Annotated in this window: 220 protein-coding genes, 2 tRNA genes and 1 pseudogene (2 of these 223 only partly in view); 86 read left to right on the top strand and 137 right to left on the bottom strand. The window is 38.2% G+C overall.

What is annotated here, in order from left to right; translation table 11 throughout:
• Nucleotides 1-399, bottom strand: the 5' end (the start) of a protein-coding gene (locus Q0948_RS06240) for a M28 family peptidase (protein WP_298349969.1). The gene continues 1,965 nt to the left of window position 1, outside the view; only the first 399 of its 2,364 coding nucleotides appear in the window; it begins with the start codon at nucleotides 397-399; its stop codon lies off the left edge, out of view.
• 121 nt (nucleotides 400-520) lie between these two features.
• On the opposite strand from Q0948_RS06240, the gene Q0948_RS06235 reads away from it, so the two are divergent.
• A complete protein-coding gene (locus Q0948_RS06235; protein ID WP_298349967.1) occupies nucleotides 521-985 on the top strand; it encodes a CBS domain-containing protein in 465 nt (154 codons plus the stop codon).
• Here Q0948_RS06235 and Q0948_RS06230 read toward each other — a convergent pair.
• From Q0948_RS06230 to Q0948_RS06220, 3 genes are read right to left on the bottom strand one after another with little or no spacing between them, the layout of a single operon-like run.
• Nucleotides 963-1,514 carry a GNAT family N-acetyltransferase gene (locus tag Q0948_RS06230; protein ID WP_298349965.1) on the bottom strand — a complete coding sequence of 184 codons (552 nt, stop codon included), beginning with the start codon at nucleotides 1,512-1,514 and terminating at the stop codon, nucleotides 963-965. The genes Q0948_RS06235 and Q0948_RS06230 overlap by 23 nt on opposite strands.
• 1 nt (nucleotide 1,515) lies before the next feature.
• Entirely contained in the window at nucleotides 1,516-1,866 is a 351-nt protein-coding gene (locus Q0948_RS06225) for a hypothetical protein (protein ID WP_298349963.1), read from the bottom strand.
• Between the two features lies 1 nt (nucleotide 1,867).
• Complete coding sequence (locus Q0948_RS06220) at nucleotides 1,868-2,938, bottom strand: isoaspartyl peptidase/L-asparaginase family protein (RefSeq protein WP_298349961.1); 1,071 nt, start codon at nucleotides 2,936-2,938, stop codon at nucleotides 1,868-1,870.
• Between the two features lie 202 nt (nucleotides 2,939-3,140).
• On the opposite strand from Q0948_RS06220, the gene Q0948_RS06215 reads away from it, so the two are divergent.
• From Q0948_RS06215 to Q0948_RS06190, 6 genes are all read left to right on the top strand, one after another.
• Complete coding sequence (locus Q0948_RS06215) at nucleotides 3,141-3,638, top strand: CAP domain-containing protein (protein ID WP_298349959.1); 498 nt, start codon at nucleotides 3,141-3,143, stop codon at nucleotides 3,636-3,638.
• A 126-nt stretch (nucleotides 3,639-3,764) separates the two neighbouring features.
• Nucleotides 3,765-4,301, top strand: a complete 537-nt coding sequence (locus Q0948_RS06210; protein WP_038598325.1) for a 3-hydroxyanthranilate 3,4-dioxygenase — start codon at nucleotides 3,765-3,767, stop codon at nucleotides 4,299-4,301.
• A 184-nt stretch (nucleotides 4,302-4,485) separates the two neighbouring features.
• Nucleotides 4,486-6,039, top strand: coding sequence for an aldehyde dehydrogenase family protein (locus Q0948_RS06205; protein WP_298349956.1), 1,554 nt, complete (start codon nucleotides 4,486-4,488; stop codon nucleotides 6,037-6,039).
• A 122-nt stretch (nucleotides 6,040-6,161) separates the two neighbouring features.
• Nucleotides 6,162-7,325, top strand: coding sequence for an MFS transporter (locus Q0948_RS06200; protein ID WP_298349954.1), 1,164 nt, complete (start codon nucleotides 6,162-6,164; stop codon nucleotides 7,323-7,325).
• A gap of 289 nt (nucleotides 7,326-7,614) precedes the next feature.
• The gene (locus tag Q0948_RS06195; RefSeq protein ID WP_298349952.1) at nucleotides 7,615-8,565 is read left to right on the top strand and encodes an OmpA family protein; all 951 of its coding nucleotides are present in this window, start codon (nucleotides 7,615-7,617) and stop codon (nucleotides 8,563-8,565) included.
• 19 nt (nucleotides 8,566-8,584) lie between these two features.
• The gene (locus Q0948_RS06190) at nucleotides 8,585-9,247 is read left to right on the top strand and encodes a hypothetical protein (protein WP_298349949.1); all 663 of its coding nucleotides are present in this window, start codon (nucleotides 8,585-8,587) and stop codon (nucleotides 9,245-9,247) included.
• Between the two features lie 78 nt (nucleotides 9,248-9,325).
• Here Q0948_RS06190 and Q0948_RS06185 read toward each other — a convergent pair whose 3' ends face one another.
• From Q0948_RS06185 to Q0948_RS06175, 3 genes are all read right to left on the bottom strand, one after another.
• On the bottom strand, nucleotides 9,326-9,742 hold the full coding sequence (locus tag Q0948_RS06185; RefSeq protein ID WP_298349947.1) for an OsmC family protein: 417 nt from the start codon (nucleotides 9,740-9,742) through the stop codon (nucleotides 9,326-9,328).
• A gap of 96 nt (nucleotides 9,743-9,838) precedes the next feature.
• Nucleotides 9,839-10,939 (bottom strand): DNA helicase PriA, encoded by a 1,101-nt coding sequence (locus tag Q0948_RS06180; RefSeq protein WP_298349945.1) that lies wholly within the window; start codon nucleotides 10,937-10,939, stop codon nucleotides 9,839-9,841.
• Between the two features lie 61 nt (nucleotides 10,940-11,000).
• Nucleotides 11,001-12,140 (bottom strand): SPFH domain-containing protein, encoded by a 1,140-nt coding sequence (locus tag Q0948_RS06175; RefSeq protein WP_298349943.1) that lies wholly within the window; start codon nucleotides 12,138-12,140, stop codon nucleotides 11,001-11,003.
• Between the two features lie 483 nt (nucleotides 12,141-12,623).
• On the opposite strand from Q0948_RS06175, the gene Q0948_RS06170 reads away from it, so the two are divergent.
• From Q0948_RS06170 to aat, 4 genes are all read left to right on the top strand, one after another.
• Nucleotides 12,624-13,499: a flavin reductase family protein gene (locus Q0948_RS06170; RefSeq protein ID WP_298349940.1), complete on the top strand. Its 876-nt coding sequence runs from the start codon at nucleotides 12,624-12,626 to the stop codon at nucleotides 13,497-13,499.
• A 36-nt stretch (nucleotides 13,500-13,535) separates the two neighbouring features.
• The gene (locus Q0948_RS06165) at nucleotides 13,536-13,919 is read left to right on the top strand and encodes a DUF3127 domain-containing protein (RefSeq protein ID WP_035326409.1); all 384 of its coding nucleotides are present in this window, start codon (nucleotides 13,536-13,538) and stop codon (nucleotides 13,917-13,919) included.
• 75 nt (nucleotides 13,920-13,994) lie between these two features.
• Nucleotides 13,995-14,315 carry a hypothetical protein gene (locus tag Q0948_RS06160; RefSeq protein WP_298349937.1) on the top strand — a complete coding sequence of 107 codons (321 nt, stop codon included), beginning with the start codon at nucleotides 13,995-13,997 and terminating at the stop codon, nucleotides 14,313-14,315.
• A 54-nt stretch (nucleotides 14,316-14,369) separates the two neighbouring features.
• Nucleotides 14,370-15,002 carry a leucyl/phenylalanyl-tRNA--protein transferase gene (gene aat, locus Q0948_RS06155; protein ID WP_298350218.1) on the top strand — a complete coding sequence of 211 codons (633 nt, stop codon included), beginning with the start codon at nucleotides 14,370-14,372 and terminating at the stop codon, nucleotides 15,000-15,002.
• 8 nt (nucleotides 15,003-15,010) lie between these two features.
• Here the strand turns inward: aat and Q0948_RS06150 are convergent, their stop codons facing one another.
• Nucleotides 15,011-15,580 carry a DNA-3-methyladenine glycosylase I gene (locus tag Q0948_RS06150; protein ID WP_298349935.1) on the bottom strand — a complete coding sequence of 190 codons (570 nt, stop codon included), beginning with the start codon at nucleotides 15,578-15,580 and terminating at the stop codon, nucleotides 15,011-15,013.
• 68 nt (nucleotides 15,581-15,648) lie between these two features.
• On the opposite strand from Q0948_RS06150, the gene Q0948_RS06145 reads away from it, so the two are divergent.
• Entirely contained in the window at nucleotides 15,649-16,263 is a 615-nt protein-coding gene (locus Q0948_RS06145; RefSeq protein WP_298349933.1) for a thioredoxin family protein, read from the top strand.
• Between the two features lie 7 nt (nucleotides 16,264-16,270).
• Here Q0948_RS06145 and Q0948_RS06140 read toward each other — a convergent pair whose 3' ends face one another.
• The 8 genes from Q0948_RS06140 to Q0948_RS06105 form a co-directional block, all read right to left on the bottom strand.
• Nucleotides 16,271-16,984: a hypothetical protein gene (locus tag Q0948_RS06140; RefSeq protein ID WP_298349931.1), complete on the bottom strand. Its 714-nt coding sequence runs from the start codon at nucleotides 16,982-16,984 to the stop codon at nucleotides 16,271-16,273.
• Nucleotides 16,985-17,042: 58 nt separating this feature from the next.
• Nucleotides 17,043-17,768 (bottom strand): tRNA pseudouridine(55) synthase TruB, encoded by a 726-nt coding sequence (gene truB, locus Q0948_RS06135; RefSeq protein ID WP_298349930.1) that lies wholly within the window; start codon nucleotides 17,766-17,768, stop codon nucleotides 17,043-17,045.
• A gap of 4 nt (nucleotides 17,769-17,772) precedes the next feature.
• Nucleotides 17,773-18,567, bottom strand: a complete 795-nt coding sequence (gene uppP / locus Q0948_RS06130) for an undecaprenyl-diphosphatase UppP (RefSeq protein ID WP_298349928.1) — start codon at nucleotides 18,565-18,567, stop codon at nucleotides 17,773-17,775.
• Between the two features lie 37 nt (nucleotides 18,568-18,604).
• Complete coding sequence (locus Q0948_RS06125) at nucleotides 18,605-18,868, bottom strand: DUF3098 domain-containing protein (protein ID WP_035326394.1); 264 nt, start codon at nucleotides 18,866-18,868, stop codon at nucleotides 18,605-18,607.
• A gap of 19 nt (nucleotides 18,869-18,887) precedes the next feature.
• The gene (locus Q0948_RS06120; protein ID WP_038598289.1) at nucleotides 18,888-19,766 is read right to left on the bottom strand and encodes a permease-like cell division protein FtsX; all 879 of its coding nucleotides are present in this window, start codon (nucleotides 19,764-19,766) and stop codon (nucleotides 18,888-18,890) included.
• Between the two features lie 90 nt (nucleotides 19,767-19,856).
• Nucleotides 19,857-20,804, bottom strand: coding sequence for a TIM barrel protein (locus Q0948_RS06115; RefSeq protein WP_298349921.1), 948 nt, complete (start codon nucleotides 20,802-20,804; stop codon nucleotides 19,857-19,859).
• Between the two features lie 4 nt (nucleotides 20,805-20,808).
• Nucleotides 20,809-21,453, bottom strand: a complete 645-nt coding sequence (locus Q0948_RS06110; RefSeq protein ID WP_298349919.1) for a gluconate 2-dehydrogenase subunit 3 family protein — start codon at nucleotides 21,451-21,453, stop codon at nucleotides 20,809-20,811.
• A 1-nt stretch (nucleotide 21,454) separates the two neighbouring features.
• Complete coding sequence (locus Q0948_RS06105) at nucleotides 21,455-23,134, bottom strand: GMC family oxidoreductase (protein WP_298349917.1); 1,680 nt, start codon at nucleotides 23,132-23,134, stop codon at nucleotides 21,455-21,457.
• A 191-nt stretch (nucleotides 23,135-23,325) separates the two neighbouring features.
• Here Q0948_RS06105 and Q0948_RS06100 point away from each other — a divergent pair, with 191 nt between their 5' ends.
• From Q0948_RS06100 to Q0948_RS06045, 12 genes are all read left to right on the top strand, one after another.
• Nucleotides 23,326-24,315 carry a sugar phosphate isomerase/epimerase family protein gene (locus tag Q0948_RS06100; RefSeq protein ID WP_298349915.1) on the top strand — a complete coding sequence of 330 codons (990 nt, stop codon included), beginning with the start codon at nucleotides 23,326-23,328 and terminating at the stop codon, nucleotides 24,313-24,315.
• Between the two features lie 5 nt (nucleotides 24,316-24,320).
• Nucleotides 24,321-25,544, top strand: a complete 1,224-nt coding sequence (locus Q0948_RS06095; RefSeq protein WP_035335195.1) for a nucleoside permease — start codon at nucleotides 24,321-24,323, stop codon at nucleotides 25,542-25,544.
• A gap of 100 nt (nucleotides 25,545-25,644) precedes the next feature.
• Nucleotides 25,645-26,781: a Gfo/Idh/MocA family oxidoreductase gene (locus Q0948_RS06090; protein ID WP_298349912.1), complete on the top strand. Its 1,137-nt coding sequence runs from the start codon at nucleotides 25,645-25,647 to the stop codon at nucleotides 26,779-26,781.
• Between the two features lie 81 nt (nucleotides 26,782-26,862).
• Nucleotides 26,863-27,915: a sugar phosphate isomerase/epimerase gene (locus tag Q0948_RS06085; protein WP_035335192.1), complete on the top strand. Its 1,053-nt coding sequence runs from the start codon at nucleotides 26,863-26,865 to the stop codon at nucleotides 27,913-27,915.
• Nucleotides 27,916-27,924: 9 nt separating this feature from the next.
• Nucleotides 27,925-28,683, top strand: coding sequence for a DUF1080 domain-containing protein (locus Q0948_RS06080; protein ID WP_298349910.1), 759 nt, complete (start codon nucleotides 27,925-27,927; stop codon nucleotides 28,681-28,683).
• A gap of 3 nt (nucleotides 28,684-28,686) precedes the next feature.
• The gene (locus tag Q0948_RS06075; protein WP_298349908.1) at nucleotides 28,687-29,448 is read left to right on the top strand and encodes a DUF1080 domain-containing protein; all 762 of its coding nucleotides are present in this window, start codon (nucleotides 28,687-28,689) and stop codon (nucleotides 29,446-29,448) included.
• Nucleotides 29,448-29,780: a hypothetical protein gene (locus tag Q0948_RS06070; protein ID WP_035326367.1), complete on the top strand. Its 333-nt coding sequence runs from the start codon at nucleotides 29,448-29,450 to the stop codon at nucleotides 29,778-29,780. The genes Q0948_RS06075 and Q0948_RS06070 overlap by 1 nt, the downstream gene beginning before the upstream one ends.
• Nucleotides 29,781-29,864: 84 nt before the next feature.
• Nucleotides 29,865-30,728, top strand: a complete 864-nt coding sequence (locus Q0948_RS06065; protein ID WP_035335186.1) for a YicC/YloC family endoribonuclease — start codon at nucleotides 29,865-29,867, stop codon at nucleotides 30,726-30,728.
• Nucleotides 30,728-31,327: a guanylate kinase gene (gene gmk, locus Q0948_RS06060; protein WP_035335184.1), complete on the top strand. Its 600-nt coding sequence runs from the start codon at nucleotides 30,728-30,730 to the stop codon at nucleotides 31,325-31,327. Before Q0948_RS06065 ends, gmk begins: the two co-directional genes overlap by 1 nt.
• A 7-nt stretch (nucleotides 31,328-31,334) precedes the next feature.
• Nucleotides 31,335-31,679, top strand: a complete 345-nt coding sequence (locus tag Q0948_RS06055) for a HopJ type III effector protein (RefSeq protein ID WP_298349898.1) — start codon at nucleotides 31,335-31,337, stop codon at nucleotides 31,677-31,679.
• Between the two features lie 18 nt (nucleotides 31,680-31,697).
• Nucleotides 31,698-32,276 (top strand): nicotinate (nicotinamide) nucleotide adenylyltransferase, encoded by a 579-nt coding sequence (nadD, locus tag Q0948_RS06050; protein WP_298349897.1) that lies wholly within the window; start codon nucleotides 31,698-31,700, stop codon nucleotides 32,274-32,276.
• Between the two features lie 5 nt (nucleotides 32,277-32,281).
• Nucleotides 32,282-32,611 (top strand): hypothetical protein, encoded by a 330-nt coding sequence (locus tag Q0948_RS06045; RefSeq protein WP_298349896.1) that lies wholly within the window; start codon nucleotides 32,282-32,284, stop codon nucleotides 32,609-32,611.
• Nucleotides 32,612-32,708: 97 nt separating this feature from the next.
• Here Q0948_RS06045 and lysM read toward each other — a convergent pair whose 3' ends face one another.
• The 3 genes from lysM to dprA all read right to left on the bottom strand — a co-directional run bounded on the left by lysM (nucleotide 32,709) and on the right by dprA (nucleotide 35,625).
• On the bottom strand, nucleotides 32,709-33,209 hold the full coding sequence (gene lysM / locus Q0948_RS06040) for a peptidoglycan-binding protein LysM (RefSeq protein WP_035326359.1): 501 nt from the start codon (nucleotides 33,207-33,209) through the stop codon (nucleotides 32,709-32,711).
• A 261-nt stretch (nucleotides 33,210-33,470) separates the two neighbouring features.
• Nucleotides 33,471-34,430 (bottom strand): nicotinic acid mononucleotide adenyltransferase, encoded by a 960-nt coding sequence (locus tag Q0948_RS06035; protein ID WP_298349893.1) that lies wholly within the window; start codon nucleotides 34,428-34,430, stop codon nucleotides 33,471-33,473.
• Nucleotides 34,431-34,521: 91 nt separating this feature from the next.
• Complete coding sequence (dprA, locus tag Q0948_RS06030) at nucleotides 34,522-35,625, bottom strand: DNA-processing protein DprA (protein ID WP_298349891.1); 1,104 nt, start codon at nucleotides 35,623-35,625, stop codon at nucleotides 34,522-34,524.
• A 101-nt stretch (nucleotides 35,626-35,726) separates the two neighbouring features.
• Between dprA and Q0948_RS06025 the strand changes: the two genes are divergently transcribed.
• The gene (locus Q0948_RS06025) at nucleotides 35,727-36,662 is read left to right on the top strand and encodes an SPOR domain-containing protein (protein ID WP_298349889.1); all 936 of its coding nucleotides are present in this window, start codon (nucleotides 35,727-35,729) and stop codon (nucleotides 36,660-36,662) included.
• A gap of 68 nt (nucleotides 36,663-36,730) precedes the next feature.
• The gene (locus Q0948_RS06020; RefSeq protein WP_035326344.1) at nucleotides 36,731-37,240 is read left to right on the top strand and encodes an acyl-CoA thioesterase; all 510 of its coding nucleotides are present in this window, start codon (nucleotides 36,731-36,733) and stop codon (nucleotides 37,238-37,240) included.
• 52 nt (nucleotides 37,241-37,292) lie between these two features.
• Here the strand turns inward: Q0948_RS06020 and Q0948_RS06015 are convergent, their stop codons facing one another.
• The 21 genes from Q0948_RS06015 to Q0948_RS05920 form a co-directional block, all read right to left on the bottom strand.
• Entirely contained in the window at nucleotides 37,293-37,478 is a 186-nt protein-coding gene (locus Q0948_RS06015; protein WP_298349886.1) for a CsbD family protein, read from the bottom strand.
• Nucleotides 37,479-37,589: 111 nt separating this feature from the next.
• Nucleotides 37,590-38,099, bottom strand: a complete 510-nt coding sequence (locus Q0948_RS06010; RefSeq protein ID WP_298349884.1) for a hypothetical protein — start codon at nucleotides 38,097-38,099, stop codon at nucleotides 37,590-37,592.
• Between the two features lie 114 nt (nucleotides 38,100-38,213).
• Nucleotides 38,214-39,446, bottom strand: a complete 1,233-nt coding sequence (locus Q0948_RS06005) for a peptidoglycan DD-metalloendopeptidase family protein (RefSeq protein ID WP_298349882.1) — start codon at nucleotides 39,444-39,446, stop codon at nucleotides 38,214-38,216.
• Complete coding sequence (locus Q0948_RS06000) at nucleotides 39,433-40,212, bottom strand: DUF4292 domain-containing protein (RefSeq protein ID WP_298349880.1); 780 nt, start codon at nucleotides 40,210-40,212, stop codon at nucleotides 39,433-39,435. The genes Q0948_RS06005 and Q0948_RS06000 overlap by 14 nt, the downstream gene beginning before the upstream one ends.
• A gap of 2 nt (nucleotides 40,213-40,214) precedes the next feature.
• A complete protein-coding gene (locus tag Q0948_RS05995; protein ID WP_298349878.1) occupies nucleotides 40,215-41,597 on the bottom strand; it encodes a tetratricopeptide repeat protein in 1,383 nt (460 codons plus the stop codon).
• A 20-nt stretch (nucleotides 41,598-41,617) separates the two neighbouring features.
• On the bottom strand, nucleotides 41,618-42,637 hold the full coding sequence (locus Q0948_RS05990) for a sugar phosphate nucleotidyltransferase (RefSeq protein WP_298349876.1): 1,020 nt from the start codon (nucleotides 42,635-42,637) through the stop codon (nucleotides 41,618-41,620).
• Nucleotides 42,638-42,690: 53 nt separating this feature from the next.
• Entirely contained in the window at nucleotides 42,691-43,125 is a 435-nt protein-coding gene (gene dut, locus Q0948_RS05985; protein ID WP_298349874.1) for a dUTP diphosphatase, read from the bottom strand.
• A 72-nt stretch (nucleotides 43,126-43,197) separates the two neighbouring features.
• A complete protein-coding gene (locus Q0948_RS05980; protein WP_298349872.1) occupies nucleotides 43,198-44,661 on the bottom strand; it encodes a polysaccharide biosynthesis C-terminal domain-containing protein in 1,464 nt (487 codons plus the stop codon).
• Between the two features lie 47 nt (nucleotides 44,662-44,708).
• Nucleotides 44,709-45,230 carry a hypothetical protein gene (locus tag Q0948_RS05975; RefSeq protein ID WP_298349870.1) on the bottom strand — a complete coding sequence of 174 codons (522 nt, stop codon included), beginning with the start codon at nucleotides 45,228-45,230 and terminating at the stop codon, nucleotides 44,709-44,711.
• A gap of 338 nt (nucleotides 45,231-45,568) precedes the next feature.
• Nucleotides 45,569-46,432, bottom strand: coding sequence for an ATP synthase F1 subunit gamma (gene atpG, locus Q0948_RS05970; protein ID WP_035326320.1), 864 nt, complete (start codon nucleotides 46,430-46,432; stop codon nucleotides 45,569-45,571).
• A 121-nt stretch (nucleotides 46,433-46,553) separates the two neighbouring features.
• On the bottom strand, nucleotides 46,554-48,131 hold the full coding sequence (atpA, locus tag Q0948_RS05965; RefSeq protein WP_035326318.1) for a F0F1 ATP synthase subunit alpha: 1,578 nt from the start codon (nucleotides 48,129-48,131) through the stop codon (nucleotides 46,554-46,556).
• Nucleotides 48,132-48,193: 62 nt separating this feature from the next.
• Nucleotides 48,194-48,730: an ATP synthase F1 subunit delta gene (gene atpH / locus Q0948_RS05960; protein ID WP_035326316.1), complete on the bottom strand. Its 537-nt coding sequence runs from the start codon at nucleotides 48,728-48,730 to the stop codon at nucleotides 48,194-48,196.
• A gap of 22 nt (nucleotides 48,731-48,752) precedes the next feature.
• Nucleotides 48,753-49,253: a F0F1 ATP synthase subunit B gene (locus Q0948_RS05955; protein WP_035326314.1), complete on the bottom strand. Its 501-nt coding sequence runs from the start codon at nucleotides 49,251-49,253 to the stop codon at nucleotides 48,753-48,755.
• Between the two features lie 98 nt (nucleotides 49,254-49,351).
• Nucleotides 49,352-49,576 (bottom strand): ATP synthase F0 subunit C, encoded by a 225-nt coding sequence (gene atpE, locus Q0948_RS05950; protein WP_269465683.1) that lies wholly within the window; start codon nucleotides 49,574-49,576, stop codon nucleotides 49,352-49,354.
• Between the two features lie 40 nt (nucleotides 49,577-49,616).
• Entirely contained in the window at nucleotides 49,617-50,795 is a 1,179-nt protein-coding gene (gene atpB / locus Q0948_RS05945; protein ID WP_298349859.1) for a F0F1 ATP synthase subunit A, read from the bottom strand.
• Nucleotides 50,796-50,881: 86 nt separating this feature from the next.
• Nucleotides 50,882-51,283, bottom strand: coding sequence for a DUF6168 family protein (locus Q0948_RS14930; protein WP_035326310.1), 402 nt, complete (start codon nucleotides 51,281-51,283; stop codon nucleotides 50,882-50,884).
• Nucleotides 51,284-51,499, bottom strand: coding sequence for an AtpZ/AtpI family protein (locus tag Q0948_RS05940; RefSeq protein ID WP_298349857.1), 216 nt, complete (start codon nucleotides 51,497-51,499; stop codon nucleotides 51,284-51,286).
• On the bottom strand, nucleotides 51,468-51,872 hold the full coding sequence (locus Q0948_RS05935) for a polymer-forming cytoskeletal protein (RefSeq protein ID WP_035326305.1): 405 nt from the start codon (nucleotides 51,870-51,872) through the stop codon (nucleotides 51,468-51,470). The genes Q0948_RS05940 and Q0948_RS05935 overlap by 32 nt, the downstream gene beginning before the upstream one ends.
• Before the next feature lie 24 nt (nucleotides 51,873-51,896).
• The gene (locus Q0948_RS05930; RefSeq protein ID WP_298349854.1) at nucleotides 51,897-54,434 is read right to left on the bottom strand and encodes a hypothetical protein; all 2,538 of its coding nucleotides are present in this window, start codon (nucleotides 54,432-54,434) and stop codon (nucleotides 51,897-51,899) included.
• 324 nt (nucleotides 54,435-54,758) lie between these two features.
• The gene (locus Q0948_RS05925; protein WP_298349852.1) at nucleotides 54,759-55,472 is read right to left on the bottom strand and encodes an ABC transporter ATP-binding protein; all 714 of its coding nucleotides are present in this window, start codon (nucleotides 55,470-55,472) and stop codon (nucleotides 54,759-54,761) included.
• 7 nt (nucleotides 55,473-55,479) lie between these two features.
• Nucleotides 55,480-56,949 carry a DUF5687 family protein gene (locus Q0948_RS05920; RefSeq protein ID WP_298349850.1) on the bottom strand — a complete coding sequence of 490 codons (1,470 nt, stop codon included), beginning with the start codon at nucleotides 56,947-56,949 and terminating at the stop codon, nucleotides 55,480-55,482.
• Between the two features lie 94 nt (nucleotides 56,950-57,043).
• Between Q0948_RS05920 and Q0948_RS05915 the strand changes: the two genes are divergently transcribed.
• The 4 genes from Q0948_RS05915 to Q0948_RS05900 all read left to right on the top strand — a co-directional run bounded on the left by Q0948_RS05915 (nucleotide 57,044) and on the right by Q0948_RS05900 (nucleotide 59,645).
• Entirely contained in the window at nucleotides 57,044-58,096 is a 1,053-nt protein-coding gene (locus Q0948_RS05915; protein WP_298349848.1) for a ferredoxin--NADP reductase, read from the top strand.
• A gap of 12 nt (nucleotides 58,097-58,108) precedes the next feature.
• Complete coding sequence (locus tag Q0948_RS05910; protein ID WP_298349846.1) at nucleotides 58,109-58,579, top strand: hypothetical protein; 471 nt, start codon at nucleotides 58,109-58,111, stop codon at nucleotides 58,577-58,579.
• 113 nt (nucleotides 58,580-58,692) lie between these two features.
• Nucleotides 58,693-58,986, top strand: a complete 294-nt coding sequence (locus tag Q0948_RS05905) for a hypothetical protein (protein ID WP_298349844.1) — start codon at nucleotides 58,693-58,695, stop codon at nucleotides 58,984-58,986.
• A complete protein-coding gene (locus Q0948_RS05900; protein WP_298349842.1) occupies nucleotides 58,983-59,645 on the top strand; it encodes an ATP-binding cassette domain-containing protein in 663 nt (220 codons plus the stop codon). The genes Q0948_RS05905 and Q0948_RS05900 overlap by 4 nt, the downstream gene beginning before the upstream one ends.
• Nucleotides 59,646-59,713: 68 nt before the next feature.
• Here Q0948_RS05900 and Q0948_RS05895 read toward each other — a convergent pair whose 3' ends face one another.
• Genes Q0948_RS05895 through Q0948_RS05870 form a run of 6 tightly spaced genes read right to left on the bottom strand, consistent with a single transcriptional unit; the run spans nucleotide 59,714 to nucleotide 64,975 of the window.
• On the bottom strand, nucleotides 59,714-60,667 hold the full coding sequence (locus Q0948_RS05895) for a nitronate monooxygenase (protein WP_298349840.1): 954 nt from the start codon (nucleotides 60,665-60,667) through the stop codon (nucleotides 59,714-59,716).
• A 59-nt stretch (nucleotides 60,668-60,726) separates the two neighbouring features.
• Entirely contained in the window at nucleotides 60,727-61,740 is a 1,014-nt protein-coding gene (locus tag Q0948_RS05890) for a glycosyltransferase family 9 protein (protein ID WP_298349839.1), read from the bottom strand.
• A 59-nt stretch (nucleotides 61,741-61,799) separates the two neighbouring features.
• Nucleotides 61,800-62,411 carry a DUF4254 domain-containing protein gene (locus tag Q0948_RS05885; RefSeq protein WP_038598205.1) on the bottom strand — a complete coding sequence of 204 codons (612 nt, stop codon included), beginning with the start codon at nucleotides 62,409-62,411 and terminating at the stop codon, nucleotides 61,800-61,802.
• Between the two features lies 1 nt (nucleotide 62,412).
• Nucleotides 62,413-63,411 carry a DNA adenine methylase gene (locus tag Q0948_RS05880; protein ID WP_298349836.1) on the bottom strand — a complete coding sequence of 333 codons (999 nt, stop codon included), beginning with the start codon at nucleotides 63,409-63,411 and terminating at the stop codon, nucleotides 62,413-62,415.
• Complete coding sequence (locus Q0948_RS05875; protein WP_298349834.1) at nucleotides 63,408-64,049, bottom strand: hypothetical protein; 642 nt, start codon at nucleotides 64,047-64,049, stop codon at nucleotides 63,408-63,410. Before Q0948_RS05875 ends, Q0948_RS05880 begins: the two co-directional genes overlap by 4 nt.
• Nucleotides 64,049-64,975, bottom strand: a complete 927-nt coding sequence (locus tag Q0948_RS05870) for a DUF6427 family protein (protein ID WP_298349831.1) — start codon at nucleotides 64,973-64,975, stop codon at nucleotides 64,049-64,051. The genes Q0948_RS05875 and Q0948_RS05870 overlap by 1 nt, the downstream gene beginning before the upstream one ends.
• Before the next feature lie 78 nt (nucleotides 64,976-65,053).
• Here Q0948_RS05870 and Q0948_RS05865 point away from each other — a divergent pair, with 78 nt between their 5' ends.
• Nucleotides 65,054-65,317 carry a uracil phosphoribosyltransferase gene (locus tag Q0948_RS05865; RefSeq protein WP_298349828.1) on the top strand — a complete coding sequence of 88 codons (264 nt, stop codon included), beginning with the start codon at nucleotides 65,054-65,056 and terminating at the stop codon, nucleotides 65,315-65,317.
• Nucleotides 65,318-65,324: 7 nt separating this feature from the next.
• On the opposite strand, the gene purD is transcribed toward Q0948_RS05865, so the two are convergent.
• On the bottom strand, nucleotides 65,325-66,593 hold the full coding sequence (purD, locus tag Q0948_RS05860; RefSeq protein WP_298349826.1) for a phosphoribosylamine--glycine ligase: 1,269 nt from the start codon (nucleotides 66,591-66,593) through the stop codon (nucleotides 65,325-65,327).
• 140 nt (nucleotides 66,594-66,733) lie between these two features.
• Here purD and Q0948_RS05855 point away from each other — a divergent pair, with 140 nt between their 5' ends.
• Both Q0948_RS05855 and Q0948_RS05850 read left to right on the top strand, forming a co-directional pair.
• Nucleotides 66,734-68,014: a phenylacetate--CoA ligase family protein gene (locus Q0948_RS05855; protein WP_298491280.1), complete on the top strand. Its 1,281-nt coding sequence runs from the start codon at nucleotides 66,734-66,736 to the stop codon at nucleotides 68,012-68,014.
• Between the two features lie 93 nt (nucleotides 68,015-68,107).
• Nucleotides 68,108-69,046, top strand: coding sequence for an endonuclease/exonuclease/phosphatase family protein (locus Q0948_RS05850; RefSeq protein WP_298349822.1), 939 nt, complete (start codon nucleotides 68,108-68,110; stop codon nucleotides 69,044-69,046).
• Here Q0948_RS05850 and Q0948_RS05845 read toward each other — a convergent pair.
• The 17 genes from Q0948_RS05845 to Q0948_RS05765 form a co-directional block, all read right to left on the bottom strand.
• Nucleotides 69,043-69,837, bottom strand: a complete 795-nt coding sequence (locus tag Q0948_RS05845; RefSeq protein WP_298349820.1) for a glycosyltransferase family 2 protein — start codon at nucleotides 69,835-69,837, stop codon at nucleotides 69,043-69,045. The genes Q0948_RS05850 and Q0948_RS05845 overlap by 4 nt on opposite strands.
• On the bottom strand, nucleotides 69,821-71,173 hold the full coding sequence (locus Q0948_RS05840) for an undecaprenyl-phosphate glucose phosphotransferase (RefSeq protein WP_298349818.1): 1,353 nt from the start codon (nucleotides 71,171-71,173) through the stop codon (nucleotides 69,821-69,823). Before Q0948_RS05840 ends, Q0948_RS05845 begins: the two co-directional genes overlap by 17 nt.
• A gap of 2 nt (nucleotides 71,174-71,175) precedes the next feature.
• A complete protein-coding gene (locus tag Q0948_RS05835) occupies nucleotides 71,176-72,162 on the bottom strand; it encodes a UDP-glucuronic acid decarboxylase family protein (protein WP_298349816.1) in 987 nt (328 codons plus the stop codon).
• Nucleotides 72,163-72,253: 91 nt separating this feature from the next.
• Nucleotides 72,254-73,477, bottom strand: coding sequence for a WcaI family glycosyltransferase (locus Q0948_RS05830; RefSeq protein ID WP_298349814.1), 1,224 nt, complete (start codon nucleotides 73,475-73,477; stop codon nucleotides 72,254-72,256).
• On the bottom strand, nucleotides 73,470-74,018 hold the full coding sequence (locus tag Q0948_RS05825) for a putative colanic acid biosynthesis acetyltransferase (RefSeq protein WP_298349811.1): 549 nt from the start codon (nucleotides 74,016-74,018) through the stop codon (nucleotides 73,470-73,472). Before Q0948_RS05825 ends, Q0948_RS05830 begins: the two co-directional genes overlap by 8 nt.
• Nucleotides 74,018-75,094, bottom strand: a complete 1,077-nt coding sequence (locus Q0948_RS05820) for a glycosyltransferase family 4 protein (protein ID WP_298349809.1) — start codon at nucleotides 75,092-75,094, stop codon at nucleotides 74,018-74,020. Before Q0948_RS05820 ends, Q0948_RS05825 begins: the two co-directional genes overlap by 1 nt.
• A complete protein-coding gene (locus Q0948_RS05815) occupies nucleotides 75,087-76,313 on the bottom strand; it encodes an O-antigen ligase (RefSeq protein WP_298349807.1) in 1,227 nt (408 codons plus the stop codon). The genes Q0948_RS05820 and Q0948_RS05815 overlap by 8 nt, the downstream gene beginning before the upstream one ends.
• Nucleotides 76,283-77,725, bottom strand: coding sequence for an O-antigen polymerase (locus Q0948_RS05810; protein ID WP_298349805.1), 1,443 nt, complete (start codon nucleotides 77,723-77,725; stop codon nucleotides 76,283-76,285). The genes Q0948_RS05815 and Q0948_RS05810 overlap by 31 nt, the downstream gene beginning before the upstream one ends.
• On the bottom strand, nucleotides 77,715-78,788 hold the full coding sequence (locus tag Q0948_RS05805) for a glycosyltransferase (RefSeq protein ID WP_298349803.1): 1,074 nt from the start codon (nucleotides 78,786-78,788) through the stop codon (nucleotides 77,715-77,717). Before Q0948_RS05805 ends, Q0948_RS05810 begins: the two co-directional genes overlap by 11 nt.
• Nucleotides 78,778-80,046: an oligosaccharide flippase family protein gene (locus tag Q0948_RS05800; protein WP_298349801.1), complete on the bottom strand. Its 1,269-nt coding sequence runs from the start codon at nucleotides 80,044-80,046 to the stop codon at nucleotides 78,778-78,780. The genes Q0948_RS05805 and Q0948_RS05800 overlap by 11 nt, the downstream gene beginning before the upstream one ends.
• Complete coding sequence (locus tag Q0948_RS05795; RefSeq protein WP_298349799.1) at nucleotides 80,047-80,667, bottom strand: class I SAM-dependent methyltransferase; 621 nt, start codon at nucleotides 80,665-80,667, stop codon at nucleotides 80,047-80,049.
• A complete protein-coding gene (locus Q0948_RS05790; RefSeq protein ID WP_298350216.1) occupies nucleotides 80,668-81,714 on the bottom strand; it encodes a GDP-L-fucose synthase in 1,047 nt (348 codons plus the stop codon).
• A gap of 7 nt (nucleotides 81,715-81,721) precedes the next feature.
• Nucleotides 81,722-82,840, bottom strand: coding sequence for a GDP-mannose 4,6-dehydratase (gmd, locus tag Q0948_RS05785; protein WP_298349797.1), 1,119 nt, complete (start codon nucleotides 82,838-82,840; stop codon nucleotides 81,722-81,724).
• A 20-nt stretch (nucleotides 82,841-82,860) separates the two neighbouring features.
• Nucleotides 82,861-83,853 (bottom strand): hypothetical protein, encoded by a 993-nt coding sequence (locus tag Q0948_RS05780; RefSeq protein WP_298349794.1) that lies wholly within the window; start codon nucleotides 83,851-83,853, stop codon nucleotides 82,861-82,863.
• A gap of 77 nt (nucleotides 83,854-83,930) precedes the next feature.
• On the bottom strand, nucleotides 83,931-85,616 hold the full coding sequence (locus Q0948_RS05775; RefSeq protein WP_035326237.1) for a hypothetical protein: 1,686 nt from the start codon (nucleotides 85,614-85,616) through the stop codon (nucleotides 83,931-83,933).
• 81 nt (nucleotides 85,617-85,697) lie between these two features.
• A complete protein-coding gene (locus Q0948_RS05770; RefSeq protein ID WP_298349789.1) occupies nucleotides 85,698-87,191 on the bottom strand; it encodes a GH3 auxin-responsive promoter family protein in 1,494 nt (497 codons plus the stop codon).
• Nucleotides 87,191-88,057 carry a M23 family metallopeptidase gene (locus Q0948_RS05765; RefSeq protein WP_038598168.1) on the bottom strand — a complete coding sequence of 289 codons (867 nt, stop codon included), beginning with the start codon at nucleotides 88,055-88,057 and terminating at the stop codon, nucleotides 87,191-87,193. Before Q0948_RS05765 ends, Q0948_RS05770 begins: the two co-directional genes overlap by 1 nt.
• 168 nt (nucleotides 88,058-88,225) lie before the next feature.
• Between Q0948_RS05765 and tatA the strand changes: the two genes are divergently transcribed.
• A complete protein-coding gene (gene tatA / locus Q0948_RS05760; RefSeq protein ID WP_035326230.1) occupies nucleotides 88,226-88,414 on the top strand; it encodes a twin-arginine translocase TatA/TatE family subunit in 189 nt (62 codons plus the stop codon).
• A gap of 97 nt (nucleotides 88,415-88,511) precedes the next feature.
• On the opposite strand, the gene Q0948_RS05755 is transcribed toward tatA, so the two are convergent.
• The 4 genes from Q0948_RS05755 to Q0948_RS05740 form a co-directional block, all read right to left on the bottom strand.
• Nucleotides 88,512-89,483 carry a DUF4837 family protein gene (locus Q0948_RS05755; protein ID WP_298349783.1) on the bottom strand — a complete coding sequence of 324 codons (972 nt, stop codon included), beginning with the start codon at nucleotides 89,481-89,483 and terminating at the stop codon, nucleotides 88,512-88,514.
• A gap of 15 nt (nucleotides 89,484-89,498) precedes the next feature.
• On the bottom strand, nucleotides 89,499-89,966 hold the full coding sequence (locus tag Q0948_RS05750; RefSeq protein ID WP_298349781.1) for a hypothetical protein: 468 nt from the start codon (nucleotides 89,964-89,966) through the stop codon (nucleotides 89,499-89,501).
• Between the two features lie 6 nt (nucleotides 89,967-89,972).
• Nucleotides 89,973-91,586: a lytic transglycosylase domain-containing protein gene (locus Q0948_RS05745; protein ID WP_298349779.1), complete on the bottom strand. Its 1,614-nt coding sequence runs from the start codon at nucleotides 91,584-91,586 to the stop codon at nucleotides 89,973-89,975.
• 205 nt (nucleotides 91,587-91,791) lie between these two features.
• Nucleotides 91,792-92,979, bottom strand: a complete 1,188-nt coding sequence (locus tag Q0948_RS05740; RefSeq protein ID WP_298349777.1) for a phosphoglycerate kinase — start codon at nucleotides 92,977-92,979, stop codon at nucleotides 91,792-91,794.
• A 74-nt stretch (nucleotides 92,980-93,053) separates the two neighbouring features.
• Between Q0948_RS05740 and Q0948_RS05735 the strand changes: the two genes are divergently transcribed.
• Nucleotides 93,054-94,205, top strand: a complete 1,152-nt coding sequence (locus tag Q0948_RS05735) for a DNA polymerase III subunit delta' (protein ID WP_298350213.1) — start codon at nucleotides 93,054-93,056, stop codon at nucleotides 94,203-94,205.
• Nucleotides 94,206-94,842: 637 nt separating this feature from the next.
• Here the strand turns inward: Q0948_RS05735 and Q0948_RS05730 are convergent.
• From Q0948_RS05730 to Q0948_RS05710, 5 genes are all read right to left on the bottom strand, one after another.
• The gene (locus Q0948_RS05730) at nucleotides 94,843-95,358 is read right to left on the bottom strand and encodes an OmpH family outer membrane protein (protein WP_298349775.1); all 516 of its coding nucleotides are present in this window, start codon (nucleotides 95,356-95,358) and stop codon (nucleotides 94,843-94,845) included.
• Between the two features lie 307 nt (nucleotides 95,359-95,665).
• Nucleotides 95,666-96,499 (bottom strand): class I SAM-dependent methyltransferase, encoded by an 834-nt coding sequence (locus tag Q0948_RS05725; protein ID WP_298349773.1) that lies wholly within the window; start codon nucleotides 96,497-96,499, stop codon nucleotides 95,666-95,668.
• Between the two features lie 37 nt (nucleotides 96,500-96,536).
• Nucleotides 96,537-98,414: a tRNA uridine-5-carboxymethylaminomethyl(34) synthesis enzyme MnmG gene (gene mnmG / locus Q0948_RS05720; protein ID WP_298349771.1), complete on the bottom strand. Its 1,878-nt coding sequence runs from the start codon at nucleotides 98,412-98,414 to the stop codon at nucleotides 96,537-96,539.
• A gap of 176 nt (nucleotides 98,415-98,590) precedes the next feature.
• The gene (gene ybeY / locus Q0948_RS05715; RefSeq protein ID WP_298349769.1) at nucleotides 98,591-98,998 is read right to left on the bottom strand and encodes an rRNA maturation RNase YbeY; all 408 of its coding nucleotides are present in this window, start codon (nucleotides 98,996-98,998) and stop codon (nucleotides 98,591-98,593) included.
• Nucleotides 98,985-102,521: a hypothetical protein gene (locus Q0948_RS05710; protein WP_298349766.1), complete on the bottom strand. Its 3,537-nt coding sequence runs from the start codon at nucleotides 102,519-102,521 to the stop codon at nucleotides 98,985-98,987. Before Q0948_RS05710 ends, ybeY begins: the two co-directional genes overlap by 14 nt.
• Before the next feature lie 155 nt (nucleotides 102,522-102,676).
• On the opposite strand from Q0948_RS05710, the gene Q0948_RS05705 reads away from it, so the two are divergent.
• A complete protein-coding gene (locus Q0948_RS05705; RefSeq protein WP_298349764.1) occupies nucleotides 102,677-103,732 on the top strand; it encodes an alkane 1-monooxygenase in 1,056 nt (351 codons plus the stop codon).
• Between the two features lie 5 nt (nucleotides 103,733-103,737).
• On the opposite strand, the gene Q0948_RS05700 is transcribed toward Q0948_RS05705, so the two are convergent.
• Entirely contained in the window at nucleotides 103,738-104,700 is a 963-nt protein-coding gene (locus tag Q0948_RS05700; protein WP_298349762.1) for a hypothetical protein, read from the bottom strand.
• 173 nt (nucleotides 104,701-104,873) lie between these two features.
• Between Q0948_RS05700 and gltX the strand changes: the two genes are divergently transcribed.
• A complete protein-coding gene (gene gltX / locus Q0948_RS05695) occupies nucleotides 104,874-106,391 on the top strand; it encodes a glutamate--tRNA ligase (protein WP_298349760.1) in 1,518 nt (505 codons plus the stop codon).
• A gap of 56 nt (nucleotides 106,392-106,447) precedes the next feature.
• On the opposite strand, the gene Q0948_RS05690 is transcribed toward gltX, so the two are convergent.
• Complete coding sequence (locus Q0948_RS05690; RefSeq protein WP_298349758.1) at nucleotides 106,448-107,122, bottom strand: hypothetical protein; 675 nt, start codon at nucleotides 107,120-107,122, stop codon at nucleotides 106,448-106,450.
• A 168-nt stretch (nucleotides 107,123-107,290) separates the two neighbouring features.
• Here Q0948_RS05690 and Q0948_RS05685 point away from each other — a divergent pair, with 168 nt between their 5' ends.
• A complete protein-coding gene (locus Q0948_RS05685) occupies nucleotides 107,291-108,250 on the top strand; it encodes an SPFH domain-containing protein (protein WP_035326207.1) in 960 nt (319 codons plus the stop codon).
• A gap of 67 nt (nucleotides 108,251-108,317) precedes the next feature.
• Here Q0948_RS05685 and Q0948_RS05680 read toward each other — a convergent pair whose 3' ends face one another.
• The 4 genes from Q0948_RS05680 to Q0948_RS05665 form a co-directional block, all read right to left on the bottom strand.
• The gene (locus tag Q0948_RS05680; RefSeq protein ID WP_035326205.1) at nucleotides 108,318-108,578 is read right to left on the bottom strand and encodes a DUF6327 family protein; all 261 of its coding nucleotides are present in this window, start codon (nucleotides 108,576-108,578) and stop codon (nucleotides 108,318-108,320) included.
• Nucleotides 108,565-108,984 carry a phage holin family protein gene (locus Q0948_RS05675; RefSeq protein ID WP_298349753.1) on the bottom strand — a complete coding sequence of 140 codons (420 nt, stop codon included), beginning with the start codon at nucleotides 108,982-108,984 and terminating at the stop codon, nucleotides 108,565-108,567. The genes Q0948_RS05680 and Q0948_RS05675 overlap by 14 nt, the downstream gene beginning before the upstream one ends.
• 21 nt (nucleotides 108,985-109,005) lie before the next feature.
• Nucleotides 109,006-109,380 (bottom strand): YtxH domain-containing protein, encoded by a 375-nt coding sequence (locus tag Q0948_RS05670; RefSeq protein WP_298349752.1) that lies wholly within the window; start codon nucleotides 109,378-109,380, stop codon nucleotides 109,006-109,008.
• A 182-nt stretch (nucleotides 109,381-109,562) separates the two neighbouring features.
• Nucleotides 109,563-111,596, bottom strand: coding sequence for a glutamine--tRNA ligase/YqeY domain fusion protein (locus Q0948_RS05665; RefSeq protein WP_298349749.1), 2,034 nt, complete (start codon nucleotides 111,594-111,596; stop codon nucleotides 109,563-109,565).
• A 190-nt stretch (nucleotides 111,597-111,786) separates the two neighbouring features.
• Here Q0948_RS05665 and Q0948_RS05660 point away from each other — a divergent pair, with 190 nt between their 5' ends.
• The 3 genes from Q0948_RS05660 (at nucleotide 111,787) to Q0948_RS05650 (ending at nucleotide 112,636) form a co-directional block, all read left to right on the top strand.
• On the top strand, nucleotides 111,787-111,996 hold the full coding sequence (locus Q0948_RS05660; protein WP_035326201.1) for a zinc ribbon domain-containing protein: 210 nt from the start codon (nucleotides 111,787-111,789) through the stop codon (nucleotides 111,994-111,996).
• A gap of 59 nt (nucleotides 111,997-112,055) precedes the next feature.
• Complete coding sequence (gene folB / locus Q0948_RS05655; RefSeq protein WP_035326199.1) at nucleotides 112,056-112,412, top strand: dihydroneopterin aldolase; 357 nt, start codon at nucleotides 112,056-112,058, stop codon at nucleotides 112,410-112,412.
• 153 nt (nucleotides 112,413-112,565) lie between these two features.
• Nucleotides 112,566-112,636, top strand: a tRNA-Cys gene (locus Q0948_RS05650).
• Nucleotides 112,637-112,684: 48 nt separating this feature from the next.
• On the opposite strand, the gene Q0948_RS05645 is transcribed toward Q0948_RS05650, so the two are convergent.
• The 4 genes from Q0948_RS05645 to rnr all read right to left on the bottom strand — a co-directional run bounded on the left by Q0948_RS05645 (nucleotide 112,685) and on the right by rnr (nucleotide 116,660).
• Nucleotides 112,685-113,386, bottom strand: coding sequence for a LysE family transporter (locus Q0948_RS05645; protein WP_035326195.1), 702 nt, complete (start codon nucleotides 113,384-113,386; stop codon nucleotides 112,685-112,687).
• A 103-nt stretch (nucleotides 113,387-113,489) separates the two neighbouring features.
• Nucleotides 113,490-114,161, bottom strand: coding sequence for a head GIN domain-containing protein (locus Q0948_RS05640; RefSeq protein ID WP_298349741.1), 672 nt, complete (start codon nucleotides 114,159-114,161; stop codon nucleotides 113,490-113,492).
• Between the two features lie 60 nt (nucleotides 114,162-114,221).
• Nucleotides 114,222-114,389 (bottom strand): hypothetical protein, encoded by a 168-nt coding sequence (locus Q0948_RS05635; protein ID WP_298349739.1) that lies wholly within the window; start codon nucleotides 114,387-114,389, stop codon nucleotides 114,222-114,224.
• 66 nt (nucleotides 114,390-114,455) lie between these two features.
• Entirely contained in the window at nucleotides 114,456-116,660 is a 2,205-nt protein-coding gene (gene rnr, locus Q0948_RS05630) for a ribonuclease R (protein WP_298349736.1), read from the bottom strand.
• 425 nt (nucleotides 116,661-117,085) lie between these two features.
• Between rnr and Q0948_RS05625 the strand changes: the two genes are divergently transcribed.
• The 3 genes from Q0948_RS05625 (at nucleotide 117,086) to Q0948_RS05615 (ending at nucleotide 118,910) form a co-directional block, all read left to right on the top strand.
• Complete coding sequence (locus Q0948_RS05625; protein ID WP_298349733.1) at nucleotides 117,086-117,250, top strand: hypothetical protein; 165 nt, start codon at nucleotides 117,086-117,088, stop codon at nucleotides 117,248-117,250.
• Nucleotides 117,251-117,989: 739 nt separating this feature from the next.
• Nucleotides 117,990-118,421: a ribose 5-phosphate isomerase B gene (gene rpiB / locus Q0948_RS05620; protein ID WP_038598131.1), complete on the top strand. Its 432-nt coding sequence runs from the start codon at nucleotides 117,990-117,992 to the stop codon at nucleotides 118,419-118,421.
• Between the two features lie 33 nt (nucleotides 118,422-118,454).
• Nucleotides 118,455-118,910: a GNAT family N-acetyltransferase gene (locus Q0948_RS05615; protein WP_298349729.1), complete on the top strand. Its 456-nt coding sequence runs from the start codon at nucleotides 118,455-118,457 to the stop codon at nucleotides 118,908-118,910.
• A gap of 57 nt (nucleotides 118,911-118,967) precedes the next feature.
• Here Q0948_RS05615 and Q0948_RS05610 read toward each other — a convergent pair whose 3' ends face one another.
• The 6 genes and pseudogenes from Q0948_RS05610 to rnpA form a co-directional block, all read right to left on the bottom strand.
• Nucleotides 118,968-119,282 carry a hypothetical protein gene (locus Q0948_RS05610; RefSeq protein ID WP_298349728.1) on the bottom strand — a complete coding sequence of 105 codons (315 nt, stop codon included), beginning with the start codon at nucleotides 119,280-119,282 and terminating at the stop codon, nucleotides 118,968-118,970.
• 124 nt (nucleotides 119,283-119,406) lie between these two features.
• On the bottom strand, nucleotides 119,407-119,928 hold the full coding sequence (locus Q0948_RS05605) for an OmpA family protein (protein WP_298349725.1): 522 nt from the start codon (nucleotides 119,926-119,928) through the stop codon (nucleotides 119,407-119,409).
• 51 nt (nucleotides 119,929-119,979) lie between these two features.
• A pseudogene (locus Q0948_RS05600) lies at nucleotides 119,980-120,258 on the bottom strand (OmpA family protein); the annotation flags it as partial.
• Nucleotides 120,259-120,280: 22 nt separating this feature from the next.
• Nucleotides 120,281-121,906, bottom strand: a complete 1,626-nt coding sequence (locus Q0948_RS05595) for a S41 family peptidase (RefSeq protein WP_298349720.1) — start codon at nucleotides 121,904-121,906, stop codon at nucleotides 120,281-120,283.
• A gap of 63 nt (nucleotides 121,907-121,969) precedes the next feature.
• Nucleotides 121,970-122,785 (bottom strand): DUF4349 domain-containing protein, encoded by an 816-nt coding sequence (locus tag Q0948_RS05590; protein ID WP_298349716.1) that lies wholly within the window; start codon nucleotides 122,783-122,785, stop codon nucleotides 121,970-121,972.
• Nucleotides 122,760-123,140 (bottom strand): ribonuclease P protein component, encoded by a 381-nt coding sequence (gene rnpA / locus Q0948_RS05585; protein WP_298349713.1) that lies wholly within the window; start codon nucleotides 123,138-123,140, stop codon nucleotides 122,760-122,762. Before rnpA ends, Q0948_RS05590 begins: the two co-directional genes overlap by 26 nt.
• Before the next feature lie 32 nt (nucleotides 123,141-123,172).
• Between rnpA and Q0948_RS05580 the strand changes: the two genes are divergently transcribed.
• From Q0948_RS05580 to Q0948_RS05570, 3 genes are read left to right on the top strand one after another with little or no spacing between them, the layout of a single operon-like run.
• Nucleotides 123,173-123,634 (top strand): S24 family peptidase, encoded by a 462-nt coding sequence (locus Q0948_RS05580; RefSeq protein WP_298349711.1) that lies wholly within the window; start codon nucleotides 123,173-123,175, stop codon nucleotides 123,632-123,634.
• On the top strand, nucleotides 123,631-124,905 hold the full coding sequence (locus Q0948_RS05575) for a Y-family DNA polymerase (protein ID WP_298349708.1): 1,275 nt from the start codon (nucleotides 123,631-123,633) through the stop codon (nucleotides 124,903-124,905). Before Q0948_RS05580 ends, Q0948_RS05575 begins: the two co-directional genes overlap by 4 nt.
• A gap of 59 nt (nucleotides 124,906-124,964) precedes the next feature.
• Nucleotides 124,965-126,299, top strand: coding sequence for a hypothetical protein (locus Q0948_RS05570; protein WP_298349706.1), 1,335 nt, complete (start codon nucleotides 124,965-124,967; stop codon nucleotides 126,297-126,299).
• A gap of 99 nt (nucleotides 126,300-126,398) precedes the next feature.
• Here the strand turns inward: Q0948_RS05570 and Q0948_RS05565 are convergent, their stop codons facing one another.
• From Q0948_RS05565 to Q0948_RS05545, 5 genes are all read right to left on the bottom strand, one after another.
• Nucleotides 126,399-127,154 (bottom strand): hypothetical protein, encoded by a 756-nt coding sequence (locus Q0948_RS05565; protein ID WP_298349703.1) that lies wholly within the window; start codon nucleotides 127,152-127,154, stop codon nucleotides 126,399-126,401.
• Nucleotides 127,155-127,448: 294 nt separating this feature from the next.
• Entirely contained in the window at nucleotides 127,449-128,078 is a 630-nt protein-coding gene (locus Q0948_RS05560; protein WP_298349700.1) for a hypothetical protein, read from the bottom strand.
• 114 nt (nucleotides 128,079-128,192) lie between these two features.
• On the bottom strand, nucleotides 128,193-130,040 hold the full coding sequence (locus Q0948_RS05555; protein WP_298349697.1) for a M1 family metallopeptidase: 1,848 nt from the start codon (nucleotides 130,038-130,040) through the stop codon (nucleotides 128,193-128,195).
• Nucleotides 130,041-130,112: 72 nt separating this feature from the next.
• Entirely contained in the window at nucleotides 130,113-131,807 is a 1,695-nt protein-coding gene (locus Q0948_RS05550) for a S8 family peptidase (RefSeq protein WP_298349695.1), read from the bottom strand.
• The gene (locus Q0948_RS05545; protein ID WP_298349691.1) at nucleotides 131,791-132,651 is read right to left on the bottom strand and encodes an MBL fold metallo-hydrolase; all 861 of its coding nucleotides are present in this window, start codon (nucleotides 132,649-132,651) and stop codon (nucleotides 131,791-131,793) included. Before Q0948_RS05545 ends, Q0948_RS05550 begins: the two co-directional genes overlap by 17 nt.
• A 218-nt stretch (nucleotides 132,652-132,869) precedes the next feature.
• Between Q0948_RS05545 and Q0948_RS05540 the strand changes: the two genes are divergently transcribed.
• Nucleotides 132,870-134,756 carry a sodium:proton antiporter gene (locus Q0948_RS05540; RefSeq protein ID WP_298349688.1) on the top strand — a complete coding sequence of 629 codons (1,887 nt, stop codon included), beginning with the start codon at nucleotides 132,870-132,872 and terminating at the stop codon, nucleotides 134,754-134,756.
• A 56-nt stretch (nucleotides 134,757-134,812) separates the two neighbouring features.
• On the opposite strand, the gene Q0948_RS05535 is transcribed toward Q0948_RS05540, so the two are convergent.
• Nucleotides 134,813-136,153: an MATE family efflux transporter gene (locus Q0948_RS05535; RefSeq protein WP_298350211.1), complete on the bottom strand. Its 1,341-nt coding sequence runs from the start codon at nucleotides 136,151-136,153 to the stop codon at nucleotides 134,813-134,815.
• Between the two features lie 45 nt (nucleotides 136,154-136,198).
• Nucleotides 136,199-136,699 carry a GNAT family N-acetyltransferase gene (locus Q0948_RS05530; protein ID WP_298349685.1) on the bottom strand — a complete coding sequence of 167 codons (501 nt, stop codon included), beginning with the start codon at nucleotides 136,697-136,699 and terminating at the stop codon, nucleotides 136,199-136,201.
• Nucleotides 136,700-136,746: 47 nt separating this feature from the next.
• Here Q0948_RS05530 and Q0948_RS05525 point away from each other — a divergent pair, with 47 nt between their 5' ends.
• Together Q0948_RS05525 and Q0948_RS05520 are read left to right on the top strand one after the other, a co-directional pair.
• Nucleotides 136,747-137,541 (top strand): universal stress protein, encoded by a 795-nt coding sequence (locus Q0948_RS05525; RefSeq protein WP_298349683.1) that lies wholly within the window; start codon nucleotides 136,747-136,749, stop codon nucleotides 137,539-137,541.
• Nucleotides 137,542-137,551: 10 nt separating this feature from the next.
• Nucleotides 137,552-137,625: transfer RNA gene (locus Q0948_RS05520), tRNA-Ala, on the top strand.
• 81 nt (nucleotides 137,626-137,706) lie between these two features.
• On the opposite strand, the gene Q0948_RS05515 is transcribed toward Q0948_RS05520, so the two are convergent.
• The 4 genes from Q0948_RS05515 to Q0948_RS05500 all read right to left on the bottom strand — a co-directional run bounded on the left by Q0948_RS05515 (nucleotide 137,707) and on the right by Q0948_RS05500 (nucleotide 146,347).
• Nucleotides 137,707-140,397, bottom strand: coding sequence for a PD-(D/E)XK nuclease family protein (locus Q0948_RS05515; protein WP_298349680.1), 2,691 nt, complete (start codon nucleotides 140,395-140,397; stop codon nucleotides 137,707-137,709).
• Nucleotides 140,398-140,461: 64 nt separating this feature from the next.
• Nucleotides 140,462-141,871, bottom strand: coding sequence for an OmpA family protein (locus tag Q0948_RS05510; RefSeq protein WP_298349677.1), 1,410 nt, complete (start codon nucleotides 141,869-141,871; stop codon nucleotides 140,462-140,464).
• A gap of 120 nt (nucleotides 141,872-141,991) precedes the next feature.
• Nucleotides 141,992-143,185 (bottom strand): glycine C-acetyltransferase, encoded by a 1,194-nt coding sequence (gene kbl, locus Q0948_RS05505; protein ID WP_298349674.1) that lies wholly within the window; start codon nucleotides 143,183-143,185, stop codon nucleotides 141,992-141,994.
• 24 nt (nucleotides 143,186-143,209) lie between these two features.
• Nucleotides 143,210-146,347, bottom strand: coding sequence for an exodeoxyribonuclease V subunit beta (locus Q0948_RS05500; RefSeq protein ID WP_298349672.1), 3,138 nt, complete (start codon nucleotides 146,345-146,347; stop codon nucleotides 143,210-143,212).
• Between the two features lie 267 nt (nucleotides 146,348-146,614).
• Here Q0948_RS05500 and Q0948_RS05495 point away from each other — a divergent pair, with 267 nt between their 5' ends.
• A complete protein-coding gene (locus Q0948_RS05495; RefSeq protein ID WP_298349669.1) occupies nucleotides 146,615-147,223 on the top strand; it encodes a superoxide dismutase in 609 nt (202 codons plus the stop codon).
• Nucleotides 147,224-147,565: 342 nt separating this feature from the next.
• On the opposite strand, the gene Q0948_RS05490 is transcribed toward Q0948_RS05495, so the two are convergent.
• The 4 genes from Q0948_RS05490 to Q0948_RS05475 all read right to left on the bottom strand — a co-directional run bounded on the left by Q0948_RS05490 (nucleotide 147,566) and on the right by Q0948_RS05475 (nucleotide 151,882).
• Nucleotides 147,566-149,464: an amidophosphoribosyltransferase gene (locus tag Q0948_RS05490; protein WP_298349667.1), complete on the bottom strand. Its 1,899-nt coding sequence runs from the start codon at nucleotides 149,462-149,464 to the stop codon at nucleotides 147,566-147,568.
• A gap of 44 nt (nucleotides 149,465-149,508) precedes the next feature.
• On the bottom strand, nucleotides 149,509-150,441 hold the full coding sequence (locus tag Q0948_RS05485) for a PfkB family carbohydrate kinase (protein WP_298349664.1): 933 nt from the start codon (nucleotides 150,439-150,441) through the stop codon (nucleotides 149,509-149,511).
• Nucleotides 150,442-150,648: 207 nt separating this feature from the next.
• Nucleotides 150,649-151,284, bottom strand: coding sequence for a viroplasmin family protein (locus Q0948_RS05480; protein WP_035326140.1), 636 nt, complete (start codon nucleotides 151,282-151,284; stop codon nucleotides 150,649-150,651).
• 4 nt (nucleotides 151,285-151,288) lie between these two features.
• On the bottom strand, nucleotides 151,289-151,882 hold the full coding sequence (locus Q0948_RS05475) for a phosphoribosylglycinamide formyltransferase (RefSeq protein ID WP_298349656.1): 594 nt from the start codon (nucleotides 151,880-151,882) through the stop codon (nucleotides 151,289-151,291).
• A 177-nt stretch (nucleotides 151,883-152,059) separates the two neighbouring features.
• On the opposite strand from Q0948_RS05475, the gene Q0948_RS05470 reads away from it, so the two are divergent.
• From Q0948_RS05470 to pyk, 6 genes are all read left to right on the top strand, one after another.
• Nucleotides 152,060-152,293: an acyl carrier protein gene (locus tag Q0948_RS05470; protein ID WP_013750595.1), complete on the top strand. Its 234-nt coding sequence runs from the start codon at nucleotides 152,060-152,062 to the stop codon at nucleotides 152,291-152,293.
• Nucleotides 152,294-152,303: 10 nt separating this feature from the next.
• Nucleotides 152,304-153,557 carry a beta-ketoacyl-ACP synthase II gene (gene fabF, locus Q0948_RS05465; RefSeq protein ID WP_298349654.1) on the top strand — a complete coding sequence of 418 codons (1,254 nt, stop codon included), beginning with the start codon at nucleotides 152,304-152,306 and terminating at the stop codon, nucleotides 153,555-153,557.
• A 7-nt stretch (nucleotides 153,558-153,564) separates the two neighbouring features.
• On the top strand, nucleotides 153,565-154,302 hold the full coding sequence (rnc, locus tag Q0948_RS05460; protein WP_298349651.1) for a ribonuclease III: 738 nt from the start codon (nucleotides 153,565-153,567) through the stop codon (nucleotides 154,300-154,302).
• An 89-nt stretch (nucleotides 154,303-154,391) separates the two neighbouring features.
• The gene (locus tag Q0948_RS05455; RefSeq protein ID WP_298349648.1) at nucleotides 154,392-156,032 is read left to right on the top strand and encodes a HAMP domain-containing sensor histidine kinase; all 1,641 of its coding nucleotides are present in this window, start codon (nucleotides 154,392-154,394) and stop codon (nucleotides 156,030-156,032) included.
• Nucleotides 156,033-156,137: 105 nt separating this feature from the next.
• Entirely contained in the window at nucleotides 156,138-156,614 is a 477-nt protein-coding gene (locus Q0948_RS05450; RefSeq protein WP_298349646.1) for an IPExxxVDY family protein, read from the top strand.
• A complete protein-coding gene (gene pyk / locus Q0948_RS05445; protein WP_298349643.1) occupies nucleotides 156,614-158,041 on the top strand; it encodes a pyruvate kinase in 1,428 nt (475 codons plus the stop codon). Before Q0948_RS05450 ends, pyk begins: the two co-directional genes overlap by 1 nt.
• Before the next feature lie 73 nt (nucleotides 158,042-158,114).
• On the opposite strand, the gene Q0948_RS05440 is transcribed toward pyk, so the two are convergent.
• The 3 genes from Q0948_RS05440 to uvrC all read right to left on the bottom strand — a co-directional run bounded on the left by Q0948_RS05440 (nucleotide 158,115) and on the right by uvrC (nucleotide 163,038).
• On the bottom strand, nucleotides 158,115-158,882 hold the full coding sequence (locus Q0948_RS05440; RefSeq protein WP_298349641.1) for a hypothetical protein: 768 nt from the start codon (nucleotides 158,880-158,882) through the stop codon (nucleotides 158,115-158,117).
• Between the two features lie 131 nt (nucleotides 158,883-159,013).
• Nucleotides 159,014-161,245 carry a patatin-like phospholipase family protein gene (locus tag Q0948_RS05435; RefSeq protein ID WP_298349636.1) on the bottom strand — a complete coding sequence of 744 codons (2,232 nt, stop codon included), beginning with the start codon at nucleotides 161,243-161,245 and terminating at the stop codon, nucleotides 159,014-159,016.
• Complete coding sequence (gene uvrC / locus Q0948_RS05430; protein ID WP_298349634.1) at nucleotides 161,242-163,038, bottom strand: excinuclease ABC subunit UvrC; 1,797 nt, start codon at nucleotides 163,036-163,038, stop codon at nucleotides 161,242-161,244. Before uvrC ends, Q0948_RS05435 begins: the two co-directional genes overlap by 4 nt.
• A 102-nt stretch (nucleotides 163,039-163,140) precedes the next feature.
• Between uvrC and Q0948_RS05425 the strand changes: the two genes are divergently transcribed.
• Genes Q0948_RS05425 through Q0948_RS05400 form a run of 6 tightly spaced genes read left to right on the top strand, consistent with a single transcriptional unit; the run spans nucleotide 163,141 to nucleotide 167,635 of the window.
• The gene (locus Q0948_RS05425; protein ID WP_298349631.1) at nucleotides 163,141-163,587 is read left to right on the top strand and encodes a RimK/LysX family protein; all 447 of its coding nucleotides are present in this window, start codon (nucleotides 163,141-163,143) and stop codon (nucleotides 163,585-163,587) included.
• On the top strand, nucleotides 163,562-164,434 hold the full coding sequence (gene rimK, locus Q0948_RS05420; protein WP_298349629.1) for a 30S ribosomal protein S6--L-glutamate ligase: 873 nt from the start codon (nucleotides 163,562-163,564) through the stop codon (nucleotides 164,432-164,434). The genes Q0948_RS05425 and rimK overlap by 26 nt, the downstream gene beginning before the upstream one ends.
• Before the next feature lie 13 nt (nucleotides 164,435-164,447).
• Nucleotides 164,448-165,458, top strand: coding sequence for a succinylglutamate desuccinylase/aspartoacylase family protein (locus Q0948_RS05415; RefSeq protein ID WP_298349627.1), 1,011 nt, complete (start codon nucleotides 164,448-164,450; stop codon nucleotides 165,456-165,458).
• On the top strand, nucleotides 165,430-165,990 hold the full coding sequence (locus tag Q0948_RS05410; RefSeq protein WP_298349625.1) for a 5-formyltetrahydrofolate cyclo-ligase: 561 nt from the start codon (nucleotides 165,430-165,432) through the stop codon (nucleotides 165,988-165,990). Before Q0948_RS05415 ends, Q0948_RS05410 begins: the two co-directional genes overlap by 29 nt.
• 45 nt (nucleotides 165,991-166,035) lie before the next feature.
• Nucleotides 166,036-167,187, top strand: a complete 1,152-nt coding sequence (locus tag Q0948_RS05405) for a PAS domain-containing sensor histidine kinase (RefSeq protein ID WP_298349622.1) — start codon at nucleotides 166,036-166,038, stop codon at nucleotides 167,185-167,187.
• Between the two features lie 28 nt (nucleotides 167,188-167,215).
• Nucleotides 167,216-167,635, top strand: a complete 420-nt coding sequence (locus Q0948_RS05400; protein ID WP_038598066.1) for a response regulator — start codon at nucleotides 167,216-167,218, stop codon at nucleotides 167,633-167,635.
• Here Q0948_RS05400 and Q0948_RS05395 read toward each other — a convergent pair.
• The 6 genes from Q0948_RS05395 to Q0948_RS05370 form a co-directional block, all read right to left on the bottom strand.
• The gene (locus tag Q0948_RS05395; RefSeq protein WP_298349615.1) at nucleotides 167,622-168,254 is read right to left on the bottom strand and encodes a lipoprotein signal peptidase; all 633 of its coding nucleotides are present in this window, start codon (nucleotides 168,252-168,254) and stop codon (nucleotides 167,622-167,624) included. The two genes, Q0948_RS05400 and Q0948_RS05395, sit on opposite strands and share 14 nt — an antisense overlap.
• A 34-nt stretch (nucleotides 168,255-168,288) precedes the next feature.
• Entirely contained in the window at nucleotides 168,289-168,915 is a 627-nt protein-coding gene (locus Q0948_RS05390) for a hypothetical protein (protein ID WP_298349611.1), read from the bottom strand.
• 68 nt (nucleotides 168,916-168,983) lie between these two features.
• A complete protein-coding gene (locus Q0948_RS05385; RefSeq protein WP_035326112.1) occupies nucleotides 168,984-169,367 on the bottom strand; it encodes a TraR/DksA C4-type zinc finger protein in 384 nt (127 codons plus the stop codon).
• Between the two features lie 2 nt (nucleotides 169,368-169,369).
• Complete coding sequence (gene ileS / locus Q0948_RS05380; RefSeq protein ID WP_298349606.1) at nucleotides 169,370-172,777, bottom strand: isoleucine--tRNA ligase; 3,408 nt, start codon at nucleotides 172,775-172,777, stop codon at nucleotides 169,370-169,372.
• Between the two features lie 96 nt (nucleotides 172,778-172,873).
• Entirely contained in the window at nucleotides 172,874-173,509 is a 636-nt protein-coding gene (locus tag Q0948_RS05375) for a porin family protein (protein ID WP_298349603.1), read from the bottom strand.
• 28 nt (nucleotides 173,510-173,537) lie between these two features.
• Nucleotides 173,538-174,128, bottom strand: coding sequence for a carboxymuconolactone decarboxylase family protein (locus Q0948_RS05370; protein ID WP_035326111.1), 591 nt, complete (start codon nucleotides 174,126-174,128; stop codon nucleotides 173,538-173,540).
• A 108-nt stretch (nucleotides 174,129-174,236) separates the two neighbouring features.
• On the opposite strand from Q0948_RS05370, the gene Q0948_RS05365 reads away from it, so the two are divergent.
• The 3 genes from Q0948_RS05365 to recJ are packed head-to-tail and all read left to right on the top strand — an operon-like array spanning nucleotide 174,237 to nucleotide 177,942.
• Nucleotides 174,237-174,686 carry an OsmC family protein gene (locus Q0948_RS05365; protein ID WP_035326110.1) on the top strand — a complete coding sequence of 150 codons (450 nt, stop codon included), beginning with the start codon at nucleotides 174,237-174,239 and terminating at the stop codon, nucleotides 174,684-174,686.
• 11 nt (nucleotides 174,687-174,697) lie between these two features.
• A complete protein-coding gene (locus Q0948_RS05360) occupies nucleotides 174,698-176,251 on the top strand; it encodes a hypothetical protein (protein WP_298349598.1) in 1,554 nt (517 codons plus the stop codon).
• On the top strand, nucleotides 176,251-177,942 hold the full coding sequence (recJ, locus tag Q0948_RS05355; RefSeq protein ID WP_298349596.1) for a single-stranded-DNA-specific exonuclease RecJ: 1,692 nt from the start codon (nucleotides 176,251-176,253) through the stop codon (nucleotides 177,940-177,942). Before Q0948_RS05360 ends, recJ begins: the two co-directional genes overlap by 1 nt.
• Before the next feature lie 8 nt (nucleotides 177,943-177,950).
• On the opposite strand, the gene Q0948_RS05350 is transcribed toward recJ, so the two are convergent.
• From Q0948_RS05350 to trpS, 4 genes are all read right to left on the bottom strand, one after another.
• Entirely contained in the window at nucleotides 177,951-178,886 is a 936-nt protein-coding gene (locus Q0948_RS05350) for an alpha/beta hydrolase (protein WP_298349593.1), read from the bottom strand.
• A gap of 53 nt (nucleotides 178,887-178,939) precedes the next feature.
• Nucleotides 178,940-179,701, bottom strand: a complete 762-nt coding sequence (locus Q0948_RS05345) for a UDP-2,3-diacylglucosamine diphosphatase (protein WP_035328878.1) — start codon at nucleotides 179,699-179,701, stop codon at nucleotides 178,940-178,942.
• A 6-nt stretch (nucleotides 179,702-179,707) separates the two neighbouring features.
• A complete protein-coding gene (locus tag Q0948_RS05340; RefSeq protein WP_035326104.1) occupies nucleotides 179,708-180,160 on the bottom strand; it encodes a 6-carboxytetrahydropterin synthase in 453 nt (150 codons plus the stop codon).
• Between the two features lie 169 nt (nucleotides 180,161-180,329).
• Nucleotides 180,330-181,301, bottom strand: coding sequence for a tryptophan--tRNA ligase (trpS, locus tag Q0948_RS05335; RefSeq protein WP_298349587.1), 972 nt, complete (start codon nucleotides 181,299-181,301; stop codon nucleotides 180,330-180,332).
• 71 nt (nucleotides 181,302-181,372) lie between these two features.
• Here trpS and Q0948_RS05330 point away from each other — a divergent pair, with 71 nt between their 5' ends.
• Nucleotides 181,373-182,107 carry a 1-acyl-sn-glycerol-3-phosphate acyltransferase gene (locus Q0948_RS05330; protein ID WP_298349584.1) on the top strand — a complete coding sequence of 245 codons (735 nt, stop codon included), beginning with the start codon at nucleotides 181,373-181,375 and terminating at the stop codon, nucleotides 182,105-182,107.
• Between the two features lie 155 nt (nucleotides 182,108-182,262).
• Here the strand turns inward: Q0948_RS05330 and Q0948_RS05325 are convergent, their stop codons facing one another.
• The 3 genes from Q0948_RS05325 to recA all read right to left on the bottom strand — a co-directional run bounded on the left by Q0948_RS05325 (nucleotide 182,263) and on the right by recA (nucleotide 185,488).
• A complete protein-coding gene (locus tag Q0948_RS05325) occupies nucleotides 182,263-183,711 on the bottom strand; it encodes a hypothetical protein (protein ID WP_298349581.1) in 1,449 nt (482 codons plus the stop codon).
• 2 nt (nucleotides 183,712-183,713) lie between these two features.
• Nucleotides 183,714-184,259 (bottom strand): sigma-70 family RNA polymerase sigma factor, encoded by a 546-nt coding sequence (locus Q0948_RS05320; RefSeq protein ID WP_298349578.1) that lies wholly within the window; start codon nucleotides 184,257-184,259, stop codon nucleotides 183,714-183,716.
• A gap of 221 nt (nucleotides 184,260-184,480) precedes the next feature.
• A complete protein-coding gene (gene recA, locus Q0948_RS05315; RefSeq protein WP_298349576.1) occupies nucleotides 184,481-185,488 on the bottom strand; it encodes a recombinase RecA in 1,008 nt (335 codons plus the stop codon).
• A gap of 606 nt (nucleotides 185,489-186,094) precedes the next feature.
• On the opposite strand from recA, the gene Q0948_RS05310 reads away from it, so the two are divergent.
• From Q0948_RS05310 to Q0948_RS05280, 7 genes are all read left to right on the top strand, one after another.
• Nucleotides 186,095-187,126 carry a rhodanese-related sulfurtransferase gene (locus Q0948_RS05310; protein ID WP_298349574.1) on the top strand — a complete coding sequence of 344 codons (1,032 nt, stop codon included), beginning with the start codon at nucleotides 186,095-186,097 and terminating at the stop codon, nucleotides 187,124-187,126.
• A 162-nt stretch (nucleotides 187,127-187,288) separates the two neighbouring features.
• A complete protein-coding gene (gene ricT / locus Q0948_RS05305; RefSeq protein WP_035326095.1) occupies nucleotides 187,289-188,605 on the top strand; it encodes a regulatory iron-sulfur-containing complex subunit RicT in 1,317 nt (438 codons plus the stop codon).
• Nucleotides 188,598-189,074: a gliding motility lipoprotein GldH gene (locus Q0948_RS05300; RefSeq protein ID WP_298349570.1), complete on the top strand. Its 477-nt coding sequence runs from the start codon at nucleotides 188,598-188,600 to the stop codon at nucleotides 189,072-189,074. The genes ricT and Q0948_RS05300 overlap by 8 nt, the downstream gene beginning before the upstream one ends.
• Before the next feature lie 8 nt (nucleotides 189,075-189,082).
• Nucleotides 189,083-191,413, top strand: coding sequence for a transglycosylase domain-containing protein (locus Q0948_RS05295; protein ID WP_298349567.1), 2,331 nt, complete (start codon nucleotides 189,083-189,085; stop codon nucleotides 191,411-191,413).
• 142 nt (nucleotides 191,414-191,555) lie between these two features.
• The gene (locus tag Q0948_RS05290; protein WP_298349565.1) at nucleotides 191,556-192,257 is read left to right on the top strand and encodes a CoA transferase subunit A; all 702 of its coding nucleotides are present in this window, start codon (nucleotides 191,556-191,558) and stop codon (nucleotides 192,255-192,257) included.
• A 2-nt stretch (nucleotides 192,258-192,259) separates the two neighbouring features.
• Complete coding sequence (locus Q0948_RS05285) at nucleotides 192,260-192,916, top strand: CoA transferase subunit B (RefSeq protein ID WP_298349563.1); 657 nt, start codon at nucleotides 192,260-192,262, stop codon at nucleotides 192,914-192,916.
• Nucleotides 192,917-192,919: 3 nt separating this feature from the next.
• A complete protein-coding gene (locus Q0948_RS05280; RefSeq protein WP_298349560.1) occupies nucleotides 192,920-193,582 on the top strand; it encodes a hypothetical protein in 663 nt (220 codons plus the stop codon).
• Nucleotides 193,583-194,033: 451 nt separating this feature from the next.
• On the opposite strand, the gene Q0948_RS05275 is transcribed toward Q0948_RS05280, so the two are convergent.
• A complete protein-coding gene (locus Q0948_RS05275) occupies nucleotides 194,034-195,722 on the bottom strand; it encodes an ABC transporter ATP-binding protein (protein WP_298349557.1) in 1,689 nt (562 codons plus the stop codon).
• Between the two features lie 298 nt (nucleotides 195,723-196,020).
• Here Q0948_RS05275 and Q0948_RS05270 point away from each other — a divergent pair, with 298 nt between their 5' ends.
• The gene (locus tag Q0948_RS05270) at nucleotides 196,021-199,974 is read left to right on the top strand and encodes a M36 family metallopeptidase (protein ID WP_298349555.1); all 3,954 of its coding nucleotides are present in this window, start codon (nucleotides 196,021-196,023) and stop codon (nucleotides 199,972-199,974) included.
• A 98-nt stretch (nucleotides 199,975-200,072) separates the two neighbouring features.
• On the opposite strand, the gene Q0948_RS05265 is transcribed toward Q0948_RS05270, so the two are convergent.
• The 5 genes from Q0948_RS05265 to Q0948_RS05245 all read right to left on the bottom strand — a co-directional run bounded on the left by Q0948_RS05265 (nucleotide 200,073) and on the right by Q0948_RS05245 (nucleotide 204,504).
• A complete protein-coding gene (locus Q0948_RS05265; protein WP_298349552.1) occupies nucleotides 200,073-200,270 on the bottom strand; it encodes a gliding motility protein GldL in 198 nt (65 codons plus the stop codon).
• A gap of 13 nt (nucleotides 200,271-200,283) precedes the next feature.
• Nucleotides 200,284-201,000, bottom strand: a complete 717-nt coding sequence (locus Q0948_RS05260) for a 3'-5' exonuclease (protein WP_298349549.1) — start codon at nucleotides 200,998-201,000, stop codon at nucleotides 200,284-200,286.
• Nucleotides 200,997-202,751 (bottom strand): DUF4153 domain-containing protein, encoded by a 1,755-nt coding sequence (locus tag Q0948_RS05255; RefSeq protein WP_298349545.1) that lies wholly within the window; start codon nucleotides 202,749-202,751, stop codon nucleotides 200,997-200,999. Before Q0948_RS05255 ends, Q0948_RS05260 begins: the two co-directional genes overlap by 4 nt.
• 52 nt (nucleotides 202,752-202,803) lie before the next feature.
• Nucleotides 202,804-203,952, bottom strand: a complete 1,149-nt coding sequence (locus tag Q0948_RS05250) for a serine hydrolase (protein ID WP_298349542.1) — start codon at nucleotides 203,950-203,952, stop codon at nucleotides 202,804-202,806.
• A gap of 78 nt (nucleotides 203,953-204,030) precedes the next feature.
• On the bottom strand, nucleotides 204,031-204,504 hold the full coding sequence (locus tag Q0948_RS05245) for a methylated-DNA--[protein]-cysteine S-methyltransferase (RefSeq protein WP_298349537.1): 474 nt from the start codon (nucleotides 204,502-204,504) through the stop codon (nucleotides 204,031-204,033).
• 76 nt (nucleotides 204,505-204,580) lie between these two features.
• Between Q0948_RS05245 and Q0948_RS05240 the strand changes: the two genes are divergently transcribed.
• Nucleotides 204,581-206,812: a response regulator gene (locus Q0948_RS05240; RefSeq protein ID WP_298349534.1), complete on the top strand. Its 2,232-nt coding sequence runs from the start codon at nucleotides 204,581-204,583 to the stop codon at nucleotides 206,810-206,812.
• A gap of 10 nt (nucleotides 206,813-206,822) precedes the next feature.
• Here the strand turns inward: Q0948_RS05240 and Q0948_RS05235 are convergent, their stop codons facing one another.
• The 3 genes from Q0948_RS05235 to hemB form a co-directional block, all read right to left on the bottom strand.
• Nucleotides 206,823-207,926, bottom strand: coding sequence for a CNNM domain-containing protein (locus tag Q0948_RS05235; protein WP_038598006.1), 1,104 nt, complete (start codon nucleotides 207,924-207,926; stop codon nucleotides 206,823-206,825).
• 80 nt (nucleotides 207,927-208,006) lie between these two features.
• Nucleotides 208,007-208,456, bottom strand: a complete 450-nt coding sequence (locus Q0948_RS05230) for a DUF3291 domain-containing protein (protein WP_298349529.1) — start codon at nucleotides 208,454-208,456, stop codon at nucleotides 208,007-208,009.
• Nucleotides 208,456-209,439, bottom strand: a complete 984-nt coding sequence (gene hemB, locus Q0948_RS05225; protein WP_298349526.1) for a porphobilinogen synthase — start codon at nucleotides 209,437-209,439, stop codon at nucleotides 208,456-208,458. Before hemB ends, Q0948_RS05230 begins: the two co-directional genes overlap by 1 nt.
• 120 nt (nucleotides 209,440-209,559) lie before the next feature.
• On the opposite strand from hemB, the gene Q0948_RS05220 reads away from it, so the two are divergent.
• Nucleotides 209,560-212,220 carry a DEAD/DEAH box helicase family protein gene (locus tag Q0948_RS05220; protein ID WP_298349523.1) on the top strand — a complete coding sequence of 887 codons (2,661 nt, stop codon included), beginning with the start codon at nucleotides 209,560-209,562 and terminating at the stop codon, nucleotides 212,218-212,220.
• 4 nt (nucleotides 212,221-212,224) lie between these two features.
• Here the strand turns inward: Q0948_RS05220 and hemF are convergent, their stop codons facing one another.
• From hemF to hemA, 7 genes are all read right to left on the bottom strand, one after another.
• Entirely contained in the window at nucleotides 212,225-213,130 is a 906-nt protein-coding gene (hemF, locus tag Q0948_RS05215; RefSeq protein ID WP_298349521.1) for an oxygen-dependent coproporphyrinogen oxidase, read from the bottom strand.
• 22 nt (nucleotides 213,131-213,152) lie between these two features.
• The gene (locus Q0948_RS05210) at nucleotides 213,153-213,911 is read right to left on the bottom strand and encodes an EI24 domain-containing protein (protein WP_298349518.1); all 759 of its coding nucleotides are present in this window, start codon (nucleotides 213,909-213,911) and stop codon (nucleotides 213,153-213,155) included.
• A 68-nt stretch (nucleotides 213,912-213,979) separates the two neighbouring features.
• Nucleotides 213,980-214,447 (bottom strand): hypothetical protein, encoded by a 468-nt coding sequence (locus tag Q0948_RS05205; RefSeq protein ID WP_298349515.1) that lies wholly within the window; start codon nucleotides 214,445-214,447, stop codon nucleotides 213,980-213,982.
• 26 nt (nucleotides 214,448-214,473) lie between these two features.
• Nucleotides 214,474-215,502, bottom strand: coding sequence for a uroporphyrinogen decarboxylase (gene hemE / locus Q0948_RS05200; protein ID WP_035334967.1), 1,029 nt, complete (start codon nucleotides 215,500-215,502; stop codon nucleotides 214,474-214,476).
• A gap of 100 nt (nucleotides 215,503-215,602) precedes the next feature.
• A complete protein-coding gene (locus tag Q0948_RS05195) occupies nucleotides 215,603-216,283 on the bottom strand; it encodes a uroporphyrinogen-III synthase (RefSeq protein WP_298349512.1) in 681 nt (226 codons plus the stop codon).
• Nucleotides 216,280-217,194: a hydroxymethylbilane synthase gene (hemC, locus tag Q0948_RS05190; RefSeq protein ID WP_298349509.1), complete on the bottom strand. Its 915-nt coding sequence runs from the start codon at nucleotides 217,192-217,194 to the stop codon at nucleotides 216,280-216,282. Before hemC ends, Q0948_RS05195 begins: the two co-directional genes overlap by 4 nt.
• Nucleotides 217,187-218,428 (bottom strand): glutamyl-tRNA reductase, encoded by a 1,242-nt coding sequence (gene hemA, locus Q0948_RS05185; protein ID WP_298349506.1) that lies wholly within the window; start codon nucleotides 218,426-218,428, stop codon nucleotides 217,187-217,189. The genes hemC and hemA overlap by 8 nt, the downstream gene beginning before the upstream one ends.
• A gap of 217 nt (nucleotides 218,429-218,645) precedes the next feature.
• Here hemA and Q0948_RS05180 point away from each other — a divergent pair, with 217 nt between their 5' ends.
• The gene (locus Q0948_RS05180) at nucleotides 218,646-219,536 is read left to right on the top strand and encodes an AraC family transcriptional regulator (RefSeq protein WP_298349503.1); all 891 of its coding nucleotides are present in this window, start codon (nucleotides 218,646-218,648) and stop codon (nucleotides 219,534-219,536) included.
• Between the two features lie 113 nt (nucleotides 219,537-219,649).
• Complete coding sequence (gene hemH / locus Q0948_RS05175; RefSeq protein ID WP_038597988.1) at nucleotides 219,650-220,690, top strand: ferrochelatase; 1,041 nt, start codon at nucleotides 219,650-219,652, stop codon at nucleotides 220,688-220,690.
• 9 nt (nucleotides 220,691-220,699) lie between these two features.
• Here hemH and Q0948_RS05170 read toward each other — a convergent pair whose 3' ends face one another.
• On the bottom strand, nucleotides 220,700-221,071 hold the full coding sequence (locus Q0948_RS05170) for a hypothetical protein (protein ID WP_298349496.1): 372 nt from the start codon (nucleotides 221,069-221,071) through the stop codon (nucleotides 220,700-220,702).
• A gap of 212 nt (nucleotides 221,072-221,283) precedes the next feature.
• Here Q0948_RS05170 and Q0948_RS05165 point away from each other — a divergent pair, with 212 nt between their 5' ends.
• From Q0948_RS05165 to Q0948_RS05135, 7 genes are all read left to right on the top strand, one after another.
• On the top strand, nucleotides 221,284-222,669 hold the full coding sequence (locus tag Q0948_RS05165) for an MATE family efflux transporter (RefSeq protein ID WP_298349493.1): 1,386 nt from the start codon (nucleotides 221,284-221,286) through the stop codon (nucleotides 222,667-222,669).
• Between the two features lie 112 nt (nucleotides 222,670-222,781).
• Nucleotides 222,782-223,831 carry a T9SS type A sorting domain-containing protein gene (locus Q0948_RS05160; RefSeq protein WP_298349491.1) on the top strand — a complete coding sequence of 350 codons (1,050 nt, stop codon included), beginning with the start codon at nucleotides 222,782-222,784 and terminating at the stop codon, nucleotides 223,829-223,831.
• Nucleotides 223,832-223,938: 107 nt separating this feature from the next.
• Nucleotides 223,939-227,040, top strand: a complete 3,102-nt coding sequence (locus tag Q0948_RS05155) for a glycosyl hydrolase (RefSeq protein WP_298349488.1) — start codon at nucleotides 223,939-223,941, stop codon at nucleotides 227,038-227,040.
• 128 nt (nucleotides 227,041-227,168) lie between these two features.
• On the top strand, nucleotides 227,169-227,837 hold the full coding sequence (locus Q0948_RS05150; RefSeq protein ID WP_298349486.1) for an outer membrane beta-barrel protein: 669 nt from the start codon (nucleotides 227,169-227,171) through the stop codon (nucleotides 227,835-227,837).
• Between the two features lie 81 nt (nucleotides 227,838-227,918).
• Nucleotides 227,919-228,470, top strand: coding sequence for a CopD family protein (locus Q0948_RS05145; protein WP_298349483.1), 552 nt, complete (start codon nucleotides 227,919-227,921; stop codon nucleotides 228,468-228,470).
• Nucleotides 228,470-229,918 (top strand): ATP-binding protein, encoded by a 1,449-nt coding sequence (locus Q0948_RS05140; protein ID WP_298349479.1) that lies wholly within the window; start codon nucleotides 228,470-228,472, stop codon nucleotides 229,916-229,918. Before Q0948_RS05145 ends, Q0948_RS05140 begins: the two co-directional genes overlap by 1 nt.
• Before the next feature lie 62 nt (nucleotides 229,919-229,980).
• Nucleotides 229,981-230,686, top strand: partial view of an enoyl-CoA hydratase-related protein gene (locus Q0948_RS05135; RefSeq protein WP_298349476.1) — the 5' portion only. Its footprint extends 65 nt past the window's final position; only the first 706 of its 771 coding nucleotides appear in the window; its start codon is at nucleotides 229,981-229,983; its stop codon lies beyond the right edge, outside the window.

The raw sequence follows: 230,686 nt of genomic DNA, 5'->3' as shown, positions 1-230,686 counted from the left end.
CCCGTGAGACTTACTATGTGGAGCACTATCGTAATGGGACATTAACAATACTGCCTTACCCGTACCGGTTCCTTTATAACGTGCCACTATATTTTTTGGCTTTACTAAGGTACTCGACCCCCACCAAGAGTCTAGTACATATCCCTCTTGCACAGCAGGCTCAAGACCTAATTTCTCAAGCTCGTCTATAATATATCCACGCACTTCTGCGTGTGCAGGTGACCCTACATAATGTGGTTTTTGAGAGATTACTTTAAGTTGGCTCATTGCACGTTCTGTAGAGAACTCAGTAAGCGGGACATCTCCAGAAGAGGCGGTGTCTGGTATAAGTGATTTAAAACTAAACCACACTAAAAAAAGAAGTACAAAAAATGAGAAGAAATGTTTAAGGCGTTTCATTTGCTTTTGGTTTGGTGGTTGTAAAATACAAATTTATAGGTTTGGAGTACGCTTTCGCGAAAGCGCAACACAACTTATTAAATATAAATCACTAACTTTAAGACAACAAAATCAGATAGTTATGGCGATTAAAAGTTTTATAGGTAAACGTGCAAAAGAGGTAAAGAGCACCTCAACAGATATAAAAGTAAGTGATTATATGAGCCGTAAACTCATTACCTTCTCTCCAGATCAATCTGTTCTTGAGGTAATGAATAGTCTTATAAAGCATAAAATATCTGGTGGTCCCGTGGTAAATGAACAAAATGAACTGCTAGGGATAATTTCTGAAGGCGACTGTATGAAACAAATCTCAGAGAGTAGATATTATAATATGCCTATGGATAATATGAAAGTGAGCAATCATATGGTATCTAATGTAGATACTATAGATGGTAATATGAATGTTTTTGATGCGGCAAATAAATTTTTGGAATCAAAACATAGACGCTTCCCTATAGTAGAAAATGGTAAACTAGTAGGCCAGATAAGCCAGAAGGATGTCCTTAAAGCTGCTTTAGAACTTAATGGTCAGACTTGGAAATAGATTGCATTGTTTTTTCAAACCAGGCCAGCTCTATATTTTCTGGCTCGTAGGTAAAATTATCTTTGCGCTCCAGTCCTATTTTTTCTAGCACACGGCAAGAAGCACCGTTGCCCAGCTCTGCCATACCGCACAGTTTTTTGCCAGTGAAGTTTTTAAAAAAGTAATCTCTAGCGGCGATAGATGACTCTGTTGCATAACCTTTGCCCCAGTATTGTGGCATAAAGCGATAACCTATGTCATAAAAATCTGTATGACCGTTCATCTCGTTTTCAAAATTCATTTTTAAACCGGTCCACCCTATCCAGTCACCTGTAGATTTTTCTATAGCAGCCCAGCGGCCTATACCATAAGTTTCATACTGCATACGTATGTAATCTACATATGCCCTTGCTTTACCCATACAACTTATAGGTTTATTACCTAGATATTTATGTACAAGGGGATCGCTATCTAAGCGATACATATCCCCCGTATCTTCTATGACAATCTCCCTAAGGATTAGGTTCTTAGTTTCGGCGTAGATTTTCATATTAATTCTTTCTTTTTACGAGTGCATAAAAGTCACCATCTAGCGGTAAATATCCCTGGTCATATATAAAATAGTATACAGTACCTGCTTTAGTCGTGTAGATGCTTGTAAAATAATTAAAGTCAAAACCCGCTGCGTTTAGTTTTGCCTTAGTGGTTTTTGTCTTTTCCTCAGGGTTGAGTTTTTCTAGTATACGATAGTTTTTGCGCAACCGGTTATTTATGTTGCGCATCATATTTTTTGAGTCCTTATTCTGGCTGTTGTTACGAGCGTTGCGACAAGAAGAACTACAATACTTCTTATCTGCTCTACCTATAATTTTATCTCCACATTCTGGACACGTTCTATCCATACTAGTTGTTCTTATAAATTTTTATATCTATCTCTCCTGCGGCATTCATATGTGCACGGTACATACCCGCTGTATTAAACTCCATCGCTACATTGCCGTCTCGGTCTATAGAGACAATTCCTCCCGTACCGCCTAGATCTGTGAGCTTTTTCTGGATTACCTCTTCTGCCGCTTCTTGTAATGTAACTTCCTTATACTCCATAATAGCAGCAATATCGTGTGCTACCATACCACGCATAAAGAACTCTCCCCATCCAGTACTACTTACCGCACAACTTGCATTATTTGCATATGTACCTGCTCCTATAATAGGTGCATCTCCTATGCGGTTATACCTTTTATTAGTCATTCCTCCTGTAGAGGTACCTGCTGCGAGATTACCGTACTTATCTAGTGCTGCACAACCTACAGTTCCATATTTACTATCCTTTATAAAAGGATCCATATAAGTCACCTTTTTATCTAGATCGTGATCGAGTTGCGTTTTTTCTTTATCTATTATTTTTTGAAGCGATTTATACCTTCTCTCTGTATAAAAATAAGAAGGATCTACTATCTCAAGTCCTTGCTCTGCTGCAAACTGCTCTGCTCCTTTTGCACTAAGCATCACGTGCTCAGACTTGTTCATTACTGCTACCGCAAGGTCAATGGGGTTTTTTACAGTAGTCACACCAGAGATGGCTCCCGCATTAAGGGTATTACCATCCATAACGCTAGCATCTAGCTCATTTGTACCATCGTGTGTAAATACAGCACCCTTTCCTGCGTTAAAAAGTGGGCTATCTTCCATAATATTAATAGCTGCCGTCACCGCCTCCATACTCGTGCCTCCATCTGAGAGCACCTTATGACCAGCTCTTGTGGCTTCATCAAGTTTTGCTCGATATGCACTTTCAAGAGAGTCTGTCATATTTTTTTTAAGAATAGTACCCGCACCTCCGTGTATAACAAGACCAAACTTTTGATCTGCAGGTATAGATGATGCACTAATCTTATCTTCTTTTTCTTTAACAGGCATATCGCAAGAACATACAATTAAAGACAACATAACAAGCGTAACTAACTTTTTCATAAGGTTTTACTTAAAATATACAGGTCTAATATAAGGAGAAAGAAGCATTTGAACGTACCAAAAGCGAACAATACAGATACTTCCTACTTGTAAAATTTTAAAAAAACTACATTTTTTGTGTATTTCATCGATTAAATACACAAAGTGTACGATTAAGTGCAAAAAGTTATTATCTTGCAGTCATAAATCATAACCCCAAATTATGAAACTGATTAACCAAAGTCTCTGCTTTATTGCAGCTATGCTACTTATCTGCTCTTGCAGTACCGATCCAATTAATGAGTCAGAAGAACTCACAACAAACCTTGAAGCACCAATCGAGGTTGAAAACGACACCGAACTAGCGCTCGAAGTGCTAGCTGTCTTAAATGCACATAGGGCAACATTAGGCCTTAGTGAGTTGCAATGGCACAACTACTCTGAAGATCTTGCTTTAGGTCACTCTAACTATATGGTTATACAGAGCGAGCCTAGCCACGATAATTTTTATGCACGTTCGGCGAGTTTACAAAATAACGGTGCACATATAGTAAGTGAGAATGTCGCTTATGGATATATGGATGCAGAGTCTGTTGTACAAGGTTGGTTAGGAAGTCCATCACACAAACAAGCACTAGAAGGTGACTACACACATACAGGTATAGGTATCGTAAAAAATGAAATGGGTGTACCTTATTACACACAGCTATTCTTTAGATAACCAAACAATCCCCAAATCTGTTTTGATTATCATCCCCACCTGCTATAGTAGGTGGGGATGTTTTTTTTACGCTTTCGCGAAAGCGTACTACTTTTTGTACTTTTATAGTAAATAAATAAGAAACATATGGCCATAGCACCTCCCTTTAATTTAAATAAATGGATAGAAGAAAATAGAGATCTTCTTAAACCACCCGTAGGTAATAAAAATCTTTACAAAGACGCTGGTGACTACATTGTTATGATTGTAGGTGGACCAAATGCCAGAAAAGACTATCATTATAATGAGACCGAAGAACTCTTTTTTCAACTAGAAGGACATATTGAGGTGCACGTACAAGACGAAGGTGTAAAGCGCACGATGAAACTAGGTCCGGGTGATATGTACTTACACCCAGCCGGGGTACCGCACTCGCCAGTGCGCCACGACAACTCAATAGGACTCGTAGTAGAACGTAAAAGACTAGACCTAGAAGGAACAGACGGTCTTTTATGGTACTGTGATAATTGTAATAACAAACTACACGAGGTATACTTTAAACTTCACGATGTAGAAAAAGACTTCCAGTCGCATTTTAAGGACTTCTATAATAGTGAGGAGCTTAGAACGTGCAACAACTGCGGTACGGTGATGGAAGTAGATGAACGTTTTACAGCAGATTGATAAAAAAACAGAATAATTTTTAGGGTGTATTTAATTATACACCCTTTTTTATGGAAACCTTTGAATTATTCTTAGATTTGACTCACATAGACTTCTCATATATGTTTGAGAAGTATAAATAGAAATTAACCCTTGAGTAAGGCAACTTTACTGGTTTTCTTATCTCAGTTATTCATAAAAAACGATGAGCACAGTAGCAAAAGATTTTGGAATGGACGAAGCGATGAAAATCCTCGGACTTTCTGCCATAAACGAAGGAACCTCAACGGGTCAAAAAAACTTTGGTAACGGTGAGATTATTGAATCACACTCACCAGTAGATGGTCAACTTATAGGTAAAGTAAAAACCACTACAAAAGAAGATTATGAGACGGTAATGAGTGCAGCTACAGCGGCGTTTAAAGATTTTAGAACAATGCCCGCTCCTGCTCGTGGAGAACTTGTACGTCAGTTTGGTAACAAGCTACGTGAGGTAAAAGAACCATTAGGAAAACTTGTTTCTTATGAGATGGGTAAATCATATCAAGAGGGTCTAGGTGAAGTACAAGAGATGATAGACATCTGTGACTTTGCGGTGGGGTTATCACGCCAGTTACACGGTCTTACAATGCACTCAGAAAGACCAGGTCACAGAATGTATGAGCAATACCACCCACTAGGTGTGGTAGGTATTATATCTGCCTTTAACTTTCCTGTAGCAGTATGGGCTTGGAACACGGCTCTTGCTTGGGTTTGTGGTGATGTATGTGTATGGAAACCATCAGAAAAAACACCGCTTTGTGGCGTTGCTTGTCAAAACATTATCGCAGAGGTGCTCAAGGCAAATGATATGCCAGAAGGTATCTCTTGTCTTATAAATGGAGATTACAAAGTAGGAGAAATGATGACTACAGATAAGCGTATACCTCTAGTATCTGCTACTGGATCTACACGTATGGGTAAGATTGTATCTGCTACTGTAGGAGAGCGTCTTGGTACATCGCTACTTGAACTAGGAGGTAACAATGCTATCATTGTGACACCAGACGCAGATATTAAGATGACCGTTATAGGTGCCGTTTTTGGAGCGGTAGGTACTGCAGGACAAAGATGTACATCTACACGTCGTCTTATCATACACGAGAGTGTGTATGATACGGTAAAAGATGCTATTGTAAAAGCATATGGACAACTACGCATAGGTAACCCACTAGATGAAAACAACCACGTGGGGCCACTTATAGATACCGATGCTGTTGCAAATTATAATAACGCCCTAGAGCGTGTGGTAGCAGAAGGTGGTAACATCATTGTAGAAGGTGGTGTTCTTGCAGGTGAAGGTTATGAGAGCGGTTGCTATGTAAAACCAGCAATAGCAGAGGCTAGTAATGAGTATGAGATTGTACAACACGAGACATTTGCTCCTGTTCTATACTTATTAAAATATACTGGAGACGTTATAGATGCACTAGAGTTACAAAATGGTGTAGCACAAGGTCTATCTTCTGCAATTATGACTAATAATTTACGTGAGGCAGAGCGTTTCTTAAGTGCGGCAGGATCAGACTGTGGTATTGCAAATGTAAATATAGGTACCTCTGGTGCAGAGATAGGTGGAGCCTTTGGAGGTGAGAAAGATACAGGTGGAGGACGCGAGTCTGGATCTGATGCTTGGAAAGTATATATGAGAAGACAAACTAACACAATAAACTATACCACAGAGCTTCCGCTTGCACAGGGTATCAAGTTTGATTTATAGATTATACTCTTTATAATTATTAAAAACCGTTTCTTTTATAGGAGCGGTTTTTTTATGCTTTCGCGAAAGCGTCACCCGCACAAAAAAGCTATCTTTCTACCACATTAATTACGAGATCACATTTGAAGCCGGCACGACATATTTTACCTACCATTGTTTTTACACAATTTTGTGGGACGTCATTATGGTTTTCTGGTAATGCGGTGATGCCTGGGCTCATAAGTGATTTTTATCTTAATCAAAATGCCGTAGCACATCTTACAACTGCTGTACAGCTAGGGTTTATAGTAGGTACGCTTCTATTTGCCATTTTTGCCATTGCAGACAGATATTCTCCTTCTAGGGTATTTCTAGTTTGTGCGACCACGGGCGCTTTGTTTAATCTTGCTATGATTTGGCAAGGTAACACGCTCTCTACATTGCTCTTATTGCGATTTCTCACCGGTTTTTTTCTAGCCGGAATATATCCTGTAGGGATGAAAATAGCAGCAGATTATTTTGACAAAGGACTGGGTCGCTCGCTGGGATATCTAGTAGGCGCTCTTGTGCTAGGTACCGCTTTTCCTCACCTGCTGGGTGATGTGCTATCTAGCATCTCTTGGCAAACCGTGATGCTTGTCACCTCTTGCACTGCAATATTTGGTGGGGTTTTATTACAATTACTGGTGCCAGACGGACCATACAGAAAGGTCGGAAGCGCCTTAAGCTTTAAACAGCTAAAAGATATATTTAAAGATCCTAATTTTAATAAGGCCGCACTAGGATATATAGGTCATATGTGGGAATTATACACCTTCTGGACGCTGGTTCCTGCCATTCTAATCATCTATCTAAAACAACATCCAGAAACGAGCTTATCTGTAAGCTTGTATTCATTTATTATTATAGGTTCCGGCTCCATTGCTTGTATAGCTGGTGGATATCTATCACAAAAAGTAGGAGTTCAAAAAATGGCAAAACTCTTTTTACTCTTTTCTGGTATGTGCTGCCTTATAGCGCCGTTGTTATTAAGCACAGCATATTACCCAGTTGTCATTGCGTTTCTCATTTTTTGGGGTATGGTCGTCATTGCAGACTCGCCGCTTTTTTCTACACTCGTAGCCCAGCGAGCAGCCCCATCTGTAAAAGGTACCGCTTTAACAATGGTAAATTGTATAGGATTTGCTATTACCATCATAAGTATACAGACACTTGTGTTATTACAGAACTTTATGCCACTTATGTATGTCTTACCACTTCTCGCTATAGGTCCCGTTTTTGGGCTTCTAGCTATGAGAAGTAGATAATTCTTTCTTTTTACGCTTTCGCGAAAGCGTAATCTCATTCCACCGTAATTTTACTAAGATAAGGGCTTGCCACTTACAGCCTATGAAGTTATCTTTTTGTAAACATTTGAAAATCAGCAAAACACACTAAACAATGTGTTTTACAAGGATTGAACTCCCAAAAATGCTCGACAAACCCATTAAAATCGTCGAGGAAATACATAAATTTCTAACAATCAATGCATAAAATGCTGTTATGTTAAAATTTTAACTAACTTTAAGTCACACGAACCATTTAAACCTAACCAATATGAGTAAGAAATCAGGATACCTACTTGGTATGCTACTTACGATTATCATTTGTATGATTTTGGCTTGGATTTTTTGTTGTGGAGCCGGCGCAAGCGCTGCTTCTACTACAGATAAGCAAGAAACAACAGTAGATGATCAAAACGCAGTAGCTGCTGCCACAGCGGCCACCTCAATGGGCTTCAATTTAAGAGGCACAGACGGAAACTTTGCTTTTACAAGCAACGACAATTTTAATTTTAATAGTTCAGACTTTGCCATCATTACTCCTGTAGCAGGAGATGTAAACAATGGTATTGCAAAGCTTAAAGGCTATTTTGATGCAGAAGGTAATGACAACAAAATGGTCAATATTACTGGCTATTATGACAGTGATGAAGTAAACAACTCGGCTTATGCAAACCTAGGTCTTGCACGTGCCACTGCTGTAAAAAATTACTTTGTAGATCAAGGTATCTCTTCAAGTCGCATTAACACCTATGGTGAGCTACGCGAAGAATTAGTTCCAGATGGAGATATTTATAGAGGACCTGTTTCATACAATCTCTACGCACAAGCCGCCGAAGATGAGGCCAAAGCGCAAGAAGACCTTGCAAATATGGCTGAAGCTATTAAGGCAGACCCGCTAGTAATTTATTTTGACTACTCAGAGGCTTCTGTAAACCTCAACGCGCAACAGCGTAAAAAACTAGGAGACATCACACGTTATCTTGATAAGGTAGAAGGATCTAGCATTACGGTAGAAGGACACACAGACAGTCAAGGTAGTATGGCTACAAATGATAGACTGGGACTTGAGCGTGCAGAATTTGGCAAGCAATACCTTCAAAACAATGGGATTGCAGGTGCAAAAATCAAAACTGTTACAAAGGGAGAACGTAACCCTATTGCAACAAATGATACAGAAGAAGGCCGCGCTCAAAACAGACGCGCCGTAATAACTATAAACTAACTCATTAAAAAATATACATATGGATTTTTCAAATATAGCTTGCTGGATCTGGCCACTTATAGCCGGAGTAGTATGCGGAATTTTAGGATACTTACTAGGTAGACTCTTTGGTAGCTCTAAAGAAGAAACAACAACTCACGACACCTATGATTACAAGGCAGATCTTGATGCGTGTAGAAAGAAAACAGCCTCACTAGAAGCAGACCTAGAGGCGTGTAGAACAAAGCTTAAGGCTACACCTCCACCAGCGGCTCCAGCAGCAGCTAGTACCACCGCAAGTATGGCGAGCTCATTTGCAGCCGGTGCAGCGACAAGCGAGACCGTTATTGCAAATACAAATACGAGTGCACCATCACCGTCTATAGGTATCATAGGCGTACCATTTGATGCAGCAGCGGCAAAAGGTGTGTATGGTAAGAAAAGAATAAAAGAAGATGATCTTACTATTGTAGAAGGAATAGGTCCAAAAATATCTGAGCTCTTCCATAATCACGATATCAAAACGTGGGCAGCACTTGCAAGCACTTCTGTAGAGAAGTGTCAAGAGGTTCTTAACTCTGGTGGTAAACGCTTTGAAATACATCGTCCAGGCACCTGGCCTATGCAAGCCGAAATGGCCGCTCTAGGAAAGTGGGCAGATCTTAAAAAATGGCAAGACGAGCACGATTACGGTAAAGCGTAAATAGCTCTATATTTCATATAAAAAAAGTCCGCTATGATATGTTTCATAGCGGACTTTAATTTCATAAACAGTTCTTTTCTATAACAATGTGGCATCTAGGGTAATCTGGGCTTTCATAAGCTTAGATAGTGGGCACACTTCTTTTGCCTTAGTTGCTATTTTTTCAAATTCTTCTGTTGAGATATTTGGAACCTTACCTTTTGTGGTGAGGTGAATTTTTGTAATCTCCCCATCTTCAAAAGTTACGTCTGCACTCGTATCTAGAGCATCTGCTACGTAGTCTTCTTCATTGAGTAAAAAACTAAGTTGCATTGTATAACATCCAGAATGTGCTGCTCCTATAAGTTCCTCTGGATTTGTGCCTACTCCGTCTTCAAATCGGGTCCCAAAGGCATATTGTGCTTTATCTAGCACGGTACTTTCGGTAGAGATTGTTCCTTTTCCTTCTTTTCCGCTTCCTTCCCAGTGTGCGCTTGCGCTTCTTGTAAATTTCATTGTCTTTTTTGTTTAAAGATATAAGTATTCCGCTTTCGCGAAAGCGGCATTAACACCTTATAACATTGCGTTTAACAAAGATTTACAACACAAAAATTATCCCGCTCCCTGAGCAAAAACCACAATCACACCTATAATAATAAGTGCAGCAAGTATGGCAAAAAATATTTTCCAGAACGAATAAGGTCTTTTACCAGAAAGCGCGCCCGTCTCACCGTTTACAAAGAAGTTATACTCCTTACCATTGTAACGATAAGAGCTCACATAAACGGGTAATAAAATATGCTTAAAGGTCTCCTCTGCAAGCTTCATATCTATAGAGGTTACTAGCTGCGTGTCGCCCCCTATATCTCCAGCGGCCCAGCTTGTGGCGATTTGCTTTGCCGTCTCACGTGACTTGGTATGACCATCTTTAAGAGGGATGGTATACTTTTCTGTCACAAAACCAGATAAGAATCCGCTATTGAAGGGTTGTAGCTTTTTAAGATCCCAGCGTGCAATTTTAGAGGGAACTCTACCAGCGCGTTGTTTTGATGCTTTTATGAGCGTGTCATCTACAAATCCAGACACGTGACCAGAGGCGGGATACCATCTTGTTTTACGCACCTGCCTGCTCTTTCTATTACCATCACTATCGCGATAGGTTTGTGTCTCATAATAATACTCACCACGCTGTCCCGTATAGTTTGCAGCAAGCTGTGCATCAAAGGTCCAATAAGGCAAGTACAGCCCCTTTGTAAACTGAGGGTCTAGTGAGGCTTTCTTCAGTTTATTAGGCGCCCACCATAGACCGTTTACCCACTTTTTAAAAATAGTAAAAGAGGCACTCTGATCTATCTGAAATGGCAAGACAGCTCCTGGTAATATCCAGTCTTCCTTGCGGGCATCTTCAAGTATGAGTGGCATACTACAATACACGCAGTGTAGGGATTTATAGTTTTCTTCTACGTGCTGGTTTGCTCCACAATTTTTGCAATGCAACATAGAGATTTCTTCGCTGTTTTTTTGATCACCCATACTTTCTAGGTATGGATACAGTTCTAGCTCTTCAAACTTGCTAGTCTCTAGTGATATCTCTTCTTTATGACCGCAATACTCACAAGTGATGGCTGTGGTACCTGGCTTATACTTGAGCTCTGCCCCGCAATTTATGCAGGCCTTTTTAAGTTCGGTTTTATGTCTGGGGTTTTCTTCCATATGGGCATAGGGTAATTACGCTTTCGCGAAAGCGCACATAGGCTATTACATTGTAAAATTTTTAAACCGGCAGTGGCGGCGGTGTGTTACCTCCTAAAAACGACTTAAGCTCCTCTACCTCCTGCAATGCTGTCCATCCAGCCATACCTTGCTTCCATACAAGGCTCTCTTTATTGATAGTGCGGTTTGCAAATAAAGCCTTGAGCTGATCTATACCTACGGGTCCTTGTTGCGCACCGTTTACTGCATAAAAATATTGTACGGCGGCTGGCATAGGTGGCGGCATCATTCCACCTTGATTCATTTGTGGTTGTGCTTGTTGTTGTCCTCCCATTTGTGGAGACATCATTCCTCCCATTTGTTGTGCGAGTACAAAGCCCATTCCCATTCCCATTCCTGCACCTGCTGTACCGCCTTCATTTGCTGCTGCAGCTTCTATAGCTTTGGCAGTTTTGAACTTAGTAAGTTTATCTAGGTCTATTTTATCCAAACGGCTATATTCAAATATTTCTTTCTTGAGGTCTTCTGGCATCGATACATTCTCGATGTAAAACTTCTCAAGAGAAATACCCACAGACATAAACTCTGGCTTCATCACCTCTTGGCACGTCTCAGAAAGCTCAGAAGTATTTGCCGCATAGAGCTCTATAGGGAGATTTGCTTCTCCTACCGTATCTGTAAATCTAGTAGCAATGAGACTTTTAAGATGCTCATTAATTTCAAAATTTGTAAAGTTATTATCTGTCCCTACGATGTCTACAATAAACTTCCCAGCATCTGCAATTTTAAAGGCATAAGTACCAAAAGCGCGAATCTCAACTAGTCCAAAACGGTCATCACTTAATGTTATAGGGTTTTTAGTCCCCCACTTCTCATCTGTAAATAAGTGTGTGTTTACAAAATAAACTTCTGCTTTAAATGGAGAGTTAAAGCCATATTTCCACCCTTTTAGTGTTGAAAGAATGGGTAAGTTTTGCGTAGTAAGGTCATATGTACCTGGTGTAAAAACATCTGCAAGTTGTCCCTCGTTTACAAATACAGCTGTCTGTCCTTCACGTACAATGAGCTTTGCACCGTTTTTAATCTCGTTTTGATAACGTTCAAAACGGTGTGCAATCGTGTCATCTGTGTAGTCTAGCCACTCTACAATATCTATAAACTCGTTGCTGAGCTTCTCTTTAATCTTGCTAAAAATATCCATAGGTTGTGTTGTTTTAACTATTGGTGGCTTGAAGATACAAAATGTTACAAAAAACCGGCTATTGTTCCCCCAAACAATAGCCGGTTTTAAAGTGCCTAAGCAAAGGCTAATTCAAACTTAAGATTTTTTGATTTTCTAATTCTGATACTCATAGGAGCTACCATCTGGAAACTCGATAGAAAAAAATGACACGTCAAATTCTTCATCTTGGCATATTTGCTCTAGAAGTCCCCATTCTTCTGTTTGCGATTTCATAATTGTTTTATTTAATGATTACTACAGCACAAATATGCAACCATAAACAGATTAGTATGTAGCTATAATGGCGCATATTGCTTAGGGTTTTTACCCCTAATCCTACGGGTGCATTCATCGCAACTTATGATTAGTTTGTATCTATTGTTTTGTGTTAAGCTTTCGCGAAAGCGTAATAGACCCTATAAGATTTGGTATTTTTGAACCTTACATTTTAAAAGAAATTATATGCTTACTATAGATCCAAAAGATATTCCTGTTTCTGAGTTATTTGGTCACCTTACAGGTGCAGTGGGGCCACGTCCCATAGCATTTGCAAGTACTGTAGATAAGGATGGTAATGTAAATCTGGCTCCTTTTAGTTTTTTTAATGTCTTTGGGGCAAATCCTCCCATACTTGTGTACTCACCCTCTCGTAGCGGGAGAGATAATACAACAAAAAACACGCTAGATAACGTGCTAGAGGTTGCAGAGTGTACGGTAAATATGGTAAACTATGCAATGGTACAGCAAATGTCGCTCGCAAGTACAGCTTATGCAAAGGGCGTAAATGAATTTGTAAAAGCTGGTCTTACAGAGCTTGCCTCAGAAACGGTAACACCTCCTCGCGTGGCAGAATCTCCAGTGCAGTTTGAGTGTAAGGTAATCGAGGTAAAAGCTCTAGGTGATCAAGGTGGCGCCGGTAACCTCGTGATATGCGAGATTCTTAAAATGCATATAGATAAAACCATTCTTACAGAGGCTGGTGCCATAGACCCACTTAAAATAGATCAAGTATCACGTATGGGCGCAAACTGGTATAGCCGTGCAAAAGAAGGGCTTTTTGAAGTGCCAAAACCTATTGCAAAAACAGGAATAGGCGTAGATCAAATTCCAGAAAACATACGCCTGAGCGATATACTTACTGGTAATGACCTCGGGATGCTGGGTAATGTAGAGCAACTCCCTACCCAGGCACAAATAGATACATTTATAGCAAGTGATGCACATATAAAGGAACTAGTAAAAACAGGCGACGACCTTGTGATACACAAAAAAGCGCAAGAATTATTGGCTCAAAAAAATGTGAATAACGCGTGGAAGATTCTACTCGCAAAACGTTAGAATTTTCATAGATTTACACCCTAATAATTGAACACGATGGAAGTACAAGGAAAAGTAAAAATGATAGGTGAGACTCAAACTTTTGGGAGTAATGGGTTTAGAAAGAGAGAGATTGTTGTCACAACAGAAGAGCAGTATCCACAGCACATAATGGTGGAGTTTGTACAAGATAAAACAGACTTACTTAATAACTACTCTGTAGGTCAAAATGTAAAAATAAGCATTAACCTAAGAGGTCGTGAGTGGGTAAACCCACAGGGAGAAACAAAATATTTTAACTCAATACAAGGATGGCGCATAGAGAATCTTGCAGCAGCAAATGCTGGTGGAGGACAACCATTACCTCCTATGCCTCCTGCAGACTCTTTTGAACCTGCAACAAATCTTAATAGCGACGACCACGACGATCTACCGTTTTAAATCGATAAAGTGCTTACTAGCAACAGTTTAAAACCCAAATCAACTCAATTGATTTGGGTTTTTTACTTTAAAGCTATGAAAGTCTATCACCTGTGTCAAAATTGCTATAAGAATTTTACAGCTAGTAACACTAGCATCAAACACCCTGTAAATGAGTTAAATAAACCCATATGCAAGTCGTGTGAACGTGCCAGTTCTCCAAAACGTGTCTCAAGCGCAATTATAGAAGCAGCCATTACGGGATGCCTAATGCTTGTTACAAGCTATCTTTTACTAGAAAATCTCACACAAGTAGCGCTCGTTGCAATTATATACACCATCCCTGCACTTTTATATATTTTATACACTAGAAAGAATTTTGACCACATACAAGCGTTTAATAGTAATAAGGCATAGTTATCTTTGCCCTACCTATTAAATTAAATTGTGCTACCACTACCAGATCACCATATGTTTTCTAATGATCCTTGGTTTCCAGACCACCATCTGGCAGACGAAGAGGGTCTCCTTATGGTAGGTGGTGATCTTACCCCAGACTGGTTATTACTTGCCTATAGATCTGGGATTTTTCCTTGGTATAATGAGGGGCAACCCATTTTATGGTGGACACCAGACCCTAGAATGGTAGTGGCTCCGCAAGATGTACACGTATCAAAATCTATGCGCAAATTACTGCGCGACAACCCTTTTACAGTTACTTATAATCAAAATTTTCTAGAAGTTATACTCGCCTGTAAACGTATTAAAAGAGATGGACAGCAAGGCACCTGGATTACAAATGACGTCGTAGAAGCTTACCTAAGACTTCACCAGCTAGGCTATGCCATCTCTGTAGAAGTCTGGTATGAAGACAAACTCGTAGGAGGTCTGTATGGCATAGACTTGCAAGATAAAGGTGTTTTTTGTGGCGAGAGTATGTTTGCCACTGTAAGTAATGCTAGTAAAGTGGGATTTATTACGCTTTCGCGAAAGCTTACTAAAAACGGATACAAGCTCATAGACTGCCAGATGTACACAGACCATCTCGCAAGCCTAGGCGCCGCCGAAATACCTAGAGAAACCTTTTTAGAATATCTTAAATAGTAGCTTTACTACTCTTGTACCATCTTGTACCTAAAACAGTTTACATCGTGATCATTTACCATCCCTATAGCCTGCATAAATGCATAGATAATGGTACTTCCCACAAACTTGAAGCCTCTCTTTTTTAGATCTTTAGATATTTTATCACTTAGAGGTGTATTTGCAGGGCATTCCTTATAATCATTCCAGTGATTTTGTATGGGTGTATTATCTACATAATCCCATAGGTATTTTGAAAAACTGCCGTATTCCTTTTGGATTTCCATAAACAGCCTTGCATTTGTAACCGTACCACGTACTTTTAGCTTGTTTCTTATAATACCAGCATCTTGCAGGAGCAATTGTATTTTATCTTCCTTATAAGCGGCAATGCGCTTGTAATCAAAATTATTAAAGGCAACTCTAAAGTTTTCTCTCTTTTTTAAAATTGTAATCCAGCTCAATCCCGCTTGAAAAGTCTCAAGAACCAAAAACTCAAAGAGTAGATCTTCATCCCTAAGCGGAGTTCCCCACTCGTTATCGTGATAAGCCTCATATAGGTCATCACCCACACACCAGCCACATCTATGTTTTTCCATACGGTTACAATTTGTTTTTCTAACTCGAAAGATAGTAAGTTTGTAGTAAAGCCTGCGACATAATGGCTATGGAAACTATGCAAAAAACAACAGCACAACTAGTAACAGAAAGTCTCTCTGAGGCAATCTCTTACCAAGATTATAGAGTACTTACAGAAACTCACGCCCTAGAAGGTACAAATACAGGTCCAGAAGTCACAGAGGCATTGCACAACTATACAATGCTCAATCACAAACGTATGAAGCGTCTAGATAAGACTATAAAACTGTCTGAAGAAGCTCAAAACGCAATAAAGCAATATGACAATAAAACCAATTGGCTTGTACTAACAGAAAGCTGGTGTGGTGACGCGGCACAAACAATGCCTGTAATGCAAAAGTTTGCAGACCTCAACCCTAACATTGACTTTAAGGTCATTCTAAGAGATGAAAATCTTGAGCTTATGGATCGCTTTTTATACAACGGTGGTCGGTCTATCCCAAGACTTATTGCCTTTGACAATGAAACTCAAGAAGTACTTGGAGACTGGGGACCACGTCCATCTGAAGCTACAAAAATGGTAAATGATTATAAAGAAGCTCACGGCAAACTCACACCAGAGTTTAAACAAGACTTACAAGTGTGGTATAATAAAGACAAAGGCCAGAACACTGTAGAAGATTTACTTCATCTATTAAAGTAGATTAAGCTTATCCTTGAAAATCAAAAGTCACACTGCCTAGCTGTGTGGCTTTTGTTCCTTTATCAAAGTACGCTCTGTTTAAATATTTCATAGCCTGATCTATAAGGCATCCATTTGCGCTTGAAGAAGCATTTTTATTAAACGTTTTTTTTACAATAACTCCCTTATCATTTACAGTAATATTTATGACCACCTTCCCAAAAGCGTCACAAGTATACACGGGGTTAGGTAAAGCAATAGCTGTACGACCTACTAAGTTATAAGAAACAGTACTCTGTCTGTAAGCGCTCTTTTTCTTAATACCTCTAGCATCCTCCCTTGCCTCTATTGTAGCTTGTACTTCTTTCTTCTTTTCTTCTAGAGCAGCTTCTCTAGCCTCTTGCAGGGCGTTGAGTTGATTATTTGTGCGCTCATTAAGATTTTCAACACTGCTTTGCTGGCGCTGTGCAATGACCTTTCTTATCTCATCCTCTTCTTGCAGCGCTTTAGATAATTCACTTGAGTTGTATGCTCTGTTAGATATGCGAGTTCTTTGCTGTACAGGTGTTTTGGTTTCTTCCTCCGGTTCTTCTAGATTTTGGGTAATAACGGGTATTTCTATAAACTCCTCTGCTATCTCACCCTGATATGGTTTTACTCCCAAAAAGAAAAATACAAGCACTAGAAAACTCGCTCCAAAAACGGTAATGAGTAGTGCCTTATCTGATGGGGATAATTTCATAGGTATTTAAAAGTTACAAAAAATAAGCCATAAGTTATGGCTCGTAGGTGGCGCGCCTCTAGATATCGGCAGGATTGCTCTGCGTAATGTCTCTTATAAAGTCATCTAGTAGGTGTGCATTATCTACGCTATAGTCGCCTATTTTGGTTCTTCTAAGCGCCGTAAGGTGGGCACCACTTTTAAGCCCTTCTCCAAAATCGAACGCTAGTGATCGTATATAAGTACCTTTACTGCAGCTTACTTTAAAATCTACTTCGGGCATTTCAATGCGTGTGATTTCAAAAGATGAGATGTGTATCTCTCGCTTCGGAATTTCTACTTCCTCACCTGCTCTTGCAAACTCATACAGACGCTTCCCTTCTTTCTTCAGTGCCGAAAATACAGGTGGACGCTGCATTATTTTTCCTTGATACGCTTTCGCGAAAGCGTATATATCCTCCTCAGTGATATGCTCGGTAGGGTATTCTTTATCTATGGCTGTCTCCAGGTCATAACTAGGCGTGGTGCCACCTAGAGTGATGGTGCCAGTATATTCCTTCTCCTGACCCATAAACTCGTGTAGACGCTTTGTAAACTTACCTGTACATATAATCATAAGACCAGTAGCTAGCGGGTCTAGTGTGCCTGCGTGCCCTACTTTGATCTTTTTTATGTTTCGGTTCTTACGTATAAGCCAGCGCACTTTGTTTACTAGCTGGAAGGAAGTCCACTCAAGAGGCTTGTCAAAAATAAGCACTTGGCCATCTCTAAAATCTTGATCTGTAAGGCTCGTTATCTTAGACATAGACTTAGTTATAAAGTGAGAAACCTATCGCAATAACTCCTACAATGAGGCAGTATATAGCAAACCAAGAGAGTTTACTTTTCTTCACAAGTTTTATCATCCAGGTGCAGGCTATAAGTCCCGCAACAAAGGCAGATATAAAACCTATCACTAGTACAGAGACATTACCTGTTTGAGTCGTAATTGCACCGTCCATAAGGTCCTTTGCAATTTTTCCAAAAATAAGTGGAATCACCATTAAAAACGAAAAACGTGCTGCCTTACTCTTATCATTACCCAGTAATACAGAGGTAGATATAGTCGCTCCACTTCGTGAGATACCAGGTATCATAGCAACTGCTTGAGAAACGCCAATTATAAATGCATTTGAAAAAGTTACATTCTTTTGAGTGTCTTTTGCTCTATCTGCAAAGTATAGTAGTACAGCTGTCACAAGCAGCATACAGCCTACAAGCATAATATTTCCACCAAAAAGTGCTTCTAGTTGCTCCTCAAAAAAGAGCCCTACAATAACTGCAGGTATCATTGACAAGACAATTTTTGCCGAAAATTGTGTTTCTTCATTCCACTGGAATGAAAACAATCCGCTTAGAATTTCTATGATATCTTTTCTAAAAACTACGATGGTAGAAAGTGCTGTTGCAAAATGTACCACTACGGTAAACATAAGGCTCTCTTCTGGTACAGAAGTATCTCCTAGTATGGCTTTACCTAGCTCGAGGTGCCCACTAGATGAAACAGGTAAAAACTCTGTGAGTCCTTGAATGACACCAAGGATAAATGCGTCAAGATTATTCATAGGGCAAAGATAAAACTGTAGTTATAAGCGGCAAGTGTTACTTACCTTTATTAGGATTTAATAAGATGGCATATACTTCTATACCAAAACCTATAAGTATTACTGCTGGGGCAAGACGTATGCGTCTCCAAGAGTAAATCTCTGGGTTAAACACATTAGGGTCATCACTACCTCCTCCAGACATAAGTATAAAACCTAAGGCTATAACTCCAAGGCCTATAAGCATCCACGTAAAATTTTTCTTCCCAAATATAAATTCGGTAGTTTGTTTTGATACTTCTTTACGTTTTTGTTCTCCCATAATACATCTACTAATTCGGCTAGTAGTATAGCTCGTCTGTGCGCAAATTTAAGAAACGTTGTGTTGCCAGAAAGGTACTAAACCAAGTAATGAGTATTCCCATTAAAAACACACCTCCAAATAATGCTCCTAGTACAAGCGGGTCATCTAGTAATGTGAGTTGCGGAAATGCTTTATTTGCGTAATACAGCACTCCTGCCATACCTGCTATAGCGATAAGCGCACCTATAATGCCTAGGCGCACACTCTTCCATACAAAGGGACGTCTTATAAAACGTTTTGTCGCACCTACCATTTGCATTGTCTTTATTGTAAAACGCTTTGCATACACAGATAGTCGTATAGAGCTATTGATAAGCAGTACTGCGATAAACGTAAATATGCCAGAGATAATGAGTATCCACAGGCTTATTTTTTTGATATTATCGTTAAGCAATGATATGAGAGGTTTATCATAAGTTACTTCTTCTACAAAGTCTTTTGATGCAATCTCGTTTGCTATTTCTTCTACCTTCTCTGCAGATACATAATCTGCATTGAGGTATAAGTCTATGCTATTTTGAAGCGGGTTCTCACCAAGGTAATCTACAAAGTTTTCTCCCAAGGCTTCACTATGAGCTGCCGCAGCCTCTTCTTTTGAAACAAATTTTATAGATTTTGTGTACGCTGCAAGAGAAAGTGTTTTCTCTAGCTGTTTCATCTCCACATCTTTTGCAGTGTCTTTAAAATAAACACCTACGGCAATAGTCTCCTTAAAATAATCTGCTACCTTCTTGGTATTGAGGACAAGTAACCCCAAAATCCCCAATAGAAAAAGAACCAAAGCAATACTAATCACCACCGAAAAATAGGAGGTAATTAATCGTCTTTTCTGGTATTTTTCAAAAGATGAACTCATTTGCTAGGGTTTTGAGTAAAAGTAGTAAATCCTGCACACTCCGTTATCAAACGAAGAGATTCTGATTGTATTATTATTAAATATACAGATTTACAAAAACTGATCACTCTCCACATACGCATCTATCACACGCTGCTCGCCCTCTTTTCCTTCTATACTGTTACCGTGTTCCATTCCTAAAACTCCTTTGAAACCACGACTGTGTATGTATTTAAATACATTTTTGTAGTTAATCTCACCAGAGGTAGGCTCATTGCGTCCTGGGTTATCTCCTATCTGGAAATAAGCAATCTCGTCCCAGCATTGTTCTATATTTGGGATTAAATTTCCTTCTTGAATTTGCTGGTGGTAGATGTCAAAAAGAATCTTGCACGACGAACTATTTACAGCTTTACAAATTTGATATGCTTGTGGTGACTTAGATAAAAAGAGTCCTGGGTGATTTCTAAAATTGAGTGGCTCCAGCACCATCACAATGCCGTGCGGTTCTAGTAAGGCGCTTGCTTGTCTAAGGCTCTCTACTACATTTGCCGTCTGAAAATCAATATTCTGACGCAAGTCTACGTGACCAGGTACCACGGTCATCCATTTTGCATTTACACGTTTTGCTACCTCAATAGAGCTCTTAATATCTGCCAGAAACTCCTCACGCCATTCTTGTTTTCCGCTCGCTAGGTTTGGCTTTGTCCAGTGTATTTTATGAGCCACAAAAACGCCCATAGTAAGACCACGCCTACGCATCACCTCTGCTATTGCTTCTTGTTCGTCAATGGGGCGATTGCGCATCTCATTATCTTCAAAGGCGGTAAAGCCTTGATCTGCCATAAAGTTGAGCTGATCTATAACATTTTCGCCAGCGAGCTCTTTAAACATCCCTATGTGCGGGGCATAGTTGAGATTAAAAGTGTGTGGTTCTGTTTCCGCTTTCGCGAAAGCGGAATCTCTCACAACCGCATCCATAGCGTGTATACCTACAGTCCCTAAACCTAAAAAGGAACCCGTGAGAGCTCCTTTTTGTATAAATTTTCTTCTGTCCATATAATTACAGTGAGTATGCTTTTCCTCCTGTTGCTTCCTCTACTGGCAAGCAACCTATTTGCTGTCCCGGAATAGGCTCATAAGCAAGTACGTTTTCTCCTATCTCTTCTGAAGTTTTCCACCCCCAGATAGTCATACCTCTTACGTTTTGTAGTAAACTAAAAGCGCCAGCATCTGGATCTACCTTTACAGTCTTGTCTCTCTGGTATGCTTGGTAATACTCTCCTAGACTTTTATTAAAGACCTCTTCTTGTTCTTTTGAAGCATTTAGATATTTGGCTAGTAGCTTGTCATAATCTTCGGCTTCTGCATCTTCAAAAGTTTTACCAGTTGCATCTTGCAATCTATTTTCTAGCGCATCAAAACCTCCTTTAAGTTGGGCTTGATTTTCTAAAGTAATTACTTCATTCCAGTAGCTATCTATAAATTTATGCACACCTACATCTACAGCTCCTGGTATCGCCTGGTCTGACGGGATGATAAGATCTACAATATGACGAAGCGCTTTACCTTGTGAGTTATTAATAAACACAGGTTCAAACACTGGCCCGTCTGCTTTACAGCTTTGTAATAGGCTTAATACTGTAGGTGTTGCAACGAGCGCCACTCCACCTAATCCTAAGTTCTTTATTAATTGTCTTCTTTTCATCTTATGCTTCTTTTTTAATTTGAGCGGCAGCGTGATTTGCAGCACGTGCACTAAAAGCCATATAAGTAAGTGATGGGTTTACACAACTTGCAGAGGTCATAAACGCTCCATCTGTCACATATACATTAGGTACTGCGTGTAGCTGGTTATTACCATTACAAACAGATGTTTTTGGGTCACGACCCATACGTGCGGTTCCCATCTCGTGTATTCCGTTACCTGGTGCACTTGGGTCATCCATAGTCTGGATATCTTTAAAGCCGGCATTTTTAAGCATATCTTTTGCACTTGCAATCATATCCCTACGCATTTCCCACTCGTTTTCTTTCCACTCTGCATCAAAGTTTACCTTAGGTAATCCCCATTTATCAAGATCATTATAATCTAGGGTCATTTTATTCTCGTGGTAAGGAAGACACTCTCCAAAGCCCATAAGACCTATTGTCCATCCTCCTGGTTCTTGAATTGCTTTTTTAAGTCCTGCGCCATATCCTGCCTCTGCAATTTGAGGTTGATAATCACCACGACCAGCACCACCTTGATAACCGTAACCACGCTTAAAGGTTTTTTGGTCTGTTACTCCTCCTATGTTTCTAAAACGAGGTATGTAAATCCCGTTAGGGCGACGTCCTTTATAATATTTATCTAGATCTCCATCCCACTTTGCAGTAGCTCCCGCTTTAAAGTGGTGATCCATTAAGTTGTGCCCTAGCTCTCCAGAGTCATTACCCATACCATTAGGGAAACGGTCACTCTTAGATTGCATAAGTATACTTGCAGATGCTATAGCAGATGCACAAAGGAAAACGACTTTAGATTTAAACTCTAACTTTTCATTTGTCTCTTGGTCTACCACTTTTACTCCAGTAGCTTTTCCTGTAGCATCATCATATATAACTTCTGTTACGATAGAAAATGGACGTAATGTCATATTTCCTGTACGCTCTGCAGCTGGAAGTGTAGATGAGTTACTTGAGAAATATCCTCCAAAAGGACATCCTCTCATACAGCGATTTCTAAACTGGCAAGCAGAACGACCATCATAGGTTTTTGAACCTGTGATATGCGCCACACGACCTATAGTAAGAAGACGACCGTCTTTATAATTTTCGGCCATATTCTTTTTAAGAACCTCTTCTACACAATTAAGCTCCATAGGAGGAGAAAACTTTCCGTCTGGTAATACATCAAGACCTAATTTTTCTCCAGATACAGAGATATACTCCTCTACCTTATCATACCAAGGTGAGATATCTTTGTAACGTACTGGCCAGTCTACAGCTATGCCTTCTTTTTTATTTGCTTCAAAATCTATATCAGACAGTCTATAACTCTGTCTTCCCCACATAATAGAACGCCCTCCTACGTGGTACCCACGTATCCAGTCAAAACGTTTTGTCTCATTGTACGGGTGATCTACGTCATCTACAAAAAAGTGACGACTATCTGCCTGATGTACGTAACCTGTGCGCGCTTGTTTCTCATAACGAGCTTCAATATCGCGAGGATTACTACCCTTAAATTTATTGTCCCAAGGGTCATTGTGCATTGTAGGATAATCATCAATGTGCTTTACCATACGACCACGCTCTAAAATGAGTGTTTTCATACCGTTTTCACATAATTCTTTTGCTGCCCATCCTCCGGAGATTCCTGAGCCTACGACGATTGCGTCGTACATTTCGTTTTCGTTAGCTGTATTCACCATAAAATGTATTAATGAAAATTTATTGGGATATAGGTTACCAAATATATAAATTTTAAGTTGTTTTTTGTGAATATCTAAAAAAGACTACCTTAGTCAAACACTAGATTTAACAGTAAATGACAGGCGAAAACGTTATAGTTCTAGTCTTATTTAAAATTCATCTTATGAAAAATTATTTGTTAGGCGCTTTTTTATGCGCTTTTGTACTTATTTCTTGTAAAGAAGAGGTAAAAAAAGAAGAGAATTCCGCTTTCGCGAAAGCGGAAAAAGAAGTTTCTAAAGAAAATATGCCCTCTTACAAACATTCCCTCGCTCAATGGTCTCTTCACAAACCGTTTCAAGACGGTACTATGGACCCGATGGAATTCCCGCAAATTGCCAAAGATCTTGGTTTTACCGGAGTAGAATATGTGACACAATTATATCCATTTGTTGCTGAAGTAGGGGCAGGTTATAAAGAACGTGTAATGAAACTTGCAAATAACCTTAATGCTAAGGCAACTGCTGCAGGAATGGATAACGTTCTTATTATGGTTGATCACGCTGGTGAACTAGCAGATCCAGATCCTAAAAAACTAGAAGAAGCTATCGCAAATCACAAAATATGGATGGATGCTGCAAAACTTATGGGAGCACACTCGGTAAGGGCAAATCTCTTTGGAGAGCTAGATCCTGTAAAATGGCACGCACTATCTGTATCATCTCTTAAAGAACTAGGAGCTTACGGTAAAGAAGTAGGCGTAAACGTAATTATAGAAAACCACGGAGGATGGTCTAGTGATGGAGAAAAGCTTGTTGCTGTGATGAAAGAGGTTAATATGGAAACAGTAGGTGTCTTACCAGATTTTGGAAACTTTTGTGTAAAACGTGAAGGTGGAGAACGCTGGGGCGCGCCTTGTGTTTTAGAATATGATACCTATAAAGGAATAGAAGAAATGATGCCGTATGCAAAAGGAGTGTCTGCAAAGTCATATAACTTTGATGAAAATGGTGATGAGACAAAATTAGACTATCAACGATTAATGCAAATCGTTGCCGATAGTGGTTTTGAAGGATATGTGGGTACAGAATATGAAGGACCACTAGAAGACCCAAAAGAAGGTATCGCTCTGACTAAAGCACTAGTTCAAAAATCAATAGACAATCTTAAATAAGCAATATGAAATCAACGACTAAGTTTCAATTATCCCTAATGATGTTTCTCGAGTTTTTTATCTGGGGAGGCTGGTTTGTAACCTTAGGTACCTTTATGGGTAATAACCTAAGCGCCGAAGGAGGAGAAATTGCAGCAGCCTTTTCTACACAATCTTGGGGAGCTATTATAGCACCATTTATTATAGGTCTTATTGCAGATCGATTTTTTAATGCAGAGCGCATTCTGGGAGTATTACATATTATAGGTGCCGTACTTATGTATTTGATGTCACAAGCAACAGATTCGGCTGTGTTTTATCCATATGTTTTAGGGTATATGATTGCTTATATGCCTACACTGGCGCTAGTAAACTCGGTTGCATTTAACCAGATGAAAGACCCATCAAAGGACTTTCCATTCATTCGTGTATGGGGAACCATCGGTTGGATTGTGGCAGGACTATTAATAAGTTTTGCTTTTGGATGGGACTCTCAAGAATCTATCGCTGCAGGTTTACTTAAAAATACATTTGTAATGACTGCTATTGCTTCTGCAGTACTAGGAGTTTTTAGTTTTACACTTCCTAAAACACCACCAAGTGCAAAAGGAGAGAAAGTTGCAATTAAAGATATTTTAGGTCTTGAAGCTTTAGATTTACTTAAGGATAGAAACTTCTTAGTGTTTTTCCTTTCTTCGGTACTTATTTGTATTCCACTTGCCTTTTACTATCAAAATCTAAGTCCGTTCCTAACGGAGTCTGGTGTAGAAAAGTCTACAGCCCTTGCTTCTATAGGTCAAGTATCTGAGGTAGTCTTTATGTTATTACTTCCTTTCTTCTTTAAGAAATTTGGGTTTAAGAAAACTATCCTTGTAGGGATGCTCGCTTGGACATTGCGCTACCTACTGTTTGCTTATGGTAACACGGGAGACCTTTTCTTTATGATTATTACAGGAATTGTTTTACACGGTATTTGCTATGACTTTTTCTTTGTGTCTGGACAGATTTATACAGACAGCAAAGCTGGACCAAAAATTAAAAGTGCCGCTCAAGGACTTATCACACTTGCTACTTACGGTGTAGGTATGCTTGTAGGTTTTTATGTGGCAGGAAAAATAACAGATGCAAACATTGTAGGTGAAGGTCACGACTGGAACTCAGTATGGGTATTCCCAGCGATTTTTGCAGCAGCAGTATTTGTGATTTTTGCACTGTTATTTAAGAGTGAGAAAATAGAATATACGGAGTAGTAGCAAAGTCTTAAAAAGTCTTTCCCCTACCCTAAAGGGCAGACTTTTCTTAGAAAAAACATATTTACTTGATATAATTAAAAAATAAAAACACAACACAATGAGCAATAAAATAAGATGGGGCGTCTTAGGTGGCGGCGGAGATAGTTTAATAGGTGTGTTACACCGCGTGGCGGCAAGTATGTTTGACGCATACCAGCTAGTAGGTGGTTCTTTTAACCCAGATATTGAGATAAGCAAAGAATTTGCTGCTCAAATAGGCATCCCGACAGATCGTATTTACAAAGATCTAACGGAGCTTGTACAAAAGGAAACAGCACTCCCAGCAGACCAGCGTATGCAAGTGGTATCTATACTTACGCCTAACTTCTTGCACTTCCCGATGGCAAAGCAGCTTCTCGAGGCTGGCTTTAACGTGATTTGTGAGAAGCCTATGACGATGACGCACGCAGAGGCGCTAGAGCTTGAGGCTATCCAAAAGAAGAATGGTAACGTCTTTGGGCTTACACATACCTACACAGGCTACCCTATGGTACGCCAGATGAGGGAAATGATAGCAAATGGAGAACTAGGCGAGATACAAAAAGTAGACGCTCAGTATTACCAAGGCTGGATTAATAATCTCATACACGACAAGGAGCAGCGCAATAGCACTTGGCGTTTGATGCCTGAGAAATCTGGAATTTCTTGCTGTCTTGGCGATATAGGCGTTCACGCTTACCAGATGCTAGAGTTTGTGACTGGCAAAAAAATTAAATCTGTACTTGCAGACCTCAACCATCTATATGCAGATAATGAGATGGATATAGACGGTACCGTATTACTACGCCTAGATGAATACACAAAAGGTGTATTGCGATCTAGTCAAATAGCAACAGGTGAGGAGAACAACTTTACCGTAGCTGTTTATGGTACAAAAGCAGGCCTCAAGTGGGAGCAAGAAAACCCTAATTATCTCTATTTACTAGAAGATGGACAACCTATGCGCGTGCTTAAACCAGGCCACGCTTATAACAGTCCGCTATCGCTAGACGGCACAAAACTACCTCCGGGACACCCAGAAGGTATTTTTGACGCGATGGGTAATATCTATAAAGGTGTTGCAAAGGCAATACGTGGAGAAGACTACAATTCGGGCGAGTTTCCGGGTATGACAGATGGTGTACGAGGAATGAATTTTATAGAGAAAGCCGTGCAATCTCATCGTGATGGGAATGTGTGGGTAGACCTAGAGTAGTATAAGTACGCTTTCGCGAAAGCGTAAAAAACAACAATTGAAAAGATTCTCGCCTTTGCGAGAATGAAAAAAATATATCCAATGAAAACAATAAAAGGACCCGCAGTATTTCTCGCCCAGTTTATGGATGACAAAGCACCATTTAATTCGCTAGACGGATTGTGTAAATGGGCAGCAGACCTTGGGTATAAAGGAATACAAATCCCAACTTGGGAAAACCGATTAATTGATCTCACCACAGCTGGAGAGAGTAAAACCTACTGTGATGAGCTTAAGGGTAAAGTAAATGACTATGGGCTTGAGATAACTGAGCTCTCTACACACCTACAAGGGCAACTGGTTGCAGTACATCCTGCTTATGACTTGATGTTTGATAATTTTGCTCCAGACGATTGTAAAAACAATCCAAAGAAGCGTACTGAGTGGGCTCGCAAGCAAGTAATAAGCGCAGCACACGCAAGTAAACACCTAGGTCTTGATGTGAGTGCGACGTTTAGTGGTTCGTTGCTTTGGCATACAATGCACCCTTGGCCACAACGTCCTGCAGGACTTGTTGAGATGGGGTTTGAAGAACTAGCCAAACGCTGGTTACCTATACTCAACACTTATGATGAGTGTGGTGTAGATGTGGCTTATGAGATCCACCCTGGTGAAGATTTACACGACGGAGTGACTTTTGAGCGTTTTCTAGAAGCTACAGGTAATCACAAGCGTTGTAATATTTTATATGACCCAAGTCACTTTGTATTACAGCAACTCGATTATATCGCATACATAGATCACTATCACGAGTTTATAAAGGCCTTTCACGTAAAAGATTCTGAGTTTAAACCAGATGGGAAGCGTGGTACCTTTGGCGGTTATAGTGACTGGCAAGATCGCGCTGGGCGTTACCGCTCTCCGGGAGATGGACAGATAGACTTTAAAACTATTTTTACAAAACTCACAGAATACGGTTGTGACGTTTGGGCAGTGATGGAGTGGGAATGTTGTGTAAAAAGTCCTGAGCAAGGAGCTAGAGAAGGCGCACCTTTTATCGCTTCACATATTATTGAGGCTACACAAAAACGCTTTGATGATTTTGCAGGTGAGGATATTGACAAGGAGCAGTTAAAGAAGATACTTGGACTTTAAAACACAATTATGAAAAGAACATTCTATATCGCAACAGTGGCTTTAATGGCATTTGCTTGTAAAAACGAGACTAAAACCACGGTTGTAGACATTAGGAGCGGAGAAGGCAATACCTTCTCTATAGGCGGTAAAAAAATTGCCGAACCTAGTGATAAAGTTGTTCTTTTTGACGGCTCTAACCTCAACGCTTGGAAAGGATATGGTACAGACGGTATGCACGACAACTGGACCATAGAAGATGGAGCAATGGCTTTTACGCCTGGGGAAGAAGGTGGTAAAAACATCATTACAAAAAACACCTATAAAAACTTTGAACTCAATCTAGAGTGGAAAGTTTCTGAAGGTGGTAACAGTGGCATCTTTTGGGGTGTAAAGGAATCTCCAGAGTTTAAAGAAGCTTATGAAACTGGCCCAGAGATACAAGTGCTAGATGACGAGCGTCACCCAGATGCAAAGGTGGCAAATGGAACGCACAAAGCAGGATCTCTTTATGATATGATAAAACCTGCAGACGGTATGATCAATCCCGCTGGTGAGTGGAATAAAGTAACGCTTTATATCAATCACGATAGCAACCTAGGTAAAGTTAGCCTTAACGGTAAAGAAGCATATACCTTCCCCGTAAATGGCGAAGAGTGGGATGCTATGGTTGCAAAGACTAAGTTTGCAGACTGGAAAGGCTTTGGTAAATATCAAGAAGGTCACATAGGTCTCCAAGATCACGGAGATAAAGTATGGTACCGCAACATTACAATAAAAGAATTATAGATTATGAAATTATACCATTTAGGAATTATCGCAACAGCACTAACCATTACATCTTGCGGCTCAGGAAATGTGGGTAATGAACCTACAAAACCAGAACAAACAGAAGTATGGGGTCCAAAACCTGCAAAGGTTGCCATAAACGGGCAAACCGGTATCCCTAGTGATGCTGTAGTATTGTTTGACGGCACAAACCTCAACGCTTGGAAAAGTAAAAACGACGGCGGCGCTCCTAAGTGGACGATTAATCAAGACGGGAGTATGACCGTAAAAGATAAGACGGGAGATATTGTGACCAAAGAAGACTTCGGGAGTGTGCAATTACACCTAGAATGGCGCAGTGACCCAAACAACACGCAGACTAACCAAAACAGAAGTAATAGTGGTGTGTTTTTTCAAGGCTTATACGAAGTACAAATCTTAAATAACAATGATAATGACACCTATGTAAACGGTATGGTAGGCTCTATTTATAAGCAAAAAGCTCCAGACGTTATGGCTGCAAAGCCTACTGGAGAGTGGAACAGCTATGATATTGTTTTTCACGCGCCAGCGTTTAATGCTGCGGGTAAAAAAACAAAAGCTGCTACAATCACCGTATTTTTAAATGGTGTACTCATACAAGATCACTACGAGATTAAAGGTAGTACAGAATACATAGGTTTCCCAAAAAACAATGCTCACGGTGACGGTCCTATCGTACTGCAAGATCACGGAGATATGAGTGGTGTAGGATATAGAAATATTTGGTTACGTAAATTAGATTAATGAACTTCCCTGCACTCCTTACCACATTTGCCCCAGCACTCATAAGTCTGGCATTATTTATAAATACACGTTACTTTCCGCCATCGCTGGGTAATCCTTTTTTATCAAAAGCTCCAGAATGGTGGATGAGAGATCAAGCCACTTGGGATAAAGCATACTCTTTTCTTGCTCAAAAGTACGGGATAGGCACCATTGCACTTTTTGCTATATGTAGTTGTCTTCTCTTTTTAGAAAGCCCTTATGCCGCATACGGTGGTTACATAGCATTAGTAGCATATGTTGTGCTAGCTAACTACCAGGTGCGCTCTTATATGCAAGAAAAAGTAAAATAGGGTGTGATTACGCTTTCGCGAAAGCGTAAAAAACCACAGTCATTCTTAATTTTTCATTACTTACTGAACCATTATCTTTGCGCTATGATAAAATCAATGACTGGTTTTGGGAAGAGTGTCGTACAGCTTCCCGGAAAAAAGATTACTATCGAGATCAAATCGCTTAACAGCAAAAACCTTGATCTCAATGCACGTATCCCTTCTACATATCGTGAGAAGGAACTCGCACTACGCAATATGGTGGCAAAAGCTCTAGAACGTGGTAAGATAGATGTAGGTCTCTACATAGAAAGCACTGGCGAAAACACCAATACAGCGATTAATGAATCTGTTGTAAACACGTATATGAAACAGCTGTCAAACGCTGTTGCTGGTGAGCCTAGCGAGATAGAGCTACTTAAAATGGCTGTGAGACTTCCCGATGCTCTCAAAACTGAACGTGAAGAACTGGATGAAAATGAGTACAAAGCCATTGTAACTAATCTAGAAGGTGCGCTTAAGGAGATAAACGCTTACAGACTAGACGAGGGTAACTCTCTCAAGACTGAGTTTGAACTGCGCATTAAAAATCTACAGCGTTTACTAGATGAAGTTATCACTCTTGATAAAGATCGTCTTGCAGATGTAAAGGTACGTCTGGAGAAAGCCGTTGCAGATCTCAAGGTCAATCTTGACGAAAATAGGTTTGAGCAAGAGCTTATTTATTACCTAGAGAAATACGACATCACAGAAGAAAAGGTACGTCTTAAAAATCACCTAGATTACTTTACAGAAGCACTAGATTCTGATAACTCTAACGGTAAAAAGCTAGGCTTTATAGGTCAAGAAATAGGTCGTGAGATTAATACCATAGGCTCAAAGTCTAATTATGCACCTATGCAACAGCTAGTGGTGCAAATGAAAGATGAGCTAGAAAAAATAAAAGAGCAAGTATTAAACGTACTCTAATGGGAAAACAACCTGACGCACAAGAACTAAATCACACGGGGAAACTCATTGTTTTTTCGGCGCCTTCTGGTAGTGGTAAAACAACAATTGTAAGACATCTCTTGGGTCAACCAGAGCTCAATCTAGAGTTTAGTATCTCTGCGACTAGTAGAGAACCTCGTGGCACAGAAGTACACGGCACAGATTACTACTTTATATCTCTTAAGGAGTTTAAAAATCATATCAAAGCAGACGACTTTCTAGAATGGGAAGAGGTCTATCGTGACAACTTTTACGGTACACTCTGGAAAGAAGTACAACGTATCTGGGCGATGGGTAAGCACGTTATATTTGATATAGACGTAGTAGGCGGTTTACGCATAAAGAAAAAGTTTCCAGATAAGACACTTGCCGTTTTTGTAAAACCACCTAGTGTAGATGAGCTCAAAATACGTCTTAAAAAACGTAGTACAGAAAGTGAGGATAAAATCAATATGCGTGTTGCAAAAGCCTCTGTAGAGCTTGCCACAGCACCACAATTTGATCATATTATCCTTAATGATAATCTAGAAAAAGCTCTTAAAGAAGCGGTCACACTTGTTACCGATTTTGTAAAATAATAGCGCAATGACATTACAAGATTTTAAAACTAAACTTACCAGCGCACCCACCGAAATTGAGTTTACAGATACAATGGCTGTTATAGAAGCTCTATATACTTTTACACCTAGCTCTTTTAAGAATGGTGACATTCATAATGACGCAGGTGAGAACAATGGCTCTTGTAAGCTGTTTGCATTTGCACAAGAGCAAGGACTAAGTAAAAGTGACACACTACAGTGTTTTGGCGCATATTACAGAGAAGATGTGCTACAAAACCCAAAGGGGACAGATCACCAAAATATTAGAAATTTTATCAAATACGGTTGGGACGGAATTGCCTTTGACACAAACCCGCTCCAAAAGAAATAACTCAAAACTTACTATCCCTTGAAAATAGGTCTATACTTTGGAACTTTTAACCCTATACACATAGGGCATCTTGCTATTGCAAATCATATGGCAGAGTATAGTGATCTAGATAAAATCTGGATGGTTATCACGCCTCACAACCCTTTTAAGAAGAAGAGTAGCCTTCTTAACAATCACCATCGCTACCAGATGGTAATGGAGGCTGTAGAGCATTATGACAAAATCGAGCCAAGTAATATTGAGTTTGACTTACCACAGCCTAACTATACGGTATACACGCTAGCTCATCTAGAAGAAAAGTATCCTCAGCACGAGTTTTGTTTAATAATGGGTGAGGACAACCTTAAAAGCCTTCATAAGTGGAAAAACTATGAAGTTATTTTGGAACGTCACGACATCTATGTATACCCTAGAATCTCTGAAGGTACGGTTGAAACACAGTTTGATAATCACCCAAAGATTCACAAAGTAGACGCTCCTATTATGGAGATTTCTTCTACAATGATACGTAAGGCGATTAAAGAGGGCAAAAACATACGACCGCTACTTCCTCCAGAAGTTTACACCTTTATAGACGAGATGAGTTTTTATAGATAATCCTGATGCCTAAAAGAGATCTCACTGACCAAAATGCAAAAGAAGCCACTTACTACGGGCTTATGATGGTTGTGTCTTTTCTAGTATATTTTATATTAAACAGAGTTATTAAATCAAGTAATGACTTACCTGATTTTTTAACAGGTTTTGCCACGGCAATATTTATTGTTTCCAGTGTCTTTACAATTATAAAATACGTCAAGGCTCGAAAAGAACCTCATAATACTCACCTAGGTAAAGCAAAGCTCTTTGCAGGGCTCGCTGTAGTATTCTGGGTGTTAGTCTTAATGAATATGAGCAAAGAGATTCTGCACATTTTTGGTTCATTAAACTAGATGAATTTATTACATAAAAAAAGAACAAACATTCTAGACTATAGCCCTTCATATTTGTTCTTTTAATTAGTCTATAATCGCGCTTGAGCGCTTTCTTTTATTTCTCTAAGTGAGGAATACGTAATACCTGCCCTGGATAAATTAAATCTACGTCTTTAAGCATAGGCTTATTTGCTTCAAAAATTTGTGGGTACTTCATTGGGTCTCCGTACATCGCTTTTGAGATCTTGCTTAAAGAATCTCCTTTTTCTACCGTATAAAAACGAGCTTCTGGCTCTGGGTTCTCTACAGTAAGTCTATCGTCTACCGTTGCAATACCTGTAGAGTTTCCTACTACAAGGATTACTTTTTCTTTAGTAGCTTGGTCGTGTGCACTACCTGCAACAACAGCAACATCACCATCTATAGATATATCTAGATCATCTACATCTAGACCAAGGTCACTAATAGTTTCTGCCATATTACTTGCTGCTTTTGCATTTTCCATTGCAATCTTTTCTTCTGCAACTGCTGCTGCTTCTGCCGCCTCTTCTTCTTCTGTTTTTCCTATTCCGAATACTTTTGCTCCGGCATTTTTAATAAATGAAAATAATCCCATAATTATAATTTTTAGTTAGTGTTTTTATTGTGTAGTCAATTTACAAAAAAGTAGGTGTTTATACAGTATTGTTAAGAGGAGTTTGGCAATAATAATCTTCTAGTACATTAGTCTTCATTATTATGCATTATATCTATAGAAATAATGCTTTCTTAAAACAGAAAACCCTTACGCTAAGTAACACTTAGGTAAGGGTTTTCCAACTAAATAACCAACCAAAAAATCTTTATGCGTCACACTGTGGTTGTACAGTGATCCTTTTTATTTTAGCGCTTTTGCTTTTTTCGCCTTGAGCGCTTCTATTTCTTTTTTAATTTCTGAAGTCTTCTTACGTAACTTAGGTAAGGTTTTAGACTTCCCATCTTCTGAGGTTCTAAACTCTATATACCCTCTACCTCTAAACTGGTAGGTAGTACCTGTAGTTACTTGATATAACTCTATGGTCTCGTCATCTATAACGGTAAGGTCAAAGAACTCATTGTCTGGAAAATTATAATCTAGTGTTAAAGTTTTTAGGTAAAAATCACCAGGTACATCATCTACATCATAAATCCCATCATAGTCCCAGTATATATTATTTACTGGTGTACCATTACCATCTTCAGAGCTTCTAAAGTTGCCAGAAACCCCTGCTGGTAAAAACTGTAAGTAGTTCTCATTATCAAAAGGATTGATCTCACCTTCTTGACTCGTATATATTTTTTCCCAAGCCTCAAACTCTTGTAAGAAGTAGTGTATGTTATTGTAAAACACTAGGTCATAGTCAAAGGTGTTGCGCTGGTAACCTACCAGTATATATCTCGCTCCTGTAGACGGGTGATATAATTCTATCTCATTACCAGATAACTGGCGTACGTCAAAGCTGTAATCTCCGTCTAAATCGTGATAAGCATCTAGCTCAAAACCAAAGGTATCATAGCTACCTACATCTATCCCAAACCCGGCTCCATTGTACCCTAAACCAGAAAGGTTATTATTTGCAAAGATATTTCCTCCTCTAAAAGAGACTGTAAATGCCTTTTGTAAAAATGGTACAACTATATTTCCAGATGAGGCATCTATATCTACATACCAAATCTCATAATCTGTTAATACTTGATTAAGTGTAGGTCCATTATTAACCTCTACATATGGATCTACTTCTACAATCGCCTCTGTATAACACGAAGTAAACAAAATGGCGACGAGCGCTACTGCAATAAAATGTTTGATCGTTTTCATACTGTTTGTTTTTGGATTCCCTTAACAGTATTCAAACCACGTGCCAAAAATTCAATTAACTCAAAATCAGCTACTTAAATATATTATGTTACTAGATAATTTCAAAGAGTTTACCAGGGAGAGGCCTTATTACTCCTTTTAATTCCATTTGTAATAAGATGCTTGCAATCTTGTAAGTGGGCAATTTACAATTAAGAGCGATGATGTCCATAAGCTCTTTGCCATTGTCTTTTAAGAAGCGCCATACCAGTTTTTCTTCATCTGTAAGTTCTACAAAAAGTTGTTTTTGGATCACGGGAGCTTGTTCTTGCTCTAGTTTCCAGCCCAGTATATAAATAAGATCTGCAGCACTAGTCATAAGATTTGCTCGCTGCTGTTTTATGAGATTATTACAACCTAAGCTCTGCTTATCTTCTGCCCTGCCCGGTACCGCAAACACGTCTCGATTATATCCATTTGCAAAGTCTGCAGTCACAAGAGAGCCTCCTTTTTCTGCAGATTCTATAACGATAGTAGCCTCAGACAGCCCAGCAATAATACGGTTGCGCTGTAAGAAGTTAGTATGTACAAAACTGCTCTTACTCCAGAAGTCTGTAACAAAACCACCATTTGCCTCTACATCGCTCATATACTTAGCGTGCACCTTGGGGTAAATTTGATTAAGCCCGTGAGCCAGTACACCTACATTTTGCAAGCCGTGCTCAATACAGGCTTTATGTGTGGTAATATCTACCCCATAAGCAAAGCCAGAGATAATAAGCGGATTTAAGGGAGCCAAATCTTTAATGAGCTTTTTTATAAAATGCTCCCCATAGGTGGTAATCTTTCTAGTCCCTACAATGCTTATAATTCTTCTATTATTCCAGTTTATGTTTCCTCTAGAAAATAGCAGCACTGGTCCATCTAGACAGTGTTTAAGGCGTTGTGGGTATTGCTCATCTGTAAATGCACAGACGTTTATGTTGTTATCTTGTATGAATTTTAATTCCGCTTTCGCGAAAGCGTGATACTCCTCATTACCAAAAGCTTTAAGTTTATGCTCACCTATACCATCTATCTTAAGCAATGTGCTCTTTTTCTGTTCTAAAACCGCCGTAGCCGAACCAAAGTGCTGAAGCAGTTTTTTTATAGAACCATCACCCAGATTTGGGGTGTATTGTAAGGTAAGAAGTGCGAGTAATTCTTTTTCTGTCATTAATGCTTGAAATTGAGGCTACTAAGTAACAACTATTATATCTGTTAATAAAATATATCTCGCCTTGTTGCGTGACTAGACATTTTGACTATTTTTGAGTTATGCAGTTAGACCAATACATAAGTGACCTTTTATACAGATATGAGTGTGTAATTTTACCAGGTTTTGGGGCTTTTTTGACTCAAATCCAAAGTGCGCAAATACACGCCACTACACACGCTTTTTATCCGCCTAAAAAGAAATTGTCATTTAATGCACAACTTACAGACAGTGATGGTTTACTGGCAAACTATATTGCAAAGACAGAGATGATTCCTCATAGTGAGGCGAGTAATCGTATTAAAACCTACGTGCGCTTTCTTTATGACAACCTGCATAAGGGAGAGTCACAAACGCTAACAAACATAGGTACACTATCTCTAGACACAGAGAGTAGATTACAGTTTGAGCCATCATATCACCTCAACTATCTTACAGATTCTTTTGGGCTATCTTCTTTTACCTCTCCAGAGATTATGCGAGAAGTTTATAAAGAAGAAGTTATTGCACTTGAGGAGACAACACCTATTGCTTTTACACCAGAACGTAAGGCAAGTAACTCTTGGCTTAAGTATGCAGCAGCAGCGGTTATCGCCTTTGGCGTTCTTGGAGCGGCTAGCTTTAACTATGTTCAAGATGTAAAAGAGCATAACTATGTGGCACAAGAGCAAGCAAGAGAGCAGCTAGAAGATAAGATACAAGAAGCGACTTTTGTTATCCCTAATCCTTTACCAGCTATACAGCTATCACTTACAAAGCCTGCAGGTAATTATCACATTGTAGCGGGCGCCTTCCGTATGGAAGAAAATGCCCAGAAGCGTGTAGACCAGCTTACAGAAAAAGGATATAAAGCTCGTACCATAGGGACTAACAAGTATGGACTGCATCAAGTAGTGTACGGAAGCTTTACAGACTCTCAAGAAGCACTTTCAGAACTTAGAGCAATACGTAAGACAGATAATCAAGATGCTTGGTTACTTGTACAAAGTATCGATTAATACTCTTTATACATTTTACTGTTTCCCTTTTCTACTTTGGTGTACCTTTGCGCCAAAATTGAATATCTATGGATTCACGCACACCAAGCGACTCAAAAACAATACTTACAGATCTTGTACTGCCAAGTGAGACTAACCCACTGGGTAATCTTTTTGGAGGTGAGCTACTTGCTCGTATGGATAGAGCAGCTAGTATTGCTGCAAGACGTCACTCACGTCGTATCGTTGTTACAGCATCTGTAAATCACGTAGCTTTTAATAGAATGATTGCTCTAGGGAGCGTTGTTACTGTAGAAGCAAAGATTTCTAGAGCATTTAAAACATCTATGGAAGTCATTATAGATGTATGGATAGAAGATCGCGAGAGCGGCCTTAAAACGCAAGCAAACGAGGCGATTTACACCTTTGTAGCAGTAGATGAGCAAGGGCAGCCTGTACCAGTACCTCAAGTTGTACCAGAATCTGATCTTGAGAAACAGCGTTATGATGCAGCCTTACGCCGTAAACAACTATCACTTGTGCTTGCAGGCAAGATGAAACCTGCAGAAGCAACAGAGCTCAAAGCATTATTTATATAGCATAAAAAAGCCTCCATTATGGAGGCTTTTTTTTATTTGTATCTATGGGCTATTACCACTTTTCTATTTCTTCTTTAATAGCCTCTTTTGTTTTTCCTGTTTTTTCTTGAATACGGCCTAGAACCTCATCCATCTTTCCATCTACAAAGGTCTCATCATTATCAAAATGCTTACCATATTTCTGTTTGAAATCTCCTTTTACTTGATTCCACTTTCCTTCTAATTCTGTCGAGTTCATAATATTTCTTTTTAAGTTCACCACTAAATTACTCACAATGAGATGTCTATTGTAATAAGAGTGTATTAAAAAGTGTTATGGTTGTGCTAAAGTTTGCAAGCCTAGTAAACACTAAAATTTTATACCTGTTCTTAATCTAATAGGGTGCGATAGCTCGTAGCTTACTGCAGGCGCAGCACTATTTTGATATACGGGTGCCATAAACTGAATACCTGCATCCCACTCTGGTGTAAATTGCACATCTATTCCCATAGTAGGGGCAAACTCTGTAAACATAAGCCCACTGGTGTCAAGTCCTCTCACTACTTGCCCTTGTACACCCAGGTATGCACTTATACCCTTTGTGGCTTGATATCTAAAAATAAGAGGAAACTCGACCACCTCGTCATTACCTACACGTGACCTTGATATCCCACCCTGCAAGCTAGACTTATAACCTAAAGATGTCCCCACAAGTAGCGTGCGTGTTTGATCATAAAATTCTTTATTAGGTTCTCCTACATTACTAGGTAGCGCACCTATTGCGTTGAGAGAAAAACGAGGTTCTGCCGTGGTTGTGGTGTTTTGAGCACTAATAATTGAAGCGCATAAAATTAAGAGCAAGAGGCTGAGATGTTTCATAGCCCTAAATTTAAAACTTATGTAACTCGCTTGTGTTAAGCTTATTACAAAAAATATAAATGAAATGCCAAATGATATTTAGAAGTACGCTTTCGCGAAAGCGTAAACCAGCAGCTATCGTCTACTTATCCACTGTGTAGGGTTGAGCTTGGTCTGGTTTTTACTTACCCTAAATTTAAGAATGCTCTTGCCCGTAAATGCATTACGAGAGACTTCACCTAGTGGCTGTTTAAGAGTTACTTTTTGACCTAGTTTTACTTTAATATTTTTAAGATTAAAATAGGTAGTAAGATAATCACCGTGCCTTATGATAATAGCAATGTTTGCTCCCTTTGCGTCTTGTATAGAAGTTACCTCTCCCTCAAAGATGGCTCTTACAGTAGCATTTTCTGTAGTTTCTATATCTACACCACTATTGCTTAAAGTTATCCCGGGTAAGGTAGGGTGTGCAGACTTACCGTAAGGTCTTACCACGCGGCCACGCTCTACTGGCCATATGAGTCTACCTTTATTACTAGAAAACTCTTTTGCGAGTGTAACCTCTGCTGGTGTGAGAGCAAATGTCTTACTGCTTGTAGATTTACCTGCTTTTTTATTACTAGCAGCAATAGCATCTGCAATGAGCTTATCTATCTGTCTGTCTATGCGATCTGCCTCCTTTTGTTTCTTTTTAATCTGAGCGATATAGGTACTAGACTCTTTACGTATTTCTTTTATGAGTAGGTCCTGGCGTTGCTTTTCTTTATCTAGTTCCTTTTTTGCCGTTCTATTTTCGGCAATTAGGGTTTCTTTGTCTGCTTTTTGCTTGACTAGTTTTTTATTAGTCTCTTGTATAAGTATTGTGCGTTCTTTGATTTGCTCACCTTGCTTCTTGCGGTAGTTTGCATACTGCTTCATATACTGTACACGCTTGTAAGCTTGCTTAAAATCTTCACTAGAGAGTAAAAACATCACCTTGCTTTGTCCACTTTTACTTTTATACGACTTGCGTATCATCTCACCATAATCTTCTTTTAATATGGCGAGCTCCTTACGGAGGTTTTCCATCTTTACGAGATTTTCATTAATCTCTCTTGACAATAAATTGGCTTGACTATTTGTAACTCGTATGAGATCTGAGCGTAGTCTTATCTGGGTGTCCAGATCTTCTACTTGGGTGAGGATAGATATTTCTTTTTTCTTATTTGTTTCGCGTAAGCGTTGCAACTGTCGCATTTCTCTTTTAAGAGCCTCACGACGCTGTTCTAGCTGCTTTTGCTTTGCAGACTGCCCAAAAGCTGCTTGCGTAGCAAAGAGCATCATAAAAACACTCAGAAGAGCTATATATATGCGCCTATCTCTTTGCATCTAGCTTTATTTCTTCATATCCAGAAGGAATACTAAACGGCATACGTACCTCTCCATCTAAATCTATATCACGAAACTCGATTTGTACCTGTGACTGGTTGCGACCATCATCTGCAAGAATATCTAGCGAAAATGGGAAGGTCTTACCACCTACCTCTTTGTAATTTCCATATGCGATATCTAAAGTCCCGTTACCATCTGTTTGCTCTATGCGCTGTTCTTGCGTGACAAAATTTTGAGTAGCAATCCCAAAGAAGATGAGTGCCTCCTTGAGTTGCTTTTTTGGTGTGACCTCATAACCCGTTTGCGTTTCTTTAAAGGTATACTTTCCCTCTCTTAGGTCATAAACAGTTTGTCCCGTAAGCAATCGCTGTAACTGATAAAAATCTATATCTACTCCTAAGTACTGACTAAGAAATGTAAAGTCTCCATCAAAATATTGATTATTGAGCTTGTCATAAAATTGTACCTTTTGTGGTGTAATCAAGGCGCGAGCACCAGAAAAACCAATGAGTGACGCGTTTAGCCAGATTTTTTTGTCTTTTTCTATGCGTATCGTAAGTGTTACTGTAGGCTTTGATCCTTTCTTATCTCTGTACTTTATCTTGGTACGGGCATCTAGCGTTTTATAAGTGAGTGCATTGTTGTAATACTCAGTTATAAGTCTTTTTGCAGAGACATCTTCGGCAGTGCTAGTACTCGCTGCTTTTTTTGCACCACAACTTGCGAGAGCTACTAATAAAATAATGTAAACGAGCTTTCTCATTATTATCCTTGCGCTTTTAATTGTTCTACTTTATTGTAGTATTTACTTGCTGTAGAAGCATTACCGTCTCCTTTATGTGCATCGCCTAGTTGCTGGTAAAAATCTATTTCCATCTTTACATCATCTATCACATAATCTACGCCTAGTTCAAGTTGATCTATGGCTGCTTTAAATTTACCTTGATTATTAAGTGCGACTCCATAAGTAAGGTATAGTAGAGGCTGTGATGGATAAAGGTCTAGTGCATTTGCAGCAATCTCTTCGGCATCTTTAAAGCTTCCAGAGTCCAAAAGTAAAAGGCTTGTGTTTTTAATAAGCTCGAGATTTTCTGGATCACTTTGTAAAGCTTTCTTTAGATATGGCAGTGCCTTATCCTTACTTCCTTTTTTAATGTAATAAGAGGCTAATTCTTGATAGATATTAGAATCTCCCACCTGTGTGTCAAAAACTGCAATGGCTTTTTCTAACTGCGGTTCATATTGTGGGTTACCGTTTACAAATAGCACAAAGTCATTAAGCACGCGATGCTTTGCTGCGGCACTCATACGAGTACTTTCCAGTACTTTTTGCATAGAGCTTATGGCCTCGTCTATTTTATTATCATTGAGATTAAACTTATACAGAGCTAGGTGTACCTCATCTGCATATGGGTTTACCTTTTGAAGTTCTAGAGCGGTTTCATAAGCTTTTTGCGTATTTCCTTGCTCGCTATAAAGCAATATGAGTTTAAGATACTCTGCTTCACTTTTAGGGTTTGAGGCTATATTTTTCTCTATAGCTTTTACCTGCCTAGATGTATCTCCAGAGAGTAGATACAATCTGTTTTTTAATCTATCACGATATATATCTGTACCTATTTCTTCATCAAGCTCATCTATAAGATCTAGCGCCTCGTTATATCTTTTTGTGCTTGTATAAATACGTGCAAGATCTTCTTTATACTGCACGTCAAAATTAATAAGATTTTTTACAGTAGTTTCTGCTGCATCATAATCTCGCTGCTGGAAGTAGACTTCATATAATGCTTCTAGTACATCTTCATTATTTGGCTCGAGTTCTAAAAACTTATTAAGATCTAAAGCAGCCTCATCATACTTTTTTAAGAATACGTGATTTTTACCTCGCTCAAAATATAAAATAGGATGACTAGATGGTGACATTGAGATACACTTGTTAAGCTCCATAATGGCACGCTCATAATTCTCAATTCCCTTTTGTTTTAATGCTTCAAAGAAAGATGTCTGAAAATCGTCTGAAACATTACCTAGGTCATCTACATTCTCATCTGCAAAGGGATTTGCTTCTTTTAAGAATTGCCCATACGCACGATCCTTTACTAGTGTAAAAGCGATCGTGAGTATGAGTATGTAGATTCCTTTTTTCATTAAATATGATTATATAAAACTTATTTCATCACCGTGTAATCCCCTAGACTTACGCGTGTGTGTTCTCCGTTATATTGTACTTTATTACCTATCATCGCTTCTGTCCACTGTGCGTTTTTTATCAAACTATCTTGCTGGATTAAGCTGTGACTTATGGTACTATCTTCAATAGTTGTGCCAGCTCCTATCGCAACACCTGGACCTATGGTACAATTTTTAAGAACTACGTTTTCACCTATAAAACAAGGCTCAATAATAGTTGAATTTTCATTTACCACTGAGTCTGCTATTAGTTGCTCTTCCTTCTCATCGTGTAAAAACTGTAACATCTTAGAATTAGTATCTATGGCAACCTCTTTATTACCACAATCCATCCACTCTGTAACGGTTCCAGTTTTGAAAATACGACCTTCTGCCATCATTTTCTTAATACCATCGTTAATCTGGTACTCACCTCCATTCATAAGGTTTTCATCAAGAACTTCTTGAAGCTTCTCTTTAAGAACGGCTACATCCTTAAAATAATATATACCTATCACCGCTTGATCAGACACAAAGGTTTCTGGCTTCTCTACAAGCTCTACAATCTCATCTTTCTCATTAAGTTTTACAACTCCGTAAGCTTCTGGGTTAGGCACTTTCTTAGTCCAGATTACACTATCTGCCTCAGGATCTAGTTCCAAGTCTGCGCGTATAAGCGCATCTGCATAAGCTATTACCGCTGGACCACTTAAAGATGGTTCTGCACTCATAATAGCGTGACCAGTTCCTAATGGAGCTCCCTGGCGATAAATAGATGCTTTTGCTCCAAGACTTTCTGCAAGCTCTTCAAGTTGTGCAATTACAGCATCACCAAAAAATGTAGGGTCTCCTAGTACAAAAGCAATCTCGTCTATAGGTTGCTTTAAGATCTTTGCAATATCTCGTACAAGTCTGTGTACAATAGGCGCTCCCGCTACAGGAATTAATGGTTTTGGTATGGTTAAACTATGTGGTCGCAATCTAGAGCCTAGACCGGCCATTGGTACTATTATTTTCATTTATATAAATTTTTCTATAATAAGGTTGCTATTATGTTGCTAGGTGTCATTTCTTATTTTACCCCTGTACTCCCAAAACCGCCTTCACCACGATCTGTGGTTGAAAGTTCTGTCACTTCTTCCCATTGTCCTTGCTCGTGCTTTGCAATGACCATTTGTGCAATGCGTTCACCATTTTCAATTGTAAACGGTTCATTAGATAGGTTCACAAGGATTACTCCCACTTCCCCTCTATAATCTGCATCTATGGTTCCAGGAGCATTGAGCACAGTCACGCCCTTTTTTGCAGCTAGGCCACTACGTGGTCTTACTTGAGCCTCTACACCTACTGGTAGCTCCATAAATATTCCCGTAGGAACAATAGCTCTTTCTAACGGTCCTATCGTGATTGACTCTGTGATATTTGCACGCAAATCCATTCCTGCACTAGCAATGGTTTCATAGTGAGGAAGTGCGTGTGCACTTTTATTTATAACCTTTATTTTCATTTGTTCTTCTTTCTAACTTATTCTCGTACTGAGATACTATTATTTTTTAATTACGCTTTCGCGAAAGCGTACTCATTTTCTTTTTGATATACGCAAGAGTAGCTCTTTTTCGCGGAAGCTTATTACACCAATCAATAATACGGTCATTACAGCTCCTACAAGATACAGTCTCAAGCTACCCACGCCAAAGTAATCTCTAAATCCATAAAAATATAGACTAGACAATGCGATACTTAACACGAGGTACAAAAGTATATTTTTTAGGTCATAAGGGATTGCTAAATGTTTGCGACCCATTATATATGATGTTACCATCATCAAGGTGTATGCTGCACAGGTAGCAATGGCACTGGCTAGATATCCTATTTTTGGGATAAGTAAGACATTTATCACTATGGTAAGTAATGCCCCTGCAACCGAAATATAAGCGCCATATCTAGTTTTATCTGTTACTTTATACCAGACGGACAGCGTTTGATAAACTCCAAAAAACAGGTATGCTACGAGTATAAGTGGCACAATATTCATAGCCTCCCAGTAAGCAGGGTCGTCTAGAAGGATTACTTTTACCACATCTACAAGTACTACATAGACAAATAGCGCAATGGCACCAAGAACCACAAATGCCTTTGTGATTTGAGCATACATATAATGTGCGTTTTCATTTTTTGCCTCGCTAAAAAAGAAGGGCTCTATCCCTATTCTAAAAGCTGTGGCAAACAGCGTCATCCCTATTGAAAGTTTATAACACGCACCATAAATTCCCACTTCACTCTCTGCAATATTTTCTGGTAGTAACTTTTCTAATAGAATCTTGTCAAAGGATTCATTTACAGCAAAGGCAAGACCTGCAATAAGTACGGGAGCACCGTAGGCAAGCATTTTTTTAAATAAAATCGTATCAAAAGACCATCTTGTAAAATAGGGCTTTATCACGATAAGTAGTATCAAAAAACTAGGTATGCAAAATGCAATAAATGCAAGCTCAATTTTATCTGTGGGTAAATAACTGTTTATACTATCTAACTGCGGTAACCACACAAGAAATACCACAGATAATCCTGTAGAAATAATAACGTTAAGTAACTTTATAAGTGCATAGCGCATACTCATATTTTGAGCTCGCATATATGCAAAGGGTATTACCGCAAGCGTGTCAAACGCTATGACTAAAATCACCCATCTCCAGTATTGCGCAGGAACATCAGATATACTTGAGAGTGCATCTATCCCAGTAAATGCTATAATAACAAATAAAATGGTAGACCCTAGCAAACCAAGTAAAGAGGTTGATAGTGTTTTTTTAGTATGCATTTCATCATTAAAAAACCTAAAAAAGGCTGTCTCCATACCATAAGTAAGCAGCACGTTAAAAATCATTATATATGAAAACACAATAGTCATCTCTCCAAAAGCATCTGTATCTGGCAAGTAACCAGTATACAATCGCGTTAATAGAGCCGTGAGAACTCTAGGCAAAACTGTTGCCAGGCCATAAATAAACGTGTGTTTAAAAAGATTTTTAAGAGCGCTCAAAGAGGAAGGAATTTATAGGCTAAAAATACAGAAATTAACCCTAGTATCTAGTAGCCATTTCCTCTTGGTCGTTGTTGTGGGTAGGCTTTTGAGTCGCGCTCCTTTATGTTAGACAAGATACAGTACTTCACAACCCCATTATCTTTATAGATAAGCCCTGCTTGATCATTTGTAAGGGCAAATGGAAATGTATCATTTACCACTGGAGGTGTATTTACAGCTTCTTCATTTGCATTATTAGACATCACAACATCCTGATCTAAGCCTTTATCTGTTCTAAACCGTGCAACATAACCTGTATTAGATTTCATAAGTCTACCTGCGCTTTCGCGAAAGAAGATTTTCTCCATTGTAATTGTTGAAGCTACCTCTGTAGGTATATAAAATTCAATACCCGTACCACCACCCTGCACACCGGCAACATACGTATTATAATGAGCGGCTACAGAAGCAAATGAAGGTGTGGACAAAGTCATTATTTCTTGATTTTCTATAGATGATGCAGACTTGCATTGCGTTAATAACAAAGAACTAACTGCTAGGCTCAAAACTGTAAATAGTTTATACATATGATGGTTGTTTATGAGTAATATACAAATCTCATTCCAAGATACGATAGTAAACAACAATTAGACTTCGTCTTACAAAAGAAAACCTCGAGATCATAGACACCTCGAGGTTTACACTCAAACCAAAATAATTGTGAAGAAAGAATTTAAATATAACTAGCTTCATCAATAAATAGGTGAAAACCGATAATCGTTTACTCTATTATCACCCGTAAAACGGGTCGATATTTTAAAAGAGACGCATTTAAAACGTACCTACATCACGTTTCAATTAGGCATAAAAAAATCCCGAATCAAATGATTCGGGATTTTTTTATAATGAAAGTAATTGCTACTTATTAGTTATTTAAAGCTTCTGCACCACCTACAATCTCGAGTATCTCGTTTGTAATAGCCGCTTGACGTGCTTTGTTATATTGCAACTTAAGCGCATCTCTAAGCTCTGTTGCGTTATCTGTTGCTTTGTGCATCGCAGTCATACGTGCACCGTGTTCTGACGCTACAGAGTCTCTTATACCTTTAAAAAGCTGTGTCTTTAATGCTTTAGGAATTAATCCCTCTACAATCTCTTCTTTAGACGGCTCAAAAATATAATCTGCAGTGGCAGTTGTTTCTTCTTGTACGGTTGCTACGATAGGTAGAAACTGCTCAGGAGTAACAATTTGCGTTGCTGCATTTTTAAACTTGTTGTAAATGATGTCTATACGATCATACTCACCAGCTTCAAAACGAGCCATTAAATCTTCTGCAATAGCTGATACGTTATCAAAAGTAAGATCATCGTAAATATCATTGTTATTTTCGATTACCTTAAAAGTCTTACCAAGTATAGCATCTGCTTTTTTACCTAAGGTTACTAGGTGCACTTCTTTGCCAGCATACTTTGCAGCAACACGTGCATTTACACCTTTAATAATGTTTGTATTAAAAGCTCCTGCAAGACCTCTGTTTGATGAAATAGCTACAATAAGTACCTTATTAATCTCACGATCTTCTGCGAGTTTGCTTCCAGAATCTCCTTCTAGCGTTGCACTTAAGTTCTGTAAAAGCTCAGTAAGCTTATCAGAATATGGGCGCATTGCTGTAATTGCATCTTGTGCTTTCTTCAACTTTGCAGCAGATACCATTTTCATAGCACTGGTAATCTGCATCGTAGAAGATACTGATGAAATTCTGTTTCTTATTTCCTTTAAGTTTGCCATCTTGTATAAATTCCCGTGTTTACAAGTAAGACTTGCTAGGCACGATTTGTCTTTAATTTTGACAAGTCTCCCGCTTGCGCGGGAGTTGTTGAATTATATTTTTCGCGAAAGCGAAATTCTACTAGTTATAGTTAGCAGATAGGTCTTTTGCTACTGCTACAAGTGTATCTGTAACTTCATCTGTAAGCTTTCCAGACTTAAGTGTATCAAGGATACCTCTGTGCTTTGCGTTTAAGAACTCGATATATTCTGCTTCAAATTCTTTAACTCTGTTTACAGGCACGTCACGTAATAAGTTTTTAGATCCTGCATAAATAATTGCAATTTGATCCTCTACTGTAAATGGCGTGTTTTCTGCTTGCTTAAGTATCTCTACGTTACGCTTTCCTTTTTCAATTACGTTAAGGGTAGCAGCATCTAGATCTGATCCAAACTTTGCAAACGCTTCTAGTTCACGGAAAGCTGCTTGATCAAGCTTAAGTGTACCAGATACTTTCTTCATTGACTTAATCTGTGCGTTACCACCTACACGTGATACCGAGATACCTACGTTAATAGCAGGACGTACACCTGAGTTAAATAAATCTCCATCTAAGAAGATCTGCCCATCTGTAATAGAAATTACGTTTGTAGGGATATAAGCAGATACGTCACCCGCTTGTGTCTCAATGATAGGAAGTGCAGTAAGTGATCCTCCACCTTTTACGATAGGTTTAAGACTATCTGGAAGGTCATTCATTGTTTTTGCAATAGCATCATCATTAATCACCTTTGCAGCACGCTCAAGTAATCTAGAGTGTAAGAAGAATACATCTCCAGGGTATGCCTCACGTCCCGGTGGACGACGAAGAAGAAGTGATACCTCACGGTATGCAACTGCTTGCTTAGATAAATCATCATAAATGATTAAAGCAGGACGACCTGTATCTCTAAAGTACTCTCCAATTGCAGCTCCTGCAAATGGTGCATATACTTGCATTGCTGCAGGATCTGATGCATTTGCCGCTACGATAGTTGTGTATGCCATTGCTCCAGCATCTTCTAGTACTTGTGCAATAAGTGCAACAGTAGAAGCTTTCTGTCCAATAGCTACATATATACAGTGTACTGGCTCACCAGCATCGTAAAATTCTTTTTGGTTAAGGATAGTGTCAATACAAACAGTAGACTTACCTGTCTGACGGTCACCAATTACAAGCTCACGCTGCCCTCTACCTACTGGTATCATAGCATCAATTGCCTTAATACCCGTTTGTAATGGCTCTGTTACTGGCTCACGAAAAACAACACCAGGCGCTTTACGCTCAAGTGGCATCTCATAAGTTTCTCCAGCGATAGGTCCCTTTCCATCAATAGGAAGACCTAACGTGTTTACCACACGTCCAGTAATACCCTCACCTACCTGGATAGATGCGATACGTTGTGTACGTTTTACGGTATCACCTTCTTTAATAGATGAAGAAGTACCTAAGAGTACAACCCCTACGTTATCTTCTTCAAGGTTAAGAACAATTGCCTCAAGACCGCTTTCAAACTCTACAAGCTCACCATATTGTGCGTTTGCAAGTCCGTAAATACGAGCGATACCATCACCCACAGTTAGTACTGTTCCTACTTCGTCAAGGGAAGCTGTTGCTTCAAAACCTGAAAGTTGTTTCTTTAAAATTGCCGAAACTTCTGCTGGTTTAACTTCTGCCATTTGATCTAAATTTATAAGTCCGCTTTCGCGAAAATTTTCTCATCTCACGATGAGCCGTTTATTTATAAACTGTTACTAAATTCTCTTTTTAACTTGCCTAACTGGCTAGCGATACTTGCATTGTACTGTGTATCACCTACTCTTAATACAAAACCACCTATGATGCTCTCATCAATCTCGTTTGTAAGAGTTACGTTCGTGCTTCCTGTAAGCTCTTTTACTTTTGCAAGAACCTTAGTCTCCAGTTCTGGAGTTAAAGCTACTGCTGTAGTTACTGTAGCACTCTCAATCTTATTGCTTTTATTGTACTCTGCAATAAAACTATCTGCCACACCACCTAGTAAATTTGCTCTACTATTATCTACAAGAACATCTACAAGACCTAAGGTCTCTTTTGTACCGTCTGTAAATACCTGACGTAATACAGCGCGCTTATCGTCTGCTTTTATTACAGGACTGTTTAAGGCATTGCGAAGTTCTTTACTTCCTTCAATAGTAGCCTTTACAGATTTCATATCATTTAAAACTGCCTCTACAGATCCATTATCTTTTGCAAGATCTAGTACTGCTTTTGCATATCGTATTGCTGCTCTACTCATAGTGATAGCGGCTTAAAATCTGTTAGTTTAATGTTGCTTGACCTAGCATCTTGTCTACAAGACCTAGTTGCTTTTCTTTATCAGAAAGCTCATTTTTTACAACTTTCTCTGCAATCTCTACAGAAAGTGCTGCAACCTGACCTTTAAGATCTGCGATAGCGCTCTTACGTTCTGCCTCAATAGCTGCTTGTGCTTGAGCTACCATTTTATCTGCAGCGTCTTTGGCTTCTACCTTTGCGTCATCTATCATTTTAGTCTTCATCTCACGAGCTTCCTTAAGCATCGCTTCACGCTCTGCTCTAGCTTCTTTTAAAAGCTTCTCGTTATCTGCTTGAAGACTTGCCATCTCTTTCTTTGCATTTTCTGCAGCATCAAGAGCTCCTTGTATTCCTTCTTCACGCTCATTAAGTGCGCTCATAATAGGTTTCCAAGCAAATTTTACCATAAGGAAAATAAGCAATAAGAAAAGGATTGTTTGTTTTACAAACAGGTCAAGTGAAAAATTCTCTAATAATTGTTCCATCTCAAAAGTGGTTCTGTGTTCTTATAATCTTTGTTTAATTAAATTCAACTCCTGTAACCAACCGTTACAGGAAGTTGAATTTTTAGAGTTGATCTGGATTAAGCTCCTAATATAAGCGCTCCAAATGCAAGTCCTTCTAAAAGTGCAGCAACGATAATCATCGCAGTCTGGATTTTACCAGCAGCCTCAGGCTGACGAGCAATTCCTTCCATTGCAGCTCCACCAATCTTACCAAGACCGATACCACCTCCAATTACTACTAGACCAGCTCCTACTAAATTTGGGAACATTGGTGCTACTTCTTGTACTAATGCTAAAGACATAATAGTGTATATAAAAAATTAAACAAATAAAAATTCTTAATTAAGTGAAGTTCTTACGGATAACTTCAGTGTCCTCAATCTCCTCTCCTAGCTCGTCGTGCAGCTCCTCATCGTGATGATCATCTGCAACTGCCATACCTATAAATAGTGCAGAGAGTGTTGTAAATATATAAGCTTGTAAGAATGCTACTAGCACCTCAATAAGCATTATGAATAATGATAAAAATAATGATACAATAGTAGACCCTGTTGCAGATAAGCTTTCTTGCATAAGAATACCTACCGCTACAAGACTCATTACAACCGTGTGACCTGCAGTAATGTTTGCAAACAGACGTACTAATAATGAAAATGGCTTAATAACTAGTGTACCTATAAGTTCTATAATACCTAGTAATGGTCTAAACACATAAGGAATACCTGGCATCCATAACATATGCCCCCAGAAGTGCTTATTACCACTAAACACATAAATTACTAATGTAATAACAGCTAGTGCCGCTGTAACAGCTATCTGACCTGTAACATTAAATCCGAATGGCATTAAACCTACAAGGTTAAGTATCCAAATAAAGAAGAATACAGTAAGAAGGTATCCAGTAAATTTTCTATAGCTCTCACCAATGTTTGGCTTAGCAATTTCATCACGTACATAAACCACTAGTGGCTCAAGTACACGTCCAAATCCTGTAGGAACTTGTTTGTTTTTGTATTGTCTTGCTAGTCTTGAGAACCAAAACAGCATTAATAAACCTATAAGTAATATCCCGAAGACACTCTTTGTGATAGATAAATCAAAAGGCTTTGAAGCATTTACTGCGTGGTGCTCTTCATCAAACTGAACAGCAGTCTCACCAGCGTTAAGCTCATATATTCTACTATGAAGTTTTACAAAGCGGCTATCACCTTTTTCTACAACGACAGTTCCATCATCATCGTGGTGAAACTCTGAAGACATAAAAGCCGTAAAGCCATTTTCTCCCCACAACATTACTGGTAAAGGAAAACCCCAGTGATGCTCAACTCCATTATCATCAAAAGTTGAGAATAAATGGAAGTCGTGAGAGTCCTTTAAGTGATGTTGTATGTACTCATTAATCTCCGTTCTTGTATTAACAGGATCACCCTTTTTTGCTCCATCTTTTCCGTAAACAGAAAAAGAAGTCAAAAGCACAAGAACTAATGTTAAAAATGAAATCGATTTTGATGCTATTTTCATTCCAATATTTTCAATAAATGACGTGGCCTAAAATTCTGTGCAAAAGTACTCATTTTCTTGAAAATAAAACAGATTTCGTAATTATTTCAATTTTGAGTCTCTCTATTCAAGATTTTCACAATAACAATTACCTCATAAAAGATAAATATGAAGATGGGTAACAGTAGAGAAACACTGTCTCTCTTACTCAAATCAGGTCCAAAAAAAATAACATCTCTAAAAAGAACACAAAAGAATAAAACTTTTACCGCCATAGATCCTAAGTATAAAAAACCTAGTTGATCTTTAAACTCTTTTGTGAGCGAGGCAAGTAGCTCAAAGACTACAACAAGTATATAAGATGCTATTGCTTGATATAGATAAACACTCCATAAACTGTATGGATGATATATCTCAAATTTTAATGTGAGATAATGGTGAACGTTATAACTAATGAGAAATAAGCTTATAACACCAAGTGTATAAAGAATTAATTTTTTGATCAACACTTATTTATTGAGACGCATTACCCCTTTTATGACGAAGTAGATAGAAAGAAAAATAGCAAAGAGTGTAACTGTTTTTTCTAAGAATGTAGTTTCAAACTTTTGATCCAGCCATATGCCTAATAGATTACCTAAGTATATAGTCACACCCATTTGTAAGGCAATGGTAGAAAACCGCGCCCAGTTTTTAAGCGGAGCGTTCTCCTTTTCCTTTGGCATTAGATAGCGATTTAAGGTTGCCTTTCATCTCACAAGATGCATTAAAGGTTGCCCCAGGCTCTACGGCAAGCTTACCAGTAATAACCTCTCCCTCAATATGTGCAGAAGTCTTTATAGAGAGTAAATTTTTTATCTCTAATCTACCTACAATTTTACCCTCTACATCTGCATCGTTGCAAATAACTGTACCGGTTACAACACCTGTTTTACCTATTACAATCTTATTTGGCGCTGTAATATTACCCTCTATTACACCATCTATACGAAAACCTCCTTCTGAGGTAACATCTCCCTTAAGAGTTGTACCCTGGCTTATGCGGTTTTGTTGATTTGTAAGAGCAGGTCCTTTTCCTTTTTTGTTATCTGAAAACATTTGTAAGGGGGTTTATATTTAATCTCATTTTGTTTTTTGTGCCTTATAAGCATCAAAGTTTTTATGTACTTGGATGATCTTATAATTTTCTGAAGCAATAATGGTATTAGGTCTTGTAATTCTTACTTGATCATTTACTGCAAGTAATTCAACAAGGCCTTCGGCTTGATTTCTACTGTCTAAAAAGTGTATTACTACAAAAGACTCTTTCTCATTATATACATCTATAGAGGTAGAAAACTGTGTGTAGCCTATTTTTTCAAAGCTCTCTACAAGTCTCCTCTGAAAATCGCGCGCTCCTTGCACGTCAGAACTTGTAAAGGAGTATAGCACCTTATAGTTTATAGAAATTGCCTCGTCATCAAAGTTTTCAAACTTCATTGTAGGCAAAGCATTGCGCAATAAGTTTTGAGCTTTCTTACCCTCTTCTGTACGTGGGTAGGTAAGTGCTACATAATTAAGGCTCTCTTTGTAAGCATCATACCCTTTATATCTACCTAACACGGTTGCTTTAAGCAGTTCAAATTTAGGTAAATATGGATCTCCATAAAGTTGATCAATTTTTATTTCTAGGTCTGAGAGAAGACCTGCATATTCTTGGTTTTGAAAACGCTTGTATAAACCTTTATAAATTTCTTCTGGAGCCTCTGCATCTGCTTCAAGTGCTGTATTAGGATTATTTATTCTTGTAGCATAACGAGAGTCTGGATACTTTGTGGTGATCTCGTTTTTATAGGTTTCCGCTTTCGCGAAAGCGTCCATAGATTCATACACTTGATACAAGTTATAGGTAGCTGGCAACACAAGCTTCTCATCAGGTTTGAAACTTAATAGCTTTTCTAAACGATTTGCCGCCAAAGGATATTCTTTAAACTTTTCTTTATAAATAAGCCCTAGCTGAAAGTATGCAAAGTCACGCTCTTTAATGAGGCTATCTATTTGAGTTCTATCCCTAGGTAGTGTTGCAATATAGTCTTGTGCTGTTTTCTTTTGTGTCTCCTCTTCTTCTTGAAGTGCTACCGGCAAGAGTCCTCCGTTACTAGCTGGAGTTTGTTTTGATGAGAGGCGCCATCCATCTGCTAGTCTTCTTTTACCCCATCTACGCTCAAAGGCTTGCTTACCATAAGATACGGCCACATCATTATAGAAGTAAAATTCACCAGCTGTAGCTTGTGTTTTTTTACGAGCACTAGTACTACTATTAAAAAACTCGTTATTACGTATTTTATCTACTCTAGCAATAGAGTCTGCAGCTTCCTTTGCCTTAAGCTCTGCTATATAGTTGTCAAAATATGCCGTTAGATCATCTTCAGACATTGTAACTAGCGAAATTATACTGTCATTACGAAGGGTAAGATCTTCATATGCAATAACATCTGTAAGGTTATCACGCTTCTTTTTTACAGACCTATACTCTCTTGTACGGTCGCTTATTTTACCCAGCATACTATCATAATAAGCACCAGCAGTTTTATATGCGGCTTGCTCAAAATTATAGTCTGCAAGTGCGAGATAATCTCGTGACACAAGATAGTTATCTGTGCTAGTCTCCCTTAATGACTTATTATAATTTGCAATAGCAGAGTCTTCTTTACCTAGGCTCATATAATAGGCCGCCTTTGTGTAATATATTTTATCTAAAAATGGTCTATTCTCTCTATTGCTTACCATTTTATCTAGACGCTCTCTTAGTGCAAGAGTATCTTCTGTAGTAAGGTCACTACTACGTATTTGCTCTAGATGTGCATTAATATGATACTTGCGCGGTATCTTTCTATTAAGGTCTATCACTTCTTGAAAGGCAAGGTTTGCACTATCTTTTTTATCGAGACGATTATACAGCTGCCCCTTGATGTAGTTATAGCGACCTCTTTCTTCATACTTACGAGTAAGGTCTGATGCTTCTTTTATATAAATGAGAGCACTATCTGGTTTGTTTAGATTTAGGTAGGCCTGCGCAAGCATTGCTTTTGCATCTGCAATGTCTTGGTTTTTGAGATTTTTCTCTACTTTAAAAATCTTATTGAGATTCTCTATAGCAATCTCATTATTTTCTAGCCTGATGTTTGTCTTTTCCTTCCAGACTTTTGCCTGAGCGATATTGTTACTCTTAGGGTAATATGCAAGTACGTAATTAAAAGCTTCGAGTGCTGGGACAAATTGCTGGTCAAAATATCTTGCTTTTCCTAGTAGTAAGAAGGCTTCATCCATTTGTGGGTTGCGCTCTTCTCCATCTATTTTCATAGAGTGGCGCTGTATGGCTTTGATTGCTTTTTCTTCTGCTCTTACAAAGTTAGGATCTCTGTTCTCTTCACCTAGAGCCGTGTTTTCTTCAAAAGAAATGCGCTCTATAGGTAATACCTCCCAGTAGTTATCATTAAAGGTTTGTATAAGTGCACTCTTACCTTCATCTAGGGCGACGTTACCATTATATAACGTATTGTACTCTGTGGTAACTGCGTGGTAGTTGCGACTTATAAATGAATCTTTCTTGCGAGAGCAGCTCGCAAGAATTAATACAAGAATACTTGTACAGAGGATACGTCTTAAGAGTATTGTCAAACCTGTTGTGTTTTTACTAAAAGGAACTGTAATTTACCCATTTTAGTATGGAAGCGTGTAAAAATACATTTCTTTTTGAAAAAACATAGATTTCCATCTTTTTATTAGGACTCTTCACGTCATATAGTGCCTTTGAGCAGATAATTTGTGGATGTCTTAAAAAAAAGTTAAGAAAATTCTAAAAAAAACCGCTGTTTTTTCGGTTGATACCTAGCACTTTAGTATTTTTACTGTTCAAGTTGCATAAACTTGAAGAATTAAGTTGGGGAACTTAGGAAATGGTCGCTTTATTGTGGCCATTTTTTTTACCCCAACTTAAGACTCTTACTCTACTACCACCTCATTACCAGCAAAGTAAGCCTCTAGATCTTTAAGAGTTGCTGGAGAAGTCATAATATCTTTTACTAAAGTTCCTTTCTCTAACACCACAATACGCTCACAAACTTCTGTAACGTGCTGAAGATCGTGACTAGACACCAAGACAGTTACCTCTCTATCTGATGCCATCTTTTTTATAATTCCTTTTAAACGTATTTGCGTAGTAGGATCAAGATTTGCAAATGGCTCATCAAGTATAATTACATCCGGACTCCCTATTAATGTTGCTACAATACCTACCTTTTTTTGATTTCCTTTTGAAAGATCACGTAAGTATTTACGTTTTCCTATAATCTCATCATTAAAGAAGTCTTCAAAAGTCGCGAGCAATGCATCTACATCTGCCTTATTTTCTCCTCTTAGATCTCCTATAAAATAAAAGTACTCTTCTGGAGTAAGGTATCCTATAAGGAATGACTCATCTATAAAAGAAGCCGTATGTATTTTCCAGTCTTCACTCTCATTTACTTTTACGCCTCCATTTTCTATATAACCTGTAGAAGGTTGTATAAGATCTAGCAGACAGCTGAAAAGCGTAGTCTTACCGGCTCCATTATTACCTACAAGTCCAAAAGACTGACCCCTTGGGATTTCAAAACCTTCAAGGTTAAGAACTGTAACTCCGTTATATGATTTTGACAAGTTGTGTACTGTGATCATCGTCTCTCTATTTTGTTTGTTTGTAAGCTGCAAGCGTTTTATACTTCTCAGTCTTATATATTTTTATAATCTGGTCAAATACTTTGTCTCTAAAAGCAAAGCCTATAAGCCCTACTATAGCGACTAGTGCATAGCCCAAAGTAGGTCCTACTGTAAAGTGCCCTATCGCATAAAGTGCCATAGGCCCAAGCATTTTAGGTAAACTCACAAGCAGCGTTTTAAGGTTAAAAGAACTCTTGTCTCCAAAGGCCTTTTTACCACTCTGTAAGTCTATAGGTGTTTTTATATAAGCACCCCCTAGCAATACAAGGTGTGCATTTATACCCATATTAAATATAGCTCCTACTAGTACTGCAATAAGTATATCCCACCCAAAATAAATATAGGGTATACATAATATGGCCGAAAAGAATGTGGCAATCACCACAAGTAACCACTTAGACTTTAAGTAATCTTTATAGGCAATATTTTGTGTCATCATAAGTGGGTAATAGGCACTATCCCAAGATGGAACAAACTGCCCAAAACTAAAAAGGAAACCACCACTCACAAATACAGCAGCAAACATCTTCCAGAAAGGACCATCATAAACCTCAACAGCACCCGTAAAAAAGAGCAACCCGTAAAACAAGAACATAACACTCATAAACACAGTAGTCTTAGAGCGTTTATTTCTCATTATAAGTCTAATATCATTTTTAAGAAAAGTAGACTGCTTCCCAAAACGATCTAGCCACCCTAAATCTCCACCACTGGCTTCACTCACCTTTTTTGCCAACCCTGCATCTAGATATAGTCTTGCAAGAAAGTACTTAAAAGCAACCGTTGCTACTGTAACAAGTAATGCTATAGGAAATATAACAGGCCACATATACTCATATAACCCTTGAAAAAACGGTTGTGTAAAGGCTGTGATATCAAAATAGCCATAATACTGAGCAAAGCCCAAGGCAGCAAATAATGCTCCTACGCTCAACACAAGCCACAGCTTGTCATTTAAAAAGACATTAATAAAATTATTTGCATATATAAAGCAAAACATTGCCACGTGCCACGCAATCACACCTAGCGGATTAAAACCCTTTGCCAGTAAAACAATAGAAAATGGAATAAAGAAAAAAGCGTGCATCCAGTTCCAGAAGGCAAGCACCGTTTTACCAAGTGCAAACTTTACAATCTTAGTCTTTTTAAAAGGTAAAAGTAATAGCGGTTTAATATTTACCACGGGCATTTTTTGCCCCATATATCTTATTATAAGATCACCTACTATGTAGTAAATAACAAATGTATTTACGGTAGAGAAAGGCTCAAGGTCTGCTTTTTCAAGTATAAAATAAAGACCCACACCAGCACCTCCTAGGTATAAAACCATCATTAAGGCTCCAAAAACCATCAAAATTTTAAGTGCAAGGTTAGTCCCAAAAGCAGGACTTCTAAAAAATGCCTTCCACTCAAGGCTTACAAATTGTTTGACCATAATTTTCGGTTGTTTAGCGAGGTATAGGTATTTAAACTACTCGTAATGTTACACATAAAACGCATTGCTTTGTATTTTTGTAAAAAAAACGTCAATGTCTTCATTTCATACACTTCATATTCAGACCATTACAAGAATCACAACAAAGTCTGTTGCTATTACTTTTGCACTTCCGGGTGCTTTAAAAGAGCACTTTACCTTTGCGCCTGGTCAATATATTACTTTAAAAACTACTATAGATGGCACAGAGGTTAGACGTGCTTACTCTATTTGTAGCACACCTCAAGAGGGGCTTACCGTTGCTGTAAAAGAGGTAGAAAACGGAACGTTTTCAACGTATGCAAATAGAGAACTTAAGGAAGGTGACACGCTAGAGGTACAAGAACCAGAGGGTAGATTTAAGATAGATAATTCCGCTTTCGCGAAAGCGAAAAACTACGCAGCATTTGCCGCAGGTTCTGGTATTACACCTATTCTGTCTATGATAAAGACAACCCTTACTCAATCTCCAGATAGCACTTTTGTACTAGTCTTTGGGAACCGAACACCAGAGGAGGCGATGTTTATAGACGAGTTACAAGCCTTGAGATCTCAATATACAGATCGCTTCTCTATAGAGTCTATTTACTCGCAGTCGCGTGTAGATGGCGCACACTTTGGCCGTATTATGAAATCTACGGTAAACTTTGTGGTAAAAAATAAATATGCCGAAAACAACTTTGACGATTACTTTTTATGTGGTCCAGAGGCAATGATTAATGAAGTAACTAAAGTTCTAAAAGAAAATGAAGTTGCAGATACTGCTATACATTTTGAACTTTTTACTGCAAGCACAGAAACTTCAGAAATAGAAGCGCCTCTAGATGGTAAAACGGCTATAAAAGTACTTTGTGACGATGAGGAGTTTGAGTTTACAATGGATCAAGAGACAAACATTCTTGACGCATCGCTAGATGAAGATATAGACGCACCACACTCTTGTCAAGGCGGCGTATGCAGTAGCTGTATCGCAAGAGTAACAGAAGGTACTGCTGTGATGTCACAAAATCAAATTCTTACAGATGCAGAGGTTGCAGAGGGACTCATCCTTACCTGCCAGGCGCATCCTACCTCAGCTAGAATTGTGGTAGATTATGATGATATATAGTTAGTCGTAATAATGAATCATAAAGGGAATTACTATAAAATTTCAAGAAATGGTAATGTTCATACTTTAAGTGATAGACTTCCATTTAATTGGAAAGAATTATTTATTTGGACCGCTGCCTCTTCTGTATTTCTAATTTGGTTTCTAGGAATTGGTCTCGGAATATTCGTTACCGCTTTAACATCGATTGGATTTATATCATATAGGTTTACTGCTTGGGTTTATTATTCTGAATTGAAGATTGACGAAAAAACCGGAGAATTAACTTATCTAAGAAAAATACTTGAGCATACTCAAAAAACGGAATTACTAACAAATAAATTTGACTCAAAACGTTTGCAATTTTCAGAATTGACTCGTAGTGGTAAAACGAAGTTTCTAATGAATTATAGAACTCATAAAAACAATGAATTGTTGATTTTGAATAGTAAAAAAGACAAAGAATTTATTGAAAGGTATATTGCTCAAATAAATGTTATTTAAACACAGACATTATAACATTTTTAAAAACCTGCCCGTTATACAATAGGCAGGTTTTTTTATGCCATTAAATTATGTTACCCCTACCTTAAAAGGAGATTATCTATTTTTAACCTATGTGGAACTTTTATCGTGACGTAACATTATATGCTGCTGCAGTCTGCATTTTATTTGGACTCGCGACAGTTCCTGCTCGAGATAGCATTATAAATGGTGTTCTAGTAACTATCGTTGTTTTTGGTGTGTTTGGGACTGGCTTGGGCATTCTTGCCTTTGGTTACTTTCAAAAACAACAATACTATATGTACCATAATCTTGGTTTTACAAAGAGGCACCTCATCACAAGAACCTATTTGATAAATGGTTTTCTAGCCATAGTCTTGCTTATCATTACATCCTTCTTTGTATGATAAACGAGCTACAACTCATATCTGCACAAAAATCATTTGGAAGCAAAGAAGTGCTCAAAGATGTCTCCTTCACACTAAAGACTGGTGATATTTTGGGACTATTTGGTGCTAATGGATCTGGCAAATCTACATTGCTCAAGATACTTTTTGGCACCTTAAAAGCGACTAAAGCAACACTTACCATAAATGGCTCACCTATATCTCTAGAAAAGATTATTCCTAGTCAATATATAGGCTATTTACCACAAGAAAGCTTTTTACCTAAACATTTAAAAGTAAGAGATATCATCCCGCTATTTTATAGTGATGGTGATGATCAAGACGCCATTTTTAGAGCTCCATTTATAGAAAAAATAGCGTCAAAAAAAGCGGGCGTACTCTCAATGGGTGAGATACGTTATCTAGAGCTGCTACTTGTAGCAAATCTTAATCACCCATTCCTTATGCTAGATGAGCCTTTCTCTATGATAGAGCCCTTGTATAAAGAAAAGATAAAAGAGTTTTTGTTTTCGCTTAAAGCAAAAAAAGGAATCATAGTCACAGACCATTATTATACAGATGTACTAGACGTTACTACGAGTAACATTGTACTTTCTAACGGGTTTTCTTCGGTAGTATATTCGGTAGAAGATCTTAGGCTACAAGGGTATATTACATAAAAAAACCTGTCTCATCTTTATGACTTGACAGGTTTTGGTTTTATTTACGCTTTCGCGAAAGCGTATTTCTATATAAACTTCTTAATAATCGTTGCTACAGGCTCTATCGCTGTGGTTTGCTCTATAGATGGTCCTGCAACCCATACGGTTTTATAAGTAGCTCCCTGTGCGGCCTTTGTGGTATCACGCATACCCTTTGCAAAACGAATGGCTTTCACCCATTTTTTGAGCTTCTTATTTTTATTAAGAAGACCTTCTAGCCAGGTTTGTTTTGTTCCTATCTTTTGAACATAAGGTGTATTAATAACTGTACACGGCGTACCAGATATCTTTTGTGTCATCACGATATCTTTTGCACCAAAGTCTACACAAGCTTGCTTGTACTCTTGAGACACAGGTGCCTCTTCTGAAGCTATAAAAGGGCTTCCTATACTTGCTCCTATCGCGCCGTAAGACATTGCACGATCAAGGTCGCTCTTGTTTGCAACTCCACCAGCAGTTATTACTGGTATCGCGCAGTTTTCATTAAGCTCTTTTATAAGTGCTTCTGGAGCGATATTACCTCTGTGGCCTCCTGCTTGATTATTTACTGCAACTAGTGCATCACAACCCATTGCTTCTACCTTTTTTGAGTAGCTCAAGTCTGTAACATCACAAAATACTTTAATTCCCTTTGGTTTTGCCTTCTCGATAACCATTCTAGGTGACCCGAGAGATGTGATAATGAAGTCTACACCTAGCTCACAAGCTGCTTCCAGCTGTGCAGGGTACTTCATATTAGATTTATTTACAATAAGATTTATCCCGAAGGCTCCTCCAGGTACTTTTGCCGCTTTAAGCTCATTAATGGCAGCTTTAAGCTCTTCTATAGTTCTATAATTAAGTGCTGGCACACAAGCAGCAATGCCACTCTCCATTCCGGCTTTTAACATTGCGACATTAGACACCAGAAACATAGGTGCCATAATAATAGGGTGAGTAATGCCTAGTAAGTCGTTAAGGGTAGGTTTTGTTGCGCTCATAGTTATATAATATACCACAAATATAGTATAATTTTACTGTGCGCGCATAGTATGTTATATTAGATAGTTGCTTTAATCTTATCTATTACCTGTTCTGGTAAGGTGGTTTTCATCACATCTTCATAACCTTCTGGCACTAGATTGCCGTATATTGAAGTTGGGATTTTTGGATACTTTTTTCTGTCTGACACTATGCAGTGCTCTTCTTGATTAAATGGAGCAAAGCCTGCATAAGGATGTGTTACTCCCCAAAGGCTTATCGTAGGCACGCCATACATTGCTGCTAGGTGTGCGTTACCACTATCCATAGAAAGCATACCGTCTAGCTGACTTATAAGATTAAGTTCTTCTTTAAATTTAAGTGCTCCAGCTACGACCTTTACATTTTTACAGCTATCTGAGAGGTTATTAAGTATAGTCACTTCTGAGGGCGCTCCAAATAGAAAGATATCGTACTTATCTAATTGGTCTATTCCTTCTACTACCATTTTCATATAATCTAGAGGATACTGCTTACCTAGGTGAGCGGCAAAAGGTGCTACTCCCAGCCACTTACGATTATGACCTGCTGTAAACTCAATGATTGCTGGCGCTTTATTGGGTTTTGGTAAAACCTCTGGAACTAGGTCTTTAAATTCTAGGTTGTCAAAAACAGCTTTGTAGCGCTGTACGGTTGTAGCAAGTTGTGTAAAGTTCTTATCGCTTTCTCTAGTGAGTGCTTTCTTTTCGGCTCTTCCTTTATCTAGAGTTGCACTAGGCAGATTAAGAAAGGTACGAAGCATTTTAGACCGTATGACATTGTGCAAGTCTGCAACGTGTGTGATACCAAGCTTTTTAAGCTCTCGTGCGAGTTTCCATATACCCATCACTCCTTTATGTTCTGAAGTGACATTTGCAGCAACAAATTCAAGGTTAGGTATGGAGCTTACAATGGGTTTAAAAAATGGTTTTGAGAGAAAAGATATTTTTATGTCTGGATTTGCTTTCGCGAAAGCGTAAACCACAGGCACCGTCATCGCTACATCTCCCATTGCAGAGAGCCGTATGATGAGAATATGTTTTTGTCTAGCCATTGTAAGAATGCACGATACCGCTCTTTAAAATAAAGAACGGTATCGTACGTAAGGATTCATTACTTTTTAATGTTTCTGAGTACTGGGTTTAACTCATCGTCATTATACATTTTCATTTGCTTGTATACCTTCATATACTTGTCTCCTTTTGAGATGTCATCAAGTAAGGTATCTATTGCTGTAGAGAGGTCTACGCGTTGCTCTAGTAAAACATCTAGCTTAGTCTGGCAAGCAGCTCTGTGTGCATCACTTGCATCTTCACGTGTTGCTTCTTCTTGCATATGATATACTTTTAAAGCAAGTATAGATAAACGGTCTACTCCCCAAGCCGGGCTTTCTGTATTAATTGTCGCTCCTTCTTTTACAGTTACATCTTTATACTTCTCAAGAAAGTAGCTATCTATATACTCTACCATATCTGTACGATCTTGGTTTGAGGCATCAATCTTACGTTTAAGTGTAAGTGCAGCCACAGGGTCTATTTGAGGGTCGCGTATAATATCTTCATAATGCCATTGTACAGTATCTATCCAGCATTTACGGTATAGCAAGTGCCCTAGTACATCTTCATTTTTATCATACTTGTTGATAAAAGGTTGATCTACGGTGTTTATTACGTGATAGGTGTCTATCGCTTCTTTAAAAATGGCATTTGCCTTATCTGTAAACATATTATTGTTTTTCTAAAATGTGTAAATACTCTATTGTGCTGCTAGCTTTGTGATGACGGCTAGCTGTTTTATCTGCTCTGAATCGTTTATAGCTGGTGGTTTTTACATCATATCTACCATACTGCTCCATCACCTTCTTAATAACTGATGGACTCATTAAACCCTCATTACTGTAGCTTACAAAAATGTACTTAAACTGAGCATTTTTTATAAGTTGTTCAAAGCTTGAGACAACCGTTTTCTTACTACAATAAGCACTTTTATTATAGATGGGAAGACCTGTTTTTCCTCGTGGTGCAAAGATATTATATTTTGCAATGGTATTAAGTATGTGATAATTTGCACCATACTGCCGTACATTATATGGTGGATCTATGTATAAAATATCTCCGCTTATTTTAGTAATAAGCTCGTTACCATCTTCTTGAAATACTTGATGAGCCGTCTTTGTAATCTCAAAAGTAGCCGGAGTAATGACCATACCCTTTGCGGCTCTAGGTTTTATAGTTTTGAGATAAGATCCATAAACAGAGGCTGTGTTTGCAATTTTATCTGCACTCTCAAGTAGGCTGGCTAGTAGAAAATAGTAGACATCTGTACTTATCGCTTTATTACCATACCATTTTTCAACCTCTGTGCGTATGCTATCAATTTTTTGAGCATTATGCTTGCTGAAATATAACCGATTACCCACACCTCCTTCTCCATATTGTGCGGCAATAAAACCCTTTTGTAGTGGTAATGAATTTAGGTTTTCTATGAGGTCATTATATTCAAAACTCTTATAATTTCCTATATAATTACGATTGAGAACGTAGCTATAAAACTCAAGATCATTTGCTATGACGGCTTTTACTTGAGATTTAAATACCCTACCTACTGCGCCTGTACCTGCAAAGAGATCGCAAAAAACCAAATCGCTTAGGTCTTGCCCACACACGCTATATATAGTGTCCTGTATAAAGGAAGATAATCTATGTTTTGAACCTATATAATTCATCTATTTACCCATATAATGTCTGCCATTGTTTCCTTTCCTTCCTCGAGGGAAAGGACTTCCATTACTGCTGGTGTTTTCTGTTTTCCGTAGGGTTCTATGATGGATTTTATGAGTTCTATTTCGGCTTTTAGTTTCCAGTGTTCTCCGTTTTGGTCGTGCACGACTATAAATAACCTGTTATTGAGGTGAAAGCGTTGTCCGGTACTTTGGTGCTTGTAAAACCACTGTATGAGTTGTGTTTTGTGCGCTTTCGCGAAAGCGTAATTCTCACCAAATCCTTTTGGGAATATACTTGTTTTATGGTCTATGCGCTCGCCTAGCCATCTAAAATCGTAGTGGTCTTCTACCGGATTAGGGTTAGGTGCGAAACCTGGTAGGTCTGTAAAGATTTTTTCTACGGCCTGGGCACTCCAGAAGTTGTACCATCTGTTTATGGCGTAGTTAAAGAAATCTTGTGTGGGAAAATTGTGCTCCTTTTGTTGCTCCTCTATTTGAGCTAAAAGTGCTTCCCAAGACATTGTTTTATAAATAAACTTAGTCGCATCATCCCAAGTATCATTTTGCTTTCTATTCCAAACATAGGGAAGGTTACACCTTTTCTTTAACTCACTCTCTATGTAGGATATATCGAGCTTCATTATGCGATATAGTTTATAAATACCGGAAGAAGGACAATAAGCCACAACAGGCTTTCCTTAAAAATAGGACTCTCTGTGTGTTCTAAAAAATTACTTACTATAATAGTCATTACAGGTAGAATAAGATACCACTCTGCACCTGTTTTATGTGCCGAGAGTGTGATAACAACTATCCCTACGGCTAGCAATCCTAATATTACAGAGTATCGAGACTTTGCTCCAGAAGAGGCATTTCTTTGCTCTCCTAGGTAGCGCCATACGGTCCATAATAGCAGGGCTATAAAAAATGCAATGGGTGTGAGAGTTTCAAGTTCATTATAGGCCTTAAAATCAAATGACACAGACTCAAATACAATGTCAACATCTGCCGGACTACCAGCTTGTAACAGCAAAAAACTATAGTATATAACTGCAAATGATATGATTGCAATGAGGGGTATAATTAAATATCTGGGGTTTGATATATTATATAATAGAAGTGCAATATAAATCGCTATTAAATACAACCAACTAAAATAAAAAGAAAGTGCTGCTAGAAGTATCCATAGGGTGGCATCAAAAATCTTGCGTTCCATATATAACTCAGATTTAAAACTTATGATACGTCGCAAGGCTATGAGAATAAAAAAGCCTGCAAGTAGTATCGCGCCATCTCGTAAAGCCGCTGGCAATGCAAGGCTAAACGCAGCAAAAAGTAATACGCCGTAGGTGCTACGCTTAGTCAAATCATTTTTTTGAGCTACAAAATTGAGTATAAACATTGTGCTTATAAAAAGTAGCCACATCCCCACTAGTCGCAGGGTTTCTTGCCAGTTAAAGGGCTCTATAACCCACTGCCTATTGCTATAAAAAAAGCCTAATGTCATATAAATGATGACCACAACTACGGCTAGGGGCTTTGAAGTACCAAAAAATCTTGTGAGCATAGCTAGTTTTTTTCCTATTTTTGCAGTCGCATCTATAGATGTACAACTAAGATTTCAATATTGTAAACATACAACATTATGAGTTTGACAGGATTTTTTGAAGGAGTTCAAGAATTTGCAGAAGCAACTTTATTTGCACCCTTTAATGCACTCGCAGAGTTAGAGCTAAGTAACTGGTGGCTTGCAAACGGTATAAACTGGATTTTTATGCTTATTTGTGCTGTTGCAATCGTATACTGGATTATGGAAATCAAGAAATATGATGCAAATGATACTGAGTATCGTGAAGCAAAAGCTCACGGTTTTTTAGGAAAAAACAGCGAGCTCGAGAGCAACCTTTAATATTACTTTATAGGTCAAAGCCTATATCTGTACGATAATTGATCCTATCAAAATGTAGATTTTCTATATTTTGATAGGATTTTTTTATGGCCTGTTTGAAGTCATCATCAAAAGATGTAATTGCGATAACACGACCTCCGTTAGTCACTACTTGCCCATCTTTTTCTGTAGTTCCTGCGTGAAAAACAAGTGAATCTTCTACCGTATCAAGGCCTGTAATGACTTTACCTTTTTCATATGCTTCTGGATAACCTCCAGATACGAGCATAACCGTTGCTGCACTTCTTGGGTCTAGTTTAAACTCCTGTTTATCTAACGTTTGAGTATCTACTGCCATAAAAAGCTCTACAAGATCAGACTGTATACGTGGTAATACCACCTCTGTCTCTGGATCTCCCATACGCACGTTGTACTCTATTACTTTAGGGTCATCTCCTACTTTGATAAGACCTATAAAAATAAAACCTTTGTACTCAATGTTTTCTTTAGAAAGCCCGTTTACCGTAGGTTTTACGATACGCTCCTCTATTTTTTGCATAAAAGCACCATCTGCAAATGGTACCGGACTTATAGCGCCCATACCACCAGTGTTAAGACCTACATCTCCCTCACCTATACGCTTATAATCTTTGGCTGTAGGGAGTACTTTATAGTTCTTACCATCTGTGAGTACAAAAACACTAAGCTCTATACCGTCTAAAAACTCCTCGATCACGACGGTTGCACTTGCATCACCAAATTTTCCTCCCAGCATATTTGCTAGCTCTTGCTTTGCCTCTTCAAGATTGTCTATAATTAAAACCCCTTTTCCTGCAGCAAGGCCATCTGCTTTTAGTACATAAGGCGCCTGTAGTGTTTCTAAAAATGCCTGTCCCTTATCAAGTGTTTCTGCGGTAAATGCCTCATAAGCCGCCGTAGGAATATTATGAGCCATCATAAACTCTTTTGCACGCTCTTTACTTCCTTCTAGCGCTGCGCCTACTTTACTAGGTCCTATAACAGCCACGTTTTTAAGCGATTCATCTGCTTTAAAAAAGTCGTAAACACCTTGTACAAGCGGGTCTTCTGGCCCTACTACTACCATCTCTATCTCTTCTTTTATAACAAGCGCTTTAATTGCGTCAAAGTCTGTAACTCCTATAGCAACATTTGTTGCTATTTGTGACGTTCCAGCGTTACCAGGCGCTACAAACAATGCATCACAGTGATCACTTTGAGCAATTTTATATGCAAATGTATGCTCGCGTCCTCCAGAGCCTAAGATTAAGATGTTCATTTGAGTGGTTTTTAGGTTTAAGAGCAAAAATAAGTTTTGCTTGTGTAAATAGGTGCGATGTCTCTATATTTTTCAAACGTGTTTTGTATTTTGGTATTTAAAATTAAGGTGACTTGAAACTATTTAACCGAGCGTTACGAATGAAAGGGTTTGATACTGATTTTGCAAAAGCAGAATTAGCACGTATCCAAAGCATACCAGAAAGTGAATATGAAGACTACATTTCAGAACAAAAAAAGACCATAGTAACCTATCACGAGATTTACAACTCTTTTTATAAAAATCTACTTATAAAAAGAGATGAAAAAGACTGGGAAACACTACCAGTGCTCACAAAGAAAGATTTACAACAACCACTTGAACAAAGACTCTCTGAACTCTATCATCTTAAAAATGTACACGTAGGTAAAACCTCCGGCTCCTCTGGCACACCTTTTACATTTGCAAAAGATAAAGACGCACACGCACTCACTTGGGCCTCTTTTGAAGATAGATATCAATGGTTTGACCTTGATCTAGACCGCTCAAAACAAGCACGATTTTACGGTATTCCGCTCAACGCTATTGGGTATACAAAAGAGCGTCTCAAAGACTTTTTAAGCAATAGATACCGCTTCCCAATTTTTAATCTTAATGAAAAAGCACTAAAATCTATTCACAAAGCATTTAAGAAAAAGAAATTTGAGTACATAAACGGTTACACCAGCAGTATTGTACTATTTGCCAAATATTTAAAAAAACACAATCTCATCCTTAAAGAGGTTTGTCCTACTCTTAAAGCTTGTATTGTAACGAGCGAGATGCTCTTTCCAGATGACCGTAAGCTTATAGAAGAATACCTCAACGTACCTGTTATCAATGAGTATGGGGCATCAGAAATTGGACTCATCGCATTTCAAAATAAAGACAATGAGTTACAAGTAGACAGCGAGCTCCTGCTCGTTGAAATTCTTGATGAAAATAATCGTACCGTACCTAATGGCGAAGTGGGACGCATTGTGATTACCTCTTTTTACAATAAAGCCCATCCATTTATACGCTATGATATAGGAGATATGGGTGCGCTTTCGCGAAAAAGTACTCCCAAAAAACCAATTCTAGAAAAATTGCAAGGCCGCACAAATGATATAGCAAGATTACCAAGCGGAAAAGTAGTACCAGGTCTCACCTTTTATTATGTAACAAAGAGCATCATACAAGATGATGGTAATGTAGAAGAGTTTGTAATTGAACAAACAGCACTAGATACATTTATGTTTATTTATACAGCACAAAGACCACTCAGTACTGAGCAACAAGATGCTATAAAAAAGGCAACAGCAACTTATCTTGAAGAAGGGTTAAAAGTAGATTTTATCAAGGTAACTACAATGGATAGATCTGACCGCGGTAAATTAAAACAGTTTACATCAAAAGTCTAACTGAACTTATCCATAAGTTCTGACTTGATAAACAGGCAAATACCTCTTTATCGGTAGTATTACAATTTCTATCTTACCATAAAATATCGTGTTATGCCAGCCTTTCCAAAACCTGCATTTACTTATAATTTTTCGGTTAAAGATCAGATAGACTTATTACTAGCACATAAAGAAAAGCGTCACATTCCAGAAAAGTCTAAAACCAAATTGCTCATCGCTTCTTGGAACATTGCAAACTTAGGACTTCATAAACGCTGGACTATACACGCAGCCCTTATAGCAGAAATTATAGACTGGTTTGATCTCATTGCCATACAAGAGGTAAACGTAAACCTTGAAGGCCTTAGACAAATAGAAGCCGCGTTACCTAGTCATTATAACTTACTTTTTTCTGATAAGGCTGGTAATAATGAACGGTTTGCCTACATATTTGATAGCCGCGTAGTAAAGCAACTTGAGATGGTAGGGGAAGTAGCAATCCCGCCTAAGGATCATAAGTATATAAAGTTGCCTGGAGTTACTAGCTCTTTTACTGGCTTTGATCGCAATCCTTATCTAGGCTCTTTTCAATGGAGAAATACAAATTTTGTTTTACTTAATGTACACTCCTACTTTGGGAGTAACAGTAAGAAAAACATTCATCGTAGAGCTTTAGAAACTTATGCAATAGCTAGGCACACAGACTTGATGGGAAACTCTAAATATGCCTTTTCTGATAAAATTATTGCACTTGGTGATTTTAACTTACCACTAGTAGAACCTGGTGACCTCATCTATAAAGCCTTGGTAAAACGTGGCCTAGAACTACCTAAACATTCTACTAAGGTATACTCAAACATTGCAGATGATAAGATGTATGATCAAATAGCCTTTTTACCTTCTCTAAAAAACACCATACAGGCAAATGGGACTTTTGATTTTGATAACGCAGTTTTTCCAGACTTATGGCAAGAAAACCACAGCAAGTTTAAGTCTTATGTAAAGTATTACCTATCTGACCACAGACCTATCTGGATGCAAATAGCTTTCTAGTAAGTTTCTATATATTTTGGTCTCACAAAAAAGTACTCCATTAAAAAAATCCCTAACCAGTATGCTGATTTAAACCAAGAATACTCCAGATGCTGATTGTAAAATTTAAAATTATACTTTACTAGTTGTACTTTATTTGCACTCATAGATCCTTCACGTATCCTATAAAAAGCTAGATCCTCTTGAAGCCCTAGGGCTTTTTTATTGCTTCTTTTTATTGCTTCAAGCCACAATGCCCAGTCTTGCCTTTTTCTTATGCTAGGCGCGCTTATTTTACCTGTCAGGCTAGCATTGTATACTCCAGTGAGATTACCTATGTAATTATTTTTGTGCTGTTTACTATACGAAAGAGAAGGCATCGCGTTTATGCGCTTTCCTAGTGGGTTACCCTCATCATCTATTTGTATGTAGCTGGTGTACGATACTGCACAATTATGCTTTTGCATAAAAGTAATTTGTTTAGATAATTTTTCGGGATGCCAAAGGTCATCTGCATCTAGAAAGGCTATGTAGTCACCACTCGCAACCTCTGTTGCTTTATTACGGGCGTAGGCGGCTCCTTTGTTTCGCGAAAGCGTAACAACACGTATCCTACTATCTGTGCTAGCAAGCTCTTGTGCTAGTGATAGCGAGCCATCTGTAGAGGCATCATCTACAATAATATGCTCCCAGTTTTGATAGGTTTGCGCTTGTATACTTGCGCTACAAGCTTGTATAAAACGTGCCGCATTATACAATGGTGTTATAATAGAAACTAAGGGTTGTGGTGTATGGCTAGTAGGCTTTTTCATCTCCTACTATGGCTTTATAAACGGTGGTAAACACAATTTTGATATCTAAAAACAATGACCAGTTTTCTACATAGAATATATCAAACTTTACGCGGTTTACAATATCCTCATCTGTCTCCACCTCACCTCTATAACCGCTTACTTGTGCCAGACCGGTAATACCAGGTTTTATAAAATGGCGTACCATAAACTTATCTATGCGTTCTGCATACATATGCGTGTGGCTTACCATATGTGGTCGTGGGCCCACAACAGACATATCTCCTTTAAGGACATTTATAAACTGTGGCAACTCGTCCATACTTGTTTTTCTTAAGAACTGACCTACACGAGTGATGCGCTCATCATTTTTACTCACCTGCTCAAGATCTGCCTTTTCATTAGGTCTCATAGATCTAAATTTATAGCAGTAAAACTCGTGATAATCAAGACCATTACGTTTTTGTTTAAAAAACACGGTTCCCTTTGAGTCCAACTTAATTAATATGGCGAGTATAGGTGTGAGCCAAGAAAGAACTCCTACTAATACAATTACCGATAGAACAATGTCAAAAGCACGCTTTATAAATTGGTTAAGAGGCGTGTCTATAGGGATGGTACGTAATGATAAGATTGGGGTAATCCCTAAGTACTGGTACTCCAGTTTTTTTGTAAAAATCTCTCTGCTATCTGGTATAAATTTGAGGATTTTAAGATTGTTATCTGTAAACTCAGAAATTTCTCTAAGTTCTTCATTTGAGAATTGCTCTACAGAGCAGTATACCTCATCTATATTATTTTCTAAAACATATCTAAAAATACTATCTAGAGAGACTTTAGGTTTATTTATATCAAAAGTGCTCTTAACCATATACCCGTAGGCCTTGTTTTCTAAAAAGAAGTTTTTGAGCTCTTCTGCTTGATTATTCCAACCTAGAATAACCACATTACGATGGTTACCACCTAGCACAGTTCTATAGGTTTTAAGTAAATAAAACACCCCAAACTTTACGATAGACACCCCAAGAAATACATATAAGACATAAAAAACAACACTACTTGGTGATGTGTTTACATCTTGAAAGAAACCATAAAAAGCAAATACTAATAAAGCAAATATGGCAAGTTGTAATAAAATAAGAGAGACAATGCGCGTGGGTCTTGTGTATCGATATACCTCATAAAAATCTGACTTGGTTGCGGTAAACACCCACGTAGCAATGATGTACAGAGAAAACAACAAGAAGTTTTCATTCATTACAAGACATAGCTTAGCTAGCAACACTATAATTGCAAGGTCTATACAATAAATTGCTGGCCTTATATAAACTGAATATCTACCTACGCGTTGCGCCATACTTATTTACGTATGTGCTTTGAGAAGTCCTTATGCTCACTTTTATAGAGCTCCTCTTGTGTAAGGTTTTTAAAATATTCGAAGGTTTTTTGCATACCCTCTTTTCTACCTACGGTAGCTGTCCAGTCCAAAATCTCTTTAGCTTTTGTAATATCTGGCTTGCGCTGCATAGGGTCATCTACAGGCAAGTCTTTATAGATTACCTTTTGATCTGTACCTGTAAGTTTTATAATCTCCTCTGCAAAGTCTTTTATCGTGATCTCATCTGGGTTACCTATGTTTACTGGAAGTACATAATCACTCATAAGTAGCCTGTAAATACCTTCTACTTGATCATCTACATAACAGAAAGACCGTGTCTGTAAACCATCTCCAAAAACCGTAAGATCCTCCCCTCTTAATGCTTGCCCCATAAAAGCTGGTATTACACGACCATCGTTAAGTCGCATTCTTGGGCCATAGGTGTTAAATATGCGCACAATGCGCGTCTCAAGACCGTGAAAGCGGTGATAAGCCATTGTGATAGACTCTTGAAAACGCTTTGCCTCGTCATATACACCACGTGGGCCTATGGTATTTACATTACCATAATACTCCTCATCTTGCGGGTGTACTAGAGGATCTCCATACACCTCTGAAGTAGAGGCTATGAGAATACGTGCATTTTTAACCTTTGCAAGACCTAGTAGGTTATGGGTGCCTAATGAGCCTACTTTTAAGGTCTGTATTGGAATTTTAAGGTAATCTATAGGACTTGCTGGTGAGGCAAAGTGTAATATATAATCTAGCTCACCTGGCACGTGTACAAAAGTGGTCACATCGTGATGATGAAACTCAAAATGTTCTAATTTAAAAAGATGCTCAATATTAGATAAACTACCGGTAATAAGATTATCCATCCCTATAACGTGAAAGCCTTCTTTAATAAAACGATCACATAAATGTGACCCTAAAAATCCTGCTGCACCTGTTATTAAAACTCTCTTCATTCTCTATTATTGGTTGATTGGGCAGCAAATCTTATGACTGACTGCTTGCCGTAAAAATAAGGAAGTATTCACTGCTTATAAAACTAAGCTCCTATAACCTTCTCAATGTGTCAGTAAAGTCTTTCAAAATAGCTTTTCTGGCATATTTTTCTACTATAAACTTCCTTGCGTTACTCCCCATTAACGTTGCTCGATCACTATTGGTACGTAGGCTGTTTAAAATAGCCACAATCTCTTGTGCATCTGTGGTGCTTTTATAATAGCCGCCTTGCGATGCCTCTATAATTTTTGCAGGCTCTGCCTCTGGGTGGCCGGTTATTATAGAAGGGCGTGCACTTGCCATCATTCCTAAAATTTTTGAAGGCATTACAGTGTCTACAACTTCGGCTTTTTGAAATAAGATATGTACATCTGCACTAGCTAGTAAACTCGCTAACCCTTCTAGAGGTACGGGATCATAAAATTGTACATCTGACGCTTTAAGTTGATCTTTAAGAATCTCCATTTTTGCTCCTGCACCTACTACAATTACTTCAAACTTTGTAAAATCTAGTGCAGCAACTATTTTTTTAAAAAAAGACCAGTCTTGTTTATCTCCCACATTACCCGCATACAGAATACTAAACTTGTCTTGGGAAAAGTATGGGTGTTGTGCCACTTGAGACGGGTCACTCTCTGTGGCATCTATCCAGTTAGGCAGGTAATATGTAGTCGTATTTGTCTTTTCTTTAAGTTTAGCCAGCATAGTCTGGCTTATAGTGCTCACACAGTCTGCTCTGTCCAGAATAGAGCGCTCTAAACGCATTAAACCCTTATAAGCAACACTTTTACTTTCTGACGAGCTGGCAAGTCCAGATTGAAAAGCTGCGTCAAATTCAAAATCTTGAATATGTATCCAGTGTTTTGCATTACGCTTTCGCGAAAGCGTATTACCTAACCACGCACTGCTCGTAAATGGTATTACTGAAATCACAATATCGCACTCCTTTATTTGCTTAAAGTTAAAACGTGAGCCTAGTGTAAAGTCTGTAATATGTACCACACGCTTTAAAAAGGTGGGACTCTTAGGTGTAAACTGCTTGTATCTATAAATGTCTATAGATCCTTTTTTCTCGTGTAAGTAACTCCCTTTATCTTGATATGCCGGAGCAATCTCCCACTGAGGATAATACGGAAAAGCTGTGATGACAGATATATGTGCACCCTGTTGCTCTAGGTACTCTGCCATCTGGGTACTATATAAACCTATGGCCGTATCTTCTGGATAGAAGTTAAGGGAGATGAGAGTGATGTGCTTGCCTGTGAGATTATTCAATACGATCTTTTAATATAACTAGTGGAGAACCTATACATACCTTACCTGCTGGTACGTTTTTAAAAACGCTACTTCTAGCACCTATTACGGTTCCGGCACCTACAGATACTCCTGGTGCCACGTAAACATCTGTAGCCAGCCAGCACTTCTCTGCTATGTGTATAGGCTTTGCATAAATATCAAAATGAGGTGAGCGATAGTCGTGCGAGCCTGTGCATAAATAACTACGTTGTGATATAACGGCATTTGCACCTATCGTAATAGGTCCTAAAGTGTACAAAACAACCTCATCTCCTATCCAGCTGTGATCACCTAGGTTTAACTTCCAGGGGTAGGTTATCTGAGCGCTAGGTCTTATGATGACATTTTTGCCCACTTGTGCGCCAAAACATCTCAAAATAAAACGTCTCCAGCCGTATAAAAACTGTGGAGAGTGTTTAAAAAAAACAGCATATACCACACGCCATAGTTGTACTATAAAAGCAGACCTCCCACGAAAACCCTTTGGCGTTTTATATTTATCTAAATTCTGGTATTCCACTACTTTCTAAATATGGTTATAAGTCTACTGGTAAAAGCTTGCATAGTGAAGTTTTCACTAAAATGTTCCTGGTTCTTAACCCCAATATCAGAAATAATCTTGGGATTACTGGCAATACTTTTCATCTTTAAAACGAGATCTTCTACATTTTGTTTTTCAACAAAGAGACCTTGTTCTCCATTTTTTATAATGTCTGGTATTCCTCCTTGCGTTGTGGTAATTATTAGACTACCTGTTGCCATTGCTTCTAAGATAGATATGGGCTGCCCTTCCATTTTATAATATGTAGGCAGCACAAAGACATTACCCCACTCAAAAAGGGCTTTCTTTTCTTCTCCCATTACCACGCCTTTATAGTCTACATTTTTGAGTTGCAGCAACAATGGTTTTACTTGCATCCACATTTCTTTTGTGACAGCTCCACCTATTTGAGCTTGGTAAGAAATATTCTGATTTTGAAGTTCTAGAAGTGCTTTTAAAAATATTATAATTCCTTTTTCTTGCATTAGGTTACTCAAATAGATAAACCGTGGAGAGGCGTAGTCTTTTGTGATATCTATTTTTAAATACTCTTGAGCAAAATTGGGTAGAATATGAATATTTTTTTTATCTAGAAAGGGTGTCAAATTTGGTTTTAATGACTCAGACAGCACAATCCCGTCGCTAGATAAAGACATAAGTTTCTTTGTAACCCATCTTTTTATACCGGTCATTTGATGGTAAGCTGTACCTAGGTGATTGCCGTGTATATGGGTGATGATACGCTTTCGCGAAAGCGCAGCAAAAACTATAAAAACTGCATATTTAAGAACCCCAAAAAACGTTTGTCCTGGAGTGAAATAAATAATGTGGTTTGAAAAAACTTTAAACGCCTGTGTATTATACTTAAGGTTGTGCCAAAGCTTTTTAAAGGAAAATACACCCAGCTCTTCATCTAGATAACTAAAGGATGTATTTACCTCCGTAACGTTATAACCTTCATTTTTAAGCACGCTACTTACCACCTGATTTGCTAGCGATACACCAGTGGTTGGCTCTGGTAGTGGTCCAATAAGAAGAACTTTTTTATTAGGCATCTGAGGGGTTTACAAAAAGTGTTTTGGCAGAAAGGAAGTTAAAAAATAATGCAAAGTAAATAACTCCTGCCTCACGCTCTAAAATATTTGTAGTTAACATAACAATGCCATAAAATAACAGAACTAGTATAAAGAGTTCATTATTAAATCGCGTTGCAAATACAAGATTTATAGCTAGTGTGCATAAAAAAGCTAATAATAATATGACTCCTCCTATGGTTAATAAACTCAAAAACTGATTATGGGTGTTATACCTCCCTTCTTTTAAAACACTATTACCTGTGGTTTCATACTTTTTATTGAGCACATCCCTATAATCACCTATACCATACCCTAAAATTGGACTTTCATAAATAAGTTCTTTTGCTACGCCGTAAATAGTATATCTAATATTTGTAGACGTAGGTCCTCCCTCACCAATCACCTCAATTTTTTGAAGTTCTAAAAATTTATTTCTGGTGCGTGGTATGGCAATCATCAATACAACAAGACCTAGAATTGCAAAAATATAAGGTCGTACAATTGCTCTTTTACGTTGAAATAGTATAAACAGTGTAGAGACAATCATAAGGGCTAAAATAGGCCCCTTCTTTGCATACAGCAGTAAGAACAAAATGAGTATTGCATCAAGTAATAAGACTCCTACTATTTTCCATTTACTTTTTAAGGAGCGCAATATGAACATTGAGAATAAAATCGCCACACTACAATGCATTGATAAATAGATAGGGTGTATACCATATTTACCCACATCAACACGCATCACAGTAGGAAAATGAATGAGCATATCACTAAAACTATAATGTGTAATGTAAAACCATAAAAACGGAATCACATTAAAAAGAACAACGGTCAAAAGATAAACTCCTAGCATTTTATCTAACCGAGAATAGAGGTATCTCATATCGTTTCTTGAAAACAAGGCAAAACAGAGCGGAAATAACAGTAATGACAAAAAAGAGGTGAGTTTTCTTACTCCATAAGCGATGTTATCACTGTAAATGAGTGTTATCGCTATTAGAAAATAAACCGCAGCATTTACTAGAAAAAAGCGAGTATTAAATGTGTTTTTACTTTTGAAAAAATGATAAACTGAGACAGCACAAAACAACCCCACAGCAATAGATTTTACATTTGTAGGTAACAGTATTGATGCAAATAGAAGAAACAAAGCTCCTTCTAGATACACTAAGCTTTTGTTATTTGTTTTTGCCTCCATTTATATTGATTATTTAATCCATTTTTGATAAGGTAATCTATTAATCTAGCAATACCCATAACACCTATAAGAGTTCCCACGTAATACGAAAATCCATTTGCAAAATCTCCTCTTAAGAAAAACAATAAGTGTATCGCAAAGTAAAAAGCCATAATTTTTTTAATAAGAATGTGGCTATGTAACCAAGTTAAAAAGTAAACTATTGCATACCCAAGAGCAATGGCAAGAAGTATAACACCTATAATCCCAAAATTTACATATCCCTCAGATACCATAGGGTTAGATAAGTTACTATACGTAAACTCATAGTTGTCTATTAAGTGCTCACCTACTAGCTGCCCCGTACTCACTGGCTTTCCTTCCCAGATTTTACGGGGTATAAAAAACAAAAAAGCGCTTAAAAACTGGTGTCCATATGAGAAGCCCTCGTACTTTACATAATCTATCGTAGCAACTATATTTATAAAGGCATCATAATGTATTGTGTTAAAAACCTCACCTATCCCCTCACCTTCAAACTCATCTAGAAGTATACGCGGCTGTATAATAATCTGTCTCAAAGAAGACTTTGCGTGCGTAATAATAGCCGAAAGTGGGAACACAACAACCATTGTAAAAAACATAAAAAACATCGTCTTCACATTACTATTAAGCAGTCTAGGTGCGAGGAGGTAAATTATAGAAATATAAATGGGACCTAAGGCATTTCTCTTTTCTACTAGCGGATTTTTAAACCATAATAGCAGTACCATAAATAAGACAAACATAACAGCCACAGCAAGCACATTTATACCTGACTTTTTAGACTGTTTATAATACTGTACCGTTAAAATAACACCCCCTAGCGGTACTACAAAAAGTAGCTTTTTCCATATAAGTAAAGCAGTGCGACCTATAGATGAGGCCATCCATCCAGCACGAGCCATCTCGTTAAAAACAAACCCCATACTTACAATAAATACGAGTAAAGAAATACCTAATATCCCAAAAAGCACAAGAGGTAATCTTTTGTCTCTATTATAATTTGGGACTATAACCCTCGTTTTTCTAGTTTTTTTAAACCACGTATAAGCTCCAAAAAAACAGAGCGTAAAAAGTATTATTAATACATTACTATAAATAATGCCTGAAGATGTGTAAGGTAGCTTTGTTAAGAAATCTGCATTCTTATCTCCTATAACTCGTAGCTGCAATATGGGTGCTATGATAAAAAACAAGAAGTTAAAAACAATGTATACAGATATAAACGGTGAGTACTCTCGCTCTTGATATAAATGCCACCATAACAACGCAAACAGTACAAGGTTGCTCATAAAAAATGACATCCACACCCATACATCTGTTGCAAAAGTTGCAAACAGCACAACACTTATCCCTAGATAAGCTAGTAGTAAGATGAGTCTACCTATCATCGTCTTGCGTAAGTTTATAAAACACCCTTGCCATTGCCTCTACCGTATATCGCTCACGACAGTAGGTGGAGATTGCATCTCTTTTTTCAATCCACTCTTCTCTGTTTGAGAATATTTTTTTTACGCTTTCGCGAAAGCGTACCACATCATCTGTCTCATAAAACACCACATTATTGCCCTCTATTGCTGCCTCTATTTCTGGCGAGTGCGGTTCATCACGAGAAATAAGCATAGGTACACCAAAACCAAAACTTTGGGTAATAGATAGACCTACATAACCCGGCGAAACACTAAACAAGCTTGATGCATAAAGTCGTTCTAACTCCTTTGTGTCACTTATATGCCCATACAATACCACACGATTCTCAAGATGATGTTTCTCTATAAATGTAGCGATTTTAGATTGTTCTTCTCCAGCGCCTACTACGAGAAGCTTAGTTTCTGGAGAGAGATCTGGCAAACACGCTTTAAATGCTTGGACTAAAAAGAGTGGTTTTTTTTCTGGAGTTAATCGCCCTACGTAAATAAGGTGTTGTGGTTTACCTGAAGCGACATTCATTACTGCACTACTCATAAGTGCGTTAGGCGCGGCGAGTATGTGTGTTGCGGGCATTTTTTCTTGTAGCTCTTCCTGCTGTTTTTTAGTATACACCACGATGGTAGAAGCTAGTTTACGCATTTTATGACGCAAGCGATCTGTAGGACTATGTTTACCCTTACGCGGCCAGGCGTGACCCCACAACACGGTTTTGAGCCCCTTAGACTTCCGTTTGTATAACAACCACCAGTTGCTCAATATGCGAGGGTTCATCTCAAGTACAACAATACCAGGCTCAAATGCTAGATGTCTAACTCCTCGTTGCCATAAAAAACGATTCCCTAGTATAAATTTGTTTTCTAATTTTTTATGTAAAATACTATTGTCTGTTTGTACAGACGGCTCAAAATAATGAGCTCCACCATATAGTGAGAAATTTGTGTCCAGTAATCTGTAGAGTTCATCATAGAAGCCTGCTCTATAGTCTGGTAATGCAGTCTGTACAATGGTAAGTCTAGACGGCATATGTTTGGGGTTTAGACTGTTTAAAGAAATACACCCAACTTAATAACGCTAGCGCTAATTCTGTAAAAACTACTGCTATCACAATACCATAAATAGGCCATATGGACACCAGTAAACAGGCGAGTAATACATTTAAAACGCCTCCTATTAATAGTATATTCATACGCTTTACATAGGCGCCTACAGCAGGTAAGTATAAGGTAAGGATGAGCATATTAAGGCCTGCAAAAACGGTTGCAGTACATAATATCTTAAATGCAGTTGTATAAGCTGTTATGGCGGGATCATCAAATAACAGTTGTAAAATATCTCCTCCAAAGATGAGTATTATGGTAACAAATACACTCGCAAGCAAAATAATAAATGGCGCCATCTTACGTATACTCGCTCTTCTCTTCGCCTCATCTTGTACAGAGAGCCAGGGGAAAACAGCTTGCATAATGGGAGAAAAGAAACCTTTGGCTGCCATAAAAATCTTTTCAAAACTACCGTAAATACCAGCGATAGCATCTCCAGCAATCATCCCCACTATAAATACATTTGCAGAGTTAAAAAGACGTGCAGCTATATTAGACACAAAGATGCTTTTACTCTCTGTCATAAGTTCACCCATCATCTTTTTTGAAGGCTTAATGAGTTTTACAAACTTGAGACTTATGATAAAGCTTATGGTTCCGGCTATAAGAAAGCCTATACTGGTGAATAATGGCACATTGCTATAATCACCTACCTCACGTACAAAAATGAAGATAAGAGCCGTAAAAATGATTTTAGCAAGCACATTGAGTATTGCTATAAACTGCATTTTCTCAATTCCCTGAAAAAACCAATCTGGAAACAATGCCTGCCCTACTACTACACCATAACTTAACGCATATACCTCCCACTCTAACCTAAACCTAGGAAACGCAAGTATGATTATCGCATACACAACCGCTACTGCAACAGCCAGCAATAATTTTATAGATATCACCGCCGAAAATACTTGAGATTTTTCTGAGGCATTGTCTTTGAGAATAGATATCCTGCGGGTAGCACTTAAGTTAAATCCAAACTCTACAAACACATATAAAATGGTGCAAAAAGATTGTGCCAGTAATACAAGTCCATATTTTTCTACACCTAGTGTGCGTACTAGGTAAGGCAATAAAATAAGAGGTAACAGAATATTTGCCGCCTGTATAAACAGTAACGAAACGTAGTTGCCAGCCATCTTGCGGCCTGCAGCATTCTCTTTTATGGATTTTAATATACTCAATTATGGTTTTATTAAAACTACTGTGTCTGACACACCGCTTGTAAAATGCAGTTGCTTCCAGCTACTTGTGCGTTCTGAAAACGTTTTCCACTCCTCTGGTTGTTTCTTTCCTTCCTTCTTGTAATTATAAGGTGTATGTGAATCAAGTGGTATATACCGCTCTGCATCATCTAGCAACAAGAAACCTCCAGAGGTGAGCTTCTGTATAGCTTCTAGGGCAATACGATCACGATATTTACCATCTACAACCATAAAATTTATGGAACTATTATCAAATTCTTTTACAATATCTACGTAAGGGATATGGCCTAACATATCCTGCTCACAAGATTTTAAGATATAGCGCACGTTTGTAAGCTTAGCTTTTTCAAGTTGTTGTTTTACTTTTTGATACCAGTCCTGATGATCTTCTATGCTTACGAGGTTCTTAAGCTTATGAGCATACCAAACAGTACTTCTACCAGACCCAAACTCTACGCCAGACATCTCTTTATGTAAGTTTGTGTCTAGCCATTTTATAGCGCTAGGTGCAATCCAAGGTTTATCCTTATTAAATTGCTCATATACATAGAGTCCTATTCTGTTTGTTATATATCTAGGGGTCCAGATTTTGGGATTCATCTATTTCTTTTTTAAGTACCAGTTGTATAGGTTTACAACACCTTCATCTAGGTTTACGGTATGCTTCCACCCTAGCTCGTGTAGTTTATCTACGTTAGTAAGTTTACGAGGTGTTCCGTCTGGCTTTGAAGTATCAAAAACTAGTTTACCATTAAAACCTACGGTGCTTTTTATAAGCATAGCAAGCTCTTTTATACTTATATCTATGCCTGTACCTATATTTATATGGGTATTCCTTACCTCATTACTGTCGCCTCTTACTTGATCAAAGCTCGTTTTTTCCATTATATGTACACAGGCATCTGCCATATCTTGACTCCATAAAAACTCGCGTCTAGGACTACCTGTTCCCCATATCTCTACACTTTCAGCAGAGATGCCAAACTTTTTTAGGATAGGTTGCGCTTTCGCGAAAGCGGAAACCTCTAGATCTTTACATACCTCGTCGTTTTTACCTTCTGACAAGAGCTTTGCAAGGTGCATTTTTCTAATAAGTGCAGGCAAAACGTGTGATTTCTCAAGGTCAAAATTATCATTGTACCCATATAAATTAGTAGGCATTACCGATAGAAAATCTGTCCCATACTGAAGATTGTAACTCTCACAAAGCTTGATTCCTGCGATTTTTGCAATAGCATAGGGCTCATTTGTATACTCTAGTGTACCTGTGAGCAGCGCATCTTCTGGCATAGGTTGTGGTGCGTTTTTTGGATAAATACAGGTACTACCCAAGAAAAGTAATTTTTTAACTCCGTGCTTGTAACTCTGGTGTATCACGTTGTTTTGTATCATAAGATTGAGATACAAAAAGTCTGCTCTGTACGTATTGTTTGCTATGATACCACCCACCTTTGCGGCAGCCAGAAAAACATATGCTGGTTTTTCTGTTTTAAAAAATGTTGCCGTGGCAAGGGTATCTGTAAGATCCAGCTCTTGGTGTGTGCGCGTGACGATGTGATGATAGCCCTTTGCAGTAAGTGCCTTTACAATTGCACTTCCCACAAGGCCTCTATGGCCTGCAACATAGATTTTTGCCTCTTTAGGTATAGTTGTGCTACTCAAAATAGTTCATTGTTTGATACCCTCCTTCTTTAAGATAGCTGTCCTTTTGCATTAGCTTGATATCGCTCTTCATCATATCATCTACAAGTCCTTGTAGTTTATACTCTGGTTTCCAACCTAGCTTATTATAAGCTTTTGAAGCATCACCTATTAAGAGCTCTACTTCTGTAGGTCTAAAATATTTTGGATCTACCTCAACAACTACTTGACCTTCTTTTACCGGGTACCCAGGATTATTTGATGAGACTACTTTACCTTTTTCTTCTACTCCCACACCTGTAAACTCTAAGGTGACGCCTATATAGTTAAAAGCCATTTTTATGAAGTCTCTCACAGTAGTTGTCTCTCCTGTAGCTATCACCCAATCTTCTGGTTCATCTGCTTGTAAGATCATCCACATCATACGTACATAATCTTTTGCGTGTCCCCAGTCACGTTTTGCATCTAGATTACCTAGATACATTTTATCTTGAAGACCTAAGGCAATCTTTGCGGTTGCTCTAGTGATTTTTCTAGTTACAAAAGTCTCTCCCCTTACTGGCGACTCGTGATTAAATAATATACCGTTGCAAGCAAACATATTGTACGCCTCACGGTGGTTTACGGTAGACCAGTATGCATAAAGCTTTGCTACTGCATATGGACTACGAGGATAAAACGGTGTTGTCTCGCTTTGTGGTACCTCTTGTACCTTACCATACAGCTCTGAAGTAGATGCTTGATAGATTTTTGTTTTCTTCTCTAATCCTAAAGCTCTTACAGCTTCTAGCAGGCGTAGAGCACCTAGACCATCTACATTTGCCGTATACTCAGGCATCTCAAAAGAAACCTGAACGTGGCTCATTGCTCCAAGATTATAAATCTCGTCTGGCTGTACTTCTTGTATAATTCTAAAGAGGTTTGTGCTATCTGTAAGATCACCGTAATGCAAGAAAAACCGTTGATTATCGATATGAGGATCCTCATACAAGTGATCTATTCTATCTGTATTAAATAGAGACGTCCTACGTTTTATACCGTGTACTTCGTACCCTTTTTTAAGGAGAAACTCACTGAGATAAGCTCCATCTTGCCCTGTGACACCTGTGATTAATGCTACTTTATGACTCATAACGTGCGTATTGGAGTTTCTTAATTATTTAATGTTTCGGCTTTATATGAGTTGTAAAACTTTATTGTGCCGGAAACAAGAAGAAACAATATCACAAATAATAGCGGATATATAACAATCATATTATCTAGAATAGATGTGTCTCTAGAAGCTTGAATGTCGCTTACAATAACGGCCACATCTGTGTAGCTTACATCATCATTTTTAAGCTCTTCTAAATTCCTTTGTAAGAGTGTTTTTACATCAAATAAATCTGAGATATTATCACTTCTATTATTAAAATAGAAACCATCTTCCTTAGTGCTATTTAAGAGACCGTTTTCTTTACTGTAGGCATTGATAAGACTATTAATCTGTTCTATAGATTGCTCTTGGCTTTTAATAAATTCTGTATGAGTTACAAGACCTTTCTCCTTGAGCTCGCGTGCAAAGGGTTGATCATTAATGAAACTCATAAGGCTTGCAATATCTTCTTTACCCTGCTCACTCTTGAGGCCTACGGTGAGCTTGTGATATTTATAAGTAGACAGAAAACGATCTGTAGCAAAAAGCTCCCTATCATCTTCTAGTTTAAACTCACGAGTCATCTCGCCTAGGGCTCTATCATTCTCACCTATATACGCTATGAGATCAAGTACCTCTACCACGGGAGCGACCTCTACAGAAGCCACGCCAAAGGTAGATGGGTCTTTACCAAGAGAAATAACAAAGTCTGTATCCCCTTCGGCTAGATTATTATTAAACTGGTTAATAGCAGTATAAACGTACGACTGACTTTTAAAATTAGTCTTAAGTAAAAGATTTGCCTCATATGAAGCTGCACCCTTTGTAAAGTAGCCAAGGACAATACCTGCGACTATAAGCAGTAGTATAATCCACCATTTTCTAATTATAAAATCTACTATTCTAAATATGAAGTAGATACAGTTTTTTATAAATCTGCCTATGAGAGAGAATATATCAGAAAGGTCCATCTCCTGCTGGGTTGCAGGTTGATTGTAATGATCGCTCATACGTATTATATTTTGGTCGTTAGTGGTCTGTAAGCCGTTAAAGGTCCAAAATACAGTTTATAATTTAGACTCTTAAATTACTTGAATAATTGATCCAGTATTTTTTCTGTGATGAGGTATGTAGGCTTTACACCTGTAGTACCTAATCCTCCAGAAGCCAGTGTACTTCCCGTTTCTAGGGGGTTATCACTAGCATAGTATGCATAACGCACTTTTACTGTTTCCTTTATACTTTTACGCAACTTTGCTGCGGCTTGTATCGCTTTTTGATAATGAGCACCTTCCATCTCTAGTCCAATAACGCTCCACGTACTGTCGTGAAAGAATTTAAGGATATCCCTATTTTGTAGTGATGTACCTAGTACAGAAACCATTGCTCCTTCAAAAACGAGAAGTCCGTTATCTTCAAAGTCTTCTTTAGACAATTCATTTTCAAAAGGATAATTATCTGCAGTCCCTTCAAAAAGGTGTGCGCTAGGTATCATAAGATCTCCCTTGCCTCCTTCAAGAATACCGGCTTTACCCATTATAGATATAGAATCTACGTCTAGATATATCTTCTCCTCACCATCTTGATATGGTTTGAGTAGCTCCTCCATAGTTTCGTAAGCTTGCTCTCCAAAGGCATAGTCCATCACAATAATTACGGGGTGTTCTTCATCTTTCATCTCCTTCTTACAGAAATCATTTTCTGCCACAGGAAGCTTACACATATCAAAAATCTGAACGTTAATATTCGTTCCGCTTTCATCCGGAAGGTATATCATTCCGTTTTGTAACGCTACTTTTTGCACTTTATTACGTAATGCACTGTTGCCGCTATTACTAAGCATCTCATAAATGTCGAGTTTAGACTTCTTGCGAAGCTCAGACTTAAGAGCAAGTGGGGCATATAGCGTATTCATTACAGAGTGCATATTTGCACTTATAATGTGTAACGGTCTGTGTATTAAACCGTGTTGTTTTAAGGTAGCCTTAATATCATTTGCCCACACCTCACCGTGTATGTGATGACCTAGTCGCTCACGCAACACTGGGCTAAATGTAACCGTACGCTTGTTTTCTTTTAAAACCTCTGCAATAGCCAGTTTACCTAGCCAGTATATGATTTGTAAAAAGCGTTTGTTATTTGTTCTTGTATTAAACTCTGGAGCAATACTACTTACCTCTGCAAAGGTTCTTCCTAAAATGTTTGCTGTGTGGGTCATAGCGATTTCCCAACCCTTCTGGTCAAGATCATCATTATCCAAAACAGCTTTTTCTAATTTCTCCCAGTCACGTATTACCGCTCCCTCATCATTGATGAGTACACGCTTCATTATTTTGTGAGATTCTATAAAAAGAAAAGTAATGTGGGTAAGGATATCATATATCTCAGAACGACCACGAGTAATCTCTATGTTCATTTGTTCTTCATCTATACGATAGCAATTACGACGGCGCTTAGCCGGTACAATAGGCTCAAAGTGGCTATTTTTATAACCCTCGTCGCTGGTAAGATTAATAAATCTACACTCCTCTATACCTTCTGGAAGTCTATCTATTACATAAAGAAGTCCGTCTAGCTCGACTTTTTCTTCTGCTATAGTACCGTAAATTTCTGGTCTTAAGATTAATAGTGCTTCACGTAATGTTTCTCCAGAAACACCCATTGGTTTGTAGAATCCTCTATTAAAGAGGTGACGCATTGTGATATACATCCTTTCGATGGCGCTGCTACTCTCTTGTGCTCTTGTACGCCCTTGTTTTTTTAATATACTCATATTAAAGGTCAAAGGTAATGATTACTATTTACATCTCACTATTTGCGGGATGTAGACTATTTTAGTCTCAGTACAAGCAAGTTACTGCTTTACTGTAAGAAGATCTGCTATTTTTCTATCATTAGAGAGTCTCGGGATCTTGTTTTGCCCCCCCAGTTTTCCCTGTGATTTCATATACTCGTTAAAGCCGTCTTTAGTGACTCTCGTGATTTTAAGAGGTTGTAGTACTTTACCCTCTATAAGATCATAGTAGTAAGAATTTTGAGCTTGTAGTGAGGTGTCTAGCGCTTTCGCGAAAGCGTTTAAATCTCCCGTCCCCTCATTTTCAAATTCTATCATCCACTCGTGATAAGGCAGTCCAGATTGTGGTGCTACTTGTGGTGCTACGGTAAACTCGGTCACCTTGATATCTGTACCTGCAGATGCCTCAAGCATAGCCTGCTCTACTTCTTTACCTATCACGTGCTCCCCAAATGCCGAAATAAAGTGCTTAATACGACCAGAGACCATCACACGATAGGGTTTGAGACAGGTAAATATTACTGTATCGCCTATGTTATAAGCCCACAGGCCAGCAGTGGTAGATATAATCATTACATAGTTTACATCTAGCTGTACATCTTTGAGGGTTATTCTTGTAGGGTTTTCGTTAAAAAACTCATCTGCTTTTATAAACTCATAAAAAATTCCGTTATCTAGCTGCAGGAGCATTCCTTTCTCAGTCTGTGAGTCTTGAAAGGCAAAAAACCCTTCACTTGCAGGATATAACTCAATACTGTCTACACTTCTCCCTATAAGGTCTTCTAGCTTGCGACGGTATGGCTCATAATTTACCCCACCATACACAAAGAGTTGATAGTTTTTAAAGAGCTCTCCCACAGTTTTACCACTCTTCTGGATAAGACGCTCATAATACATCTGTACCCACGGCGGAATCCCTCCTATAAGGGTCATATCTTGATCTATAGTCTCCTCTACAATCTTATCGACTTTTTGCTCCCAGTCTTCTATACAGTTAGTCTCTAGGCTAGGAAGTCTATTTTTCTGAAGATAGTTAGGCACATAGTGAGCTACTATACCAGATAGACGCCCTAACTTGATGCCGTTTTTTTCGGTCATTATGGGGCTTCCTTGTAAAAAAATCATTTTACCATCTACAAAGCTAGTATTACCCGTCTCTGCGATATATGATAATATGGCATTACGCGCACTGTTAGGGTGCGTCTTCATACTATCTTTTGTGAGAGGTATGTACTTTACTCCAGATGTGGTACCAGATGTTTTTGCAAAGTACAAGGGCTTACCAGGCCATAAAATATCTACCTCACCAGCAACCATCTTATCTACATAAGGCTTAAGCGCTTCATAATCTCTTACAGGTACGTGTTTTACAAAATCTTGATGGGTTTTTATTTTATCAAAATGGTGATCGTTACCAAAGTTTGTATACTGCGCAGCATCTATGAGCTTCTCAAAAACCTTTTGTTGAGTTTCTATAGGGTGATCTGCCCACTTCTTAATTTTACCCGTGATGTAAGAGGCAAAAATCTTTGCGCCAAAAGACTTTAATGACATTAGTTAAAATCAATAAAATTAACTGGGTTAATGGGGTATCCATTACTCCATAATTCAAAATGTAAATGTGGTCCTGTTGTGAGTTCTCCTGTATTACCTACAGTTGCCACAACTTCACCCGCTTGTACAAGATCACCTTGCTCCTTGTTAAGAGAAGCATTGTGTTTATAAACGGTAATCAAGTTTTTAGGGTGCTCTATAATAAGTACGTGACCCGTCTCTGCGGTCCACTCTGCAAAAATCACCGTACCATCGGCCGCTGCTTTTACAGGGGCATCTTTTTCTGTTACAATATCTATCGCATAATGCTTTAAGGCAGCATTATAAGTAGATGTAATGGTCCCTTGCACTGGCGGAAATAATGAGAAATCTGTATCCTCTACAGCTTTATCAAATACATTGTATTTATCTTCTTGCTCTACCGTTTGTCTAAGCAAGCTATCTTCCTTGCTAGGTAGCACATAAATATCTTCTTCATTAAAAACCGCATCTCGTATAGAATCTCTATCAAACTCTAGCGCCGCTACATCGCCACTTAGTACTCTGCGTATGGATGAGTAGTACTGCTCGTTTACTCGTATCGCATTTTCTAGCGAGTCTGTCTTTGCGACTAGTAAGGTTGCGTTGCGTTTAAGCTTTGTACTTGAGTAACCCGGGATATACTCTCTAAGTGGTGTAAACGCAATGAGTAATGTGGTTAATGCTATAAGTACAATAGCAGATACTCCCACTAGTATAAACACGTTAAGCCGTGTGAGTTTAAAAGAAATACGCTCCTCAAAAGTATCTTCATTAAGTATCACTAAGCGGTACTTATGTAGTAGCTTTTTTGCTATTTTCTTCTTTTTAGTTTTCTTTTCTGCCATCTGATTTACAAATATACTTTTTTAGATGTGATATAGTGTAGACCTATTATTACGCTTACGCGAAAATTGCCATCACACACTACAAAGCTCCTTATTATGTCCTTTTTATGACTTTAACGTTCATATGTTTGTTTTCTTACTATCTTTGTTTTTCTAAAACAGAAGATGATGAACACATTAAGTATACTTTTAGGAATGGTAGGCCCTTGGCAAATAGGACTTATTGTATTAGTGGTTTTACTACTTTTTGGAGGTAAAAAAATCCCTGAAATGATGCGCGGCTTAGGAGGCGGTATTAAAGAATTTAAGAAGGCATCAAAAGATGAAGATGACGATCTTATAGAAGAGAAAAAATAAAATCTAGTTTTATACTATACAAAAAACCGCATAGCTCCTTGAGTTATGCGGTTTTTTGTGTGTATCACTTTTCTTTCGCGAAAGCGTGATTAAAAACCTACTTCAACTTAGCCGTTTTTAATATACTCTCTAGCTCAAACATATTATCACGCTGGTCTTGCGAAGGTGAGAATATAAAACCTTCTAGTATGAGGTATCGCCCGTTTTCTTCATCACGTATTGCATAATTTACAAAGGGCCCAGCCATATAACGACCATCTACCTCCCACGTTCCTTTAGTCTCGTAAGCAAACTTGCCATCTATCTCTGTCTCTTGTAAGTATGGCGAGAAGGCTCTCTCTGTTATAAAACGGCCATCATCTACAGGTATTTTTTTACCACCTATAGAGTCACGCATACGTATGATGTTTTTTATGGTAAGTGTATCCTTATCTATGGCTTGAAGGGGTACTTCGTATACCGTTATGTTCATATTACCGCTACGTTTTAAATCCTTACGTATCCAGAAGATATCTGGCTTTTGCTCTGCATAACGATATGCATTTGGAAAATTGAATCGTACACCAAAGGTCTTGCGCAAAGAGTCTGTACTCTTAAGTGCTTTTTTAATACGGCGCTGGTTTGCTACCAGTTCTTGATTTTTAAGCGCTGTTACAATCTTCTCTTCATTATCTATGATAAGGTTTGCAATTTGTGTCTCGCTCTTACCTGTAATAATAATACCTGTTTGTGGGCGCGCATACTTATCATTTACAATAGTTACAGTCGCGCTGTCTGCCGGTTTAATCTGTACAAAGATTCTATTCTTAAGTAAAAAGTCACCAAAAGCTTCTGGCGGTATCTGGTCTATAGAGAACTTAGGTTCTTCTCTAGGTAATCCATATACCGGATCTGCAAGAACGTCTCTTAGCGCGTCTCCTATAGTGCCCTGCCATTGATCTTTAGTAAGTACTACTTTTACGTTATTTATGTTACCTACAGACTCTGTTAAGATTCTCTTACCGTCTCCATTAGAACAAGAAAATAGAATAGTTGCTGTTACTAAGCTTAAAAATACTTTTTTAATCATTTTATTTAATTTTTTCTAACATCCTGACATTACTAAGATGCTGGTACTGTTTTTATATCTATAAATTTCAAAAAATGCGCCTGGTACATTAGACAGTGGCCTGTATTCTGACTGATCAAAATTCCAGCCGTTGTGTCCTTTATGCTCTGTAAAAATAGCATTGAGAGACTCAACCCATTTTACTATTGATGTTCTGTCTGGATTTGTAACGGTAAGCACTTCACCACTAGCAAGGTATGCATCTGCACAGTTGCGCTTCTCATAGCTCAACCCGTTTTCAAATATTTGTGTAAAACCACAATCTACCACACCGTCTGACGGGATGGGTTCTTTATCAGAAATAGGTTTATAGTGTTGTAATAGATACTCGTATACCGGATCTTTTTTTGAAATGTTCTCTACATCTACAGGTTCAAGTATAGTCTCTTGAGCGATACTCACACTCACAATACAAAAACATAAGACGTACAGAAGAGTTTTCATAACTAGTTATTTTGACACACGCAATTTCATTCCTGGTTTGAGTTTAGAGCTACTAATATCGTTCCAAACTTTAATATTCTCAACACTTACTCCTGGAAATTTATTTGCAATCTTCCAGAGGGAATCTCCATTTTGAACGGTATAGGTCTTTTTCCCTTTAAGAGAGACACTTTTCTTCTTGCTCGCAACAGCATTATTAGTCACTGGTTTTCTAGGGTATATTGTGAGTCGCTGCCCTATTTTAAGTGCGTTAGATCGCAGGTTGTTCCACTTTTTGATCTGGCTTACACGCACGCCATATTTATTTGCAATTTTACCTAGGTAATCACCACTACGCACGCGGTATCTTACTTGCGAGCTCGCCGCTAGTACCTCTGGTAAAGGCTTTTCTCTTTTGTCTAATTCCGCTTTGGCGAAAGCGTAAATAGCTGCCTCATTTTGTACAAACTTACCTACGCTCTCTATAGGTAGTCTCACATAATACTTCTTATTTTCTATCACAGGAATGATGTCCAACTTGTATTGCGGGTTTAAGAACTGTACAATCTCAAGAGGTACGCCCACAATGCTAGATACTTGGTCTAGCGCAATAGTTTGTTTCACGTGTATCGTGTCTGTCGCAAAGTAATTTACAGGTGCTTTTTCTGGAGTGTAGCCGTGCTCATCTGCATATTCAAAAAGGTACATTGTTGCTAGAAATGCTGGTACGTATCCTGCGGTTTCTCTAGGTAAATTCTGACGTATATTCCAGTAATTTTTATAACCTCCAGAGCGTCTTATGGCTTTAGAAACATTACCAGGGCCAGAGTTGTAAGATGCTAGGGCAAGGTCCCAGTCGCCGTGTATATTATATAGTTGCGATAAGTAGGCACAAGCCGCCTCTGTTGCAGCGATAGGATCCATACGGTCATCTACATAACTGTTTACCTCTAGATCAAACATTTTACCAGTTGCAAACATAAATTGCCAGAGTCCTGTTGCTCCAACTCTAGATTTTGCTCTAGGTCTTAATGCACTCTCTACAATAGCGAGATATTTCATCTCAAGAGGAATGTCATACCTGTCTAGTCGTTCTTCAAACATAGGGAAGTAAAACTGGCTCACAGCCATTAACTTCTCCATAGTAGGTTTATGGCGTTTTAAATAACGGTTTATCACGCTCTCTAGTGAGGGATTATACTCGACGTTAAAGGGTGTGCGCGCATTTATAGCTGCGAGTCGCTTTTTTAAGGTATCTGTGGGTAACTCAAGCCTTACCTCTGGTAGGTAGGTCTGGCTGTTTCTTATAGCATTTATAGAGTCATAAAGATCCATTCTGGCAAGTTCTTGACGCCAGCGCATATCTATGAGTGCTGCCTGTGGTTCATCTTCTAGCCTAAATGTTATTGAATCTTTTACCTGAGTAGCAATAACTGTTTGAGGTAGGTCTTGAGATACTACATTTGCCTTCACCTCATTTATTATAGTAATGGTATCCGGTTGCAATACCTGAGTCTTTACTTGATTACTAGCCGGTTGCTTGCGCTTGTAAGCCTCGTATGATAATGTGTCTTGTGCTTGTAACGATAGTGCACCTAGCGCTAGAGAGCAAAGCAAGAAAAGATTATTTTTTATGTTCATTTGGGTCATAGTCAAGAAACGAAAGATACGAGAAAATCGTATGGTTTTAAAAATAAGGGAAGACCTTAACGGTTTAAGGAAATATATTATGAGAACAAGGAATATTTATTAAAGAATTCACTTGTGCATATTATAGCAATTACTCACTATAAGTCATTAAAAAAGCCACCGCTTAGGGTGGCTTTTAAAAATTTATGTATCGTCATTATGCTTTAATCGCTGCTATACCTGGTAGTGTTTTACCTTCTAGCATTTCTAGCATTGCTCCTCCTCCGGTAGAGACATAACTTACTTTTGAATCAAAACCAAATTGCTTTACAGCAGCAACACTATCACCACCACCTACAAGTGAGAACGCTCCGTTTTGAGTAGACTCTGCAATACTATGGCCTAGTGCAATAGTACCTCCTGCAAAAGTTTCCATCTCAAAAACGCCTAGAGGTCCGTTCCAAAGTATGGTTTTTGCTCTTTTTACTACGGCATCAAAATTTTCGCGAGAAGCGGGTCCCGCATCTAATCCTTGCCATCCATCTTCTATAGCTGTGATGTCACTCACTTTTGTATTTGCATCGTTTGCAAAATCATCTGCAGCAATAACATCTACAGGTATATGTATCTGTACACCTTTTTCTTTTGCTTGTTTAAGTATGTCAAGCGCAAGATCCATTTTATCATCCTCACAAATAGAGTTTCCTATCTGGCCACCCTGTGCCTTAATAAACGTAAATGCCATACCACCACCTATAATCATCTCATCTACTTTATCAAGTATGTTTTCGATTACGGTAATTTTTGAAGATACCTTAGATCCTCCTAGTATAGCAAGTACTGGCTTCTCGCTATTGTTAAGCACGCGATCAAGACTCTCTATTTCTTTTGCTAGTAAATATCCATAACACTTTGCATCTGGAAAAAATTGAGCAACTACTGTTGTAGATGCGTGTGCACGGTGCGCAGTACCAAAGGCGTCATTTACATAAATATCTCCTAGAGTGCTTAATTGCTTTGCAAACTCTTCATCACCTGCAGTTTCCTCACTGTGATAGCGTAGATTTTCTAATAGTAAAATCTTACCCATCTCAAGGTCTTGAGCTGCCTGCGTTACTTTATCACCCACACAATTATCTACAAAGTTTACCTCTACCCCTATAATCTCAGAGACAGTACTACATATTTGAGATAGTGAGAACTCCTCTTCTTCATTTTTAGGGCGTCCCAAGTGCGACATTAAAATAGCCGAACCGCCATCCTCAAGAATTTTTAAAATAGTAGGTTTTGCAGCCTCTATTCTGGTAGTATCTGTGATATTACCTTCCTCATCAAGAGGTACATTAAAATCTACACGTATAAGTGCTTTCTTATTCTCAAAATTAAAGTCGTCTACTGTGATCATATCCGTTGGTTTTACTAGCAAATATAATGGATACAGAGGATAATAAATGCGGTGATTCCTTTATATTTGGCGCTATGCTGTTCTCAAACGTTATAGGGCAAGATTTTATTAAAAATCACCTCACTACAAGTGTAGATGCAGGTCGTATTGCTCACGCTCAACTATTTGTAGGCCTTGCTGGCACAGGTGTCTTACCTATGGCCATTGCTTATGCCCAATATATTTTATGTAATAACGCTCAAGGCGAAAACAACTCTGGCGCGCCAGATTGCAATCTAAAATTTGAAAATTTATCTCATCCAGATTTACATTTTGCCTTTCCAGTTGCTACTACACCAGAAGTAAAAAGCCATCCCGTATCTAGTCATTTTATGAAACAGTGGCGCTCTTTTATAAAAGAGAACCCGTATGGAGACCTTTTTGAATGGCATCAGCACCTAGGTATTGAAAAAAAGCAAGGTCAAATAGGTGTAAATGAAGCTGCAGATATTAATAAGTCCCTTGCACTTAAAGCTTATGAAGGTGGGTATAAGGTAATGATCATTTGGTCTGTAGATAAAATGAACACCGCCGCTTCAAATAAATTACTCAAGCTTCTTGAAGAGCCACCTGCCCAAACCTTATTTATCCTCATTGCCGAAAATGAAGACAGTATCATAGACACTATAAAGTCAAGATGTCAAGTTCTCACGTTTCCGAAACTAAGTGAACCTCAAATTGCACAGGCACTAATTACAAAACACAATACACCAGAAGCCGAAGCAAATAAAATTGCACATCAAGCACAAGGTGATTATCAACAAGCATTGCATCTTTTACATCACGATGGAGATGATATACAATTTGAAAAATGGTTTGTTACTTGGGTACGCACAGCCTTCCAAGCAAAGGGTAAAAAAGAAGCTGTTTTAGGCCTTATATCTTGGAGCGAGGAGATAGCAAAATCTGGTCGTGAGACACAGAAAAATTTCCTTGAATATTGTGTCCAGTTTTTCCGCCAGGCTTTGCTTAAAAACTACAACGCAAATGACCTTGTTTTTATGGAACCAGAGACGGGATTTGATCTTTCTAAGTTTGCTCCATTTGTGCATAATAACAATATACTTCCTATTGTAGAAGCCATACAAGACGCCGAATATCACATAGAGCGCAACGGTAATGCAAAGATTATCCTTACAGATCTCTCTATTAAACTCACTAGATTACTACATCGCAAGAGTCAATAAATCAATTTATTACATATTTTTAGATGAAACTAAAATAATATTTAGTCTAAATTCTTTGGAAATTAATTCCATTTTGGGCGATTACTCACCACGATACTTAAAAAGGCATAGCCTGGTATACTCCATCACACCGGTTCAACTAAATTGAACATAGCATAACAACATTCACAAGCTAAAAATATGACTAGCCCTCAGATATATTTACACACAAAACACACTCTCATTAAGGATCAATTTTGTTAGTTAAAAGTAGATTATATTACAGTGATAATGCTTCATAAAATAACGAGTATTATACACTCTAATTATGATTTAAAATAGGTTACAAAACAATCAATAATTTAAGATAATTCATAGCTTACATTGAGGTCTAAATTCAATTAAACACCTGAAAAATTAGCTTATAATATTTCTAAAAAAATCCCTAATAAATTAATATCTGAAGCCTACTTCTTCATATTTTACAAGTAAAATATTATGTCTCTAATGCCACAATCTTAAAGAGAAATACTGATATTCAATTTTACTCACGCAGTAATTTAGACTGAAACGAATGTGATAATCTATTATTAATAATTTTTGAGCATAAAAAAAGCGGTGATTTCTCACCGCTTTAAGTATACTAAATAGACTTTATTTACTCCTTTGTGGTGTAATTGTCATTCATTTCTTTAAGAATAGTCTTTGTAAGATCTAATTCTTCTTTCCCAAAAAGAACACTTCCAGCATCATTAGACCCATAAATGTATGAGTATCCATTTGCCTTACCGTAATCCTTAACTTTAGTTTTAACCTTAGTAATAAGAGAGTCTATTACCTCTTGGCTCTCTACTTGTAGCTTTCCTATTCTTGCCTGGCGTTCTTGTTGTAACTGTTGTGCTTCGGCTCCTAACTCATTGTATTGTTGCTCTTGCTTCTTACGAGACATAGAAGGTCCGTTTTTTCTAAAAAGATCTTCTTTGATTTGATAAGCTTTGATCTTAAGTTCAAGATCTGCCATAATCTCGTCGTTTTCTTTTGTAAAACGCTCTTTTGCTTCTTTAAGCTCTGCATATTCTGTAAGTAGCTCTTCAGTATCTACAAAACCAGTCTTCTCTGTTTGACACGCAACAGCCATCATTGCTGCAACTAGTAATACTCCTATTTTTTTCATTGTGTGTTATTAATTAATTGCGGCGAAAATACTGAGAATCCATAACATTCTAACATTTTAAAATCTACAAGTTATATGGATGCATAAATTTTCAAATCCTCTTATTTTATTTCACGTGGAACATTGCACGCTATAAATTCGTCAAAAAACGAGACAATAATAAAAAACAATCAATAAAATAATTATCAATAAGAAATCCCTATTAAAAAGCACCTCTTAAAAGGTGCCTTAAGTTAGTTTTTACAATAATTACATACACAGACAAGACCAAATCAACAAAACGCTCTTAAAACGGCTTATTTTAATTTTAAGCGTGTTTTAAGACATAAATTTGAGAAGAGTAACCTCCATTTGCTTTTGCTCTCCTGTTTGAGCGTAGACCAGTAGTAAGAGCCTTAAAATAATTCATCTTACCAGTTGTATATTTTTCAGAAAGTAGGCTCACGTAAAAAGCATCAAACTTCATAGGTAAAACCTCTACCAGTTTTAAATCACTTAATTGAAATAACATTTTTATAGATTGCTCAGAAAAATGATATAAATGACGAGGTACATCATATGCAGCCCAAAATTCTTTATAATGAAATGCATCATAAGATTCATAATTTGGGACAGCTATAAACACGGTTCCATTTTTAGTGAGATGTGTTTTAAGCCAATCTATTTGTCCTTGTAGATCATAAACGTGTTCTAAAACGTGCCACATTGTAATCACATCAAATTGCTCCTCCCCTACTTCTTCAATAGTAGATTTTAAATTGAGTCCTTTTTTTTGAGCTAATGATTTGGCTTTTATGCTAGGTTCAATTCCAGAAGTATTCCAGTTATGTTTAGAGAGATGTTCTAAAAAATCTCCAGTTCCGGCGCCAATATCTAAAATACGACCCAGAGATGGATGATATTTGTTGAGGAGTTTACGCTTTCGCGAAAGCGTAATTCCTTTTACGGTTTGATAAGCAATTTCAAATAAAGAACGTTTACCATCTGTATGAGATATATAATCATCACTTTCATAATATGAAGGTAAACTTCCCAAAGTAGGTTTTGGCATCGTGTAATACATATGTAATTTCTCATCATATGTAAGCACAAATTCTTCTCCTGTTACAGAATGATCTTTAACTTTAAAATCCTTTTTCATTAAAATTGTTTCACGTGGAACGAAAAGAAAACTAAAATTACCTTCCCATATAAACTAACATCACACTTATATCTGAAGGAGAAACTCCACTCACTCGTGATGCTTGAGAAATTGTAGTAGGTCTAATTTTAGATAACTTTTCTCTAGCTTCAAATGATAATGATTTAAGCTTTGAGTAATCAAAATTATCTGGAATTTTGATATTCTCTAGACGTTGAAGCTTATCTGCATTTGCTTTTTCCTTTGCAATATAACCAGCATACTTTACTTTAATTTCTGCTTGTTCTAACACATCACGCTCAAGACTATGCTCGTCAATATATGCTGCAACCTTTTTAAACTGCTTCATATCCTCTAGATGTATTTGAGGTCTTGAGAAAACCTTAAACATCTTATCAGATTGTCGCATAGGAGAAGATCCTCGTTCTTCTAATATCTCATTCACCTCCTCTGGAAGTATACTTGTATCCTCAAAAAACTTAACTAAATTGTCAGATTGCTCGCGCTTTTTTTCCATAGTCACAAGACGCTCCTCAGACGCTAGACCTACTTTATGTGATCGTGGAGTGAGACGCTCGTCTGCATTATCTTGTCTTAACAAAGTTCTATACTCTGCACGAGAAGTAAACATTCTATATGGCTCTTCTGTACCTTTTGTAATAAGATCATCTATAAGAACACCTATATAAGCCTCGTCACGTTGTAACGTAAAAGGCTCTTGATCGTGTACTTTTAAGTGTGCATTCATACCCGCCATAAGACCTTGAGAAGCGGCTTCTTCATATCCCGTGGTTCCATTAATTTGACCAGCGAAATATAGCCCACTCACAAGCTTCGTTTCTAAGGTATGCTTAAGCTGTGTAGGAGGGAAATAATCATACTCTATCGCATAACCTGGGCGGAAAAATTTTACGTTTTCAAAACCAGCTACACTACGCAAAGCTTTAAATTGTACATCTTCTGGAAGAGATGTTGAAAACCCATTTACGTAAATCTCACAGGTATCCCAACCTTCTGGCTCAACAAATAACTGATGTCTATCCTTATCTGCAAAGCGGTTAATTTTATCTTCTATAGACGGACAATACCTTGGTCCGAGAGATTTGATTCTACCATTAAACATAGGAGAACGATCAAAACCTTCACGCAATAAATCGTGTACCTCTGGCGAAGTATAACTCATATGACAAGGACGCTGATTAGTAAGCGGGCTTGTCTCTTTACTATAACTAAACTTCTCTGGAACGTCATCTCCTGGCTGGATAATCATTTTAGAAAAATCTAATGATCTACCATCCACACGAGGTGGTGTTCCTGTCTTCATTCTACCAGAATCAAAACCAAAATCCAGTAGTTGTTCTGTGATACCAGTAGCTGCTCTTTCACCCGCTCTACCTCCTCCAAATTGTTTCTCACCTATATGGATAAGTCCATTTAAAAAAGTACCATTTGTGAGCACTACAGATCTACCTCTTACTTTAATACCTAAAGAAGTGGTTACACCAACTACCTTGTTATTTTCTACTAGAAGTCCGCTCACCATCTCTTGATAAAAATCAAGATTAGGTGTTCCTTCTAAATGCAATCTCCACTCCTCTGCAAATCGCATTCGATCGCTTTGCACTCGTGGTGACCACATAGCAGGACCTTTTGATTTGTTGAGCATCTTAAATTGTATTGCTGTCTTGTCTGACACAATACCACTATATCCTCCTAATGCATCAATCTCTCTTACAATCTGCCCTTTTGCAATACCACCCATAGCTGGGTTACAACTCATCTGGGCGATGGTTTGTAGATTCATTGTTACAAGAAGCGTAGAACTTCCCATATTTGCAGCAGCAGCAGCAGCTTCACAACCTGCGTGGCCTGCACCAACTACAATTACATCATATGTATCTTGAAATAAACTCATTGTTTCACGTGGAACATTAAACGTGCCCTTTATTGAACACTTTATATTACGCTTTCGCGAAAGCGTGATTACCCTAACAGAAAATCGTGCAAAGATAAATAGTTTTAATCACTTAAAGAGTTAAGGTTATAAGAAGCCAAAACTATTGAAACTAGTAGTTGTAAGAAAATTACTACTTAACGCAATGCTAAATAGGTATTCTCCTTACTACGCATAAGCTTTGCCTCCTCTGTACTCTTATCTTTATAACCACAATAGTGAAGTATACCGTGTACCATAACACGGCTTAATTCGTCTCTAAAAGAGCAATTAAAATCTTGAGCATTCTCCTCTACTCGCTCTACAGAGATATACATATCTCCGCTTACTACATTGCCCTGAGTATAATCAAAACTGATGATGTCTGTAAATGTATCGTGGTCAAGAAAGTCTACATTGATTTTATGTAAATAAGCGTCATCACAAAAGATGTAATTAAGCTCACCGACAATCATCTTTTCTGCACTGATAACTCCTTCTAACCAAGTAATGATTTGTTCTGGATTAACTAACTCAAAATCATTTGTACTATTAAATTCTATCATCGCTCTTCTGAAAATAATCTTGCACCTTACGCTTATATTCTTCTTTAAGAGGAAGTGCGTTACGGTTAAGAATCTCTGTTGTGTTAAAATATTTTTTTGCTTTTTCTAAAGCACTATTTACGGGATTTGAAAAACTCTTAAGGTTTGTATTTGCCTCACGTTTTTCCTCTTGACCTAGCTGAAAAGTGGCTTCCTTGAGCTTCAATAATTCGTGCTTAAGTTTAGTCATATTCTGCATAGTCTCATTACTAAATCCTTTGTCTAATAATTGCTCCTCAACTTTCTGCATATCCTTTACAAGTTTTTTTGCGTCATCACCTAGACCTTCACGCTCAATTGCATCTTGTAACTGCTGTCGTAATTTAGACTGTTCCTTGTAAATTTCATAAAGCAATCCTTGCTCATACTCATCCCCACTATTTTCACCTTCGCCATTACCAGAACCTTCTCCTTCACCATCTTTATCTCCATTACTTGATTCTTTACTGCCTCCTTTACCACCTTTTCCTTCACCTTCTTTTCCGCCTTCTCCATTAGATCCAGGTTGCTCCCCTCCTTTTCCTTCACCTTCTTCACCACCTGGTTTATCGCCACCTGCCTTTTCTCCTCCTTCCTTGCCTTCACCATCCTTACCATCTTTACCTTCACCAGGTTTTTTTCCCTCTCCCATTTTTTTGTTGAGCTCTTCCTGACTTTGTATGATGTCTGGCAATTGCTCACCGCCACCACCGCCAGAACCTACACCAGCACCTTTGCCTTTTCCAGAGCCCTTGCTAGACATCATAGCATTTTGCATATCATCAAGAGATTGGCTCAAAAGATCTGCAAGTTCATTTGCTCCAGTAATAACATATTGCTGGCTGCTTACTCCTTGTATAATTTGATTTTCTGCAAGACGCTCTAACGCCTTATTCATATTATAATCTATGTCTACTAGTGACTCGTTTATTACCTCATCAAGCTTAGGTTGACGTAATGATAATGCATATAAGCTATCATCTATATGCTCAAAATTCTGTTTTAAAACATTCTGGCGTCTTAGCTTTTTAGCATAGTTAGGATTTTTATCGTCCATACTTCTAAAGTTCATCATCACGACTTCTTCTTCAAAACTAAAAACTAATAGATTATCAAGTATCTGCCTAAGCATCTCTGCATCTTCTTCTAAAGCTTCCTCACCAGACATTTGCATTTGTGACTGCATAGACTGGCTCATTTGCTTCATTTTATCTGCTGCCTTTTTTTGTTTTTTCTGTGCTGCAGATGTGTCTTGAGGCTGCCCACTTTGTTGTTGTTGCTGTTCTTGATTTTCTAATTCTTGTGAAGCCCCTTGTTGCTCTTCTTTAATTTCTTCTTGCTTTTGCTCATCCCCCGGAATATCCATTGGCTTTTTAAGTTCTTGATTTTCTTTTTCAAGATCCTTAAGCGCTTCTTCTAGATTTTTAAATTCTTCATTAAGTTGTTGCTGTTGCTCACTGGTATTTTCTGCTCCTTCCTTTTTACTTAATGCCTCTTGTTTTTCTGCAAGCTTTTGTAAATCATTTGCAATTTGCTCGGCCTTTTTTTGAACGTAATATCTCTTTGTAAGTTCAACCATTTGCTCAAGGTTGCGCTTATTATTTTTATTCTGTTTTTCTAATTCCTCTAGTTTTTCTGAGAGCTCTTCTTTTGGCATTTTTTCTCGCAGCTCTTGTAACTCTTTGAGAAGTTTTTCATTTTCCTTCGCCTTTTTTTCTTGACGTTCGAGGCGTTCCTTTAATTTCTCTTTGTCCTCATCTGTTTGTTCTTCTTCCTTTTGAAACTCATCCAGATTTTCTTTAAGTTGTTTAGAAAAGTCTTTCATCATTTCTTCTTGCTGCTGTTGTCGCTTTAAGAAATTGTCCAGCTTTTTTTGATCATTAAAGGTAAGTTCCTTTTTCTCTTTTTGAGTACGAGAGATTTCTTTGAGCTCCTCCTCTCGTTCCTTCATCTTTTGTAAAGACTTGTCTAGATTACTAATTGATTTTTGTTGTTGCTCTAGTTGTTTGTTTTTGAGTTCATCCTCTGTGAGTTTTGTGTAGCTAAAAATTGTACTCTTTGTGCTCTTGTAATTATGAACAGCATCATTATCAAAAACCTCAAAATAATACTCATAATTTACACCCTCCTGCAAGTCAAGATTATCAGGAAAGGCATAAACAAATTGATCTACATTACCGTTTGATATAGCAATAGTCTTATACTGCTTTACTTCAGTTTCAGACGGGTAATACACGATTTGCAACTTAGTTAATCCATAGTCATCACTTACTTTACCGTAAAAATAGTTTTGTTGTTCGTTTACTGTATCTCTTTTTGCCTCTAGTAATAGTTGAGGGTATTGATCTTTTATAACTTGTAAGTTATAGGCAAGGCTTTCATAATTTTTTAATCTTGCATTGCTCGTACTTACCTCGTAGCTCGTATTATTATAAATACGCTTAGAGGTGCTGTAAGATGTGCTGTTGTTTTTATTTTCGCTTAAAGCGAAAGAAATAATCGTATCCTTAAGCACAAGATCTACATTATCAGTTTGTCTTGTACGTAACTCCCAGCTCACGTTTGAGCCTTCTGGAATAATTGCATTTCCAGTATTTTTAATACGTTCTGTGCGCTTATTAGTGTGATTAGGATAATCTATAACCATCTCAAAATCAAGTAGTACCGGAACTCTAAGTATCTCAAGATCATAAGGTTGAGAAACCACCTTATTACCTTGAAGGCTAAAGGTCACATCTTCTGTAGGTTGCTCAAAAACATAACTATACTCTCCTGGAGCTGTTTGTTGTAAAAAATAGACCTCATCGTTAAAGCGTATACTTGCCTCCTCTGGAACTACATCCCCCACGGTACGTACTCTAAGTTCAAAATCTTTATTCTCTATAGCTTGTAAATCTTCATTTACCACATAAAAAGAAAAAGGAGCTGGTGGCTCATAAGCTTCATTATAGTTTACAACACGCTCATAGCTAGAAGAAAATACCTTTTCCTTACCTGCATAGTTTGCGATAAGAAATACCACAATCGGGATGGCAGCATACTTTAAGTACTTACTATTTTTCTTGAAATCTATGGCTAGCTTAAAAGGTACCGGCTCTAGCTCTTCACTTTTTTGTGCTATGCTCGCCAGCATAAGTTCTGAGTCTCCAGCATCTTTGTGTAACTGTAATGTGTTTATAAGTTTGTCACTTACCTCTGGAAAATAATTACCTATTATACTCGCAGCATCTTTGTAGTTAATTCCCTTTGAGAGTTTAAAAAGTCTAGATAGTGGTAGTAAAATGAATTTGGCGAGAAGTGCTATTTCTACAAGAATAAAAACCCAAAATAAAACGGTACGACCTGCAGGACTGAGCCAAAAGAAATATTCAATTAAGAGGGTGAGTAAAAAATATAAGACCCCAAAAGCAAAAAACAAAATCACGCCTTTAAGCAACTCATTTGTGTAATACTTCTTAATAAAACCTTCTAACTTCCTCTCTATCTTTTCAAACCTGTTCATCATTATAGGTATTCTCTTTATAGCAACCTCTAAAGTACTATTTTATTATGTTTTAAGAATGTTCTATTTTGTATACAATAATCTTGCCTATCAACACTTTATGCAAGATTATTGCTTTGTCCTTTCTAACAATATATTAAACACAGCACTTTTACCCTATGAAAGATCTCAAATATCTTACTGCCTACTCTACTCCACTATGTGCTTTTATAGGTCTTACTTATCAAGATGTCTGGGTGTGGTTAACCCCAATTTATGCCTTTGTTCTTGTACCTATCATTGAATCAATTTTACCTGTAAATGAGGTTAATATAGACTCTCAAGAAAAGGAAGATAAGCAATCATTACACTGGACAGATTTCTTATTGTATCTAAACATTGTGATTGTGTACGGTATATTATTACTTACATTGTCCACAGTAACTACTCAAGAAACTAGCCTTGCAGAGCTTGTAGGTCTCATATTTTCTGCCGGTATTGTAATAGGCTCTAATGGAATAAACGTAGCTCACGAGCTGGGTCATCGTAAAAGTAAAATTGAGCGAACTCTAGGTAAACTCCTCCTAATGCCAGCACTCTATATGCACTTTTATATAGAGCATAACTATGGCCACCATCTTAAAGCTGCCACTCCAGAAGATCCGGCCACAGCAAAGTATAATCAATCGCTTTATTCTTTTTGGGTATCTTCTATTTACAAGCAGTATACAAACTCCTGGAGGATACAAATGGACCTATTAAAAAGAGCAAATAACTCTTTTTTATCTTTTAAAAATGATATCTTCTGGTATCACATTTTTCAAGCTAGTTATTTGTTTGTTGCCTATTGGTTTTTTGGCTCTTTAGGTCTTATGGTTGTAATTTTTGCAGCAATCGCAGGTTTTTTACTCCTTGAGACAATTAATTATATAGAACATTATGGGTTGAGACGTAAAAAACTTCCTAGTGGCCGTTACGAGCGTGTAAGAGAAGTACACTCGTGGAATAGTAACCACGTTTTTGGACGCATAATGCTCTATGAACTTACCCGTCACAGTGATCACCACTATCGTGCAAATAAGAAATATCAATTACTAGATTATCACGACATAAGCCCGCAACTACCATATGGATATCCTACCAGTATGGTGCTATCGCTATTACCACCCTTATGGTTTAAGATTATGAACAAGCGAGTCCCATCAGATCAGCGCATTGAATCCCATAAGTCATAATAAATCTATTGCTTAGTTAACCTAAACTTTGCTGGAGAATCAACTAAGTCACACTCTGTATTATAACCTTCAAAACCTTCTAAAATATATAATTCAAAAACGGTATCATCTATTTCGTCTACTAATCCCGGAGGATTATCTGGACCCATTAAAATACGATCTGTGGGATCAGGACCGTGTAAACAAATAGGTAATTTTGTCTTCTGATACCTCGTGATTTCTGCATAGTCACAAGCAATACTAAACTCAATATCTGGCGAATCATCTGTTCCTATATCTAAAAGAGTAATTGTTCTAACATTATTTGAATGTCCTCTATCCAATCTTACAATTGTAGGAATAAGTGGAAAAGTTTTGCCTAGAGGTCCCTCTTCTATTTGCTCCATAAAATATATCCCAGTAAATTCTGCTTCCTGTATAGGTGATACGATATTAATAAGATAGGTAAAAGGTGATTTAAAAAAGCCTGAATTATTTACCACGGTTCCTGCAGAATTTGTGGTTCTAAATATTCTTCCATCCGTAAGATTTAATTCTAAGTCCAATCTAAATTGATCCCTACACATTGTTTGGTCAATAGATAAACCAGTGGCAGCTAGAAGCTCTGCATATGAGTATTCTAGTGTTTTTACAGGTAAACCAGAGGGACCTTCATTAAAATCTGAAGCGAGTAGTGTCTCTAGCTCTATACGTTCTATATTATTACTGCCATTATCTGGTGTACGATCAATAAATGAAACATAAATCAATAAAGATTCTAAAAGATCGCCATCCAGAATATCTTGTTCTTCAATATTTAAACTAAACATCGAGTTTTCATCTCCTACATATACTTCACCATTATTATAAGATACAGTACGTATAATTGCACCTCTTTCTACCTCTTCTAAGACGGTTGTTATTGCCTTTTCATCTGTTTCACAACCTACAAGTAAACCAAGCATTACACAAAGAATAATTTGTCTCATAATTTTCTATTTTGAAATAAATGTAATCACATCTATTATCGGGAAAGTAAATTCCGATAATCATTAGCTACGATTTTTTAAGAAATACGCTTTCGCGAAAGCGTAAAAACTTTAAACCCCAAATCTCAAAATTTTACTCTTCTTAAAAGTATCTTTGCACAAAATCTAAGACTATGTCTCAAAATGTTAGAGTGCGATTTGCACCTTCACCTACTGGGCCATTGCACATCGGTGGTGTGCGCACGGCGCTTTTTAATTACTTATTTGCAAAGAAACACGGAGGTACTTTTATCTTACGTATAGAAGATACAGATCAAAATCGCTATGTAGCTGGTGCCGAAGATTACATACGTGAGAGTCTAGACTGGTGCGGTATCTCTTATGATGAGGGACCTACTAAAGATGGTGGATATGGACCATATAGACAAAGCGAGCGCAAGGATATGTATCATACCTATGCACAGAAGCTTATAGATTCTGGTAATGCTTACTATGCTTTTGACACGGCAGAGAGCCTAGATGCTCACCGAAAAGATCACGAGGCAAACGGTAAAACTTTTATATATAACTGGCATAACCGTCTTAAACTAGATAACTCACTTGTACTCTCTCAAGAAGAAACTAAACAACGCATCGCAGCTGGTGATAACTATGTGATACGCTTTAAATCTCCTCAAGATGAAGTTTTAAAACTTCAAGATGAGATACGTGGTGATATGGAGATAGATACAAACATACTAGATGATAAGATTTTATTTAAGTCTGATGGTATGCCTACCTATCACCTAGCAAATATTGTAGATGACCACCTTATGGAAATCTCTCACGTAATACGAGGTGAGGAGTGGTTACCATCTCTTGCTTTACACGTATTGCTATACAGAGCATTAGGGTGGACAGCTCCAAAATTTGCACACTTACCGCTTATCCTTAAACCAGTGGGTAAAGGAAAGTTAAGTAAGCGTGATGGAGATAAACTAGGTTTTCCAGTATTTCCGCTACAATGGCAGGATCCTAAGAGTAATGAGATCTCTTCTGGTTACAGAGAAGATGGATACTTTGCAGAGGCTGTAGTAAATATGCTTGCCTTTTTAGGATGGAATCCAGGTACAGAGCAAGAAATATTTAGTCTTGAAGAGCTTATTGCTGCCTTTGACCTAAAACGTGTTAATAAAGGCGGAGCCAAATTTGATCCAGAAAAAACAAAATGGTTCCAGCAGCAGTATATGCAAGAAACACCCGTAGCAACTATTGCAACAGCTTTCTCTTCATTGTTAACTGAGAAAGGTATTGAGACTACAGAAGGATATACTACACAGGTTGTAACACTTATAAAAGAGCGTGCTGTATTTGTAGAAGATCTTTGGACCTTAGGTAGCTACTTCTTTACAGCTCCTACTACCTTTGATGAAAAAGCGTCAAAAAAAGCCTGGAAAGAAGGTACTAACGCTATTATGGAAGAAGTAAAAATCATACTTAATGGTGTAGATAACTTTACAACTATAGAGTCACAAACGGCTCTTAAAGCTTGGATAGTAGATAGTGAACTAGGATTTGGTAAAGTAATGCAACCTTTTAGGCTTTCGCTAGTGGGAGCTATGCAGGGACCAGATGTTTTTGATATTGCAACTACTATAGGTAAAGAAGAAACACTGCGACGTATAGATTATGCTATCGCTACGCTAGGATAATTATTACTTGATATTCTAAAAAAGAGGGAGTTTATAGCTTCCTCTTTTTTTGTGCTTTAAAGATAAAGAACAATACCTCCAGCTAGTAAGGATGGAGATCCTTTAAAATTATTTGCATTAGGATCTACATCTAATAGATCTCGGTCATTAAGATTATTAAACATATTTGTAAATCCATATTGATATTGTATAATAAATCTCACGTGCTCAAAACCAGCGGTGATACCTATAATTCCGAAACCATTTATACGTGATATTTCTTCAATATCTTCTGCTCTTAATGCTGTGTAGCCTTCTACTATATTATCCCTCTGGCCCGTCTGTCTTAAATTCATTTTACCATTAACAAGTAAGGCGGGACCAAAATCTATTGCAAGATGTTTTTCTATAAGATTATAACTAAATAATAGATTAAGCTGTGCTCCTATTACTGTATATCTTGTTTCTTCTAGACGCGATTCTCCTAGTGGACGACTTTGTAAATTTATATTAGCACTTAAAAAATCAATCCCATAAACAATTCCAAAATCATTGTATAATCTACCCCTTGTGGTAAGACCACCTAGAAATCCCGTTTCTCCTGCTAGATTAAAGTTTTGGGTATCTATATCTAGTACAGAGAGTTTTGCCTGCAGCCCTAATCTATTATAGTTACCTGGACTATAATAAGACTGTGCTGTTACGGTAACCATACCTATAACAAAGAATATTAAAAAAACTATGTATCTCATATATTGAGCTTCAGACTAGAACGACTTTGATTAATCAGTTTGTAATATAGAGCAAGTTTATTTCGTTTCAGAAACTTTTAGCTTAAGTGTTACTTTTTCTCGATAATAGCTACTTATCTTTATGAGAACCTTTGTAAAGGGTTCAATAAACCATCAAAAACAATAATTATGAGTCAAGTTATTCTTCCTGTACTAATAGTGTTTACACTATTTGTATTAATCTCTGCTTTCTTTATGGTAAAACAACAAACCGCTGCTGTAGTCGAGCGTTTTGGGAAATTTGTAGGGGTACGTAATTCTGGATTACAATTTAAAATCCCTCTAATAGATAAAATTGCGGGGCGCATCAATCTAAAAATTCAACAACTAGATGTTGTGGTAGAAACAAAAACAAAAGATGACGTTTTTGTAAGACTTAAAATCTCTGTACAATTTCAAGTAGTAAAAGATCAAGTATATGATGCTTTTTACAAACTAGAAAACCCAGGAGATCAAATTACTTCATACGTTTTTGACGTAGTACGTGCAGAAGTGCCTAAAATGAAACTAGATGACGTTTTTGAGCGTAAAGATGATATTGCCATTGCAGTAAAACGTGAGCTTAACGAAGCAATGTCTAACTACGGTTTTGACATCATTAAGACACTCGTAACAGACATTGATCCAGATTTACAGGTAAAGGCAGCTATGAACAGAATTAATGCAGCAGAACGCGAGAAAGTGGCTGCAGAGTTTGAAGCAGAGGCAGACCGTATTAAAATTGTAGCAAAAGCACGTGCAGAAGCAGAATCTAAGCGTTTACAAGGACAAGGTATTGCAGACCAGCGTAGAGAGATCGCTCGTGGTCTTGAGGAGTCTGTAGATGTATTAAATAATGTGGGGATTAACTCTCAGGAGGCATCTGCTCTTATTGTTGTAACACAACACTATGATACGTTGCAATCTATGGGTGAGCAAACTAACTCAAACCTTATACTTATGCCTAACTCACCACAGGCGGGTAGCAATATGCTTAATGATATGATTACCTCATTTGTAGCTTCAAATCAAATAGGTGAGCAAATGAAAAAAGAAAATGAAGCAAAAGGAATCATAAATAAGAAAAATAGAGATTCTCAGGAAGATTAAAATCTTTTTAATATTAAAAAAGCCCCAAGAAATCTTGGGGCTTTTTTTTGTAAATAATAATGCGATACTACGCTTTATATTCTCCTTTTTTATCTACTTCCTTAACGCGCTTGTAGCCAAAGATTGCACTAAGTAATTTTGCTACTACTGCCTTTTGTACCAGTGAGCCTACAAGATTACCTATAGAAGAAACTGGAGATAGGCCAGAGCTCATTCCAGTCTTTGCGCCATTTACATTAAGTCTTACCTCCTCCTCACTTATTTGTCTCTTAAGTTTAAGGATTTTAAGATCGTGTTCTATCTGGTCAAAGTTATTATATACTCTCATCTATCTTATTTTTTATAGGCATAGGAGCTCCTGCAGAGGGCGTTTCCTTAAAGCTATCATCGCTAAAAGCCATTTTACTATACTTTGTAAGTAACATACGCTCAAGTGGTTTTCCTGCAAATAAGAATACTAACAAGAAAATAAGAAAGTATATACCGCCCACTATAAAATAGCCCTTGCTTGGACTATCTAATGCATCACCTATTACAATAGCAAGTCCAATAGATAAAAATAGTAGAGCAAGTAGACCAAAAGTAGCTCGTAAAGCCATATTTGCAGCACTTACTAAGCCTCTCATCCCGTTTTTAAACAATGAGAGTTTATAGTACTCTGCAGTAACCTTTGCATACTGTTGCCCGTTATCTGTAAGTCCTTTTAGGTTATCTGTTAACTTTTCAAAAGCCATATTTGATTGGTTTAGGTAGGCTTATGATAATGCTTTTTCTGTTTTTACCTTTGCTTTTTCGACTGTTGCTTCCTTTTGCAATTTTGCGTTCTGAAGTCTCAGTTCTGCAAGCTTTGTTTCTAGTGTAGAAATTACATCATCTGCCTTATGACTTGCAGTTGAGATAGTGTTATTTAATTTTTCTTCAAAAGATAATTTTGCCTGTTGTGCATTATCTGTAAGTGACTCTCTAGTCTCTTTAAGTTGTTTTACCAGCTTTTCTTGTTCTTTCTTAGCCTTTTTAGAAAGGTCTTTTCTAGTCTTAGTTCCTTTTTCTGGAGCATAAAGAATTCCTGCTGCTGCACCTATTGCACCACCTAGAACTAATGCTAATAATGTATTACTTGACTTACTCATATCTCTGCTTTTTTTGATTAGTAATTGTTGTTTTGTAAAGATATTTTGATAGCCCATTATTCTCCGTTAATAACCGGTTAATATCCACAACACCAGCTCACAATAAATGTTAAAAAAACCCGCTATCTATCTAGATAACGGGTTTTTATGCCAATTTTAGTTAAAGATATGGTCTACATATCTTAAAATCTACTAGCCGCTTCTTGCAGCAACTCATTCTTATCTTCTCTTGCTTTTTCGACAAATGCTTCTGCACCTTCTATATCTTTAATGGTTTTGTTTTGCGCTTTCGCGAAAGCGTATAAACTCTCCATACCCGCAAGACGAGTTCCTACCTTTTTTGCCGCAGTGTTAAAGAATCCTTTTACCTCTTCTTCTGTAAGCTGGGCTGCTAGTTTTTGAATATCTGCTACTGTAGTAAGACGCTTCTCCTCTGGAAGATTTGCTAGCTTCTTACCTAGTTTATTTATGGTACTCAATGCAGATGCTTGTTGCTGCTGAGGTTTTGGTGCATTTTGATTTTTTTGTGAGGCTTGCTTAGGCTTAATTTTTGCCCAAGAGTCACGTAAACCTACCGTTCTATTAAAAACAAGATGTGATGGGGTACTGTCCTTATCTACATTAAAATATCCCTTGCGCTGAAACTGAAATAAGTCACCTACCTCAACATCTTTGAGACTAGGCTCAAGGTAGCCTGTAATGGTTGTTAAACTGTTAGGATTTATAAATTCCATAAAATCCTTGTCTTCGTGACCATCTGGATTTTCATCACTAAAAAGTCTATCAAATAAGCGCACCTCTGCCTTAATAGCGTGTTGTATAGATACCCAATGAAGTGTTCCCTTTACATTGCGCTTAGAAGCTTCTGTACCGCTTCCAGATCTACTCTCTGGGTCATAGGTACAATGTATCTCTGTGATGTTTCCATCTGCATCTTTTATGACTTCTTCACCCTTTATGATATATGCATTTTTGAGACGTACTTCTTTACCCGTAGTAAGTCTAAAGTATTTACTACCAGCATTTTCTTTAAAATCTTCACGCTCTATGTACAGCTCTTTACTAAAAGGAACTTTACGCTCACCTGCACTCTCATCTTCTGGATTATTTTCTGCATCTAGCCACTCTTCTTTTCCTTCTGGATAATTTGTAATCACCAGCTTTACAGGATCAAGAACTGCCATTACTCTTGGTGCAGTACGATTTAAATCTTGACGTATATGAAATTCTAATAGCGCTACATCTATCACATTCTCACGCTTTGCAACACCAACTGCATCTATAAAGTTACGTATAGAAGCAGGAGTATACCCACGACGACGTAAACCAGAGATAGTAGGCATACGTGGGTCATCCCAGCCAGATACAACACCTTCTTCTACCAGTTTAAGAAGCTTGCGCTTACTCATAATGGTAAAGTTGAGGTTAAGTCGTGCAAACTCTCTTTGTTTTGGACGTAAATCTTCACCTGTATAAACTTGGTCAAGAAACCAGTCATATAGCTCTCTATGAGGCTTAAATTCAAGTGAGCATAAACTATGTGATATTTGCTCTATATAATCGCTCTCTCCGTGCGTCCAGTCATACATAGGGTAGATACACCAGTCACTACCTGTACGGTGGTGATCTTTATGTAAAACTCTATAGATAATAGGGTCACGCATTAACATATTTACGTGTGCCATATCAATCTTAGCACGTAGTATGTGTTCTCCTTCTTTAAACTCTCCTGCCTTCATTCTTGCAAAGAGGTCTAAGTTTTCTTCTACTGTGCGATCACGATAAGGTCCAGGTACACCAGGTTGTGTAGGTGTGCCCTTTTGCTCTGCCATTGCCTCACTAGATTGTGAGTCTACATAGGCTTTTCCATCTTTAATGAGCTGGATAGTCCAGTCGTATAATTGCTGGAAGTAATCACTAGAAAAACATACTTTATCCCACTGGTATCCTAACCACGAGACATCTTCCTTAATGGCATCTACATACTCCTGCTCTTCTTTGGCTGGGTTTGTATCGTCAAAACGTAAGTTTACCGGAGCACCATACTTCTCCCCTAGTCCAAAACTTATACATATAGCCTTACAGTGCCCTATGTGTAAATACCCATTAGGCTCTGGTGGAAATCTAAAGCGTAAATCTTCTTTAGAATAAGACCCTTTAAGATCTTCTTCGACGATTTGCTCTAAAAAATTTAATGATTTATGTTCTTCTGTCATAACCTATAATTCTTGTGGTAAAATTAATCATTTTGACGATGGGTTGTGCAGGTGTTTTGACGGGTATTTTTTACGCTTTCGCGAAAGCGTAGTACAACCTCTATAAATCATATATATATAACTCAACACTTTCTACATATTGTAACAAAACAAGGTAAACCCATACTCATATAGTAATCAAAATACCTTTATGAAAACACTCAACTATACCTGTCCAAAATGTGCAAATACAACTTATAGCATAGGGCAAATGAGAGCTACTGGTAGCTTTCTTACTAAATTACTTAATATGCAAACCGAAAAATACAGTACGGTTACTTGCAAAAACTGCTCATATACGGAGTTCTATAAAGCAAAAACTAGTGCGCTGAGTAATATTTTTGATCTCTTTGGAGCATAGTACTCTTGTAATACATTTTACGTATTGTAACTTTGACTACTTATAAACAATACCGCTATATGGGAAAAATAAGAGTAACAAATATACGTGCCTATGCATATCACGGTTGCCTCTCTGAAGAGACAGCCATAGGATCTGATTATAGAGTAGATGTAGAAATTGAGGCAGATTTATCTAAAAGTGCTCAAACAGACACGCTATCTCACACGGTAGATTATGTGTTACTTAACCGTATTGTTAAGGAAGAAATGGCAATACCCTCTGCCCTACTTGAGACCGTTTGCGAGCGTATACTGGTACGATTTTTTAATGAGGAAGCACTCATACAAGTAGCAACAGTCGCAGTATCTAAGGTAAATCCTCCTATAGGTGGCGATGTAGAAATGGTTACAGTAGAGCGTACTAAAACCCGTTAAGTACTAATTTTAAACAATATAAATGCTGTAAAAAAAGGACAAGGTTTTTATATCTCTTCTTGATAATGCATAATTGCAACTAGGAGGATGTAAAAAAGTAGTGATTCTCATAAGTTATATCACAAATCTATTCCTATATTTGCACGCACAACTGGTATCGTGGCCGAGTGGCTAGGCAGTGGTCTGCAACACCATCTACAGCGGTTCGAATCCGCTCGATACCTCAAAAAGGAACTTCATACGGAGTTCCTTTTTTTATGCAATATTATTTTCTAGGTAATACTATCTGGCGTAATCTCTGGGATTTCTTGAAAACGCTCCATCTCCTGCTGTATATTAAACTCGTCTGAGGGTACAAAACCCTTAGTAACTAGTACAAGACCACAAACTATAAGAACAAGGCCTAAAACCTTTTTTAGTTTAAAAATTCTACGTGGAGTAAGATATCTTTTAAGTTGTTTTGCTAGAATAATCTTACCTAAGTCTGTAATAAAGTAAGCACCTATCATCCCGATAAAAAACCCAAGAAGGCGCTCTCCATCATTTTCTACAGTAGGGCCTATAATTATTAAGATACCTAGCCAGAAAACTAGCACCCCTATATTTATAAAATTAAGTAAGAATCCTTTTATAAAAAGTTGTAGGTAGCCTCCTTTTTTCACCTTTGCTCTATTAGGATCTAATGCATCACGCGTAGGTTTTTTAAGATAAATAGTAAGGCCGTACACTATCAATATAGCGCCACCAAAAACGTAGAGACCTGGCTGGTTACTTAAATTTTCTAGCAGTTGATAACTGCTTAAGTAAGCAACCATTATAAAAATAATGTCTGCTATGATAACACCTATATCAAAACTTAGAGCAGCTCTAAAACCTTTTGTAGCGGCTGTCTCAAGTAACACAAAAAACACAGGCCCTATTAAGAACGCTAGGAAAAATCCTAGGGGTATGGCCGTGTGTAGATCTTCAAACATAAAAGTATAGTGCTTTACACAAAGTTAGGTAAAGGGATTTACAAAAGAAAAGGGATGCTCACTGGTTATGAACATCCCTCTATAATTTAAGAATACATTATGGTTACATAATCTTTATACGCCCTCCAAAGGTGCGATGCTTCTTTACCTCTGCAGGATTACCGTAAATCACAATGTCACCACCGGCACGTATAGTAAGGTCTGCCATTTTACTCGCATAAGCCTCTACCTCTCCTCCAGCTTGTACAAATATCTCTGCAGTTTCTGTCTCTAGGTTACGACCCTCATAGATACCACCTGTATTTACTTTTACTCTCTGTACCGTTGCTTGACCACTCGCTTCTATAATACCTCCTGTAACTGCTCTTAAAAGGGCTTCTCGCACTTGTAAACCTACTTTAACGCGAGCTCCTTCTTGCATCTTAATCTCAATCTTGTCTTGTTCTATAAGCTCGTTTGAGGTAATAACAGCTCCTTCATTACCATCTATAACTTCTAGATTATTATAATGTACATATACAAAGGTCTTGTTACCATCAAAAATGAGATCTAGATCCATTTTAATCTTAAGTGTTCCATCTTTGTTTACAACATTAACCTGGCTGACGTCTTCACCAGTAATCACCACCTTATTCTCGGTAGACTTTACAAGGTTTACAACAATACGATCATATACTTTTACTTCTGTAAAATCTCCTACATTTTTTGTGATAGGACTTTGAGCAAAAGAAATACTCGTTATAAGTATGGCTATAAATGTTACTATTGTTTTCATAATAATTGTCTTTGTTTGTTATAGAGACAGGCGGTCTTCCTTATTGTTACAGTCTTACAATTAATGACGTTTCCCTTTCCAAGTACCGCCATACGTATAACCAGCACTATCTTTATGAAGATTGCAACAGTCTTCACAAATAAAAACCCATTGCTTTTTACTGTGAAGTCGTACTCTAAAGGCAACTTCAGTTTGTGTATTACAGGTATGGCATTGTTTTGTTTTCATACAATAAAGCCACCTTATAAATTTTATAAAGTGGCTTATTTTTTTGCTTTCGCGAAAGCGTATTTATTATTGATGCAGCCCTTCCTTAACACCTACAAGTGTAAAGTCAAGATGTTTCTTAACAAGATCTGCTTCTTTTACTTTTACTACTACCTCGTCTCCTAGGGTAATCTGGTTACCAGACTTCTGCCCTATGACCGAGTAGCTATCTTGATCAAACTCATAGTGATCTCCTTTTATGTCACGCAAACGCACCATACCTTCACACTTATTTGAGATGATTTCTACGTAGATTCCCCACTCTGTAACTCCAGAGATAACACCCACAAACTCTTCATCTTGATGGTCTTGCATAAACTTGACTTGCATATACTTTATGCTATCACGTTCTGAACTTGTAGCAAGCTGCTCCATATGAGATGAGTGCTTACATTTTTGTTCATACTCTTCTTCACTAGCAGATTTTCCGCCATCTAGATAATGTTGTAATAAACGATGCACCATTACATCTGGATAACGACGTATAGGTGAGGTAAAGTGGCTGTAATACTCAAAAGCAAGACCGTAGTGACCTATGTTTTCTGTACTGTAAACAGCTTTACTCATAGTACGTATGGCAAGTGTGTCTACCATATTTTGCTCTTTCTTACCTTGTACATCTACGAGTAACTGGTTAAGAGAAGAGGTTACACTTTTACGATCTGTGAGGTTCATTTTATAACCAAATTTACCTACCACCTTCTCAAGAGAGGCAAGCTTCTCATCATTAGGCTCGTCGTGTATACGGTATACAAAGGTCTTTTTAGGTCGTTGTTTACCTATAAACTCAGATACTTTTCTGTTTGCAAGTAGCATAAACTCTTCTATGAGTTTATTTGCATCTTTTGATGTTTTAAAGAAAACTCCCGTAGGGTTTGCATCATCATCAAGGTTAAACTTTACCTCTACTTTATCAAAAGAGATAGCTCCATCCTTCATACGCTGGCGGCGCATAATTTTTGCGAGTCTATCTAGCTCTAAAGTTGCTTCTACAAGCTCATCTGTAACTGTATATTCTTCACCAGTAAGTGATACTGCCGCTGGAATAATATTAGATCTACTCTCTATAATGGCTTGTGCTTCTTCATAAGCAAAACGCGCATCACTGTAAGTAACTGTACGTCCAAACCAAGAGTTTACAATTTTTGAAGTTTCTGGTACCATCTCAAATACAGCAGAGAAGGTATATTTTTCTTCATTGGGACGTAGAGAACACGCACCGTTACTCAATATTTCTGGTAACATAGGTACTACTCTATCTACAAGATATACAGAGGTTGCACGCTCATAAGCCTCATCATCTAGTATGGTACCTGGTACGAGGTAGTGGCTTACATCTGCAATATGCACTCCTACTTCATAATTACCATTCTCTAGTTTTTGGAAACTTAATGCATCGTCAAAGTCTTTTGCATCCTTTGGATCTATGGTATATGTGAGTACATCACGCATATCACGACGCTTTGCAATCTCCTCTTCTTTTATAGAAGTATCTATCTTATTTGCATACTCTTCTACCTCTTTTGGAAACTCATATGGCAATCCATATTGTGCAAGTATAGAGTGTATCTCTGTGTTATGCTCACCAGGTTTACCTAGTACTTTTTTGATTTTACCATAAGGAGAGTCTGCTTTTTCTGGCCAGTCTTCTATGGTAACCACTACTTTATCACCATCTTGAGCATCACCTATTTTTTTAAGTGGTACAAAGATGTCTGTATACATCTTGTTAGACTCCGATGTAAGTACAAAGGCAAACTTTTTTTGGAGTTTTACAACCCCTACAAATTCTTCAGTTTTACGCTTGATGATTTTTGTAATCTCACCTTCGTGTTTCTTACTACGGCGCTGGCGGTATATGTATACCTCAACCTCGTCACCATTAAGTGCTTTATTTAAGTGATGTGGTGGTACATAAATATCTTGTTCAAGATCATCTACCATCACATAACCGCCACCTTTACCAGAAACATCTAGTATCCCAGTGTGGTAATTTTTATTTGCTGCAATCTTAAACTGGCCACGTCCCTCTTCTACGATTTGTTCTTTGGCTTTAAGTTGCTGTAAGTTTTTGATTATTTGGTTACGGCTAGATGGATCATCTACATCAAGTTTTGCCGCTATTTGTTTGTAATTGTAAGTTTTGTGATGATCTGCTTTTAGAATTTTTAGTATTCTTTCTGAGAGGTTTGTTATTTTTCCTGGTCCTCTCCTTCTCTTCTTCTTATTCATTTATTTTATATCTGGTACAAAATTAGTCTTAAAATGTTCAACTTCAGTATTTCTGTTAAAATTTTAAGTTTTTATAACCTTTTAGAAACAGGGTTTGTGATTATTACGCTTTCGCGAAAAGATGAAACGAGCTACTTATAAGAGTATGTAGCAAGAGCATTAAAATTTTATACTCTTTAAGTCAAGACATTTTGATATGTAAAGAGTACTGTGCAAAAGCTATGCCTTAAAACATTTTATAACAGTCATTCTCAAAATTACGGAAACAGTAAATCTTAATCTCATATTACTTAAAACATCCCTTTTAAGGTAACATTTTAAAAATCAAAACTTTAAAATTAACACTTATTTCTATTTTTCTTAAAAAAATCTTAAAATTAGTGTAACAATTGTATTTTTGTAGCGTCTTTATAGAGACGAGCACTATGAATACATCAAAGCTTTTTCATAAAAACACCTTACTATTTCTAATAATCTTCATTATTGGAATCATAGGCTTTGCGATATATATAAACGCAACCTTTGAGGAAGAAAACTCTAATCACACCTCGACACCGTTTTCTCAAGAGCGAGTGAGTTATCACTCATAACCTAACAACTTTATTTTTCTTTTCAGTTTCCTTTTTCACGTAAGTGAAACAAATCTCCTTGTCAACACTTTTAAAAACAGTCTTCTTTTCCTTTTTTCTTCTAGTTACTTCTAGATGTTATTCACATATAATATTATATATATTTCTTTTCTTTAAAAATTTAAAAAAAAATTGATGCTTATTATATAGTGTGAATAGCGGTATAACTTTTTGAGCTGTTCTTTGTAAAAGTGACTTTTTGATAGTTATTGACATCTTATCTACGAGTTATTACAGTTAAATAGGCTTGTAAATCTGTATGTTACGTTAGGTAGTTAACAAATGTTGATAACCACACTTCACATATAATTGCTTATAACTTGAGTTATTAACTTATTAAAAATAGCTCCTTTTAGTGCTCATAATTTTGATCATTATTTGGGATAGAAAAATTAGGTTTATATACCCTAAGTCCTGTATTGTATTTTTATTTTATAATCACAAATAGAGTTATCAGTATTGCTTAAAAGTTATTGACAATTGCTATTAACAGGTTTTTCACGGTTATCAACAATTGTAAACAAAGCAAGAGGTTTATACACATACACCTATTAAAGTTATGATAGACAGCATATTAAGCGTGTAACTTTATCAAAGAACAAAAAGAGCAGAAAATTATAGTCAGTATTAAATTACCGCTTAAGTAAAACGATAAAACAATACCGCTATTTACTAACTTTGTTACTCAAACAAACGTACTATGAAAATCTCTATAGGAAACGATCACGCAGGACCTAGTTATAAGAATGTTATTGTCAAGTTTTTAAAAGAAGCTGGACATACTGTTAGTAATTATGGTACAGACACACCAGATAGTGTAGACTATCCAGACTTTGGACATCCTGTTGCGACAGATGTAGAGGAGGGTAAGGCAGATTTTGGTATCGTTATATGTGGTAGTGGTAACGGTATTGCAATGACTGTTAATAAGCATCAAGGTGTACGTGCGGCACTATGCTGGATAAAAGAGATTGCCATTCTTGCACGTGAGCATAATAATGCAAATGTAATAGCGATACCAGCACGCTACACTTCAGAAATGCAGGCGCTTGAGATGGTAAAAGCATTTATTACTACAGAGTTTGAAGGAGGTCGCCACCAGAGACGTGTAGACAAAATAGCTTGTAACTAGCCTTATAAAAATCCCGCTACGCGGGTATTACTTATGGACAAAGTAGCCCTTGATTTTAAAATCAAAAAGTTTGAATTTCTTAATACGAGCGAGTTGTACGATATACTACAACTTAGAGCTGAGGTTTTTGTAGTAGAGCAAGACTGCGTGTATCAAGATGTAGATGGTAAAGATCAAGATGCCGTACACGTGATGGGTTATAAAAACGAAAAGCTAGTCGCATATACCAGAATTTTTGGACCAGGAGCCTATTTTGAAAATGCCAGTATAGGTAGGGTAGTAGTGCAAGAAAATGAACGCGCTCACACTTACGGTTATGATTTAATGAACACATCTATAGAAGCTGTAGAGCGGTATTATGATGAGACAACCATAAAAATATCTGCTCAAACGTATCTCAAACGTTTTTACAACAATCTTGGTTTTAAAGAAGTAGGTGAGGGCTATCTAGAAGATGGTATTCCTCATATTGGGATGCTGAAAAAATAATAGTGAGAATTTTTACGCTTTCGCGAAAGCGTGCTTCAAGCAATTTTAGCTAATTAATTACTGGCAATAAGATTTTTGAGCTTTTAGATAAGCATTACCCCTATATATTAATTGAAAATCTTGCTTCTGTTTATCACTCACTAAGCTCCATTTAATCATTGCTCTTTCTGATTTTCTTTTCTTTTTCCCAATTTGTAAAATCAAATGAGTATCATCATTTTTAACTTGACGAGTAATTTGTTCAAAACAAAATGGTAAGGAAATAAAGACCAAAATATCATTGGGAATTGTAAGACAAAATTTCCCATCAAAATCAGTTTGAGTACCAACTGTAGTACCTAATATAATTACATTTTGTCTAGGAAAAGGCATTTCGTTTTCATCTATGAGAACACCTGTTATTTGTCGAAATGAAGTATGAGTGTCACTATTTTGTGATATAACTATTGTAACATTAACAAGGAGTAAAAAAAGGATAAGTCATTTCAAATTAATTTCATTTTTTCTTCGGCTTTACTTTCTTCACATAAGTAACGAGAATCTCTACACGCTTATCATCTTTAGGGTCACCACCTAGTGGAAACCTACTACCAAAACCTTGATAGCGCATTCGTTTTTTTGCTACACCGTGATCTGCAAGATAATCGTATATAAATTTTGCTCTCGCCTCAGAGAGATTACGTTTTCCAGTTTTTAGATTAATACCATCACGGCCGTGGTCCACACAACACACGTGACCCTGTATCTTAAAAATAATCTCAGGATGTGCAGCAAGATATTTGGCTAGCTTATTAAGGTCCTTGCGTGATTTTCCGTGTATATAGCTGTAGTTAGTTTTAAAAAGGATGTTTTTTAAAAGGATACGGTCTCCCTTTACAATAGGCTCATCTTCAAAGGTTTTATATCTATCCTTTGTCTCTTCTAGTTCTTTTTCTTCGGCAACGGCTTCTTTTGGAACTACGCGAGGTTGTAATAAAGAAACGATAATCTCTACTTTACGATTAAGGGTGCGTTGCACCTCACTACCTACATCATCTAGTCTAGTGAGTAGTAGCTCTCCTTTTCCGTCTGAGTTTTTTATGATACTATCTGCAATACCTCTATCTACAAACTTTTGTTTAATAGTATTTGCGCGCTCTTGTGAGAGCCAGTTATTATAGGCATCTGTGCCACGGTCATCACAATAGCCATAAATAGAGATATCTTCTATTTTATCTAGAGGTAAAGAGGTAATAAAGCGTTCTAGCTTTGCATTTTCTATAGCAACGAGATTAGATTTATCTGTCTCAAAAAAGGTTTCGTGTGTTTTATCTACCTGAGCAAAAGCTTGTACAGATAATAGGAGCAGGGCTATATGTAGCGCAGTCCTTTTAATTATTTAAAATCTTATTGTAGCGATTTTTATCTGCTAGTACTGCTAGCGCTTCCTTAACCTCTACATTATTTATAATCTGGTACTCATAAAGACCATCTCGATAAAAGTATCTCTTTACAATCTCATCTATGAGTAGGTTTTCAATCTCATCTTGACGCTCATCTATAGATTTTTCTTTTGCTAGGGTTATCGCATTATTAAGTTGATTGTAAGCCGCCGATACTTCTGTTTTAAGATCATCCTTATCTGCTTGTTCTAGTGCCTTTGCAAATGCTTTTTCTGTACCGGTTTCATACTTAAAACCTGTACGATTTAAAAATGATTTAAAGTCTGCAAAATCTGTTTGTGACCACGAGAACTCACTCATATCGCTATACTGATGATTATAATAGTAATCTGTAGCATATTCAAAAATCGCATTATCCTTGAGAAGGGCAGTAGTTACTGGGCTCAACTTTGCAGAGCTCACTTGTATATCTGGTAATACACCACCACCGTCTAATACCTTACGACCGTTTTTAGTTTTAAACTCATTATAATCTGCAGCATCGGTGCGTACAGCATTTCCGTTTTCATCACGATTCCAGTAATCTAGGGCTTGTATACAGCGACCAGAAGGCGTGTAGTAGCGAGATATCGTGATTTTTACAGAAGTACCGTAAGTGAGCGGTTTAGGGCGTTGTACAAGACCTTTACCAAAGGTTCTAGCGCCTACCACCACAGCTCTATCATAATCTTGTAAACCTCCAGAAACAATCTCTGAGGCAGAGGCAGATCTACCATTTACAAGCACCACAAGAGGTATCTCTGTATCTACAGGTTCTTGCGAAGTTGTATAGGTCTTATTGTATTTTTTTACTACAGACTTTGTGGTTGTAATGAGAGACCCTTTAGGTAAAAAGAGATTACAAATATTTATAGCCTCACTTAGTAAGCCACCACCGTTACCACGTAGGTCAAGTATAATCTTTGTAGCACCATCTGTTTTAAGACTCACAAGTGCCTCTTTTACCTGGCTAGATGCTTTTTTATTAAACTTTGTAAGCACTATGTACCCAGTATCACCATTTATGAGTTTTGAAAACGGGACTGCATCTATCTCTACCGCAGAGCGTTTTATAGTTGCTTTATCTGTTTTTCCTTGGCGCTTGTAGGTGATTACCACCTCACTGTTTGGAGCTCCTTTAAGTAAATCTCCAGCATCACCATCTACATCTGCTACGGTAATGTCACCTATTTTTATAATCTCATCACCTGCTTTAAGACCTGCTTTATCTGCCGGGTAGCCTTTGCGCGGTTCTGTAATGGTCATCTTTCCGTCTTGATTGCGCACGGTGGCACCTATACCAGAGTAGTCTCCAGAGCGGTTAATTTTTGCATCTTCTACCTCTTGCTCGGTCCAGTACTTTGTATAGGGGTCAAGATCTGCAAGCATACCCTCTATGGCACTATCCATAAGCTCTGCAGGGTTTGTCTCATCTACATAATTCATATTAAGCTCCTTAAAGAGCTCTGTAAAAATTTCGATTTGCTTTGCGATTTCAAAAAAGTCGCTTTTAAAACTAACCGTACTGATACCTATGACAACAGCAATAACGGGAATGAATATTTTCTTTTTCATAATACAAGATGTCTCTAGGAGACTATAGTTGTGCGTATAACGCTTTCGCGAAAGCGTAATCATCTACTTTTTATTTTTTTTAATCCATCTGCGCATAAAAAATGCGCCTATACCTAACAAGATAAGAAAAGGCCAGAGATGCAACAAACCTAAAAAGAAAACCGAAACTCCGTTCCAACCGCTTTTAAGTGCATTAATTATCTTACTACCATAAGAGTTTGTAACCTGTGTAGTTACTTCATCCTTATAAAACTCAATCTCAAGCGTACTAAGTGAGACTTGACTCTGTAGGTACTTAAGTCTTCCTTGTTTTGCTTCTATTTCTTCACGTATTTGTGCCAGCTCGCGTTCTATCTCGAGCATTTCCTTCACGTTTTTTGCTTTTGAAAGGAGATTTAAATAACGGTCTTCTAGCGCACGCTTTGCTTTAAGGCGTGCATCTATGTCTATAAACTCTGCAGTTACATCTTCTTGTGAGATTGTGCGCTCATCAAAATATGCAACTCCCTCAGATATGCGTTCTAGCGCCATATCAAAGTTGCGAGTAGGTATACGTACGGTTAGGTTTTGATATGTACGACCATAGCTATGGGTGCCAGCATTATCATTTTGTACATAGCCTTGTGCCTCTTTGATAGCTTTAAGAATACGTTTGTGAGTGGTGGTGAGATCATTAGTTTCAAAACGTATGGACGCTGTTTTAATTATTTTAGAAGGTGTAGATTTTTGAGGGCTATTAACCTCCGTAATAACCATTTCTTCTAGCATTTCTGGTGCATATCCAGCATCTGCCGCTATGAGATCATTATTAAGCCCATCAGTATTTTTATCACAACCGATTATAAGTAGAAAACTAAGTAGTAGTAGATATCGCATCATTAAATCGTTTTATAAGTTTGACCATAGCCTTATGCAGCTGTTGTTGAGAGACTTCTTCTCGACCTGTATAGATAATAAGCATCACAAAGGTCGTGCCTTTTATACAAATCTGGTCTTTGTGTAAACGATATGACTCCCGCATCAAGCGTTTTATACGATTGCGAGATACGGCTAGTTTAAAATTGCGCTTAGATACAGAAACGCTCACTTGATGTGATATGCCTTCTTCTTTGAGCGGTGTCTTTATATATATGAGCCGCAGCGGAAAAGACTTGACAGACCTTCCCTCTATAAAAAGCGATTCTATGAGCTTCTTAGATTTTAGCTTTTCTTTTCTTGGGTACGTGTATGCCATTGCTGGCAAAGATAGTAGAATTGAGGTAGGTAATGGAGGAGATATACGCTTTCGCGAAAGCAAAAAAATCACAATACAGCACATCAAATAATGGAAAAAATACATTTTATTGGAAAATATCCATAATTTTGTCAGCTATGAAGACAGAACCTCAAAAAGTAAAACGTGCTGTGACAGACTACTCGGGTAACCGGTCTGTACAAACAGGTTTCCCCAGTCCTGCGACACATTACCGTGAGCCTATGATAGACCTCAACAAGGAGCTTAGTTCTTCTCGTGATGCGACCTTTTTTGTACGTGTAAAGGGTGATAGCTGGAAGTCACATAACATTCTTGATAAAGATGTTTTGATAATAGACCGCGCACAAGTAGCACAAGAGGGTAAACTGGCACTAGTTATTACAGAAGAGGGTTTTGATGTGCAAAGAATAAATGCTTCAAAACCTATAGAACTCTGGGGAATGATAAGCTACATAATACACAAGGCGGTATGATTGCGATGGTAGATTGTAATAGTTTTTATGCCTCTTGTGAGCAGGTATTTAGACCTGACTTAAAGGGTAGACCTGTCGCTGTATTGAGTAATAATGATGGCTGTATCATAGCAAAAAATAAAGAAGCAAAGGCACTCACACATATCCCATATCGCGACCCACTTTTTAAAATAAAAGGGTTGCTGGCACAAAACGATGTCACGCTCTTCTCATCAAATTACACCTTGTATGGAGATATGTCTGACCGCGTGATGAATGTACTGCGCGAGTTCTCACCTGCCGTTGAGGTGTACAGTATAGATGAGTCTTTTGTAGATCTCTCTGGGATGACTCACGTAGATCTTAATGCCTACGGTCATCAAATTAAAAATACAATTGTACAGCGCACTGGGATACCCGTAGGAGTAGGCATTGCACCTACTAAGGTACTGGCAAAACTTGCAAACCGTATTTCAAAAAAGGTAGCACACTTTGACCACGTGTATGTGATGGATACCGAGGAGCGACGCATAGAGGCACTTAACTGGGCAGAAACAAAAGACATCTGGGGGCTAGGTAAAAAGCACGTGGAGCGTCTCGCTCACATAGGTGTCTTTACAGCTTATGCATTTACAGAAGTACCACTGGCGTGGGTACGTAAGGAAATGACCGTAGTAGGGGAGCGCTTGTGGAGGGAGCTTAATGGAGAATCTTGTATTCCTTTTGAAACGCTTCCGCGAAAGAAAAAAGCAATAGGAACGGCAAAATCCTTTGGAAAAAAACTGGATAACCTACCACAAATAGAAGAAGCCTGCGCTTACTATATAAGTGAAGTAAGCGAGGTGCTACGCTCGCAAAAATGTTGTTGTACACAGTTGCGTATATATCTCACTACAAACTATCACAGCACAAATGATGTGCAACACGCAGATAAGACCATTGTAACCTTATCTGTCCCTACTAATGATACATTTATGCTTATCGTGGAAGCTAAGAAAGCCTTAAAGCGAATTTATAAGCCGGGATTTAAGTACAAAAAAGTGGGCGTAGACCTTTTAGGTCTCATACCAGAGGAGCAAGTACAAGGTAATCTCTTTATGCCCGAAGCGACGGGAGATAAGCGCCTCATAAAAGCCTTTGACGCGATAAATAATCGCTACGGGAAGTCTACAGTTTCGGCAGGATTATCTGGCACTTCAAAAAGTAATAAGGAATGGGAACTCATTAAAGAGGAGCGCAGCCCACGATATACAACCCAGTGGGATAGTTTACTGGAAATAGGGAAGGGGTAATTAAAAAATAGCACTTATATTGCTGAGTATTAACAAGTAATTATTGAAATTTTTTCCCAGTGCAAAACGATTATACATCTAAGAAATTTAGAAAGTGGCTTGATAAATTACAACGAGAGAGCTGGCAATTAGAATTGCTTGTGTCTGGGTTTGTGATTTTAGGATTATTTTCATCCATAGACCCCTTAATTGCTAAAGTGGATAGTATAGTTAACTCTGTAGATAGACGCACAGGTGGATTAGTTGCTGGGGCTGGGTTTGTTTTACTTAGTATTAATTATATACTAATATTTAACCTGGTTGTGCACCTTGTCCTGAGAGGATTGTGGATAGGTGCTATTGGCTTACGTTACTACTCAGGAGATATAATTTTTGAAGAATTAAATTATTCTAAGAAATTCACAAAATACCTTAGTAAGAAGATAGTATCGTTTGATAAGTACATAGGTAAGCTTGAGGATTACTGTAGTATCATTTTCTCTTTGAGTTTTTTAATTGTTTTCATAGGGTTGTCTTTTCTTATATACTTTGCCATCATATTTGCACTTGCTGTAGTTTCTGCTTCAAATTTAGACTCAATAGTTATTGTTATGCTTGTTGGCTTTGCGGTAATAGGCTTTGCGATTGTGCTATTAATTATGCTTGTTGATTTTTTAGGACAAGGTATACTTAAGAAAAATGAAACGATTGCAATGCTCTATTTTCCAATCTATTGGATTATGAGTTATGTGTCTCTTTCATTTATTTATCGTCCTATTCTCTATAATTTTTTAGATGATAGGAAAGGTAAAAGGATTCTCTTTTGGATGATACCATTTTATATTACGATAGCTACATTAACAACATTAAGATATGAGCAATCTAATTTCCACAGATCTCAAAATGCCGCAAGTGAAAATTTTGCTTCTAGAGGAATGTACTTAGAAGGAGTTGAGGATAGTAGAAAGCGTTATTTTAGAGACTTTGCAATTCAAAGAAAAAATGTTTCAAAAAACTCTTTACGTGTTTTTCTCACGCATAATGCAAGTTTAGAAGATATTATATTGAAATTGAATGATTCACTATCCTTAGAAAACGATCAACGCGGTGTAAACACATTTTTCTCAAAGCTCTTTAAAGATGATGTAGACTATGACTCAAATAATTTCAAAGAATATTTGAAGACTTTAAATAGTATTGCGGTCATTAAGATAGATAGCATTACATATTCGGATAATTTTATAGCTAGTTTTTTGGAAAACGGTCAGAGAGGTTATGAAACTTTTCTTGATTTGAAAAGCCTCGAGCGTGGGCGTCATACATTTCAAATTATATCAAAAACAACAAATAGGAATGATTCAATTGTAAACGATACACTTGGAACGATTCCATTTTGGTATTATCCAACCAAATAGATCTTAACATAAAACTACGCCAGGCTTTACTCTGTTGTAAAAAAATTAATAGACAATTATAAGCTGAGTAAATAGAATGTAACTATAAGTAATGGTTCATTAATTTTGATTGAGGTTACGAAGTAACTCTTTGTATTCCTCACTCAGGGTGATAAGCTTATCTATAAGCAAGAAGCTGTTTTTGGGTTTGAGGAGGTTTGTATCTAACAGCCTTGATTCACAATAGTCAAAAAAGTAGTAAGCACTATTTTGTGGTAGGCCCAGCTCGTTGTATAAAAAGTCATCATTAAAGACAGGATCCTCTTTAAAGAGTTTTTCTAATTGTAAGGAAGTAATGGCTGGAGTTGTTTTTGCATTTCTCCGTCCGTCCTTTTTCTTAAATAGCTTACGTGCCTTTTTAAATAGTGCAACTAAGTTAATTCCGAAAGTAGACGCTGGTGGGACGTAGAGATGCCCATTTTTGTCAATATCACCTAGTATAGACTGCTGGATTGTATGCTCATAAGCTGGCCCACTAAAAGTGGTTTCTTTTTTAGGTGTATTATGTAAGAGTACCTCGTCAAGTTCATTGTTTACTTCTTTTAACTCAATGACTATGGGGCTGGTCATATCTTTTGAGGTGATCACTTTAAGTTGAGGTGCATATGGAAAGAGATAGAAAGAAATAGAATCATTTACAGCCGCCGAAATTATAAAGGACCCATTACTAGTGCTTTGGGTTTGTATATTTCTTGACAGGTTTTTTACACTTGCACCAGGTAGTGTTTGCGTTGCATTATAAATAGTCCCTTCGAGCGTCTGTGCTGAGGTATAACTCCCCAACAAGCAAAAAAGAAAAAGTAACTTATAATTCATAAACGCTTTACTCACGTTTAAAAATATAAAACTATCATAGTATCAGAAGATTATGAATCATAAAGTCTTTATAAAAAAAACCAGCTCGTAATGAGCTGGTTTAAATAAGTATACTAGTAATGTGAGATTATTACTAGTTCTCCCACATATTCTATATGTCTACCAGTTTATCACAAATGATAGCGAATAAGAAACCGCAATCCTAAACCTCCATTGCTAGGGAGCGCTAGGTTAGTATCAGAATCTTCAAATTTTAAGTCTTTAAAATTATCAAAGATAGTAGCCGCTTCTTCATTAGTTATGTTTAAAAATTACCCACCCTAGTTCAAAACCTATGAGAGGAAATGGTCTTCCGTTAGTATCTCTGCCATTAGATCGATATGCAAAGTCATAACCAAAGCCTATTTCAAACAGTAAACTGAGCCCAGAATTATAACTACGCTGAAAACCCCAAACACCACCTAGCGTTGAGAAATCTGTAGACCTGCTTACTTCACTAAACAAGGCTTCTTTATTTTGGTAATTATAGACTGCAGCCACAAAGTTTCCAGAATTACCGCTTACAGATTTACCCTTTGAGACTCTTTTTTTAAGGTTGTAATAATATTTGCCCTGTGCCTCATATTTTTGAAAAAAGGCAACTTTTTTACTTCCGAAAATATCAAAGTAAGTAGGAGTTATTCCCGCCTCTGCCTTTAAAGTAAAGTTATCATATACATTATACTCATAATTAATAGATGGGGCAAAAAGCAAGTTTGCCTTTACCATTCCTTTCTCGAGAAGTGCATCTGTCTCTTGGGCGTTTATCGTTGTTACTAAGGTGATAAGTAGTAAGAAACAACTAAGCGTAGTTTTGTAAATTTTTGGCGTAGTAAGCCCTGTGATTGTAGTAAACCCAGAAGGGTTGTAATTAAATAGTGACATTAAAATTGATGATTTGATTGATGTGAGCTTGCAATATATCCAAAAAAGCATTCAAACAAAAAAACCAGCTCGTAATGAGCTGGTTTAATTAAGTGCTAGTAATGTGAGGTTATCTTACTTGTTTTCCCACACATTATCTGTTTGATCAATATCTGCCATTTTTGAGGTAGGATCAATCTTCATCATCTTTACTTTACTTATAGGTGCGTCTATTGTAAAGGTATATGTAGGGTTTGTCCAAGGCCAGTCTGCGAGTTGCTCACGAGTAATGTTTGGCGTTGGGTTTGGTTTTTCGGCACGCATCATACGCAGTGGCATATAGTATGATTTTTGAGAACCGTCTGCCATATCTACATAAAGATCTATAGGCATAGGCATTAACCCTTTTCGGGTAAGCGTAACCTTTGTTTTATTACCATCTGCCTCAACGCTTGTGATACCGTAGTCTATGGTATTTGTAGTTTGTGTCCAGTCTGTAAGATACCAGTCTAGCTCCATACCAGAAACCTTCTCTGCCGTACGTTTAATATCGTTAGGCGTAGGGTGCTTAAAAGCAAAATCATCAAAGTATTTTTTGAGCGTTTTTTTAAGATTATCTTCTCCTATAACGTATCCTAGTTGTGCAAGAAATACAGCTCCTTTACTGTATGCAGCGATGCTGTAAGGCATATTCTCGTTGTAACGGTCTGCGTGTGTAGTTTGTGGTTGTTCTTTACCGCTTTTTACAAGGTAATAGTACCCTCTGTATGACCCAGCAACTGGATTAGGGTTATCACCTCCTGTAAGTTCATTTTCGGCCAGAGCAGAGATATATGAGGTAAATCCTTCATCCATCCACTCGTGTTTTGCCTCATTACTTGCCAGTAAGAATTGAAACCAAGTATGTGCCATCTCGTGTGCAGTCACACCAAAAAGGCTCCCAAACTTGCGCTCACCAGTGATAAGTGTACTCATTGCATACTCCATACCACCATCTCCACCTTGTATCACAGAGTACTGCTTGTAAGGATATGTACCTACGTGCTTGTTATAAAAGGCAAGTAAGTCTGCCGTCATAGGCTGTAGTTTTTTCCAGTTTGCCTTTATAGACTCTTTGTTTTTATAGAAGAAGTGTAGCTCTGTATCATTTTCTCCCATAATTACATCGTGTACATACTCAGGATCTGCAGCCCAGGTAAAGTCGTGTACGTTTGGTGCTTTAAAGTGCCATTGTAATTTACCACGCTTTGCGTTTTTACCAGGCTTCATAGAAGTGCCAGCATACCCGTGACCCATATCTTCTGGATCTTGTAAATAGCCTGTACCTCCTACTGTGTAGTTTTCATCTATTGTGATTTTTACATCAAAGTCTCCCCATACACTGTGAAACTCACGAGCGATATAAGGATGTGCGTGCCAGCCTTCAAAATCATATTCGGCCATTTTTGGGTACCACTGTGTCATAGATAGTGCGACACCTTCTTTATTGTTACGACCACTACGGCGTATCTGTACAGGTACTTGTCCTTTAAAGTCCATATTAAAGGTTGTACTTGCTCCTGGTGCGATAGGTGCAGCGAGTTGTACTTCTAGCACAGTACCGGCTACCTCATAGTTTAATTTTTTACCATCTTGAGTAAGGCTGTTTACTTTTATAAAACCTATCTCATCTGGCCCTAGCTTGCTTATGCGATCTTTAACACGACCATCTGGATCTGCAATGTTGCGCGAGCGCACATCCATCTCACTACCTGGTTGAAATGCGTTAAAGTAAAGGTGATAGTACACACGGTCTAGCGTCTCTGGTGAGTTGTTTGTATACACTAGCTTCTGTTTACCATCGTACTGATAGTTTTTTACATTCATATCGATCTCCATCTCGTAGTCGACGTGTTGTTGCCAGTAAGAGGTGTTGTTTTGTGCATACGCTTTCGCGAAAGCGAACAACGATACCATCACCAGTAATTTATAAGCGTTTTTCATTATAGATTGATTTAAAGTTAAAATCCCAAATTCCACTATTGAGGAACTTGGGATTTTTAGAAATTACTAAAATTATTTTTGTAGTTCTGCTAGTTTAAAAGCATTGTACATATTGACCATCTCACCAGATTTTGAAATATCGCTAAAACGCGCTTTCTTAGTCTCATCACCTCCTAAGATAACTTGAGTACCGGTAGCAAGACCACTAGCCATTATGATGTTTTTAATGTTTGTAGCGCTTAGCTTTGGATAATAGCTACGTAGCATTGCTGCAACACCAGCCGTGTTAGGCGATGCCATAGATGTACCTTGTAAAAACTCATACGTATCTTCTGGAGTGGTACTGTATATACGTACACCAGGAGCAAATACATCTACTTGAGACTTACCATAGTTTGAGAAGGTTGCTACAAGCTCTCCACCATACTTAAGGTTAAGTGCTCCTACAGTAAGGAAGGTGTCACTCATCTCATTTACATTATCTATCTGATCGTTAGGGTATACTCTATTTGCCGGATCATCAAGGCTTATCCCTTCGTTACCCGCAGCATTTACAATAAGTACATCCTTCTTTGCCGCATATTTTATTGCGTCATAAACCCACTCTGGATTTTGAGAGTAGTATTTACCAAAAGAGGTGTTGATCACCTTTGCACCATTATCTACCGCATAGCGTATTGCTAGTGCGATATCTTTATCATACTCATCACCATCTGGTACTGCGCGTAGTGCCATAATCTTGATGTTTTTATTTGCAACACCATTCATACCTTTACCATTGTCACGCTCTGCAGCAATAATACCTGCTACGTGTGTACCGTGTTTTGCACCGTCTGGTTCTGGCCCGTACACGTTGTTATTACCATAGTTTGTATCTGTGATATCATAAGGATCATCACCTAGTACTTTTCTAAAATCTGCTGTTTTGTTGTAGTTTGCCTCTAGCTGATTTGTAAAGTAATCTACACCATCATTTATATTTTTAATAAACTCAGGTATTGAGTCTGCATAGCTCAACATTTGTGTTAAGAACGCAACGTGCTGCTGCATCTCTGCCGTAGGATTTGCGATGGCTTTAAGATCTGCCGCAGTATAATCTTCTTTACCCAGCTTTGCTTTTACAGCCGCGTGCGATGTTTTAAGTTGCCCTAAAATTTGCTCATAGCGTGTTTTATTTGCTTGTGCCTCTGTTACTTTTGTATCATACTCACTTTTTGCTTTTTGATACTGCTGGAAAGCTTCTTTTTGATTTGCTGGTATAGAGGCTAGTGTTTTACCTTCAAACTGGCTCTCGTATCTTTTTATGATACGTACAAACTCTAGCTGCTCTGCATTTACATCACCTAGAAAATTCCATCCGTGTATATCATCTACATACCCGTTGTTATCATCATCCTTACCATTACCCGGTATCTCGTTAGGGTTTGTCCAGATTTTATTTTTTAAATCTTCGTGCTCTATGTCTATACCAGAATCTATAACAGCAACAATAACTTGCTGTCCAGTTTTATTAGGTATGATTTCTTCATAGGTGCGATTTACACTCATACCAGGTATGGTGTCTGTTTTAAGGTCTGCATAGCTCCACGCTTTTTCTTGAGCATCTGTAAGGGCAGCTACTTTAAGAGGGTTGCTATCTACATTTTCTACCGGTACTGTAACGAGTGCGCTAGGCGTGTCACAGGCTGTTAGAAAAGCTGCAGCAGTAGCTGCAAGAAGAAAGGATTTTGTAGTTTGAATCTTCATATTATTAATTAAATAGTTCATTAAAGGTAAAAATATCTTTTGCACGCACACCTTTTTCGGTATGTTGTACAGTAACAAGCTCATTGTGAGCGTCGTGTTCTAGCCAGAGGTAATAATTATTATCTGCCGCTTGTTTTAAAAATCGTTCTTTTTCATCTATAGATAGAAGTGGGCGTGTATCATAACCAGTCACATAAGGTACGGGTAAATGACCTAATGTGGGTACAAGATCTGCCATAAAAACAATGGTCTTATCTTGATACTGTATATGTGGTAACATTTGCTTTTCTGTATGACCATCTGCAAAGAGAATACCAAAACCTAGTTCGCTTGTTTCCTTAAAGGCATTTTCACCACGCTCTATAAAGTGTAAATGGCCACTTTCTTGCATAGGGATGAGGTTTTCTTTTAAGAAACTCGCCTTCTCTCTATTATTAGGCTCAATAGCCCACTGCCAGTGATTTTCATTAGTCCAGAACTTAGCATTTTTAAAAGCTGGCTCATAACCCGTATGATCTTTGTTCCACTGTATGGCGCCACCTACGTGGTCAAAATGTAGGTGCGTCATAAACACATCTGTAATATCATCTCTATGAAAACCATACTGTGCTAGTGATGTATCTATAGAGTGATCACCCCATCTGTAGTAATATCCATAAAACTTCTCAGACTGCTTGTCACCCATACCATTATCAATAAGGATGAGCTTATTTCCATCTTCTATAAGGAGACAGCGGGCTGCAATATCTATAAGGTTGTTACTATCTGCAGGGTTAGTACGACTCCATATGGACTTAGGTACCACGCCAAACATCGCACCGCCATCTAGTTTAAAATTTCCTGCCTCAATAGGGTATATTTTCATAAAAACGTGTCAATAAGAATGATAATGGTTTTTTTACGCTTTCGCGAAAGCGTAATACACCTCAAAAAAAGCGTGTTAACCACCGCACAAATCTCTGCAAAATACCAAAAAGAGAGTTTTTAAACCCTTATACACACTAGTTTTTAACAAAGAATTGTAACTTCACAACGAGAGCCAAAAGCTTTAAAACATTAATATCGCATCAAAACTGAATTCATATGTTAGAACTAGCCGGAATCATAATTTTAGGGATCATTGCACAATGGGCTGCTTGGCGTTTAAAATTACCTGCCATTTTACCACTACTGCTCATAGGTCTTTTTGTGGGACCCGTATCTACACTTATATCTGAAGATGGTACAAAATGGATAGAACCTATCTGGAATGGAGAAGAAGGATTATTTCCTGGAGAGAGCCTATACTACTTTGTCTCGCTAGCGATATCTATTATACTTTTTGAGGGCGGACTTACCTTAAAGCGTGACGAAATAAGAAATGTAGGCCCGGTAATTACCAAGCTTATCTCTATAGGAAGTCTCGTGACTTTTATAGGAGCTGGTCTTGCTGCTTACTGGATTTTTGGACTAAGCTTACAGATATCGTTGTTGTTTTCTGGATTAATCATTGTAACCGGACCTACGGTAATATCACCTATATTAAGAAATGTGCCTGTAAAGCGTGATATCTCTACCGTTCTTAAATGGGAAGGGATTCTTATAGATCCCATAGGCGCGCTTGTGGCGGTACTTATGTATGAGTTTATCTCTGTAGGGGAGGGCGCTGCTTTTACCAAAACAGCGCTGGTTGAGTTTGGAAAAATCGTACTTTTTGGTAGCACCTTTGGGTTTACGTTTGCACACGCGCTTGCGTTTATTGTAAAACGAAAGCTAGTACCACACTACTTGATGAATGTCTTTACACTAGCGGCAGTGCTAGGCGTATTTGTGATGTCAGACCAGTTTGCTCACGAGTCTGGACTGCTAGCCGTAGTTGTAATGGGGATGGTATTAGGTAATATAAACTTGCCTAATATAAAGGAGTTACTTTACTTCAAGGAGTCACTTAGTGTACTACTTATATCGGTACTGTTTATTTTACTGTCGGCAAATATGAACCTTGTAGACCTTGAGTTACTATACAGATGGGAGACACTAGCATTATTTCTTGTTGTGGTATTTATAGTAAGACCCATAGGGGTTTTCTTGAGTACCTGGGGCTCAGATTTACAGACTAACGCAAAGCTTTTTATCTCTTGGGTGGGTCCACGCGGTATTGTAGCGGCAGGTATTGCTTCTCTCTTTGGGTCAAAACTTCTTATTAAAGGAGAGCCGGGTGCAGAGTATATTACACCACTTGTATTTATGATTGTACTAGGTACAGTACTCCTTAACGCGACAACGGCTAGACTGTTTGCAAAGGCGGTGGGCGTATTTTTAGTAAAATCTGAAGGAATACTTATAGTAGGAGCCTCAGAAATGCCACGTCTTATTGCTAAGTATCTTCAAAAAAATGGACGCCACGTTGTGCTACTTGACAGTAATACAAATCATATACAAGTTGCAAAAGAAGCTGGACTTAAGGCAATGCAGGCAAATATTTATGCAGACGATCTTACAGACGACGTAGAGCTAAGCGATATAGGATACCTAATGTCTCTTACGGGTAATAGTGATATAAATAAGTATGCGATAAACCGTTTTAGAAAACAATTTGGCGAAAACGGCGCGTACCGTCTCATCTCAAAAAGAGAGATGGATAACATAGCACAGTTACCTAAAGAAGGTCTCTTCTCTGCAACAGATGATTTTATAAATATGACAGAGGTCACAAGGCAGTATCCTACCATAAGTGAAGTGCCTATCTCTTCAAAAGAGGAGTACTCAAAAGCGGTAAAAATTATTACAGATGATGAAGAGATGATTCCACTTTTTGTAAAACAAAAAAACGGAACCATTCACATTATAGGATCTTTTGCACAAGAGCTAGATGTTAAGTCTTTCCAGGGGAGTCAAATTGTTTATTTAGGAAAACCTTTTGATGAAGAATTGCTAGACACTCAAAAAGAGAGCGATAAAAAGGTAGAGGAACCATTAGAAAAAGAATAGGTTTTTAGTACGCTTTCGCGAAAGCGCTCTCAACCCCTTATATATTTATAAAAATGTTACTTTATAGCGAGTGGATAATATTTTTTCTTGTAAAAGTAAATGAGCATCCCTGCCCTAAAGAGCATCCAGACTATAAAGGCACACCATATTCCCAAAATACCCCACCCCGTATATTTACTTATATAAAGCACGGGTACAAAGCCTATAAATGTAGCTACAAGAAGCGTGTTACGTAACCAGCCCATCTCTCCTAGTCCCTTAAAAATTGAGTCTAAAGTAAAGGCAATAGCGTTGATAGGTTGCATTACAATCACCATAAAAAATACGCCATAAAATACGGTAAGTACTGCATCGTCATTACTAAAGAGTAAGCCCATAGGTTTATATAGAATGGCGCAGATAATCATCAAGAAAACAGCAACAACCAGGTTATATTTTACAACTCGTTTTGTGAGTAGCCAGAGGTTAGGGTAGTCTTTTGCACCTAGCAATCTACCGCTTAATAGGTTACCAGCTGCTCCATAGCCATCTATAAAGAATGCTGTAAAGAGCCATATATTTGCCGCAATGGTGTGGGCAGCTACTGTCTCATCACTTATTGCGGTCGCCTCACGTACAGCAAGCACAAGAGCTACATTGAGAGAAAATGATCTTATAAAGAGGTTAAGACTCATCGAGATAAGTCTTTTAATCTCAGGGTGCAGCGGTAATCGTAGCTTAAGAGAAACGTCTGTCTTTATAAGTAAAAGCACAAGCGCTAGTATAGCCATCACAGCCTGTGCTGCGAGACTTGCCCAGGCAGCACCCTTAACTCCCATAGGCTCCACAATACCGTCTATACCGTATACAAGCATAAAGTCAAGACCTATGTTAAGCGAGGCGCCTATAATTGCCACAATCATAGGCCAGAAGGTATTTTGTAACCCTCTAAAAATTCCAAACACGGCAAAGGTGAACAGTGTAAGTGGAAAACCCCACACACGTATATTATAATAGTCTATACTTAAAGATAGCACTAGCCCCTTTGCATTGAGAAGCATAAAAATCTCTTTTACAAAGAAGTATGTACTCCCTAAAACTATAATAGATAGAATGATATTAAAGTAAATAGCTTGTGCAGGCAAGACTTTAATATCTTCAAGCTTACCAGCACCCAGGTTTTGAGATATTATAGTAGAAATGGCACTACGTGTTTGCCCTAGTATCCATATAAGCATAGATAGAAAAGAGCCCACAATACCTACAGCGGCGAGCGCCTCGACACTATTTTCTGCAATGTTGCCTACTACTGCAGCATCTGTGCTAGAGAGTACAGGCTCTGCAATACCAGCAATAAGCGCAGGAACAGCCAGCTGCTGTATGCGCTTAAAGGAAATATCTATGTTGTGCGATAGTATAGTGATAACTCAGATGTTAGAATAATTGAGTTGCAAAAATACACCTTATAAAATGCGCTCATAACAATAGAAGGGATCATTACTTTGTTTTGGAAAATAGATACTACCTAACCTTTTATAACCGCGAGATTCATAAAATTGTTGATTACGCTTGTTTTGTGAGAATGTGTCAAGCCTTATAGATGGAGCCCCACCAAATTGTGCAGAAAAGAGAGCATAATTCATCAACTTTGTTGCATAACCCTTACCCTGCATATCTGGATGTACGGCTAGTCTATGTACGTAGATATTGCCTTGAGATGGAGTTAACCATTCAACATCTTCATACTCCTTGTCCATAATGGTAGACACCACGATGGTCCCTATGATAGCTCCGTCTTTTTTTAAAACACAGAGTTCCTCACGGTCTATATCTTGCTCAAAAGCGGCGGCACTAGGATAATGCTCATTCCATTGATATATGCCTTTATCAATCATAGATTTTGCGCACGCTCTAGTGAGCGCAAGTATCTCTGGAATGTCTATTTTTTTTGCCTTTACAATCACAGTTTAAAAGTATTTTTGTAATCTTATGTAAAATTACAAATTACGGTATGAAAAATATTCTTGTTCCTATAGGTTCATCAAAGAGTGCGGTTAACACACTTCAATATGCAATAGATCTTGCCCAAGAGGTAGATGCAAATGTGTACGTTATCTCAGTGTTTCAAGAATTTTCTAAAGCAGGAAGTGCCTCAAAGTTAAACACCGTTCTTAAAGAAGATACAGAAAACACACTAGAGAAAGTGGTAAGTACTGTTGATCATAAAGGAGTCTCTGTTGTATCACATCCTATAAAAGGTGGAGTGGTAGATGGTGTAGAGCGTTTTAATAAACACGTACCTGTTGACCTAATGGTTTTGTCTCCACGCAGTAACTCTGTGCGTGATGAGGTTTATCTTGGTAATACAACCGGAAAGCTTGTAAAAAGTACAAATATACCAGCGCTTATTGTGCCAGAAAATGAAACTTTTAAGCAGCCATCTCAAATACTAATGGCTTTTAAAAATGGAAATTTTGATAAAAAACGCCATTTAGAACCGCTCAAAAAAATGCAGAAGCATTTTGGTACAGAGATTCAACTGCTACACGTAGAAACTCCTGAAAGTGATGAAAAGATGAAGCAAATCTCTGAAGATCTTAAGGAGATAAGCGCATCTTATAAAACCACCTCAAACGCAACAACATATCAAGGTGTTCTTGAGCACTTTCAGTCTGTAAATCCAGATATGGTTTGTGTAGTGCGCAGAAAGAGAGGTTTCTTTAAGAAGCTTTGGGAGAAAAATGTAGTGCTCAAGAAAGAGTTTTTTACATCTAAGCCACTACTCATTTTAAGAGTTCAAGAGTAAATTTTAATTTGGGGGATTAGCTCAGTTGGCTAGAGCGTTTGACTGGCAGTCAAAAGGCCACCAGTTCGAATCTGGTATTCTCCACCCTTAGAACATATAAAAAACCCATCAATTCCTATTGATGGGTTTTTATATGTTTTTAGTACGCTTTCGCGAAAGCGTAAACTACCTTTCTGTAAAGGGAATAGAAGGGTCTAATATTTCTTTTACCAATCTTTTTAAAACGGCCTCAAACTCCAAAAGTGTTTCTGCTGTGATCTCTTGATTTTTATTGTATTTGAAAGCTAAGAAACCTGATTGTAGATTTTTAAACGAAATAATCCCAGCACTTACAGGGAAGCTTAGGGGCTTTTTCTTATTGAGCATATAAGCATACATAAGGACTTGAAAGGCTTTCTCAAACTTACCTTCTGGGAGGAGTAAGTCTTCATATGATTTTAGGTTGAGATCTGTCTGTGCTACTTTACCAGTTTTATAATCTACTATGTTGAGATTTCCATTGCGTTGCTCTACAAGATCTACTTTACCTCTTAGGGAAACAGTGTCTGTGAGGGGTATGTCTCGCAAATCATCTTCTACCGCCTGTATTATGACCACATCACCCTTTTTAAGCAGGGATATCTCTCTTTTTAGGTAATTGTGAACGTAGCGACATATCACCGCGTAGATGATCTTATTTTTACCTTCTTGTATATGAGTGAGGCCATACTCTAGTTTAAATTGATTACGCACCTCTGGTTCGATACCTTTTATGAGATTTTTCAAAATATCTTCTGTAAGCACAATACCTATGTGCGGTTTATAAAGCTCCTCTAGCGTATTATGTACAATGGTTCCCATTGTATTTGCCGCTACAGTTTCTTCTACCTCATCACTATTATCTATGCCCAGGATGTATCGTTCATAAAATACTACTGGATTACGTAAGTAGGTGGTGAGTGCAGAGGGAGATATACCTTTCTTAAAAAGGCGAGATAATTTTGTGATTACCTCTGGCGTTTTTTCTATTTTTTGTGCAGTTATTGTGGCGGGTTGTGAAGCGGGAGTAACTGTATATTTATGTATGGTATGTATTCCTTCTTCTTCTATCTGTCTTATAAATCTACTTTGCTCACTACTACCCAGCCCTGTGCTGTGAGTGGTATATAGTAAATCTGCAGTGCGCGCCCTATGTAATAAATGATAGAAGTGATAGGCATATACAGCATCTTTTTCTGAATAGGTAGGCAGGTCATATAACTTTTTTAAATCATAGGGTATGTAAGAGTTTTGACTCTTTCCAGAAGGAAGTATCCCCTCATTAACCGAGGTGAGTATTACGTGCTCATAGTCTAGCACACGAGATTCTAGCACCCCCATTATCTGTAACCCCTCATCTGGATCACCTTTAAGGTCTATCGTTTCTGAAGATATAATATCACGATAGAAGAGAATAAATGTAGCAACATCTGTTATATGGTCTCTATCATCCATAAGCGTTTTTAACTTATTAAATGCTACGTAAAACCCATACAAGTACTCTACTTGCAGTGCGTCTTTGCTTTCATCATAACTAGTTCTTAATTCTTGTATGATATTAAGGCAATTTGTAACTGCACTTTTGGGCTGATTGTCCCAATCTAAGAAGAGCGTTTTTGTGATCTGTAGGTCAGTTGGTTTCACTTTAGTAAGAATATCTTCTAGTGAAACATATATGAGATTTTTTGTGATAATTTCTTCTTGAAGTACTGTTGCCGTATCACCTAGCAGTGATTGTGTTATAGGGTTACGTAGTATCTTTAAAACCTCCTTAAAATAATAGCCGCTTTTTTGTGGGTTTTTCTTTAATGAAAGTAATTGATCAAAGAATGAAGCCGTGGGTGTTTTACCTATCGGAATTCCCATTGTAATGTTCACCTTATGTATATGGGTGGGCAACGCATTAAGAACTGGTAACAATAGGGCCTCATCACCTAGAACTATTGCAGTACTCGACAAGCTTTTTTGAGGTATACTTTCTAATATAGACCCAAGTGTCTTAGCCTGTAGTATATCTTGAGAGCAAGCGTATGTATTAATTACTTTTGGTATGCTGTAGTTATCAAAACTCCAAGAAAAGTCTTTAGTACTATAATATGCCCAGTCTTTCTTATACTTTTTTATAAAGAGGTTAGTCTCGTGATATGGGTTTTTGACAAATGACTTTTCTGTATCCCAATATATCTCAGAATTTCCAGAGGCTAGTATAGCTTGTATAATTTGTTGCTCTGCGGTGTTGAGAGCGTTAAAACCCAGAAAGACGTGACGTATTTCTAAAGATGAGGATATGTAGTGTTCTATAACTTCTACAGCTTGTCTATAAATATAACCTTGATGTACAGCATCTGTACGCAGAGATTTCTCGCAAAAAACTGTATAAATCTTAAGCAAGTTGTTCCAGAAGTCTATATAATTTACAACAATCTCATTTGTAGAAGAAGACCAGTGTTCTGATAACTCTTTTACATCTTTGAGATGATTAAAGACTTCTTTTTGATCGAGTAAAAATCTATCTACTTCATTAAAATCACTAAGTATGGATTGCGCCCATCCACAGAAAGTTTGAAAAGGAACTAATTTCTCTTTTTCTACAACTTCTGTATAGCTTTCGTAAAGATTAAAAATTAGATCTACATTGCTCGCAGACTTTAATCCAGTAATATGGGATATAAATTCTTCTATAGAAAATATTTGTGGTGCAAATGAAGTCTTACTTGCACGTACAGCAACCTTCTTTCTAAGTGTATTACCTGCTCTTCTACTGGGAACAATAAATATAAGGTTAGCACCCTCAATGTTCTGTTCTTTATTTAGTACTACGTCTATAAAACTTTGCATAGTCTAAAATAAAAAACGCCTCGCAATTGCGAGGCGTTTTTAAGATTATAAAATCTTTTTTCTATTACTTAAGAATAGAAAGCTCAACACGTCTGTTTTCTTGACGTCCTGCAGCAGTTTTATTTGAAGCAACTGGTCTAGCTTCACCAAATCCTTTAGACTCTAAACGAGCAGCTGGGATTCCTTTTCCTGTTAAGTAGCTTCTTACTGAAGCAGCTCTCTGATCAGAAAGGTTTAGGTTGTAAGAATCACGACCTCTATCATCTGTGTGACCTTCAATAAGGAAACGAGTTTTTGGGTATTCCATCATTATAGATGCAACATTATCTAGCGTAGAGTAAGACTCTGAACGTAAAGAAGCTTTGTTGTAATCAAAAAGTACGTTTTTGAACTGTACGTTAAGGTCATTAAGTACCTCAACAGATACTTCTGGACATCCATTGTTTGCTACAGTACCTGCAACGTCTGGACACTCATCATCTTTATCTAAAACACCGTCACCATCTTTATCTTGGTAAGGACATCCGTTGTTAGCACGTGGTCCTGCCTCGTTTGGACAAGTATCATCAGCATCTTTGATACCATCACCATCTGCATCTGGACAACCACCTAAGGCAGCGATACCAGCAACAGTAGGACAAGCATCCTTAGGATCAGGGATACCATCACCGTCTGTATCTGGACAACCATCAAACTCTGCTAAACCAGCAACAGTAGGACAAGCATCTTTAGAATCTTGGATACCGTCACCGTCAGAATCTGGACATCCGTCAAATTCAGGAAGACCTGCAACTTCTGGACAAGCGTCATTTTTGTCATATATACCATCACCATCTGTATCTTTTCCTCCGAAAACAATACCTACAGCAGCAACGTGTTGAAAGTGCTTGATTCCGTCATCTTCAAAAGCGTGCTTATACTTAGATTGTACACCAACATTGAAGTTTTCTCCTAACCAGATTTTAACTCCAGCAGCAGCATTTGCAGTTCCAAAACCACCTAACTCACCGTCTAGTGAACTCTCAACCCACGTATAACCAGCACCAACAGAAAGAGAAGGATCAAACCATCCACCTTCACCATTGATAAGATCTCTTAAGCTATAAGAGAAATCTCCATCAGCTCCGTAGTATTGTAATTCGTTTCTTGGTCTTTCATCACCTAATTTATCAATTCTGTTTAAAGAACCAGATACTCCAAATGTGAAACCATCTCCTAAATAACGAGAAACGTTTACATAAGAAACTGAAGGAACAATGCTCCAGTGATCTTCAACATTAAAGAATTCTTCAAAAAGATTCCCTCTTAATTCACCAGCTCCTGGAGATACGTCTAGTGCGTCACCTACTGGGTACGTGTCAATTGCGTTTACTCCGACTGAGATAGCCCAAGGATTGTTTGCGTCTTGTGCATTCACTGATCCTAAAGCAAGAATCATAAGTGCTGCAACTAAAAATCTGCTAAGATGTTTCATTGTTTAGTCTTAAATTTTAAGTGTTAATTACCGACAAAAGTAAGTTGTTAAAATTAATCAACAAAGCTAAAAGTACTAAATTTTTACAAACCGCCCTTATAGACAGGGGGTAAGCAGGGTCTAAATCACCTTTAAATCTTTACCAACTTTTGTAAAAGCTGCAATGGCGGCATCAAGATGTGCTACAGAATGTGCAGCACTTAATTGTACGCGAATACGGGCTTTTCCCTTTGGTACCACGGGAAAGAAGAATCCTATAACATAAATTCCTTCTTCCAAAAGTGCATCTGCCATATCTTGAGAGAGCTTTGCATCATATAGCATTACAGGAACAATTGCTGAGTCTCCATCTATAATATCAAAACCTGCTTTTTTCATCCCTTTTTTGAAATATGCTGTATTTTCTGCTAGCTTATCTCGTAAAGAAGTGTCTTTTTCTAATAAATCTAAGACTTTTATTGATGCACCCACAATGGCAGGGGCTAGTGAATTTGAAAACAAATATGGACGACTGCGCTGGCGTAGTATTTCTATCACCTCTTTTTTTGCAGTTGTGTATCCACCCATAGCTCCACCTAGTGCTTTACCTAAAGTGCCAGTTATTATATCTATACGACCTAGCACACCTTTTTCTTCTAGTGTGCCTATACCGCGCTCACCTATAAAACCTGTAGCGTGACATTCATCTATCATTACAAGGGCATCGTACTTATCTGCTAGATCACAGATCTCATCTAGGGGAGCAACAAGACCATCCATTGAGAATACACCGTCTGTTACAATTATTTTGTGACGAGCGCCATCCGCATTTGCTTTTTTGAGCTGTTCTTCTAGATCTGCCATATCGTTATTTGCATAGCGATATCTAGCAGCTTTACAAAGACGTACACCATCTATAATAGAAGCGTGATTAAGCGAGTCTGATATGATAGCATCTTCCTTACCTAGTAGCGGCTCAAAAACACCACCATTTGCATCAAATGCGGCAGCATATAATATAGTGTCTTCTGTGCCATAAAATTTTGCAATACGCTGCTCTAATTCTTTATGTATGTCTTGTGTACCACAAATAAAACGTACAGAACTCATCCCAAAACCGTGAGTATCCATTGTATCCTTTGCAGCTTGTATTACTTCTGGATGTGATGATAGCCCTAGATAGTTATTTGCACAAAAGTTTATTACCTCTTCTCCTGTAGAAATTGTGATTACCGCATCTTGCGGAGATGTGATAATGCGCTCTTTTTTATATAGCCCTGCATCTTTAATTTCTGCAAGTTCTTTTTGTAAATGTTGTTGTATACTACCGTACATATGTGTTTGTTTTTTACAAAGGTATTAAACCGCGACTACTTCTATCGTGCTGTCTATATAAACAAGCAGTTTGTGAGTTACTTTATAACCCATCTCTTGATATAACCCGGCGTAGGTTGCAAGTTGTTTTGCATAAGAGTCGTTATGGACACCCGTTTTATAGTCTATAATTATAGTGCTTCCGTCTGGAGTAACTACAACACGATCAGGTATATGAAAACGACCATCGCTAGCCAGTATCATACGCTCATTATAAACCGTGTTTTCTTCTTCAAAACATACCTTTAGGTCTGGATGTGAGACAACCTGATTCATTATGCCCGTCATAACCTTTCGGCTTTCTTGAGGTATGATACCGTGGCGCACAGCATCGTCTACTACGGCTGTAATTGTATTGTGGTCTGTAACAGCAGCCATTAACTCGTGTATGAGATTACCGTAAGTAATTGCATTTTGCTTTTTCTCATCCCATAAAAAACTAGCCTGAGTAATTACCTGTATACCTAACTCTTCTTTGGCTGTAGACCGTATGGTGGGTACAAAGGGTGTATAATCGCTTGCTTGGTCTTTTTTATGAGCAGAGGTTTCTGTCCCAAAGGAGTAAACTCGCTGGTCGTTATTCCATATATTATGTGTCTGCAAGTATTCGATAAAAAGGTCGCTGTATGAACCTATTTTTTTTACGCTTTCGCGAAAGCGTGATAACACATATAACCGCTCAGAAGCTCTAGTAAGAGCCACATATAAAACATTAATGGTGTCGAATTGTTGCTCATTATTTCTTTTTTCAAAAAGAGTAGTACCCGCCTCTCCAAAATCATTAAGTGCATTATTATGCGGAACCATTAGTGTCTCAAAATCACTTATATCTTCATTTTCCATAGGATACCACTGGTGCTCACCACGAGTACGATATAAGTCTGAGTCTGCATAAGGATAAATTACAACTGGAAATTCTAGCCCTTTGGATTTATGTATACTCATAATCTGTACAGCGCTATCTTGTGCTGGAGCTACAATGCTTGCTTTCTCTCTTTTTTCTTCCCAGTAGTCTATAAAACCTAGAATGCCGCCACTATTACCCTGTGCATAATTATATGCTAGGTCAAGATATGCCACAACATAGGCGTCAGATAATGGGGCTAAGTAAAAGGAGCGAATGATATACTCTATATACTCATAAAGAGAGAGGTTTTTTAAGTAATCAAGATGTATAAAAACATCAAAAGCTTTGAGTTGCTCTAAAAATTCTGATAATGTGCTAGCCGTATGAGTACTGTAAAAATTATGGGTGTCTTTTATATTATAATGTGCTCCCAAAAAGTAAAGTACAGCAAGTCTATACTCTAACTGTTTTGGAAAAGAAAGCATTGTGATAAAGTTGTGTATAAACTGCACGGTAGGAGAATTTTCGATAAGTAAACTCTCTGAAGATACCACCTCTGTACCCGCCTCTTGTAAAACTTGTGCTATATGAGTGCCGTGCTTATTACTTCTGGTAAGTATACAAATATCACTGTGTAAATAGCCTTGTGAAGTGACGTTCTTTATGATTTCTAGAATACGCTCAGGGTAGAGTAGATCTGCTTCGGTATTATTTTCATAATCAATAAACTCTAGAGATACGTACCCATTTTTTTTGCTGTTTGTACCCTGTGAGTTATCTGCTTTATATATCTCACCATAAAGCTCATTATCAAAATGAGTGGAGAGGTGCGTAAAAAAGCTATTATTAAAATGAATAATAGACTCATTACTTCTATAGTTAGTATCTAAGCGAGCCACAGTAGCCTCTGTGGTAAAAGGATTAATCTGATGACTGAGAGCTATAAATTGCTCTGCCTCTCCACCACGCCATCTATAAATTGCTTGTTTTGGATCACCCACTAGTAGTAGAGAATTACTTACTTCATCACCAGAAGCACTACTTATGGTATTATCTATAAGTGGGACAAGGTTATCCCACTGCATCACAGAGGTGTCTTGAAACTCGTCTATAAAGTAGTTTGTATAACGCTCACCTAGTCGCTCATATAAAAATGCAGCAGGTTGATCTTTAAGCGATTTTGAGATAAGGGCATTAAAATCTGATATGAGCAATACATTTTCTTCTTCTTTAATAAGGTCGAGCTCCTTTTTAATAAGGTGTAAAACAGAAAGGGGTATAAGCTTAGAGCGAAAAGCCTCATACTTTTTTTGCTTACCGGCAAGAGATTTTAGTTTTAAAAAGTCATCTACAAAGCGCTGCCTGTTTGCATCTATTATGGATTTTATATCATCTTTTTGTCCTTTTGTATAGAACGCATATTCCTCAATATTGTCTTTATAACCAGAACCAGAATATTTTAGACCTCTTACACCACTTGCCACTTGGACTATAAATTTATAATAGTAGCCGCTGGCAAAACTTTTTTGATCAAGACCTAACCCGTGTATAAAATCTATAAGGTTTTTGCCCATTTCTTGTTGCTTGCTAGCTAGGGACTTAATTTGAGTGTTAAGAAATGTAGCAAGTGCATCAAAGTCTGATAGCGACTTGCTTTTAAGTCGGTCCAGCGCCTTAAGGTCATTTTCATTATGTAGTAGTGAGGCAATTTCTAGTAAATCTCTGCTTATATCCCAGCTTTTATCATCATCTGCCTTTTCAAGAGCAAAATCTACGAGCACCTTAGTAATGGTGTCATCTACACCCACCTTTGCCACAAGAGCATCTACGGCCTGCGCACTAAGCGTTTTTTGATCTAGAGACACTTCAAAACTGCTAGAGATATTAAGATCTTTTGCAAAGGTGCGTATAATTCTATGTGTAAGTGTATCGATAGTAACAATATCAAAAGCCGCATAATTATGGAGAATCCTATTGAGGATTTCCTTAGCTTTTTTTACCACAACATTTACGGGCATATTACTAGCTACTGCTAGGTCTTCTAGCATATCTGGTTTGTCAACACCATTATAATCACCTATAGCTTTAAGAGTATCTAGCACCCTGTTTTTCATCTCTGCCACAGCCTTGTTTGTAAAAGTGATGGCTAGTAAATGTCTAAACTTGTTAGGGTCATTACTTTTAAGAAGTGTAGTGATATATTGCTTTACAAGGCTGTATGTTTTACCAGATCCTGCAGAAGCATTGAGAACAATAAAGCTATTCTTTTCGGTCATAGCACTAATATAGCAAAAGCCACCCATAAAAGGTGGCCTTGTCAAACATCAAACTAATAAAAATATAGACACATATAATACCCCTAAAATGAGTGTCTATATGTGTAAGACCATTATTTTCTAAATAGTTGCGTTAATTTGTTGAGTATTATTACGCTTTCGCGAAAGCGTACACCCATTTATAAGAATTCTATAACACAAAGAATACCTTACTTTATGTAACTTTGTTAAAATCAGAATTGAAGTTTAACCAAAAACGAAAGAGAAATGTCATTTACCTTACCAGAATTACCATATGCAAAAGATGCTCTAGAGCCTAACATTGATGCAAAGACAATGGAGATCCACCACGGAAAACACCACGCTGGATATACTACAAAACTTAACAAAGCCATAGAGGGAACAGACCTTGACGGTAAGACTATAGAAAATATACTTATTAACCTAGATATGTCTAACACTGCTGTGCGTAATAACGGTGGAGGTTTTTATAACCACAGACTTTTTTGGGAAGTAATGTCTCCAGACGGTGGAGGAGAGCCTACGGGTGAACTAGCAGATGCAATAAATGCCGCTTATGGAAACTTTGAGTCTTTTAAAGACAAGTTCTCATCTGCAGCAGGAGGACAGTTTGGTTCAGGATGGGCTTGGCTATGTGTGCACGAAGGAGGAAAAGTTGAGGTTTGCTCAACACCTAATCAAGATAACCCACTTATGCCTAAAGTAGGTTGTGGAGGAACTCCTATCTTAGGACTTGATGTATGGGAGCACGCATACTACCTTAATTACCAAAACAGACGCCCAGATTATGTAAACGCATTTTTTAATGTTATAAACTGGGATAAAGTAAGCGCTCTATATGCTCAGAATAAATAAGCGATAGCCTATATAATTACAAAGGTCCATTCGTTAGAATGGACCTTTTTTTATGTTTTAACTCTCTGAGAGAGTACGCTACTAAAGTTTGTAATGAGGAGTGATAAAAATCTTTTAATAAGAAATTGACTACATCGCTCTAGGTGAAAATTGCGCATAAAAAAAGGCGGAAAGATCCACCTTTTTTTGCCCCAAATCTACCATTAACTTAACCTACTTATGTTATGGCTTTGCTAATATAGGTGTCATTTTTTAAGTATTACTTAATTTTTAGATAAAAAACTCAATTTTTAGACGAAATACACAGTTTTTTAATAATTTAAGGTTTTCTTAAGAAGCTCATTAATAGGCTCTTTCTTTATTTCCTTCTACAAAGTTTATAAAAGCTCTATTAACTACACGGTGTCCACCATTAGTAGGATAGTCTCCGGTAAAATACCAGTCTCCTAGGTTTTCTGGACACGCTTCGTGTAAACTCTCTACGGTTTGGTAAATGATTTCTACTTCTGTTTTTATAGTACTGTCTGTAAGTAGCTGAGCGATTTTTTTAGAAATCTCACGCTGCGTAAATGGTTCATAAATACGCTTTACATAATTCTTAACGTGTTTATCTTTAAGATCTACTTGTTCTTTACACTGTTTGTAAACCTCATCTATAAGACTCTCCTTACCAGTATCTTTAAGAAGCTCTATAGCTGCTCTAAAGGCAATAAAATCTTCAAGTCTCGCCATATCTATACCATAACAATCTGGGTATCGTATTTGAGGAGCACTTGAAACTACTATTATTTTGGCAGGATTTAAACGAGCCATCATTTTGATAATACTCTTTTTAAGAGTGGTACCTCTTACGATACTATCGTCTATAATTACTAGCTTGTCTTCTGGCTTTATTACTCCGTAGGTAACATCATACACGTGAGCTACTAGATCATCGCGACTACTATCTTCTGTAATAAACGTACGAAGCTTTGCATCTTTTATAGCTATCTTCTCAGTACGTAATCGCTGCGATAAAATTTCTGTAAGCTGCGCTTCTGTAAGGTTACCCTTTGCTGCGAGAATTTTTTCTCCCTTTTGTCTGTTAAGCTCATCTTGCGCTGCTTCTACCATCCCATAAAAAGATGTTTCGGCGGTATTAGGTATAAATGAAAAAACAGAGTTTTTTGTGTCGTGATCTATACTTTCTAATACACGAGGCATTAATAAGCGACCTAGCATTTTGCGCTCTTTATAAATCTCGGCATCAGATCCTCTTGAGAAATAAATGCGCTCAAAAGAACACGCTTTTCGCGTAAGCGGTTCTAAAATTTGTTCTACAGTAAGCGTTCCGTTTTTCTTTACAATAACTGCGGCACCTGGATCTAGCTCTTTTACCTCTTCAAAAGGCACGTTAAAGGCGGTTTGTATAACTGGGCGCTCACTTGCTACCACGGCTACCTCGTCATTTTCAAAATAATATGCTGGACGTATACCTGCTGGATCTCTTAGTACAAATGCATCTCCGTGACCTAGAAGTCCTGCCATTGCATAACCCCCATCCCAATCTTTTGAAGCACGGCGTAAAATTTTTGCCACCTTAAGGCGCTCTGCAATTTGAGGGGAGGCTTGTTGTTTATTAAAACCTTCCTTTTTAAGTTTTTTGTAAAGTTTTGCTACTTCATCATCAAGAAAGTGACCTATTTTTTCCATCACTGTGATGGTGTCTGCTTGCTCCTTAGGGTGCTGTCCTAATGAAACGAGCTTGTTAAAAAGCTTGTTTACATTAGTCATATTAAAATTACCAGCAACTATGAGGTTACGGTGCATCCAGTTGTTTTGACGCAAGAAAGGGTGTACACTCTCTACACTGTTTTTTCCAAAGGTCCCATAACGCACGTGACCTAATAGTAGCTCACCTATGTAAGGGACATTACTTTTTTGCCAGGCTACGTCATCCTTTTTATCTGGATTTGCCGTCATAAGGGTATTGATACGCCCATTAATCTCTGCAAAAATATCTTGTATGGGTTGTTGTGCCGTAGAGCGCTGTCTTGAGATGTAACGCTCACCCGGAGCAACATCTAGTTTTATACTGGCAAAACCAGCTCCGTCTTGACCACGGTTGTGCTGTTTTTCCATCATAAGGTACATCTTGTTTACACCGTAAAAAGCGGTACCGTATTTTTCTTTATAAAATTCTAGTGGTTTTTTTAGTCTTATTACTGCAATACCACATTCGTGCTTAATAGCGTCACTCATAGCTTTATAAAACAAAAGCGCTCCAAAAATTTGGAGCGCAGGATTTAGTCGTTTATGTTTATGTCAAATTGAACAAGTTGTTTAAACTGATGCAATCTTTCTTTTATTTCTTCTGGTGTCACAGATTGTAATCGCTCTGTTCCAAATTTTTCTACAGTAAAGGATGCTAGACAAGAGCCATATATAAGAGCCGTCTTCATTGTTTCAAAAGAAGTGTCTCCTGCTTGTGCAATATAACCTGCAAATCCTCCTGCAAAGGTGTCTCCAGCTCCCGTAGGGTCAAAAACATCTGCTAGTGGTAATGCTGGTGCAAAAAACATTTTATCTCCTTCAAAGATAAGTGCTCCGTGCTCACCTTTCTTAATGACTACATACTTAGGTCCCATCTCGTGAATCTTCTTTGCAGCAGTCACAAGAGAGTACTCACCGCTCAACTGGCGTGCTTCCTCGTCATTTATAGTAATAACATCTACTTTTTTGAGCGTAGTTTTAAGCTCATCAAGCGCGATATCCATCCAGAAGTTCATTGTGTCTAGTATCACAAGCTTAGGCTTTACATCCATTTGCTCGATAACACTAAGCTGTACTTGTGGTTGCAAGTTACCTAGCATTACAATAGGTGCTTCCTTGTGCGATGCAGGAACCTTAGGAGAAAAATCTGCTAGTACATTAAGCTCTGTTGCTAGTGTATCTCTAGAGTTCATATCATTATGATATTTACCACTCCAGAAAAATGTTTTACCACCTTTTACAACCTCTATACCGTCTGTGTTAATACCTCTCTCTGCAAGAAAATCAAGATACTCTTGAGGGAAGTCATCACCTACTACGGCTACGATGGCTGGATCAACATTATCAAACTGTGCCGCAGCAAGTCCTATATAAGGAGAAGCTCCCCCAATAATTTTATCTGTTTTTCCAAAAGGTGTTTCTATAGCATCAAAAGCGCAAGAACCAACTATAACCAATTTACTCATCTATAATTTTTGTGCAAATATACGGTTTTGAATGTTTGACAACTCAACTTTAAGGAGACCGCTTTCGCGAAAATTTTAAATTAAATTATACAAATAAACTGGCAATAAAACTTTTTTAAGCATCCCAGTTTCTTATAACCAGCGTGGTAAGAAAAGCCGAAATTGCTATCGTATATATTCTCTTTTTTTCTGTCTTCATAATCATACTTATTTCCTTCCAAAATCTGCTGGGATTTCTCCCCAGGCTTTGGTTTCCCATTTTACGATGGTGGTTGTGTAGGTGTTTGTTTTAAGCCACTGCTCTGCCCGTGTGATGAGGTCAAAAACATCTTTGTTTTTTTGACTTTGTTTGAGGTTAGTCTTGCAATGCTTCTTTTTTACCCAGCCTATTGCTATACGGGAGTCACTATATATAAGACGGTCGCTACCTATCTTTTTTAAGTAGGCCAGCCCGTGTACAAGGGCTAGAAACTCTCCTATATTATTAGTCCCTTGTTTAAAAGGACCTTGGTGAAAGAGTTGCTTTACTGTCTGAGTATCTACCCCACGATATTCCATCACGCCTGGGTTACCAGAGCTTGCCGCATCTACCGCTATAGAGTAGAGGTTAGGCTCGCCGTATGTTGCTTTTTCTTCGGCGGTGAGTACTTTTTTCTTTTTTGAGGAGCCTTTAAAGTCATTATAGTCTCCATTGTAAGCGGTTTTTGCTTTAGCAAAGGTGTCAAAACTCTTGTATTTTGCCCCAGCATAACCGGTAATCATTGCCTTGCAATCTTTCCAAGATGTATAGATTCCAGGCTTTTTACCCTCCCAGACCACGTAGAATTTTTCTTTTTTTGCCATCTCTCTAAGATAAGAACTTTGCGATTACCTCTGGAAAGTGCGTGTATTCTAGCTGGTGTATTTTTTTGGCAATTGCTTCTGGGGTGTCTTCTGGAGTGACTTCAACTTTGGCTTGAAATAAGAAATCTCCCTTATCATACTCGGGTGTTACCTTGTGTATGGTGATGCCTGTGTGAATTTTTTGAGTGGGATTCTTAAGGTACTCCGCTTTCGCGAAAGCGTAAACAGCCTCGTGCACATTCATACCGTACATCCCTTTACCGCCAAAGTTAGGTAGCAACGCAGGATGTATATTTATGACCTTATCTGGAAATGCCGAAATGATTTTTTCTGGAAAAAGCCATAAAAAACCAGCAAGAACGATAAGATCTGGCTTTGTTGCAGTGAGTAAATGCAGTACATCATCACTTTTATAAAAAGCTTTTCTGTTAAAACTTAATGCGGGTACATCCAGTTTTGTGGCGCGTTCTAAAACTTTGGCACGCGGGTTGTTAGTAAGTACTTGCACGACTTGTGCATCCGTACGATCCCGAAAATACTCTATAATACGCTGGGCATTTGTACCGTTACCCGAGGCAAAAATCACAATTCGTTTCATTTTTCTTGTTGCTGTTGTGGGTGCGAAATAAAGAAATATTAGTAACTATTTGAAGGTTATAGAAAGGAACTTATTTTATATTTCCGTAAATTACCTTCACATTTTTGAGTTGCAAACTTGTTTAACCGTAAAGTTTGTTATTTTTGCGACTTAAATAAAAATTTAAATTAGAAAATTATGTCAGACATTGCATCAAGAGTAAAAGCGATTATCGTAGACAAATTAGGAGTAGACGAAAACGAAGTTGTAACTGAAGCAAGCTTCACAAACGACCTAGGCGCTGATTCACTAGACACAGTGGAACTCATTATGGAGTTTGAAAAGGAATTTGATATCCAGATTCCAGATGATCAAGCAGAAAATATTGCGACCGTAGGTCAAGCAGTATCTTATATAGAAGAGGCTAAATAAGTCCCTACATATGGAGTTAAAGCGAGTAGTAGTTACCGGACTTGGTGCACTTACCCCGATAGGAAATAATATTCAGGAATACTGGGAAGGACTTTCTACAGGGAAAAGCGGGTGCGCGCCCATCACCTATTTTGATGCAGAAAAGTTTAAAACGAGGTTTGCTTGTGAACTTAAAAACTTTAATGCTCTCGACTTCTTTGATAGGAAAGAAGCTCGTAAGCTAGACAGATTTGCTCAGTACGCATTGGTAGCCTCAGATGAGGCTATCAATGATGCGGGCATAGACCTTGACTCGGTTGATAAATTTAGAGTTGGGGTTATATGGGGAGCCGGTATAGGTGGTCTGGAAACTTTTCAGAACGAAGTGCTTAATTTTGGCGCTGGAGACGGTACCCCGAGGTTCAACCCATTCTTTATCCCAAAAATGATTGCAGATATTGCTCCTGGTAATATCTCTATCAAGCACGGTTTTATGGGACCTAATTATACGACGGTCTCTGCCTGTGCATCTTCTGCAAATGCGATGATAGATGCTCTAAACTATATACGTTTAGGTCATTGTGATGTTATCGTAACTGGAGGAAGTGAAGCTGCTGTAACACCAGCAGGTATGGGAGGTTTTAATGCGATGCACGCCCTATCTACAAGAAATGAAGATATGGAGACGGCTTCTAGACCCTTTGATGCGACCAGAGATGGTTTTGTACTAGGTGAAGGAGCAGGCGCATTAATACTAGAAGAATATGAACACGCAAAAGCACGTGGCGCAAAAATTTATGCAGAGGTTCTAGGTGGAGGTATGTCTAGTGATGCTTATCATATGACAGCACCACATCCAGACGGTATAGGTGTAGAGCGAGTGATGCTTAATTGTTTACGCGATGCAGGACTAAGTCCTCAAGATGTAGACCATATTAACACCCACGGTACATCAACACCTCTTGGAGATGTTGCAGAGCTTAAGGCTATTTCTAAAGTTTTTGGTGAGCACGCCGCACATATTAATATTAACTCTACAAAGTCTATGACTGGTCACCTTCTAGGTGCAGCTGGAGCTATAGAGTCTATTGCTGCTATCCTTGCGATGCAACATAGCCTTGTACCTCCTACCATTAATCATACTACAGTAGATGAAAATATAGATCCATCTTTTAATCTTACGCTTAACAAAGCGCAAGAAAAAGAAGTAAATGTTGCAATGAGCAATACCTTCGGTTTTGGAGGTCACAATGCTTGTGTACTATTTAAAAAACTAGACGCTTAATATATAGATGAGTGCGTTTAAAAAAATATTTAACTCTCGTTCTGAAAAGGACGGGAGTTTTTTTATGCGTATGCAATCTATTATAGGTTTTAAACCTAAAAATATAGCGTTTTATGAAAAAGCCTTTACACATAGATCCCTTGGCTTAAAAAAGGAGGATGGAAATCCTCTCAACTATGAGAGACTAGAGTTTTTAGGAGATGCTATGCTAGGTTCTGTCATTGCTGCGCACCTTTTTAATGAAGTACAAGGAGGTAATGAAGGTTATCTCACAAAAATGCGATCTAAAGTAGTAAGTCGTAAACATCTCAATGAGCTAGGTCGTGATCTTAACTTGGTGAGATATGTAAAAGCCAGTATACCTATAGAAAATTTTGGAGCAAATATACACGGCAACCTTTTTGAAGCATTAGTAGGGGCTATATATCTAGATAGAGGTTATCGCTATTGTGAGAAGTTTATAGCAAAGCGAGTAGTAGAACCTTATGTCGATATCGAAAAGCTAGAAGGGCGAATTATTAGTTATAAGAGCGTTCTTATAGAATGGTGCCAGAAAGAAAAGCACACATTTAAGTTTGAAACTTTTGAAGACACAGGTCAAGATGCTGTAAAACACTTTGGAGTGCGTTTACGTATAGATGGAGAGGTTGTCGCAAAAGCACGAGCTACAAGTAAGAAAAAAGCCGAAGAAATTGCTTCTAAACGTGCATTTTATGCATATCAACGAGAAATTCAATCTCTGTAGGGTATAATTCCTAAATCATTTCACTACATTAGCACCGTAATCATCTTTGTGCTAGTAGATTAAGTTGTAGGGCAGTAATGCTCATAGTTATGTCAGTGAAGTTTCCTAAGAAATATTATCTTGTTTTTACAATACTTGCGCTGGTAACAGCACTTGCCCTATACTGGGTTACCTCAAGCATTACTAGGCAAAGAGAAGAAACACGCTACATACAACTAGATCGAGCAAATAAAAGAGCAGCCTTTGAGCTACAAAGCTCCTTAAACACTTACGCAGCCCTCGTTTCGGGAATCAAGGCGTATGTAGAGATAACAGATGGTCAATATTTAAAAGAGGAAGACATTAAGTACCTCTTAGATATGCAGCTTAGAGATCTATCTATTCCACCACCTTTTAGCATCTCATACTTAGACACAAATCATATTTTTCAGTTTGATTTTACAATGAGAGAGACTGCTCTAGAGAACCTAGAGGGAACGTCACTAGAAAAAATTATAGGAAAATCAGGCATAACTAGAATGGATACCTTGATGCGTAGTCGTAACTTTTATGCATCTAATCCAACAAATTTAATTGAAGGTTTTGTGGGCTTACCACTAGGTTTTGGTATTCTAGATAATACTAATAAACCTATAGGGTATATTACAACCGTAGCAGAGTTTGCACCTATTGTAGATCGTGTCTATAAAAACGTAAATAAGGCTGACTTTGTTTATAGATTTCAAGCCGGAAATGGAAATTACTTTGACAGGGCAAAATCTTATAACGGACAGAAATGCTATGCAAAGACAGAAGATCCAGAATATTTTAAAAACTTTAATATTCCAGATGAGTTATATGTGTCAACCACAGTAAATTTTTACAATAAAAAATTTATAGTAAGTACAGCATATAAACGTCCACAAGAGGCTAGTATGACAATGTTTGTAACCTCTTTAATATGGTACTTAGCCATATTAGGCTTTATGTTGTTTTTAATTATACAGTTTTACGTCTATGAGCGTAAGGATAAAATGATTGCAGCTCAAAATAAACGTCTCTCAGAGTTAGTTGCTACAAAGAACAAGTTTTTCTCTATAGTCGCGCACGATTTAAGAAGTCCACTTTCTTCCGTGATAAACTTTTTAGATGTTTTAAAAGAAGAAGAGTTTAAAAGCAAGCAAACCGCAGCGATTATAGACTCACTAGAAGATTCTAGTCGCAACAGCATATCTTTACTAGATAACTTGCTCAAATGGTCAAGGCTAGAAACAGGTCAAATAAAGTTTGAACCCATACCACTAGACATACTTGCTATCACTAAAGATCAAATAAAAGTTTACAGCAATAATCTCCAGCAAAAAGGAATAAACGTGCGCTTAGAATCTAGTTTTAAGGGTAAAGTTACGGGTGATAAAAATATGATTGCAACTGTAATACGAAATCTATTATCTAATGCGATCAAATTTTCAAAAGACAATGATATTATTGTAATAGAGTTTTCAAAAACAGAAAAAGATTTTACATTTAGTATAGAAGATAATGGAGTAGGTATGACAGATGTCTATCGTAAGAAATTATTTAGCCTCACAGAAACTACCATTCAAAAAGGAACCCGTAATGAAAAAGGATCTGGACTTGGGCTTATACTTTGTAATGAGTTTATCAAAACACATAATGGGTACTTAAGTATAGAATCTGAGCAGGGTAAAGGAACCATCGCAACGTTTACGCTACCTTTAACAACATAAAAAAATACCTTAATCTAACGAAAACGTTTACGTAAGTTTTACATACCTCCCCCTTAGCTTTAGATGCTTCTTTGTATCTTTCTCACTTGCTTTATTACTATGGGAATGTATAAAATTCTTTTAGAAGATTCCATTGGTTATGACTTTACGCTCATAGCCATACACGGTTCATTAGAGCCATATTACTTAGCATATTTACTTAATAAAAACTTAGATGTTCGTCTAGCAAGAACTTGTGAAGACCTCTTATTAACACAATATGAAAGTACAGCAAGATATCCTTGTTTTGAATTTAATGATAAGCAACAGTATATAGACTACTATGTGCTCTCAAACAAGTCTAAGGTGGCGGTAAGTCAAAACCTTTCTCAAGGCTTATTTGAGTCACAACAGAGCCTTAAAACGGCTTATTTTATACCAGAGCTACCACAAGTAGACTATTTTATAAAAGTAATTGAGGATGGTAACGCTTTCGCGAAAGCAAAAACCTTAAAAACCTTAAACCAAATACCGCAAATCGTTACGGCATATGACGTAGACGTAAGCACATTAAAAAATAAAGAACACTTAATTTTTGAATAATGTCGAAAAGAAAAAAAACCAAAATTGTTGCAACCTTAGGGCCAGCAACTAGCAAGAGAGAAGTTTTACTCGATATGATGAATGCCGGGGTAGATGTTTTCCGTATCAATTTTTCGCACGCAGATTATGAAGACGTTAAGGAGCGCGTTGCAATGATACGTGAACTCAGTGAAGAGACAGGTTTTAACACCTCTATCCTTGCAGATTTACAGGGACCTAAGCTTAGGGTAGGTAAAATGAAAGAAGAGGTAATCGTAAACCCGGGAGACATCATTACCTTCTCTACCGAAAAAGAATTTGAAGGAACAAAGGAGCGCGTTTATATGAACTATAAGCAGTTCCCTAGAGATGTTAAACCTGGTGAACGCATACTGCTTGATGATGGAAAACTAATGTTTGAAGTTGTAAAGACAGATGGAAAAACTGAGGTCGAAGCAAAAGTTATACAAGGAGGGCCGCTACGTTCTAAAAAAGGGGTAAACCTACCTAATACAGATATATCACTACCAGCACTTACAAAAAAGGATGTAAAAGATGCCATTTTTGCGCTAGGGCTTAAAGTAGACTGGATGGCACTTTCTTTTGTACGCCACGCCGAAGATTTACAGCAATTACAAAAACTTATTAAAGAGCACTCAGATCATAAAGTGCCTATTATTGCAAAAATAGAGAAGCCAGAGGCTGTAGAAAATATAGATAAGATTGTGGCTTACTGTGATGCTCTTATGGTGGCTCGTGGCGATCTAGGAGTAGAGATACCAGCACACGAAGTACCACTTGTACAAAAGCAATTAGTACTAAGAGCAAAAAAGGCAAGAATACCAGTAATCATAGCAACCCAAATGATGGAAACTATGATCTCTAGTCTCACACCTACTCGTGCAGAAGTAAATGATGTAGCAAACTCTGTAATGGATGGAGCAGATGCAGTGATGCTATCTGGAGAGACATCTGTAGGGAAGTACCCAGTACAAGTAATAGAAAAAATGGCGTCTATATGTCGTAATGTAGAAGATTCAGATTTAATAAAAGTGCCACAAGCACCACCACACATTAAGACTAAACGTTACATTACAAAAGCAATATGTTACCACGCTGCTCATATGGCAGATGAGATAGATGCAAAAGCGATTACAACACTTACTAATAGTGGGTATACTGCTTTCCAAATTTCGGCGTGGAGACCGTCTTCACATATACTTGTTTTTACATCTAACAAGCGCATACTTACACAACTCAACTTGCTTTGGGGGGTAAAAGCATTATTTTATGACAAGTTTGTAAGCACAGATGAAACTGTAGAAGATATAAGACAGCTTGCCTTAAACACAGAACTAGTAGGTAAGGGAGATATGCTCATTAATCTTGTAGCAATGCCACTACTAGAAAAAGGAATGGTAAACACACTACGAGTTTCTGAAGTGTAAAACAATTGAAATTATAGAATTAAAAAAAGGAGCTTGAAAAGCTCCTTTTTTAATCAATATGGACAACAAGATTTTACTTTGACTCTTCTACCTCAGTAATGAGAAAGCCATTTTTTGTTTTAGTTATTATCACTGTGCGCTTATAGTTTTTAAGCTTATATGCATAAGATAGGTTCTGTAATTCTCCTTTTGAGCTTACATTAAGTGTAAGTTCATCTGTAAGTGTTCGCTCCCTCTTTTCTTTATTTAAAATTGTTACTGTACCCTTGGTGTTAAAATCGGGCTGAATATTTTTCGGTAAGTTAAAGAGGCGCTGTGCTATCTTATAGGTTTCTTTCCAGTCTCTTGCTGGAAGTTCTATTGAGGTAGTCATACCGTAATCTTCTCCTTTATTATGGGCTTTTGTAATTACATCTACCTTGTGCTCAGTTGTGCTTATGCGTTTTGCATAATCTTTTATAGTCTCACTAGGTTGTGGTGGTGCTAGGGTAGTGAGATACCCGTTAAAGGCAAAGCCAGTAGCTCCTTGATAACTTACTTCAATCATTTCTCCAGTAATGCCACCTAGTGTCATAGCTGTATGCTCTGGAGAACTTAGATGCTTTACTTGAGCACCATAAGGAAGCACAAGTAGCTTTTTTGACTTGAGATTAGTGCCAGAGCGCAGAGATAAACCAGAGCTTGCAGTTACATAATAATAAGTTTCAGTAGCCTTTTCACTGGGGTTTATAATTGCGGCGAGATCACTATTAGTTTGTGCTTCTTCTATGTCTGTTTTAGAATTACAGCTAGAGAATGATGCAACAAGAATAAGGGAAAGTGCGATGACGTGGTTTTTCATAATTGATGATTTTGAGTTAAACAATGTATCAAGAGAAACCACGATACGTGCCACAAATTACCGTACTATCGTTAAAAAAATGATAAATGTGTGACAACGCTTAGCCCTTGCTATTATTGTCTTAGCACGATTTAAAATTCAAAACCAAGATTAATAAACCACTCACTACTCTTTATTTCTGGACTGTAAGTATACTTTATAATTATAGGTCCTAGTAGCGTCTCTGCGCCATAACCTAAGGAGTATCCAGAATACTCTGGTGGAGGTAACCACGACTTAGTACTGTCAAAAAGGTCATACCCTACATTTGCAAAATTTGCAGAGGCATTGATGTGATTTTTTGGGAAAACTTCATAATCTATATCAATAGTGGCCTTAACATAACTGTCGCCTAGTATGCTTAAGTAATCATATCCTAAGAAAGGGATAATGTTATTTATTCGTTTTGCACCATAACCTCCTAGCGCAAAATCTAGCGATCTGTTATCTGTGCCACCTACTTTAAACCCGCCAGCGGTTTCTATAGTTGTGGTTATGCGATCTGTAATACTTGCGGCATACATAAATCTTGCATTTGCAATTCCAAACTCACTAAAATTATTATTGTAGTCTGAAGAGAATAAGTATACATCAAAATCTGCATCAAATAGAATTCCAGAGTTAGGAAAATACTTGTTGTCTAGTGAGTCATACTTGAGTTGAGAATAGGCACCACCCATATGACTTTTATCAAAAATTACTGCCGTCTCGCCATCTGTAGTAGGAAGCACAGTCTCTGTCTCTATATCAAGAAATTTATGTTGTAAGCCTATATTAAAAGAGAACTGTTTTGCAAGAATGGTCTGTAAATATATTTTATTTGAAACATCTTGATAACCTAGGTTAACTCGGTTAATGCCCTCTAATGAAACACCATCTGTCGCGTCAAAAAGCCGTGCGTTTACCCCCTTTTCAAAAGAGGTATATGAAGACTTAAGACCTACACTCCAGTAAAAACCTTTGTCTATATAATAATCAAAATTGTATCTAATATTATCACCAAGTATAAGATCAAAAGACGCCACATCATTTTTAAATAGCACTCTCTTTTTTGTAAAATTTACTAGACCTGCCGTACGATATAGATCATCATAATGTAAAGCGAGACGTAGTGATTGTGTGCTTTTTGATTCTTGTAGTTCTAGATGTAATACTCTTCCATCTTCTACCTTTTGTAAACGGTGGCCTATTTTTTCAAAATTTTCGGTGGCAGAGAGGTTATTAAGCCCATTATAAAAAGCTTCATAAGATAGCTTTACCGGTGGTGTGAGTTTAAGTTTTCCTAAAACATACGCTCTTGTGTATTTTTCATTTCCGGAAATAGTAACTGTGGCAATTTGTATCGAGTCTTGTGGAGAGGTTTTTATACGCTTTCGCGAAAGCGGTCTTTGCCTCATTGCTAGTTTTTGTAGGGCTGGAAACTGCTCCTTTGCCTTATTCTCACCTAAGTCTATTATGGTGCTACCTTCGTCAAAAGAAACAACAGAGTACTTGTCTATCGCAGGTCTAATGTAAACGTCTGTTTCTTTTCTTTTAGTTTCCATCGCTTTTGCGGTACGATAGTTATTTATTTGTAACAGTACCTCTGTAGCAGATGTAAGGTTGTCTCTTGATTTTAAAGTGTCTTGTACATCCACACCTATAATCACTTCCATACCTTTTGCACGTAGTTCTTCAATGGGGTAATTATTTGTCACCCCACCATCTATTAATAGTTTATCGTTTAATAACACTGGGCTAAAAAGAGAAGGCAGTGCACCACTTGCACTTAGTGCTTCTGGTAGATAACCATTTTCTAGTACAACCTGCTCACCATTTTCTACATCTGTAGCGATGCATAAAAAGGGGATAGGTAATTTTCTAAAATCTGTCAAGTCAGATACGTGATCAAGGTTCTTAACGAGAAGGTTGTAGGTGTTTTGTCCCTTACTGAGCGAGCTAGGTAGGGAGATCTTAAAATTGTCAAAAGGGAGTGTGATTGCATATCGCTCATCATCGTGACGCTCATAAGGGGTTTTTGCACGGCGAGGTAAATTATCTTGTATGATATTGTCAAAATTTACCGCAGTAAAAATAGAATCTAGTTGCTGGGCATTATAACCAGATGCATAAAGACCTCCTACTATGGCTCCCATACTTGTGCCAGCAATATAATCTACACGCACACCTGCATCTTCTATAGCTTTAAGAACGCCTATATGGGCAAGTCCTTTTGCTCCACCACCACTTAATACAAGACCTACCTTTACATCCTCTTTTGCTATATCTTGCGCATAGATAGGTATGGCTAGTAGCGTTATTGCGATGAGGAGGAGTTTTCTCATTGTTTTACGTGATAGTGATTATAGATAATAGTTGCTTTTGCTGGGCCTATTACCTCGGTTAGACTCTTTTTTGAAGCCGCCTTTACCTTTGATACAGATCTATAGTGCTTGAGTAAATCTACAATGGTTTTTTCGCCTATACCTCTTATGGTATCTAGCTCTGTTCCTAGAGCAGCATTACTACGCTGGTTGCGATGAAAGGTGATGCCAAAACGGTGTGCCTCGTTACGTAGGTGCTGTATGATTTTAAGTGTTTCACTCTTCTTGTCTAGATATAAAGGTATACTATCTCCCGGATAAAATAATTCTTCTAGCCTTTTTGCAATACCTATAATGGCTATTTTACCACGCAAGCCTAAGTCGTCAAGTGCTTTTACACCGCTTGATAGTTGTCCTTTACCCCCATCTACTATAATGAGTTGAGGTAGAGGTTCTCCTTCATTGAGCAAGCGTTTATACCTTCTAAAGACCACCTCTTCCATACTTGCAAAATCATCTGGACCCTCAACAGTTTTTATATTAAACTTACGGTAGTCACTCTTACTGGGCTTACCGTTTTTGAACACCACGCAAGCGGCTACGGGATTTGTACCTTGTATGTTTGAGTTGTCAAAACACTCTATGTGTCTAGGCTCTACATTAAGACGTAAGTCTGCCTTCATTTGTGCCATAATTCTATTAGTATGGCGATCTGGATCTACAATCTTAGTTTGTTTAAAACGCTCCATACGGTAGTATTTTGCGTTGCGCTCAGAGAGTTCTAGTATTCGCTTTTTGTCACCTAGCTTGGGCACGGTGATTTTAAATCTATCACCCAGGTTTACCTCAAAAGGAACATATATCTCTCTTGAGTTATGATCAAAGCGTTGTTGTATTTCTATGATACCTAGTTCTAGTAATTCTTTATCTGTTTCGTCTAGTTGTTTTTTGAGTTCTAAGGTGTGTGATTTTATGATGGCACCGTGGCTTATCTGTAAGAAGTTTACATACCCATATCCCTCATCGCTTATGATTGAGAACACATCAACATTACTAATTTTTGGGTTTACAACCGTACTCTTAGATTGATAGCCTTCCAGTATGTCTAGTTTTTCTTTAATGCGCTGTGCATCTTCAAACTCCATAGCTGCGGCGTGGGCTTTCATTTTTTCGCGAAAGCGTGTTAACGAGTCTTTAAAATCTCCTTTTACAATCTGACGTATATGCTCTATATGCTCGTGATATTCTTGCTCAGACTGCTTTGCCTCACAAGGCCCCTCGCAATTACCTAGATGATACTCAAGACAGACCTTAAATTTACCTGCGTCTACTTTTTCTTTAGAAAGGTCATAATTACAAGTGCGTAGTTTATAAAGACTTTTTATCAAATCTAGTAGCGTGCGCACGGTTTTCATACTCGTGTATGGGCCAAAGTACTCACTACCATCCTTAATTAATCTACGCGTAGGAAACACTCTGGGGAAGCGCTCATTTTTAATACATATCCACGGGTAGCTTTTATCATCTTTAAGCAAGACATTATATCGCGGCTGGTACTCTTTTATAAGGCTGTTTTCCAGAAGGAGCGCATCTGTTTCGGTCTCTACGACGATGTGTTTCATCTCGTAAATTTTCTTGACCATTGTGCGTATACGCCCGTTATCGTGTGTTTTGTTAAAGTAAGATAACACACGTTTTTTGAGGTTTTTTGCCTTACCTACGTATAGTAGTTTTTCGTTCTTGTCGTAATACTGGTAAATCCCCGGACTGGTAGGGAGTGTTTTGAGTTGAAGTTCTATTGGAGCAGCAGGCATACCCAAAGATAGTATATGATGGGGATTACGCTTTCGCGAAAGCGTAAAAAATCACGTTAAATTCTACTTAAAGAAAGCGCATATTTTATACCTTGCTATCGTATGCCAAAACGTATTATAGGTCGCACAGACAAAGTAGACTTCCCATTATTAGGGCTTCAAGATATCGATGTAAAAATTGATACGGGAGCCTATACCTCATCCATACACTGTCACAACATTGTAGAGGCAAAGGATAGTCTTATTTGTACTTTTTTTGATAAAAAGCATCCATTGTACAACGGGCAGGTAATGACCTTTAGCGATTATGATATTGCTGCAGTGCGCAGTAGTAATGGCGAGATACAGTATCGCTATGAGGTGCAAAGCCAGATTACCGTATATGGTAAAACGTATAAAATATCACTTACCTTAACCTCTAGGGAAGATATGCGTTTTCCTGTACTTTTAGGTCGTAAGTTCCTTACCAATAAATTCATAGTAGATACTTCACTTACAGACGTATCTTATAATCTCAAAAAAAATGAATCTAAAGATTTTATCTCGTAATCCTAATTTATATAGTACGGCTAGGCTACAAGAAGCTGGTCTCAAAAGAGGTCACAGTGTAGAGGTCATAGACCCTCTTAAGTGTGATCTTATTATAGAGAAGAAAAACCCTACGGTATTCTATAAAAATAGAACCCTTGAGACTGCAGATGCTGTCATACCACGCATAGGGGCGTCAATTACCTTTTATGGGACGGCCGTTGTGAGACAGTTTGAGATGATGAATACTTTTACCACCACCACATCACAAGCCTTGGTGCGCAGTAGAGACAAGCTGCGCAGTTTACAGATATTATCTAGATCAAAACTAGGTTTACCTAAAACTGTTTTTACAAACTACTCTCGTGATGTAGAGGAGATGATTGCTCACGTAGGTGGAGCACCCCTTATTATAAAATTACTAGAAGGAACCCAAGGGCTAGGTGTTGTACTTGCAGAGACTAAAAATGCTGCCGAGTCTGTGATAGAAGCTTTTAATGGACTTGAGGCCCGAGTGATTGTGCAAGAATTTATAAAAGAAGCAAAAGGAGCAGATATTAGAGCCTTTGTAGTAGATGGCCAGATAGTAGGTGCTATGAAGCGACAGGGTAAAGAAGGAGAGTTTAGATCTAACCTACATCGTGGCGGTACGGCAGAGATTATTACCCTTTCTGACGAAGAAGAAAATGCAGCCATAAAGGCAGCAAAAGCTATGGGACTAGGAGTTGCCGGGGTAGATATGCTACAAAGTGAGCGAGGCCCACTCATATTAGAGGTAAACTCATCACCAGGCCTTGAGGGCATAGAGAAAGCAACAGGAAAAGATATTGCAAAGACAATCATACGCTACATAGAGCGTAGTATATAATTAACAGAAGCATTTGGCACAAATAGATGAACATAACGTTCTCACCATACTAGGTGAGCAAATCTTACCAGGTAAGAGCGCAACGGTAAATTTTAATATTGCAAAGTTGTACACGGCATCCTCTGTTGAGGTGCCTATTATAATAGAAAGGGCGGTAGAGCCTGGCCCCGTCATATTAATCACCTCGGGGATACACGGTGACGAGATAAATGGAGTAGAGATAGTGCGCCAGCTTATCGCAAAGAAAATCAATAGGCCTAAAATAGGGACTATAATCTGCGTGCCTGTCGTAAATATCTTTGGTTTTTTAGATATGAAACGGGCTTTTCCAGATGGGAGAGACCTCAATAGAGTTTTTCCTGGTAACCCTAGAGGGTCACTTGCTAGTAGGTTTGCTTACCAGTTTGTAAAGAAAATTTTACCCGTAGCAGATCTTTGTCTTGACTTTCATACTGGAGGTGCCTCTCGTTTTAACGTAGCACAAGTGCGTATAGATCCCCTAGATGTAAACTCTATGAAGTATGCAACTATCTTTAATGCGCCATTTACCTTACATTCTAAAGTAATCTCAAAGTCATATCGCGCTACGTGCTCAAGAATGAATAAATCTACCATTCTCTTTGAGGGAGGTAAATCTAAAGTAAGCGATAAGGAAATAGCCCGCGAGGGAGTATATGGTACAATGCGAGTTTTAAGCCATCTAGAGATGCTTGGTGATACGTTTACAGTGCCAGAAGCACCAGAACCATCAGTACTTGTAGAGAGCACTCGCTGGATGCGAGCAAAATACTCAGGCTTATTACATACAAAAGTTATTTGCGGCGAGCGACTTGAAGAAGGGCAACACATTGCAACCATTACAGATCCCTATGGGAAATTTAGGCACGTGGTGAAAGCAAAAAATGAGGGCTATGTCATAAATGTAAACGAGGCTTCGCTCGTTTACCAAGGTGATGCTATTTTTAATATCTCTAGAGACCACAATGAAGACCAAGATGAAGCAGGAGCTGAGGAAGAAGTATAAAGATTTACGCAATACCTTAACTACAGACGAGCAGGATGAGCTCAGTCTTAAAATTGCAAACCAAGCTTTGAGTCTTGATATATGGAATCACGACTTTTATCACATCTTTTTACCTATAGAACGCTTACGCGAAATTAACACAGAGTTTCTATTATCCATTTTAGGAGGTAAAGACAAGAATATTGTACTCTCGTCATCAAATTTTAACGACAATACGATGAAGCATTATTTGCTTACAGACAACACAAAGCTTGTTGTAAATAAGTATAGTATTCCAGAACCAGCTGGCGGTATTGAAATACCTGTAAAAAATATAGACGTTGTTTTTATACCTCTACTAGCTTATGACCAAGAAGGTAATAGGGTGGGCTACGGCAAGGGATTTTATGATCGCTTTTTATCTCAATGTAAGAGTGATGTGGTAAAAGTGGGACTTAGTTTTTTTGAACCAGAAGAAGAGATAATCGCAAAAAACAGTCAAGACATTGCGCTAAATAGCTGTATTACACCGAAAAAGGTGTATCATTTTTAGGCCTTTTTGATTTATTTGTTATATTCATAATCCCAAATCATATTTATGAATATAACTGCCTTTACAATGAAGAGAAGGAGAGATTCTCACACCCACTCATCACCTATGGAAAAGTCTGATCAGTTTTCTATTGATAAATTTTACTATCAAGAAATTTCTGCCTTAACTGAGGCTGGCGGCTGGAGTGTAGATTTTAAAAACAAAACAAGTCATTTTGACCATCAAGCTCGCATTATTCTTGATGTTCCTAAAGATTATGTGCCCACGCTAAGATCTGGATATACATTTTATGCAGAAGAGCATCTAGATCGAGCAACAGAGTTCTTTTTTGGCTGTGCAGAGGGGAAACCATTCTCTACAGAAATAAAAATGCAAACTTATAACGGAGAGATTTTCTGGGCGATTGCAAAAGGAAAACCGCTTAGAGATGAATCTGGAGAGATTATAGGGATACGAGGCGTTTTTAGAAAAATAGATGAACAAAAGAAAAGAGAGCAGCAACTCAAGCAATCCCTTAAGCTCATAGAGGGACATAACTCTAGGCTCTATGATTTTGCACATATAATATCCCATAATTTAAGGTCACAGGTAAGCAATTTACAAATGTGCTCTGCCTTAATGGATAAAAGTAATCTTACCAATGAGCAAATTGAGCTTGTAGATAATTTTGAAAAAATAGGTAACAGCCTAGACGTAACATTACAGCACCTCAATAAGATTGTAAGTGTTCATAATATCTCAAGTACAAAGCTGGAGCCAGTAGTAATAAAAGAAGTGTATGACCGTGTAGTCGCAGGTCTTAGTCAAGACATAAGGTCTAGTAGGGCTATTATGTATACAGAATTTTCTGAAGTAGAAGAGGTGATGTATATAGAGGCTTACTTAGAGAGTATATTACAAAACTTGATAACTAATGCACTGCGATATAAACACCCAGATCGTGATCCAGAGATAACTGTCTTTGCTTATGAAGAAAATGGCAAGAAATACCTTATGGTACGCGATAATGGTTTAGGTATAGATCTAGACAAGCACGGCAAAGATCTTTTTAAATTATATAAAACCTTCCACGGTAATAAGGATGCCTTGGGCTTAGGGCTATTTCTCACACGTAATGAAGTCCAAGCAATGGGCGGTGATATCACGGTAGAAAGCAAACTAGGTAAAGGTTCAAAATTTATTGTTACATTACAGTAGATTATAGTTAACTCCCCCAAATAGACATATGAACTACCCTATAAAACTAGCTTGTCTCATAGATGACGATGATATGTACGTGAGCCTACTTACAAAGCTCATAGACATACGTAAACTAGCAGAAGAAATACTTGTATTCAAAAACGGTGAAGAGGCGTTAAACCACTTCGTAAGCAGCTTTAAAGACCCTCAAGGACAGCCTGTACCACAAATAATTTTACTAGACCTCAATATGCCTATAATGGATGGATGGGGATTTCTTGAAGAATTAAGCAAGCACGACTTTCCTGCACTTAACAACTGTACACTGTATATTGTGAGTAGCTCTATAAACCCCGTAGATATAGAGCGCTCTAAGCACTTTAACCTCGTAAAAGACTTTATTGTAAAACCTATAGGTCCTAACGAGCTGATAGAGATATTTTCAGAAGCACCTACTGCGCCGTAGTTACTTTTTCCTCTTGAGGAAACACGCGCTTGTTAAATACAAGTAGGATACCTACGCCCGTACTTATCGCCATATCTGCTATATTAAATATGGCATTAAAAAATGTAAAGGTTTTACCTCCTAAAAAAGGAACCCATTCTGGCCACATAGCATCTTGTATAAAAGGGAAGTAGAGCATATCTACCACTTTTCCAAAGAGAGGATCTGCATAACCACCACCTTCTGGCATAAATGTCGCAATCTGGCTAGGCGTGCTCGCGCTAAAAATAGATCCATAAATAAGAGAATCTATAATATTACCTACTGCACCAGCAAAGACCAGTGATAATGCGATAACCAGCAGTTTTGGCGCATTGTTTTTTACAGACTTATATAAGTAATACCCTATCACTGGGGCTATAATAAGTCTAAAGAGTGAGAGCGTGATTTTACCATATTTACCTGGTAACTCTACGCCCCAAGCAGCTCCTTGATTTTCTACAAAGAAAATCTGAAACCAGTCTAGACCAAAAACCTGTATACTCTCACGTAGGTAAAAATTAGTTTTAATATATACCTTAAGTACTTGATCTACTAGAAGTATCAAGAATACGATAAGAGCAACTTTTTTTAACGACATAATATAGTTTTGAAACGTGACAAAAATAGGGTATTCACAACGATTTTACTACCGTCACATCACCGTGTATACTTTTGATTTCTAGCAGTGGGCCATCCGCTTGAGTAGGAGGGATGTTAATCTTTCCATTTCTAGATTGTGCGGTGACATTAACCAGATTGCTTGAGACATAAATACTACCAGATATAGTGTTTATTTTTCCGCTTTCGCGAAAGCGGAATTCTTCCCCCTTAAAATGCCCACGACCTAAATCTATGCGTACTTGGCCAAGCTTTCCATAAGTGTCTACACTTGCCAAAGTTGAGTAAATAGAAACATCTAAGCTTCTGGGAATTGTAATCTCAAGCTCAATAGCCAGCACCTTATGAGCAGCGAGTTTATCATTAAAAGGGATGTAATCTGGAGTCTTTCCCGTAGTGATTTTAAGTACGCCATCGTTTGTAGAAGTATTAAGTAATGTACTTGCAAAAGTCTCCCCATCTATAATGGTCGCTACTGTAATCTCTCTTACCTCTCCAGTAGTAATCTTAATCTTAAAAATTTCATTGCTATTTATATACAACTCCTTTATAGCTGTTGCATCATAGGTTTGTGTAAGTCGTTTTTGAGCATATAAACTCATCGTGACTAGTATAAACAATATGGATAAACGTAAATTCAAAAATTTAAAGACCGGTTACAAAAAAAGCGCTCATAAGAACGCTTTTATTTATTGATATATAACAACTATTATGACTGCATATTCTTTGCCTCAATGCTCAATGTAGCGTGTGGTACGAGCTTTAAGCGTTCTGGGTTGATAAGCTTTCCGGTCACACGGCATATACCGTACGTCTTGTTATTAATACGAGTAATCGCATTTTTAAGATCACGTATAAACTTCTCTTGACGTATAGCAAGTGCACTGTTTGCCTCTTTACTCATTGTGGCGCTACCTTCGTCAAAAGATTTAAACTGCGGTGACGTATCATCTGTACCGTTGTTACCATCGTTGAGGTATGCACTTTTGATAAGCTCGAGATCGTGTTGTGCTTTCTCAATCTTCTTTTCTATTAATTCTCTAAACTCAGCGAGCTGTGCATCGCCAAATCTTTCTTGTGTGTCGTTTGCCATTACTAGTGTTTTGAAATGGTTAAAAATGTTGTTATATCGTCAAAAGCAATCTCTAGCCCTTCACTTAGTGTAGGTACAATTTCTAGAGTATCTGCTAGTGTTTCTGCTTTAATATAGTCTGCATTTGCAGCTACCGTTTGAGCAATTGCTGGCTCATCTTGTAACTGTATGTGTATGCGATCTGTCACTTCAAATCCAGAGTCCTTACGCAGGTTCTGTATACGGTTAACCAATTCTCGTGCCACACCTTCTTTTTTAAGCTCATCACTTATCGTTACATCTAGTGCAACAGTTACTCCAGCGTTGCTCGCAACTAGCCAGCCTTCAATATCTTGCGATGTTATCTCAACGTCGCCGGCTTGCAAAATAGTATTTTCCCCATTAATTTCAACGGTTAATTCTCCATCTTGCTCAATTTTTGCGATATCCTCAGCTTGTAAAGAATTTATCTTGCTGGCAACCAGCTTCATATCTTTTCCAAAACGAGGTCCTAACACCTTAAAATTAGGCTTGATTTGCTTCACTAAAATCCCAGAATCGTCAGAAATGAGCTCAATCTCCTTGACGTTTACCTCAGATTTAATCAAATCTGCTACGGCTAGGATCTCATTTTTGTCATTTTCATTAAGCACAGGGATCATAATACGCTGTAAAGGTTGGCGTACTTTGATCTTTTCTTTTGCTCTTAATGAGAGTGTTAGTGAGCTTACTATCTGTGCCTTTTGCATTTTGTGCTCAAGCGCAGTGTCTATATAAGCGGCATCGCTCACAGGGAATTCTGCGAGGTGTATGCTCTCAAAATCTTCTTTTCCAGTAGCAGCGTTGAGGTCCTTATAGAGTTTTTCCATAAAGAATGGTGCTACGGGAGCACTAAGCTTTGCTACCGTCTCAAGACAGGTATATAATGTTTGGTATGCAGAGATTTTATCGGTAGCATATTCACCTTTCCAGAAACGTCTTCTACTTAATCGTACAAACCAGTTAGACAGGTTTTCTTGTACAAAAGTGTCTATCGCCCTTGTTGCTTTGGTAGGCTCATATTCGGCATAAAACTTATCTACTTCTGCTATAAGACTATGAAGTTCTGATAGTATCCATCTGTCTATTTCTGGACGTTGAGAAAGTTCTATTTCCGCTTCCGCGAAAGCGAAATTATCAAGATTTGCATACAGCGCAAAGAAGTTATACGTGTTGTAAAGTGTTCCAAAGAACTTACGTTTTACTTCTTCTATTCCTTCCAAATCAAACTTGAGGTTATCCCAAGGGTTTGCGTTAGAAATCATATACCAGCGCGTTGCATCTGGTCCGTATTTTTCTAAGGTTTCAAAAGGATCTGTTGCATTACCAAGACGCTTAGACATCTTCTGCCCATTCTTGTCAAGTACAAGTCCGTTAGAAACTACATTTTTATATGCTACATCGTCAAAGATCATCGTTGCAATCGCGTGTAGTGTATAAAACCATCCACGAGTTTGGTCTACACCTTCGGCTATAAAATCTGCTTTACGCCAAGTGTCTTCTACGAGTTCTTTATTTTCAAAAGGGTAGTGCCATTGGGCATACGGCATAGATCCAGAGTCAAACCATACATCTATAAGGTCTGCCTCACGTGTCATAGGCTGGCCGCTATCTGAGACTAGCGTAATTTTATCTACAATGTTTTTATGGAGATCTACAAGCTCATAATTCTCCTCACTCATATCGCCTACTTTAAACCCTTCAAAAGGATCTGTGTCCATCACACCTTTGTCAAGTGCCTTTTGGATTTCGGCTTTAAGTTCGGCTATAGAGCCTATGAGGATTTCTTCTTTTCCATCTTCGGTACGCCATATAGGAAGTGGTATTCCCCAGAAACGGCTACGTGATAAATTCCAGTCGTTTGCATTTGCAAGCCAGTTTCCAAAACGTCCTTCTCCTGTAGACTTAGGTTTCCAGTTTACGCCAAGGTTAAGCTCGTGCATACGATCTTTAAAATCGGTCACTTTTATAAACCAAGAATCTAGCGGGTAGTAAAGTACCGGCTTATCTGTACGCCAGCAGTGTGGGTAACTGTGCACGTACTTCTCTACCTTAAAGGCTTTGTTTTCTTCTTTTAAGCGTATCGCAAGTTCCACGTCCATAGAACGTTCTGGAGCCTCACCATCTGCATAATATTCATTCTTGATGTACTTGTTTCCAAACTCTTTGAGCTCAGGGCGAAATTTACCCTGAAGATCCACAAGCGGCACAAGGTTACCATCTTCATTTTTAATAAGAAGTGGCGGAATTTCTGGTGAAGCTAGTTTTGCAACCAAAGCATCATCTGCACCAAAAGTAGGTGCTGTGTGTACAATACCTGTTCCATCCTCTGTAGTTACAAAGTCTCCTGCAATTACTCGGAAGGCATCTTGAGGATTATCATTAGGTTGTACAAAGTCAAACAGTTGCTCGTAGCGAAGTTCAAGAAGGTCTGCTCCTTTAAATTCTCTAGCTACGAAGTATGGTATTTTTTTATCTCCAGCAGTATATGCGTCCAGCTCTTCTTTCGCGGAAGCGGAAACAAATTTCTTATCAAACTGCTTAGAGATTAAATTCTTAGCAAGGATAACTTTTACTGGCTCAAATGTGTACTGGTTAAATGTCTCAACGAGTACATAATCTATCTTCTTCCCTACGGTAAGTGCCGTGTTTGAAGGTAGTGTCCAAGGAGTCGTCGTCCAGGCGATAAAGTAGGTTTGCCCATCTGCAAGTTCTTTTGCAAGTGGGTTTTCACCTTGATCTGTGATTTTAAATTGTGCAACCACCGTTGTATCCGTAACATCACGGTAACATCCAGGCTGGTTAAGTTCGTGAGAGCTTAATCCCGTTCCCGCCTTAGGAGAATACGGCTGGATGGTGTACCCTTTGTATAGTAAATCTTTGTTATAGATTTGCTTAAGTAGCCACCATACGGTTTCCATATACTTAGCCTTGTAGGTGATGTATGGATCTTCCATATCTACCCAGTAGCCCATTTTTTCGGTAAGGTCGTTCCAGATATCTGTGTAGCGCATCACGGCTTTTTTACAAGCTTCGTTATACTCTTCTACAGTGATTTTTGTGCCGATATCTTCTTTGGTAATACCAAGTTCTTTTTCAACACCAAGTTCTACAGGAAGTCCGTGTGTATCCCATCCCGCTTTACGCTTTACCTGAAAGCCTTTCATCGTTTTATAACGAGGAAAAATATCTTTAATCGCACGTGCTAGTACGTGGTGTACACCCGGTAGTCCGTTTGCCGAAGGTGGTCCTTCAAAAAACACGTACGGTTTTGCTCCTTCTCGAGAAGTAACCGACTTCTCAAAAACGTCATTTTCTTTCCAGTAGGCAAGTACCTCGCTAGCGATGTTAGGAAGGTCTAATCCTTTATATTCAGTGAACTTAGCGCTCATTTTGTAGTCTTTAAATGTTGTGCGCGAATTTACGAGATTTTTAGGCAATAAAGAAGCGCCCCATTAGGGCGCTCGTAAAGAATATTTTATAGTGAATTAAAGCTTGTGTGCTAAGCCTAGCTGAAAGACTGAAGACTTAACAGAATTTTGATTAGTGAGACCTCTAAAATAGCCAAGTTCAATCATCATATTTTCTGAAACTTTATAGCCTAATCTTGCGCTTACATCAATCCCAATTTTGTCATCATCTTGAAATCGAGAAACTACTAACTCATCACCACTATCTACTTCTGTTTCGAAGTTTAGGGTGTAGGTTATTTGTGGACCAAGAAATAAGCTAAAGTCACTACCAATCTTATACTGTAAAAGTACAGGCAGCAGCAGCTTACTCTGTTTTACATTTACATCTTCTTCATTTTCAAGAAATGTAGGGTCGTTTTGATCAAAAATTAAAACTTGACTATAATCTATGTCTAGTTTAGCTCCTTGACTACTATAGAGTAATTCTGGTTGTAGTGCAAACTTATCACTGAGGCTAATGTTTATAAAACCGCCTGCATAAAAGCCAACTTTAGCATTAAAATCTAAAAAATCATTGTTTGAATCTTCAAATTCATAAACGAGATTACTGTAATTGAGTCCACCTTTAATGCCATAACTTATATCATTTTGAGCATAAGAAACTGCAGCTATAAGAAGGCAAATTGTTAATGAGAAAATTATTTTTTTCATTCTTTTAAATTAAATTTCAAATATAAACTTACACGTGTTTTCCTACTTCAAATCCGTGTTTTCCGAGATATTGATTTCCAGAATCTATGGCATCTTCCTCTAGGGTAGTTCCCATAGAGTCGTTCCAACGGTTGAGGTATCCAAATAGTGAAATCACTCCCAGCATCTCTACAATCTCACCTTCATCCCAGTATTTATATAATTCCTCCTTGATTTTTGCATCTACGGCATTTGGTACTTGGCTTGCTGCCAGAGAGAAATCAAGCGCAGCACGCTCAGCATCAGAAAAGGCATCGTGTGTGCGATACTCCCAGATATTATCTAGTTGCTCTTGCTCTGCTCCATAACGCTCTGCAGCACGTATAGCGTGCGCCTGGCAATAACGACATCCAGTAGCATTACTAGACACCCAAGCAATCATACGTTTTAAGGCAGAAGTCACTCGGCCTTGGTTTGCCATCACAGCTTTGTTAAGATTTATAAATGCGCGGGAGATATCAGGACGACGCTGCATTGTAAGTACCGAGTTGGGACAAAAGCCTAGTGTCTCATTAAAAAATAGGGCAAGTTCTTTGGTTGTTTCGTCGTGTTCGGCAGAGAGTGGTGTTACTAATGGCATCGTATATATTTTAAATTAATGTTCTTATTTACGCTTTCGCGAAAGCAATATAGGCATTTTATCTACCAATTTTGTACCTTCATATTTCAAGCAAAACAAACACATAAAATGGCTGGACATACAGTAACTACAATCTATAAACAAGGAATGCAATTTGAGACAGATAGCCCTACGGGTTATAAAGTACTCATAGATACTTCTCCAGAAAATGGAGGCAATAACGACGGGATGGGTCCTAAGGCAATGATGCTTTCTGGTCTTGCGGGATGTACTGGTCTTGATGTGGTATTTGTACTCAACAAGATGAGGGTAGATGTACCAAAATTTAAAATGGTCGTAAAAGGAGAACTTACAGAGGAGCACCCTAAAACATATCACACCGTATGGCTAGATTATCACTTTTATGGTGATGACTTAAATGAAGAAAAAATCCAAAAAGCAGTAACACTCTCTGAAGAGCAATACTGTGGGGTTATGGAAATGTTTAGAAAATTCTGTAAGCTAGAAATAGCGGTTCACTACCACCCAGAAGCCGCCTTAGAAACTAGCAACTCATAACACAGCAAGTAATGAGAAAATGGTTACTCATACTCTGCACATTACCTGTCATTGCAATTGCCCAAGATTCACAAGCTTTTACACGTGACAAAGAATTTTATGTGCGTGGTAACACAGCTGTAATAGGCAATAATATCTTGAGCAAAAACGCCGAAAAGCCTTTTAATGACTTAGAAAAGGTGAACGATGAGTTTAAGATGAAGTATGTAGACATAGATAACGATGCTAGTACCTGGAGCTCTAGTAGCGCATATCTTAATCTCAAGAAAGATGTTAACATAGTTTATGCTGGTTTGCACTGGTCTGGCACTTATAATGGTGAGCGTAGTGGCAAACGTATGAAAGATGGTAAGGTCTATCATAAAATGCTTGATGAGCGTGCACACGACATACAAGAAGTTGTACTTAAATTACCTAACGGAGCTTATCAACGCGTGCGTGGTTCCCTAGTGTATGATGGAGAAAATGCAACCAATGTTTCTGTAAAATCTAGAGCACCATATGCGTGTGTGGCAGATGTAACAGAACAAATGCAGGCTTTTGTAGATGGGGAGATTACAGTCGCAAATGTAAGTGCCACTCAAGGTGAAATTATAGGAGGAAGCTCTGCTGGATGGTTACTATATGTAGTGTATGAAGACGATAGTGAGCCACTACAATATATCACTACGTTTAATGGACTTGAATTTGTAAATAAAAAAGCCGTAGAAATTGATTTTGGAAATTTTCAATCCTCAGAAAATGGTGAGCTAGAGACAGCTGTAACTATAGGAGCACTGGAGGGTGATGGTAACTTAGGTCGTGATGAGATAAGTATTTTTGACCCACAAACTAAAATATTTGTCACACTAGATAATGAGGTGAGAGCTTCTAGCAACTTCTTTAACAGTACGATTACTATAAACGACAAGCGGTTTACAAAAAGAGTGCCTAGCAGTCTTAATACGTTAGGTTTTGACCTTGCAAAAATTAAAATTCCGACAGCTCAAAATAAGATTATTGCAAACAGCACGGGTGGTGTAAAAATGAGATTTAAAACACGCTCAGATCGTTTCTTTTTATTTTTTACAGCTTTCCAAACCACCATAAGTGAGCGCTATTATAATGAGAAACGTGTAGGCTCGCCTACCGCAGAGACTGCTACCGTTGCTATTGTAAAAGAGCCGAATGTGCCTAAGCCTAAAAAAGTTATTGTAAACCAAAAAGTAGCAATTGCGGTGCCAGATGTTACCGTAAACGAAGAGAAAAAATATGAGCCACCAGCGGTGGTAAATAAAGACCTAGCCGCTTTATTAGAAAAGCCGTCAATTACTATAGAAGGTATAGCGCCGGGGTATTACATTATTACAAACGCATTTTCTAACGCTGCAAATGCAGAACGGTGGATGGAAACGTTGCAACAAAAAGATTTACAGCCACAAATGTTTTACCGCCCAGATAATGAGCTCTTTTATGTATTTACAGAGGCAGGTAAGGATGCGGCCTCTTTGTACGATAAACTTAAAGTGACTAAACAAATACCAGGTTTAGAAAAAACGTGGATGCTTAAAACGAACCTTAATTAATGCGCTGGACTTTAAAACCAAAACCAGAGGCACAAAAAGTAGCAAAACTAGCACAAGAGCTGGGAGTAGAAGCTCCTATTGCAACACTCCTTATACAGCGAGATATTGACACGTTTGAAAAAGCAAAAAACTTTTTTAGACCCTCTCTAGATGCTTTGCACGATCCATTCTTGATGAAAGATATGGATAAAGCTGTGGCACGTATCGAGCAGGCAATAGCTCAAGGCGAAAACATTCTCGTTTTTGGCGATTATGATGTAGATGGTACCACGAGTGTCGCTTTGATGAGTTCTTATCTCGATACCATTCACCCGCAGGTGGCAACCTATATTCCAGATCGCTATGCAGAGGGTTATGGTGTTTCTTATATGGGAATAGACTTTGCGGCAGATAATGATATGACACTGATTATCGCACTAGATTGTGGTGTTAAAGCGATTGAGAAAGTGGCTTATGCAAAAGAAAAAGGAATCGACTTTATTATTTGTGATCACCACAGACCCGGTGATGACCTGCCAGATGCGGTTGCTATTTTAGACCCAAAAAGAGAAGATTGCTCGTATCCTTATGATGAGTTATGCGGGTGTGGTGTAGGTTTTAAACTTATAAGTGCAATTGCGCTTTCGCGAAAGCAAAATTTTGAAGAGCTTCTTCCTTACCTAGATCTTGTTGCCACCGCAATAGGCGCAGATATTGTACCTATCACAGGAGAAAACAGAATACTTGCCTATCACGGACTCAATGTGATAAACCAAGCACCTCGAGCCGGTTTTGAAGCCATTATAAAGCAAGTCAAAAAGCAAACGCTTACCATCACAGATGTTGTTTTTATCATAGGACCACGTATAAATGCTGCGGGAAGAATGGTGCACGGTAACCACGCGGTGACCTTATTACGAGAGACAGACCTAGAGACAGCAACCAAGTTTGCATCAGAGATAGAGCAATATAACTCCGACCGAAAGGAAGCAGATAAGAGTATTACTCAGCAAGCTCTAGATCAAATTATAGAGAATCAAGAGGAAGGAAATAAAACCACCGTTGTTTTTCAAGAAGACTGGCATAAAGGGGTGATAGGGATTGTGGCTTCTAGGCTTATTGAGACATATTACAGACCTACGCTTGTTTTTACAAGAAGCGGTGATAAGTATGCAGCCTCTGCGAGATCTGTAAAAGGTTTTGATGTATATAACGCCCTACACGAGTGTGCAGATCATATAGAGCAGTTTGGTGGACATAAATATGCTGCAGGACTTACTTTGTTACCAGAACAATATGAGGCTTTTAAAGCAAAGTTTGAGGAGGTGGTTGCCGCTAGTTGCGATGAGCGCTTGCTAGTGCCAGAAATTTCTATAGATAGTGAGATAAACCTCGCAGATATTACACCTAAGTTTCACCGTATTATAAAGCAGTTTGCGCCGTTTGGGCCACGTAATATGTCACCTACGTTTATGACTAAAAACTTGACAGATACTGGTTATGGTAAAAAAGTAGGAGCAGATCAAACACATCTTAAAGCGGCTGTTGTTCAAAACAGCAGAGGCTCACAGATAGGGTGTATAGGTTTTAATCTAGGAGGTAAGTATGATTTAATTACAAATAAAAAGCCATTTATGGCAGTCTACGCCATAGATGAAAATGAGTGGAATGGTAATGTAAGTCTCCAGCTTAGACTAAAAGATATTAAGTAAAGCGGTCATTACTCTTTTAAAAAAGCCGAAATAATAGTGACTATCTCCTCTGGTTTTTCTTCTTGAATAAAGTGTTTGGCTTCTAGTAGGTGTATATTTTCTTCTTTTATATTTAGAGAAGATTGTAGTTGGGTTATTTGAGGTTCTATGCGTAAGAAGGTGTCTTCTTTTCCCCAAATCACTGCGGTTGGTATATCCAGACTTTTAGTGAGTGATGTGTAATCTGGTAAGGTGTTGCACGTTTGTGTAAAGAAGTAATACATCCCTCTTGTTTTACCCTCTCGCAATGGTGTTTTATATCCTGCTACGTCTATCTTGTTGAGGTTGTTTTGTAACATTCCAGATTTAAATAAATTTTTGAGCATCACATTTGTGGTGATGCCATTACGGTAACCCCACATAGCCGTGCGAGCCATAAACCCTTCCTTAAATCGTACGGGAGGATCAAAACCTTCTTCATAAATAATGGTATTGAGAAGTATGAGGTTATTGATGCGCTGTGGTTGTTTTTTTAGCAACTCCCACGTCCATAGCCCGCCGGCGTCGTGCATCACGTGAGACCAGGTTGTGATGTTGAGATTATCTAGCAACTCTAGTAATCGCTGTGCGTGATTTTCTTCAGAATAGATGTCGTAGCCTTTTGGGTTGTCACTGCTTCCGTAACCTAGCATATCTGGAATAATCACTCGGTAGCCTGCATCTACAAGTGGGTCTATCATTTTTCGATAAAGCCATCCAGACGTAGGTACGCCGTGTAAGAGTACAATCACTTTATCGCTTTTACCCTTATCTATATAAGCGATAGCGCCATCACTAGTGTTGAAAGTTTTCTGATTTTGGCGAAAGCCGTCATACGTTATTTGCCCTTTGCGAGCAGTAGTAGATTGGTATGGTTTGCAAGAAAAAAGTGCAATAGCACAGAGAGTAAGAACTAGAAATCGCATCAAAAAGTTTTTCTAAAGATAGCGAAGTCTACTATGAAATCGATTTTGAGGCTTTATTTCTTGAGAAACTCCTCGAGTTTAAAGCCATTCTCATCATACACTCCATAGGTGTAGTGCGCAATCCAGTCACCTATATTGTAATAGGTGCTGTTTTCTCCCACCTGTATGGTCATAGGTAAATGACGGTGCCCAAAAACAAAATAATCATAGTGAGCAGTCTCAAGTTTGCGCTTTGCATAAGCTGCAAGCCACTCATTTTCTTCTCCAAGAAATACGTGATCATCATCACCAGAGATGAGCTTGTTTTTTACAGACATATACTGAGCAATTTTCATCCCAATATCTGGATGTCCCCAGCGAAATAACCACTGAAAAAACTTACCACGGAAGACTTTCTTCATACGCTTATATCCATTATCTCCAGGGCCTAAGCCGTCTCCGTGACCTAAAAAGAACTTCTTATCATCTATAGTAAACACTTTAGGGTCGTGATATACGGGAATGCCCAGCTCTTCTTCAAAATAGCCGTTCATCCATAGGTCGTGATTCCCTACAAAAAAATAAATCTCGATGCCCTCATCACGCATCTCGGCAAGTTTGCCTAGTGTGCGCACAAAACCTTTAGGCACTACCGTTTTATACTCAAACCAAAAGTCAAAAAGATCCCCCATTAAGAAAATAGCCTGTGCATCCTTACGAGCCATCTCTAGCCACTGCAAGAATATGCGCTCTCGCGGTCTACTTTCCTCCATAGTGGGAGCACCCAAGTGGTTATCACTTGAGAAGTATATTTTCTTTCCTTTTGGGAGGTTAATAGTCATCTAGAGTTGATCTGCCGCGTGCCACTCTGCATAGCTTGTTGCTGTTTCAGAAAGGCGTAGTGAGTGTAATTTTATTGTATCTGGTAAAAATGATTGAATCTTTGCAGCAAAGTCTATCACCATCATCTCACTCGTAGGCTGGTAATCTACAAGTAGTACATCGTGACCACGATCAGATAGTTCTTTTGCAAGCTCTACGTGCGGTGTGTTTTTATTAAAAACGGTAGCGTGATCAAAAACGTTTACAATCTCTCTATTTACAATTTTCTTTAAGTCACCAAAATCGATAACCATTCCCAGCTTTGCGTTGCCCATATCTGTAATAGGTTCTCCTATTACGGTAACGCTAAGTTTGTAACTGTGCCCGTGTACATTCTTACACTTGCCATCATAGCCATAAAGCGCGTGACCTGTCTCAAAGGTAAACTGTTTTGTAATTCTAATTTTTGACATACTGTATTATTGGTTTTCGCTTTCGCGAAAATTGAAACCTATACGACTTAACGTCTGTTTCTAAATTTGTTGTACAAAACTACGATAATCAATACAAGTCCCAAGATGAGGAACAAACCGTTACCGCTTAAAAAGCTCATAATGTCCATACTATTTCTATTTTAGTTTATTAATACCCAACTACTTTACGCACACGATCAATCACTCCATTTGCAACCTTGGTCGCTTTTTCTGCTCCTACTTTTAATGCAGCATCTATCTCGTTGAGGTTATCCATATAGTACGCATACTTCTCGCGTTGTGCAGCATACTTCTCGATAATTACCTCATAAACAGCTTGCTTTGCGTGACCGTAGCCAAAATCTGTACGTTTATAATTTTCGCGTAAGCGGTCTACTTGTTCTGGAGTTGCTAGTAATTTATAAAGGTTAAATACATTACAGCCCTCTGTTTCCATAGGTTCCTCCATAGGAGTGCTGTCTGTTTTTATCCCCATAATTTGCTTACGTAGCTTCTTGTCTGGTAAAAAGATATCTATGATATTACCTTTAGACTTAGACATCTTTGCGCCGTCTGTACCTGGTATATACATTGTCTCCTCATTGTGGCTTGCTTCTGGTAGTACAAAAACTTCTGTTTTTGTAGCTGCGTGAAAACGGCTTGCCACGTCGCGCGTCATCTCAATATGCTGCGCTTGATCTTTACCCACGGGTACAACCTCTGCATCATACAGCAAGATATCTGCCGCCATAAGCATAGGATAGGTAAATAAACCTGCGTTTACATCTTCTAGACGGTCTGCTTTATCCTTAAAACTGTGAGCAAGTGTAAGTCGCTGGTACGGGAAGAAACAGCTCAAATACCAAGTAAGCTCTGCCGTTTGTGGTACGTCACTCTGTCTGTAAAAAACCGTTTTATTAATGTCAAGACCAAAGGCCAGCCACGTAGCTGCTGTACTGTAGGTGTTGTGACGTAGCTGTGCTCCATCTTTTATTTGCGTGAGCGAGTGCATATCTGCAATAAAGAGAAAAGACTCATTTGCAGGGTTATTTGCCATCTCAATCGCTGGTATAATAGCTCCTAGTAAATTTCCTAAGTGTGGTGTGCCTGTACTTTGCACTCCGGTAAGTATTCTTGACATAAAATTTAAGTAAAAAGCAAAGTTAACTTTTTCTGTTCATTGCATAGGCTGAATTACCTATTTTTGGAAGAATGCACATATTAAGAAAAATAGCGGTCGCACTTTGGAAAGTATGGTTTTACTTTTTAATGCTTGTGGTCATTCTCATATTATCTCCATTACTTATTGTAAGTATCCTTAAGGAGACTTGGTATGGTATGTTTTTTAGACTTGCTCAAATATGGGCACGTACAATTATGCTGCTTATGGGATTATTTCCAAAAGTGACTCGTGAAGAAAAGTTTGTGCGTGGCAAAGGATATATGCTCGTGAGTAACCACACCTCTATGATGGATATCTTGCTTATGTTGCACCTTGCAAAAAGTCCTTTTGTGTTTGTGGGGAAAGCAGAGCTTGCAAAGCTCCCGCTTTTTGGGTTTTTCTATAAACGTACCTGTATTCTTGTAGATAGAGGTAACGCGCGTAGCCGCAAGCAGGTTTTTGATCAAGCACAGCGCAGGCTCAGTCAGGGGTTTAGTATCTGTATTTTTCCAGAAGGTGGCGTGCCAGATGATACTTCAATCGTGCTAGACACTTTTAAGGATGGTGCTTTTAGACTTGCTATAGATCATAAGTTGCCTATTGTTCCTATGACGTTTTATGACAATAAGAAGAGATTTCCTTATTCATTCTTTGAAGGTGAGCCTGGTGTGATGCGTGCAAAAGTACATTCATTTATACCTACAGAAGGAATGACTCAAGACGATAAAAAGCCGCTTAGGGAGCAAACAAGAGCTATAATTTTAGAAGAATTAAAAGGGGATTAAGTACGCTTTCGCGAAAGCGTAATAACCACCATAAAAAATAAAAGGCTCCGTAACCAGCGGAGCCTTTTTTGTTACCACTGCAAGCGCAATGATTACCTAACCAACTAAAAAACTAACCTAATACCAAGTAAACTACACTTGGCATAGCTTCTTTACTAGAACTTATAACTTACACCTGTATACACACCTATGTAATACGGCTGAAAGTCTACCACTGTATTATCAAAACTGTTGAGTTGATATTTAAGTGATGGTTCTATATTAAATATGACCTTATCTGTCATTTTATAATCTAATCCTATTCCAATATTTGTGGTAAAGCTCACGTCATTTACTCCGCTTGCTGTACCTAGGTTGGTACTTAGTTCATTAGACTTAAGTATAACCTCGTTATCACTTAGAAATAATGTGCTTACTCCTCCCACTAGTGATACTCCCACGCGCTTATCTGTAATAACATAGATTGCCTCTAGAGGTACTTCTAGATAGCTAAGTTGTTGTTGCAGCGATCCATTTGCAGTGACCCCTATATTTGGTATAGCGCCGTCTGTATTAAAATTATTTTGAGCTGTACTGTTATCTGCAATAGCAATTGTCTTTGCGTTATCAGAATAATTAACACCTCTTAATGTACGCCCCAGGCTGTTAGTAGAAAATGAAATCTCGTTAGTATTATAACTTAAATCTACGTTATTTACACCGGTGCGTATTTTTAATTTAGGACTTATGGCATAACTTACTTGAACTCCATAACTCAGGTTTACATCGCCAGACTTATCATTATCTGCAAATTGCTTATCGAGTCCAGACCCTCCAAAATCTCCGTAATATACAGGTGCTGCTACAGCGCCTACATCCCATCTAGAGCTATTTGTGTTTTCTTCTTCTAGCGCAACTGTGTTTTCTTCTTTGTTAAGTTCAATTTGTTTTGCTTCTTCTACGAGGTCTTTCTCTTTTATGGCAACTGTCTCATTTGCTGCGATAGTAGTAGGGTTATCTTCTTTTCCTATTGTTGTTTTTTGATCTTTTGTTACTTGATTTGTGGTAGTTGCCTTCTTTTCTGTAGAAGATGTAGTCGTATTATTTACATCGCTGTACGCAATAAGTTCTTGTGACTTGTTTGTTTTTTGTAATTGTCTATTAGTTCTGAAATTATTTGCAGTTGCCTTACTCTCTTCTGAGTTACTAGTTTTAGTAAGGTTTGTTAAGTTGCCTTTCTCTTCAGGATTTGTAATAGACGAGTTAATCTCATCTACAGGCAGATTATTACTTAAAATAGTTGTTTGATCTGATGCCTGTTGTTCTTTACTATCTGAAGAGGCTTTAACTATAGATTGATTTGTGCCAGACTCTGTTGTGATGGTATTTTGGTTTACAATAGGTGTTACCTCGTTAGTGCTAGAAGGAACAAACAAGGTCCCAAGTCCAAAAAGTAACAAAAGTCCTGCGGCAATACCACCTACCTTCCACCATAGTGGTATGATAGTACGATTATCTTTCTTTTGATTTTGGGCAATACCAGCCCACACACGATCACTAGGGTGTGCTTCAAAGTTTTTAAACTTTTCTTGAAAAAGTCTGTCTATGTTCTTCTTCTCCTTCATTATTATAGGTGAGATTTGCTCTGCAAGCTATGCTGGCTCGTCTCAATTTTTTCTTTTAATATCATTCTAGCACGCGCAAGGTTTGACTTTGAGGTGCCTTGAGAAATAGTAAGCAATTCTGATATTTCTCTATGTGAGTAGCCATCCATTACATAAAGGTTAAAAACCATTCTATAACGATCTGGCAACTCTTGTATAATACTAAGTAAGTAATCTAGCGGGATAGCATCTTCTTCTACCTCGACTTCTACTTCTTTTATATTTTCTTCATTTACAAGGCTATAAACTCCTGGTTTACGGTACCGTTGTAACGCAGTATTGATAGCGACTCTTTTTAACCAACCCTCAAAAGAACCTTTATTTTTATACTGGGTAATCTTATCAAATATGATTATAAACGCATCTTGCAGAATGTCTTCCGCTTCGGCGTAATTAGGAGCATATTTGAGACAAACAGAAAAAAGTACACTCGCATATCGCTTGTATAAATCGGCCTGTGCCTTAGGTTGCTTCTTCTTACAGTTTTTTATGAGTTGGTCTTGACTCAACTGTTGTTGGTTTTGTTTATGTTCTCATTAAATATAAGAACAGATATCTTTTTAAAGGGTTCTTTCTTCCACTTTGTGATATCGTATAATCACGTCTCTTCGTATAACAGGGGTTTTTTATTCTAGTTTGCACTAAGTAGATGCAAAATGTCTATAAAGGTTGCGTAGTAACAAAAAAAACCTCCTGAGCAGGAGGTTTTTAAATAAAACATATTGAGTTTTTACTCGTTGCTCACCTTTATGGCAGCGTGTATTTTTGTCTCTAGTTCTTCCATAAGGTCTGGATTATCTAGTAGTAATGCTTTTACAGCATCTCTACCTTGTCCTAGCTTAGTATCTTGATAGCTAAACCAAGAACCGGCTTTTTTGATAATCTCATAGTTAACACCTATATCTATAATCTCTCCTACTTTAGAAACTCCTTCTCCATACATAATGTCAAACTCTGCCATACGGAAAGGTGGCGCTACTTTATTTTTAACAATCTTAACACGAGTTTTATTACCCATTACGTTTGCATTGCTATCCTTTATTTGCGTAGAACGACGTATGTCTAAACGTACAGAAGCATAAAACTTAAGAGCATTACCACCCGTAGTAGTTTCTGGGTTTCCAAACATTACCCCAATCTTCTCACGAAGTTGGTTAATAAAAATCACTGTACAGTTAGTTTTGCTTATAGATCCCGTGAGTTTACGAAGTGCTTGTGACATTAATCGAGCGTGAAGTCCCATTTTTGAGTCTCCCATCTCGCCTTCTATCTCACTTTTAGGTGTAAGTGCGGCTACAGAGTCAATTACTACGATATCAATAGCGCCTGAGCGTATCAAGTTATCTGCTATCTCAAGAGCTTGCTCTCCGTTATCTGGTTGCGATATAATAAGGTTATCTATATCTACATTGAGCTTTTCTGCATAAAAACGATCAAAAGCGTGCTCTGCATCAATAAATGCTGCAATACCTCCAGCTTTTTGTGCCTCTGCTATAGCGTGTAGTGTTAAGGTGGTTTTACCAGAAGATTCTGGTCCATAAATTTCTATAACACGACCGCGAGGATATCCTCCTACACCAAGTGCTACATCAAGACCTAAAGATCCAGTAGGTATAGACTCTACATCTACTATGGCTTGATCGCCCATTTTCATTACGGCACCCTTACCATACGTTTTGTCTAGTTTATCAAGGGTAAGCTTTAAGGCTTTTAATTTTGCATCTTTTTCGCTGCTCATATCTTCTTTTTTGTCTTGTAAAAATAACTTTTAATAGAGGCTTAAGCAAGGTTCGCTTTCGCGAAAGCGTAATACTTTTTAACATCATTTCTAAGTGTATAATTACTCAGAATTATAGCGCCCAATATTAAATTGATATGGCGAAGATACTAAAATTTGGAATCTTTACTAATTTATAAAGGAATTATTCCTAATGACACGGTATGACTACTATTATAGAAGCAATAATCATTTTAAAGGATCAATTAAGGTGTTTGTTACCAGACAACTGTGATAAAATATATGTCACAACGCAACCATTTGGAATTCTTACGTCTTTACTATGAAGTAGTATTGTAAGTTGAATTATTAACCCTTAATAAAACAATAATTCCCTTAACATATGTCCGTTTTTAAAATGATGCACGAACGTATGAAAAGGAAGGCCCAAAGCGAGATAGTGATATAAAATAGTACTTATGAGAATTATTAATAAGTAAAAATCTGAATTAGCCACAATTCACAAAAAATGCCTTTATATCGATGTAGAGGCATTTTTTGTGCCTTGAGATTAGAAAATGTACCTTTGCCGGAATTATTTTTCTTTTAACTTAAACAAAGTATAGTATGCACCTGTACAATAAACTAAGCGCAAAAGAGAGAGCAGAGCTTATAGAACAAGCCGGGGAAGAACGTCTTACACTCTCTTTTTATCAGTACCATAAAATTGGTAATCCAGAACTTTTTAGAAATCACCTTTTCATTGCCTGGGACGCGATGGAGGCTTTAGGTAGAATATACGTCGCTCACGAAGGGATTAATGCCCAGATGTCTGTGCCGGCAAAGCGATTTACAGAGTTTAAGGAACACCTAGATGGTATAAACTTCTTAGAAAATGTACGCCTTAATATAGCTAGAGAGCAGGACAATAAATCTTTTTTAAAGCTCAAGGTAAAGGTGCGTCACAAGATTGTGGCAGATGGTCTAGAAGATGAAAGTTTTGATGTGACTAATAAAGGTGTGCACGTAAATGCATCTACCTTTAATGAGCTCATAGAAGATGATAATACGGTGCTTGTAGATATGCGCAATCACTATGAGAGTGAGATAGGTCACTTTAAAAATGCAGTCACTCCAGATGTAGATACCTTTAGAGATAGTCTTGATATTATAGAAGAAGACCTCAAAGACCACAAAGAAGATAAAAAGCTAGTAATGTATTGTACCGGTGGGATACGATGCGAGAAGGCTAGTGCTTATTTTAAACATAAAGGTTTTAAAAACGTGTTTCAGCTTGAGGGAGGTATTATAGAATATGCTCGCCAGGTAGAGGCAGAGAAGCTTGATAATAAATTTAAGGGTAAGAACTTTGTTTTTGACCATCGTCGCGGGGAGCGCATCTCTGACGATGTGATTTCTAACTGTCACCAGTGCGGAGACCCTTGTGATGAGCACGTAAACTGTGCAAATGAGGCTTGCCACCTTCTATTTATACAATGTGAAGAGTGTGCAAAAGCAAACCAAAATTGCTGCTCTACAGAGTGTGCAGAGATAAACGCACTACCATACGAAGAGCAAAAGAAATTACGTTCTGGTAAAGGAAATAGTAATAAGATATTTAAGAAAGGAAGATCTGAGAAGCTAGCTTTTAAGAAGTAAGACTGTAGAAGTAGAACTTACAATTTTCTGTTTGGCAAAGGCGCTTGAGATTACCTATCTTTATCCATAGTTCAGTTTTGAACAAAAAAATAACGTGTTTACACTACTGTTGCAGTCGCAGTGATTGATATAGAGTGATAAACCTTCTAAATATAAAATAATATGGCGTGTGGCAATTGTGGCACAGGTGCAGACGGATCTCCTAAAGGTTGTAAAAACAACGGAACCTGCGGGACAGATGGATGTAATAAACTTACGGTGTTTGACTGGCTTTCTAATATGTCTCTTCCAGAGGGACAAGAAGCTTTTAACTATGTAGAAGTACGGTTTAAAAACGGACGTAAGAACTACTATAAAAATGATGACAAAATCACCCTGAGTATAGGTGATATTGTAGCGACACAGGCAGAGTCTGGTCACGATATAGGGATGGTAACCCTTACCGGAGAACTTGTGCGCGTGCAAATGAAACGCAAGAAAATAAAACAAGACACACCAGACACTCTTAAAATTTACCGTAAAGCATCACAGCGTGATATAGATATCTGGACTACTGCTCGTGAGAAGGAAGAACCTATGAAGGTACGTGCGAGACAGATCGCAATACGCCTACAACTACAGATGAAAATCTCAGACATAGAGTTTCAAGGAGATGCCTCAAAAGCTACTTTTTACTACACGGCAGAAGATCGTGTAGACTTTAGACAGCTCATAAAAGAATTTGCACAAGAGTTCCGTACTCGTATAGAGATGCGCCAGATAGGTTTACGCCAGGAGGCAGCTCGTCTGGGAGGCATAGGGTCTTGTGGTCGTGAGTTATGTTGCTCTACGTGGTTAACAGATTTTAGATCTGTAACAACCAGTGCAGCGAGATACCAGCAACTATCACTTAACCCTCAAAAACTTGCAGGGCAATGTGGTAAATTAAAGTGCTGTCTCAATTATGAGCTTGATGCTTATATGGATGCCTTAAAGAGTTTTCCAAAAACAGAAACAAAACTTTATACTAAGAAGGGTACAGCAGTATGCCAGAAGATAGACATCTTTCAGGGTAGATTATGGTATGCTTATGAAGGCGAGTGGATGAACTGGCACGAGCTCACCACAGATCACGCAAATGAGATTATCACTGCAAATAGAAAAAAAGAACCTGTTGCAAGTCTAGAAGAATTTGCATCAGAGCTTATTGTAGAGACTACTGTAGATTTTGGCAACGTGGTAGGGCAAGACAGTCTCACCCGTTTTGATAAGCCAAAAACAACAAACAAGCGCCGCAACAATCGCAAGAAAAAGCGTAGCAATAGTGATAATAAACCACAAGCAAAGCGCTCACAACCTAAAGGTCCTAAAAAACCTAAGCAAGGCGGCCAGAAGGGTAAAACCACTCAAAAACCTCAAAAAGAAGGACAAAAACAAGGTGGCACAAAACCAAATAACAGAAATAAAAAGCGCCCTCATAAACCAAAACCTAATGCGTAACGTATTACTAGGTATACTCATCATACTTTGTTCCTCTTGCGATTCAAAGCAGGAGTACCATAGTTACATTTCGCTAGGTGACTCTTGGAAGATAGACGAGCCTGTTGTGCTAGAAGTTACAGAGCTAGATAGTATGCAGGTATACGATACATTTATCACTGTGCGCAACAATAATGAATACCCGTACAGCAACCTGTTTTTAATAACAGAAATGCAGTTTCCGCGTGGTAGAACCATTACAGATACACTAGAGTATGAGATGGCAAACCCAGATGGCACCTGGATGGGAGACGGTTTTGGAGATATAAAAGAAAGTAAATTAATATATAGAGAAGGAGTACGCTTTCGCGAAAGCGGAACCTACACCTTTACCATAAAACACGCAGTAAGAAAAAACGGTAATATAGATGGAGATTCAAATCTTGAAGGACTTACCGAAGTAGGCTTACGCATAGAAAAACAAGAATAAAAACACCTATGGCAACAAAAAAAGCTCCAAAAAAAACTGCCGAGAGTAGTGGAGATTACAGTAAATACATTTCTTGGTTCTGGAGACTATTTGTAGGAGGTTTAGCACTAGTGATACTGGTGTTCTTACTTGCTAGCTGGAACGCCTTTGGAGAGCTTCCTACTTTTGAAGAGTTAGAAAACCCTGAGAGTAACCTTGCTACAAAAATCATCTCTGTAGATGGAAAGCAGTTAGGAACTTACTATAATGAAAATAGAACACCTATCAAGTATGAGCAACTACCACAAAACCTAGTAGATGCTCTCGTTGCTACAGAAGATGAGCGTTATTATGATCACTCTGGTATAGACTTTAGAGGGACTACAAGAGCCTTTGCTTATTTAGGTCAAAAGGGTGGAGCAAGTACAGTCACACAGCAGCTTGCAAAGCTTTTATTTACAGGTCAAGCGGCTAGAGGATGGAAGCGTTATGCTCAAAAAATCAAGGAGTATGTTATCGCAACTCGTCTTGAGAGACAGTATACAAAGCAAGAAATTATTGCAATGTATCTCAATAAACAAGACTTCTTGTTTAATGCCATAGGGGTAAGCTCTGCCGCACGTATTTATTTTAATAAGGATGTAGAAGAGCTTGAGCTACACGAGAGTGCAGTAATTGTTGCGATGCTTAAAAACCCTCGTCAGTACAACCCTTATCGTAAAATTTCTAGAGAAAAATCTCTAGGAAGACGTAATCAGGTATTCAAGCAGATGGAGAAAAACGGTATGATCACCACTGCCGAAAAAGACTCCCTGCAAGCGCTACCTATGGAGGTGAAGTTTACACCAGAAGGCCACGCAGATGGTATTGCTACCTACTTTAGAGAAAACCTAAAGAAGTTTATGGCCTCTTGGATAAAAGAAAACCCAAAGGGTGAGGATTTAGAAGGTAATCTTACTTATTACAATATTTATAGAGATGGTCTTACCATTACCACTACCATAGACTCGCGTATGCAAAAAATTGCAGAGGATGCTGTTGCAGCCCATATGCCTAGATTGCAAAAAGAGTTTGATAGACAAAACGAAAAAAATAAAACGGCGCCTTTTAGAGATATAGAAGAAGAGGATGTAGACAGAATTTTTAACAACGCTATAAAAAGTTCTTCTAGATGGCGTAAAATGAAAGCCCAAGGAAAGTCTGAAGATGCAATAAGAAAGTCTTTTGATATAAAGACAGATATGACCATCTTCTCTTGGGGAGGGGAGATAGATACAGTAATGACTCCTCGTGACTCTATACGTTATTACAAAAAGTTTTTACGTACCGGTATGATGTCTATGGTGCCACAAACCGGTGAAGTACGTGCCTGGGTAGGAGGTAATAATATGACACACTTTCAGTACGATCACGTACAGTTAGGAAAGAGACAAGTGGGATCTACCTTTAAGCCATTTTTATATGCCACCGCGGTAGACCAACTCAAAATCTCTCCTTGTGATACCTTGCCTAATACTATTTATTGTATTGCGGCAGGAAGTCACGGTAATACTAAAGACTGGTGTCCAGAAAACTCTGGAGGCGAGATGGGTGGAATGATCACAATGAAAAAAGCACTTGCTGAATCTGTAAACACAGTATCTGCTAGACTAATGGATAAAGTAGGCCCAGAGCCAGTAATTGACTTAGTAAGCAAGCTAGGGGTAGACACTAGTAAAATTCCTGCGGTACCATCTATTGCTTTAGGAACTGCAGATTTAAGTCTTTATGAGATGGTCTCTGCATACGGGGCTTTTGCAAATCAAGGGGTATATGTAAAACCACAAATAGTAAGTACTATACAAGATAAAAACGGGACTATTCTTTACCAGCACGTGCCAGAAACACGTGATGTACTAAGTGCAGAGTCTGCTTATGTAACTTTACAGATGATGGAGGGAGTAACCCGATCTGGTTCTGGATCAAGATTACGTCATACTTGGAGAGGCAAAGACCCTGTGTATAGAAAAGCAGTAACAGGGTATCCTTATGGATTTACAAACGCAATTGCTGGTAAAACGGGTACAACTCAAAACCAAAGTGATGGATGGTTTATGGGTATTGTCCCAAACCTGGTTACCGGTGTGTGGGTAGGAGGAGATGATCGTGCGGTGCACTTCCCAGGCATTAATTATGGTCAGGGAGCTACAATGGCACTACCTATCTGGGGTATGTATATGAAAGACGTTTATGAAAACAAGGATTTAAAAATCTCAAAAAGTGAGTTTGATAAGCCTAAAGATCTTTCTATTACCATAGATTGTGATAATTATAAAAGTGAAGGCGTAAACGATGAGCTTCCAGATGAGCTAGATTTTTAATAAACGTAGTATCAATAAAGTTTCAAAAGAGTGTGGTAGTCTATCACACTCTTTTTTTATACCTATCAATATGATAAGTACGCTTTCGCGAAAGCGTAATCAATTACAAAATCCGTATTTTTAATCATTCAAAACCAAGAATATGATAACAAAAAAAGTTGCCGGAGTAGATGCGGCTCTTGAAGGTGTAACCAGCGGTATGACGATGATGCTAGGAGGGTTTGGCCTGAGTGGTATTCCAGAAAACGCTATTGCAAAGCTAGTAGAACTTAATATAGATAATCTCACCTGTATATCTAATAATGCGGGAGTAGATGATTTTGGCCTAGGATTGTTATTGCAGAAGAAGCAGGTTAAAAAAATGATCTCTAGCTACGTGGGAGAAAACGCCGAGTTTGAACGCCAGATGCTTAGCGGTGAGCTTGATGTAGAGTTAATACCTCAAGGTACACTTGCAGAGCGCTGTAGAGCGGCTCAAGCAGGTTTTCCAGCAATATATACACCAGCGGGTTACGGTACAGAAGTAGCAGAGGGTAAAGAGACAAGAGAGTTTGATGGGAAGATGTATGTGCTAGAGCACGCATTTAAGGCAGACTTTGCTTTTGTAAAAGCTTGGAAAGGTGATGCAGCGGGTAATCTTATTTTTAAAGGAACGGCACGTAATTTTAACCCTAATATGTGTGGAGCAGCAACCATCACTGTGGCCGAAGTTGAAGAACTTGTACCCGTAGGTGAGCTAGACCCTAACCAGATACATATACCAGGTATTTTTGTACAGCGCATCTTTAAAGGAGAGACGTACGAGAAGAGAATAGAGCAACGCACGGTAAGAACAAGAGATTAATTATGGCATTAGATAAAAATCAAATCGCACAGCGCATCGCAAAAGAGGTGCAAAATGGATACTACGTAAACCTGGGTATAGGTATACCTACACTAGTTGCAAACTATGTACGCGATGATATAGAAGTAGAGTTTCAAAGTGAGAACGGAGTGTTAGGTATGGGGCCTTTTCCTTATGATGGAGAAGAGGATGCAGATATTATAAATGCCGGAAAACAAACCATCACAACACTGCCTGGCGCTAGCTTTTTTGACAGTGCTACCAGTTTTAGTATGATACGTGGTAAGCACGTAGATTTAACCATACTAGGAGCAATGGAAGTTGCCGAAAATGGTGACATAGCAAACTGGAAGATACCAGGTAAAATGGTAAAGGGTATGGGAGGTGCTATGGATCTTGTAGCAAGTGCAGAAAATATTATCGTGGCAATGATGCATACCAACAGAGCAGGGGCTTCTAAACTTCTTAAAAAATGTAGCTTACCACTCACGGGCGTAGGTTGTGTAAAGAAGATAGTAAGTAACCTTGCGGTACTAGAGGTGACACCAGATGGGTTTAAATTATTAGAACGTGCACCTGGAGTTTCTGTAGAAGAGATACAGGCGGCCACAGAGGGCACATTACTTGTGGAGGGAGATATACCAGAGATGCAATTCTAAGGTATGATTATCTATGATTTACATAATACACCACACGTTTATACATATGTAGACGGGAGAGACTATGAGCAACTAGGTGATCGTTTTTTGAGTAATACCTTTATGGCATTAGATTATTTATATAGAACTAATGCTCTTACGATTACATATATAGACGAGGGAGAAAAGAAAACGCTAGATATCATAGATGTATTAGTAGCAGATGTGGTAAATGGCATTAATATCGTGTACTCAGAGCGCAAGAACTATTACAGGCCGTCTACAAATACGGTGGGGTTTTATGACACACACGGTATTGTTTTTAGAAAGAATCATCGTAAGCGATGGTTTTCAAAAAATAAGGGGTACAATTCTCCTATGGCAGTACTCGCTCACGAGTTAATACACTGTTATAATGAGCTGTTTGAAACAGAAGATTATAAAGCTAGAAAATTAAACCATACTTCGCGTAAAAAGAAAATAGATAGCGCCGGTAATGATATTTCTTATCCTAATAAAGAGGAGGAATTTGTAATACGTATGACAAACCAAGTTGCCAAAAGACTTGGAGAAGATAAAAGGTCTAATTATGGGCGTAGTTATTACGAAGTAGAAGAAGTTATCCACCCTAGAAAGAAAGGAAAACGGAAAAACGGAAGAATCTCACAAATATTTAACCACTCTTAGAGTGGTTTTTTTATGAAAATGCACCTGCATTAATTTTAAACATTGAGATAAAATATCGACTAAAAACTAAATTATTCGATGAAATACACAAAATATTAACATTTGACGCTTATTTCTACACTTTTGGTCGTTGTCTATTTATAATATTATCTTACATTTACATTCCCAAATCAAGTAATTGATTCCGATGAAGTGCAAGGTAAGTTCGATAATCTACATTTCGCTTCATCATATAGTATAGCTTAAACGTATAAGAGTGTTTTGAGTTATGATTTGTTAGAAATCCGCGGGGGGAGCCCTGCGGATTTTGTTTTAATCCCTATTTGACGCAAGAATGAAAAAAATTACAAACTCAGCCAGACAACTCGCAACTGGAGTTCAAAATAGTTTCTACTTTACATCAAACTGTATAAAACTAGCAAGAAAAGTATTTATGATATAACTATAGTGACTAGATGCCTTTAGGTATAGCTCCTATAAGTCGTTTAGTATATGCTTGTTGAGGTTGTTCATAAATAGCATCTGCATCCCCCATTTCTTCTATCATACCTTTGTTCATCACCACAAGTTGATCAGACATATATTTTACTACTGCGAGATCGTGAGATATAAAAATATAAGTAAACCCAAAGTCTAATTTAAGCTCATTAAGTAGATTAAGCACTTGTGCTTGTACGGAGATATCTAACGCGCTTACAGACTCATCACACACAATAAGTTTTGGGTTTACAGCTATAGTGCGTGCAATACCTATGCGCTGGCGCTGCCCTCCAGAAAACTCGTGCGGGTATCGATTATAATGTTCTTTCTCTAGACCTACACGTTCTAGTAATTGCAATACACGTTCTTTACGCTCCTTTGTAGAGTCATATAGTTTATGCACTTCCATAGGTTCAATAATAGCCTGGCCCACGGTTAATCTTGGGTTAAGAGAAGCAAACGGATCTTGAAAAATGATTTGCACCTCTTTACGTAAGCTACGTAACGCTTTACCTCTTAAACGTGTAATATCTATCCCTTTATATAAAATATGTCCGGCTGTTGCTCGATCTAGCTGTAATATCGCATTCCCTAGCGTAGACTTACCACATCCAGACTCACCTACCAGACCTAGCGTTTCTCCCTCATAAATTTTAAAAGAAACATCATCTACCGCTTTAAAACCTTTGTCTTTGCTAAAAATGCCACTGTTAGAAAAGTATGTTTTCTCAACATTATGAACCTCTAGTAATGCTGGTTGGTCGTATAGTTTTTTAAGATGTGCAGCGCGCTCTGTTTTAGACTGCACCTCAGAAGCAGTTGTGTTGTCTAGGTAATCTTGTATAGTAGGGAGCTTTTTGAGTCGCTCATCTAGCGACGGTCTTGCACTTAGTAGTGCTTTTGTGTATTCGTGTTGAGGTGACTTAAAGAGTTGTTGTGCTTCTGCAGTTTCTACAATATCACCTTTATACATTACAAGAACGCGATCTGCAATATCACTTACCAGCGATAAGTCGTGAGATATAAAAATCACACTCATCTCGGTTTCTTGTTGTAATTGTTTAAGTAGTAATATAATTTCCTTTTGAACCGTAACATCTAGTGCCGTTGTGGGCTCATCTGCAATGAGAATTTTAGGCTTACAAGCAATAGCCATTGCAATCATTACCCGTTGTTTTTGACCTCCAGAAATTTCGTGAGGATAAGCCTCATAAATTTTTGAGGCAGTAGGGAGTTTTACTTTTTCAAATAGTGCTAGTGCTTCGTTTTTTATACGCTTTCGCGAAAGCGTAGTATGCCTTCTCAAAATCTCTGCTACTTGTTCTCCACATCGCATAGAAGGATTAAGACTGCTCATAGGCTCTTGAAAAATCATAGAAATCTCATTACCTCTTATGGTTTGAAATTTTTTTTCAGACAGATGAACTAGGGACTCATCATCAAAAATGATATTACCTTCTATAAGTGTGTTTTTCTTAGGAAGTAAACCCAGCACCGCGAGGGATGATACACTTTTTCCGGAACCAGATTCTCCTACAATGGCAAGTATCTCATTACGGTATAAATCAAAAGAGATACCGTGTATCACTTCATTTACCTCTCCTTGCTGCCGGAAAGATATATGAAGCTGTTTTACAGAAAGAAGTTCTCGCGATTGCATTACTCAAAAATACGTTTTTTATATGCCAGATGGTAAACTATAACAATGGTCTAGCCTGGTCTATTTTTATTCTAATTAATTAAGGAACTACAATTCTTGTTTAGCATATGGGGTACTTGCGTAAACATTAGGTATTTATTAATGTTTTGTTAAAAAAAAATGTGTAGTTCATCGAAAAGATTACGATTTAATCAAAGAATTGGCGTTATTTACGATTCAAATACCATTTTTTAATTAAAAAATTACAAACAATCCATTTTTAATTAAAATTCTCCAACATTAATCTAATAATCAAATTATGAAGAAATTGTACTCTTTTGTCCTACTGGTACTCCTAGCAGGATCGACAGCAATTGCTCAAAGTGTAGATGGCATTGTCCAGAAATATTTGAGCGGAAACGCAGAAGAAGTAGGCTTAAAAACTACAGACGTTGCACAATGGACAGTTACAGATATTGTCCCATCACTCAACCCCGAAATACAGCACGTCTATGTGCAACAGCAGTATCAAGGAATCCCTATCCAAAACGGAACATATAAACTTACCGTAAAAAATGGACAGGTTACTTATGAGATTAACCAGTTTATTAAAGATGTAGCAACAAAGAGTGCTGGAGCTGCTGCTAGCTTATCTCCAGAAAATGCGATACAAAAAGTGGTACAGCATCATAAGATGCAAGCACCTCGCAATCTTTCGGCAACAAAATCTAGCGGTAATACTTTTGAGTATGCAAACTCAGGTATAAGTATAGAGCCTATTAAAGTAGAAAAGCGATACCTATCTGTAGGAAACAAATTACACCTTACTTGGAATGTATCAATCTATCAATTAGATGCTCAACACTGGTGGAATGTAAATGTAGATGCTGCTACAGGTGAGATATTAAAAACCGAAGATTGGGTAGTGTCTTGCTCTTGGGAAGATCCAAACCACAGCGAGCACAATCATACTAGTTCTAATGCAAAAGAAGATGCTATTTACGGTCCGGTAAAAGCTAGCTCTGCAGCTGCAGTAGTAGGTGGAGGCTCTTATAATGTGTACCCGCTAGGTATAGAAAGCCCTAGTCACGGTAACCGCGCGATAGTAACAGATCCAGCTGTGGCAAATGCTTCACCATACGGGTGGCACGATACAAATGGTTCTGCAGGAGCAGAGTTTACTACTACAAGAGGAAATAACGTTCTAGCTCAAGATGATACAAATGGTAACAATGGTTCTGGAACAAGTCCTAATGGTGGGAGCGCTCTTAACTTTGACTTTGCACTTAATTTAAATAATACCCCATCTACATTTTTACCAGCAGCAACTACAAATTTATTTTACTGGAATAATATTATGCACGATGTGTGGTACCAGTATGGGTTTACAGAGGCAGCAGGTAATTTTCAAGAAAATAACTATGGTAAAGGTGGTATAGGAAGCGATTCTGTAAATGCAGATGCCCAAGATGGTAGTGGTACAAATAACGCAAACTTTGCAACACCACCAGATGGAAGTAACCCGAGAATGCAAATGTTCTTATTTACAAATCCTACTCGTGATGGAGATTTTGACAACGTGATTATTGCCCACGAGTACGGTCACGGTATTTCTACACGTCTTGTAGGAGGTCCTGGTACAAATGCCTTAGGAGGTAGTGAGCAAATGGGTGAAGGATGGTCAGACTGGTTAGGTCTAGTGATGACTATACGCCCAGGAGATACTAGAGATACTGCTAGAGGAGTAGGTACATATGCTATAGGACAGCCTACTACAGGAGCAGGTATTAGACCTACGAGATATGCTACAGATCTTGCTGTAAATGGTACTACTTATAATGACGTAAGTAGCCTTGTGGTACCTCACGGTGTTGGGTATGGTTTTGCAACGATACTATGGGATATGACTTGGGATCTTATAGATCTAGAAGGATATGATAATGACCAGTATAATGGTACAGGTGGTAACAACATCGCAATGGCTCTTGTTATAGAAGGTCTTAAGAATACGGCAAATAACCCTGGATATGTTTCTGGACGTGATGGAATATTACAAGCAGATCAAGATCTTTATGGAGGACAGTATAACTGTTTAATATGGGACGCTTTTGCAAGAAGAGGTGTAGGTGTAGATGCTGTAGAAAATAGTAACGGTGGTACAAATACAAATACAGATCAAGTCGCTTCATTTACAAGTGGTTGTTCTGGACCACCACCACCAGCATCTTGTAACTCTACTGTGAGTTCTTTCCCATATTCTGAAGGGTTTGAAAATACTTTAGGAGCTTGGTCACAAGACACATCAGATGATTTTGACTGGACAGTTCGTACAGGAGGAACACCTTCTAACAGTACAGGACCTTCTGGTGCAAATGAAGGATCATATTATATTTATGTAGAAGCATCTAGTCCTAACTTTGGAAGTAAGACTACTACAATAAACTCACCTTGTTTTAACCTTGCAGGAGTAAATGCTGCAGAGGCTACTTTTAGTTACCAGATGACAGGTAACTCAGTAGGTACAGTGAGACTAGAAGCTAGAGATGATAGCTCACAAACGTGGACAGAGTTATGGTCTCAAAGTGGAGATCAAGGAGCTGCCTGGCAAGATGCAACGGTAAGTCTTGCGGCATATGATGCCTCTACACAATTAAGATTTAGAGCAACTACATCTGCCTCTTGGCAAGGTGATATTGCTATAGATGGATTTGCTATAGAAGGTACTGCTCCGGCAGATACGCAAGCTCCTACAGCTCCTACAAGTCTTGTTGTTACAGATGTAACAACCTCTAGTGTTGCATTATCTTGGAACGCTTCTACAGATAATATAGGTGTGGTAGCTTATGATGTATACCAAGGATCTAATAACCTAGGAGAAGTTACAGTGACTACCGCAAATGTTACTGGTCTTGCAGAGGGAACTACTTACCAGTTTACTGTACGAGCAAAAGACGAGGCAGGTAATGTTTCTGGAGCGAGTAATACGGCAACAGCCACTACAGAGACTACTACAGTTCCATCGGGTTGTACAGCAACCGCTGGAGCAGGATATAGTGAAAGTTTTGAAGCTGGACTTGGTCAATGGACTCAAGATAGCAGTGATGATATAAACTGGACACGTGATGCATCTGGAACACCTTCTAGTGGTACAGGACCATCTTCTGGATCACAAGGATCTTTCTATATGTTTGTAGAAGCATCTGGTAACGGTACAGGATACCCAAACAAGAGAGCAATATTAAACTCTCCTTGTTTTGATTTATCTACAGAGACAGAGGCAAACTTTACATTTGATTATCATATGTATGGTTCGACAGATGGAGGTCAAGTAGATCTAGAAGCGAGTGCAGACGGTGGTACTACCTGGACAAGCCTATGGAACCAGACAGGAAACCAAGGCAACCAGTGGAATGCAGTTACCGTGAGCTTAGATGCTTATACGGGAGGTACAGTTCAGTTACGTTTTAACCGTATTACAGGTAGTACGTGGCAGTCTGATGTTGCAATAGATAATGTTGCTCTTACTGCTGGAGGCGGAGGAGATGACACCACAACTCCACCTACAGGATACTGTGCAGCAAACGGTAATAACAGTACAGAAGAGTATATCGCACGTGTGCAGATAGGAAGTATAGATAATGCTTCTGGTAGAAATGCTGCCGGATACCAAGACTTTACAAATATCTCAACAGCCTTAAGTGGTAATGCAACAATCACTATAACACCAGAGTGGCCAGGAAGCACTTACAGTGAAGGTTATGCTGTTTTTGTAGACTGGAATCGTGATGGTGACTTTGCAGATGCTGGAGAAACGGCTCTTACCATTTCTGCAACGCAGGCTACACCGGTAAGTGGTACTATCACAGTACCTTCTGGAGCGGCTCAAGGAGCTACTCGTATGAGAGTGGTTATGAGATATAACGCTGTGCCAGCTGCTTGTGGAAGCTTTAACTATGGAGAGGTAGAAGACTACATTGTAAATGTATCAAGTAGTGCAGCCTTTGGTGGAGATACAGAAGGTGATACGGAATTTACAGACTTTGGAAAAGGAGACTTCTCAATCTTTCCTAACCCAGTTACTCGTGGGGAATTAAATATAAGCTTACAAGGAGCAGAAGCAACCTCTGTAACTATATTTAACCTTCTAGGTCAAGCGGTTCATAAAGGTAATTTTGAAAACACAATTGATGTGTCGAGACTTGAAGCTGGCGTTTATGTCATTCAAGTAGAGACTGAAGGTTCAAAAATGATTAAACGCTTTATCAAAAAGTAAGGCCAGTCATTTATAAACATAAGAAATCCCGACTTCAGATGAAGTCGGGATTTTTTTTGTTGTTATTACGCTTTCGCGAAAGCGTAAATAAAGCAATACTATTTATTTAAGAACTTCTTAAACTCTTTATTAGTAAAGAGTTTCCAGATGCCTAAAAAGCCAGCGATAACTTGTAAGAAGGTGCCAGCGGTTAATAATTCTGGAGCTCCTGGCCAGTGCATAATTTTAAATAATGCGCCTAGAACAGTGCAAATTAACCCTAAAATAAAAAGAGCGAGTATATGTTTTACTTTCATAACTATGGATTTTTTAAACCGATATTATTTCATCTTCATCAAGCAAGCGCTCGTTGCGTAGTTTGAGTAAAATTTGAGCCACGGCAACGGTGTCTTTCTCACAATATACGACTATGCGATCAATGTCATTTTCTTCATAATATACCTGGCGCACCTGGCTGCCGTCTATATCATCTTTTGGAGAAGGGATTCCCAAAATTTTGGTCATAAGCTTGAGAGAGGTGTAGTGTTTATAGTCTCCAAACTTCCATAAATCTAGGGTGTCTATATGAGGTATCTCCCAAGGTTTTTTGCCAAAAAGATTGAGCTTTTGTGGTAGCGTAACTCCATTTATGATCATACGTCGCGCGATATATGGGAAGTCAAATTCTTTACCATTATGTGCACAGAGTAAGTGCTCGCGGCGGTTAAAATGATCTTCAAGTAGATTTTTAAACTCATTAAGTAGCTTGGTCTCATCATCACCAAAAAAGGAGGTGGTTCTAAAGCGTTTTCCATCTGTACTGGTATTAAAATAGCCCACAGAGATACACACTATTTTTCCAAATTCTGCCCAGATGCCGGCACGCTCATAATAGTCTTCTGGTGTATACTCATCCTTGCGGAGGTATCTTGTTTTATCTGCATAAAGTGCCTTTTCTACATCGTCTAGATCAGAAAAATCTGGATGTTGAGGTACCGTCTCAATATCCAAAAAAAGGATATGTTCTAGTTGAAGCCTTTGTATCATTTTTTTACTTTTAAAAGTATACTACCACTCGCATAATTTATAACACGTTGACCACCACCATCAACCTTTAAATTTATGGAGTTGAATATTATTTTTACATCCACAAGATCATTTGTTTTACGGAGTGTAAGTTTATCTCGGTCGTTAATGGGTTTATTTATATCCTCACCTTCTAGTTGTTTTAAAAATGCCTGTGTGGGTATCGTGAGTGCTGTGCTGTCTTGTGTTGTGATAAGAATTTCTTTCCCATTAAGCATCATAGAAAAGCCTTCTTCTATATATTCTGACTGGCCGTTTAGGTTAAAGTGAAAGTCTTGCTTCCAGTCATAGCCACGTATATCATATGCTGCACTAGAGGCGTTGTTAAAGTGTACGCGTTTTTTCTCTATATCACTAGCCGTCATTTTATACCCTAAGTCTTTTAAAATATAGTTAGACAACTTCCAGGTAGTTACATCGGTATGTTTTTCTACCGGGTTGTAACCTATGATGGGTTTTAGATCTTCTGCGGCATCGTGTTCTACGAGGTACCTTGTGATAGATGAAAATCTTCTATAAGCTACGGGGTCTGAGTTTTCTTTAATTTCTGCTTTCGCGAAAGCGGTATACATCTTTTCAAATTCATCTATCTGGCTGCGTTTACTCACAGCGAAGGCTCCCCAAAACCCAAAAGTGCTCAACAATCCCATAACCGCAAGAGCCATAGGTAAAAACCGAAGCTGCTGCTTGCGACTGAAGAGCAAGTAAAGCGTAGCGCCTGTTATAAAAATCGCAATTACAATAAGAAAATATCGCGGCTCTGTGATGCCGTAATCTGATACTCTTTTATAAATCGCAGTATAAAACAAGATGAGCAGGGGTAGTAATAACCAATATGCTAGCGGCTGAAAGTTTTTAAAAACCCTAGAGGTATGAGTTGCTTTTAATGGGTGAATAATAAACTGAATGATAAATAGAAGCCCAGCAAGTGCGATAATAAGGTAGCTCACCCAGCCCTTAGGTAATTCCCACTGTATACAGATTTTAAGAGCATAGGCATACAGTATTGTGATGTAGAGTGCGGCAAGCGGTATGAGTATAAACTTTACAAAGACTTCAATAGCTTTATGAAAGTGCAGGTGTATGTTATGTTGTACCTCTTTAGGAAAATCTGATAGGTATACCCACGTATTTATGATTCCTAAACACAGCAAGAATAACTGGAAGTAGCGCCTACCATTTATTTTTACATCAAAAAGATACTCTATGGCTAGCAATGCAAGTACGATACCTAGATAAAACACTCCAGAAAACAAGGCACTCCTGGCGATTGCCATAAGCATATCTGCCAGATAATTCCAGTAGGCTTTAGGGTGCCATACAGTAATAAAAGGAGCAAAGAGTAGCGCTAGATGACCTACTATAAGTAGTACAAACCACCTTATATATGGGGTCTCATTATTATTTTGAAAGTCATAGTCAGGTAATGTAAAATAGAATGCAACAAGGAGTAATATGATAATAACTTTAATCCACCAGAGTCCTTTTCTTTTAAACTGCTCGATGTAAAACTGAGTCCCTATAAGCCAGCTCACACCTATTATTGCTGTGAGTGAAATGTTGTTATAGGTTTCAAATATGTCGTCTACATCTCTTTCGGCAAGTACTACTAGCAGTAGTGTAAATAATATAACCCAGATGAGTGTCACAGGAAATCTCTTAAAGGCAGCAAGCGCCTTGATGATGAATTCTGAAGGGGAAAATAATCGCATTGATTGATGATTGAATGTATTGAAAAATACAATAAATTAATAGAACTCTATGCTAATCAGTGTTTTGAGTCATTTCATACCCTGCGTCTATGTAATCATAAAAGTCTTGAGTAAATGGTTTTCCTTCTACCGAGTCACCACGACGGTGTCCTAGTCTTACAATAATAAGATTGTCTTCTGGTATGGTAATTACATATTGCCCTAGTATACCTCGCATTGCAAATATTTTTTTATCGCGATAGTTACTTAGCCAGAAGCCGTATCCATACTCTGTATCTTGAGCAAAGCGTGGGTTTATGCTGGTCGTTACAAAATCTTTTGGAAGTAATCTTTTGCCATTCCAAGAGCCACCATCTTTATAAAGTTTTCCAAAACGGGCAAAGTCTCTAGCGTTACTTGCTATACAGCAATAGGTTTTTGCCAGCTTGTTATCATCATCATCTAGCTGCCATAATGCTTCTTGCTCCATACCCATAGGTTTCCAGAAGCTGTCTGATAGGTATTGCGGTAGCGGTATGCCACTAGCTTTCTGTATCACCATACCTAGCAATTGTGTGTTGCCAGAGAGATATTTAAAAGATTGACCGGGTTGCTCTGTAACCTTGAGATTTAATATAGTTTCGGCAAGGTCATCATCATAATAAGAACGTGCTGTAAGGCTAAAGGGGCTAGAGTAACTCTCATCCCAGTTAAGACCAGAAGCCATAGAGGAGAGATCTCCCACAGTCATACCAGAACCAGCAAATTCTATGAAAAAATTACTCACCGGTTGATCTAGTGATTTTATATAGCCGTCTTGTATGGCCTTACCTAGTAACGCGCTGGTAATGCTCTTTGCCATAGAGAACGAGTTAGTCTTGCTTTTCTCGCTATAACTCGTTGCATAATCTTCATATAAAACACTATCGTTTTTAATGATTAAAAAGGCAATGGTCTCAAGCTCACTATTAACAGAAGAAAGACGCTCTGTAGGTACTATGTTATTATATTGCTTATGCTTTGGCCAGGTCTGTGGGGTGGTAGTTTCAATAGTTGCGTTATCAAAATAATCATAGTCGTCTATAAAAGCCGTAGTATGGCCAGTCATATATACCACGCGCACACCTTTTAAAATGTAGTCATAGTCTGTGATGTAAAGAGCCGCTATAATGATAGCAATAAAAAAAAGTAAGCCTTTAAAAAAAATTTTCAGATACCTCATTTTGTAAAGATTGATATTTTAAAAGTATTATTTTTTTGCTTTCGCGAAAGCGTTACTCACCTTTAATAAAAGCCTAATCTAAAATAAAGAACCTTGCGTCACTGGGCTCTCGTGTTCTAAGAGCCACTTCTTGCGATGTAGTCCACCAGCGTAGCCCGTGAGAGAGCCATCACTACCTATCACGCGATGACAAGGGATGATGATAGAAATAGGATTTTTACCATTTGCACTGGCTGCTGCACGTATTACCTTTGGGTCACCCAGTTGTTTTGCCATTGTGAGGTAGGTTGTAGTCTTGCCGTGAGGGATGGTGCAAAGTTCCATCCAGACCTTTTGCTGAAAAGTCGTTCCCTTAGGGGTAAGAGAGAGGTCAAAATGACTCCGTTCTCCTGCAAAGTATTCTTTAAGTTGTTTTACAGCCTCTTGAAGAGCGTCTGGAATTGCTTTTGTAACCGCTTCTTCTTTTTCAATAAACGTAGCAGCACAGAGTCCTTCTTGGCTTCCTTCTAATAATAATAGACCTAGAGGTGTTGATATAATAGCTGCTTCCATAGTTTCAAATATAGGAATTAAGTGTGTTGTATATTGTACTGTAAGTCAGTACATTTGATGGTTTTAAGGCAGGCATATGCGTCTATTATTAGTATTTATAATCCCTATTATACTTTTATCTAGTCATAAGGTCTCTGGGCAAGAAAATGCTCAGACCTATGATGAGGGTAGAATTTACACCTTAGATATTGCAAAAGGGCAATTCCAAAGTAAAGAATACACTAGCGCTATACATACACTAGATGAGTTACTTAACTCCTCAGCAATAGAAGAAGATTCAAAAAAGCAATTCCAAGGATTTACATTACTAGGTGACATCTATCTAATGCTTAAGGATACACCTAAAGCTCACGAGGCATTTGAGCGTGCCTTAAAAATGGCACAAAAGTCTAAAAATGACACACTACTTGCCATATCATACAGTAATCTAGGTAAAACATATAGCGTATATCCTGAGTTTGAAGAAAGGGCTACTACACTGTTTAAAAAAAGTATAGATACTTATACTAAGCTTAACCTTAGAGATGATGCCCTCCAGTCATATATAGAGTTAAGCCGTATGTATCTCACACGAGATAATATTGCAATGGCTTACCCTGCCCTTATGGAGGCAAAAATGATGAGCCTAAGGGATACACTTAATTTTAAGCCAAGGGCACAGATCCTTACACTATTAGGTAAATATTACATTAAAAAAGATAAAAGCACTCTAGCCGAAGAAGCCTTACTAGAAGCTATAGATATTTCTTTTGAACAAGAACTCATTGCCCAAGAAGAACAAGCACAGCAACAGATAGCGAGACTCTATGAGCAAGAGAAAAAATTTGAAGAGGCATATTATCACTCGCAGCGACAGCTATTACTTGCAAACCAACTATATAAAAATGAAACCCAACAAGAAGTAAGACTTGCCAGCGCACAGTTTGATTACAGAGCAAATAAGCGCGAACTAGAAATTACCAAGAAAGAAAAAAGCCTTACAGATATACTAGCGGCAAGCTCACGTAGAGCAAATACCGTGCTTATAGTTGCATCATTACTCTTGCTTATAGGTTTATTTATCATCTACACGATGTATAAATCTCGTAAAAACTATAGTGATCGCTTACGCGAAAAAAACATAGAACTCACAAAAGCCAAAAATGAAGCTGAACAACTCTCAAAGCTCAAGACTCAATTTTTCTCTACCATAAGCCACGAGTTACGCACGCCACTTTATGGGGTAATAGGTATTGCTACCATTTTACTTGAAGATAAAATCATAAAAACACATCGTGATGACTTAAAGTCGCTTAAGTTTTCGGCAGATTATTTACTTGCTCTTATAAACGATGTGCTCCTTATGAGTAAGATGGAGGCAAAAGATATAAAACTTGAGCACGCACCTTTTAAACTTACTACCTTATTACACAGTATTACTCGCTCATTTGAGTTTAGCCTTGAGCAAAACAACAATAAACTTCATCTACATATAGACCCAGAGGTCCCTAATGAGCTTCAAGGAGATTCTGTGAGACTTTCTCAAATACTAATGAACCTTATAGGTAATGCTATAAAATTTAATGAAAATGGAAATATCTGGATAAACATACATCAGCAAGCCCACACAGATGAAGGGCGTCATAGCATCTTGTTTGTAGTAAAAGATGATGGTATGGGTATACCAAAAAGTAGCCAAGACACCATTTTTGAAGAGTTTACTCAGGTAGAGAATAAAAACTATAATTATCAAGGTACCGGTTTAGGTTTACCTATAGTAAAAAAGCTACTGGCATTATATAATAGTGAGGTTATATTAGAAAGTGATGAGGGGCAAGGAGCAACCTTCTCATTTGTTATAGAATTTGAAAAACCTAAGAGCACAGCATTACCTCGTCAAGTTATTACATCAAATGAGTTGTTAGGGACAGAGAGTGTACACACACTACAAGATGCTCATATTCTTGTGGTAGATGATAACCGTATTAATCAAAAAATCACTCAAAAACTTCTTGAGAGCAAAGGTTTATTGTGTAGTCTAGCTAGTGATGGTATAGAGGCCGTAGAGATGGCAAAAAATCAAGAATATAGCCTTATACTTATGGACATCCATATGCCTAAAAAAGATGGTATACAGGCCACAAAAGAAATTAGAACATTTGATAAGTCTACACCTATAGTTGCCTTAACAGCGGTAGAAATACAAGAGATAAGACATAAAATTTATACAGCAGGAATGGATGACATTCTAGTAAAACCTTATGATGTATCGCTGTTTTTAAGCGTGCTAGTACGTAATATTAAAAACAAACATATTGTAACCGCATAAAGTGGCTGGTTTACTCGCTTTTAGGACTATTCTCATCATAAAGCCCTAGAGCTTTGGCTCTTTTTTGCCAGTTGCGACGGGCTAGCGTTTGCAAGTCTGCTACACTATCACTTTCATCCATAATTTCTAGTCCAAGAAGAGTTTCTATCACATCTTCCATTGTGACAAGACCACTCATAGTACCATACTCATCTACCACTAGGGCGATGTGATTTTTTGTAGAAATAAGTTCTTCAAAAAGATCTGGAATAGGCAAATTACGTTTTGTGATTAAAATAGGACGTTCTATCTCTTTAAGAGTTGTTGTGTGATTATCTAGTGCCATCTCACGGTAAACCTCGCTCTTTAAAACAATACCAGTGATGTGATCACGTGTTCCTTCAAAAATTGGAATCCTAGAAAAACGTAGCGATTGATTTTCTTCAAAAAAGTCTGCAACGGTTGTGTTTGCATCTGCCATTTTTATGACTGTACGTGGCGTCATAATATCCTTAGTAAGTACCTCTTTAAAAGTAAGAAGGTTATTAAGAATTTTAGATTCACTTTCTTCAAAAACGCCATCTTCACCAGCCATTTGTGCCATTGCAGTAAAGTCCTCACGGCTTAGCACACTCTCGTGATGACCACCGCCACCTACCATACGAGTAAAAAGTTGTAGCAACCATAATACTCCTGTGTACTTTAAAAGTAGCACCATTATCTTAAGTGTCTTTGCAGAGAAGTTTGCTAGAGATTTCCAAAATTTTGCACCTATAGTTTTAGGTATAATCTCACTAGCAATTAAGATAAGTAAGGTCATTATTGCAGAGACAAAACCAAGAAAATTAATCTCTGTAAAGCCTAAGTTTATAACAAACTCGGGATATAAATCTGCAGCTACAGTACCTACCATCATTGCACCTACGGTGTGTGCAAGTGTGTTTAAGGTAAGGATTGCAATAAGCGGTTTATCTACATCTTTTTTAAGTTCTTCAAGAGTTTCGGCGTAGGCTTTTCCTTCGTTTTTCTTGATGTTTATAAACGTAGGTGTCACACTTAGAAGTACAGCTTCAAGTATAGAACACAAGAATGAAAAAAATATCGAAATCGTTGCCCAAAGTAAAAGTTGACCCATAGTTAGTTTGCTATTTATGTAAATGTATGGAAAAAGAGAGTATAGTAGAAGTGCTTTTACGCTTTCGCGAAAGCGTAATTTTACTCATACTTCTCATAAACCTCTTTAAAAGTAAATGCTTCTTTGCTTGCGCCGTGCTTTTGTAAGAACTCGAGCTTCTCTAGTCCTTCTTGCGCTGTAGGTGTTGTGCCTGCTTCAATCCACCAGAGTACGTAGTGTGCTGTTCCATATTTTTGAAACCACTCTTTCTGGCGTTTCATAATCGCACTATGGAAGGTTTTATAGGTGAATTCTCTTAGTGACGCCACATCTTCCCACACAGAAAAATTAATAAGAACCTGTTCATCGTTAAGCGCATTAGGAGCGGGTGCGGCTTCGGTATCTATAATGTCACGCCATATAAACCCTGGCGAACTCTCGGCTAGCTCATTTACACGGTCTGTATTATCTCTAAAGTCCTTCATCTCTGGATCTTCTATAGAGACACCCTTCATACGGGCTACATTGAGCTGTGCAAGGTGATATACCATTACCCGAGTAACTTTACCACATCTTTTGCAAAGTAGCTAGCTATTACTTGTGCTCCTGCTCTTTTTATAGCTGTGATTTGTTCCATCATAACGCTATCGTGATCTAGCCATCCTTTTTCGGCAGCGGCTTTAAGCATTGCATACTCACCACTTACTTGGTAAACGGCTATCGGTACATTTACAACTTCTCGTAAATCACGTACAATATCTAGGTAACATAGTCCTGGTTTTACCATCACGATATCTGCACCTTCTTCTATATCCATCAGGGTTTCTTTAACCGCTTCGTCACGATTTGCAAAGTCCATCTGGTAGGTTTTTTTATCTTTTGGAATATCTTTTAAGTCTACTGGCGCGCTGTCTAGAGCATCACGAAAAGGGCCATAAAAAGAGCTTGCATACTTTGCACTATAACTCATAATGCCAGTGTTATAAAAACCTTCGTCTTCTAGCAAGGTGCGCATTTCAAAAATGCGGCCATCCATCATATCGCTTGGTGCAAGTACATCTGCTCCTGCACGAGCGTGACTCAATCCCATCTCGGCAAGTATAGCTGTGGTGTCATCATTTACAATCTCACCATTACCTACCACACCATCGTGGCCAAATTTTGAGTAAGGATCTAGTGCAACATCTGTCATAACCAGCATATCTGGACAGGCGTCTTTTACGGTTTTTATAGCACGTTGCATTAGGCCGTCTGCATTAAGCGCTTCGGTACCAGAGTTGTCTTTTAAGTTATCTGGTACTTTTACAAACAGAAGTACGGCTTTAAGTCCCATTGCCCAGAGCTCTTTTACCTCTTTAGTAAGTAAGTCAAGACTGTAGCGATAGTAATCTGGCATAGAGTCTATCTCTTGCTTTATCCCTTTTCCTTCTACCACAAAAAGCGGTACAAGAAAATCATTTGGAGTGATATAGGTCTCTCTTACTAGTGAGCGCATAGCCTCACTGCTACGTAGTCTTCGGTTTCTTATAAGCATCGTTCTATCTTCTATGTGTTGAGGTAAATAGGTGTGTGATTTTAAATAAATCTAGTTTCAATATCTATCTAAACCTCGTATTTTGCATTACAAATTTACCAATTTAAACATCGCCTTCCTTTGCTCAAAGAAGCCTTTCAATTTATTTATCCCTGGCGCACCTATCAGGAACGATTTTTAAAAGATTTTCAAGATCACATTGCAGATGATCACTTGCACGTAGTTGCCCCGCCAGGCTCGGGAAAAACTGTGCTTGGTCTTGAGATGATGCGCCGTGTAGATAAGTGTACGCTTGTGCTCGCACCTACTATCACGATACGCAACCAGTGGGAGGAGCGTATGTTTGAGTGCTTTATCGAGCAAGAAAAATGTACTATTCCGCTTTCGCGAAATATAAAAAAACCTGCACACATCACCTTTGCAACCTATCAATCATTACACGCATTTGCCAAAAATGAAATGGAAGGCGATATGGAACGTGTGCTTAACTTTTTCGCGCAAGCGGGAATAAAAAACATCGTACTAGACGAAGCCCATCACCTCAAAAACGAGTGGTGGAAACCACTTTTTGCACTTAAAGAACTGCCAGAGTGCACCATTACCGCACTTACGGCAACACCGCCATATGATAGTGATCAAGCAGAGATAGCAAAGTATTTTCAGCTTTGTGGACCTATAGATATTGAGATAAGCGTGCCAGAGCTGGTTAAAGAAGGTAACCTCTGTGCACACCAAGATTATATTTATTTTTCTGAGCCAGATGCTGCACAAATAGAATACATTTTAGACTATCGTGTTAAGGCAAAAACAGTTATAGATGAACTGGTAGAAAATAGTGAGTTTGGCAGTTTTATTATAAGTCTCCCAGTATATAAAACACCAGGAAAACATCTTGAGATCATTTATAAAGACCCTAACTTTTATATAGCTTCTCTTGTCTATCTTAATGCACGTGGGTATAAAATCCCTAAGGTAAAAATAGATTTGCTAGGTGTAGACCTTACCCAAGAAAAGCTTCCTACCTTTAATCAAGAGTGGGCAGAAAAGTTATTGCAACCGCTACTAGTAGATGACCGAGAAGATCATTATGAAGACGAAGAGGTACTTGCTACTGTTGAGAAGACACTTCGTAAGGTAGGTGCTTTTGATAAAAAACGTGTAAACTTTAAAGGCGAGCAGCAATTATATAAATCACTAGCCCAAAGCCCTAATAAGCACAAGAGCATACGAGAGATTATAGATTTTGAAAGTGCTCAAATGGGTGAAAACTTACGCGCTGTTATACTTACAGATTACGTGCGTAAGGAGTTTATAGACACCCCTATAGATGCGCTTGACACAATAAATAAGCTGGGAGTAATACCTATCTTTCACCACCTGCGCTACTCACTTGAACAACATCCAGATAGGTGGCAGGGTAAGGATAAACTAGAAAAACTTGCCGTACTCACAGGTACCATTATCATAGTACATAAAACTCTGGTAGCACAAATTACAGAGACACTAGATAGTGATGATTTTACGCACGACGCCTTAGGTGATACAGCCTTTGTGATAGTGCGACCTAGAGAAAAGGTAAAAAGCCAGATGGTAAGCCTTATGACGGCTCTTTTTACAGACGGCCATATAGAAGTGCTAGTAGGAACAGCAGCATTACTAGGAGAAGGTTGGGATGCGCCAGCTATTAATACACTGGTGCTTGCCTCCTACGTGAGTTCTTTTGTAATGTCTAACCAGATGCGCGGTAGAGCTATACGAGTACAGCCTAGTAATCCAGATAAGGTAGCTTCTATATGGCATCTTGCTTGTATAGATCCCACTATAGATGGTGGTGGTGAGGATGTGATAAAATTAACCAGACGCTTTGATGCCTTTTGTGGTGTATCACTAGAGGGAACTCCCTTTATAGAAAATGGCGCAGAGCGGTTTGCTCTACCTACCACTATTTTAGAAAAAGAAGTATTAAATAGTAAAATGTGTACCCTTGCGGGAAATAGAGGTGCGATACAACAGCGATGGGAGCAAGCTATAGGTACGGGAAAACTGTTAGTGCGCGAACTGAAATTAGACTTTAAACCTAAGGGGAAGCCGCTACAAAAAAACAGCGTTTACTATAAGGATGCTGTAAAATATGGAGTACTACAGCTTGGGGCTTTACTCACGATTACCGTACCGGAGATTATTATTAATAATGCAGGAGCTTACTTCTCTAGAGGAATGGGCTTTTTTATATATGCAGTGCTAGGCACAGCAGCAATGGTACTTGCGCCCAAGACATATAAAACTCTCGTGTTGTACTTAAAATATGGACGTGTAGATAAACTGGTGTATAAAATGGGGCAAGTAGTGCTTAAAAGCCTACGAGAGCAGTACTACATCACCACGCAGCTAGAAGCCCTAAAACTAGGTGTAGAGTATCTACCTAATGGTGCCGTCTCTTGCTTTCTTACAGGAGCTACTGCCAAAGAAGAAATCCTTTTTGTAAAGTGTATGGAAGAACTTCTTACGCCTATAGATAATGCACGCTATATGATTGAGCAGTCTGGGTGGTGGCAGCGCAAATTTGGCTTTGCAAATTATTATCCCGTACCAGAACTCTTTGCAGGTAATAAAAAAGATGCTACGCTCTTTTTTAACTTCTGGGGAATTTACATTTCAGAAAATGCAAGGCTCACTTTCACGCGTACTAAGGAAGGTAGAAAACGACTCTTAAAAGCACGTTTTCATTACTTAAATACCAAAGGCGGATTTAAAACCAAGACGAGTGCTATATGGAGATAGGTTCTTAAGAAACCCACTCCTTCGGTTGCTGCAGTACTTTTATTAATCGTTCTTCTTCGCTTCCAGGTGCTGGGTGGTGATCATATTTCCACTGTACTACGGGAGGAAGGCTCATTAAGATGCTTTCAATGCGGCCATTGGTTTTGAGACCAAAAAGGGTTCCTTTATCGTGTACTAGGTTAAATTCTACGTAACGACCACGGCGTACCTCTTGCCAGTCTTTTTGTTCTTTCGCGAAAGCGGTATCCTTTCTACGCTCCACAATAGGGACGTATGCCTCTAAGAAACTATCACCAACTGTGGTCACAAAGTTGTACCAGTCTTGCATAGAACGCTCTGTGGTAGCTTTGCAGTAATCAAAAAATAAACCTCCTATACCGCGACCTTCATTGCGGTGTGTGTTGTAAAAATACTCATCACAACGTGCTTTGTATTTTGGATAAAAGTCGGCATCGTGTGCATCACAAGCGGATTTACAGGTTTGGTGAAAGTGCGTTGCGTCTTCATCAAAAAGGTAATAAGGAGTGAGGTCTTGCCCTCCACCAAACCATTGATCTACAATGTTTCCTTCTTTGTCATACATCTCAAAGTAACGCCAGTTTGCGTGCACCGTAGGAACCATAGGACTCTTAGGATGAAGCACTAGAGATAAACCGCAGGCAAAGAAATTTGCATCTTCTACGCCAAAGTATTTTTGCATTGCCTCTGGTAACTCGCCGTGCACTTGTGATGTGTTTACACCTCCTTTTTCAAAGATATTTCCGTTTTCAATCACGCGTGTGCGACCACCACCACCTTCTGGGCGTTTCCAGTTGTCTTCTTGAAAGCTGGCCTTACCATCTAGTTGCTCTAGTGTGCTAGTAATTTGATCTTGAAGATTGAGTATGTAGTTTACAAATTGTTCTTTCATTATATATTTTTTAGGTGGTGACCTATGCAGTCAGGCTAGTGTGATGATCCTTGTCAAGTAATTTTATGGTTTGTACCGTCGCTGCAGTTACAGATATGGGTAAAACGAGTATAATTCCTACAAGTGGAATGATAAGAAACAGCATAAATACAATACCGTTACCTATGGCTTGGCCCTTGTTTCTTTTTACAAAATCTACGCTTTCTCTATACTTAAAATGACGTTCTAGTGTATAGTCCATATTACCAAAACCTGCGTAGTATGCTTGCGTGAGAAACAGTAACACTGCTGCCGCAATACTCCCTATAATTGGGATAAAATTGAGCAGTAAGATAGGTAGTGTGATAAGCAGTTCTAGACCCAAGTTACGCACGTTTATGCGTATGCCTCGTATAAGTTGTTCGGTGTTTGAGGTGTCTCTATGGGTGTGATTTTCTCCTTTGAGGTGAGCTTCTATTTTTTCTGAAACAGGGCTCATAAATGGCGCGCTCAGTGCCATAATAATGTGCTTATACAAGATAAGGCCTATGGCGATAATGAGCAGTGCGCTTACTATCTCTGCAAATATAAAGAAGGCGTGTCTTCCCGTTTCCCAAGGCCAGATTTGCTCTACCCAGTGACCTATATTATCAGAAAAACCCCAGGCAGATGCTGCAATCATCGAGGCAGTAATAAGACTTATAGCCATTGGGATGGCAAAATACTTCCAAAGCCCCAGCTTTGAGATTAACCCAAATGATGATTTATACGTCTGTAATCCGTTTAAGATGCCTTTTATCATATGTTTGATTTATGATGCTGGTTATTCTATCTAACAAAACTTAAAGATACTCACAGTTTTGTAGATATTTAAACCGTTTCCTCTATGTAAATGAGGTAATCACAACTATCTGCAAATTCTTGTTTTGCAGTACGCTTTCGCGAAAGCGGGACCATCTCCAGTAGTTGTGTCACCAGTTGCTCTTCGTCTTGCCCGCAAAGACTAGTGATGAGGTCGCGCCCCACGCGGTTGTTATGCAAGTCCATCGCACGCTCTAAAGGTGCGTTAGGAGAAAAATCTTCGTGCCAGTCTGTAAACCGTTTTGCCCACGCAAGCGAGCGCTGCAGCGGCAAGCCTCTTTGCACACTAAGGTGTACGATAAGCATATTCCACAGGGCGTGTCTAAAAGCATTTTCTGGGCCGTTGAGGTGCTGTTTTTTGCCATAATGTTTATTACATATAGCAACTGTTTTGCGAGTCCCCCTTATGGTAGGAATCACAAATCTAGGATGGCGGGCACTGAGCCAAAAAAGGCTCCACAGCTGTTTAAAATCCATAGATTTGACAACAGCCCAGACGTTCATTATGCTTTGTACTCTTTTACTGCTTCTATAAATGCACCTGCATTTTCTATAGGAATGTTAGGTAAAATACCGTGACCAAGATTTACAATGTACTTGTCTTTGCCAAATTCATTAATCATCTCGTGCACCATTCTCTTGATCTCGCTAGGAGGTGAGAATAATCGAGTAGGGTCAAAGTTACCTTGCAGCGTGATATTACCACCAGTAAGGTAGCGAGCGTTGCGTGCAGAGCAAGTCCAGTCTACACCTAGTGCAGATGCTCCAGACTTTGCCATTTTATCAAGTGCAAACCAGCATCCTTTTCCAAAGGCAATTACGGGAGCCTCATCTTTAAGTGCGTCTATAATTTGCTGTATGTATTGCCACGAGAATTCTTGATAATCTACTGGTGAGAGCATTCCTCCCCAGCTATCAAAAACTTGTACTGCATTTACACCAGCCTCTACCTTTTTCTTAAGATAAGCAATGGTAGTATCTGTGATTTTTTGAAGTAAAGCGTGCGCGGCTAGTGGTTGTGTAAAACAAAACTCCTTTGCCTTGTCAAAGTTTTTTGACCCTTGACCTTGTACACAGTAACAAAGTATCGTCCACGGTGATCCTGCAAAACCTATAAGCGGAATCTCGTCATTCAGTTTTTCTTTAGTCATCTTAATGGCATCCATCACATAGCCTAGCGTCTCATCGATATCTGGAACAATTACTTGCTCCACATCTTTTGCAGATCGTATAGGGTTAGGCAACCACGGCCCTACATTAGGCTTCATTTCTACATCAATATTCATTGCCTGTGGGATCACTAAGATGTCAGAAAATAAAATAGCAGCATCCATCCCATAACGACGTATAGGTTGTACGGTAATCTCACTCGCAAGCTCAGGCGTCTGGCAGCGTGTAAAGAAGTCATACTTTGCTTTAATTTCCATAAATTCTGGAAGGTATCTTCCAGCCTGACGCATCATCCATACTGGTGGACGGTCTACAGTTTCTCCTTTAAGTGCTCTTAAAAATAGGTCGTTTTTTATGCTCATATCTCTAGGTCTGTTCGAGCGCAGTCGAGAACTTAATTGTACTCTTATAATGAACCTCTCGACTGCGCTCGAGGGGACAATTTTATGTTTTTCTAGACGCTTATGTTCTAGATTCTTCTTTCAATGTTTTCACCGCCTTAGCAATGGTGCTTTCTATAGTTGTTGCATTAGACACGATTACTTTTTTAAAGTGTAATCTAGCTGTTGTGGCAGTGGTCTCGCCTATGCAAAAGGCTATGCTGTCTATTGCTCGTGTGTTTTTGTTTGCTTTCGCGAAAGCGTTCACACCACTCGGACTAAAAAATAAAATTCCATCAAATGTACGGTCAAAAGACTGTGTTATTTGATGAGTTTCATAAACCACCACCTCTTCACACGCTACATTATTTTCTTTGAGTAATGTAGGTAGCTCATCTCTGCGCTGTCTCCCGCAGAAGTAAGTGAATGATTCGTTTTTATGGTTTTTGGCTATAAAATGAGCCAATTCTTCTCCATTATGAGCTGTTTTTGTCACTTTTATGCCATTTTCGGCTAGAAGTGCTGTTGTTTTTATGCCAACAGCAAAACAACTTTCTATACTTTCTAATTCTTCATTAGAAAGGTTGTTACATAAAGCGCGTACTCCATTTTGAGAGGTGATAATGATATTTTTTAGCTTTCGCGAAAGCGTAAAAGCAACCTCTTGTGTACGTATCCCATCATATTCCACAAATTGTAAGCCTGCATTGAGAAGTAGCTCTCGCTGGTTAGGCTTTAGTTTTTTTGTGGATAGCACGGTCATTTTTTCAAGCTACTCTTGATTTCCTTCATTAATGCTCTACCACCATTATCAAGAACCTCTAGCGCACAGTCTGTACCAAAACCTAGTGCATTTTCTGTTGAGACTACTTGCTCCACTTCAATCTTTGTCGCGCCGTCTAGTGAAAAAAGGACTCCCTTAAAACGTATGGCTCCATCTATTTCTTGTGCTAGTGCACCTATGGGTGCGGTACAACCGCCTTCTAGCGTGCGTAAGAACTCACGTTCTATATGTGTGCACAATGCTGTTGTGCGATCGTTAAGCTTTGCACAAGCTTCTTTAGAAAATGCATCTTCTTCCATTGCTACCACGAGCATAGCTCCTTGTGCCGGCGCAGGAATCATCCAGTCAAGTACTTCATAATTTTCTGGAAGTACATTGATGCGTTTAAGGCCTGCCTTTGCAAAAATGGCGCCCGTCCAGTCACTTTCTCCTAGCTTTTGTAAGCGTGTATTTACATTACCACGTATATCTGTGGTTTTGTGGTTAGGGTAGCGATTGAGCCACTGGGCTTGCCTTCTTAAACTACCTGTCGCGATGGTGCAGGCTTGCTTATAATCTGGCGCGCCTTTGTGTACTAAAATATCTTCGGTCTCTGCTCTAGGTAATACTGCAGCTTGCACAATCCCTATAGGTAATGCCGTAGGGACGTCTTTCATACTATGTACGGCAATATCTACCGTACCATTGAGCATTGCAACATCTAGTGTTTTTGTAAAAATGCCGGTGATACCTAGTTCATATAACGGCTTGTCAAGTATGAGGTCCCCTGTAGATTTTACAGGTACGAGCTCTGTGGTATAGCCGTGATCTTCTAGTTGTTTTTGAACTGTTTTTGCTTGCCAGAGAGCGAGCTCACTGTCTCGAGTGCCTATTCGTATCGTTTTAGACATTATGTTGATCTAGTTGGAAAATAGTGGAAATTAAGGCAATGCTCTCTTCGGTTTCTCCATTTGCGTGACGCAGGTGATGTGCTACCTGGTTTGTGATTTTCTGAATGATTTTATCACTCATAGCTGTTGCCGTCGCCTCGCTAAAATTTGGAGTTTTCTTGCGTACATTTTCTAGCTCTGCGGCTTGTACTTCTTTAAGTCTAGCCTTGAGAGCCTTTACGGTAGGAGCAAATTTTCTGGTTTGTAACCAGGCGTTAAACTCTTCTGTAATTTCCTTTATGATGGCTTCTGCTTGTGGGATATATCCTTGACGACGCTTAAGTGTTGCGTCTGTCATTTTTGATAATTGATCTAGATGTATAAGTGTGACATTCTCTAGCTCTTCTACATCATTAGATACATTTTTAGGTATCGATAAATCTAGTATAAGAAGCGGTTTATTAGAATGAATAATCTCTTTGCTTACCGTAGGTTTTTGAGCTCCTGTGGCTACAACGAGTACATCTGTTTGTGCAATCTCACTTTCTATCTGGGCATACTCTTTTACTAGTAAGTTAAATTTACCAGCAATTTTATCTGCCTTTTCTTTAGTTCTATTAATGAGTGTGATGTGCTCATTTTTAGTGTGCTTCACTAAATTTTCACAAGTGTTGCGTCCTATTTTACCAGTACCAAAAAGAAGAATATTCTTTTCTGACATATAAGGCACGCGTGCCATTATATACTGTACCGCTGCAAAACTCACCGAAGTTGCACCACTAGAAATCTCGGTCTCATTTTTAATGCGCTTACTGGCTTGTATAACAGCGTTTACTAATCGCTCCATAAAAGGATTAATAAGTTGCAGTTTTTTAGAACGCTTAAAACCTATCTTAAGCTGACCTATAATTTCAAAATCGCCTAGTATCTGGCTATCAAGACCGGTACCTACTTTAAAGAGGTGGGCAATTGCGTCATCTCCCTTGTGTAAGTATGCTACGTCTAGAAACTCTTCTATAGTTCCGTGCGTATGCTCACATAAAATTTTAACTAGTGTAATCGCGTCTGGTGCAAAGCCGTATAACTCTGTACGGTTACAAGTAGATATTACGGTAAGAGCCGTAACGCCTTCATCGCGAGCGCCATTAAGTATGGCGGCTTGTGCTGTTTCTGATATTGCAAAATGCCCACGCGTGGTCGCGTCTGCTTTTTTGTAACTCAGACCTATGGCATAAAACTGTTGCTCTCTATTCAAAAGTATAATTCTATTTGTATCCCAAATATGAGGGAGTGCAAAAATAAAGGTCACTATCCTTAAAAAATAACGCTAGAAGAATCATTTGTGTCGAGAGCGGTTTATCAAGACTGTAATAAATCGTAAATTTGTGTAAGCTATCGCTATGACTACTAGTGACAAAGGATTACGTCCGTCTTAATTTAGAGTGATTCTAAATAAAAAAGAGATTAATAAAATGGAATTAAATAAAAAAAGTAACGCTCAAGGTTTGCTTCAAGAGATTAAAATAGAAGACGGTTTTTATGTCTTACGTTTTGATAACAATGATGCTAATGTGAGCCAAGTGGAACGAGAGGTAGATAGTAGCTTTATACAGTTTCATTTTTGTATCAAGGGTTCTGCGGTGTTTAATTTTAATAATGGAGCCTATCAACTTTCTATTACAGATGAGAATTCGTTGTTGCTATATAATCCGCAGCGTGATTTACCTATGAATCTAGAACTCGCCCCAGAGACCTGGCTAGTGAGTGTCATTATCTCTATCAAGAAATTTCATAGCCTCTTTTCAAGCGAGGCAAATTTTATGCACTTCTTAAGTGATGAAAATAAAGATAGAAAGTACTACAAGGACGGCAGCATATCGCCTAGTATGGCGATTGTACTTAACCAGTTAATGAATTACAGCTTGCACCCTTCTATAATGCAATTGTATTTTAAGGGAAAAAGTTACGAGCTATTAAGCCTCTACTTTAATAGACCTGCAGATGTAGATATAGAACAGTGCCCTTTTCTAGTAGATGAGGATAATGTGCAAAAAATAAAGCGTGCTAAGCAAATAATTATTGCAAGAATGGATGCACCACCCACACTAAGTGAATTATCAGATGAGATAGGTCTCTCACTCAGTAAATTAAAAGAAGGCTTTAAACAGATTTATGGTGACTCTGTGTTTAGCTTCTTATTTGACTATAAAATGGAAGTCGCACGGCAGTTGCTAGAGACGGGATCACATAATGTAAATGAGGTAGGTCTTAAAGTAGGTTATAGTACGGCGAGTCACTTTATAGCTGCTTTTAAAAAGAAATTTGGTACCACTCCAAAAAAGTATTTAATGAGCTTGGGGTAGGTACGCTTTCGCGAAAGCGTAAAAACTAATACCATTATCACAAAGTCTTATAACAATCATAACATTTAAAAGAAGGTTAAGCCTTATTTTTGTTAAAGAAAAATTGCCAACAAATGAACAAAGGAGTTTTAATGGTCAATCTGGGATCACCAGATAGTACAGATCCAAAAGACGTAAAAAAATACCTAGGTGAGTTCTTAATGGATGAGCGCGTAATAGATGTTCCTTATGCAGCAAGAGCATTGCTAGTAAAAGGTATCATCTTAAATACACGCCCTAAAAAGAGTGCAGAGGCTTATAGTAAGATATGGTGGGATGAAGGATCACCGTTAATTGTTCTTACAGAACGCTTGCAGAAAAAAGTGCAAAGCCACACAAAACTCCCTGTAGAAATCGCAATGCGATATGGTACACCTTCTATAAAAGAAGGACTTCAAAAATTACACGATCAAGGAATTGATGAGGTAATGCTATTACCATTATATCCTCAGTATGCAATGGCAACTACAGAAACCATCTTAGTACTAGCCGAAGAGATACGTGCTGAGTTTTTCCCTAAGATGAAGATTACAGATGTAAAGCCATTTTACAACAAGCCAGAGTATATCAAGGTGCTAGGAGACTCTATTGCAGATAGCCTTAAAGGTGTAGATTATGAACATCTGTTATTTTCTTATCACGGTGTACCAGAGAGGCACATACGTAAGAGTGATGTGACGAGTATGCACTGTAAAATAGATGGTTCTTGCTGTATGTCACAATCTAAGGCACACGAGTTTTGCTATCGTCACCAGTGTTATGAGACTACAAGGCTAGTAGGTGAATATTTAGGGATGGAGCCACTTACTTATTCTACCTCCTTTCAATCACGTTTAGGTTTTGACCCGTGGTTACAGCCGTATACAGACCGTACAATAGAACGTATGGGTAAAGAAGGATTTAAGAAAATGGCAATTGCAACACCAGCATTTGTATCAGACTGTCTTGAGACGCTAGAAGAAATTGCGATGGAGGGTGAAGAAATCTTTCACGAAGCTGGAGGAAAAGACTTCCATACCATTCCTTGTATCAATGATCGTGATGACTGGGCAGGTGTTGTTGCAGGGTGGATAAATGAATGGGCGCTTGTAGAGGCTGGTAAGGCTATAGCGTAGTTAAGTTGTTTAAGCTTTAGAGCGCAGTTTATTTTGCCTTGGGTTTATAGTCCCTTCTTTTTTAGAGAAGGTTGACTTTTCTCCAAAGGGAACCTCGTTCATAGCGCTTATTGCTTCGTCGATAGTGATGAAGAGCTTAATAGGATATTTTGTAAAATTCTGCTCAAAGTGAATTACTTTCTTCGTAGTAATTTTATCTGCTACAATGTGTAAAGCACTTATGTCTGGGTAGTACGGACATTTCATATAGACTATGGGGTCTATTGTAAAGTCTACTGTTCTGTCAAAGATGAAACCGTATTTGAGCCCGTTATAAAATGCGCGAGATTGCTCGTGAAGTTCTATGGTTTTTGAAATATCTAATACGATTCCTTCTTTCATTTTGCATATTATAAAAGTTTTATAAAACTCAATAGTTGCAAAAGAAAGTTTTTTAACTTGAATTAAATTACTCATATCTTGGGATGTTTGGGGAACATTAATTTACTGTAAACCAGTATTTTCCATTTAAATATATAGAATCTATAGGGTTGATTAAGTTAAATTTTCAATAAGTTTTAATTTTAATACAATAAACAGCGCAATTAATTACTTTGAGCACTAAAAAATCTACAGCACTAGGCACACAACCCATATCAACGTTGCTCGTACAGCAAGCTGTACCCGCATCTATAGGGATACTTGTAATGTCGCTCAATATGATAGTAGATACCATCTTTGTAGGAAGATGGATAGGTCCTCTTGCCATTAGTGCCATAACAGTAGTTATACCCGTAACCTTTTTTATAGCAGCTATAGGCCTTGCCGTAGGTATAGGTGGTAGTTCTGTACTGTCTAGAGCCTTAGGTTCTGGTGATGATGATAAGGCGCTTCGAGTTTTTGGTAATCAAATAACACTCACATTTTTAGTATCGGGATTACTAGCAATTCTAGGACTCGTTTTTCAAAATACGCTCATAGAGTTTTTTGGAGCAGATGACTCTTTTAAAGATATGGCGCTCACCTATTACCGCATTGTACTTTACGGTATTGTAATGCTTGCAATGTGTATGATGGGTAACAACGTGATACGAGCAGAGGGTAAACCTAAATTTGCGATGTATGCGATGATTCTCCCAGCCATAGGTAATATAGGGATGGATTACCTTCTTATCAATGTACTAGGTTATGGGATGGAAGGTGCTGCCTGGGCAACATTTGCGAGTTATGCGGTGTGTTTTGCTTTTATCGTATGGTTTTTCATTTTTAAGAGCGAACTTAGAATTGTACCTAAATGCCTTGTGCTTACAAGAAAAATCGTCTCAGAAATTTCTGGTTTGAGCTCTGTAACACTTGCGCGACAAGGAGTAATTTCTGTGCTTACTATATTACTTAACAATGTACTTATCAATTATGGAGACGCCCTAGATGTTGCCAGTTATGGTATTATAAGCAGGATGTTAATGTTTGCCTTGTTTCCAGTAATAGGCGTTACTCAAGGATTTATGCCTATCGCTAGTTATAATTATGGAGCAAACCAATATGCGCGTGTGCGAGAAACCATCAAGACTTCCATTCTCTATGCAGGCGGTCTTGCACTAGCTATTTTTATAATCATAATGACGGTACCAGATTTTTTTGTGTCTTGGTTTATAAGCGATAGTAATGCACAAGCCCAGGCGGTTGCAGATAATAAAGTATTGATGGAACGTACGCCTAATGCACTACGCACTGTCTTTGCTGCGACGCCAGTGATTGTAATACAGTTAATAGGAGCTGTGTATTTTCAAGCCATAGGTAAAGCGATACCAGCTTTACTGCTCAGCCTTACTAAGCAAGGCTTCTTCTTAATCCCACTGATACTCATATTACCTAACTTTTTTGGTGTTTGGGGAGTATGGATTGCATTTCCTATTGCAGATGTACTTTCTACAGTAGTTACAGGTTATTTTTTAAGGCGTGATGTAAAAGAGAATTTGGTGGTATTGGCAGAAAGATAATTTTTTTTAACTTTACGAGAATATTATATTTTTAATTAAAATGTTTTGTGCTTTACTATTACCTAATTAGTTCCTTATTAACTATTTAAGCTTGAAAAACTACATAATAATTTTGTTAGTATTATTACCACTTTGGTGTAATGCTCAAATAGATGAAATCATTGAAGAACAATGGTATTTGAGGAGTCTTAGAATTGATGGGGTTCTTTACTTTCCTCCGTATGATGCAGGAACTATATTAGATTTTTCTAGTATTGACCTTTCTAATAATGTCTCAGGAACAGGCGTTTCTAATATTTTTATTGGAGATGCTATTTTTGATATTCCAAATAGCAAGGTTACCTTTTCTAATCTAGTGTTTTCTGATGAAAGCTGTACTAATCAAGATTGTGAGTTTGAGCAGTTACTTTTTAATGAATTTCTAACCGATCAAAATGGCGGTTCAAAGACTTTCAGTTATGAGTATGTGGATTTAACCTCGTTTATAAATAAGCGATTAAGATTAATAGACGATGAGGGAAGCATAGCCGATTATGTTTTCAACCCCATACATCAACCATCTGAAGATCTATTTCAACAGTGGTATTTGTATTCATCTACTGAAGATCTTGGAGAAACGACTTTTTATGAAGGAGAGAACGTTCCTAAGTTATTAATAAATGAGAATCTTTCTTTTTATGGAGAAAATAACTGTTGGGAATACGAAGGAGTTTTTGAATACGTGAGTATAGATTTAGATGATCTCCCGCACCTGAAGGCTACGGAATTTAACCAAGAATGTATAGGAGAAAACACAGATAATATTTTTGAATTTCTTTTACAACCTAATGGAGAAATTAGAGTAACTAATGATAATGAAACACTTTATTTGGAGCTTGTTCCTGGATATCTTTACACCTTTAGAAATAGTCTCACTTTAAATATTCCTAAATCAGAGGTTTTAGATTTAGATATTTACCCTAATCCAACGTCGTCTCAAATATTTATTGACTATAAAGGGCTAATCAATAAAGTTGAAGTTTTTACAATTACAGGAGCTCTCCTTCAATCTGAAACATTCAATGTTTCAACATTTGATTTATCCAATTATCGAGCTGGAATGTATTTTCTAAAACTTTACTTGGATAACTCTACTCAAACTATAAAAGTCATAAAAAAATAAGCTACCGTTTTTTCTGTACGCTTTCGCGAAAGCGTTAAAAATTCATCCTTGCTTCTTACTTCATAGAGAATTGTGTAATTTTCTTAGCTATAACAAACACAATCCAAATGAAGACAAAATTATGCTACCTATTACTGGCGGTGTGCTCAGTATTATCTTTTGATACGTTTGCACAAACACCAGACCCTTCTACTTACGAAGCTTTAGAATATAGACTCATTGGCCCTTTCCGTGGTGGTCGAAGTGCTGCCGTTACTGGAGTGCCGGGACAACCAGACCTATTTTATATGGGGAGTACAGGTGGTGGCGTGTGGCGCACTACAGATGGTGGTAAAGAATGGGAAAATATCTCAGATGGCTATTTTGGAGGAAGTATAGGAGCCGTTGAGGTTTCAAAAAGCGACCCAAACGTTATCTACGTAGGTGGTGGTGAGAAAACATTAAGAGGTAACGTATCTTCTGGATATGGTATTTGGAAGTCTGAAGATGCAGGAAAAACTTGGATACAGTCGGGTCTTAAAAATAGCCGTCACGTGCCAAGAATACGTGTACATCCTACTAATTCTGATATTGTATATGCAGGGGTTTTAGGTAACATCTATAAACCTACACAAGAGCGTGGCGTTTATAAAAGTACAGATGGTGGTAAGACGTGGAGAAAAACACTCTTTTCTAACGCAGATAGTGGTGTCGTTGACTTAATTATAGATCCAAACAACCCAAGAGTACTGTACGCTACTACGTGGAATGCTCGTAGGACACCTTACAGTTTAAGTTCTGGTGGAGAAGGATCTGCTGTGTGGAAAAGTACAGACAGCGGTGAAACGTGGAAGGAGATTTCTACAAACGAAGGTTTTGCCGAAGGTATATTAGGGATTATGGGTATCACTGTTTCTCCAGCAAACAGTAACCGTCTGTATGCAATGGTAGAAAACCAAGAGCAAGGAGGTTTATACACCTCTACAGACGCAGGTACGACTTGGAAAAAAATAAACGACGAGCGCAAGCTACGTCAGCGAGCTTGGTATTACACACGTCTATATGCAGATACTAAGGATGAGAATACAGTGTATGTACTGAACGTGCGTTACCACAAATCGACAGATGGAGGTAAAACCTTCAGCACACATAACGCACCGCACGGAGATCACCACGATTTATGGATAGCTCCAGAAAATCCTAACCGTATGATTATAGGTGATGATGGAGGCGCACAAGTGTCTTATGATGGTGGTCGCTCTTGGAGTACATATATGAACCAGCCTACGGCTCAGTTTTATCGTGTGACTACAGATAATGCCTTTCCATACAGAATTTATGTAGCCCAGCAAGATAATAGCACAATACGCATTCCGCACCGCACAGAAGGTGGTAGCATTACAGAAAATGACTGGGAGAGTACCGCTGGTGGTGAGTCTGCACATATAGCTGTAGATCCAGAAAATAATGAGATTGTGTATGGAGGAAGTTACGACGGATTCCTCACACGTGTAAACCACGAGAAAAACACGGTACGTAGCGTATCTGTATGGCCAGATAACCCAATGGGTCACGGTGTGGAGGATATGAAATACCGCTTCCAGTGGAATTTCCCCATCATCTTTTCAAAGCATAATCCTAACAGGTTGTATACCTTCTCACAAAGCGTGCACGTGAGTGAAAACGAGGGTCAAAGCTGGGAAGTAATAAGTGGTGATCTTACGACTAACGATCCAGAAAAAATGAAATCTTCTGGAGGACCTATCACACAAGATAATACTTCTGTAGAGTACTACTGTACCATTTTTGCAGCAGCAGAGTCTCCTCTTAAGGAAGGACTTCTCTGGGTAGGTAGTGATGATGGTCTCGTACACGTTACTCGTAATGGAGGACAATCTTGGGAAAACGTAACACCTAAAGGAATGCCAGAAAATATGATGATAAACAGTGTGGAGCCATCTGCCTTTGAAGAAGGAACGGCCTACGTGGCTGGAACACGTTATAAATTAGGTGACTTTGCTCCTTATTTGTACAAAACTACAGACTACGGTAAGTCGTGGAAAAAGATTACAAGTGGTATACCTGCAGAGCACTTTACACGCGTAGTACGTGAGGACCCAAAACAAAAAGGGTTATTATACGCCGGTACAGAGACGGGTATGTACATCAGTTTTGACGATGGTAAAAACTGGAAATCATTCCAACTCAACTTGCCTATCGTTCCTATTACAGATCTTACGATTAAGGATGATAATCTCATTGTAGCAACACAGGGACGTAGCCTTTGGATTATAGATGATTTGGGAATGTTGCATCAGTCCGCTTTCGCGAAAGCGGGAACAAATAAATTGTTTAAACCTAAGAAAACGTACCGAATGGGCGGCCGTGGTGGTAGATCGAGCCTTACAGCTGGAACTAATCATCCAGGTGGTGTGATGACTTATTTTAATCTCAAGGATTTTGACAAGAAAAAGGATACCGTTACTCTTACCTATATGAGTATGGCGGGTGACACCTTACAATCATATAGTACAGGTAGTAAAAAGAAAAAGCTGAAAGCCAAAAAAGGCGGAAATATGTTTGCTTGGAATACTAGAATAGACGGCGCAGAGCGTCTAGATGGTATGATATTATGGTGGGCAAGTCTTGACGGGCCACAAGCAGTACCTGGTAATTATAAAGTGTCACTTAATGTAAATGGTGATGTGCAAACAGAGACCTTTGAGATTGTTGCAAATCCTAATGCAGAGGCGACAGTGGCAGATATGCAGAAGCAACACGATTTTATTTCTGATGTAAATAAATCTGTAGACAGAGCGCACCAGAGTATCAAAAAGATTAGAAAAATCAATAAGCAACTTAAGTCATTTACTGCGCAATATAAAGACGACCCACGTACAGAAGCACTGCGTGAGAAAGCAAAAACAATGCAGGAAGAGTTTGGTAAGATTGAGAAAGAACTCTATCAGACTAAGAACCGTTCTGGTCAAGATCCGCTTAACTTCCCTATTAAGTTAACTAATAAATTAGGGCATTTAAATAGTCTTGTAGGTATGGGAGATTTTGGACCTACAGACCAAGACGTAGCTGTAAAAAATGAACTTACGGCAGCAATCAATACACAACTCAATGCGTTTGACACAATGCTAGATGCAGAGGTGTCAAAATTTAATGAAGAGTTTAATAGCTTGAAGTTAGATTACCTTTTTGTGGAAGATGCAAAGGAGTAAATAAGTAATATTCTTATTAGAAAGGCGCAGAAGAAATTCTGCGCCTTTTTTTTATGATTTTCTTAACCAACCTATTCTGTAAATTGTCATCTATATCAAAATATTCATTCATTAATAAATCAAAAAAAATGACAAAACTTAAAACAATTACGGGACTCTGTTTATTCCTCTTTGCAATGAGCCTTACTGCTCAAGAGGCCGATAGTGGAGAAAATTTTACAAGAAAGGGCAGACTATTATTAGGTGGGTCTACAAACGGAGGTCTTAATTTCTCAAAAACTTCTTATGAATTTGATGGGGATACTGTAAGTGAAGACAAGACTAATACATTTGTGCTGGAGGGGAAAGTAGGTTATTTCATCATTGACAACTTAGCGCTTGGTGTGCAAACAGGTATATCGAGATTTAAAAATGAAGATGAGGATGGTAATAATGAAAACACATCATCAAGTTTTAATGCAGGGCCTTTTGCAAGTTATTACTTTGACGTGGGTAACTCTAAAATAAGACCTTACGTGTCGGCAAGTACCGGTATTGGATATTCAAAATTGGACGGCACTAGTGCAGTTATTATTAGTGGTGATTCAGATATTGTATTTCAGAGTTTTGAACAGAAAGATCGCACCTTTATGTGGTCTGCGGGTGCTGGAGTAGCGTTTTTCTTAAATAAAACAATCGCTATTAATGTAGAAACGGCTTATACTAATAGAACAAATAAAGATCCAGATGATGACTTTGACGCTAAGTTTACCACATCTAATTTAGGTATAACTGGAGGACTAAGTATCTTTTTCTAACATAGAGAAGTAAACTTTTTAAAAGGCGCAGAAGAAATTCTGCGCCTTTATTGTTTTGTCTTGCTTCGTATCTTTACCATTATGGCAGAATACTACCTTTATTTCAAATCCCTACACATCATTTTTGTGGTCACTTGGTTTGCTGGCTTATTTTATATGCCACGTCTTTTTGTATATCAAGTAGAAGCTAGTGAAAAACCATCACCAGATAAAGAGATACTTGGTAAGCAATTGGGCTTAATGGCACATCGCCTTTGGAAGATAATTACAGGGCCTTCTATGGTGCTCACGGTGATTTTTGGGAGTTTGATGTTTTATATAAATCCAGGGCTTTTTAGTGCCCCGTGGATGCATATTAAACTTGCTTTTATTGTGTTGTTGTTTTTATATCATTGGAAAACCTGGCGTATACACAAGACATTTCAAGCAGGTACTTTTAAATATACTTCTAGACAAATGCGCCTTTGGAATGAAGGAGCAACGCTTATACTTTTTGCGGTTGTTTTTCTAGCAGTCACAAAAAGCACAACCAATTGGATTTTTGGAATGTTAGGTCTTGTAGGTCTGGCAGTATTATTGATGCTAGGCATAAAACTGTATAAGAAAATACAAGATAAAAATCCAGATGCCTAATGCTCACTTTTAATCGTACATCCCTCGGCACAAAAATCTTTACCTCAATGCTTGCATTGGTATTGATTGCCTTCTTGATGATTGCTGCTGTCACTTACTTTCAATACAAAGAGCAAATAAGAGACTATAATGAGGAACGATTAGAACGTAAAGAGTCTTCCATAAAGAAAACCATAGACTTTGTATTAGATAATACCAGTTGGGAGCTCAAGACAGATAGAATACCGTATATCTTTAAGGAGAAAATATATGAAATCGCAAGTATACAGGGTGAGAATCTCACAATGTATGATCTAGATGGGGAGCCTCTTATCTCGTCTACAGATCAATTATTTGATAGTCCTGCGCAAAAGAAATTATGTCTTGAGACTTTAGAAAACTTAGAAAAATCTGAAGAAAAACGATATGTAAATCAACTGGATGGTGAGGTGTCTCAACAACTCTCTTATAGCTATATAAATGACCCTAAATATAGGCCACTCGCCATACTTGAAATACAGTATGAAGACAGTGAAGCTTTTATTAATAAGGAACTCAGGGAGATATTGTGGCGTCTGGTGGTGGTAAATATCCTTATGGTATTAACCGCAATTTTACTTGCTTATTTTCTGGCGAGATACATTACAAAAACGCTTAAAACAGTAGAGGATAATATAAAAGAAACCCAACTAGATAAGCGCAACGAGAAAATTGATACCACAGAGCTCCCTTCTGAGCTTACAACACTTGTAAACGCTTATAATGGGATGATAGACCAACTTGAGGGCAGTGCTGCAAAACTCGCGCAAAACGAGCGTGAGGCCGCCTGGAGAGAGATGGCAAAGCAAGTAGCTCACGAGATCAAAAATCCACTCACGCCTATGCGTCTCACGGTACAGAGCTTTGAGCGTAGGTTTGACCCAGAAGATCCCGAAGTTAACCAGAAGATAAAAGAATATAGCAGTACCCTCATACAGCAAATAGATACTATGAGCAGCATAGCGAGTGCTTTCTCAAACTTTGCAGATATGCCAGCACAGCAAAGCGAGATTCTCAATGTGCCTAATATCGTAAAGCTCTCTGTAGATATTTTTAATGAGCGTTATATAGATTTCGCTTCCGCGAAAGAGGAGATTTTCGCAAATTTTGACCGCACACAACTTATTAGAGTGGTAACAAACTTGGTAAAAAACGCGGTGCAAGCCACAAAAACAACAGAAAACCCAAAAATTTTAGTTGAGGTAAACGACCTAGATACACAAGTAGAAATAACTGTGACAGATAACGGGACGGGTATTTCTGAAGATAATTTACCTATGATCTTTGAGCCAAAATTTACAACCAAAACGAGTGGTATGGGACTGGGTCTCGCAATGGTAAAAAATATTGTGGAGACCTATAAAGGAACAATTACCTTTACAACACAAGAGGGAGACGGCACAGTTTTTAGAGTCATCTTCCCAAAATAATTAAGTATAAGCGTCACATTTTTTGGCGTATAAAAAAGACTTTCATAAACTAACTTATAGCTATGTACAATAACATACTTTCAGAAACTTCAGATAGCATCACGACTATCACGATAAACAGACCTTCAAAACTTAACGCCCTTAACAAGGAGACTATAGAGGAGCTTCATACCGCTTTCGCGAAAGCGGAAGAAGATACAGGAGTACGCGTTGTGATCATTACCGGATCTGGAGAGAAGGCATTTGTAGCAGGAGCAGACATTTCTGAATTTGCAAACTTCTCTGAAGAGCAAGGTGCAGAGCTTGCAAGAAAGGGACAAGAATTACTTTTTGACTACGTTGCCGAAATGGGTACCCCAGTCATAGCAGCCGTAAACGGTTTTGCACTGGGAGGTGGTCTAGAGCTAGCAATGGCAGCACATTTTAGAATCGCTAGTGATAATGCTCGTATGGGGCTTCCGGAGGTAAGTCTAGGTGTGATACCAGGTTATGGAGGTACACAACGCTTACCACAACTAGTAGGTAAAGGGCGTGCGATGGAGATGATAATGACTGCCGGAATGATAGATGCAAATACGGCACTTGAGTACGGACTTATAAATCACATCACAGCACAAGAAGAATTAGTACCTCTAGCAAATAAACTAGGCGGAAAGATTATGCGTAACTCACCTATGGCAATTGCCGCAGCGATTAATGCTGTAAATGCAGGTTATGAAAATGGTGTAGATGGGTTTGATACAGAGATAGAAGAATTTGGCGGGTGTT

The organism is uncultured Dokdonia sp. (assembly GCF_947496725.1).
Taxonomy (GTDB): domain Bacteria; phylum Bacteroidota; class Bacteroidia; order Flavobacteriales; family Flavobacteriaceae; genus Dokdonia.
The sequence above is the reverse complement of the archived record's forward strand: the minus strand, read 5'-3'. Positions and strand labels throughout refer to the sequence as shown.

Excerpts from the sequence above, each read along its gene's own strand:
- Q0948_RS06235 (WP_298349967.1), top strand. The coding sequence starts at position 521 with ATGGCGATTAAAAGTTTTATAGGTAAACGTGCAAAAGAGGTAAAGAGC.
- Q0948_RS06230 (WP_298349965.1), bottom strand. The coding sequence starts at position 1,514 with ATGAAAATCTACGCCGAAACTAAGAACCTAATCCTTAGGGAGATTGTC.
- Q0948_RS06225 (WP_298349963.1), bottom strand. The coding sequence starts at position 1,866 with ATGGATAGAACGTGTCCAGAATGTGGAGATAAAATTATAGGTAGAGCA.
- Q0948_RS06220 (WP_298349961.1), bottom strand. The coding sequence starts at position 2,938 with ATGAAAAAGTTAGTTACGCTTGTTATGTTGTCTTTAATTGTATGTTCT.
- Q0948_RS06215 (WP_298349959.1), top strand. The coding sequence starts at position 3,141 with ATGAAACTGATTAACCAAAGTCTCTGCTTTATTGCAGCTATGCTACTT.
- Q0948_RS06210 (WP_038598325.1), top strand. The coding sequence starts at position 3,765 with ATGGCCATAGCACCTCCCTTTAATTTAAATAAATGGATAGAAGAAAAT.
- Q0948_RS06205 (WP_298349956.1), top strand. The coding sequence starts at position 4,486 with ATGAGCACAGTAGCAAAAGATTTTGGAATGGACGAAGCGATGAAAATC.
- Q0948_RS06195 (WP_298349952.1), top strand. The coding sequence starts at position 7,615 with ATGAGTAAGAAATCAGGATACCTACTTGGTATGCTACTTACGATTATC.
- Q0948_RS06190 (WP_298349949.1), top strand. The coding sequence starts at position 8,585 with ATGGATTTTTCAAATATAGCTTGCTGGATCTGGCCACTTATAGCCGGA.
- Q0948_RS06185 (WP_298349947.1), bottom strand. The coding sequence starts at position 9,742 with ATGAAATTTACAAGAAGCGCAAGCGCACACTGGGAAGGAAGCGGAAAA.
- Q0948_RS06180 (WP_298349945.1), bottom strand. The coding sequence starts at position 10,939 with ATGGAAGAAAACCCCAGACATAAAACCGAACTTAAAAAGGCCTGCATA.
- Q0948_RS06175 (WP_298349943.1), bottom strand. The coding sequence starts at position 12,140 with ATGGATATTTTTAGCAAGATTAAAGAGAAGCTCAGCAACGAGTTTATA.
- Q0948_RS06170 (WP_298349940.1), top strand. The coding sequence starts at position 12,624 with ATGCTTACTATAGATCCAAAAGATATTCCTGTTTCTGAGTTATTTGGT.
- Q0948_RS06165 (WP_035326409.1), top strand. The coding sequence starts at position 13,536 with ATGGAAGTACAAGGAAAAGTAAAAATGATAGGTGAGACTCAAACTTTT.
- Q0948_RS06160 (WP_298349937.1), top strand. The coding sequence starts at position 13,995 with ATGAAAGTCTATCACCTGTGTCAAAATTGCTATAAGAATTTTACAGCT.
- aat (WP_298350218.1), top strand. The coding sequence starts at position 14,370 with ATGTTTTCTAATGATCCTTGGTTTCCAGACCACCATCTGGCAGACGAA.
- Q0948_RS06150 (WP_298349935.1), bottom strand. The coding sequence starts at position 15,580 with ATGGAAAAACATAGATGTGGCTGGTGTGTGGGTGATGACCTATATGAG.
- Q0948_RS06145 (WP_298349933.1), top strand. The coding sequence starts at position 15,649 with ATGGAAACTATGCAAAAAACAACAGCACAACTAGTAACAGAAAGTCTC.
- Q0948_RS06140 (WP_298349931.1), bottom strand. The coding sequence starts at position 16,984 with ATGAAATTATCCCCATCAGATAAGGCACTACTCATTACCGTTTTTGGA.
- truB (WP_298349930.1), bottom strand. The coding sequence starts at position 17,768 with ATGTCTAAGATAACGAGCCTTACAGATCAAGATTTTAGAGATGGCCAA.
- uppP (WP_298349928.1), bottom strand. The coding sequence starts at position 18,567 with ATGAATAATCTTGACGCATTTATCCTTGGTGTCATTCAAGGACTCACA.
- Q0948_RS06125 (WP_035326394.1), bottom strand. The coding sequence starts at position 18,868 with ATGGGAGAACAAAAACGTAAAGAAGTATCAAAACAAACTACCGAATTT.
- Q0948_RS06120 (WP_038598289.1), bottom strand. The coding sequence starts at position 19,766 with ATGAGTTCATCTTTTGAAAAATACCAGAAAAGACGATTAATTACCTCC.
- Q0948_RS06115 (WP_298349921.1), bottom strand. The coding sequence starts at position 20,804 with ATGGACAGAAGAAAATTTATACAAAAAGGAGCTCTCACGGGTTCCTTT.
- Q0948_RS06110 (WP_298349919.1), bottom strand. The coding sequence starts at position 21,453 with ATGAAAAGAAGACAATTAATAAAGAACTTAGGATTAGGTGGAGTGGCG.
- Q0948_RS06105 (WP_298349917.1), bottom strand. The coding sequence starts at position 23,134 with ATGTACGACGCAATCGTCGTAGGCTCAGGAATCTCCGGAGGATGGGCA.
- Q0948_RS06100 (WP_298349915.1), top strand. The coding sequence starts at position 23,326 with ATGAAAAATTATTTGTTAGGCGCTTTTTTATGCGCTTTTGTACTTATT.
- Q0948_RS06095 (WP_035335195.1), top strand. The coding sequence starts at position 24,321 with ATGAAATCAACGACTAAGTTTCAATTATCCCTAATGATGTTTCTCGAG.
- Q0948_RS06090 (WP_298349912.1), top strand. The coding sequence starts at position 25,645 with ATGAGCAATAAAATAAGATGGGGCGTCTTAGGTGGCGGCGGAGATAGT.
- Q0948_RS06085 (WP_035335192.1), top strand. The coding sequence starts at position 26,863 with ATGAAAACAATAAAAGGACCCGCAGTATTTCTCGCCCAGTTTATGGAT.
- Q0948_RS06080 (WP_298349910.1), top strand. The coding sequence starts at position 27,925 with ATGAAAAGAACATTCTATATCGCAACAGTGGCTTTAATGGCATTTGCT.
- Q0948_RS06075 (WP_298349908.1), top strand. The coding sequence starts at position 28,687 with ATGAAATTATACCATTTAGGAATTATCGCAACAGCACTAACCATTACA.
- Q0948_RS06070 (WP_035326367.1), top strand. The coding sequence starts at position 29,448 with ATGAACTTCCCTGCACTCCTTACCACATTTGCCCCAGCACTCATAAGT.
- Q0948_RS06065 (WP_035335186.1), top strand. The coding sequence starts at position 29,865 with ATGATAAAATCAATGACTGGTTTTGGGAAGAGTGTCGTACAGCTTCCC.
- gmk (WP_035335184.1), top strand. The coding sequence starts at position 30,728 with ATGGGAAAACAACCTGACGCACAAGAACTAAATCACACGGGGAAACTC.
- Q0948_RS06055 (WP_298349898.1), top strand. The coding sequence starts at position 31,335 with ATGACATTACAAGATTTTAAAACTAAACTTACCAGCGCACCCACCGAA.
- Q0948_RS06045 (WP_298349896.1), top strand. The coding sequence starts at position 32,282 with ATGCCTAAAAGAGATCTCACTGACCAAAATGCAAAAGAAGCCACTTAC.
- lysM (WP_035326359.1), bottom strand. The coding sequence starts at position 33,209 with ATGGGATTATTTTCATTTATTAAAAATGCCGGAGCAAAAGTATTCGGA.
- Q0948_RS06035 (WP_298349893.1), bottom strand. The coding sequence starts at position 34,430 with ATGAAAACGATCAAACATTTTATTGCAGTAGCGCTCGTCGCCATTTTG.
- dprA (WP_298349891.1), bottom strand. The coding sequence starts at position 35,625 with ATGACAGAAAAAGAATTACTCGCACTTCTTACCTTACAATACACCCCA.
- Q0948_RS06025 (WP_298349889.1), top strand. The coding sequence starts at position 35,727 with ATGCAGTTAGACCAATACATAAGTGACCTTTTATACAGATATGAGTGT.
- Q0948_RS06020 (WP_035326344.1), top strand. The coding sequence starts at position 36,731 with ATGGATTCACGCACACCAAGCGACTCAAAAACAATACTTACAGATCTT.
- Q0948_RS06015 (WP_298349886.1), bottom strand. The coding sequence starts at position 37,478 with ATGAACTCGACAGAATTAGAAGGAAAGTGGAATCAAGTAAAAGGAGAT.
- Q0948_RS06010 (WP_298349884.1), bottom strand. The coding sequence starts at position 38,099 with ATGAAACATCTCAGCCTCTTGCTCTTAATTTTATGCGCTTCAATTATT.
- Q0948_RS06005 (WP_298349882.1), bottom strand. The coding sequence starts at position 39,446 with ATGCAAAGAGATAGGCGCATATATATAGCTCTTCTGAGTGTTTTTATG.
- Q0948_RS06000 (WP_298349880.1), bottom strand. The coding sequence starts at position 40,212 with ATGAGAAAGCTCGTTTACATTATTTTATTAGTAGCTCTCGCAAGTTGT.
- Q0948_RS05995 (WP_298349878.1), bottom strand. The coding sequence starts at position 41,597 with ATGAAAAAAGGAATCTACATACTCATACTCACGATCGCTTTTACACTA.
- Q0948_RS05990 (WP_298349876.1), bottom strand. The coding sequence starts at position 42,637 with ATGAAAATAATAGTACCAATGGCCGGTCTAGGCTCTAGATTGCGACCA.
- dut (WP_298349874.1), bottom strand. The coding sequence starts at position 43,125 with ATGAAAATAAAGGTTATAAATAAAAGTGCACACGCACTTCCTCACTAT.
- Q0948_RS05975 (WP_298349870.1), bottom strand. The coding sequence starts at position 45,230 with ATGTATAAACTATTTACAGTTTTGAGCCTAGCAGTTAGTTCTTTGTTA.
- atpG (WP_035326320.1), bottom strand. The coding sequence starts at position 46,432 with ATGGCAAACTTAAAGGAAATAAGAAACAGAATTTCATCAGTATCTTCT.
- atpA (WP_035326318.1), bottom strand. The coding sequence starts at position 48,131 with ATGGCAGAAGTTAAACCAGCAGAAGTTTCGGCAATTTTAAAGAAACAA.
- atpH (WP_035326316.1), bottom strand. The coding sequence starts at position 48,730 with ATGAGTAGAGCAGCAATACGATATGCAAAAGCAGTACTAGATCTTGCA.
- Q0948_RS05955 (WP_035326314.1), bottom strand. The coding sequence starts at position 49,253 with ATGGAACAATTATTAGAGAATTTTTCACTTGACCTGTTTGTAAAACAA.
- atpE (WP_269465683.1), bottom strand. The coding sequence starts at position 49,576 with ATGTCTTTAGCATTAGTACAAGAAGTAGCACCAATGTTCCCAAATTTA.
- atpB (WP_298349859.1), bottom strand. The coding sequence starts at position 50,795 with ATGAAAATAGCATCAAAATCGATTTCATTTTTAACATTAGTTCTTGTG.
- Q0948_RS05940 (WP_298349857.1), bottom strand. The coding sequence starts at position 51,499 with ATGCCAAAGGAAAAGGAGAACGCTCCGCTTAAAAACTGGGCGCGGTTT.
- Q0948_RS05935 (WP_035326305.1), bottom strand. The coding sequence starts at position 51,872 with ATGTTTTCAGATAACAAAAAAGGAAAAGGACCTGCTCTTACAAATCAA.
- Q0948_RS05925 (WP_298349852.1), bottom strand. The coding sequence starts at position 55,472 with ATGATCACAGTACACAACTTGTCAAAATCATATAACGGAGTTACAGTT.
- Q0948_RS05920 (WP_298349850.1), bottom strand. The coding sequence starts at position 56,949 with ATGGTCAAACAATTTGTAAGCCTTGAGTGGAAGGCATTTTTTAGAAGT.
- Q0948_RS05915 (WP_298349848.1), top strand. The coding sequence starts at position 57,044 with ATGTCTTCATTTCATACACTTCATATTCAGACCATTACAAGAATCACA.
- Q0948_RS05910 (WP_298349846.1), top strand. The coding sequence starts at position 58,109 with ATGAATCATAAAGGGAATTACTATAAAATTTCAAGAAATGGTAATGTT.
- Q0948_RS05905 (WP_298349844.1), top strand. The coding sequence starts at position 58,693 with ATGTGGAACTTTTATCGTGACGTAACATTATATGCTGCTGCAGTCTGC.
- Q0948_RS05900 (WP_298349842.1), top strand. The coding sequence starts at position 58,983 with ATGATAAACGAGCTACAACTCATATCTGCACAAAAATCATTTGGAAGC.
- Q0948_RS05895 (WP_298349840.1), bottom strand. The coding sequence starts at position 60,667 with ATGAGCGCAACAAAACCTACCCTTAACGACTTACTAGGCATTACTCAC.
- Q0948_RS05890 (WP_298349839.1), bottom strand. The coding sequence starts at position 61,740 with ATGGCTAGACAAAAACATATTCTCATCATACGGCTCTCTGCAATGGGA.
- Q0948_RS05885 (WP_038598205.1), bottom strand. The coding sequence starts at position 62,411 with ATGTTTACAGATAAGGCAAATGCCATTTTTAAAGAAGCGATAGACACC.
- Q0948_RS05880 (WP_298349836.1), bottom strand. The coding sequence starts at position 63,411 with ATGAATTATATAGGTTCAAAACATAGATTATCTTCCTTTATACAGGAC.
- Q0948_RS05875 (WP_298349834.1), bottom strand. The coding sequence starts at position 64,049 with ATGAAGCTCGATATATCCTACATAGAGAGTGAGTTAAAGAAAAGGTGT.
- Q0948_RS05870 (WP_298349831.1), bottom strand. The coding sequence starts at position 64,975 with ATGCTCACAAGATTTTTTGGTACTTCAAAGCCCCTAGCCGTAGTTGTG.
- Q0948_RS05865 (WP_298349828.1), top strand. The coding sequence starts at position 65,054 with ATGAGTTTGACAGGATTTTTTGAAGGAGTTCAAGAATTTGCAGAAGCA.
- purD (WP_298349826.1), bottom strand. The coding sequence starts at position 66,593 with ATGAACATCTTAATCTTAGGCTCTGGAGGACGCGAGCATACATTTGCA.
- Q0948_RS05855 (WP_298491280.1), top strand. The coding sequence starts at position 66,734 with ATGAAAGGGTTTGATACTGATTTTGCAAAAGCAGAATTAGCACGTATC.
- Q0948_RS05850 (WP_298349822.1), top strand. The coding sequence starts at position 68,108 with ATGCCAGCCTTTCCAAAACCTGCATTTACTTATAATTTTTCGGTTAAA.
- Q0948_RS05845 (WP_298349820.1), bottom strand. The coding sequence starts at position 69,837 with ATGAAAAAGCCTACTAGCCATACACCACAACCCTTAGTTTCTATTATA.
- Q0948_RS05840 (WP_298349818.1), bottom strand. The coding sequence starts at position 71,173 with ATGGCGCAACGCGTAGGTAGATATTCAGTTTATATAAGGCCAGCAATT.
- Q0948_RS05835 (WP_298349816.1), bottom strand. The coding sequence starts at position 72,162 with ATGAAGAGAGTTTTAATAACAGGTGCAGCAGGATTTTTAGGGTCACAT.
- Q0948_RS05820 (WP_298349809.1), bottom strand. The coding sequence starts at position 75,094 with ATGCCTAATAAAAAAGTTCTTCTTATTGGACCACTACCAGAGCCAACC.
- Q0948_RS05815 (WP_298349807.1), bottom strand. The coding sequence starts at position 76,313 with ATGGAGGCAAAAACAAATAACAAAAGCTTAGTGTATCTAGAAGGAGCT.
- Q0948_RS05810 (WP_298349805.1), bottom strand. The coding sequence starts at position 77,725 with ATGATAGGTAGACTCATCTTACTACTAGCTTATCTAGGGATAAGTGTT.
- Q0948_RS05805 (WP_298349803.1), bottom strand. The coding sequence starts at position 78,788 with ATGCCGTCTAGACTTACCATTGTACAGACTGCATTACCAGACTATAGA.
- Q0948_RS05795 (WP_298349799.1), bottom strand. The coding sequence starts at position 80,667 with ATGAATCCCAAAATCTGGACCCCTAGATATATAACAAACAGAATAGGA.
- gmd (WP_298349797.1), bottom strand. The coding sequence starts at position 82,840 with ATGAGTCATAAAGTAGCATTAATCACAGGTGTCACAGGGCAAGATGGA.
- Q0948_RS05780 (WP_298349794.1), bottom strand. The coding sequence starts at position 83,853 with ATGAGCGATCATTACAATCAACCTGCAACCCAGCAGGAGATGGACCTT.
- Q0948_RS05775 (WP_035326237.1), bottom strand. The coding sequence starts at position 85,616 with ATGAGTATATTAAAAAAACAAGGGCGTACAAGAGCACAAGAGAGTAGC.
- Q0948_RS05770 (WP_298349789.1), bottom strand. The coding sequence starts at position 87,191 with ATGTCATTAAAGTCTTTTGGCGCAAAGATTTTTGCCTCTTACATCACG.
- Q0948_RS05765 (WP_038598168.1), bottom strand. The coding sequence starts at position 88,057 with ATGGCAGAAAAGAAAACTAAAAAGAAGAAAATAGCAAAAAAGCTACTA.
- tatA (WP_035326230.1), top strand. The coding sequence starts at position 88,226 with ATGAACACATTAAGTATACTTTTAGGAATGGTAGGCCCTTGGCAAATA.
- Q0948_RS05755 (WP_298349783.1), bottom strand. The coding sequence starts at position 89,483 with ATGATTAAAAAAGTATTTTTAAGCTTAGTAACAGCAACTATTCTATTT.
- Q0948_RS05750 (WP_298349781.1), bottom strand. The coding sequence starts at position 89,966 with ATGAAAACTCTTCTGTACGTCTTATGTTTTTGTATTGTGAGTGTGAGT.
- Q0948_RS05745 (WP_298349779.1), bottom strand. The coding sequence starts at position 91,586 with ATGAACATAAAAAATAATCTTTTCTTGCTTTGCTCTCTAGCGCTAGGT.
- Q0948_RS05740 (WP_298349777.1), bottom strand. The coding sequence starts at position 92,979 with ATGATCACAGTAGACGACTTTAATTTTGAGAATAAGAAAGCACTTATA.
- Q0948_RS05735 (WP_298350213.1), top strand. The coding sequence starts at position 93,054 with ATGCTGTTCTCAAACGTTATAGGGCAAGATTTTATTAAAAATCACCTC.
- Q0948_RS05730 (WP_298349775.1), bottom strand. The coding sequence starts at position 95,358 with ATGAAAAAAATAGGAGTATTACTAGTTGCAGCAATGATGGCTGTTGCG.
- Q0948_RS05725 (WP_298349773.1), bottom strand. The coding sequence starts at position 96,499 with ATGAAAAAGGATTTTAAAGTTAAAGATCATTCTGTAACAGGAGAAGAA.
- mnmG (WP_298349771.1), bottom strand. The coding sequence starts at position 98,414 with ATGAGTTTATTTCAAGATACATATGATGTAATTGTAGTTGGTGCAGGC.
- ybeY (WP_298349769.1), bottom strand. The coding sequence starts at position 98,998 with ATGATAGAATTTAATAGTACAAATGATTTTGAGTTAGTTAATCCAGAA.
- Q0948_RS05710 (WP_298349766.1), bottom strand. The coding sequence starts at position 102,521 with ATGATGAACAGGTTTGAAAAGATAGAGAGGAAGTTAGAAGGTTTTATT.
- Q0948_RS05705 (WP_298349764.1), top strand. The coding sequence starts at position 102,677 with ATGAAAGATCTCAAATATCTTACTGCCTACTCTACTCCACTATGTGCT.
- Q0948_RS05700 (WP_298349762.1), bottom strand. The coding sequence starts at position 104,700 with ATGAGACAAATTATTCTTTGTGTAATGCTTGGTTTACTTGTAGGTTGT.
- gltX (WP_298349760.1), top strand. The coding sequence starts at position 104,874 with ATGTCTCAAAATGTTAGAGTGCGATTTGCACCTTCACCTACTGGGCCA.
- Q0948_RS05690 (WP_298349758.1), bottom strand. The coding sequence starts at position 107,122 with ATGAGATACATAGTTTTTTTAATATTCTTTGTTATAGGTATGGTTACC.
- Q0948_RS05685 (WP_035326207.1), top strand. The coding sequence starts at position 107,291 with ATGAGTCAAGTTATTCTTCCTGTACTAATAGTGTTTACACTATTTGTA.
- Q0948_RS05680 (WP_035326205.1), bottom strand. The coding sequence starts at position 108,578 with ATGAGAGTATATAATAACTTTGACCAGATAGAACACGATCTTAAAATC.
- Q0948_RS05675 (WP_298349753.1), bottom strand. The coding sequence starts at position 108,984 with ATGGCTTTTGAAAAGTTAACAGATAACCTAAAAGGACTTACAGATAAC.
- Q0948_RS05670 (WP_298349752.1), bottom strand. The coding sequence starts at position 109,380 with ATGAGTAAGTCAAGTAATACATTATTAGCATTAGTTCTAGGTGGTGCA.
- Q0948_RS05665 (WP_298349749.1), bottom strand. The coding sequence starts at position 111,596 with ATGACAGAAGAACATAAATCATTAAATTTTTTAGAGCAAATCGTCGAA.
- Q0948_RS05660 (WP_035326201.1), top strand. The coding sequence starts at position 111,787 with ATGAAAACACTCAACTATACCTGTCCAAAATGTGCAAATACAACTTAT.
- folB (WP_035326199.1), top strand. The coding sequence starts at position 112,056 with ATGGGAAAAATAAGAGTAACAAATATACGTGCCTATGCATATCACGGT.
- Q0948_RS05645 (WP_035326195.1), bottom strand. The coding sequence starts at position 113,386 with ATGTTTGAAGATCTACACACGGCCATACCCCTAGGATTTTTCCTAGCG.
- Q0948_RS05640 (WP_298349741.1), bottom strand. The coding sequence starts at position 114,161 with ATGAAAACAATAGTAACATTTATAGCCATACTTATAACGAGTATTTCT.
- Q0948_RS05635 (WP_298349739.1), bottom strand. The coding sequence starts at position 114,389 with ATGAAAACAAAACAATGCCATACCTGTAATACACAAACTGAAGTTGCC.
- rnr (WP_298349736.1), bottom strand. The coding sequence starts at position 116,660 with ATGAATAAGAAGAAGAGAAGGAGAGGACCAGGAAAAATAACAAACCTC.
- Q0948_RS05625 (WP_298349733.1), top strand. The coding sequence starts at position 117,086 with ATGAATACATCAAAGCTTTTTCATAAAAACACCTTACTATTTCTAATA.
- rpiB (WP_038598131.1), top strand. The coding sequence starts at position 117,990 with ATGAAAATCTCTATAGGAAACGATCACGCAGGACCTAGTTATAAGAAT.
- Q0948_RS05615 (WP_298349729.1), top strand. The coding sequence starts at position 118,455 with ATGGACAAAGTAGCCCTTGATTTTAAAATCAAAAAGTTTGAATTTCTT.
- Q0948_RS05610 (WP_298349728.1), bottom strand. The coding sequence starts at position 119,282 with ATGCCTTTTCCTAGACAAAATGTAATTATATTAGGTACTACAGTTGGT.
- Q0948_RS05595 (WP_298349720.1), bottom strand. The coding sequence starts at position 121,906 with ATGAAAAAGAAAATATTCATTCCCGTTATTGCTGTTGTCATAGGTATC.
- Q0948_RS05590 (WP_298349716.1), bottom strand. The coding sequence starts at position 122,785 with ATGATGCGATATCTACTACTACTTAGTTTTCTACTTATAATCGGTTGT.
- rnpA (WP_298349713.1), bottom strand. The coding sequence starts at position 123,140 with ATGGCATACACGTACCCAAGAAAAGAAAAGCTAAAATCTAAGAAGCTC.
- Q0948_RS05580 (WP_298349711.1), top strand. The coding sequence starts at position 123,173 with ATGGAGGAGATATACGCTTTCGCGAAAGCAAAAAAATCACAATACAGC.
- Q0948_RS05575 (WP_298349708.1), top strand. The coding sequence starts at position 123,631 with ATGATTGCGATGGTAGATTGTAATAGTTTTTATGCCTCTTGTGAGCAG.
- Q0948_RS05565 (WP_298349703.1), bottom strand. The coding sequence starts at position 127,154 with ATGAATTATAAGTTACTTTTTCTTTTTTGCTTGTTGGGGAGTTATACC.
- Q0948_RS05560 (WP_298349700.1), bottom strand. The coding sequence starts at position 128,078 with ATGTCACTATTTAATTACAACCCTTCTGGGTTTACTACAATCACAGGG.
- Q0948_RS05555 (WP_298349697.1), bottom strand. The coding sequence starts at position 130,040 with ATGAAAAACGCTTATAAATTACTGGTGATGGTATCGTTGTTCGCTTTC.
- Q0948_RS05550 (WP_298349695.1), bottom strand. The coding sequence starts at position 131,807 with ATGAACTATTTAATTAATAATATGAAGATTCAAACTACAAAATCCTTT.
- Q0948_RS05545 (WP_298349691.1), bottom strand. The coding sequence starts at position 132,651 with ATGAAAATATACCCTATTGAGGCAGGAAATTTTAAACTAGATGGCGGT.
- Q0948_RS05540 (WP_298349688.1), top strand. The coding sequence starts at position 132,870 with ATGTTAGAACTAGCCGGAATCATAATTTTAGGGATCATTGCACAATGG.
- Q0948_RS05525 (WP_298349683.1), top strand. The coding sequence starts at position 136,747 with ATGAAAAATATTCTTGTTCCTATAGGTTCATCAAAGAGTGCGGTTAAC.
- Q0948_RS05515 (WP_298349680.1), bottom strand. The coding sequence starts at position 140,397 with ATGCAAAGTTTTATAGACGTAGTACTAAATAAAGAACAGAACATTGAG.
- Q0948_RS05510 (WP_298349677.1), bottom strand. The coding sequence starts at position 141,871 with ATGAAACATCTTAGCAGATTTTTAGTTGCAGCACTTATGATTCTTGCT.
- kbl (WP_298349674.1), bottom strand. The coding sequence starts at position 143,185 with ATGTACGGTAGTATACAACAACATTTACAAAAAGAACTTGCAGAAATT.
- Q0948_RS05500 (WP_298349672.1), bottom strand. The coding sequence starts at position 146,347 with ATGACCGAAAAGAATAGCTTTATTGTTCTCAATGCTTCTGCAGGATCT.
- Q0948_RS05495 (WP_298349669.1), top strand. The coding sequence starts at position 146,615 with ATGTCATTTACCTTACCAGAATTACCATATGCAAAAGATGCTCTAGAG.
- Q0948_RS05490 (WP_298349667.1), bottom strand. The coding sequence starts at position 149,464 with ATGAGTGACGCTATTAAGCACGAATGTGGTATTGCAGTAATAAGACTA.
- Q0948_RS05485 (WP_298349664.1), bottom strand. The coding sequence starts at position 150,441 with ATGAGTAAATTGGTTATAGTTGGTTCTTGCGCTTTTGATGCTATAGAA.
- Q0948_RS05480 (WP_035326140.1), bottom strand. The coding sequence starts at position 151,284 with ATGGCAAAAAAAGAAAAATTCTACGTGGTCTGGGAGGGTAAAAAGCCT.
- Q0948_RS05475 (WP_298349656.1), bottom strand. The coding sequence starts at position 151,882 with ATGAAACGAATTGTGATTTTTGCCTCGGGTAACGGTACAAATGCCCAG.
- Q0948_RS05470 (WP_013750595.1), top strand. The coding sequence starts at position 152,060 with ATGTCAGACATTGCATCAAGAGTAAAAGCGATTATCGTAGACAAATTA.
- fabF (WP_298349654.1), top strand. The coding sequence starts at position 152,304 with ATGGAGTTAAAGCGAGTAGTAGTTACCGGACTTGGTGCACTTACCCCG.
- rnc (WP_298349651.1), top strand. The coding sequence starts at position 153,565 with ATGAGTGCGTTTAAAAAAATATTTAACTCTCGTTCTGAAAAGGACGGG.
- Q0948_RS05455 (WP_298349648.1), top strand. The coding sequence starts at position 154,392 with ATGTCAGTGAAGTTTCCTAAGAAATATTATCTTGTTTTTACAATACTT.
- Q0948_RS05450 (WP_298349646.1), top strand. The coding sequence starts at position 156,138 with ATGTATAAAATTCTTTTAGAAGATTCCATTGGTTATGACTTTACGCTC.
- pyk (WP_298349643.1), top strand. The coding sequence starts at position 156,614 with ATGTCGAAAAGAAAAAAAACCAAAATTGTTGCAACCTTAGGGCCAGCA.
- Q0948_RS05440 (WP_298349641.1), bottom strand. The coding sequence starts at position 158,882 with ATGAAAAACCACGTCATCGCACTTTCCCTTATTCTTGTTGCATCATTC.
- Q0948_RS05435 (WP_298349636.1), bottom strand. The coding sequence starts at position 161,245 with ATGAGAAAACTCCTCCTCATCGCAATAACGCTACTAGCCATACCTATC.
- uvrC (WP_298349634.1), bottom strand. The coding sequence starts at position 163,038 with ATGCCTGCTGCTCCAATAGAACTTCAACTCAAAACACTCCCTACCAGT.
- Q0948_RS05425 (WP_298349631.1), top strand. The coding sequence starts at position 163,141 with ATGCCAAAACGTATTATAGGTCGCACAGACAAAGTAGACTTCCCATTA.
- rimK (WP_298349629.1), top strand. The coding sequence starts at position 163,562 with ATGAATCTAAAGATTTTATCTCGTAATCCTAATTTATATAGTACGGCT.
- Q0948_RS05410 (WP_298349625.1), top strand. The coding sequence starts at position 165,430 with ATGAAGCAGGAGCTGAGGAAGAAGTATAAAGATTTACGCAATACCTTA.
- Q0948_RS05405 (WP_298349622.1), top strand. The coding sequence starts at position 166,036 with ATGAATATAACTGCCTTTACAATGAAGAGAAGGAGAGATTCTCACACC.
- Q0948_RS05400 (WP_038598066.1), top strand. The coding sequence starts at position 167,216 with ATGAACTACCCTATAAAACTAGCTTGTCTCATAGATGACGATGATATG.
- Q0948_RS05395 (WP_298349615.1), bottom strand. The coding sequence starts at position 168,254 with ATGTCGTTAAAAAAAGTTGCTCTTATCGTATTCTTGATACTTCTAGTA.
- Q0948_RS05385 (WP_035326112.1), bottom strand. The coding sequence starts at position 169,367 with ATGGCAAACGACACACAAGAAAGATTTGGCGATGCACAGCTCGCTGAG.
- ileS (WP_298349606.1), bottom strand. The coding sequence starts at position 172,777 with ATGAGCGCTAAGTTCACTGAATATAAAGGATTAGACCTTCCTAACATC.
- Q0948_RS05375 (WP_298349603.1), bottom strand. The coding sequence starts at position 173,509 with ATGAAAAAAATAATTTTCTCATTAACAATTTGCCTTCTTATAGCTGCA.
- Q0948_RS05370 (WP_035326111.1), bottom strand. The coding sequence starts at position 174,128 with ATGCCATTAGTAACACCACTCTCTGCCGAACACGACGAAACAACCAAA.
- Q0948_RS05365 (WP_035326110.1), top strand. The coding sequence starts at position 174,237 with ATGGCTGGACATACAGTAACTACAATCTATAAACAAGGAATGCAATTT.
- Q0948_RS05360 (WP_298349598.1), top strand. The coding sequence starts at position 174,698 with ATGAGAAAATGGTTACTCATACTCTGCACATTACCTGTCATTGCAATT.
- recJ (WP_298349596.1), top strand. The coding sequence starts at position 176,251 with ATGCGCTGGACTTTAAAACCAAAACCAGAGGCACAAAAAGTAGCAAAA.
- Q0948_RS05350 (WP_298349593.1), bottom strand. The coding sequence starts at position 178,886 with ATGCGATTTCTAGTTCTTACTCTCTGTGCTATTGCACTTTTTTCTTGC.
- Q0948_RS05340 (WP_035326104.1), bottom strand. The coding sequence starts at position 180,160 with ATGTCAAAAATTAGAATTACAAAACAGTTTACCTTTGAGACAGGTCAC.
- trpS (WP_298349587.1), bottom strand. The coding sequence starts at position 181,301 with ATGTCAAGAATACTTACCGGAGTGCAAAGTACAGGCACACCACACTTA.
- Q0948_RS05330 (WP_298349584.1), top strand. The coding sequence starts at position 181,373 with ATGCACATATTAAGAAAAATAGCGGTCGCACTTTGGAAAGTATGGTTT.
- Q0948_RS05325 (WP_298349581.1), bottom strand. The coding sequence starts at position 183,711 with ATGAAGGAGAAGAAGAACATAGACAGACTTTTTCAAGAAAAGTTTAAA.
- recA (WP_298349576.1), bottom strand. The coding sequence starts at position 185,488 with ATGAGCAGCGAAAAAGATGCAAAATTAAAAGCCTTAAAGCTTACCCTT.
- Q0948_RS05310 (WP_298349574.1), top strand. The coding sequence starts at position 186,095 with ATGCACCTGTACAATAAACTAAGCGCAAAAGAGAGAGCAGAGCTTATA.
- ricT (WP_035326095.1), top strand. The coding sequence starts at position 187,289 with ATGGCGTGTGGCAATTGTGGCACAGGTGCAGACGGATCTCCTAAAGGT.
- Q0948_RS05300 (WP_298349570.1), top strand. The coding sequence starts at position 188,598 with ATGCGTAACGTATTACTAGGTATACTCATCATACTTTGTTCCTCTTGC.
- Q0948_RS05295 (WP_298349567.1), top strand. The coding sequence starts at position 189,083 with ATGGCAACAAAAAAAGCTCCAAAAAAAACTGCCGAGAGTAGTGGAGAT.
- Q0948_RS05290 (WP_298349565.1), top strand. The coding sequence starts at position 191,556 with ATGATAACAAAAAAAGTTGCCGGAGTAGATGCGGCTCTTGAAGGTGTA.
- Q0948_RS05285 (WP_298349563.1), top strand. The coding sequence starts at position 192,260 with ATGGCATTAGATAAAAATCAAATCGCACAGCGCATCGCAAAAGAGGTG.
- Q0948_RS05280 (WP_298349560.1), top strand. The coding sequence starts at position 192,920 with ATGATTATCTATGATTTACATAATACACCACACGTTTATACATATGTA.
- Q0948_RS05275 (WP_298349557.1), bottom strand. The coding sequence starts at position 195,722 with ATGCAATCGCGAGAACTTCTTTCTGTAAAACAGCTTCATATATCTTTC.
- Q0948_RS05270 (WP_298349555.1), top strand. The coding sequence starts at position 196,021 with ATGAAGAAATTGTACTCTTTTGTCCTACTGGTACTCCTAGCAGGATCG.
- Q0948_RS05265 (WP_298349552.1), bottom strand. The coding sequence starts at position 200,270 with ATGAAAGTAAAACATATACTCGCTCTTTTTATTTTAGGGTTAATTTGC.
- Q0948_RS05260 (WP_298349549.1), bottom strand. The coding sequence starts at position 201,000 with ATGATACAAAGGCTTCAACTAGAACATATCCTTTTTTTGGATATTGAG.
- Q0948_RS05255 (WP_298349545.1), bottom strand. The coding sequence starts at position 202,751 with ATGCGATTATTTTCCCCTTCAGAATTCATCATCAAGGCGCTTGCTGCC.
- Q0948_RS05250 (WP_298349542.1), bottom strand. The coding sequence starts at position 203,952 with ATGAGGTATCTGAAAATTTTTTTTAAAGGCTTACTTTTTTTTATTGCT.
- Q0948_RS05245 (WP_298349537.1), bottom strand. The coding sequence starts at position 204,504 with ATGGAAGCAGCTATTATATCAACACCTCTAGGTCTATTATTATTAGAA.
- Q0948_RS05240 (WP_298349534.1), top strand. The coding sequence starts at position 204,581 with ATGCGTCTATTATTAGTATTTATAATCCCTATTATACTTTTATCTAGT.
- Q0948_RS05235 (WP_038598006.1), bottom strand. The coding sequence starts at position 207,926 with ATGGGTCAACTTTTACTTTGGGCAACGATTTCGATATTTTTTTCATTC.
- Q0948_RS05230 (WP_298349529.1), bottom strand. The coding sequence starts at position 208,456 with ATGGTATATCACCTTGCACAGCTCAATGTAGCCCGTATGAAGGGTGTC.
- hemB (WP_298349526.1), bottom strand. The coding sequence starts at position 209,439 with ATGCTTATAAGAAACCGAAGACTACGTAGCAGTGAGGCTATGCGCTCA.
- hemF (WP_298349521.1), bottom strand. The coding sequence starts at position 213,130 with ATGAAAGAACAATTTGTAAACTACATACTCAATCTTCAAGATCAAATT.
- Q0948_RS05210 (WP_298349518.1), bottom strand. The coding sequence starts at position 213,911 with ATGATAAAAGGCATCTTAAACGGATTACAGACGTATAAATCATCATTT.
- Q0948_RS05205 (WP_298349515.1), bottom strand. The coding sequence starts at position 214,447 with ATGGATTTTAAACAGCTGTGGAGCCTTTTTTGGCTCAGTGCCCGCCAT.
- hemE (WP_035334967.1), bottom strand. The coding sequence starts at position 215,502 with ATGAGCATAAAAAACGACCTATTTTTAAGAGCACTTAAAGGAGAAACT.
- Q0948_RS05195 (WP_298349512.1), bottom strand. The coding sequence starts at position 216,283 with ATGACCGTGCTATCCACAAAAAAACTAAAGCCTAACCAGCGAGAGCTA.
- hemC (WP_298349509.1), bottom strand. The coding sequence starts at position 217,194 with ATGTCTAAAACGATACGAATAGGCACTCGAGACAGTGAGCTCGCTCTC.
- Q0948_RS05180 (WP_298349503.1), top strand. The coding sequence starts at position 218,646 with ATGGAATTAAATAAAAAAAGTAACGCTCAAGGTTTGCTTCAAGAGATT.
- hemH (WP_038597988.1), top strand. The coding sequence starts at position 219,650 with ATGAACAAAGGAGTTTTAATGGTCAATCTGGGATCACCAGATAGTACA.
- Q0948_RS05170 (WP_298349496.1), bottom strand. The coding sequence starts at position 221,071 with ATGAAAGAAGGAATCGTATTAGATATTTCAAAAACCATAGAACTTCAC.
- Q0948_RS05155 (WP_298349488.1), top strand. The coding sequence starts at position 223,939 with ATGAAGACAAAATTATGCTACCTATTACTGGCGGTGTGCTCAGTATTA.
- Q0948_RS05150 (WP_298349486.1), top strand. The coding sequence starts at position 227,169 with ATGACAAAACTTAAAACAATTACGGGACTCTGTTTATTCCTCTTTGCA.
- Q0948_RS05145 (WP_298349483.1), top strand. The coding sequence starts at position 227,919 with ATGGCAGAATACTACCTTTATTTCAAATCCCTACACATCATTTTTGTG.
- Q0948_RS05140 (WP_298349479.1), top strand. The coding sequence starts at position 228,470 with ATGCTCACTTTTAATCGTACATCCCTCGGCACAAAAATCTTTACCTCA.